The following is a 230,686-nucleotide window of genomic DNA, read 5'->3' as shown; positions in this document are numbered from 1 at the left end:
ACACGGCGGAGGGCATTCATAAAGGCATCGTATTGACCGTCTCCCTGCGCATGCTCTTCATGGAGCTCCCCGTCGATTTCAAGGGCCACTGCCGTAGAAGGTTTTAATCCTTTGGCATGGGTCAGCACATACGACTTGACAAATACACGTTGTTGTTTGGCAACGGTATCCAAGACGTCGGAAATGATATAAGGAAGGTCTTCTTTTGTGACCCGCTCCTTTTTATCACCCAATTCTATGATGCGTTGTGTTACTTTTTTAATTTCCTCGTCGTTCAGGGTCAGACCTAGTTCTTGAAGATTCTTTTGAATATTGGCTTTTCCGGAAGTTTTTCCTAAAGCATATTTTCGTTTACGGCCAAATCGCTCTGGCAGTAAGTCGTTAAAGTATAGATTTTTTTTACTATCCCCATCCGCATGTATGCCAGCTGTTTGGGTAAACACGTTATCTCCTACGATGGGCTTGTTCGCGGGGATTCCGAAACCTGTAAAAGCAGAGACCAATTTACTGACTTTATAGAGTGCGGTTTCCTTTACGCCTATTTTTATATCTTGATGAAAGTCGTTAATTACGGCTACAACACTTGCCAATGGGGCGTTACCTGCCCGTTCGCCCATACCATTTACCGTCAAATGTAACCCATGACAACCAGCCTTTAAGGCTTCCATGACATTGGCTACACTCAAATCATAATCATTATGGCCGTGAAAATCAAAATGGCTGTTCGGATATCTTTCAATAATTTCCGCCAGAAATTCATGGGTTTCCGTGTGGGTTAAAACACCCAAGGTATCGGGTAAGAGAATACGTTTTACAGGTTGTGTGGTCAAAAAATCCAAAAACTGAAAAACATATTCTTTTGAATTACGCATTCCATTGCTCCAGTCCTCTAAATATACATTGGTGGTAAAACCTAAGGTATTGGCTTGAACGACATTTTTTTCAATGGCCTCGAAATGTTGTTCGGGGGTTTGTTTGAGTTGATGGGTCAAATGGTTTAAAGAGCCTTTCGTCAATAAATTTTGAACTTTGGCTCCTGCCTTTTGCATCCATTCCAAAGAGACCCCACGATCAACGAATGTCAATACTTCAATGCGATCCAAATAGTTTTGTGACGCGGCCCATTCGGTAATTTGCTGTACGGCTTTAAGTTCACCTTCTGAAACTCTTGCCGATGCCACCTCGATACGATCCACTTGCAATTCATCAAGCAACAACTTGGCCAGTGTCAACTTTTCAGAAGCGGAAAAGGATACCCCAGAGGTCTGTTCCCCATCACGCAGGGTAGTATCCATTATTTCGATGGTTCTTTTCATTTTCTGGTCATTCATCATTGCGAGCCAGTCTTGTCGACCCACCTCCGCAGCAAAGCAATACTTTAAGATGTTTAATAGTTTTCAATAGGTTGCTTCGTTGCGAAAATGCTTCTCGTAAGACGAATTTTAAAGTGGTCTGTCCAGGGCAAATTCCCGAATGTTTTCTTTGATGTTCAGCAAGTAATCAATATCATCAAATCCGTTCAACATATTTGCTTTTTTGTAGTCGTTGATGTCAAAACTCTCTTGAGCACCTGTTGCCTTAATGGTGATGGTCTGCTCGGGCAGACTAATTTCCAGTTCGGTTTTCGGGTCTGTTTCGATGGCCTTGTAGATTTCATCTAAAAATTCAGCACTTACCTGAACCGGTAAAACACCAATGTTCAAACAGTTGTTTCTAAAGATATCTGCAAAAAAACTGGAGACAACACAACGGAACCCATAATCATAAACGGCCCAAGCCGCATGTTCACGGGAAGATCCCGAACCAAAGTTCTTGCCACCTACTAAAATTTTTCCGCCGTAAATAGGATTGTTCAATACAAAACTCTCTTTAGGAGAATTGTCTGCATTATAACGCCAATCACGAAACAAGTTATCACCGAAACCCTTACGTTCTGTGGCTTTTAAAAAACGTGCCGGAATGATCTGATCGGTATCTACATTCTCGATAGGCAATGGAACAGCACTGCTTGTTAGTATATTGAATTTATCGTATGCCATTTTTGTATATTTGTTTGTTAACTATCAATCTGAATGAAACGGAACAATCGGTGTCAAATCTAAAATGATTCAAACAGGTTTTACGTCCGTTTACATTAAAAAAGACGATTTCATTTAAGCCGTTTCTAATTCCATTAGTTCCCTAGGGTCGGTAACCTTTCCGGTAACGGCTGCCGCTGCGGCCACTAATGGACTTGCCAATAATGTTCGCGACCCCGGTCCTTGTCTTCCTTCGAAGTTTCTGTTCGAGGTGCTGACTGCATATTTACCTGCCGGGACCTTGTCATCGTTCATGGCCAAACAAGCAGAACATCCAGGTTCACGAAGTTCAAATCCGGCATTTGTCAAGATATCTAAAAGGCCTTCTTCTTTTATGGCAGCTTCCACCTTATGTGAACCAGGTACTAACCATGCAGTAACATGATCCGCTTTTTGTCTTCCTTTTATAAGGGAAGTGAAGGCTCTAAAATCTTCAATACGGCCATTGGTACAACTTCCAAGAAAAACAAAATCTATTCTTTTGCCTATCATGTTGTCGCCTTCATTGAAATTCATGTATTGCAGCGATTTTTTGTAGGTAGCAACGCCACCTTCGAGCGCTTTTGCCTCAGGAATACCATGGGAAATTCCGATGCCCATCCCTGGGTTGGTACCGTAGGTAATCATAGGTTCTATATCGGCAGCGTCAAAAACAACTTCCTTATCATATTCGGCACCTTCATCGGTAGGAAGAGTCTCCCAGTATGCCATGGCTTTGTCCCAAGCGGCACCTTTTGGAGTGAATTCCCTGCCCTTGACATATTCAAATGTTTTTTCATCGGGTGCTATCATACCACCTCGGGCTCCCATTTCTATGCTGAGATTACAAACGGTCATTCGCCCTTCCATGGTCATATTACGGAACACTTCACCCGCATATTCCACGAAATAGCCAGTAGCGCCAGATGTAGTCAGTTTAGAGATAATATACAGGGCAACGTCTTTTGGGGTCACTGCCTTACTTAAACTTCCATTGACAGTAATACGCATACTCTTGGGTTTGGTCTGCATAATACATTGTGTTGCCAATACCATTTCTACTTCAGAGGTACCGATACCAAAAGCAATGGCACCAAAAGCACCATGAGTAGAGGTATGCGAGTCCCCACAGACGATAGTCGCCCCGGGTTGAGTAATACCATATTCGGGACCTACAACGTGTACAATACCGTTTTTTTCATGGCCGAGCCCCCAATATGAAATGCCATATTCATTGGAATTCTCTTCCAATGCTCTTAGCTGATTGGCAGAAAGTGGATCGGCAACAGGTAAATGTTGATTGATCGTTGGTGTGTTGTGGTCAGCGGTGGCAAATGTCTTTTCAGGATACATCACCCGAATACCACGATTCTTGATTCCTAAAAATGCAACAGGGCTAGTCACCTCATGAACCATATGTCGGTCGATAAATAATACATCAGGACCGTTTTCTATATGGTGTACCACGTGGGAATCCCACACTTTGTCAAATAATGTCTTCTTTGTACTCATTTTGTTTTGATAATTCTAAGCTTACAAAGCTATTAAAAGTAGCAGTCATAAGAAATTATTGAAGCTTAAAATTACGACGTTCAACAAAGAATTGAAGGGAATTAACAAGTTTATGTAACAAAAAGTTCTGTGGAAGCGAAGCTCTTCTGAACCAAGAATATTTAATTCGTATTCTCGGTTTGTTCTTGGCTTTCGCTATAGAGTTGGTTTTCTTCGTCTTTCAAATTTTTAGGACTCTTATTCTTGGGAAGGGTGCGCCCGGGCACATCTAAATCGCTTCCCGCAAAATCGGTATTTTCTTCCCGACCTTTTAGTTGGGTGTCATCACCTTGGTCAGATCGTATATTTTCGATTCTATCACGAAGGGCTTTTTTATCTTCCTTGGTGATATTTGAATTGTACGTTTTATTTTGCTCTTTTGTGCTCATTTTTTTGCTTTTACTAATTAATAAATTTGTCTTTCGTTCTGGTCTGGGCAAATTGTCAAAAAGCTTTTTTCAGTTTCCGCAATGTTACGTGGTAATTTGTATTCCCAAAACATCTTCAATCTCTTCCATTTAAAGTAGTATTATTGACGGTATTCGTTTAATAATTGACGCATAAGCAATGTATAGGAATTCGTGAATTTTCAGGGGAGGGGAATAGTGTTGCTTTTTGATTTGCGTCAATATTTGACGAGTATGCATCAATGCATTTCTTATGGAAATGGGAGCTTTGTACTAAAGAAAAATACTTTACTTAAATTCAACAAATACTATGGAGAATGTTTTAATAGCGGGCGCCAACGGCACCACAGGAAAAAAAATTACGTCACTTTTAAAGGCCTCAACAGATTTCAATCCGGTGGCGATGGTACGAAAAGAAAGTCAGATGAAGCAGTTCGAAGATGAGCAAATTGACGTTGTTTTGGGCGATTTGGAAAAGGATGTTTCCCATGCAGTTCAAAATATAGATAAAGTGGTGTTTGCTGCTGGATCTGGAGGAAAAAATGTTGTAGGGGTAGATCAGGATGGTGCTAAAAAACTAATAGATGCCTCGAAAAAGGTCGGCTTGAAAAAATTTGTGATGCTCAGTTCTATGGGGGCGGGCGAGCCTAAAAAGGTGGCTAACCTTCGCAAATATCTAGAGGCAAAGCATAATGCAGACGAATATCTGAAAGATAGCGACCTTAATTATGTAATTGTAAGACCGGGAACGTTGACCAATGAAGACGGTACTGGAAAAGTGAGGCTCGATAAAAAACTGGAAACTTCAGGTTCTATAAGTAGAGACGATGTAGCCCAAACGTTAGTCGATGTTTTACACATTGATGCAGTGAACAAAAAAACCTTTGAAATATTGGAAGGTGATACACCGATTCGACAAGCCGCAGAGGCAATTGGATAAAAAATTAGGGACTGAAATTGAAATGAAATATTAATTTAAAAAAGTAATTAATGCTTAAACCAAAAGATAAAGTACCTGAAATAGAAGTAAATCTTGTTAACGATACCCATTGGGTTTTAAAAGACCAAAAACCTGAACACTTTACCATGGTTATTTTTTATCGTGGTAAACACTGTCCGGTTTGTAAAACCTATTTACAGGAACTTCAAAAGAAAATATCAAAATTTACCGAGCGGGGTGTAAATGTAATCGCAATAAGTTCCGACACAAAAGAAAAGGCACAGGCTTCCTATGATGAATGGAAAGTGGCCGATATACCGATTGGCTACGATTTTAATATAGAGGCGGCACGCAAATGGAGGCTTTTTATTTCAAAAGGAATTAAAGATGAACCGGAAACTTTCATTGAACCGGGACTCTTTTTGATTCGACCCGACAATACGTTGTACAGTGCATCCATACAGAGTATGCCGTTTGCGCGACCCGAATTTGATGATTTGCTGAAGGCTATTGATTATATTGTCGACAAGGAATATCCGCCTAGGGGAGAAGCGTAGCTTTTTCTCGGATTCCGAAGATTTCTTGCATGGCCGACCGTATGATTTTTGAAGTTAGGGGTATCATAATAATGGAGATTAATGGCAACCCTTTTTTGGGGAGTTTGATGTTTTATGTTGTAGCTGCACTTTTAAGAATTAATGCTGCCGCACCAAGGCTTCCCGCAGCATTACCGAGCTGTGCCCCGACAATTTCCGTATGCCCTCCACAATCAGACATCATGTATTTGGTGGCCGCGGCACTGACCATATCGATATAGAATTGACCTGCGTCTGAAATTCCTCCCCCAATAACAACTTTTTGGGGAGCAAAAATATTTATAAAGGCGGCAATTCCATGCCCTAAATAGTTGGTCTGCTCTTGTAAACATTTTATAGCATACGGTTCGTTTTCATGGTACTTTTCTACAATATAATGTCCGTTGAGATTTTTAACGTCCATTCCCGACAGCTTGGCGTACCGTTGAATCAAGGCGGTAGTTGAAGCATATTGTTCAAGACAACCTTGACCGCCACAATTACAGGGTGGTCCATTATGCTCAACCACAATATGGCCCAATTCGGCGCCTCTATTTTTAAATCCGCCATATAATGCCCCGTTAGCGATAACGGCACCTCCGATTCCTGTACCAACAGTTAGGCAAACGGTGTCAGTGCATCCTTTTGCCGCTCCGTAATAGAATTCTCCCAAACCCATCAAATTTGCATCATTATCTACTTGAACAGGGAGGTTGAAAACCTCTGAATAATGAGTGGCAAGGTCGATATTTTCCCAACCCTTAAGATTATCGGCACCTCCGTAGAGCACGCCTTTATATATTATTCCGGGGGTTCCAATACCAATGCCGATAACATTTAATGCGTGTTCGTCGGCTTGATCGATAGTGATTAAAATAATTTTTTCTATGGTATCTAATATAATATCCTTGGTAGCATCACTACCTATAGGTAATAGATTTTTGAAAAAAATGTCTCCTAGCTCCGATATCAGGGCTACCTTGACGAAGGTGCCTCCAAGATCGACGCCAACCGCATATTTCAAATTTTTATTGAATATCATATGCTTAAAGATTAACGGCTTGCCCTGTTTCAGAAGATGAATAGGCAGCATTTACAATATCCAATACAATTTGTCCTTCTACAATACCTGGTATAGGGGTTGTTCTAGTTTTTATACAATTTACAAAATGCTCCATTTGCTTGGTGTATATTATTTGGGCACAGTGATCCTCACGTGCGGGAAGGTCAGGTGTAATTTTTTCAGAAGATTCTACACCGGTCGTTAGCTTCAATAATGTCGGAAACAAACTTGCATAGCCTTTGGTCCCCGATAGTCCCGTACTTGCTTCGGGGCCATCCATATGTGGGTGCCACCACCCACTTTCAATAATACTTTCCACTCCGTTATCCCAAGTGATAACGATAATACCGGTGTCATCTACATCGTAGTCTCCGAATTGTGTAGATATTCTGGCATAAACTTTAACCGGTTTTGGGTCTCCCAATAGATATCTTACGGTGTCAATGGCATGAACGCCCATGTCTGCAAGTGCCCCGCCACCAGCCAAATCTTTGGTAGTGAACCATCCTTCAGGTCCCCAGTTTTCGTGAATGCCATAGCCTTTTGTTTTAAAAATTTTGCCCAGTTTTCCTGAATCGATAGCATCTTTGATGTAATTGGTATCGATATCAAAACGCCACATGTGACCCACCATGACCAATCGGTCGTTCGCTTTGGCCGCTGCATCAATTTGCTGTCCTTCTATGGGATTCATTCCCATAGGCTTCTCGAGAAAAACGTCTTTTCCACTTTCTAAAAATGAAATAGCATATGGCGCATGGAATTTATTGGGTGTACTAATGATGACGCCGTCGATTTCGCTGTTCTCGATTACTTTGGAAATATCGGTATAAGCTTCCTGTATGCCATATTTGTTGGCAAATTTCTCGGCACTTTCAATATGCTTGGAAACTACACAAACAATTTCTACATTGGGAATAGCTTGTAATCCGCGGGCATGATAGTCTGCGATGTAGCCAACTCCGATAAGCGCTATTTTAAGGGTGTTCATAAAGTGTTCTTGTTACAATGGGCTCTAAAACAGGACTTCGGCGTTATCATATACTTTTCGAATGGCTCGGGCAATCAAATCCATATCTGCGGTAGTGCCCATAAGAATTTTGTGGTGTAAACATACGGACTCTTTTTCGAAAATACGTTCACAAATTGGTAATGAAAAACGTTTGGGGTCTATTGCCGCCCAATAATCTTCATTCAGTCTGTGTCGCGCTGGTTTAGTGTGCGGAACATAAAGTGAACAATTGTTCAAGGGTTCATAACATGCGTCAACAATTATACCCAATTCAGCTTCTAAAGCCGCTCTAAATTTTGCAATGGGTAAATTTTTAAATTTACTTTCATCATACCGGAACGCAAAATTAAAATATGCCTTTTTCGTTTCCCGGTCATCTCTTTTTAAAGGTGTTACTCCCGGTATTTCTTCTAACAAGCTGTTCAAATAAGCACCATTGGTATCTCTATTGGCATTTTGTTCTGGCAATCTCTTTAAACCTTCAATCAGCATAGCTGCTTGGAATTCTGTAATTCGAAAGTTGCCCGATTGAATAAAATTACCGTCATCACCATAATCTCCGATTCCTTTGTCAGCTCCAATAAGGGAATCTCCTTCAGGTCTACGTCCCACATTTCTTAGGGCATCTAATTTTTCGGCTAGGTCAGCATCATCTGTTGTCATGGACCCCCCTTCACCAGCGGTCAAGTGTTTTGACAATTGAAAGCTAAAACTTCCTACATTACCAATACTACCGGCTTTTTTCCCATTCCATTCACCGCCATGTTTATGGGCACAATCTTCAATTACATATAAATTGTGTTTTTTAGCGATATCCATAATGGCATCCATATCAGCAAATGCGCCATATAAATGCACTGGAATAATTGCTTTTGTTTTTGGCGTAATAGCTTTTTCGATAGCAACCGGATCAATACACCATGTATCTTCTAGAACATCGACTAAAATCGGAGTGGCATTTACGTCAATTACGGTTGCTGCCGTAGCTTGCCAAGTGATACCGGGAACAATTACCTCATCACCTACGCCTATACCAAGGGCTTCTAATGCAAGTTGCATAGTGATTGTACCGTTTACGGTACAGATAGCATATTTGGTGCCGGTAAATTCTGCAAATAATTGGTTGAATTCCATTTCCTTTGGTCCGTTGTACGACCAAACCCCACTATTGAGTACTTCAATAAGCGCAACTTCTTCTTCTTTGCCCCATACCGGCCATTTTGGCCATGGTTGTGCAGTGGTATCACGACAGGGATTTCCACCTTTAATCGCTAATTTTTCCATAGGTAATGTTATTTGAGTTCCAGGCTTCGACTTTTAGATCGGCCAGGGCGTTGTAGTTAAACCTTGCTTGTAGTGTTCTTTGTTCGTCAGGCACGAGGCTTATGAAATTATCTTCCCAAAAAACGGGCAGAATAGGCTCACCAGTACTTTTGTCAACCAATTTGAGATTAATCAAAAATGCAATTGCCGTACCGTTATTTGTTATGTGGACTGTAATTTGCTGTTGGTCATCTATTTTTTCAAAATTGTAATCCACTTCGATATCAACTTTGTCAAGCGTGTTGAGTAAAGCGTAATCGGCATATATCTTACTGGGCGTGTGAAAGGCGAATTCGCCAAGATCGGCTTCGTAGTCCAATACCTCTTCTTTGGTCGACAGCCAATAAAAGTTAGTGTCTATTTCTTTCCTAGTATCATCAAACAGCCGAAGATCAACAAAATAGGTTGTCGATAGGTCTTCGATGTCATCAATTTTAAATATTGGTTCGGAAGTATCGGAAAGTACTTGAAAATCAAGAGCCTTATCCAAAATTAGTTGTGATTCAATATCGTAAACTCGGATTCTGGCTTGTAAATTTTCAACGTTATGTGAAAAGTCATTTATCACATAAATTTTTTGGTCGCCATAATTATATGCAAGATGTAATGGAGCACAAGCCTTTTGCGTGGCATAGAAAGCCGCAGTGGGCATAAGGTAATAATCGTAAAGCTGCCAATACATTTTTGGCCAAGCCGCATTAAGCATCCATTGGATGATACCTGTTGATCTATCTTTATGAACTTGAAAGGCCTCGAACATTGGGCGCATCAATTCATAGTTCATACACTGCGCCTTTTTATCGAACTCTTCAAGGTTTTTTGGAATTCCATAACGCTCGTTAATTGCCGTAATAAAACGACTTAGATCGGCAAACTCGTAACGGCCACAATGATAGTTCCAGACATCACCAATGGGCCAAAGCTGGTCTTCTGGAATAAATTTCTTTAAACTTTCTAGCTGTGGTATCTGGGCACCTGGGCCTGTTTCGGTGTTAAATCCATAGGCGCCACCAAAATTAGTGTCAGTGAACCAATATACCGGTGCGGTATAGGCATATGGCCCCAACATTTTCACCCCTGATGATCCACTAATTTCACTGATAACATCTTCACTTCCGATAACATGTTGATCGCTTCCAACACCGCCTGTTGAATTCAAATAGGGGCGGGTAGGGTCAAACTTCTCGAAAGTCTCGATATACTTCTGTTCCAATTCGGTAATGGGTACCTTGTCGCTAGCGACCGTCCAGACAAATATACTGGGATGGTTGCGCAACCAAATCAATTGATCTTCCCAGGCTTGGGCCACGTGGTCAATGTCTTCTGGTTTATAAACACCTCCGAAGCGTTCATTTACGGGTACGCCCATATGAATTTCATGTTCCCAATGGCAGCTCCATCCGACCATGAGTAAAATGCCGTGCTCGTCGCAAAGATCATAGAGTTTATGGTCTTTTCCCCAAAAGCCTTCCAAACGAATTGTATTCAAATTCATTTGTTTGACATACTTTACCTGTGCCTCGATATTCTCGTCGGTATCCATTAATAAGAGATCGTCCGTCCATCCGGCACCTTTAATCAACACCTTTTTTCCGTTGATTTTATAGCCTCGGTGTATGTCGTTCAACCAATAGTCTTCAACTTCACGTATACCAAACTTGAGTTCGGTAGCATCGCATACCTTTTCATTTACAACAAACTGTGCTTCCAATTTATATAAATCGGGATTTCCCAAATGCACGGGCCACCAGAGCCTGGGATTATCTAGCTGCAATTGCGGGTATTTTGTAGGGTCAAATTCTATGTATGATGATGAATTTGCCGTAATAACGACCGTTTGTTCAAAGCGTATATCTTCTATTTTTCCGACTAAAACACCGGAAATAGTTGTATTGGTCGTATTTATTAATTCTGTGGAAACAGTTAATGCTGCTTTGTTCAGATTTGCCAAGTCTACTTTTGATTGCACAAAAGGATTCTTAATCTGTATACCTTTGTATAAGTGCAGTGTTACGGGTCTGAATATGCCCATATTGCCATCTGGAGGAGCTGGGTTCCAATCGACAAATCCGGTACTGAAGTCCCCGGGTTGCGGAGGAATAATTTCTATGGCCAATATGTTGCTTCCGGAAACAATGGCGTCGCTAACATCAAACGACGTAATACGAAATGCACCATTTATGGCCTTTGAATCGGCTATTTGCTTTCCGTTAAGCCAAACGTTGGCCTTATAATTTATACCATCAAAATTCAATGTGGCATTAAGTTCGGTTTGTTTCCCATTTATTTGAAAAACGGTTGTATACCACCACGGAACTTCGAATGGTTCAGTCGGTATATGCTTTAAGTTTTCACCGAAATAAGGGTCTTTATATACTTGGTTGGCGACCAGAGTACCCAATATTGTGGAAGGAACTTGGGCCGGTTGCCAATCTTCGGCAAGTGAATATTCTTTTGAAAGCATTTTTCCGGTTTCGGAAACCTGCTCAGAGGATTGAATTTTCCAATTCTCTCGTAATTCAATTTTCAGACACTCCATCTACACACTGCTTATTTATCGTTTGTCTTTTTGAATTTCCGTATGGTTCTTTTTGCCTTCCATACCATTCCACCGCCTATGGTAATCAAAACCAAACCGGCGACCAAATCGGTCATTTGCTGCACTAAGGTCTCCGTATATACCATGGCAAAAGTGATAATAATGCCAAAAATGAATATAAATACGCCCAAGGCTTGATTTATTTGTGCCGATTTAATTCTTGAAAGCCGCTCTAATTCGTTCATAATGTTTATGCTTTTGCTTAACTAAGTTCATATAAGAATACTGCGATTCATCTTAGAACTGATAATAGACGGTTGCCAAAATACCCAGAACGGCAACGGACCAAATTTTTAAATTGTTCCACCAATGGCGGTCTTCTTTTTTAATGCCTTCGTATATATATTCATTAGGGAGCATAACCACTAGCGCACCAATTAAAAAATAGAGGCCAAAAAATATCATTTTTGCCGTTTCTGCGGAAACTCCGGAAAGCCAATCAAAATTCAACATAGTCTTAGCTTTTATTTTTAGTTATAATTTTTGAATTGAAAACCAAACCTTCCAGTTCAGCATCTGAGTGTTTCTTGGTCAATAAGCTAACTGCTATATTGATAATAAACCCTAATAAGAAAGACCACCAGGAAATATATAAAAAGGGATCTTCAATTGTGAAGAAATCCGCTTTGAATACATTAAGGAATATTGCAAAACCAATACCGATAACCAATGCCGAAAGTCCGCCCCATTGTGTTGTCCGTTTCCAAAATATACCAAGTAAAAGAATAGCGAACAAAGGCCCCTGAAAATAAGACATAAAGGTTTGTATAGCTACATAAATGCCCGGAAAATCACTACTGATCGGAGCTGTTACAACCCCTAATACCAACAATACTAAAGTAGTAATTTGACCCACTTTCAAATAATGCTTGTCATCTGCATCTTTCTTTATGAAGGGTTCGTAAATATCTTTGGTAAATAAAGTGGCCGTCGAATTTAAAAGTGAATCAACACTTGACATCAATCCCGCAAAAAATGCGGCGAACATCAAGCCTACCAGACCTGGGGGCAGTATACTTTTTATCATCATGGGTAAAGCTTGGTCACCATCGGCTAAATCTGGATGTACTACAACGGCCATCAGACCTGGAAATAATACAAGTATAGGAATAAACATCTTTAACGCAGACCCAAAAACCATACTTGCTTTGGCATGCCATTCATTTTTAGCCGTTAAACAGCGTTGTACAATCGATTGATTGCCTATCATGTATGCATTGGACATAACAAAGGTAAGCCCGAACAAAATACCGGTCCACGGAAAGGGCGATTTGGTATTTACGGGTTGAATAATATCAAAGTGACTTCGATATTCAGGCCCCATAGTACCAATTTTCTCTACCATATTTTCCCATCCGCCTACTGCATCAAGACTAAGGTAAACCAACGCAAAACCACCAATAAACATGATAACCATTTGCACTACATCTGTCATAATTACTGCCGTAATTCCTCCAAAATAAGTATATAGGCCTACCACACCTGCAGTAGACATTATGGAAATCCAAATTGGCCACCCCATTAAGACATTAAGAAGAACCGCGCTTGCCCAAAACAATACGCCTAAATCCAACGCGAAGAACAAGATCCAAGTAGCTGAAGCAATAGTACGTACTGACCTGTTGTAACGTCTACCTAAATATTCAGGTATGGTGTACATACCCCCACGCCAAAAGTAAGGTATGAATATAAATGCAGCTAAAAGCATTGCCGGAACCGAGCCCACCCAATCAAAATTACCTACTGAAATACCATATCTATAGGCCTGGCCTGATACCCCGACAAAATCTAAGGCACCGATATCGGAAACTACAATAGACATTGCTATTGCCCAAAACGGTAAACTTCTGCCTCCCAGAAAGTAATCTTCAGAGCTATTGACGTATTTTTTAAAGTAGAGGCCCAATAAGAGCATTCCGACGATATAGGCTATAACTATAAAATAATCGATTCCTGCTAGCATAATTTACTTTTATTTATGGTGATACAAATTAACTTGAAATCGACAGAACTAATTTGTTATATCTTATTTTATTTGCACGGAATATCAACCTATGTGTAGCTTTTTTTATCGATACACCGATAATTGAGTTAAAATATATATAGTTTTGAGTGAATTGAACTGTTAATCTTGCAATTTTAAAAAGGTATTTAGGGCATATTGATATAAAGTCGGAAACATTTTTATCTAGGTTATTCTTTTTTGTCAAACTTCCTTTAATTATTTCTTCCCTTATAAAATTAATAGCACTCTTGATCTCTTTCATAGGTTTTTAAGGTAAAAGAGACTTTACAGCATTGATTTTGACCAGTTTTAACAATTTATGGAATATTATCAATACTAACATAATATTACCCTTAGGTTAAGTAATTGTCAATTTAAGTCTTAAAAAAGATAAGATATCATAAATATCTAATATAATATCGTGCATTTTAAGAAAACTTTTGGAATATGTTTGTAGGAGAAAACTATACGGAATTCTAACATTTAACAACTTATTTCAGTGATATGAAAAATAAACTTTTACAATTATTAACATTCACGTTGATAATTATGTGTACTAGCAGCGCTTTGGCGCAAGTAAATGTCACGGGCGTTGTGCTTGATGACTTACAAGAACCGCTCCCGGGAGCGAACATCGTTATTAAAGGTACTACCAAAGGGGTGGTATCGGATTTTGATGGAAATTTTTCTATAGAAGTGCCTAATAGTGAATCTGTTCTTATCTTTTCGTATATAGGAATGGAGACAAAAGAAGTCGTTGTTGGTAATAACACCGCCATGACTGTGGTTATGGATCTCTCTGCTCAGAAAATGGATGAAGTCGTGGTTACCGCTCTTGGTATGAAACGGGAAAAAAAGGCTTTGGGCTATTCCGTGGCGGTAGTAGAAGCTGAAGCATTAAACCAGCAGCCCAATACGAATGTATTAAGCGGACTTTCCGGTAAAATGTCTGGCGTACAAATAAACGAAATGGGAGGCGATATCAATGCCAAAATGAATGTGATCATTAGAGGTCAGACCTCTCTGACCAGTAACAACGAGCCACTGCTCGTTATTGATGGTTCTCCTGTGGGCAATACTGATGCTATGGCCGATATAAGCTCTTTGGATGTGGCCAGTATTTCGGTACTAAAAGGAGCGAGCGCCGCTGCCCTGTATGGTTCAAGAGCTGGTAACGGTGTAATTCTTATCACTACGAAGTCTGGTGAGGGAGCGCAAAAAGGCATCGGGGTTTCCTTCACACAGAGTACTACGCTAAGTGTGCCCTATAATTATTTTGAATTACAGAATACCTTTACTACAGGTCAAAAGGGGCAGTTTAACGAATCGTCTTGGCAATATTGGTATGGTGCAAGAGCGGGTGTTGAAGCAGTGCAGTGGAATACCGATGGGCAGGCCCAACCTTTAGTAATGTACGATAATAGCTTACAAGATTTCTTTCAAACAGGGTTGTCGACCCAAACGGATGCCAGTATAAGTGGAAATTATGACCGTGGCAATTTTAATCTATCCATTAACCACATGAAAACGACAGGAATTACCCCAGGAATGGAGTTGAAAAGACTTGGATTTTCGTTGGCGACAAGTTACAATATAACGGATAAGGTAAAGCTTACTGCCAATATCACGATTTCTAAACCTACATCAGATAATTTACCATTGACGAACAACGGAAGTGATGATATATATATGGATATTTTCGCTAACGCACCCCATGTGAATATTAATGACCTTAAAGATTATTGGGAAGTAGAAGGTTCGCAACAAAGAAGAGCTGGAGCGCTCCCTAACAACCCATGGTTCTCTGCTTATGAAAGAGACAGAACCTTAGATCAGATCCGAGGCTTTGGTAATGTACGGTTAGATGTCGATATTTTACCTGGGCTAACCGCCATGGGCCGGGTGTCTTATAGTGCTAATAATGAAAAAATCGAGTCAATCTATCCTTGGTCTTATGACGGATTTGGGAGTTCTGCCGTGAAACCATTCGGGGCATACGAACAAACGAAGCTTGATGAAAGAGAGGCCAATCTCGATTTCTTATTCTCTTATGATAAAAAAATTGGTGACTTTAGAATTAACCCTTCCGTTGGTGGAAACTATTTGAATAGTAGAAATACAAGCCTTTATGGAGGTGGTGATGTTCTTACGTTACCTGGCTTATATACCTTGTCTAATGTTGCCAGGCCGGGGCTTGGTTATAACTCGGGCGTATTCGAAAAGGAAATTTACAGTCTGTACGGATTGGCATCCTTAAGTTATCGGGAAATGGTTTTCTTAGATTTGACCGCACGTAACGATTGGTCGAGTACGTTGCCAAAAGAAAATAGATCTTATTTCTATCCGTCGGCCTCACTAAGTGTGTTAGTTTCAGAAATGACTCAGATGCCAAGTTGGGTGTCCCTGGTCAAACTTAGAACGGGTTGGGCAGAAGTTGGAAAAGACACTGATCCGTATACCATAAATCCGGTGTTGAATCAAACTTTTTGGGGTAACGATATTCAATACTCCGTACCGGCGAGTTTGCCGAATACTGCGCTTAAGCCAGAAATAGCGACTTCTTATGAAGTTGGGGCCGACTTAGGTTTCTTTAGCAATCGAGTTGGATTTGAAGGAACTTGGTACAGGACCCAAAATAGAAACCAAATTATAGGGGTAACCACATCACCCATGTCTGGTTTCAGTAGTGCAACCATTAATGCGGGTAATGTTCAAAACACCGGTATAGAATTAGCTTTGAATACGGTGCCCGTGCGAACGGCGAATTTAGAATGGAATTTGGGTGTTAACTTTACCAAACAAGATAGTAGATTAGTCGAATTGGTAGACGGTATCGATAGAATTGGTGTGGGTAACGCAGGAAGCTTAACACAACAGACCTTTGTTGGCGGTATTATTGGCGACCTGTATTCAACCAGCGTGTTAAGAGTCGAATCAGGCGAATACGAGGGCTGGCCCATACTCGATAATAATGGAGGGTTGACATTTCAAAAAGACAATGCACTTAAACCAAAGGTGGGCAAGAGCACGAATGATTTTACCATGGGATTCAGTACTTCTGTAAAGTACAAGAATTTAACATTGGCTGCTAATATTGATTGGCGACAAGGTGGTAATTTCTACTCTGAAACCATGAAGCGGACAGCGCGTTCTGGTTGGGTTGATAAATGGCAAGGGGATGCCGGGACTTTTAGCGGGGTTTTGGGTTCTAATTCTTTTAACGGTGATCGCACCGCGCTTGCGAACGAAATTAAATCCAATCCTGAAATATATCAAGCTGATAATGTTTGGATAGGGGGTAGAGATGCACAAACTGGTGGTTTCGAGTACAACGGGTTTAACAATGGTTCGTTCTGGCCCGGGGTAGTAGATAATGGCGATGGTACCTATACCGAGAACTTTGGTGGTCCTGAAACGGTGTTGTTCGATGCTTATAAAGTCGTTGAACCAGGTGGTGGATTATGGGACGTGGGGTCTTCCTTTATGTATGACCTCTCTTTTGTCAAGTTGAGGAACATTACACTTACCTATGATATGCCCGAAAAATTTGCCTCAAGAATTTCGGCACAAAGGGTATCACTTTCTGTTTTTACAAAGAATATTATGTTGTGGAATGCAGCCGATATTGGTATTGATCCCGAACTTGCCTATTATCAAAATAACGGTTCTTACGATATAGGAAAAGAAAAATGGAATGCCCTCCCATGGGTTGCTCCCGTAGGATTTACAATTAATGTGACATTTTAAATAGATAAAAATGAAAAAGATATATAAAACTTTAAGATGGTCCGTGCTATCAATGAGTATGCTTGTCGCGTTCTCTTGTAGCAATTCGTTAGATGAGACCAACATTAGCTCCAACACCCTTCCGGAGGATAAAATTGACATTAGTTTTGTTCTTACTAATATACTGACCTCTACGGCTAAAAATGATGTTGAAACCAATTACAAAGCAAGAGAGGTAAGTGCGGGCAGCCAATACCTTCAGCGTGATAACGTTGATTTCTATAGTTTCTATTTTGTTTGGGACACCAAGAATTTTAATAGTTTTTTTCCGATCTTAACCAACAGCCAGTATATTTTTGACCGTGCGGAAGAGGAGAAGGAAGGTGATGAAAAGAAGTTTTACCAGGCGGTATCCCTTATTATGAAATCATATACTTATGGTTTTTTGACTTCGACATTTGGTGATATTCCATATTCAGAGGCTATCAATGGAGAAGAAAGAGGTGATGCCTTTGTACCGAAATACGATGCGCAAGAAGATATTTTCTTGGGCATATTATCTGACCTTTCAACAGCAAATGATATGCTAAAAGGTGTTGGCACCATCGGTGCGGTATCGAGTGCAGATGTGGTTTTCCAAGGCGATGCCGTCAAGTGGCGAAAATTTGCCAATTCATTGCGTTTGAGATATTGTATGCGTTTATCGGAAAAAACGCTTTCAGGTTTGGATCCTTCGGCCGAGATAGCCTCTATAGCCGCGAATCCTACTGAAAACCCTATTATGACCGATGCTGATGATAACGCCAAGGTTGAATGGATAGGTTCCGCTTCGGACAATAGCTTTCCCGGGGGGCCACTTTCCTATACTTTTAGATCGGAATTCTATCGCAGAAAACCGTCGTCTACTATTGTTAAAGACCTTATTGAATTAAATGATCCAAGATTAACTAAATGGATAAGACCGGTAGATGTTCAAATTTTCCCGAGTGCCACCGACGGAGTTGAGTTGGTTGACGGCAGGGTAAGGCGAAATACTACCGTAGATATTGACGGTAGAAATTCCGATGCAGATTTGACTAATGATGTGAATACTTCGTTGTTCGTCGGTCTAGGGGTAGCCCTTAGCGCACCAAATGATTACAACATGGGAAATACTGTTACCGATATCCGTTCTGGTATTACCGCGCTGGATCCCGATATATATTTAGGAGATTCCTCAAATCCACATATCTCTTACCTAACGAATATATATTCAGAGAATGCAAATGAATTGTCGGCAGTTATGCTTATGAGTAGTGCTGAAACCCAGTTTATTTTAGCGGAAGCCAGTGAACGAGGGTGGATTGGCGGTAGCCCTATGGATTACTACATCAGCGGAATTGAACTATCTTTTGATCGCTGGCAAATTGTTGATGGTGCCAGTGGTGCTGTATACGATGAAGGTAGCAATTCATTGGAGACTTTTGATAAGGCCGCTTATATTTCCAATGCCCAATCTATTTACACCAATGCAGCAAATAAAATGGAACCTATACTGCATCAAAAGTGGATTGCTGGGTGGCTAACAGCTGAAGCGTGGTTCGACTGGAGAAGAACCGGCTTACCAGAGTTGGAAAAGAATGTTATTGAGGGTGCAAATGGTCAAGATATACCTAAAAGGCAAATCTTGTCAGATCCCTTTAATGAAGATAACCTGACAGAGGCGACCGGTCGATTGCAACCAGCCGTAAATGATCAATGGTCATTAATGTGGTTATTACAATAGCTTAAAGAGTTTTCATTGAGTTTAGTTTTTCCAGGTCTGTATGATTTCATATAGGCCTGGATTTTTTGTGTTCTATTTATTCATACTTCTTTATAGCTCAGTTGAGAAATTTAGCGATAGAAGGTTAGTATGATTTTGGGGTATGATTTTCTTCGATTCGGAAAGGTTGGTGTTTTGAACCCGAATATTAAGTAAATGGGGTTAGTGTTGTGACTTTTAAATATTTCATTATGTGGGATGTCTTTTCTTACTAAGAAGTGCTTTTTAGGGTATGATAATTACGTTTAAAGTAAGTTTTTTCTTTATCAGATTCATGATCTGAACTAATGCAATATTAACCTTACATTAAATATATATCCAAATAAAAGTCAAAATGGGTAAAATATCACATGAATATAATATGATACTATATGTTTTAACACAATTTTTAGAATAAATTTGTTTCATAATTAAAACTAAACTGAATATTTATTTTAATCGATTAACTATGAAAAAAAGAAACTTACAATGGTTGGCGTTTCTTTTGTTAAGCATGTTTTGCGGTATTGCACATGCACAACAAGAGGTTACAGGAGTCGTCAGCAGTGTTGATGGAGAATTGTTACCCGGGGTTTCGGTAGTACTGAAAGGAACTATCACTGGGGTATCTACAGATTTTGATGGAAATTATAGTATTGAAGTACCGGGCAATGATGCCGTACTTGTGTTTTCCTATATAGGAATGACGACACAAGAAGTGATTGTGGGCAACCGTTCTACTGTAGATGTTACCTTAGCGGCATCGGCAGAGACATTAGATGAAGTGGTCGTTACCGCCCTTGGTATTTCCAGGGAAAAGAAATCCCTCGGATATTCGGTTGCTGAAGTTGATGGTGATGATATAACTACCGTAACCCAAGAGAATGCGCTGAATGCATTGAATGGTAGGGTTTCAGGGGTTCAGATAAATTCAACAGGTGGTGCGGGTTCTACCGTAAGTGTGATACTTCGGGGGGCATCTTCGTTAACTACCGACAACCAACCGCTATATGTTATTGATGGTGTGCCACTTTCAAGTGGCCTGACCAATATCGGTAGCGTCGGTAGCGGCGTTGCCGTAGATTATGGTGGTGGAATAGGTGATGTAAACCCTGATGATATTGCCAACGTCTCTGTTTTGAAAGGACCCAGTGCAGCGGCTCTGTATGGTTCTAGAGGAGCCAATGGTGTGATTATGATTACAACAAAATCAGGTAAAAAAAGTAAGGGCTTAGGTATTTCATTCAGTTCAAGTAATGTATATGAGACACCTAATAAATTTTTTGAAAAGAGTAATCTTTTTGCAAACGGAAGTCGACCTGATCCTAACACTTCTCAAATCGATGAGACTTCATCTGGGTGGGTAGGACCGGAATTGGATAAAGGCTTAAGCGCTATTCAATGGCCGTATACCGATGCAGAGATAGCAAGCGGTGTGGGGATTGCCACACCTTTAACTTCAAGAGGTGCGAACAATGCCAAGAACTTCTTTGAATCTGCATACACTTTGACCAATACAATTGCAGTAGAGAATAATACCGATCGAATGAATTATCGTATGTCTTATACCAATATGAGGCATGAAGGTTTTATTCCAAATTCTGATTTACGTCGTGATAATTTCGGTATCAATAGTAGCTTTGATGTCAATGACAAATTGAAGATAACTTCAAGCTTGAAGTATACTATTTCAGGGGCAGATAATCGACCGTCAACTACGGAAAGAAATGCAAACCCGTTGCAGGCCGTATATGATATTAACCCCCATATCGATATTCGTGATTTACGCGATTATTGGTTGGTAGAGGGTCAAACCCAGAATGCACCGTATAATTTTGGTGATGATCCATCTGATTTTGAATATAACAACCCCTATTTCATGGCTTATGAAATAAATAATGGTTTTGAGAGAAAAAGATTGATGGGGAATATTCAAGCAGATTATAAGTTTACAGATAAACTTTCTTTAATGGTGCGCTATGCATACAATGATTCGCAAGAAGAAAGGGAAACAAAAATATCAAGCGGTTTTAGTAGGGAAATCAATGGCGCCTATGGGTTACAATACTTGAACGGCGTTGAGAGCAATGCTGATTTTTTACTCTCGTATACCGATAAATTGAGTGAAAATTTTGATTTTGGTCTTTCCGCTGGTGGTAACGTAAGAAATGTAAATACGAGTTACGTTTCAACCCAGACCAAAAATGGTGGGTCAGGTTTGATTATTCCAAACTTATTCCTCTTGTCGAATATTGCTGCTGACAATATCGATTATAATGAAACACAATCAAAAGAGCGTGTAAATAGTTTGTATGCCTTAGGTAATATTAGCTATAAAGACATGGTGTATGTAGATGCAACCCTTAGAAACGATTGGTCAAGTACCTTGCCAGGAAGCGAAAACAGTTTCTTATACCCTTCTGTTTCTTCTAGTTTTCTAGTGAACAACATATTTGATATGGGTAATAATGTATCTTTATTTAAATTACGTGTTGGTTGGGCACAGGCTGGTAATGACACTAGTCCACACAATTTGTATGCTATTTTAAATAATACCGGCGATTGGGGCACAGCTTCTCAGTTGGCTGTAAATGCGGCATTAAAAAACGATGAAATTAAGGCTGAACTTAACACTTCGACTGAATATGGTGTTGATTTATCCCTTTTCAAAAATCGTTTGAATATGGATTTTACGTATTATGAATCGAATAACGAAAATCAAATATTTCAAAAAGCCCTGCCAATATCGTCTGGTGCGACAAGTAAACTATTTAATGCAGGGAACTTAAACAGTAAAGGTTTTGAAGCTAGTTTAGGAGGTGTATTGATAGACAGTGAAGATTTACGTTGGAATATGAATTTAACCTACACGACTAACAAAACGATTATTACCGAATTGGCCGAAGGAACCGATTATGTAAATTTTTGGAGTCAAGCGAGAGGTGGTGCATATACGTGGGTTGGTGAAGAAGTAGGCCAGATTGTCGATGCAGATTTTGTACGTGTAGAGGACGAAAACTCACCTTATTTCGGATGGCCTTTATTAGATGATGAGGGTTGGGAGAACAGCGATAGAACGTTGTCCAATGAAGATGGTACCCGAGCAGCGGCAGTAATTGGCAACTATAACCCCGATTTTAAAGTAGGCCTTCAAACATCGATCCAATACAAGAATTGGAATTTATCAATGAACTTCGATTGGAGAAATGGTGGACAGTTTGTTTCTCAAACGCATCGATATGGAGAGTCAGATCTTCAGACAACAAGATGGTTAGATAAAGTATATGATCTTAGCGATGTTGGGGACATACCGACCTACATCAAAGAAAATGCAGATATATTCTTGTCTCCAGATGGTGATTTCTACCCCCTCGTTGGTGGGCCAACTGCCGAATACGGTGGGTTTCCGGTTGATGGTTTAAATGATGGTGTTTTCTTGCCGGGTGTTATCGGTTCTTATGACGACGATGGTAACTTTATAGCCGATCAAGAAAACATCGGTGGGCCTGGCACGCAGTACCATACTTATGGTGATCAGTATGGATGGGATTTTACCAGAAACGCAACTTTTGATGCTGATTATGTAAAGCTTAGACAAATTTCAATTGGTTATTCCTTCCCGAGCAAAATTGCTGAGAAATTAGCAATGCGAAATTTATCACTTTCCCTATTTAGTCGTAATATTATTTTATGGACCAAAGCGGGTATCAATATCGATCCAGAATCTGCTTTTCAATATTCCAACGGTAATCTCTCACAAGGTGTTGAAAGATATAATATTCAGCCTTGGTCGATACCAGTAGGTATAAAATTAAACGCAAGTTTCTAAAAAAAATAAAAAAATAAGAATATGAAATTAGTTAAAAACATAGCACTACTATTTCTATTTGCTCCATTGTTAGTTATAGTTTCTTGTGATGATGGACTTGTTGAAATAAATGAGAACCCAAATGGGGTAGAGGCCAATGTGGTCGACCCCAATTTGTTAATCAGTTCGGTAATGACCGGTTTGGCAACAAGCACTACGAGTAGAGGTTACTCAGGGGATACTGGGGCTGGATCACAGTTTATACAGAAAGATTCTTGGTCGAGTAATCGTTACGACTGGGAAACAGGCTCTATTTGGAATTCAAATTACGGATTATTACGCACCAACAAGGTGGCGTACGAGAGAGCCGTAGAACTTGGATTACCTTTTCATGAAGGTGTAACTTTGATATTAAAATCAATGTTGTTCGGTAATTTAACCGATTACTATGGTGATATACCCTATTCCAATGCATTACTGGGCGCAAATTTTGAAGATGAACGACCAGTATATGATTCTCAGGAAGCGGTGTATAAAGGCATTATTGCTGATTTAGAAACGGCTTCCAGTCTGTTGGGCGCTACAAGTTATGAGGGAGTGATAGCGGATCAAGACGTATTTTACGGTGGTGATGCTTCAAAATGGCAAAAATTAGCCAATTCTTTAGCCTTACGCTACTATATGCGTTTATCGGAAAAACTACCTGCCTTTTCGCAAGCAGGAGTTACCAGTACTTTGGCAAAGCCGTTGATTAGCGAAATTGATGATGAGTTGGTACTAAGCTATATCGGAGGTATTGATAGTCAATCCTGGCCTAGTAGTGGCCAGTTTGGTACAGCTTCTGATTTTTACAGGGTTAAACCTTGTACAACCTTAACAGATAAGTTAAAGGAGCTTGATGATCCAAGAATTGCTATTTGGTTTGCGCCGGTAGTAACACCAACTAAAGTGGTACCTGCAGCGGAAGTACCCGGTGGAGGTGATATTGCTGAAGAAGACGGTGTTCGTTACATCAACGAAGAAACTTTAGATGCCAATGATTATGCAATATACAATCAAGCGACTTATGCTGCAGATTTGGAAGCGGGTAAAAAGCTAATCGATACTAGTAGTGTTTATGTTGGATTGCCTGTGGCCGTAAGTGCCGTAGATCCCTATGAGTATAACTTAAACTCGGAAGGTTCAAGAGGGGGTACAAATGCCTATGTATCAAGAATGAACGAAGTTTTTAACCAGAAAGATGATGGTGGAAATCTTTTAAAATCTAGATTGTTTTCTTATGCAGAATTATCATTCTTAAAGGCCGAAGCAGCAATTAGAGGCTGGGGTTCAGATGCCGAAGGTAATTACTTGGAAGGCATTAAAGCATCGCTAGATGTTTGGGGGGTTGGCGATACCTATTCCGATTATATTATGAATGCAGGAGTTGCCTTCGAAGGCACTTTAGAGCAGGTTATGGAGCAAAAGTGGATTGCCAATATGTTCAACGGTGATGAGGCTTATATGGATTGGAGAAGAACCGGGCTACCTGATTTGAATGCGGGTCCTTTTGCTAGAGAAGATGTTATGCCTTTAAGATTTATTTACCCAGATGATGAAATTAATACAAATACTGCCAATTATACCACAGCGGCATCTTCATTGGAAGGTACTTCATATAGCACAACGGATCCTAATGACAGCCCTTATGCTAGACCATGGATCGTACAAGGTGTTGCTACCCCATGGTAGTATTGCAGCTTAAAATAAGAGTTAGTTTTATTGTTTTACATATTGTTATTTGAGTTAATTAGTTGTGAATTACCTGGGGAAACCCAGGTAATTTTCTTTACAGTAAATACGAATTTAGTGGCACTTTTAGGACCAAAAGTGTAGCGACCATTATATGAAGTGATCAAGGAATAAATTTTAAATATGCATAATAAATTACAGCTTCGTTTTATATTACTTTGTTTCGTATTTGTCTCTTTGCAGATATGGGCACAAAAAGTAAATAAATTTCCAAGTAAAACAGATCCGCTCCACCAGAAGGTGGCCCAGTATGATAAATTGATGCGGGGCAATCATTGGAACGAGGGTGCGATTATGCAGCACGTTATTTTTCCTCCAGCAGGTCTAGATAGACCCATTGTCGGTTCTCAAGCTGACTGTTTAGACCCTACCTCCGAAATGTTGGCCGCCTATTCCCATAAATATGCGCTCACAAAAGACAAAAAAGATAGAGAAATAGCCAACCAGATATTTGAAGCGGTATTAAAACTAGAGAGGGTAACCGGGGTGAGTGGTCTCGTTGCACGTAGTTTTAATCAAACCGACGAACCTTTATGGCATGAAGAAGTTATGTGGTACCATGAATGGCATCAATCAACATCAATGCCCGGATACCGATGGTTGGGAGATTTAAGTGCAGATAAATTCACTTCGATTTTCTATGGGGTAGGAACTTTTTGGGAAATCTGTGCCGACGAAGAATATAGACAAAAAGCCGCTGGTTTATTGGATCGTTTTATTGGACGAATCATAGACAACAATTTCAAGCTTACGGATCTTGATGGTAAAATGACATTATGGGGCAACTTCTGTCCCGATCTTCCTCACCAACCGCTTAATTCTTTAGAAATGTTAGCCGCGCTTAAGGTTACTCATCGTATAACAGGTAAAGAACGTTTTAATGCAGCCTACCATATGCTTATTGATCGCTATCATTATGATGATCATCAAATAAATTCTAAAATTTTATTCCCTGAAGAGTGGAGAAATGTTGGTGATGATTATCATGCCGCACGCTCCCTATACATGTTGATGCGCTATGAAGACGACCCAAATTTGTTGAATAAATACAGAATGAATTTAAATCGACATTGGTACGATTGGAAAGACATAGAGTTTACTTGGGAAAGTACCATTTGGTTTATTATGGTTTATAAAGTACTGACAGGTGAAGATATTATAACCGCAGAGAAAGAACAGGCCATTAAAGATATGTGGGGATTCGAACGTCGCACAAAAGAGTTCAATATTCCTCAAAAAGACGGAAGTTTTAAAAAGGTAAAATCGGAAGAAGAGGGAACCGCCGCGGCTATGATCCGAAATTATTGGTTCGGTAGGTATTACGGTATTATAGATGAAAAATGGTAAATTAAAATTGTAGGAATGAAAATATTTTTTAGCACCCTTATTGTTTTAATTGGTACATCGGCAATTTTTTCACAAGATTTGGCCGAGCCACCGGAAGGCATGGTTTTAGTAGCTGAGGGAGGGTTCATTATGGGTAGTCAATACGGTGACCATGATGAGAAGCCGCAACAAATTGCATTTACGAAAGCTTTCTTTATTGACAAGTATGAGATAAGCAATACGGAGTTTTCCAAATTTGATTCCAGCTTTAAGTTTCCAGCTTCAAAAAAAGATAATGCCGCAATCGTTACGTGGTCTCAAGCCGATGCGTACGCCAAATGGGCCGGAAAGCGTTTGCCTACCGAAAAAGAATGGGAAAAAGCCGCAAGGGGCGTTGATGGTCGGGTATTTCCTTGGGGAAATACTTATGACAATACGTACGTTATTTGGGATCAAAAAAGTACGAGGGGCACTTCGATTGCGAAACCTGCGAGTCCGTATGGTTGCTTTGACATGGCAGGAGGGGTATGGGAATGGACAGCCGATTGGTATAAACCCTATCCTGGCAACCAACATCCAATGGAACAGTATGGTGAAAAATATAAAGTGATGCGCGGCGGCTCGAATTTTAATAACCATTCGTTTATTCGTACCTCGCAGCGGTATTATTTATTGCCCGAAAAAATCAGTAATTATCCGGTAGGGTTTAGATGCGTGTTGGACGTACAAAAGAAGTAGCAATCGAGAATTTGAATTTAAATAAAGAGCAATGCCAAAAGTGATATTATTTTTATTATTAATCGGTTTGAACTTTGCTTGTGCCGATCAAGGGAATGATAGGTTAGAATTAACCGATGCGACTATTTTAGTATCTCCGGGTATTAAAGACCCGATACGTGAAACCGCGGGCAATGTTTTGGTCGAGGAAGTTGAAAAACGTACTACAATTGAGTTTGTCAAGGCAACTGATTGGGATTCCAACACTATAATTGCCTTGGCTTTACAAGACGACACCGAGCTCTTTGAACAAAAGATTCCTGATTTCATGGGAGCCGATAGAACACCAATAAAAAAGGAAGGCTTTCGTATTGTTCATGAGCAAAATGGGAATAAGGATATTTTGTGGATTATTGGGGCAGATGCTAGAGGGGTACTTTATGGCATTGGTAAACTGTTGCGAATTGCTGAAATGGAATTAGGACGCATCAAGGTTGCAAAGGCCCTGGATATTGTTTCTGCTCCGGAATATGCACTACGTGGCCATCAATTCGGATATCGAAGAACAGCGAATTCTTGGGATGCTTGGACGGTCGAACAATTCGATCAACATTTTCGGGAACAAGTGTTGTTTGGTGCCAACAGTTTTGAAAATATTCCTTTTCAAGACCCTTCTTCCAGTGTGCATTTTAAGGTAGACCCTCAAGAAATGGAAGTTCGGTTGAGCGAAATATGTGAAAAATATGATGCTGATTATTGGGTGTGGACCCCTGCCCCACATGATCTAAAAGTCCCAAATGCCCATGAAGAAGGGCTAATTGAGCAAGCGGCATTTTATGCCCGATGCCCAAGACTAGACGGAGTATTTGTTCCAGGTGGCGACCCAGGTGAAAATCATCCTTCCGAATTGATACCTTACCTTAAGGATTTATCCGTACTATTAAAAAAATACCATCCCGATGCAGGAATATGGGTATCCCTACAGGGCTTTAATGAAGAAAGGGTTGCTTATTTTTTTGAATATCTGAAAACCGATAATCCTGATTGGTTAAGAGGTCTTGTTTATGGGCCAAGTAGTCCGCCAATTGATTTAGAGCGTGAACTTTTACCTGAAAAGTATCTCCACCGTTTTTATCCTGATATCACCCATACGGTACGGTGTCATTATCCGGTAGAGCGATGGGATCAGGCTTTTGCATTGACCTTGGGTCGAGAACCTTGCAATCCGTTGCCACTTCAATATACCAAGCTGTTTAAAAGAGATATCGGTTATACCGATGGTTTTATAACGTATTCCGATGGTTCTCACGATGATGTAAATAAGGTGTTGTGGAGCCAATTGGGCTGGGATCCCAACCAAGATGTACACGAAATTATTTATGAGTATTGCCAGTTCTTTTTTGGTCCGAAAGTCGCAGAAGAAGCTGTTAAAGGAATTTTTGCCTTAGAGCAAAACTGGGTCGGTCCCGCCTTGGGTAATGAGGTTATTACTGAAACCTTGACCCTTTGGCAAAATATGGAAATCAAACATCCAGAGTTGACCGATAATTGGAGGTGGCAGCAATTGGTTATGCGCGCTTATTACGATGCTTATATCAAGGAGAGACTGGCCTATGAAAAAGGTCTCGAATCGAAAGCCTATGAAGTTCTTGCAAATGCTGATGTGATAGGGGCGGAGAAAGCTATGAACGATGCACTTGCGTATTTGAATAAGGCGGATACCGAACTGGTTTCCCAAAATTTAAAGCAGAAAGTTTTTGAATATGCCGAGGCACTTTTTCACGCTATTGGGGCACAGACCAGTGTGCCAAAATATAATGCGAAAAGTGCTGAACGTGGTGCTATCCTAGACTTTATAGACTACCCTTTGAATAATAGGTGGTGGCTAGAAGATGAATTTAAAAAGGTGAAAAAAAGCTCCTCCGAAAAAGAAAAATTGGCGAGACTCGAATTTATTAGAACGTACGAATTTCCTGGCGAAGGTAGTTTTTACGATAACATTTCGAGCGCCGACGCCAAACATGTGACCTCTGAAACTGATGATGCTATTGATTATTTATGGGAAAATGACGGTATAAATAGAAAACGACTCTCGACCCAATTATTCCAATTTACACCTACGTTAGAATATGATGAACTTGATGCCGATGCAAATTATCTCATACGTGTGTCAGGATATGGAGAGGCGCTTTTACGGGCCAATGGCCAAAGACTGAAACCTACGAAGTATGAAAAGGGATTTGAGGAATTTAAAGAATTTCCCCTGCCAAAAAATCTGATTCAAGATGGAAAATTAAAGATCACTTTTGATAAACCCGATGAGGAACACTTGAATTGGAGAAAACAATCTAGAGTCACCGATGTATGGGTGTTAAAACAATAATAGATATTCTTTAGTATTTTGTACCGAGACTGTTGTTCTTATACTTTAAGCAAAACAATACGAAATAAATGATGGACCAAACGAATTCAAAAGAACCTTTGGCTTACTATGTAGGTTTAGACATTGGCGGTACCAAATGTGCCGTAGTCTTGGGAGATGATGATTTCAATATCTATGAAAAAGTATTTTTTGAAACAAAAGTAGCACGTGGTCCTACCGTTATCATAAATGAATTTAAAGCACATATTCATCGAATTTTTGAAAAATACGATCGCGATAAACTGTTGAAAATTGGAATAAGTTGTGGCGGTCCGCTTAATTCGAAAAAAGGATTGATAAAATCACCACCAAATTTACCGGGCTGGGATGATATTCCTATCGTCGATATTCTTGAAAAAGAATTCGGGGTAGGGGTAGCTCTTCAAAATGATGCCAACGCCTGTGCACTTGCGGAATGGATGATGGGGGCGGGGGTAGGAACCGAAAACATGGTCTTCCTGACCTTTGGAACCGGCATGGGGGCGGGACTCATATTGAACGGTAAAATATATTCCGGCACCAATGACCTTGGCGGCGAAGTGGGCCATATCCGTTTGGCCGATGACGGACCTATAGGTTTTGGCAAAGCAGGGTCGTTTGAAGGTTTCTGCAGTGGCGGGGGTATTGCAAGATTGGCCCAAAGTATCGTAACACATAAATTAAAAAACAATATTGCCGTTGGGTTTTGCCCAGTTGCGGAAGACATTGAGGCGATTACTGCCAAATCTGTTTTTACTTCAGCGCTGCAAGGCGATCGGGTAGCTTTGGAAATTGTGAAAATTTCTGCAGCATATCTTGGTAAGGCATTGGCTATACTTATCGATACCTTAAATCCTGAATGTTTTGTAATCGGCAGTATTTATGCGAGAAATGAAGCATTGCTGAAACCGTTGGTGTATGAGGTACTCGAGATAGAGGCCATTCCCGAGGCCCTTGATGTATGTCGCATTTTACCGGCCAAGTTAGGTGATAAAATTGGAGATTATGCGGCGTTGGGTGTAGCCATGCAATAAACCAGGGAACCTGAAAAAAATAAAAATTAATATGAATAACCTTAATGCTGAAAAATATGAAGGCACCTATGAACGTAGATGATATAGCTGAAAATTTAGTGCAGCGATATCCGGCACTTGAAATCTGTAGGAAATCGGTAATAAAGGCTGGTGAAGTATTTGTCGAGTGTTATCAAAACAAGGGTAAACTATTGGTTTGTGGTAACGGTGGCAGCGCTTCCGATTCGGATCATATTGTTGGGGAGTTGATGAAAAGTTTTTCAAAAAAACGTCCGCTTACCACTGAGTTCGGCAAAAAACTTGAAGAAAGTTCAGGAGAAAGAGGAGCGTTATTGGCTTCCAAATTAGAAAGAGGGTTGCCGGCAATTTCATTAAATGCCCACGGTGGTTTGATTTCCGCGATTTCAAATGATATCGGAGGAGATTTCATTTTTGCTCAGCAAGTGTTGGGTTATGGCGAAAAGAATGATGTTTTATTGGCGATCAGTACTTCGGGGAATTCCGTCAATGTTTTAGACGCCTGTATTACTGCAAAGGCTTTGGGTATGAAGGTCGTTGGTTTGCTTGGGGAAACGGGAGGTAAGATCAAGGCGTTATGTGATGTGGCGGTATGCGTCCCTGCTACAAGTACCGCGGCGGTACAAGAGTACCATTTGCCCATTTACCATGCCCTTTGTATTATGGCCGAAGAGACTTTTTTCTAGCACATTGAGTACTAATGCTTCATATAACTGCAATTAAAGAAACGACTTAACAAATGCGCATTTTAAAAATTTCAGGTTCCTTATGCATCATGGTGTTTCTTTTCATGATAAGTTGTAAAGAACAAGTTGCGTCTAAAAACGACATAATGACCGAAAAACAGCTCACCTTCAATGCAAAGACCCATGCTTTGGATAACAATGATAACTTTTCTCCAGACGGACGCTTTTTATGCTATGATACCCGATACATGGTGTTCAATACCAACTTGGCGAATTCAAAATCAGTAGAAAAAGTGTCCTTGGAAACGGGAGAGGAAACAGTATTGTGGCAACCCGAATCTGTTTCAGGAGAAAATGCCGCTCCTGGTGTTGCCGCGGTTTCTTATCATCCAACGGAAAACAAGGTAGTTTTTATTCATGGGCCACAATTGGAAGAGGTTGAAGATAGGGGATATTATGATATAAGAAACCGAAATGGGGCACTTGTTAGCGCCGACGGAAAAGGAGAATTCTCTATTGCCGACTTAAGGGATGTAGCCACCGATAGGCCAACGATCCCGGGAGCGCAACGTGGGGGTACACATCGTCATGAATATTCGAAAAATGGAGAACGTATCGGATTTACCTACGATGACTTTTTACAGCAAGATTACGATCGTACCATTGGCTATATGGAAGCCAATGAAAATGCACCTGAGGGATTTGGCCATTATTTTGCGGTATTATTGAAACCTGCAAAAAAAGGCAAATCAAAACCAGGGGAGATTGAAAAGGCCTATGGTGATTCTTGGGTTGATTCTTTGGGTTCAAAACGCGCTTTTATCGGAAAAGTACGTGCCACGAACGGAATTGATTATGAAACATCCCTTTTTATTGCCGAAATACCGGCTTCAACGGAAATTACTTCTGCCAATTCGGGTGATGCCAATACATATCCGGAGCCTCCGAAAGGTATCTCAATTAAGAGGTTGACACATAGCACAAGCGATGAAGGTATTGTGCGAGGATCATATTCGGGTAAACGAATTGCCTATTTATCCAAAGATGAGAAGGGCGTACTGCAAGTCTTTGTTATTGCTGTTGATGGTTCAGACAAAGCAAATGACCCTGATAAAAGACCGATACAGGTGACAAATTATAGCTCAGATGCCGGTAATGTGCGGTGGCACCCTTCCGATAAATGGTTGTTTTCCATTAGTGATGGAAAAGTTTACGCCAGTTATGTTGGTGGCTCGACCGATTTCGGAAAGTCGATTTTGTTGACTCCCGATGATTTGATCCGGGAGGCATTGGTGGTATCTCCCGATGGAAAAATACTTGCATACAATATCGATATTCCCGATACAACCGAATCACGAATAATTGACGGAAAACAGAGCAATACATTTAAGCAAATATTTATTTTCGAACTCCGTGACGCTCTCATTCCGTAAGCCGAATCAACACAATCTTAAATACTAACAACTTAATTCTACTCTATTGAAAAACGCGACACAAAACAAGAATTTTAGGGGAGCTTTTGCCCTGATGACCACACTTTTTTTTATTTGGGGGGCCATAGTCTCGCTGAACGATATTTTGATTCCGCACTTCAAAGGTTTGTTCGATATGAACTATACGGAGACGATGCTGATACAGTTCTGTTTTTTTGGGGCGTATTTTTTAATGGCGGTTCCGGCCAGTTTGCTTATTGAGCGTATTGGATATAAAAAAGGTATTTCTGCCGGATTGATTACAATTGGTTTGGGAGCACTATTGTTTTTGCCTGCTTCATGGGCTGTTTCGTATCCTTTATTTTTATTCGGATTGTTCACCATGGCCACGGGTAGTGTGATTTTACAGGTAGTAGCGAACCCTTATGTGATTATTTTAGGAAAACCCGAAACCGCTTCAAGTCGATTAAATTTGGCACAAGGCATCAATTCTTTGGCCACAACGCTAGCTCCCTTGGCAGGAGGCTTTTTGATATTGGGCCACTACAATACGCCGAAAGAAGCTGCGGCTGCCGTAGAAGGCCCATATGTCGGTCTGGCGATTTTTGCCTTTTTGATCGCTACCATTTTCTTTTTCTTGAAATTGCCGAAGGTGTTGGAAACCGATGGGGTAAAGGTTAATGGTAATGTATTAAAATTTAGACAATTGCGATTGGGGGCTATTGCTTTGATGCTTTATGTGGGTGCCGAAGTAGCCATTGGAAGTTTTATAGTAAATTTTTTAGGGGAGGAGAATATTGCTGGTTTTGCTGAGAAAAAGGCCGCAACATATATTCCGATTTATTGGGCAGGGCTGATGGTAGGTCGTTTTCTGGGGTCTGCTATTTTACAAAAGGCCAGTTCCCAAAAAGTATTGTTCACTTCGGCCTTGGCCTCTGTTTTACTGCTTGCCGTAACCATACTCACAAATGGCTATGTGGCTATGTGGGCGATGTTGGCCGTTGGTCTGTTTAACTCGATAATGTGGTCCAATATATTTACATTGGCGGTCAGTGGTCTGGGGAAATACACGAATAAAGCTGCCGGTATCTTGGTGATGGCGCCCGTTGGCGGAGCTATTTTGCCACTACTGCAAGGAGTTTTGGCCGATATGCCGTCAATTGGCCTTCATCTCTCCTATATTTTACCACTTTTATGTTACGCGTTTATTATTTATTATGCAGTAAATGGTTATAAACCAGGTGCCAATGAATTGGCGCAGGTCGAAGCGCACAATTAGTGTTCCGCTGAAAAAACAAGAAGCACCTGTTTAAATTTGATTGCCGAATTTAATAGCAAGGTAAAATTTAAACAGGGGCTATTTTTGGTGCTTATGCCATTGTTTCAGTGAGGAATTAAATTATGATATTTCGCAAAATAATACGGCAAAAGATAGAAAGTACCTTCATGTTCCGAGTAGCCGTTTCCTTCTGAATCATGAAGGTCAAAAGCATCTCTGTCTAACCGTACGTGTCCGCGTTCATCAATAGGAAGCGCATAAGAGTCTACGCGCCAACCCATATCGGCCTCCTGAGCCGGAGTAGGGTCGAAAAGTACATCGAGACGATGGGTGTTGTCCATTTCGTATCCGATAAGATCAAGGGGAATACGTTGTAAGGTTTCTTTAATGTACTTGGTGTCAAGACTGCTTTTTCCGTATCGATCAATGACATATTGTGAAAATAAAGGATTCTCTTTGAACAAGGTACTAGGTTTAAAATATCCTTCGTCTACTTTTTTACTAAAGGTATTCGCCAATGCTCCATAAAGTCCATCCCAAAAAGCATTCTTTTGTTTGCTAATGTTCAACCAGGCATATTCTAGGGAAATGCGGTACATCATCAGTAGCTCGGGATCCTTTTCATAATTTATTAAACCATAAAAGCTCATCAATCCCAGGTTATTGTCCCATGGCACAACATTCTCAGGAGGGAAAAACTCTTTGGGGTGCATGGCATTGATATGGTAATTTTCTTCATCACGAAGCATTTTGGCGACCTCATCATATTTGGGGTCTTCGGTAACATGACTGGCTACATTGAGAAAGGATAGCATCATCATAGAATTTAGCCCGCGTTGATCCCATCCCCAAATGGAGTTAAAATAATCGGGGTCAAAGCTGCCCCAACGTGTGGGTTTACCATCGTAATCGACCAATTTAAAGCTATGTCGAATAAGATGATCGGTAACATCGGCAACTACTTGTTTCACGGCCGCCTTCTCTTCTTGGGTTTCGGCGACAAGGTCATAGTAGATGCCATAATAGAAGTAATGTCCCGCCAATTCATCAGAACTGGTATCGCATTTCCACCTGTATTGGCCATCGTCACTTAATGGAAACCGGGGAAAGATATCTTTCCAGAAGGGGTCATTTTTTTGGTGTCTTTTATTGTATTCCTTATTATATTGTTCGTTAACAGGCTCATGCCAATCAACGGGAATGATAACCCGGGCGGGAAACCCTGGTTCGGGAGTAATGTCGACCAACCACTTTACGGCCTTAAAACTTCTATCGGCTATTTCTTTGGCCTCCTTATCTCCTGTGATGGCATATCTAAAAGCTTGAGCCGCTCCGTACATAGAAGTGTATTGGCCATCATTATCCGAAATGGCAAGTTGGTAACTATCAATGTTAAATTGCTCGCGAAGCTGATTTTGACAAATAAATCCCATTCTGGTATGCCTTTCCTCCGTTTGCTGGGTGAAATAAGCTGCTTTTTCCTCATAGGTTATCTCCTTGGAGACAATTTGACCTATACCCTTATCCGTTGCAATCCACGCACTACCATCTTTGGCTACGTCAATATCGTTTACGCGATTGTCAGGTAGCCAACGCCGTGTAGAACGATAGTAGAAATAGTCGTTTTCGGCTCTTATGGCCCCATTTTCAGTGCCGAACCATACTTCACCGCTTGGTCCGGCCGAAGCACAGGTAAATTGGGTATAAGGTACACCTTCTTTGCCTGTGAACAATTGCCATGTGCCATTAGTGTACTTCCCAATACCTTCTTTTGACCCAAACCATAAATTGCCATCTGAATCAATTACTAAGGCCGCCACTTCTTTCAATGCCCAGCTATAGGTTTCGTCGGCAGGCAATACTTGGGTCCATTTCTTTTTCCCGGTTTTCCGGAAGAGACCATTGTCACAACCGATATAGGTAGCGCCCTTATAAGTAGCTTCGGAACGTATTTTTCCCGCTCCCTCAGGTAATTTTTTGAATTTAGATAATGATTGTATCTCAGGGTTTCTTTTTGATTTTATCCATTGCTCACCGTTCCATTTATAGACTTCCCCAGAGGCTATTGCAAAGGGTATATTGTCACTGATTTGTATTTTGTTGATGACCCCAGGGGGTAGTCCCTGTTCGCTACTATGAATAACGGCAACATCTTGTCGAAATTTATCTTGCCCCCAAATTGCTGTAAATGAGGATTGTAGAATGGCTATTGAAATCAGTACAATGGTTCGCATATGGAATCGAATTGAATGGTGTATTTTTTTGCAACCTATGCTGCTGATTACTTATTGGGCGCGCTAATTACTCCTAAATAGCGGCCCATCCAGTAGGGAAGAAGCCAAATGTCTCCTGCCGAATATTCTTCTCCACCATCATTTCCAATTTTATCTAGCCGAAACATATTTCCGTTATGGCGTTGCACCCGTCTTTCGTCGGGAGGTAATACTTCTTTTGTGGTCTGCTCCCTAAAGTTGGGTGCTATGAATTCAATGTCTTTTCTGTGACTGTTTTTTATATCCCAGGTAACCATATCCAATGGGTGTTCTTTAAGGTACCATATCGCCTCCCCAAGGTCAAATTCCGAAGCACCTGTCAATGCTGTCATAATGTTCCAAGCTCCTTCTTTTTCAGGTCTTTCAACTTCCCAATGTTCAAGAATAGATTCTTTGAACTTTGTTTTAAGCGTATCATTAAAAGCGTATTTGTATAATCCCCAATACCCCACAAAATACATTTCGTCATCAGAATGGTTCCACGATTCAGACAACATCTTGCTCCAATCATCTGCGTCGTCAGGGGCAGGGGCTACATCTTTCATAGGCCACATAAGGTTTTCGAGATAACCATGGTTATCCATTAGATCGAAAGCTTTTTCTTTATATTTTTCTTTTCCTGTGAAATGGTAGGCCGTCTGTAACATCCCAATAATATTGGAAGAGTTTATTTTTCGATCGCCTACCATCTTCGGTCTGGCATTTACATACTCAGGATTCCATTTGCCCCAAGTAGTTGGCTTTCCGTCAAAATCAACCATATACATGTCATTCCGAACAATATGGCTCATCAAGGTGTCGATTAAGGTTATGGCACGATTTTTTAAATCATTATCCATCAATTCGGCCATAACCCCGTAGGCAAAAATATGGCCGATGGCTTCATCACTGCTGGTAGTCGATTTCCAGTCCCACTCAGGGTCTTCAGAGTGTTGCCATCGGTCTGGGTCGTGTAATTTGTCAATATAACCACTGCGCTCAAAAGAGCGGGAGGGAAATCCTGGTACCGAATTGATACTGAACAACCGCTCCATTGCTTCCATTGCTTCACGACAGTTTTGGAGTGCATCGGCCGATTTGGTAACCGAATAACGAAAAACCTCACCAGCAAGATACATCGTTGTCCATAGGCCATCATTATCAGAATCTGAAAGTCGGCCCGAATCAATATTTCCATGGTCTAAATCGACCAAAGTCGAATTGAATCCTAAGCGGATATGTCGATTTCGTACTTGTGATTCATAGTATTGGGCTTTGTCGTGAAGCGTCATTTCTTCGAAGACGATTTGGCCAAGACCAGCATCGGTCAATATCAAAACTGAACCATCTATACCTTGGGCAATATGTTTTACGGCATTGCCCGGCAACCAACGCTTTCCATAGTAGTAATCGAATTTGCCATCATCGCGTAATTTAAAGGCACCTTGGGAAGAACCGAACCAAAGTTGACCGTTCACGACAGCAACCGAAGTTATATCATTAGCCGGTAATTTATTTTGAACTTCCCCTATTTTCTTGACTGTTCTTGAATCTATCTCGAAATAACCGTCTAATGTGCCAACAACCAATTTGTCGTCAATAAGGGCAAAAGAAGTTAATTTCTGTTCTTGAGGCGTTGTTTTTAAGGTGTTGGTGGTAGCATCAAAACTCGAAATGCTTTGCGCTCCCAAAACCCAAAATGTTTTTTTTGCGGAATTATAGTTTATCTCTAATATTTGGTCATCGATTTCTTCTTTCCAAGGAGCCTTGTCCTTTGATAGGAACTGTAACGACTTTCCATCACTGATCAAGAAATCGAAATCATCCCCTGCGGCCAATATTTTAGCGTTGGGTAGGTCGTGGGAAAGATAAAGGCTACCTGCCCAAGCATTGCTCAAGACCGCTTTGTCATCTAAATAGACAAATTGATTTTGGTACGTAGTAAAGCCACTTATATTTTTATCGGTAAGCGGACGGTACGTTTTGTCTTTCATCAGAATGCCCGGATACAAAAATTGCCCATCATGGGTGCGTAGCATTCCTTCGGAGGAGTGTACCTGAATAACACCATTTCTATCCATATGGACTTCTGAAAAATCCACATCTGAAGCGTTATACTTTATACTATAATCTTGAATATATGGTACATCTTTATAAACGGGCATTGAAGAAACTACCTCTTTTTCTTCTTTTGGACTGGCACACGATAAAACTAGCAATGAAAATACCCAAACGTAGTACTGGTTTACTTTTCTCATAGAAACATCAAAATTTAGTTAGTTTGTTGATGGGTATATCGACCATTTAGAAAACAGCTTAAAACCCTTTTACAAATTAACTTTTTTTTGACGTTTTTTACTTCCTATATATTGTAAGGTTTACACGGTATATTAACCAAAAAATGCGCTGACAGCATAATTTTAGAACAAAGTGTTAGAATAGTTGAAATATATTATTTTTTAGTTAGGGAAGGAGGCACGTCGGAAACTCCCCATTTTTTATTAGGTCTGGCACCCATTTTAAACTGTAAAGTGCCTCCTTTGGTAATTTCTTCATGGGTTATCCAAGTTCTATTGAATGTTTTTCCGTTCAAGGTTGCCGATTGAATATACTTGTTTTCTTTCGAATTGTTATCGGTACGGATCGTAAACGTCTTATTATTTTCAAGTTTTAGCGTTACTTCTCCGAAAATCGGGCTACCAATGGTATAGGTTGTGCTTCCTGGGGCCATGGGGTAAATTCCCATTGAACTCAGTATATACCAAGAAGAAAGCGAACCCATATCATCATTACCTGGAAGTCCTCCCGGGCCTACCCTGTACATTTCCTCTGTAACCTGTCTGGCTCTATATTGTGTTTTCCAAGGTTCACCGGCATAGTTATATAAGTAAGCAACGTGATGGGAGGGTTGGTTACCCTGCACATATTGGCCTATGGTACCAACGACACCTACATATTTTGGGGGAGAAATAATTGGACTCATCTCGAAAAAAGTATCGAGTTTGTCAATAAATTGTTTTTTGCTGTCAAAGAGATCGATAAGTCCCTGTGGATCGTGTTGTACCGACCAAACATACTGCCAAGCATTTGATTCGGTATAATGGCGATTGGGGCGACGCCCTACCAACAAGGGGTCAAAATACTTGTAGTAGCTGTGGTCACCGACTTTAACGATTTCTTGCTCGTTGGTGCCGAGTTCCGGTAAAAATTGACCATCATATTTTTTTGGTCTCATGAACTTGGTTTTGGGATCCCATACGTTTTTGTAGTTATAGGCTCGCTTGGTAAATAGTTCGTAATCTTTTGTTTTGCCTAGTTCTTTGGCCAATTGGGCTATACACCAATCGTCATAGGCGAGCTCAAGTGTATTCGGTACGGCCTCGGTAACTTTGTCGATAGGCGCGTATCCTTTTTCAAGATAAAAAGTTAAGCCTGACCTGCCCGCTTCGTGTGGAACGGGGGCCTTAGGAAGTTCCAATGCCTTTTTTCGCATGGCTTTGTACAAGAGGTTAATGTCAAAATCACGATAACCTTTCATATAGGCATCTACTATAACGGGGATCAAGTGGTCACCGACCATTGATTCACCATACACATTTAGAAAATGTTGGGCGGGTAACCAACCATAGTTTTCTACCTTGGCAGCAATCGATTTAACATAATCGTTGACATGTTCTGGGGAAATCAGCGTCATCAATGGATGTTGTGTTCGATAGGTATCCCAACAAGAAAATGAACCATAGAAATCAAAACCTTTTGCTTCATGTACCTCTCCGTCAGAACCGAAATATTTTCCGTCAACATCTTGTGAAATGTATTGTGATAGTAATGATCGGTAAAGAGCCGTAGTAAAAATTTGTTTTTGATCTTCGGTGGCTTCGTTCACGGTTATTTTAGAAAGTTCTTTATTCCAGATTTTTTTTGCATTTTCCCTTATGCCATCAAAATCCCAATCCGGTATTTCTTGGTGTAGATTCTTTCTAGCACCTTCAATACTGGTGTACGAAATACCTACTTTGACCAGTACCTCTTCGTTTTCTTCGGTATGGTACTGCACAAAGGCTCCGATTTTATCGCCAACCTCCGCATTCTTATATGGAAAAACACTCCCGTCGGATTCTGGGGTTTTATAACTGGCGTCAAAAGTGCCATAATAGAGAAAAGGTTTGCTGAACTCGGCAACGAAATATACTTTTCCCAGTCCCGCTGCTTTGGCGCCTTCAATGCGATTATTGTCAACTATTTTTAGTTCGGAAAATTCACCTTGGGTCATATCGCCAATTTGATGACCTACATCTAAAATAATACGTGAATTCATCGACTTTGGAAAGGTATAGCGATGAAACCCGGCTCTTTGCGTTGCCGTTAGCTCTGCGGTGACATCATAATCTTTTAATTTTACCGAGTAGTAACCAGGTGAAGCCTTTTCATCTTTATGGTCGAACCGGGAGCGGTATCCCTCATCAGGATTTTCCAACGAACCGGGTACTATCTTTAATTTGGTACTGGTCGTGGGCATCAACAATATTTCGCCGCCATTGACCATGCCAACTCCGCTCCAATGCGTATGGCTGAATCCCATAAGAGAGCTTTCGGAATAAACGTAACCTGCACAGTAGGTCCATCCTTCGGTATTAATATCCGGACTCAAATGTACCAAGGCATTGGGGAGTGATGCTCCCGGAAAAGTATGGCCAAAAAAATCAGTACCAATAAAAGGATCGACATAGTCAACCGGCTCCTTGGTCTGGGAGTGACCGATTTGATAAAAAACAACAACCAAAATCAGGGTGAATGTATAAATTGATTTAAAGGAGTTTTTCATGGATTTTTATTTATTGTTTTCAATTATTATAACGTTTGTAAACCTTTAGACTTTTTTGAATCTTAAAGAATATTGCCTTGGATTACAAATATATACTAGTCTTTTAAATTCAAAAGTTAATATATCATGTAAATGAGATAAAATAGCGGAAACAAAAGGATGGTCTTAAACCCTATATTTGTAAGGAGTCCTTATATTAACGAAACAGTTTCGATGGCATATTCGAAACGCTAGTGAAAAAATTGAGCTAAAATGAAAATAGTAGTACTTGACGGATTTACCCTAAACCCAGGTGATTTGAGTTGGGGAAAGTTGGAAGGTTTAGGAGACTTCACTGTTTACGATAGAACTGAATACAGCAATGAAAAAATTATTGAGACCATAGGCGATGCCGAGATTATTTTTACAAACAAGACGCCATTACCAAGGGAAGTGCTTCAGGCGGCCCCAACTGTGAAATACATTGGCGTATTGGCGACTGGTTTTAATGTGGTCGATGTAAAGGCTGCAAAAGATTTGGGTATTGTAGTCACCAATGTGCCCACCTACGGGACCACCGCAGTAGCGCAAATGACCATGGCATTATTGCTTGAAATGTGCCATCATGTTGGCGAACACAATCGTGCCGTAAAACGTGGTGAATGGGCGGCCAGCAAAGACTTCTGTTTTTGGAACTTTCCATTGATAGAGCTAGAGGGCAAAACTTTGGGGATTATTGGTTTTGGGAGCATCGGTCAAGCTACGGCTAAACTGGCTGAAGCTTTTGGGATGACCATTTTAGCCTCAGGAAGTCGTAGAAGACCCGAATTAGAGACTTCAACAATGCGGTATACCGATTTGGACGAACTGTTGTCGGAGTCGGATGTTATTAGCCTTCATTGCCCATTGACCGAGGATACCAAAGGTATAATTAGCACTCAAAACATAGCTAAAATGAAAGACGGGGTGATGATCATAAACACTTCTAGGGGGCAGCTCGTAATCGAGAAAGACCTTAAAAGTGCATTGGATACGGGAAAAGTAGCTTATGCCGCTGTCGATGTAGCTTCAAGTGAACCTATTGATGGAAATAATGAATTATTAAAGGCTGATAATTGTATAATCACACCGCATATCGCATGGGCACCTAGAGAGTCAAGGGCCAGATTGATGGGGACAGCCATAGAAAACCTAGAAGCTTATTTGGGGGGGCGTCCGATAAATGTTGTGAATGCCTAACGGTGTCTAAAATGTATAATCTCTACTTTTTCGAATACTAAAAAAATGGCAGATACAATTCTTCAGAAGTTAAGAAAAAACAAAAATATATACGGCACTTGTATTTTATCTACTTCACCAATTTGGTCAAAAGCGGTAAAGGGAATAGGGCTTGATTTTGTCTTTATCGATACCGAACACATTCCTATGGATAGAACCGAATTGACATTGCTATGTCAATTGTACGCAGCAATGGGTATTTCACCCGTAGTTCGAATTCCAAGTCCTGATCCATATTTGGCCTGTATGGCAAAAGATTCGGGTGCAATTGGAGTACTAGCGCCCTACATTGAAAATGTGGAACAGGTAAAGGAAATGGTGGGAGCTACAAAATATCGGCCATTAAAGGGAGAGCGATTACAAAATGTCTTGAAGGGGACTGAAACATTGAAACCTGCCCTTGCCACATACCTCAAAACATATAATGAAGGTAGCTTATGCTTGATAAACATTGAAAGTACAGCTGCTTTGGATAATCTGGATGCCCTATTGAATGTTTCCGGTTTAGATGGGGTCATTATTGGTCCGCACGACCTATCGATCAATATGGGGCTGCCCGAGCAATATGGGCATCCAGATTTTGAAAAGGCGGTAAAAGAAATAATCCGCAAAGCCAGAAATAAAGGAATAGCGGCAGGAATACACTTTCCCTCCGATCCCAATCGACAGATAAAATGGATGCAAGAGGGAGCAAACATTGTTTTGCACAGTTCCGATATGTTCCTTTTTGCGCAAAAATTGGAGGAAGATTTGAAAACGATAAAAAACAGCGCTGGGGATGATATCAAACCAGTCGACTATTCTGATTTGACCATTTAAAAACCATAACGAGATGCTTGATGCGAAAGAAACTTTTCCATTTATAATAAAGGGAACCAACGTGTTTAGATGGGTGCTGTTCGGCATCATGTTTGCCGGCATGACCCTGAATACCTTGAATGCACAGGCACTTGATATGAGCACATCAAAGATTGTCTGCTTTGAAAAAAAGAACCCCCTTGTTATGAAAGCGATTTCAGTTCTTCAGGAAGAGGTCTTTAAAAGAACACAAATTCAACTCGGGCGGCAAAGTAAATGGCCACGGGAATCTCAATCCACAATAGCAATTGGCCTAAAAGGACAATTGGATAAATTCCCCAAGGAATATCAGACAAAGGTAGCGACGATGCCCACGACCAATGATGAGGGATTCCAAATTGGCATTGTTGCAAAGTCAAAAACCGTTTTGATTATTGGAAACGATGCCCGGGGAGTACTCTATGGAATCGGAAAATTGTTGCGAAAAATGGAAATGGGTATAGGTAAGGCTTTAGTGCCCCTTGATATTGAAATTTCTTCATCGCCGAAATATCCAATTAGGGGGCATCAATTAGGATATCGACCCAAGACCAATTCATACGATGCATGGACCCCATCGCAATTCGACAGCTATATTCGGGACTTGGCCATTTTTGGGGCCAATAGTATAGAAATTATGCCACCGCGAACCGATGATGATTTTACTAGTGTTCACATGAAAATTCCGGCGATGGAAATGATTTCCGAACAATCAAAAATTTGTGACAGCTATGGTATGGATGTTTGGATGTGGTACCCCAATCTGGGATCCGATTATGAGAATTCCGATTCCCTAAAATCAGAAATCGAAGAACGCCACGAAGTTTTTAAGGCATTACCCCGTTTAGATGCGCTTTTTGTTCCAGGAGGCGATCCCGGTGATTTAGAGCCCGACGTTTTATTCGATTGGCTTGCTAAGGAAGCCGAAGTTCTCAAAACATACCACCCTGATGCGAAAATTTGGGTTTCTCCCCAAGCCTTTAGGCCAACCAAAGCGTGGTTCGATGCTTTTTACGCCCATGTGAATAAAGAATATTCCTGGTTCGGGGGTATTGTTTTCGGCCCGTGGATCAAAACGCCCATTCAAGAAATTAGAAAGCGAATAAACACAGGCATCCCGATTAGAAGATACCCTGATATTACACATAGTTTAAGTAGCCAATACCCAATTCCGAAATGGGATTTGTCGTATGCCATAACTTTAGGACGAGAATGTATAAATCCGCGTCCGAGCGATGAGAAAATGATACATAATGCCATTGACGAATATGCACAAGGAAGCATTAGCTATTCGGAAGGAACCAATGATGACGTCAACAAAATGATATGGACTGTACAAGATTGGGATCCCGATTCTCCGGTAATAGAAACCCTTCGAGACTATGCACGCTATTTCGTCGGTAATGAATATACCGAGGCGGTCGCCCAAGGTTTTATGGCTTTGGAAAAAAACTTGCAGGGACCATTGCTCACCAATGAAGGAGTAATTCGTACATTACAGCAATGGCAGGTATTGGAAAAACAGGCCACTCCTGAGGTATTGTTGAATTTTCGTTTTCAGATGGGATTGATTAGGGCCTATTTTGATGCCTACCAATATCGTAGATTGGTTTATGAAACGGAATTGGAGCAGATGGCCCGCGACCATTTGAGGTTGGCACCAGAGGGAGGTTCGCAAATTGCCATTCGAAACGCAAGGGAAACATTGGCCAAGGCTTGGGGAGCTCCGATTATGAAGGAATGGAAAGAACGCTGCCTGGAACTGGCCGATGCCTTATTTGAGAGTGTTGGAGCTCAATTGACAATCGAGAAGCATTTTGCGGCTGCTGGTCGGGGTAACTTTATAGATAATATAGACGTGCCTTTAAACGATTCCATGTGGTTGCTAGATCAATTGAGCAGTATTGAAAAAAATGAAAATGAGCAGCAGCGCCTTGAAGAAATTGATAGAATGTTACAACGAAACAATCCGGGGCCGGGAGGGTTTTATGATAATTTTGGTTCCCTAAAGAGTTGGGCGCGGATCGTCTCCCATGTTCCACGGGAATTAGACCCAGGGAACCTGGTATCGCCCCGTACCGGTTTTGGCGTCGGTCTAAAAGGAGAAGAATGGGTACATGAGGTAACCGCTAAAGGTTTTGAAGGACGATCAACACCACTTGCATGGATGAATCAAATCACAACACTATATGACCAACCCCTCGAAATTGTGTATACTGATTTAGACCCCAAAAGTTCTTATAAGATTCGGGTGGCATATACCGGGCGTTTTCGTTCACGAATAAAAATGACGGCCGATGATACGCTAGTACATGATTTTATAAAGACCGGGGTACAGCCTATATATGAATTTAATATTCCGGTGGCCGCTACCAAAGATGGGAATCTTAAGTTAGAATGGACGTGTGGGGAAGGGGAAAGGGGATCTCAGGTATCTGAGATTTGGATTATAAGGGATGCTGTTGCTCAAAAAGAATAATAACTATGAAAGATGCTAAAAACAAAAATGAAGGACGCAGAAAGTTCTTGCTTCGCTCGGGACTGGCAGTAGCGTCGGTTCCTTTCTTGCCGGTTTCATGTCGGCAAAATGCCGAGGAATCTGAAGAAAAACCAAACGAAAATTCTTTTGAGTTTGCCTTTTTGACAGACATCCATATTAAACCGGAGATGAATGCCCCAAGAGGTTTTCAAATGGCTATAGATAAAGTAAATGAAATGAGTCCCGATTTTGTAATAACCGGAGGCGACCTTGTTTATGATGTTATGCGCGGAAACTATGAAAAGAGTGAATCGCTCTTTAATTTGTACAAAGACATGAGCAAAGGGTTTGAAATGCCAGTTTATAATTGCATCGGAAACCATGATTTGTTCGGTATTTATGAAGAAAGCCCCGAAGATGAGAGCCATCCCGACTACAAATATGGCATGTGGGAACGACATTTCGGAGACACCTATTATTCATTTGACCATAAGGGTTGGCATTTTATTACGTTGAATTCGTTGGATGTGACGGACAACAAACGGTACAAAGGAGTTTTCCATCAGGAACAATTGCGATGGCTGCAAGAAGACCTTGGTAAAGTAGCTAAGGCAACACCTATCGTGATTACTACGCATATTCCGATGATGTGTACCTATTCGCAACTCAATGGAAGCGAAGGAACCCGTACAGTAAGTAATGGCTTTGAAGTATTCAAAATGTTGGAAGGGTACAATTTAAAATTGGTGTTGCAAGGACATATTCATTGGAAGGAATATGGATTTGTAAACGACAGATTCCAATTTCTTACCGGAGGTTCCATTGCAGGAAACGGTTGGAAAGGCCGACGACACAATACCAAAGAAGGCTTTATGAAAATCAAAGTAACAGGTGATGACTTTTCATGGGAATATATCGACCATGGATGGGAAAACGAACGTTTGAAAATAGCTGGACAACAAGATGTTTAGTATTGTTTTACTTCGCTCGCTTCAAAAACTAGAAGACTTCCGAAAGCATTTAGATATAGAAATTTTTAGGTATACGCTGTATTTAAGGGCTCTTTGTGCTTTCGAAAATTGCCGGTAGATAGGCCATTTTGGCAAGATAAATTGCCGTCTTTTCTTCGTGTGAGGAATAATAGGACATTAATAAAGTGTCGTCTTGCATCAAAAAACCTGGGTAGCTACAATCCCCTGAGCTAGGTAACGTAAGTAATTTTGTGGTTTTACCATTAAGTTCAACCCTTGTGATTATGGTTTGTTCTTTTGAGGGTAAATATTCCCGTGTCGCACAGAGCATGAGGCCATTGTCGAGTACAATCAAATCAGGACCTCCCAGACGCTGTTCCAAGGCATTCCATTTCCAATTTTTATAGGGAGGAGCGCTAACGCCAATGGCCCCGTTATGGCGTCCACCACGTCGAACCACAGCTATCATGTCATCGTTTTTGTTGAACCGTAAAGTAGTTTCATTCCCCTCCATAACATCAAAGGTAGTGACGAACTTATAGTCGATGCCATCGTCACTGACGACCAATTGTACCGATTTTTCTTTTTTAGGTTGGTATACCCCCGCGTATACTTTGCCCTTGTGCCAGGTGGCCCTCCAAAGCCAATCCGTACCCGTATGAATCGCTGGGTCCAAAGAAATATTTTGGGCCTTGGAAAACGATTTTCCTTCCATATTGCTAAAACTAACTTTTGGGGACATCGAGGTCAATTTTCCAGCGGTATAAACGGACCCCCCAATATTAAGCATGATTCGATCGTCTGGGGTCACAGACAATTGTGGATCCCTGAAATCTATTCCCTGTTCGTAAAGATGTGCTACCGAATGCCAATTTTGACCGTCTTCGGAGGCAATTACCCGAATACTTCCGTTGATGCCAGATACATGACCATTACTTTCCCGAAAAGCACAATATAAGGTACCCTTGAACTCGATTAATGAAGTAAAGGCATTATGTGCTGCCCGGTCCCAAATACGCTCTACGGATAGGATGGCATCGTGTTCCGGAGTATTTTGTGCACTGGCAATTACCGGTAACAACAGAAGAACAAAGAGGTGTAAATGGGTTTTTAAAAACTTTAAGGCCATGATGGTAATTTTTAGTTTATTCCAACAGTTTGTTCATACGTTCTATCGACTGTACCAAGGCACGGAGGGTATGGTAATTTATTTTCCAATTGTGGCTCATATGGCTCCAGATAGGTTCGCCTTTGCGGGTCATCAGTGGAATCCATTCCCCAACGGTATGGTCAACCATCTTGTCAAATACAAATCGGTGTACATTTTCATAGATAGGAAGATATTTTTTCAAATCGTACGTGATACACGCTTGTAATAGGGCAATAAGCATTTCGGCCTGTTGCCAAAATTCTTTTTCTCGATCGGTTACACCTCCAGAATGCGACCCTTCAACATAGACTCCTCCATACTCCCAATCGATTCCATCGGCCAAAGCATGATCAAACTGGGTTTGAATTACTTTATCATATTTCTCAAAAGGAATATTGGCGATAGCAATGGCGTGCATGAGTAACCAGGCAAATTCTACATTGTGTCCGTAGCTCGTATTATCTTCAGGTGAAGATTTGATGCCATCTTCCGAAAAGCGATCCCAACCCCAAATGATATCGAACTTGATTTGCGGGGCAACCTTCCAATCTGCTGTAAATTGAGGAATACCGGTCAAGTATTTCGGATGGATTATTCTTTTCGTCAAAACCTCGATAATCTCCAATAGCTTCCTTTTGTGCACCTCCTTGCCGCTACATTCATAAAGTGTAGTGAAAGCTTCCATCAAGTGCATGTGTACATCGAGGGTTTTTCTATCTCCCCCAGCAGCACCCTGACCCTTTAATGTCCAATCCCTTTGAAACATTTCAAAATAGCCTCCGAACATGGTATCGGCCCCATATTTTTGAAGAAGGTCAAAACATTTTTCGGCATAATAAAGTCCGCGTGGATCCCCCGATGCCAAGGTATATTCGCAAAAACCATAGATTATAAAGCTGTGGCCATAGATTATTTTCTCATCAATAAGTACATTACCCTTTCTATCGGTCAACCAAAAGAAACCTTCGTGTTCCTCATCCCACATTTTTTCGATAACAAAGTCGACCCCGTGCTTGGCATATTCTAAACATTTTCCATTTCCATAGCCCGCTCTATGGGCGGAGGCAAAACTATAAATGCAACGTGCCTGACCGAGCATTGATTTTTCATCAACGCCCGTGTCATTACCGTCTTTATCAAAATGGGTTATAAACCCGCCGTTCACATCATCTTTGCAGCGATCAAACCAAAAGGGGAGTAATTCTTCGGTTAGATGCTGCTGTACTTCATTTTTTAACTTTAAAATTCGGTCATTGTAATCGGTCATTTTCTAAACTACTTTTTTTAGTGGGTTGGGCACCCAACTTATTTGATTATTTTAAATTTAAATGTGCTATTATGGCCTTATCTCCGATAATCGCATTTGAAGGACGTGGATTGTCGGCCGTAAAAACCTTTAAATCATTTTCCGGTTGAATCGTTACAAAATCTTCTTGAACCCCATCGGTAACGGTGACATTACCCAGTTTCAATTTTAGATGATACGCCAAAAACGTGTAGGCAGCGGCACGTTTTGAATATCCGTAGTCATGCTTCTCAGCTGGAAGGTGTACATTTTCGACTTTGTGTTCGGCATTATAAAGCGCATATACTTTCTGAATATATGGGTATTCTATTCTTGGCGTATTTCGCGTCCAGTCTGATCCGTTCGAAATCAGCAGCATCGGCCGCGGAGCGCATAGGGCCGCAATTTCAACATTATTGGTTTGATGTGCGGTACTTTTATGAATGGGCATTCCGCTTTCACAAACACATCCTCCAAAAAAGTGGGCGGAAACCTGAACCGTAGGTACGGCTACCTTGATACGGTCGTCAATTGCGGTCAGTACAAAAGTTTGTGTACCCCCACCAGAGCCCCCGGTCATGCCGATTCTTTCCGCGTCGACGTCGGAGCGCGAAAGTAAGTATTCCAATACCCTTTTGCTGTTCCATGTTTGTAGCAATAAGGCAATGGGCATTTTGTGTGTCGTTTGGTTCGATTCGGCATATCCCACCATGTCATAAGCAAAGACTATGGCGCCCATGCGGGCCAAGGTGGCGCACCTCGCCTGAACATCTTCTTTTAGCCTTTTATCAGCCATATGGCCGTGAGGCGAAAGGATAGCGGCATTTTTAGTATCTGGATTGGCCGGACGATATAAATTTCCAGTAATGAAATATCCAGGAAAGCTTTCAATCGCGATATTCTCTACAACATAGCCGTCAAAAGTATGTTTTCGGCCAATTATCGGATTGAAATTACCTTCGATTTTTGGCATTTGATTCAGTTTCATACCAGAGATAATGCCTGAACGAATGACTTCCGAACGCCTTTCCCACGATGCTAGATCGTCCCATTCTTTTGCGAAATCCTTCATGACCAGATTGGCCTCATCCTCGGTCCAATATTTGCCGGTACACAACATTTCACTTTGTGCATTTATGGCTACGGTGAGCGCGATGAAAAAAAACAAAACTACTTTTCTCATGTAATTCAAATTTTATGGTGATTCATTTCACTGTGGTAGGTCAACCGCTCAATTCAAGTAAAACCTTATATGAATTGTGGCTTTGTAATGGTGTTTAAACAAATATATAGCATCGGGTTGGTGGTTTGCTTCCCCTATTTTGTCCATTTTACATTATATATTGACTCTTTGAATCTAGGAAAAAAATAATTTTATAAGGGTTGTAAGCTTTTGGGCAACACCGCCTTGAAAAGTATGTGGTAAATCGAAACGTGGATGGAAAAGGAAGCCTAGGGATGCTTGAATCGGCTTGCTTTAGGTTAAATGTTTATGTAAATTCAGCAAAATAATTGAAGTATACTATTCGTATTTTCTATTTCTTTGTTTGTCTCCGACATTAATGGTGAATGGCTTAAAGCCGATTAAGAATCTTTCCATAGCCATATAAATTTAAATTGTTGATAGATAGTTTACAAGATATTGAAAAAGACATGCACGAAAACATTAGGAGTTTATAACTTATGAGGGTTTTGGTAGTTATTCAAAAGATGTACAGGGTGTAGCGAATCTAGTGCTTCAGAATATTTAATTACCGCATTCGGGCAAGATTATAGAATTATAAAACCGTATTATATTAAATCTAAAATTTATTCAGAAATGAAGAAAGGAATAACAAGGAGAAAATTTATTAAAAAAGGTTCTGCCGGAATAGCTGGAGTTTCTATGCTATCGACAAGCGCACTTTCTTACGGAAGAATCTTAGGCTCGAACGATTCCATACAAATGGGAGTTATCGGTATTCGTGGAAGAGGGGGGAGCCATATCGAGAACTTTGGTAAAATGAAGAATGTAAGGTTGAAATACCTTGTAGATATCGATGAAAATCTGTTTAAAGATAGGCTGGATCAAGTAGAGAAATATGCAGGATATCGACCACAGACCGAGTGGGACATGCGACGTGTTTTTGATGATAAGGAAATCGATGCGGTTTCTGTAGCCGCACCGAATCACTGGCATGCACTCTCTACCATTTGGGGCGCTCAAGCGGGAAAACATGTCTATGTAGAAAAGCCATCTACACATAATGTGTTTGAAGGAAGAAAGATGATCGAGGCCGCAAGAAAATATAATGTTTTGGTTCAGGTCGGTTTTCAAAACCGTTCGATTACAAATACCCAACGTGCCATCAAATTTATTCGTGATGGCAAACTAGGGGAAGTTTATATGACCCGAGGACTCTGTTTTAAACCAAGACCAAGTATTGGAATGTACCCTGATGGACCAATGAAGCCAGGGGAACAGTTTAAAATGAACGTTGAGTCTGGTGGTTTTGAGCCGGCGTATACAGAAGCCTACCTCAAAAATGTACATTACGATATGTGGCTCGGACCTGCCCCAGAACGACCTTTCAATAGAAACAGGTTCCATTATAATTGGCACTGGAATTGGGATTATGGCAATGGTGATACCGGTAACCAAGGGCCACACCAATTTGATGTTGCACGATGGGCCCTAGGTAAAGAAGAATTGCCTTTACGTGTGAATTCAATGGGGGGATATTTCGGAGAGAAGTCCGCTCAAAATACGCCGAATACCCAAACTTCGCTTTTTGAATATGATGATGGAAAAATTCTGGAATTTGGGACAAGAGGAATATTTACAAACCCTGAGGGTGTTCTTTTACCGGATATCAATGTAACGGGTAGTGGAAAAATATCAGCATCAAGTAAAGCCACTCCTGTTAAAATTGGGGTAATCGTATTAGGTACCGAGGGTTGGATGCAAATTGACGCTGGTGGAAACTGGCAGACTTTCTTCGGCAGAAATAATGAAGCGGGCCCAACATCAGGAGAAAAAGATGATTCGTACGATCCGTTAGATTTGACCGGTGGCGGTGGTGGAGAAGCTATCTTCACCAATTTTATCTCTGCCATTCGTAACAATGATCAATCAGAGTTGACCTGTGATATTGAAACCGGTCATAAGTCTAGTGTACTTCCCTTGATTGCAAACGTTTCATATCGATTGGGCAGGGAATTGCTTATTGATGGTAAAGAAGAGTCTTTCATTAAAGATAAAGAGGCCAATAAAATGTTGACTAGGGAGTATCGAAAAGGATATGTTGTTCCTAATAACGTTTAGTGTCTTTTAGAATTTTCGAATTCACTTTTTCCGTTTAAAGGGGGCATCATTTTGCGAACATTTTTTATGGTATTCCATTGCTACGGAAATTCATTTTAAATTATCAGGGGCATAGCCAACTATGCCCCTTGCCCTATAAATAACGTAATACATGAGGACTATACCTGCAGTTTTGGCACTCGTATTGATCAGTAGTGCCTGTAAAGAAAAGAATAGAGACATCGCCCAAAATGAGGAAATAACAAAAAACCACATCACATTAGCGAATAATGAAACCGATAAGAAGGTCGATGTTCTTGTAGACGGTAAGTTATTTACCTCGTATTTATATGCCGACGATATTTCCGTCCTTAAAAAAACCACACTTTATCCGATTATTGCAGCAAACGGGGAGGCGGTTACCCGTGGCTATCCTCTTGATACCAGGCCCAATGAAAGAACCGACCACCCGCACCATATAGGGGCGTGGTTTAATTTCGGGGATGTCAACGGACTAGACTATTGGGGAAACTCCGATGAAATCAAAACACCAAAGAATAAGCTGGGTACTATTCGGCACGATAAAATAGTTAGCCTTCAAAGTGGAAATGAAAGTGCCACCCTGGTCGTTAGCGCAAATTGGTTAAAGCCCGATGGGAAGGTCTTGATGAAAGAAGACACCAAGTTTATTTTTTATGCAGAGGAAGACAAAAGAATTATAGATAGAATTACCACGTTTAAAGCCTTGGAAGAGACCGTTTCGTTTAATGACACCAAAGAGGGAATGTTTGCTATTCGAACGGCTAGAGCCTTGGAACACCTCAGTGACGGCCCCGTTACCTTGAGTGATGCAAACGGTAACAAAACCGATGTTCCTGTTACAGACAATACAGGGGTTAGTGGCCAATATTTGAGTAGTGAGGGCATCACCGGTACCGATGTTTGGGGCACTAGGGCCAAATGGATGGCACTTTCCGGTAGCCTTAATAAAAAAGATGTTACGCTGATGATTATGGACCAACCCCAGAATGTGGGCTATCCTACGTATTGGCATGCCAGAGGATACGGTTTGTTTGCGGCAAATCCACTGGGGCAAAAAGCATTTACAGATGGGAAGGAAGAATCACTTAATTTTTCCTTAGAACCGAATACTGCGGTTACTTTTACCTACAGGATAGCAATTTTGGACGGTAAAAAGGACAAAGCACAGTTGGAAGCGGAGTACGATAAATTTGTTAGGATGTAATGTTCATGGGAAGCTGAGGAACATATCAACTGCTTAAAACCAAAAAACACTTTCCATATCAATGAGTTTCAATTATCCTATAGCACTTTCTTCCATAATAATGGGCGCAATTGTATTGATCATGGGATTAATCCTTAAAAGGAAACCGACAAAAATTGGGCATATAAATGGTTTTCGAAATAAACATTCTATGAAAAACCAAGAGCAATGGGATTTTTCGCAAAAAGTATTTGCCGAAAATTTGATAAAATATGCATGGATTCCCTTTCTTACATCACTTCTCGGATTTTTTGTCAATGAGCAATATACTCCTTGGGGATTATTGGGGGTAATGACAATGTTTCTTGTATGTATGGCTTTGGCCTCCTTTAAAACACGGGATAGAATTAATTTGGAATTTGAGAAAAAGGAAAACGATTAAATGAAAAATACGTTGCACGATTGTAAACCCTTTAAACAATATCGGGTTCGCGTCAAATTCTAGCGTGCACACCGTAAAACACACCCTGGTCTACTCCCATATTGTATATGACTAAAAACCTAATGCTATCGGGTTTTGAGTCCTCCCTTCGTCATTTCTGTACGCTATTTGGTTGTGTTTTCAAGGATAATGACCGAAGGACTTTCTTTTAACCATTTTTTACTTAATCCCGTGGTGTCGCCCTTTGCCAAAAAAGAAACAAAGGAACCGAGGGCTAGGTCAATATCACCATCGGCATCCATATCACCAGCATCCATTACCATCCACCTTCCGTTCGTGGCTTCCGGAAAGGAAAACGCTTCAAAAGTTAAGTTTCCTTGGTTTTCTAAATACACAAAACTTTCTTGCGGATTGTTCAAGTAATCTGGAAAATAAGAAATCGTGGCGATATCTAAATCGCCATCGAGGTCATAATCTCTGGCCATCGCCTTATAGGCACCATTTTGTGGGTAGAAAAAGGCCTGTTCAAAATTGAGTTTACCATTATTGAGAAAAATATAAACTCCGTGATAATCTTTCAAAATAGGTGTTTTGTCAGCATTATCGCCACAGACATAAACAATATCGTCGAATCCGTCGTTGTTAAAATCGGCCAGCTCCATGTACGCCGATCCGTAAAGTGGTAAAAATGACAACAACTTTTTTTCGCTAAAACTGCCATTCCCTTGATTTTCATAATAGAAAATACCTTCGTCACCTTGCGCCATAAGCACGAAAATATCATTGAAACCATCCTTATTGATGTCTTTAATAACAGCACTAATGGCTCCGGGTTTGCTGTTTAGGGTGTTCGCGATGTATCGATCATGCCCCTCATTTTTAAACCAAACAAGTTTACCCGTCAAATCGCCGTATTCGCAGGCAACGATATCTTCTAAACCATCGTTGTCTAAATCTCCATAGGCCATAGCCACGGGACGTTGCAGCTTGGGGAGGATAAGGTGTCGGTTCGTAGTTTTTGTATCTTCTTCGGTAGGGCTTATTTTAAGAACTGCACCGTGGGAAAGGTCGTTCGGATATAAATTTCTTCCAATAGTTGTTAAAAATACGGTGTCCGATTTTTCGTAGAAATCGATGGGGCTCCCATCTAACCTCAAGTTTTGTTCGAGTTTAAGGTCAGGGGAGAGGTAAGTTAAAATGTTATTTCTGGTTTTGCCGTCACCAAAGACAATACCTCGATTTTCAGGTAATATTTTAACGAGGGAAGTAAGCGGCGGGCGATTGTTATATAATGCCTCCTTATATTCAAATGATTTTAATCCGATATTGATTTTTTTATTAGGAGCTGGAACGCTATCAGCGTCAGGCGCATTTTCTACATAATAATCCACCAACTTCATCCAATCGGCTTTGGCCAAAAGTGGTTCTTCCGGAAAAATCTTGGCATTTTGAACAACAGTTCTGTTCGGTGGTGGACCGAAGATACTATCTGGCTGTCGGTTTCCATTATATATGCCCAACCGGTTTCCCATGGCCGGAAGCACATCGGCTTTCCAAATGGTTTTCGATAGATAGGAGGGAGGCACAAAGGCATGACAACTGGCGCAATGAATTTCCGCCAATTCCTTCCCCGAAAGACTTGAAATGGGTAGGTCTCCCGGGGTTGGTTTTTTGGACTCCTTCTTTTCGGCACATGATCCAAGCAGACTTAACAATAGCCATAATAGAACGAGTTTCTTCATAGATCCGGACTTTGAACTTACCGACTACAAACGTAAGTATAATCCTTTATTTTATCCCATAAAGCGGACCATAAGCTTTACAGGCCCTATAATCTTGTCCTTCTTTATCGGTACCGAAAGAAGACCACAAAGCGGGTCTGAAAACATCACTTTCATCAACATTATGCATGTTTACCGGAATTCTCAGCATCGAAGCCAACGAAATCAAATCGGCGCCAATATGGCCGTAGCTTATGGCTCCGTGATTGGCACCCCAATTGGCCATTACGGTATATACATCTTTAAAAGCACCTTTGCCCGTAGTTATAGGGGCAAACCAGGTTGTCGGCCAAGTTGGGTTTGTTCGGTCATCCAATGTTTTATGCACATCATCTTCTAGAACTACGGTCCAGCCTTCAGCTATTTGTAAAACGGGCCCGACACCTTTGACCAGATTGATTCGGCACATCGTTACGGGCATTTCCCCATCGGTCTTAAACTGTGAAGAATAGCCACCACCTCTAAAATACTCTTTGACCGCTTGTGGCCAAAGGGTTGCATCCAAACATTTTTGGGCTTCTTCCTCGGTGATATCCCAAAAAGGTTTCATTGCTGGACTGCCGTCTTCATTGCGTTGTTGGGCCGTAGCATCTAAAGTCGTGGATCCTGAGTTGATCAAATGGATGATACCGTCTTTTGCCTTTCCTTTTAACTCTTTTCCGGTGACGCGCTTTACCGATTCGGGACTCCAATACGTTCTTACATCGGAGAAGATTTGGGCCGTATTGGTCAATAAATGTCCGAAAAGCATGGATACCCCGTTTAAGCTATCGTTTTCCGTAGCGACCATAAAGGCTTGCCGTATTCCGTTCCAATCGAAAGAGGAATTTAATATGGCCTCGGGAAAATCCCCGTTCGGCATATGATCCGTCCATTGCCGTTGCCCTTGAAAACCTGCTGCTATGGCATTTCTTCCAAAGGCTTCCTCACCATGCCCCATTTCCTTTAATTTCGGGTTTCCGATCATAAGGTCACGAATGATCAAGGTCATCTTAACAACGATTTCCCACTCCCATTCTTTTCGTTTCGTATCGCCTTTTAGCGCCGCTATATTGTAATCTTTTCCCTCTTTGCAATTTTTGTACGTCCATTGCAACGCTTTTTCGTACTCCTCTTTGTCATAAATCTCTTCTTCGATTCTTCTGGTAACCTCGGTTTGATCGACAAATTCGGTACGCATACCCAAATAATCGTGAAAGAAATTTTGATCGACCATAGAACCAACGATGCCCATAGAGGAATACCCCAGCGATAGATATGATTTGCCTTTCATTTGGGCAACGGCCAAACCTGCTTTGACAAAACGCAGAATTTTTTCTTTTACGTCGTCATGTATTTCGGTGTCTCCGGTATCTTGTACTTCACGACCATAAATACTAAATGCGGGCAACCCTTTTTGGGCGTACCCGGCCAAGGCGGCTGCAAGGTAGACTGCTCCGGGGCGTTCGGTACCATTAAAGCCCCAAATCGCTTTGATGGTATTTGGGTCGGCATCCATTACTTCGGTACCATAGCACCAGGCGGGGGTAACGGTCAAAGAAACTGTAACGCCTTCACGCTCAAATTTATCGGCACATAAGGCGGCTTCGGCAACGCCTCCGATATTGGTGTCGGCGATGACGCATTCCACCTTTTCGCCGCTCGGAAACCTTAAATTTTCTTCAATAAGCTTGGCGGCGTTCTTAGCCATTTCCATGCATTGTGATTCTAACGATTCCCGGACACCCCTTTCGCGTCCGTCAATTACGGGTCTAATTCCCACTTTTGGTAGTCTGCCTATTAATCGGTTTCCCATTTTGTTCTTGTTTTAATTTTTTGAATTGTTTTTATACGTTGTTTTCGCCTATTTCCTTAGTCGGTGCTTGATTCAAGAAATATATTGGAATTTTAACTTAAATAACGAAAATATGGCTAAATAAATAAATCGGTTGATAAAATACCATGGGTTTTGAACAAAATATTATAATCGGTTTTTTTTGAAAAAGGATATATTTGTTTTTAGCGGCGGAGTCGGGGATCTGCGGTGGCAGGCACCACTTTTAAATAGGAAAAGGTCGCTTTTACAGGCTATCGTTCTACCAAATTAAGACGGACTTTTTTTCTAGGTTACGGCAATATTCAAAGGCGTGTGTTACGGATGAGGATAGCCTAGTTTTAAGAAAAACGTATAATTCAATCATGTGAAAAAGCAATTATATGCGCTTAAAGGTATTGTAACGGTATTGAATACCCCTTTTACCGATCAAAATACAATTGACTTAAAGGCCTTACAGCAAAATGTTACCGAAGCATTAAAAGCGGGAGTTGCTGGCTTTTTAGTACCTGCAATGGCCGCGGAGGTTTATAAGTTATCGCATACGGAGCGATTAAAGATGGTCGAAGCTGTCTTGGAAACGGTGGGCGACCGTGTGCCTGTTATTGCAGGTTCGGGGGAAACGGACCTTGAAAAAAGTAAAAAGTTGTTACGGGGCTATTTGAATATAGGTTGCACCAATGTACTTTTTCAAATTCCGTTTCAAGAAGAGGCACAATTTCGGAAACACTTTATGGAATTGGCCGATCTTGACCCAAAAATGATTATGCTCCAAGATTGGGATGCCTCGGGCTATGGCTTAAATGACGAATTGATTTGTGACCTATTCGAAACGGTGGAAGCTTTCCGTTGTTTGAAGATTGAAACCGTTCCCGCAGGTGTCAAATATTCCCGCATGCTCGAATTGACCCAGGGAAAATTACATATCAGTGGGGGATGGGCGGTTTCACAGATGATGGAAGGCCTGCAACGCGGGGTTCATGCCTTTATGCCCACGGGAATGCATTTTATTTATACCACCATTTATAGGCTTTTTGAGGAAGGGAAACACGCAAAGGCCAAGCAATTGTTTCTAGAAATACTTCCGGTTTTGGCATTTTCGAATCAACACCTGGATATTTCGGTACACTTTTTTAAACGGCTGTTGTTTCGGCAAGGTATTTATCCGACCCCGAACGTGCGTAATCCCACTGTGCCCTTTGATACGCTGCACCAAGAAATAGCAGATGAACATATAGCACACGTCATGCAATTGGAGCATCGAATAAGACAGCATGTTGTATTTTCTTAGAGCGCCCACTGGAATATGGACGGTTTATGGCCCTATTCTGAAACGGATATTTCATTTTTAAATTACAATTATGATAAGCACAGTGATTTTTGATATGAATGGGGTGATAACCGACGATGAGGACCTGCATGAACTGGCTACGCAAAAAGCTTTTGAAAAGGTCGGATTGGAAATCACCCCGGAAATCTATCGTCAATATTGTTTGGGTCGAACCGATGCGGCTGCTTTTGTGGATCTGGTACGTGATTTTCAGCTGCAAAAACAAGAAGTAGGTTCACTAATTGCCGATAAAACAAATAGCTACCAAGCGCTTATTGCCGATAATTTAAAGGTATACCCCGGCGTCATAGAATTAATAGAACGGCTACATCAAAAATATACTTTGGCGCTAACGACCAGTTCAACCTTTGAAGAGGTGCAGACCGTGGTCGGCCAATTGCAACTTGAAAATCTTTTTAAGGTCATTGTCAGTTCCAAGGATGTCAAACGGGGAAAGCCCGACCCCGAACCGTATATATTAACGGCTCAAAAACTGGGGGTGGCCTGTGAAAACTGTGCGGTTATTGAAGATTCTGAAAATGGGGTACGGTCGGCCGTTGCTGCCGGAATGAAATGTATCGCGATACCAAATACCGAAAAGCGGGGTAAATTAACACGTGCCCATTTTATTATTGACGAGTATTCAGAGCTTACCGACCACCTGATACAAAGCTTGGGGTAGGGTGTGGTAAATCGCTTAGTAGCTAATATTCGTTATCTTAGTGCGCATATCTAAGATAGTGTCATTGAGGCTATTTAATTGCTTCATATCATTACAAAGGACCATGGAAAATTTATTAAAAACCATACAGTCAAGAGTCCATTTAAATCGAAACGATATAGATTTTATCAAAAACTATTTCGTTTGTGAAACAGTCCCTGCCCAAACCAGTCTTTTAGAAGCAGGCAAAGTAGAACGATATATTTACTTTTTAAGTAATGGAATCGTAAAAGGTTATCAAAATATGGATGGAAAAATTGTTGTTCAACATCTTGTATCTGAAAGTGATTTTTTTACATCTTTGGATAGTTTTATGACGGAAACACCCTCATTGGACTATTACGAAACCATTACAGCATGTAGTTTGATAAAAATTTCCAAACCAGCTTTTGACATTTTACAAAAGGAAACTAGTTTCTGGGGAGAATTTGTAAGGGATGTTACCAACGAACACTTAAATTGTAAACTGGAAAGAGTAAAAGATTTTCAACGTTTAACGGCCAAAGAACGTTATGTAAAGTTTGTAAATCAAAACCCGAAATTAGCTTTAAATGTTTCCATTGACACTATTGCCTCTTTTTTAGGAATGGAACCTCAATCATTGAGCCGTATACGCAAACAGATCACTTTCTAACAAATGTTATTTCTGAACCGCTAAAAGCTATAGAAATTTGCTCAAGCAAAAAGCGTAGCAAATGAGCAAAGAAATTTCATTGGTAACAGGTGGCAACGGACATTTAGGAAACAATTTAGTTCGATTATTACTTTCCAAAAATATAAGCGTAAGAACTACCGTAAGAAACCGTAATTATCAAGCGTCTCTTAGAGATCTGAACTGCGAAGTTGTTCAAGCTGATATTACAAATGCCCTATCGCTAAAAAAGGCATTTAAAGGAGTTACAAGCGTATATGCCGTAGCGGCAAATTTCAGTATGTGGGCTAAAAACTCTAAGACTGAAATTTATGATAATAACATGCAGGGTACTCAAAATGTGTTTGACATCGCAAAAGAATGTGGTGTGAAGAATGTGGTATATGTAAGTTCGGTGGCAGCTTTAGATTTCGCCATTTTGCCTGCTCATGTGGATAATGGATATAATAAAGACCGAAGAAATTGGTATTATAATTCTAAAAACGATTCTGATAAACTGGCATTGGAACTGGGAAAGAAATACGGCATAAAAACCGTTTTGGTATTGCCCTCTGCAATGATTGGTTCAGAAGCTTACAAATTAAGTTATACCAACAACCTTGTATATCAAATTTTAAACGGAAATATCCCTGTAGATACAAACGTTACATTAAATTGGATAGATGTAAAAGATGTGGCTTTTGGAACGTATCGGGCAATGAAAAACGGAAGAAATGGAGAAAGATATATTCTCTCGAACGAGAAACATACTACATTACAAGAGAGTGTCAAAATTGCTTCAGAGTTATATCCTGAATTAAAGTTGAAAACACCTAAGAAAATTCCTAAATGCTCACTTTATGCTGTGGCTGGATTAATGGAATTTTGGAGTGAATTAACAGGAAAAGAACCGCAATTGCAACGCCATTATGTAGCTATGTTTTATGGTTTAAAACAAGATTACGATATTACCAAATCAAAACAAGAATTAGGATTCAATCCTAAACCTTCAAAAAAAGCCTTAATAGATGCTCTAAAATACTTAAAAAACGATTGGGTAGCGCAGAAAATGGATTAAGGGAATGCAGCCCTTGAATTTTGTAAAACAAATTATTTAATAGGCAATATTTCTTATCTTAGTTTCGGTATGTCAATCTGCATCGTCAGGGCTATCCCTTGTTGGCTGCATTTAAGAAGAACCTTCTAAACCACATTAAGAAATTAAAATATGAGAATATTAATTTTAAGCGGAGCCCTTTCATTACTGACGTTATTTCATGCGCGGTCCCAGCAATTAGCCTTCCCCACAGCCGAAGGATATGGGAAATATACCGTTGGCGGACGTGGTGGAGCGGTGTTTGAAGTAACCAATCTCAATGGTTCAGGGGAAGGAAGTTTAAGGGCAGCGCTGGAAGCCAAAGGACCCAGAACAGTTGTGTTTCGCGTTTCGGGTACGATAACGGGTAATTTTAGTATTAAAAACGATAGTATAACTATTGCCGGCCAAACGGCACCTGGAGATGGTATATGTATTAAAGGAAACCTTTCCATTGGAGCTGATCATATCATCATCCGGTATATTCGAGTACGATTTGACCCTTCCATGCGTGAAAATGATGCCATAGGTGGCAGGTATCATAAGAATATTATTTTGGATCATATATCGGCTAGTTGGAGTACCGATGAGACGATGACGCTTTATCATAATGAGCATACTACCGTTCAATGGAGTATTATAGCCCAAGCATGCCCCAAAGGCACTACTGATGAACATCGATTCGGGGGCATATGGGGAAATAACTACGGTTCTTGGCATCATAATCTTTTCGCACATAACGCTAGCAGAAACCCACGTTGGGCTTCTGGTTGTGGATTTAACGATTACAGGAACAATGTAATCTATAACTGGGAATATGCTAGTAGTTATGGAGGTGAAGCCCATCAGAAAGGGGATAGACGAAAACCTCCAATTGAACATTCTACCATTAACATGATTGCGAATTATTATAAGCCAGGCCCTGCCACGGACCAAAAAGTACAGTACCGTATTACTGCTCCTTCATCACGTGATGAAGATGCCGATGCCGGAAAATGGTGGGTTTCCGAAAATTTTGTTGAGGGAAGCCCTAAAGTCACTGAAAATAACTTGTTGGGTGTAACAAAAATAAGTTCGGCATACCGATTAAGTGAGCCTTGGCCCGCCATGGAAATTAATCAACAAACGGCCGAAGAAGCCTTTCAATCTGTTCTTGACCATGCGGGTTGTACACTCCCTATTCGTGATAAAGTAGATGCGGATATTATAGGTGATGTACTCCATGGTACTGCCAAATATGGCAATAAAGGTATTATTGATAGCCCCGAAGATGTTGGTGGCTGGCCTGAATTGAAAAGTACTCCGGCTCCTGTTGATACCGACCATGATGGAATGCCCGATTTCTGGGAGGATAAGAACCAACTCGACAAACAAAACCCTGATGACCGAAATAGTGTAGCTTCGGATGGATATACAATGTTGGAAAAATATTTAAATACCTTCAAATAAATTCGACGGTCTATACCATTTTTAATGTATATGTTTTCCAAGGCTTGTTGTGTGATCTGCAGCATCTATACTATTAACGCTTTATAGATATGGAAGCTGAAGTATGGTAGCATGTTTAATACTGCACGTCAGTAAAGCAGCTGCCTTAACAAACAATATTCCTTACCTTAGTGTATAGAAGTAGAATAATACCCATAAGTCCACAATCAAAAACGTACAAATCAAAAACACGCACTACCATTCATATATGAAAATCCCCATTGTCAAACGCTTTCTACTCATCAATCTGATTCTTCTGCTCATAGCATGTCAAGAAAACCAAAATCGGGGTCAAATAAATACGGTCAAAGGAAGCATTGATTCGTCAGGATTAGGATTGACTTTAACCCATGAACACATCATGTCAAATTATGGTAAAGCCATAACAGCGACCTCGACTTATGACAGCCTAAAGTTGTTCGAGCAGGTTATTCCATATGTAAAGCGCTTGAAAGCGTTAGGGGTACAGTCAATTTTTGATTGTACCACGGCGTATTTCGGTAGAAGAAGTGACCTGTTGGAAATAATATCGGATGCTACGGGGGTTCAAATCATTACGAATACGGGTTTTTACGGAGCTGCAAATGATCGGTATATTCCAGAATTCGCATATACGGCAACCGCAAAATCGATTTCGGAAATTTGGATCGATGAATTCGAAAACGGAATTGATGGAACGCATATTAAACCGGGCTTTATCAAAATGGCTTTTGATGATGGCAAACCGCCTTCAGCAATTGACCAAAAGCTCTTCGAAGCGGGAATGCTGACCCATTTAAGTACGGGACTCACTATGGCCGTACATACCGGAAACAATAGGGAAGCCCTAAACTTACAGATCGACCTTTTAAATGCCCATAATATTGATCCAAGTGCATGGATTTGGACGCACGCCAATAAAGTTGAAGATGATACGATCTTAATTGATTTGGCCGCTAAAGGAGCATGGATTTCACTCGATGGCGTAAAGGCGTCCAATACGAAGGAATACCTAAAGCGCCTTAAACTTTTCAAACAAAAGAAACTATTGCATAAAGTACTATTGTCCCATGACGGGAATGGCTTTCCAAGCGGTGGTGCGATTCGGGATTTTAATGCGATATTCGAAAATTTAATTCCGGAAATGTTGGAAAACGGGTTTACGGAAGATGATATCAATCAAATTTTGGTAGAGAATCCGAAAGAAGCGTTTCGTGTTGGCATAAGACAAACAGATGTTTAACTGCATGCGATATGAGTGAAGAATACAATGAGGCCATTGCCTATCATTATAACGCCTATCGTCCACCGCTACACGAGGTGATTTTAAGTCGAGTACTGGGAAATGATGAGCGATTTCAAGACGGACTTGACATAGGCTGCGGCACGGGCTATTCTGCTATGGCATTGGCAAAGTATTGTTCCCAAGTTTATGGGGTAGAACCTAGTGCGTCAATGCTAAAAAAAGCAATGCCCCATAAAACGATAACCTATCTTAATGGTTTTGGAGGTGCCCTGCCCATACCAAATAGTTCGGTGGATGTTGTCACTTTTGCGGGCTCTTTATTTTATGCGAAATCACCTGCGCTTATCAAAGAGCTCCGTAGGGTCTGTCGCGACCAATCAACGATTATTGCGTATGATTTCAACGTTTTGTTGGATGATGTGCTACAGTATTGCGACATCAGGCTCGACGAATCACCATCTGATTATGATTTTGAGGTAAATTTTGACGACACGAATGATTTTTCTAAAATCGTTACGCATCAAGAACAGGTCGACCTTGCTGTAACGGCATCGGAATTAGCGCATATCTTGTTTGCCGATGCTATTATTTACAAGGCGTTTGTCAAGAAATACGAGGTTGCCGATCCATTCCCGCACTTAGTTGGAAAATTGGCGCTGGCAACGGCACAACGTAACCTAAAAGTAAAAATCTATTTTTCAAAATACGAACGGAAAACAACTTGAGCTGATCAATTTTTATAAAAAAGCCCGTGTGATGGAATTTCCACTTTCTCGAAATCGTTACTTTGCCATAAGATGGTCAATTTTCTCCCGGCCCCTTGCTGAAAATAGTTGAACGTAATTTTAGGCATTCCGGTTTTTAAAGAAGAGGAGCCTCTTTTCATACGACTAAGAATTAGTACCTTAGTTTTAGCACCCTGCCTACCTTAGGGGGCGAACATTGTATGAGACCGTTCAAAAAAGTAAATAGATCCACAAAAACAAGTGATGCTTAACGACCTAATAATTATATCAAACTTTCACAAAAGCAGACGCGGTTCTTTTTTAATTGGTTTTGGCTATTCAAGCCTGGCTCCGTTAGCTGCCATTGCCGTATTTGAGCTATTTAAGTATTTTGATTTTTGGCAAACCTTTATCCATTATGTATTTATATTATCGCTTTTGCAATACCTGGTGTCAATGGGTAACGGAATCGTTTGGGCCGATAAAATATTTGCTGATAAAAATGACAGCCGATGGATAAAAGTTCTAAATATAAACCACTATGCGGGTATTGTTTGTGCCACTTTATTTCTAAACCTTCCTTTACTTTTTGGGTATATTGTACTTGAAGAGAATGAGTTCTTTCAATTACATTGGTTTAATTATGAGGGCACGACTTCCTTATTCGATCGGTATTTGTTTGGTATATCTTCGGTAATAAGTGGTTTGACAATGGGTATCAGTGATATATTCGATGTGACCGTTTCTACCGTTAGACCCTTATCCATAACAGGAAAAATCATCTTTTCCCTATATAATATTTTGCTTGCCACTATTTTTATAGCCTCCTATCTTAATATTTATTTTGGTGCCCAACGCATAACAAACATTAAGGCTTACATCGCGGCGAAGCTTAAAAGATCGTTGCGTAGTGTTATGGTCATAGTCCTCATTCAAATTTTGCTGTTTATGGCTACCTACTTTCTTAAGGAGTTTATACCAACTATCCTGTATCAAATCGTTTTTTATAGCCTTTTGACCATACCCTTCTTATTGCTCTACGCGCTATGGATTTGGTGGTATTTGATATACCTAAAGAAATTTGAACAATAGGGAGAACCTATAAGTATAAACGATGGCTTTGAGCGGGACAATGGGTGCGGACAGATACCGAAACTCTATTTGGGTATAGTGGATCGTAATGCGGATTACCGTTTATAGGATCGCATTTTCTAATATGACACTTCGAATATTGCCCATGCACTTTATTGGGGATGTCAAAGTAAAAAGACCTGGAAAAACGTAGCGGAATCAATTTAAAAAATGAACCCCACTAAAAACGGGGCTTTTACGGCCGACTTGTCTTACGGTTCGAGATGTTGTTCTTATATTGTTCGAAGAATTTAATAAAAGTGAATATATGATCCATAAGCTTTTAATACTCGTTTTGACGGGATGTGTTTCCTACAATGTTACAGCCCAACCGTACGAGGGTAAATTTGCTGAAGCGAACTACGACGAATCCAAAGTACCGGAGTACGAACTCCCTGACCTGTTTTCCTCGTTCGATGGGAAACGTATAAAAACGGTTGAAGATTGGGAAAAAATTAGAAGACCGGAAATCGTCGACTTTTTTGCCCAAAACATGTTTGGCGAAGTGCCCACACCTTCAAGTCCAATTAAAAAAACGTTCCAATTAATTTCTGAAGACCAAACCCTTTTTGATGGGCTATGTACTAGAAAAGATGTACGCATAACTTTTGAAAACGAATTAGGAAAAGTCACGATGCCACTAGTGCTGTTTGTTCCGACCAAGGCAGCAGATAAAGTTCCGGCAATTCTACTGGCAAATGGCAATGACATCAAACGGGAAGCCCTGAAAATAAACGACTCACAGCGTTACGGTCAAACCGAAAATGGAATTCCCTTGCATCAGCTAATGAGCCGTGGAATTGGGGTGGCAACGGTCGATTATCAGGCATTTGGCCGCGACAATGAAAATAAGGAAGGAAAAGTAAGTGGCGGAATTTCAAATCTTTTTTTTAAAAATGGCCAAAAATTCACAAAGGAAAATGAGTGGGGCATGATTGCCATCTGGGCTTACGCTTTACGCGCCGGAATGGATTATTTGGAAACCGATAAAGCGGTGAAGAAAAATCAGGTGGCAACACTCGGCTGCTCCATAGCTGGGAAAGTCGCGCTTTGGGCTGCAGTAACAGATACACGTTTTGGAATGACACTGCTGGCAACGGCAGGTCACGGAGGTGATGCCATCTGGCGCCGTGAATATGGCGAAACCTTACAAAACATGTGTACCTACCTGCCCACCTGGATTTGTAGAAATGCCAATACATACGCTAAAAATGTACATGACTTGCCTGTCGACCAGCACTCACTATTAGCTGCAATGGCACCACGCCCCCTTTATGTTAGTAATGGGCAGCACGACTTATGGGCCGACCAAAAGGGACAATGGATCGGAACGTACAATGCAGCCCCTGCATATCAACTTTACAAAAAAGACGTGGCGTTTACGGCAGCGGAGCAACCTCCGATCAACCAACCCATTATTAAAAGTACGATCGGTTACCACGTTCGTTCAGGTGTACATGGCCTTGAGTTGTACGATTGGGAACAATACATGAAATTTGTGGAATATCATTTTTTGAACATGGAACCAAGAAGTGTAGAAGAAGTTTATAAATAACAAAGCCGCAATAGGCTATCCGATTGTTAACTACTAATTGGAAAAGACCGTTAAACACCTATGAAAATTGAGCTACTAGCAAAGCACCAACATTGGCTGCCCACCATTGCCAGTTGGTATGTGAAAGAATGGGGACAAACCAAAGACCTTGAAGAGACTCAAAAAGAAATTGAAAACCTACAGGCGTATCGCAATGAAAATAAGGTGCCCTTGATATTGGTGGCTTTTGAAAAGGATACCTTGTTAGGCGTTGTGCAACTTAAAATACGTGAAATGACCATATACCCGAACTACCAATATTGGGTGGGTGGTGTTTTTGTAGGGAAACAACATAGAAATCGGGGCATTGCGAAACTCCTGGTACTTGAAGCCATTAAGAAAGCACGCGAACTGCATATCGACAAACTATATCTTCAAACGGAAAACCGAAGCGGAGGATTGTATAAAGAATTGGGTTGGTCGGCGATCGAAGAGGTAAATTATAATGGGGAAGATGTCGTAGTTATGCAAAAGGAAATTGCAACCACGATTACATAGCCTCAAAAGCCAGTGGCTTGCAACGGTTCTTTTATTGTAGCAGCGGTGCGCTAAAAATATACTAACTTGGTAGTTCCCTCTTCATATAGTATAAAACATTCTGCCAAACTATGCTTTCCAATATATTTGCTTTTTTTCTTAAGATTTCTCCAGGACTGAAGCGCGCGGTTTGGAAAAAACTATATCAGTATTTGGCCAAGAAGTATCCGACTGCGGAGTGGACCTATATGAACTACGGCTACGAACCGAACGACCAAGTTGCTCCAATCCCTTTGAAAGCCGAGGAAGAGCGTGACCGGTATATGATTCAGCTATATCACCATGTGGCAACAGCCGTCGACCTTACCGATAAAGTCGTAGTTGAAGTCGGCAGTGGTAGGGGAGGCGGTTCATCGTATATCAAACGTTATCTGAACCCAAAAACGATGACGGGAATCGATTATGCCCTAAACGCCATCGCATTTAGCAATAAACAGCATTCGGTTACAGGGTTGACCTTTATTCATGGGGATGCAGAAAATTTACCGTTGCCCAATGCAAGTGTCGATGCCGTCGTGAATATCGAATCTTCCCATTGCTACGGGTCAATGAAAAAGTTTGTGGGACAAGTTCATCGCGTGCTACGGCCTGGCGGGTATTTTTTGTTTGCCGACCTACGTCCTTCGGAAGCGATTGATGAACTTGATACAACTTTCCGTGCTGCAGGGTTTCAAGTACTTAAAAAGGAATTGATTTCGAAGGAAGTCGTTAATGCCATGGAGGCCATTCACGAATATAAGGTAGCCTTCTTTCAAAGCAGGGTAAAAGGCTGGTTAAAAAAGCCGCTAAATAATTTTTTGGGAGTCAAGGGTTCAAACATTCATAAGCTATTGGACAATGGGGAGATGGTCTATTATCATTATGTATTGCAAAAATGATGGGCCGCGGACTTCGCGAAGGTTTTTATAGCGCCGCGGCATTACATATAAAAATGGAATACAAAATTCGTTTAAAATAGTGCCAAAATTGGCACCAGTAATCAAAATAAAATACCGAAGAATAGTTATGAGTGATGTAAACGTAAGTAACGCAATGATTGCGATCTTGAATTGTCATTTAGCGATCCTTATCATCGGGTATAAAATGCAAAAAATAAGGGTATTGATTTCGTATGTAAACGCGGTTATGGTAATCGGTATTTTTGTTTTTTTGGCTATCGATAATCTTCCCGTAGAATAACATAATTTTGAATTTAGTGAATGGGTTGTACTCGGTCTTGAAGTGGGTATTTTAATAGGCGCCCTTTATGGCATTGGAGGGTTTAATAATAAAACGGCGGTAAAAGCTATAAACTATATGGGCTTTGGTATTCATTTATTAGCGACCTTGGGAATGCTTTATTATATGGCAACATTCAAACTGAATAGACTTTTTTAATGCCAAATGACGTTTGTGCATCAGTAGAAAAGGTGATGCTGTGCTTTTCCATAAAACAACCTAATGATAAAAATTTTTAAAATTAATATGGTGCTGCTATTGCTGGTATGCAATCAATTACCAAGCTATGCCCAATCAGAAAATGATATGACAAACCATTCCCTTATACTGCCGCTAAAAACCGGCAAAAACCCTAGTGTGCAATGGGAGACATTGGTCATTGCCCCGGTCAATCTCTTTATGCAAACACAACCGATAACCGATACCAGTCCGCATATACAACTCGAATTAAATGTCGTTGAAGATACGAATAGCTATACTACGTTTCTGTGGTACTATGGTGCGGCTAATGGAGGCGCAAAAACAAACTACCCCAAAGCCTATCAAAACTATGCCTTTGATCTAAAAATCGATACAGCGGAGGTAGCATTGGTGGTTAAGAAATTAACTTTTGAAAAGGCCCTATTTCTAGAGTTAGGGCAAACAGCGGTTATCGGAAACCTGACCCTTCGGTTTGAAGATTGTATAAGCGAATGGTCAACGGATAGTAATGGAGACCAGACCGATGCCTTTGCGACCTATACGATTTCGGTTTCGGAAGCGCAGGAGCAGCAAACCCTATCGTTTACGTCACTGGAAACACAAGGTGGAAACGAACTAGCCCTACCGTGGAAGTCTTATAAAATTTTGGTAAAGGAAACTACTGAAAAAGCAATAAAGCTAATGGTGTTTAAAAACAAATAAAAAATACACTCATTACGGAATTCTGTAATGCATATTTAAAAAAAATCAGGAGCTTTACCCTGAAAGCAGAACGAATATAAAAGACCCAATAAAAAAGCCTTTAGCTATACATAAACTTAGAAAATGGTGTGGTAAACCAGGGGTTTATATTTGTGGGCCTTTATTGCGAACATTTGGTATATTAGTTCTATCATATAAATATAGTTACTAGGGACTATATACAATTGTTGTAAAACATTTTGACCAACCTCCAATGAAAGGAATAATAACAGCCATTTTAGACACTTCAAAAGACAGATTAAAAAATCCTTTTATTGGAGCATTTGCTATTTCTTGGATAGCCATTAATTGGAAACCGATAGTTACCTTTCTATTTTCTGACACATCTATACAAGAGCGGATTGCATTAATTGAACTGAATTACGAATCGAATTGGAATATTCTATTTTTACCATTGATTTTCGCTGGTATTTATATTATTGTTTTACCCTATTTAATGTTAGTATTTGACCTAATTTCTAACAATGCCTTGAAAAAAAGAAAAGAAAATTTATTCGACCATAGATTTTATGATATTGAAGGGAGAAAAAAACTAGCTATTGGGGAAAGTGAGTTAGAAGATATAAAGGCTAATTACCGAGAAAAAGCGGATTTGAATAAAAAAGTTCAACAATTGTCTACAAACATTGAGAAAAAGAATGAATTTATTGAAAGCCTACAATCCAAAATAGAAACGCTTAATACGGATTATGAAAACTTAAAAAAATTATCTACTGATTCAATGAACTTAAGTTTTACTGTTGATGAAGAAAAAGAATTGAATAAAGAATACGCGGAATTTAGAAACGAAGATTTTTCAGAATATTTTACCGAAGTTGGCTCAGAAGTAAGTCAAAACAATTCAATACCTTCTAAAATTGACAAAATAATAATTGAAAAATACATTTATGCCGGAATAATAAAAAAGATAGTCGATAAAGAAGAGCAATCAATAAATTATGTTTTCACCCGTAAAGGAAGATTTTTCTGGAAAGAATATGTTAGTGGAATAAGAATATCTAGAAGTAACCCGGTATTTAAAAGTGGAGATAATTTACCGTTCTAAAAAAACGTTTTACAACACTATGTATGCGCAATGGCCGCTAAATTCTGGCGCTCCGCCAAGGCCACTACGCATACACTTACCGTTATGCTTTATTATGACAAAACCCAATAAACCAAGAAATGCCAATACTTAATGAGATAATAGATTGGGTGGAAAACAAGCCTATATTTTGGCAGGTAGCAATTGACCGCTTAATCCGAAATAGTGAACTAACTGATGATGACATATCTGAGTTGAAGGAGATATGTATGAGTGATTATGGCTTATCGGATTTTGATTTTGATGAAGTAGATTTTGAAGATTTAAGAGAATTTGCCGATAACTCAGCAAGCAATGAAAATGTAAGGCTCTCTAAAATCACCAATGTAGATAATATAAATGCCCTTTCGAAAACAAGTGAATTAGAATTTGCACCTAATGGGCTAACATTGATTTATGGTGATAATGGTTCAGGGAAATCAAGTTATGTCAGCATTTTAAAACATACTTGTAACACAAGAGGGCATAAGCCAAAAATAAATGACAATTTGTATGACCCAGCTTGTTTTGGAAATGATAAAAAAGCAGATGTAGAATATACTACTAATGGAACAAGCTTTTCAACTGTTAATCTTATCAATGAAAGTGTAAATGATAATACTCTAAAAAAAATTGATGTATTCGACACTTTTAGTGCCAACCATTACATTGAAGGTGAGGATGAGATTGCTTTTATCCCGCAAGGATTATCAATCGTGGAAAAATTGGCGGAAGCGGTTAATAAAGTTAAATCCCAACTAGACGTTGAGCTATCAGATCCCACTTTAGACAAGTTTGATTTTGAGCTTTTGGAAGTTGCTGAGGGTACAACAGCGAAAGTATTTCTCGATAATTTAAGTTCAGAAACAACACTTGACGAGTTAAGAGCAGAATCTATATGGAATAACGCAAAAAGTGCAAGAGTAGAAACTCTGACCAAAGAAATAGATAAACTAAAGGCGTCTGACCCAAAAAAAAGTTTAAAATCGAATGAAGAAAAAATTAAACGCTTTCGTATTTTACAAAATAAATTTCAAGCTTTAGAGAACAACTTGACAGGGCAGGCTTTAGTTAACTTTAAGCAAATACTAAATAGTTTTTCACAAACGAAAAAAGCACTCGCTGACTCTTCAGAAAAAGCCTTTTCAGATTTACCAATGGATGGAGTTGGGAATAGTTCTTGGAAATTACTGTGGGAAAGTGCTAGAAAATTTTACAATGAAAGTACTCAAACAGATAACTTTCCAGAAGTTACTGAAAACAGCAACTGTCCTCTCTGTTTTCAAGATTTAGGTGAACAAGCAAAAAATAGGTTCACTACGTTCGAAGAATTTGTAAGGAATGACATTCAAAAATCTTATGATGAAGCACTTGAAAAATATGATTTAGCAATTGATAATTTAGACAGACTTGAGTTCAATTTTAGCGAGCAAGAACCAATAGCCCTTGAATTAGACGAAATCGTTGAAAAGTACTCTGAGATACAAGCTGAATACTTAAAAATACTTTCAAATCAGAAAGATTACATAAAGAAGCTTTTTAACTCAAAGAAAACAGTTGAAAGTATTTACCCTGTTGAGATTGATGACACCCCTAAAACTTTAATTCAAGAACTCATTAAAGAGTTAGAAGCAACTAACGAGAAATTAAAGGTTCAATCCATAGATGAAGATTTAAAACCACTTGTCAAGGAATTATATCAGCTAAAAGGAGGAAAAAAGATTTTTGATTACAAATCAAAATTGGGTCGTGAAGTTTATCGACAAAAAAAGATTAAGCTACTAAATCAATGCCTGAGTATATGTAATACTCGAACAATTACAATTCTAAGTAATGAGTTAACAACTAATTACGTAAATCAAAATCTCAAACAGAATTTCCAAACGGAACTAAAAAAATTAGGTTTTAAAAACATCAAGATTGAAACTGAAACTAAAGGGCAAAGAGGCAAGCAATATTACTACCTTAGACTTGACGAAAATAACACAAACGGAATCGCATTAAAAGATGTCCTAAGTGAAGGAGAACACAGGTGTATCTCTTTATCTACTTTTTTATCTGAATTGTCAATTTCGGAACACAAAAGCGCAATAATTTTTGACGACCCTGTATCTTCACTTGACCACAAGTGGAGAAATAAAATTTCTAAAAGGATTACAGAAGAAGCATTAGAAAGACAAGTTATTGTATTTACCCACGATATTACTTTTCTATTAATGATAGAGGAGCATTGTTCAAAGCTAAATTGTGACTTAGATGTAAAAAGTCTGACTAGGAAAAAAACTGAGACGGGCATAATTGCAACGAACCCACCTTGGGACACTCTTTCGGTTAAAAAACGTCTTGGAGTCTTGAAAAATGGTTTAGTTAGGTTAAAATCAATTGAAAAAAATAAAACCGAAGAGGTTTACAGAGAACATGCAAAACCCTTTTATGGTAAACTAAGAGAAACTTGGGAAAGGTTTATTGAGGAAGTTTTATTAAATAAGGTTGTTCAAAGATTTGGAAGAGAAATTCAAACTTTAAGGATTAAAGTGCTCACAGACCTAACAGATAACGACTATAATCTGATTGAGGAAAACATGAAAAAATGTTCGACTTATATGAGGGGGCATGATTCCTCAGGTGCTTTAATTGAAACTATGCCAGACTCTGATGAAATCGAAGCTGATATTAAAGTACTAGAAGATTATTTAGATGATATGCGAAAACGAAAAAGACAATAAAAAACAAAGCGTAACACGGGTAACCGTTACAAACCCATTAATTCAGAAAAAAGGTTAAACACCCACCTTTAGAAGCTTTTTTGACGTCAAGGCAGTTGTAGCAAGCTAATTTCCAATGTTCCGATTTTATCACCCCATTGCCGATTTTTTACCCAATTACCGCTAAACACCGATAACCAGTTTATACCCGACCCCGCGAATGTTTACAATTTTTACCTTGGGGTCCGCTTCGAATTTCTTGCGCAATTTCGATATAAAAACATCCAGGGTCCTGCCCACATAATCGCCTTCGTCTCCCCAGACCTTATTAAGAATCACCTCGCGTTCCACACTAGTGTTGACCGCGTTGTACAGTAATAAGAGCAGATCGGCTTCTTTGCCGGTCAACTCCGTTCTTTGATCTTTAAATACTAGTGCCGTATTCCTTTTGTCAAATTGGTAGTCACCCAAGGGAATCAAATTCGGATCGACACTGGCCTTACGCCTTTTCCTCCACAGAAAAACAAGGGCCCCTAACATAAAAACGAGCAGTAGCGCAAGAATATAGGGTACTTGCCCTGCTTTAAACGACGATCCGCCCGAAGCACCTTGGGCAACGTCTTGTACTGATACCATGGGTGTATCTGGCCCCATCAAGGTGAATAAAAGACGATAACAGGCCTTGGGTTGAACCCTTGATTTGCATGGAATAATGTCCGTTTGTTCCCAATCGTTCATTTCATAACTATAGACCACCGCACCGGTTTCGCATTGCGCTACCTCTACGATATAGCTGCTGGCCATACCCGTTTCGTTGACCACTTGATTGATCGTAGCCACCAGGTCTTCCGGGTAGAATTCAAAGGCAGCTTCGAATGGAATGCTATAGCGATCACCTTCCTTTTTGATCGGTAATACGCGAGAGATACTATCACCGGAGCTGAGCAGTACCTGATGTCCGATCATCCGCAATGAGACTTCGATATGTCTTTCGTCTGGCCGCAATTGGGCAGTACTCCTGAAAATAAAAAGCAAGAGGCATACAAATGTGAACAAAGCTATTTTAAACGGTCTTGGGCCCATGCTACAAAACTATTTATATCTGTGGAAGTTTAAGTTGTTTTACACAAAATTTACATCATTTTACATTTGAGATACCGATTGAAAGGGCTATCCACGTTAGATTTGATAGTAATTAATCATTAAATCAATCGGATATGAAAAAGAATAGTATCATTTTTTGCGTAGCATTGGCAGCCTTTGGCCTAAATGCCTTTGGTTTTATGAATTGGAACGATTTCGAGACCGAACAGGTAGAAACATTGGGTTGTGAGGCTGTGGCTATCAATAGTCTCGTCACGGAGAAAATCAATGAGCGAATCTTGTCCGATTTTATGTATGGTCCAAACCAACCGGAGAAATTTCGGTTTTCGCTATACGGAGGCACCGATGTTCGTGTAAAGCAAGCGGAATATGAAGGGGGCACGAAGGCGCTAAGGGAATATTTCAAGGCAAACAGCATAGAAGCCGAAGTCAAGGCCAACGTGCAAATGGACGAACTGCCCCCTTTTAAGCTCGTTTTTACGGTGACCAAAAAAGGGATGATCGAAAATGTAAAAATAGAGGGAACTTCGGGCTACCTTTCCATAGACAATACCATGATCAAACTCATCAGCAATACGCCGGGGAAATGGGAACCGGCCGAAAATGCCAAGGGTGAAAAAATCGACCAAGAACTGGTCATTTCATTCGGATTAACGGGTTGTTAAGTCTGGTATTGACGGTATTATGGGTTTTGGGCCACTCTTAGGACCTCAAAAGAAGTTTTAAAATATCATTATTGGTTAGATCGTGCCAAGAGAATAAATTAACCACCAAATATGACTTCACCCGTAAAAGTAATCCCGAATTGTTTATGATAAAACAGCATATCGTTATCCTATTTTCCATCTTGTTTTTTGCACAGCTGGGAATGGCGCAAGCCACGGGCACCTTTACCGACTCGCGCGATGGGCAAACGTATAAAACGATTCGCTTTAAAAATGCTTTGACGGGCTCCACGGTTACTTGGATGGCCCAAAACCTGAACTATAAGCTGCAAGACAGCTATGCGTATGATGACAATGAGAACCATCGAAAGGAGCTAGGCTTGCTTTACACTTGGGAAGCAGCGAAAAAAGCTTGCCCCAACGGTTGGCATTTAGCAACGGATAGCGAATGGGCACAGCTGGTGCGTCAATTCGGCGGAGCCGATAAGGCCGGTGAGGCCCTAAAGAGCGCCAACGGCTGGAACGAAGGCGGAAATGGAACCAATAGCAGCGGGTTTAATGCACTTCCGGCCGGTATTCGCAGAAATAATGGGTATGACGTTCTGGGATATTTCGGTTTCTGGTGGTCGGCCACACCCACGGGTGAAGCCGGTAAAGCTTGGTTATGGGACATCAGTTATGGAGGTCCTGATATGTCAATTAAATCAAAAGTGTGGCGTTTTGATGGCGATATTCTCGGGGGACTCTCGGTTCGTTGCGTCAGGGATTGATTTGTCCAGTTGCATAATTTAATCTAAAATTCCTTGGGACTCTGCCCCGGGGTTTTCTTATTACCGCTCCTTGGGAACGGTCGGATTCACTTTTTAAAAGAATTAGGGTAGGGCAAAATAGAGGGCCGAAAGCTTTCGGGACGGTTTTTGATCCCCAAAGTCAAAATGACACCGGCGAAACCCGCCAGAACGACAATTGTCGGGCTAGGATACCTGTAGCGCTGCCCTGGGGATAGTCGGTTTAAATCTACGGGCATAAATAAGGGCCTTATCCACAAGCATTTGCTATCTTAGTCATAAAAGGTAAATATGATCAATGATCATATACCTATGTTAGGCACCATTAAAAAGAATACATGAAATTTATTAAGCACTTATTTTTTATAATTTTCTTTATTGGAATAACAAATCAATGTTTAGCCCAAGTTAAAAAAGATACCCTGAGTGTTTTATTTGTTGGAAACAGCTACACATACTATTCTAATATGCCTCATCTTGTTTCTCTGATTTCAGACAGTACTAAAGTCAAATTAATAACCTCTAAAAGCACTGCAGGTGGAGCTAAATTAAGCGACCATTGGAATGGCAACAAAGGACTTAAATCAAAAGAAGCAATAAGCAGTGGAAAATACGATATTGTTGTATTACAAGGACAAAGTAAGGAAGCTGTTAAGGAAAAGGAAGAATTTCTCATGTATTCTAAAAAGCTATCTGACCTAGTTAAAGCGTCTGGTGCAAAACCGTACTTATATGTCACTTGGGCTCCACAAAAAAATCCACAATATCAAGAAACAATAACAGAAACGTTTCAACAAGCATCAAAAGAAAGTGATTGTGGACTTGTTATGGTTGGAGAAGCTTGGAAATTAGCTAAAACATTAAGACCAGATATACAATTGTTTTTACCAGATGGTAGTCATCCAACAGATTTAGGAGCATTTTTAACGGCTTGTGCCTTTGTAAACACTTTTTCGAGAGAACTGCCTAAAAATCTACCTGACAGGTTTTTTATAACTGATTCCGAAGGAAAGGAAGTTATGATTTTTAGGGAAAATTATTTAGATATTGCCTTTTGTCTAAAGTTGGTTCAAAGTTTATAAAAAAACAGTGCCTAACGGTAACCGTTGCACTAGCCGTTAGTTCATAAAAAACGGATCCATCGAAGCCTCTTTAAGAGGCTTTTTCGGTGTCAGGTCGGAAACGCAAAGCTAATTTTTGGTTCTTTGTAAAAGCGCTGAACAGGCATTCAAAGGTGTTTTCCATGGAATTAGGGACGGTTTCTGATTCCCAATCAAAATAAACCGGCGAAACCGGCCAGAACGACAATTGCCGGGCTACTACCCCTGTGGCGCTGCCCTGGGGATCGTCGGTTTAAATCTACGGGCATAAATAAGGGCCTTATCCACAAGCATTTGGTATCTTAGTCATATAAGGTAAATATGATTAGTGATCATATACACTTGTTACAACAAATAGCTTCAAAAATAAAATCGGAACTGAATTGAATTCAAAACTGGATTGTTAAAAATTAAGAGTTCGAATGAACGATAGATTTTAACTCCAATAATATCAGATTATGAGAACAACAATTCTATTAATTTTTATTTGTTTAGCTAGTCCATCATTCTCCCAAGAATTTCTTAATCTTGGCTTCGAATATGAATTTCGAGGCTCTGAAATACCAAAAAAGTGGTGGTATGCCACACAATCTGGGTATAATTTTAAGTTGGATGGAAATGAAAAATATAATTTAAAAAAGAGCTTAAGGATATCAAGCAATAATCCTAAGGAAAATCAGACTGGAGTTTTTACAGCAAGTTTTCCTATCGCTTTTGCAAAAGGCAGAAGAATAGAGCTTAGAGGCTATTTAAAAACCGAGTCAATAAATAACGGTTATGCCGGTCTTTGGTGGAAAGTAGATGGACAGAATGGGGTTTTAGGGTTTGATAATATGGAGGACAATGGGTTAAAAGGTACGAATGACTGGCAGGAAGTCTCGCTAAAGATGCTCGTTGACGAGAAGGCTACAGAAATTACCTTTGGGGGCTTATTGGTGGGTAACGGAGTAGCTTGGTATGATAATTTTGAAATTCTGATTGACGGAAAAATATTTAACGATTTACAACCAAGATCAACCGAACCCACAACCGACGAACTGGCATGGCTAAAAAAAAGTGTTTACCCTTTATCAACTTATGACCCTAGTACGAAATCCGATGTAGATCTTGAAATTTTCGGTTCTCTAATAGGAGATGCCCAAGTTGTAGGTCTTGGCGAGGTTACGCATGGTTCAAGCGAAATATTCCAAATGAAGCATCGAATAATCAAATTTCTAGCCGAGAAAAAAGATTTCGAAATTTTTTCCGTGGAGGCCAATATGCCTGAAGCATATAAGCTCAATGACTACACTATGCATGGAAAGGGAAACCCAACGGAATTGATTAAAGGCATGCATTTTTGGACTTGGAACACCCAGGAAGTATTGAATATGGTTGAATGGATGAAGTTGCACAACGCTTCCAAACAAAAAATACAATTCACGGGATTTGATATACAGTATTATAATTTATCGGTAGAGGAATTGGAAAAAGCATTTAAAGATGATAATACTATATTGGACGATTTGACAGCCATTGAACGGATATTGGATAAAACTTCAGCAAAACATCAAGGTTCAAGGATGGGTGCTGTTTCCCAAGACGATAAAGATACTATCGTGGGAAAATTGGAACATGTGAGGAAAGCAATTGGAAAATTAGGTCTTACCAAGGATAGGACAGCATGGCTATACCAAAATATTAGGGTCATTGAGCAATATATGGATAAAACTGTTTTCTCACGGGATAAATTTATGGCAGAAAACCTATTGTGGATAAAATCCCAAAATCAAGGTTCGAAAATTGCTGTTTGGGCGCACAACGGTCATATACAGAGAACGATGCACGGCATGGGAAATTATCTGTCTGATAGCTTGGTGAATGATTATGTGGCGGTAGGTTTTGCATTCTATGGAGGCACGTATACAGCAACAGGCGAAAATGGGCTAACCACCTATCAGGCGCAGGCACCTTATAATGGTACTTTTGAAAGGTTTTTCGGATCTATCGATGTTCCTATTTTTATTATTGATCTGCGAAGTGTTAAAGAACAAAAACCAATGCATGCCAAATGGTTATTAGAAAAGCTGGACTTCAGACAAGTAGGATCTATGAAGTTAGAAAGTGAATTTTACGAGACAGATATTAGCGAAGATTATGATTTGATAATCTTTATCAATAATTCATCGGGTTCCAAAATTTTGGATTGACTTTTAACTTTAGAATAGGAAATCGGAATGGACTTCTGAGCAAGTTTGTTCAGTCGGAATTGAATCAGAACGTGCTTACTCGAATCCGTCGCAACTTGTTGTAACAAAACCTAAACATAATGCGGACTTTAGGGTAAAACCGAAAGGTCTGTGTATATTTATGAAGTCGCAAAATCTTATGGATTTAGCTTTGGACAAGAAAAAATAAAACTAAACAATAAGCTTTAGCTTCGTGCGCAGACGGAAACGAAAAGTTTCCTTACTACCGCACTACGCTTAGCCGAAACGTTGTAACCAATATAAAACCAACCATATGAAGAAATCAATAATAATTCTGATAACAATTGTCTTATTTGTGCTACCGAAGATAGTTTTCTCTCAAAACAACCCCTTCATACCTGCGGACTTTAAAGTTCCAGATACATTAGAGAACGAACATTTCAGAATTAGGATGCTGACAGTTAACGATGTTGTAAAGGATTATGATGCTGTAATGTCTAGTATTGAACATCTTCAGGGTGCTTTTGGCCCAAATTCCAAATGGCCCACAAAAGATTTAACTTTTGAACAGGATTTAATTGATTTGGGATGGCACCAAAAGGAATTTCAAAAAAGAAGTTCATTTGCTTACACAGTTGTTAGTTTGGATGAAAGTGAAGTAGTTGGCTGTCTCTATATTTACCCCACCCAAAAAGAAGATTATAATGCGACTATAGTGATGTGGGTAAGAGCAAGTGAAGTAGATAACGGGCTTGATTCTATCCTATTTGATTCTGTTAAAAAATGGATTTCCGAAGAATGGTCGTTTAAAAAAGTTGCTTATCCTGGACGTGACATAAGTTGGGAACAATGGAAACTAATGAAATAAATACTGGTTACAAGAAAACCTAAACGTAATACGGACTTTAGGGTAAAACTGAAAGGTCTGTGTATATTTAAAAAGTCGCTAAATCTTATGAATTTGGCTTTTAAGCAAAATAAAGAAAAAACAAAACCAAAAGATTTCGCTAAGTGCGTGACGGAAACGAAAAGTTTCCTTGCCTCCGCACTACGCATACACTTACCATTAGCCTAAACCAACAAGTGAAGAACAACAGAAAATACATTTTTTTTATTGGAATCATGGCATTGTTTTTTGTTGGTTACTTAATAGCCGATAATATCCTTTTCAACGGAATAAGACCACAATCTATAAGCGAAAATGGATTTCAAGCAAATTATTTTGTGAAAGAAGATACAAAGAGCAAAGCAACAGTAATTTTAATTGGTGGAGGACAATGGGGAGATTACTGGGCAGAACAATTTGCCAAAAAAGAAATGGTCGGTTTATCAATACCTTATACAGGAAAAGAAGGTTTACCAAGGTTACCTGAAGAAATTGAATTAGAGTACTTTGAAAGCGCCATCAACTGGCTTAGAAATCAGCCTGAAGTTGACCCCAACAAAATAGTTGTTATGGGAGCATCAAGAAATGCCGAATTAGCCTTAGTAATCGCTTCTACATTTACGGAGTCTATTAGCGGAGTTGTCGCCTATGCACCAAGCGCTGTTTCTTGGTCCAATACCGTTTTGCCATACAATTCCAATGAGTTGAAATCGAGCTGGAAATATAAAGGAGTTGATATTCCATATGTGCCAATGAATAAAATCATAGGAAATGAATCGAATAAAATTGAAATGTTGGAATATTGGAAAAGAGGTTTGGCAAAATCGGATTTCGTAATACAAGCAGCAATCAAAGTCGAAAAAATTAACGGACCAATTCTACTTTTTTCCGGAAACGATGACAAGGTTTGGCCATCGTCGTTGATGGCGGATATGATAGAAAAGAAATTAGACGATAATAATTTTAAACATTCCTTTCAGAATATAAAATATGACAACGCTGGACACTTAATTTCTAATAATCCTGATGATAATTCGAGTTCTAGAAATGGTAGAATACATATCGATGGAAAAGATTATGAATATGAATTTGGCGGAAACGATGATGGTGATTTTAAAGCAAAACAAGACGCCAAAATGAAATTGATAGAATTCCTAAAAGAGCTATAAACACGAATAAAGGCAGTTGCCGCCGATGTATATAAAGATAGTGTAAGTTGTCGCTAGCACTAAGGATTGGGCACTTTTGGAAGTCGCCAAATTTCTAGATTTGACATCTATGAGATCGTTATACCAATTAGTACAAAAATTATGAGAACAACCATAAACAAAATTAAAACCCTAACATTTTCAATTTTGTATCTAGTTACGGTAATTGGTTGTAACCAAAAAAATAGAGACAAAGAGGCTGTTAATGACACTCAAAGAGTAACTTCCCAAAATGTCCTTTCATCCGTAATCGACGCTATTAATTCAGAAATAAATAATGGGGATTACGGATTAATTGACCGCTTTATGATCATACAAAATGATGAGTTATTGGCAGATTTCAAATATGAACAGGATTATGAAACCATTGTTCAAAAATATGACACAACAAATCATCAATACAATTTCAATAGTACGGTTTGGCACCCATACTACAAGCAAACCAATCTACACACCCTTCAATCTGTCACGAAAAGCATTACTTCAATCCTTTTTGGTATTGCGTTGGATTTGAATAAGGATTATAATGTTAGCAATAAAGCAATGCCTTTATTGGCTGGGTATGATACTGACTTTCTAGATAAACGAAAGCAAAATATTTCTATTGAAGATTTATTGACTATGAGAAGTGGATTGCAATGGAATGAGGAAACTGATCATAATGATACTACAAATGACTGTTTTAGGTTGGAATCAAGTGACAACTGGATAAAATATGTTCTGAGTAAACCTATGGATACCATACCGGGAACAAGATTCGTGTACAATGGGGGAGGAACTGTTCTTTTAGGTAAAATCATTAGGACGATTACAGACAAGCGAATTGACCTCTGGGCGGAGGAAAAATTATTTGAGCCACTCGGTATAACAGACTACTACTGGAAAGAAACACCTGATGGAGAAATTGATACAGAAGGTGGTTTATATCTAAAAGCGGAAGACTTGGCTAAAATTGGTTTATTGTTTTTGAATAAAGGAAAATGGAATGACAAACAAATTGTATCTGAAAATTGGGTCAATACAGCTACAAGTCCTTTAATCAAAGACGTAAAACCTGAGTGGAAACCTGATATGGGATATGGCTATCAATGGTGGATTCCGAAATATACGAAGGATGGAAAATCCAGTATTTATGCAGGCAATGGATATGGAGGACAGTATTTAATGATAGCACCTGAATACAATTTAATAATCGTCTTTAATGGCTGGAATATTAATGATGAACCTGAAAAGTCAACTTGGAGCGTTTTACAAGACAGAATAATCCCGATACTACAGAATAAATAACGGGGTACAACAATTGTAATCGTTGCATAAGCCGTTAATTCATAAAAAACGGATTCATCAAGCCTCTTTAAGAGGTTTTTTCGGTGTCAGGCCCGAAATGGAAAGCTAGTTTTCCATGCTTTGCAAAAGCTCCCAACAAGTATTCCAAGGTGTTTTCCATTAATGCCGACAGGGCAAGTTGCCTCGCCCCGCTTTTCGAGCGTTTTTCTATGAATTTCAAGTGTTTTTATTGTTGTAGGCGATGGCCGAAAGGTGCATCACCTTGTTGGTCTTTGCCAGCCGAATGGTGTTTATCCTTATGGTTGAGCCTGTTCAAGAGGTGCTCATACGTATCCAATAATAGGGTCTCGTTTTTAAAGGTACCATTTATCAAAAAACCACTACAGAGTTTCGTAATATAAGTTTAAAAAATTCTTTTACCGATAGTGATGTTAGGCCAAAGAAATACTGTAAGTTTCTAAGAATTATTATCTTAGGTCATAAGTGGGATGCCAAATAGAGCAAATAGTGTTTAACTGAAAGTTTATTGCCTTTAATACTACGCTTCCAGCTGGACAAAATGGTTAATGGCCGGCAATTTTGCAAATCTGACTTGTAACTGAGAAAAGTCATGGCAAAAGTATTTATTTCCTATAGACGAGAAGATACAGGTGATTTTTGGGCAGATACAATTTTAATGTATATGTCCAACGAATTTGGAGCCCGAAGTTTTTTTAAAGACAGCGAATCAATAGAGACGGGTAGTCAATGGAGAGAGACACTTTTTATAGAGTTGGAAAAAGCGGTAGTACTATTGTTGCTAATAGGGCCGGAATTTTTCACTTTAATTGGTAAATCAGGTAAGCCACGCATTAAAGAAAAGGGAGATATTGTACGTATTGAAATCAGTGAGGCCATTCGTTTGGGCAAGGCAATTATACCTGTTCTATTACCTCAGGCAAAGTTGCCGGACCAAAAAGACCTCCCCTCAGACATCAGGAAATTGCTTGAAATCGAAGTCTTTAATTTAAAAAAGACAACAGATATTAACCTGTTAATTGAAAAACTGGAACAGTATATTCCGGGAGGAGCCTTACATGAGCCATCTTCTGGGCAATACTTTGTTAATCGGGAATGTACTTCTGCCGATGAAATATGTGCACGGGCAACAACCCAGTATGTTGCAACACTTATCGAATTGGGTTGGTATCTTATGCTTGAAAAAAAGAAACTAGTTCTGCTACATCCCAAGTTTCCTTCTTTGCGGTTCTTCGTTAAACCTAAATTGGCCGCGATAATCTTGGAACGAAACGACAAAAATATTTGGGGTCAAGAACGTTGGAAGAAATGTTTTTTTTTAGTGTCCCAACTTCCAGGTCTAACATTCTCAATTCCCCTATATTGCACATAGCAGTAGACCTGAGACAGGCAGCAACTAACCCAATTAAGTATCTTGAGAGAAATGGGAGTACTTCAAGCCGAAAAATCAGAATTTTTCTACGGGGCAGGGCTAAAAAAAGCTTCAGAAAGTTAATTGTTGATTCTGCTCGAAGGTTTTCTCCTGAGCAAAATTTGAAAAGTAGGCAGAATATGTTTGAGCGGCAATTACTTGGCAATTTGAAATTTGCCCAGAGTGACAAAATAAGTTTTCTTGACAATCAAGACAAGGTAAAAAAAATGCGCAGAGCCGCTTCTGAAACGGCGAAAATAATAGAGTTGAATAGGTTGGTGACGGGAATTCAACATAAGTGGTTAATTTTTCATCCCAAAAAGAACATCTTAGTCGTAGGTGGGGCAGAAAGTGATATACAAATTTGGAATTTAGATCAAGATGGCAAAAAAAAAGCTTTTTACAAGTTAAAGGGTCACCGTAGTGCAACCAACAGCGGTTCTTTTTCCGATAATGGGCTTTTGGCTACCGCTTCCGATGACGGAACTGTCCGCATATGGGATGTTAATGAAAAGAGACAACTGCGGAAATTTCAATTATTTGGGATCATAGGTCGTTTACGACGTTTATTTTTTTGTCAGGTACACTGTGTGGATTGGTCATTTGATGGCAAAATATTGGGGGCTGTCACTGAAAAAAAAGAAATCCGGCTATGGAATACTAATTCTTGGGAAGCAGCACCGTGCATAAAAATTAAAAATAATGCAAGTATAGTGGCATTTAATCCAAAAGAAAACCAAATAACATGCGACATATTCCCTAGTCATATTGGTATTTATGACTTAAATAAACAGTATTGGACCCATAATTTCTATCATGAGAATACTGGATTTATTGGTGAGTTGGACTTTAGCCCTGATGGGAAAATGCTGGCGGCTGGAGGCAAGGGAGGAGTCATTTTTCTATACAAAGTTTCTACAGGGAAACTGTTCAAGACCCTTTTTGGCCATGATGTCTCTGATGGTCAGTTTGGTAATTCTATTCGCTCTATTCGTTTTAGTCCAAATGGTCGCTGGCTGGCGTCAACTTCTCGAGATAATTTTCTAATCATCTGGGATATGAAAAAAATAGCTTTAAGTACTTTTTATAAATATGAAACTTGGCCTTTTTTGATCGGAGAGGGCATTCCGGGCTTGGCTTGGTCATTTGATAGTCGTTGGTTGGCATTGCCATCAGCAGACGGTGAAATTCAAATTCTTGAACTTAATTTAAAGCAGAACCTGTCCTAAAGGTTGTTGGATGCTCATTTCAACGAATACCCGAAATTGTGTACATTTATTCGAAATCAATAGGTGGTTTTAAGACAAACCTTCACCGTTGTACTCCGAAGCAGAAAATGACACTTCCTTATAATGGGTATATTGATCTTGATTGCAGCCATAGGCATACTGCAAAAGGAATAAAATGAGTATGAAATAAATTCAAAGTAGTAGTAATGAAATACATTTTACCGTTTATAATAGCATTGTGTTCACTGAGTATATCTGCACAAAAAAGATTGAACAGCATTTCAGAACACCCCAATATTATTCTACTCATGGGAGATGACCATGGTTGGGACGAAACGAGTTATAACGGACATCCATTCGTAAAAACGCCGGTTCTTGATGAAATGGCTGCAAGTGGTTTGCGTTTTGACCGGTTTTATTCGGCACATCCAAGCTGTTCCCCGACAAGAGGAAGTTTTATGACTGGTAGGCATCCGAATCGTTATGGGACATTTACGCCGGGTTGGTCCATTAGGCCAGAGGAGATTACGATTGCGCATCTCGCAAAAAATGTGGGCTATACCACAGGTCATTTTGGAAAATGGCACCTTGGACCAGTAAAAAAAGAATCTCCAACGAATCCAAGCAATATGGGGTTTGACGAGTACCTGTCACACGATAATTTTTTCGAACTGCATCCTGTCCTATCCAGAAATGGTGAAGCGCCGCAAAAATTTGAAGGGGAAAGCTCTGAGGTTATTATTGATGAAACTATTCAATTTATAACCAAAGCAAAACAAAATAATAAACCGTTTATGGCCGTAGTTTGGTTTGGTTCCCCTCATGAACCATATAGTGGTTTGCCTGCTGATTTGAAATTATACGATAATCTTCCAGATAGTTTGAACCATAAAGAGGTTATGCTCACCTCAAATAAAACAGGAGAACAAATCAAAAGACCTTTGCGGGGTGTTTTACGGGAACGCTATGCTGAAATTACTGCTATGGACAGGGCAATAGGAAAGCTCCGTATTTATCTAAAAGATAATAACCTTAAAAACAACACGATTGTCTGGTATTGTGGCGACAATGGAACGCCTAAAAGTGCGGCCCGAACAGGAATGACGGTCAGAGGGGAAAAAGGTGTATTGTATGAGGGCGGGATTCTTGTGCCCGGTGTTTTGGAATGGCCAGCTATGATTAAAGAACCGAGTGTTACAAATACGATCGCGGTTACCAGTGACTTCCTACCTACGATAAATGAAATATTCGGAACAGAATTGCCCAATCGCCCCATAGATGGAACCTCCTTACTACCAGTGATGAAAAATTCGGCTACCGAACGAAAGAAAGAACTCTGTTTTTGGAAAATAAGTACAAAAGAGGTAGTCCACGATGCTACACCTGAATATATAGCATCTGAATTACAGCAAGGTACCACCCCATTAGTGAAAAAGATGGGCAATAAATACACAAGATCATTTAAGAATTATGTGTACGATAGCATTTCTGAAAATCATTTTAACGGATCAAAAACGATAATGCATGAAAATTTCAAATTAATGGTTAATGAAAATGCTCAGCATACTATAGCATTTGAACTATATGATATCGAAAAGGATCGTGCAGAAACCAAAAACATTGCCCATTTATATCCTGACAAAGTTGAAGCGTTACGTATGCAACTTTTTGAATGGCAAAAATCAGTATTAAACAGTTTAAAAGGTAATGATTATTAGTACCATCTAAAGCGTTTAGGATAACAGGAAAGTTTTCAAGAGAGATTTTAAGATGACACGGGTAAATTTGCCAGTAGGAGCAAGCATTCCACTGTATTCGGCAATCAAACGTATTCTTTATGCACTGACCGATTATAACTTAAAACACGAATCGGGTAAAAAAGCCGCACAAGCCGTTAATTCATAAAAAACAGTTTCGCATACCAACCTTAAGCCGCTTTTTTCTTGGTAAGCGAGCGGTAACCCTAAGTTTAGGGATTTTGCACCAAATCCAATTGATATATTTAATCACCCCAAATCTTGAATAACTTCGATAAGGGCCTTTTAAATAAGCGGCCCGGTTTCAGGTCCCAATAAATTCAATTCCCAGTAGGCCTACTTTTTATCTTGCTACAAATAACACCACAAAACGTCAAAGATTACAGAAACTTAACGTTACAAATGTTAGGTATAGTGGTCCCGTACCACATAACTTTTAGTACTTTTATCTTGATTTTAGGTTAAAAGACACTAAAATTTTAAAAAAACAAACCACCAAACCAGAAGAGCCATTGAAAAATTTAGCATACGACTTCAAAACAATTGCAGTTGTTTTGGGTCTATCCCTATTATTTACGATTCCCGTAAAAGCACAAAAATCAGATTTTAAGTATTATTTTAAAAAAGCCGAAAAAGGCAAAAGCGACCAATTCTTTGGTTTGGCACAACATTACTACTATGGTGATGGTGTAAGCCAAGATTTTAAAAAAGCGCTCCATTGGTTTGAAAAGGCGTTGGAGGCCGGTAAGGGAAGAACGGGTTGGGCAGAATATTTTATCGGCAGAATTTATAAAGAGAACAAAGAACTTAAAGACTATGAGAAAGCCGTTTTTTGGTTAGAGAAAAGTTATGCCCAAACCGAAGCAAACAAATCGGTGGCCTCAAAGGTCATCAGTGATCTGGTGCCCTTACTATTTTATGGCAAGGGAACTGCCCAAGATTTAGACAGGGCCTTTCAATTGGCCAGTTCATTGGAAGAAAAAGAAAAACCATTGATTCCGTTGCTGGCCGAGATGTATGAAAAAGGGCTGGGTACCGAGCGAAATGACACATTGGCCGCCAAATATTATGAGATAGCGCTAAAAAATAGCAAAGATTATTCGGGGGAACTCCATTTTAAGGTGGCTCAATTAAGGGAAAAGACGACCGGTCTGTCATCTGCCACCTGGCATTATTTAGAGTCCGCACAAAGAAGGTACGCCCCGGCATACGATGAAATAGCAAGAATACCGGTACGCTTCTATAAAGGTGAGGAGCTCAAAACACTTGCCTTTCAGGTAGTGGACGCAGCGCCCTATTTAAAAGATAAGCCCCGTTTGCAATACGTGTATGCCGCTATGATCCACTCCAAAGGTTTTACCAACTATCAAAATTATGCAATGGCATACGGGTATTTAAAAAACAGTGAGGCCGCTGGAATCAAAGAAGCGTTGCCCTATTTGGGCATGCACCATTTTTATGGCTTGAGTACCCCTAAAAATGAAAGTCTGGGCGCGGAATACCTGTTAAAGAGCAGCACCGATATGGTTTCACAATATACCTTGGGTATGATGTATCATAAAGGTATCTATTTTGAAAAAGACGATGCCAAGGCGTTCAACTATTTATTGGAGAGTTCAAAACAAGGGTATCCGCCGGCCGGGTTTCCTGTTGCCCATATGCTTGAAAATGGTATTGGCACAAAAAAGGATGTTGTTAGGGCATCTCGGTTGCATAACGCTTTGATATTGCGGGATGCCAATACGAATTCAATGTTGCGGCTTTCAGAGATGCACAGAAGTGGAGTGCTGGGACGTCGTAATATTGCACGGGCCGACGAGCTTTTGGCAGATTACAAAAGGTATAGTGATGTGTGCAACTGGTGCGAGGGATCTTTAATAGTCAGTTGTACTGTCTGTGAAGGAACGGGCCACGGATGGAAGTATTCAAGAAATTCCCCAAGAACAGCGAATCGGTCTGTATTGTGCGGACAATGTGATGGTTCAAAGGTGGAGACTTGTCCGTTTTGTTTTGGCACAGGAAGAAAGCAAAAACCAAATAATAGTTCAACGCATTCGTATGACTTATTTATGCGGTACCTTTTTGGACAATAAATCGATACCTGTAAGTGTAATAACAGGAATGACTCATGCCAAGTCGTAGATTTTGACTACTCCAAATCCTGAATTACCTCAATCAGGGACTTATAAATAAGTGGTCCGGTTTCGGGTCCTAAGGAGTTTTCTTCCCCATACGTATCCCGTTCGTCATGATATAAATGGGGTTTTTGGGTGTCCCATTCGCTTTTGGGAATAATATAGCCGATCTCATCGTTCGACAACCCGAGGTAAAATTTGTATTTATCGGTTATCAGTTCCTCGATCGGTGGAATTTCCAATGGCTGTATATCGAATTCGCGACCTTCGGGCGCTTCGACGCCCCCAAAAACAATTTCTGGGTAGATTTCTCCGGGAATACTGACAAATAGCGCAGGACCAATGCGAATGGCACCTACTTCGGTTCTCGTTTCAAAGTATTTGGGCATGCCCATTTGTATCAAGCCGATACCACTGGCGATTTTAAAGGCGGTATTGTCCAATCGGGCGTTTAGGGTTTTAGCCCGTACCGAAATAGCGGAAGTGGCTACGGTGTCGCCCTGATGTTGTAATGCTTTTAGAGACATTAAGGCGATTTGGTCACCCAAGGCCTTTGTTTTTTCATAGGTCGGTTCCGAGTATTCCGTTCCGGTATAGGGATCTTGGATCGAAATCGAAGGGTGGGGAGCCATCAAACCGCCGATTACCCCGGAAAAATAAATGGCGACTCCGCCTAAGCCTTTTTCCTTTAGTTCGTTACCGCTATACACTCCGTTTTCAATGGCTTCTCGTACATAATGGGGAAAATCGGAACTGATCAATAAATTCTGGCTCCATAGGGTTTCCGGGTGGTTCGACCAGTTGATCAACGTTCCCAAGGTTGTATCGGTTTCGGCATCCAAGACCTGCATCAAATGAATACCCGTAGCTTTAACGATGGGTTTTCGGGTGTCTTTGATCAAGGCTGCATCATCGCCGGAAAGGTCTTCCGCAAAGACCAATTTGGCAGGACGTAATTGTTCTACCGCGTCGACTACGGCATTGACCGTTTGTTCCTTTACATATTCCATCATTTCGGGGTTTACCCCCGAATTAAACATGTTTTCGCCCCAAATGCCGATCAGATCATTGCTCTCGTGCGTATGGGTCGAGGAAAGTAATACATAATCGAGGTCCAAGGCTTCGGGAATACGTTTTCGAATATCGACCACGTCGCCATGCAAAAAACCAATGGCATCCATAGAAATCATGGCAATCCTGCTTTTTCCGTCATCCACGACCATCACCCGCGACCAGACATCATCATGTACCCCTTGTGCCGGTTTGGCATTGCTCATCCCAGCGATCCAATAGGCATCGAATTTTCCGTTATTGTTGTTGTCATTGTACGTATCGCCATCCTTTTCGTTGTATTTGTTGTCGCCATTGGCGTCGTTCCACGTATCTACAATAGTCGGCGTGATGGCTCTTTTGGCGAATCCCGCTTTTAAAATGGCGGGATTGTTATTCTTTAATTTGATATCAAGGGCATAATCGGGATTTCTATCGCGCCAATTGTACACAAAGAGCGCAGCGACAAGCACAACAATCAATAGGATCAGCATTCCCAATAATTTAAAAATCTTTTTCATGTCCGCTATTTCTTAAGTTTAAAGCCGGGTGTTGGTCAGCGCATTGGCCATTTTAAAGTTTAACTCCATCAGGTAATCGCCCATACTGGGGCCGTACCAACCCATTAACCGCGCTTCGTAGGTATCGTAATAATAATATTTTTGGGGTACGATATAGCCCAAATATTGTCCGTTAAAGCTGGTTAAGGCAGAATTATAGCCTTTGAGTTCTAGCGCATTTTTTAAATCAATACCGTATTCGCCGCTCAGTTCATAGGGCATTGCAAGCCATATAAAATCATTCAACCTGGTGCCCTGTAGGTAAATGGACTGCATTTCGGTCAATAATTGGCTTCCCATAAATGCCGAAAGCCGTCTGCGATCGGACACGTAAAACGCCTGTAGTTTCGGAATCTCCAATTCGGTGGTCACGGAAGTTAAGACAGCCGTTGAATCATATACCATCTCGTTAAGCAATACTTGGGCGGCATCGGCCAGGGTTTCCCCAATGTATTGCGCTTTGGAAAATTTTTCGCCTTCGCCTTTATTGGAGTGGCTTCCGACGGTCCCGGCAAAAAACAGGGCCAGATCTACCCCGTTTTGCTCCAGGTTTCTTTGAAAATACCCAGGGTAATCACCACTGAATTGATTGTTCCAAGTAGCAATAGTGGTGGCATGGGCAGCGAAAATACCGATAGCCGCTTGTGTACCGTTATCTTGAATAATGGAAAGCAGGTTCAATTTGTCGTTCAATCTTCCTGTTTCCCCAATAATACGATTACGAACGAGATGTGGAACGTGTCTATAGCCCGAAGCGACTTTTGCTGGGCGTTTATCATGTAATGCATCAAGTATGAGTTGTGTAAATTTTTCGCTTAACCAAGCGACTACTTCCGGTTGATATTCTCCCCCGAAACTCTTGCCTACAAATCCGGGAATGCAGTTGCCGATACTGGCATGGGTATGGGTGGCCCCGAAAAAAAGTTGCTTTCTTGAAATACGATCCTTTAATTTCTTTTCGACTTCAAGTACGACCAATTCAGGTATCATAACCATATCGGCGCTGACGAAAACCAATTCTTTTTTGTCAACTTCAACGGCTACCGCCTTTGCAAATAACGAATCGTGCACCCCGACCGCGATTTGGCCATCACCAAAACCCGCCATTTTTATAGTATTGAATTCGCCCTTTTTTGGGTCGGGTACACCGCTGACCACTTTAGGAGTAATATGGGTTCGGGCAAAACCAGCAAAAAATGGACCGTCAACCGCAATTTTACTTTCGATTGCCGAATCCATTTTTTGAATGGTATTCTCGTAATAGGATGTTTTAAAATAAGGGGTCGTATCGATGGTACTGGTCGCGGCATATAAAAGTAGCATTAATAGGAGGAACACTGCCCCCAAAACGCGAATCAATCTGCGCTGCCACCTTTTTACCTTCATTCCATCTATTTATATCAGAGCTTTTTAGGGTCTAGCACAATGTATTTAACGGTTTGGCGATTCCATGTGTAGACAATATGTACCATACCGTCTTCGGCCTGAATGACCGTAGGGTACGAGTATTCTTCACCTTCTTTATCGGTGTTTTCCCGAAGTGGTTCCAAATCCAATACCCGTTCCCAATTTTTTCCATCGGTGGAAAGTCCGATACTCAACGGAACACGATCGCCCCAGTTTTTACCGGTCGGGTTATAGACCAAAAGCTGACGACCATCTTTTAAAGTTACCCCATCGACCCCTGAATTCGGGTTGGGTAACGAGGTTGCTGTCATCTTATCCCAAGTCTTTCCATAGTCAGTTGACCAATTTTGTGACACCACCTCGTTTTTTGTACGGCTTAGCAATTGCAACTTCCCATCGCCATAATTTAAAACGACAGGTTGAATCGCCCCAAATTCATTGGGATCGTTTAAAGGTCCTGTAGAAGTCCAAGTTTTGCCCAAATCGGTACTAATTTCCAAATGGGATGTCCATTCGCCCGATTTTGTTTCCAAACTTGAAGGGGAAAGAATCGTACCATCGGCCAGTTGAATAGGCTGATTCTTAATGGGCCCTAATATATCTTTGGGAAGTTCTATGGGGTCAGACCATGTTTTTCCATCATCATTCGAAGTCATATAAAGTCCCCACCATTCTTGCGGACTTGGCCCAACTTTGTAATATAAATATAATGGCTCTCCTTTGGGCTTGAACAAAACCGGATTCCAGCAAGGGTAGCGCGTGGTTTCATCTTGAACGCCGTTCACGACTTCTACAGGCGTTGACCAAGAACCGTCTATGTTTCGGGAAACCCAAATGCCCACATCTTTATTCTTTTCCTCTGTTCCTCCAAACCAAGAAGCAACAACAACACCATTGCTCACTTCGACAGTGGAAGCATGACACTCAGGGGTCAAAGCATCTTCCATTTCATAAATGAATTCCTGTGTTAGCACTGCCGCGTGATCTATCGGCTGTACCTCCGGTAATTGAAACGTTTCTTCTTTAGCTTCCTCCATATCTTTAGCTTCCTCTTTAGCTTTTTCCTTACAGGATAATATGAATAATACACAGGCAAACAAAGGTAAAAATCTCATGGTTTTTGGTTTAAATATAAGTTATACAAATAAAACTTTTATTCAGATAGAGTGCTAGTCATATATTATTTAAAACACATTATATATTAACTCTAAATCAAGATATTTATAAAATATCAAGATATAGAGTTAGAATAGTTGTAATTTAAACATTATGGCCACTGCCTTTGAAGCACTTATTTGTTGCTTTTTACTGGCTATTTTGGAATACTCTTGAGGTTACGTGCGTTTTTAGGGCTTAGGAATATATTTTTCAAAAAATTTGTCCATGTGGTATTGGGCATAGGCATTTACCTTGACGGAAGCATCCATAGTGTGCGGCCAACCTTCGAGCAAATGGTAATCGGAAGTTGCCCCGGCTTCTTTAAGGGCGGCATGCAACCAATCGGCTTGTTCGAAAGGTACCAATTCATCAAGGGTGCCGTGAAACGTAAGAATGGGAGGGGCTTGCTTTGAAACAAAAAATAGGGGGGAAGCCTCTTTATATTCTTCGGGTGCATCGGTGTAGCTTTTCCCAATTAGTACGGTTACCGAGGTATTGTTTCTAGCATAATCCGTTGTAAGATCGGTAGGGCCGTAAAAATTGACAACCGCTTGCACTTTCGATGATAAACTGTCGGCAGCTGTTGTATGCGAAGAATTTGTAAAAGCGTTCATCAAGACGAGATGTCCACCAGCGGAGCCTCCCACCGTGGCCACCTTGGTATGGTCAATATGATAAGCCTTCGCATTTTTTTTGAGCCAACGAATGGCATCTTCGACATCTTGGATCATTTCACGATAGGTAACTTTCGGGGTAAACCGATACTGCACCGTGGCGGTAACATAACCTTTTTTCGCATAATCGACCAAGTACCTCAAATAGTTTTTCTTGTCCCCTTTTTTCCATGCGCCGCCATGTACAAAAACGATCAAGGGTGTATTATGGGCCAACGTTTTTGAATGGTAGACATCCAATTTAAGATGGGTAGAATCGATGGTTTTGTAGATAACATCTTTATGTTCCTTTAGGTCGTCGGGAACGGGAAACTCGTTTTCGATCAACTTGAGCGCACCGGTGGCATAGGCGATTTTCAGGGTGGTGTTATTGGTGTATCCTTCGGGTGGTTCCGATACATCAATTGACTTGGTCTTACATGCTGTTAAACAGATAATTATAAAAAGGAAAGCGATGCTTTTATTTACCATGGTATTGTGCTTGTAAATTACCTTTTCAATGGCTACTGGCCTTTCTCGAACCGTTTCATAATTTCCTTCCAATTGGTAAAGATGATGCCTTCATCTTTAAAGAATTGAATAAGGTCGGGATCTGAGAACATTTGTGCCTCCCATGACCGCTGTTGCCATGAACCGGTTATTCCTTTTAGATTTTCGGTCAATACCGAAGGATGGAAGATAATTTCGGTGAGTCCGGGCTCCAACCCTTGGATCAACGCTTTAAAAGCCCCAATTTTCTCGTCATAGGTATCGGCTTTGGGGGCGCTGGTGAAAAAATCCAATTTCGGAAGGGAGTAGCCTTCGACCATTTCTACTACACTATCATCCAAAGGGTAACCTTTTTTTCTGAATTCGCCCAATACTTGGGGGTTTGAAAGATCAATGATATTGGCGGGAATGCCATATTCTTGAGCGACTTTGATATAGGCCTTTACATAGCTTGGATCACCGAACAACGTTCCCATGTGCGTATCGATATGATCGGGACGGTACCCCCAAGCGATCGATTGTTCGATTTGCGCCCGAATCTCTTTTTCTACTTCATTTGCCGATGCATGCTGTACCACTTGCATGACCGTATGCCACATCATTTTAGTTTCGTCAAGTAAACCGGGAACTTCGGCAGGTGCAGTCACAGTGCCCCAACGATGGGTTTTCCATTCGCTGGTCAGTGTAAGGTGAAGGCCGACATCCATGGCAGGATTGTTTCTCGCCCATGCAATAAATTCTTCGGCATTGGGGCAAGGAACCATAACGGCGGCCGATTGAATGACTCCTTCGGTTAACTGTTGTTCAGCGGCCGTATTTGCTTCGGGGCACATACCGATATCGTCGGCATGGAGCATAATAACTTTTTTTCCCGCTGGCCAGCCCAACCGTTCTGCCCAAGTAGAAGGCGTTTCCTTTATTTGTTCCATCGCCTGTTCGTTCTGTGATGTTTGTTTTTCGCTTTTTTTCTTTTCATTGCAACCGCTGAAAAGAATAGAAAGGCACAGCACTGCCATTCCTTTGCCTAAATGTGACTTTTTCATATTCATAAGTGTTTGTTAAACCAGTTTAATCCGTCCCCGTAAATGGTCTCAAGTGGGGCATCCCTATGTTTGGCATCATACCATATAATGTCTTTGGGAGCTTCGGCTTTATTAAAAAGTAATTTACTCATTAGGGGAGGTATTATTTCATCGTTTTTGGCATTTAACATTAAAAACGGACGCGGGGCAATGCTTTTTACAAAATTCAAGGGTTCGATGACGCTTACAAAATCCTTTGCGTCTTGGGAAAGGGCCTGCTCTTCGTAAAGCAAGTTCAGCTGTCCCCCCGCCAAAGCGATAATAGGCACCTTGACACGGTTTTCGACACCACAGAAAATAGTGCCGATAATTCCGCCCAGACTAATGCCATAATAACCAATTCTATTGGCGTCGAGTTCTTTGCGGGTTTCGATAAAGTCAACGGCTCTTCGCAGGTCAAAAACGGTCTGGCTGATAACGTCGCGTGTCCAGTATTTGTATTTTCCAGTCAGGTCAAAATCGTAGACGTCACTTTTCCGGTCACCGTGATCGCTAATATCCAATCGCAATACGGCATAGTCGTTTTTTAAAAAGAGATCATTGCCAAAAGCCACATAGTCTACCGCTTTGTGGTCTCCCAGGCCATGCATTAAAATAACCACCGGTAGGGGGCCGGTTGTATTTTTGGGAAGACTTAGTAGGCCCGTTACTTTTTTGTCATGAATGCTGTGATAAGTTATCGAGATTTCCTCGAAATTGTCGGTATGACGAACGGTATAAACAGAATCTTTTAAAGGCACGGCGGTATCATAACCATAATATTTGGATACGGGAAAATTTTCAGTCGTATCGTTGAGTACGGTAAAGAAAACAATACCCACAACAACAGGAATGCCAATACCTATGGACCAATTTCGAAGTTTTTTAGAGAACTTCATCGTCATCGGCCAAATACATTCGTGTGCTCTTGGTATAAGTGCCGCCATTGGGGTCGGCATATTCCAAATCGATATAAAATGCCTTGTAGCCCGATTTTGGAAATTCGATTTTCTCGATGGTCGTTTCACCGGTCGTTGGACCAATTTTACTGGAACTCCAGGTTTCATCCCTAAAATCGCGATCATCGGAATCAGCAGACCATAAATAGACCGATTTTAGGTCTTCTGAGTCAGAGGTTACCGATAGCGTTGCCGAAGTGTTATCAGTGTTTAACGTATAATCGAGTTCGGTATATGGCTCTTTTTTCAACGTGTGGCCCCAAAAAGCACTTAACGATTTTAAAGCCTTTTCCCCTCCATCAAGATTGTGTCCTGCGTTGGGGGTGTAGTGTATGTAGTTTTCCCCGGGAATGTCTTCGATGTAATTTTTAACCGCATCTACAGGCCAATATTCATCGTTTGTACCAATAAATATAAGTTTCGGTATGGTCAGTTTATCGCGATAAGAGTAAGGGTCGATCATTTGGGTGAGTGCATTTCCATCTGCGGTATTCACCGTTTGTGGAATTTCCAGTTTGATGTAATCGTTGATTTGTTCGCTATAGGCATTCCATGCCGTAAGGTGATAATCTAAACTTACCGGCATATTCAAAACGTCGATGACCATGGGGCCGATAGCTTCAACCCGTTTGTCACTGGCACCGGTCAGCCAAGTTGTCCACCCCCGTTTCGAAGCCCCTGAAACGGTGAATCTTGAAATGTCTTTCTGTAATTTTTCCTTAGAAAACTCTTGTACGGCATCCATCGCCCGAACGGCACTTTTGACCATGGGGAACAATAATGGCCAAGTAGGGTCTTTATCGTTTTTATAGTTGTGTAACGTATAGGAAATAAGTTGATCTTCTACCAAGTCGCCATCATATAATGGTTGCATAGGTACCTGTCGCACTATGGAGACAATGGCTTTGTTCTTTTGTGCTATTTGCGCCATTGCGGCCGATTCGCTTCCATTTTTTTCTTTGGTTTTCCAATTGGGCATACCATCGGTAAGACTCCCACCGGTAATGAACAGCAATGAACCATCATAAGCAACTTCTTTGGGGACCAATATGGTCAATTGATGTTTCCAAGTATGTTCTCTCCATTTTTGGGAGGTCAATAATAAATCGTAGGCGGTTACCTCGCCAATTTCGAAATTGTCTTTCACTTCCCACGCAAAAGCATCGTCCTCGATATCAAGGTAGCTTTCCAAAGCATTTTCAGGGGTAATTATTTTTTCTGCCGGAATTTCTTCTGCTTCGGCAGTGTTTTTTTGATTGGTTCGACAAGAAGATAGAATAAGGAAAGGAACAAGTAGTAAAATCGATAATGATTTTTTCATAGTGGAAGTATATTTAAAGACGTTATTTCAAAAATAGTTAAAACACCGATATTCGAAACATCACAGTTGATCTTTTTAACAGAAAGACTTGATCTGTTGATTTTTAGTACGTTGTAGAAGGTTTTTTCTTTCTGCGGCATATGCCCTGTCAAGCGCTATTGAAATTACGACGCAGTTTAAAAAGAAAAAAAAGTAACAAACTATAAATCTTTGGCAAATAGAAAATTATTAATGCATTTGAGGTAAGATTCACGAAATTTTTTAGTCCCTAATGCCTTAGTTTTGAAAGCTTCGCGGCTTAACAGCTGGCTAGTTAAACATAGTTTTTTGATGGCCGAGATGAAGTTTCTTGCTTAATTTACTAAAAAGGCGACAACGTAGAAAAGATAAAAAATGAAGATAAGCAATCAAGTTTTGGGAATTTTAATTGTGGCAATGTCATTGGCTACGGCATGGGCGATCAGAGGACAATTCGGTCATGAGCAAGGGGCTGCCTGGGCTGGTGCGGTAGGTGGTCTTGCATTGGTTTTGGTGTCGCAAAGAAAAGATTGGTACAATAAAATGGTGCTTGTAGCCCTAGCTTCTGCCTTGGGGTGGGGTGCAGGTGGTATGATCAGCTACGGAATAGTGGTGGGGTACGGTCGCGCCGATAATTTTATCAATGCTTTTTACGGACTGGGAATGCTTTTTGTTATTGGTGGTTTGTTCGGATTGTTAGGTGGTGGTTTGGTCGGAATGGTTCTCGATTCTACGGCAAAGAAAAGGGTCAAATGGGGCGCTTTGATTTCTGAAATGGTAGCTGGCGGCCTGATCTGTTATTTCTTTTTAGTAGAACAAATCGGCATTAAAATGACACCCCCACGCTCAGAGGCTTGGGCCTTTATTTTTGGGGCCGGTCTTGCTATGGTATGGCATATGGCCCGTGAAAATAGAAATTCTGCCATTCGTGCCGCTATTTTTTCGGCATTGGGCGGAGGTTTTGGTTTTGCCTTTGGCAATTTTCTACATGTTCTAGGAAATACAATGGAAATACCCTTCAACATGTGGAACGTTATGGAGTATAGCATCGGTTTTTTCGGGGGCTCTGGTATGGCTTATGGTGTATTTAGCTCTAAGTGGCCTGTTGATGAGACAAAAATTAAAAACTGGACCAATAGGGTGGCCTTATTTGTTCTTGTAGTGTTCATTCCCTTAATCGTATATCGAGAATCGCTTTCGTATGAACATTTAATCAGACGCCTGGGAGACATGGCAACGCTAGAGTCCGTAGCAATGACCAGTACCATCTTCGTTGCTATTTTATTAGTTTTGGTAGCGGTATTTTTATTCTGGAAATTAAGTGATGGAAAATATAAAAAGAAAGATATCGCTTTGTTTCTCTTTGTGTATCTATCGACTTATGCCATTATAAGTTATGTGGTCAAGGGCGTATTCGCTGGAAATATGATTTTAAACCATCATTTATATGTGGTCAATATCGTTTTAATATTTATCCTGTTTAAGAAAGGAAAGTGGACATGGTTTGCGTCGGTTTCCGAAGCTGTCAACATTAAAAAATGGACCATCATTTTTGTGGCTATTGTTGTTTTTATAGCCATTCTTTCTTTGGTAGCGTCTAATTTTCATGAAGGGCTTCACGGGGCGCATAACAGATTTCCTATAGAGTAAGATTTACGAGTGCCAATAATTTAAACAAAGTTTTCGCTTAAAAGCGCGTCGTATTTGCAATCAATTGGTACGGAAGAAGATAGCGATACTGGGCTATTGTACCATCGGTAAACTCCCGGTTTTATGTGTTGAGCTTATCGGTCTAGATTCAATGCGATCGCTCTATTCCTATTTTTTCTGCTGCTTTTAGCATTTTCTCCAATTCATCGGTCAGTACAAAGTCGACACCTTTTTGGAGTAGGGCAACACCCGCTTCGGGACTATTGCTGTAGAAGTAATTTATCTTAATTGCATGGCGCTTTAATTCATTAATATCGGTACTGAAATTGGCGTCATCGCGCTTCGACAAGAATTGCAAGGCCTTAAAGTTTCCCTTGACCGTGTTCTTTACATATTTTTTACGCTTTGGTGTTCTCTCCATATTACACATCATGATAGCTGTGCTTACTTGTTTGACACCTTTTGCACTCGCTGCATTACAGGCAACTATCGATTGATGAACCCTGTTTTTATCAAGAATGGTTCTGGCAACGGCCGCTCCTAATGCTTTATCGCCCTTTAGGTGCACATTGAGCCAAATGGTTTTGGGAAAAACATCGAGTGCTTCATCCAACAGCGGTACTCTTTCTCCTTTAAATTCTTTTGATTTCCAACTGCCCGCATCTAGCTTTTTAACTTCTTCCCACGTAAGGTCTTCGACCAAACCTGTGCCATCCGTAGTTCTGTCAATGGATGCATCGTGCATGATAATCAATTTTCCATCTTTGGTCATTCGCACATCGAATTCTACCATTTGGGCCCCTAGTCGAACGGCCTCTTTAAATGCCGAAAGGGTGTTTTCAGGATGTGATTCACGTGCGCCCCGGTGTGCGCAAACCCCCCTTTCCGGAAGTGTTGGGTCCTCGCTTTTAATAGAATTTATGGAAAAAATGTAAGATGTCTGTAGTATAAAAAGAGAAAAAAGAATGATTCTTTTGAAATAGTTGATTGTAGTCACGGTAGGCTGCTATCTAAAGTTTTTACGATAATCCGATGGAGTTTTTCCCATACTGGCTTTAAAATAATGATTGAAATTGGCAAGATTGTTATAGCCACTTTCGAAGCATATCTGGGTAATTTGCTTGTCGGTTTCGGCTAATAGTTTTGCGGCGATACCCACCCGTACGTTCTTTACATATTCCATAAAGGTCAGGCCGGTTTTCTTTTTAAAGAAGCGACAGAAAGAACTCGGAGCCATATTCAATACTGCTGAAGCTTCTTCAAGCTTGATGCCTTCTTGAATATTCTGAAAAACATATTCGTAAATCTTGTTTATTTTTTCGATGTTTTTAGAAAACACCGATGATTGGTTCATGGGGTTCGATAGCTTTTCAAGATCCTCGATTTTAATAAGGCTATTGAAAATTTTCAATAAACCGATATAATATTCCAACCCTTGACTTTCTGACATTGCGCCTAAAATATTGCGTATTTCAGTGTCATTTTCAACTTTAAAGCGAATTCCCCTGTTTGCTTGTTTGAGCAAAGCGACCACTTTTTCAAGCTCCGGCATTTTAAAGAAATCGGAGTTGATGATATTCTCCGAAAAGTGGGTTACAATACAAGTCGGCGGTTCATTGTTTTCGGCGTCAAGAAGTTCCCAACAATGTGGTAAATCTGGCCCTAAAAGAACTAAATCTCCTGTCTCAAAGCCGGAAATATTGTCTCCTACTATGCGGCGTCCTGTTCCAGAAGTAATATAATTTAATTCAAAATTTTTGTGCGAATGTATTCTGGCATTCGAGGAAAGCGGCAATTTTCTTGATATAAAAGAGTGATTATTCGGAACAAATATTTTTTCAAAAACGAATTCCATGTTTTAGTATTTTAACTCTTATCGTCAATATTACGTAATAATTTTGATATACAGGGTAATATAACATAAGATTTAAATAATATTATTGTGGCGTATCGCTTTCATTTAACTTTAATTTGTAACCTACTAAAGAAAAATCAATGAGTTTAGAACTAAAAGGAATTATCCCTCCAATGATTACACCATTGACCGAAAATGGTGAATTAGATGACAAAGGTTTGCAAAAACTTGTAGAGCATTTGATCTCTGGAGGTGTACACGGTATTTTTTTATTGGGAACGAATGGGGAGGCCCCCAGTTTGACCTATGAATTGCGCAAAGAACTTATATCAAAAGCATGCAAATATATAGCGGGCAGAGTACCTGTTCTTGTGGGTATAACCGATACCTCTTTTCAAGGATCGATAACGATGGCCCATCATTCAAAAGCTGCAGGCGCTGATGCCGTAGTTATTGCGCCGCCCTATTATTTCCCTATTTCACAAGATGAGATGGTAGATTACCTTGAGAGCCTTGTGCCCGAATTACCTTTGCCATTTATGATGTATAATATGCCCAGCTGCACAAAATTGCATTTATCGGTAGAAACCCTTCAAAGAGCCAAGGAATTGGGCGCAATCGGCGTCAAAGACAGTTCAGGAGATGTTGATTACCTCTATACCCTTATCGAGGCATTTAAGAGCTCACCGGAATTTGCTATCATTGTAGGTACGGAGGCATATTTGCCCGAGACTATAAAACGCGGTGGTCATGGCGCCGTTGCCGGGGGAGCGAATTTCTTTCCGGCCTTGTTTGTCGACCTTTACAATGCATCGGTCGCAGACGATTTCGTTAAGATCGATGAGTTAAGCCGAAAGGTCAAGCAAATTTATGATACTATATATAGTGTTGGCAAATTCGAATCAAGGTACACAAAAGGAACAAAATGTTCTTTGGCTGTGATGGGAATTTGTGAAGATTATATGGCGCTTCCGTTGCGAAAGTTCGAAACTGAGCAACGTGAAGAAATCAAAGAGTATATTGAAAGGTTCGACAAAATCAGTATGATATAATAATGTAATTTCTTTATACCGGGAAAGCACACCTTTAAAAGTGCATTCCCCGTCTAAAGCCACACCAAACCCATTTAAAATGAATTACCAACTCGGAGCAATTGATACGGCCATTCTAGTTCTTTACGGACTTGTTATGATAGGAATGGGTATATATTTTTTAAGAAAGACCAAAACTTCTGAAGAATTTATGGTAGCAGGTCAGGGTATTCCTGCCTGGGCGGCCGGTATAGCCGTTATGAGCGCATATACAAGTAGTATTTCGTATATCGCCGTACCGGGGAAAGCTTTTGATTCGAATTGGCATCCGTTGATATTTGCGCTTACCGCGCTTCCTGTCACTTGGTTTGTGACCAAATACGTTATTCCCCATTACCGTAAAAACAAAATCATTTCGGTATATAAATACTTGGAGGAAAAAATTGGGGATTGGGGCCGTGTATATGCATCATTGTCCTTTGTGCTTTTTATGGTAGGGCGAACGGCGGTTATACTATACCTTTCTTCATTACTGCTAACTTCTTTTATTGATATTGATATTCAAATGCTTATTTTGATTATTGGTATTCTGACTATAGCGTATACCCTCATGGGCGGCATGGAAGCCGTTATTTGGACGGATGTTATGCAATCTATCATTATGATCGGAGGCCTGATTTTTAGTGCCTATATTTTGACCACGGAGGTTTTTTCGAAACCCGACTTTCTGATTCAAAAAGCAATTGATCTAGACAAGTTCAGCTTGGGCGATAGTTCTTTTTCGCTGAGCAGTCGTACGATTTGGGTTATGATTATTTATGGGATAACCGAGAATATCAGAAATTTGATGGCCGATCAAAATTATACCCAAAAGTATAGTTCGGTCGCGACGGAAAAAAAGGCGAAAAAATCAGTTTGGATCGCCATGTTGATTTATCTGCCATTGACCGCTATATTTCTTTATATAGGTACGGCCATGTTTGCTTTTTATTCGGGATCTGGCCATGTTTTGGACCCTTCCATTATGAAGGGCGATGAAGTATTCCCGTTTTTTATAGCTACCGAATTGCCCGTCGGGCTTAAAGGGTTGATCATTGCCGCTATTCTTGCAGCGTCAATGAGTACCGTTGATTCTGCCTTGAACTCTTCGGCAACCGTATTGTATTTAGATTATTATAAAAAATACTTCAGACCCAATGCTTCTGAGAAAAGTAGTATTAATTTTCTACGGATAACAACAGTGGTATGGGGCTTCCTCGGAATCGTTTTTAGCCTCTTATTGATTAACGCAAAAAGTGCACTTGATATTTGGTGGCAAATTTCAGGAATATTCGGGGGTGGTATTTTAGGCTTGTTTCTATTGGCAATATTTAATGTCAAACTGAAGCGTTGGCAAGGTATTGTTTCGGTCATTTTTAGTATCCTAATAATTATTTGGGGTACATTTCTCAGAGCGATGCCCGAAAACCTTAAATGGTTAGAGTGCAGTCTAGACCCTATTATCGTTGGAGCCGTGGCCACTGCAGGATTGATTTTATTAGCACTGGTTTTTGTATTGTTCAACAAGAACAAAAAATAATTAGCCGAGGCTAAATTGTACAGGGTAACCGAGTTTTATAAGATGTAATAGCTAAGCATGGAAAAGATTAAATGGGGCATCATGGGAGCAGCGACCATCGCCATGGAACAGGTTATTCCTGCAATGCTGAAAAGTGAATTTTGCGAGGTGTTTGCAATTGCTTCAAGAGGTATCGCTAAAGCAGAAAAGGCTGCAGGGGAATTTAAGATACCGAAGTTTTATGGTTCTTATGAAGACCTACTCGGTGATAAGGAGATTGAAGCAGTGTATATACCTTTGCCCAACCACCTTCATGTAGAATGGGCAATCAAAGCCATGAATGCGGGAAAACATGTTTTGGTAGAGAAGCCCATAGCCTTGTCAAGCGAGCAAGCGCAATACTTATTGAAAGAAGCTGAAAGGCATCCTGAGCTTAAGATTATGGAAGCTTTTATGTATAAGTTTCATCCGCAATGGATAAAAGCCAAAGAACTGATCGATCAAGGGGCAATAGGCCCTTTAAAGACCATACAATCTTCTTTTTCCTTTTTTGACGATGACCCGAAAAGTATTGTAAATAAAAAAGACTTTGGAGGCGGTAGTTTGATGGATATCGGATGTTATCCCATATCAATTTCACGTTTTTTATTCGATGCCGAGCCTGAAAGCGTAGTAGCGTCGATAACCTATGACCCCGATACCAAAGTCGATATTTTGGCTTCAGGAATTCTTGAATTCAATCAAGGTAACTCCACTTTTTTTAGTGCTATTCAGTTGTTCGAAGGGCAGCAGGTTCGATTGTTCGGCCCTCAAGGAAGCATTGCATTCGAAATTCCGTTTAATCCTCCGCCTGACCAAGTGGTAAAACTTTCGGTATTCAAAGAAGAAGAAGAGAAGAGCATATCATTTGATATATGCGACCAATACACCCTGCAGGTCGATGCATTTTCTAAGGCTGTTCGAAACGGCACGACGGTACCTTTCGGCATAGATGACGCCGTAAAGAACATGATTGTTATTGAAAAGCTTAGAGAAAGCCATGACTTGGGCAAGCGTGTAAGTTTATAGGTTTGAAATCGGGTGGAACATGCCCGTTTACCTCGATTCTAAAACTTAATCCTAATAAACGTAATTATGAAAATAGTATGTTTTTTAGTGTCTTGTTTTTTATTTTTTTCGTGTAATGAGCGTACTGGGGAGTATAAAAACGACTTAGCGACCGAATTTTCGGTTTATAGCGATACCCCTTTCGAACAAGAATATCACGAAGGTTTTTTGGTTGCAGAAAATAGTTCAGATGCAAACAATGTCAGGGCTATTAGTGTAGATTCCGATGCTAATATTTGGATTGCCACCAAAGATGGTATTTATCAGAAAAAAGCAACTGACCCAGGCTGGCGACTTATAATAGACAACGTGGATCAAGGCCCTGCTTATGATGTCGCCTTAGATGCCTCAGGAACCGTGTGGATGGCCACATGGAACGCCATTTATACGCATAAATCAGGAGAAGTGGTCAAAATGAAAGGGCCTAAACCGCCCATTGCCAAAATCGTTTGTGCCGAAGAAGGGATCTATGCCTTGGGGCCACATGGTATTTGGTTGTTTACAGAAGGGGCATGGGAGAAAAAGAATTTTGATTCTGCCAGAAGTATACGCGCAGCCTTATCGGATAATAATGAGGGTTTATGGATCGGAACCGATGTCGGACTTTATCATTGCAGTGATAATGAAACGACCGTTTATCAAAAAAATGGAGACTTGGTTAGTGCCTATGTAAAAGGGCTCGATTATGATGACGAAGGCAAGTTATGGGTCGGAAGTATGGGCGGTATTGCAATTCGCAATGCCACTGAAAAAATTGGGGAAAAATTACCTCAAGACGGCCTGCCGAATGCCCATATCAATGTGGTTAAAAAAGCACCGAATGGCACAATTTGGGTCGGTACGAATTATGGTATTACAAGATTCAACCCAGGGGAAAAGGAATATTCCGTGCGGTTAAGCAGCCGTTGGCTGATGAACAATGAGGTAAGGGATATTGCCTTTGATAATGAGGGAAATGCATGGATCGCAACAGCAAAGGGTGTTAGTGCCATCAAGAAAAAACAAATGACGCTTAAATCTAAGGCAGATTTTTTCTACAATAAATTGATCCAACGCCATGTGCGGGAGCCATGGATTGTCGGGAGGTCTAAATTAACTGTTCCCGGTGATTCAACGACCATAGTACCAGAAGATGACGATAATGACGGGGAATATACGGCAATGTATTTGGCCATGGAATCGTTTCGTTACGCTGTCACAAAAAGTCCCGAAGCAAAGGAAAGAGCAAAAAAGGCATTTGATTTTTTACACTATTTACGGGAGGTGACCGAAATTGATGGTTTTTTTGCACGAACGATCATACCTGTCTCTTGGGAAGACTCACACGACATGAACCGTACCTATACGCCTCGGGAATTGGCCGAGGAAATAGTCCGAAATCCACGGCAAAAACCCGTAGAAAAACGTTGGCACATTTCTAAGGATGGAAAGTGGAAATGGAAGGGTGATACCAGTAGCGATGAGCTTTGTGGTCACCTCTTTGGTTATTATTGTTATTATACATTAGTCGCAGATAGTAAAGAAAAAGAGCGTGTGGCGAACCATTTTAGTAAAATTATGGATCATCTGATAGCTAATGATTTTAATTTGATAGGAGTTGATGGGAAGCATACAAAATGGGGGGTGTGGTCACCTCAAATGCTAAACCATGATCCTGAATGGGCTTCCGAAAAGGCACTGAATTCGCTGGAGTTGCTTTCTTTTTTGAAATTTACGTACCACATTACCAAAAATGAAAAATATCAGAACGAATATTTACAATTGATAAATGAGGAGGGCTACCTTGAAAATGCCAAATTGTTGCACCATACGAACCCGGCATGGGAAACCTATTTCGATATTTATATGGCATTGTATGTTTATCCACCCTTGATAAAATATGAAGATGACCCTCAGATTCAAAGGGAATATGAAAATCATTTAAACGAATGGTTTGAAAAGAACCGGAAAACCAAAAGTCCTTTTGTAAACTTTGCCTATAATTATCTTTCGGGCGGTAGTGATGAACTTGATGCCTCCATTGCCTTTTTAAAGGATGCACCGTTAGATTTGATCGATTGGCATATTGATAACGGGAAACGGGAAGATTTAAAAGTGGTCAGGAAGCCCATTTTAGAAGAGCTGCAAGTGGCCTTGCGTCCCCCAAGTGAATATCGTACCGTGCGTTGGGATAACAATATTTATGAAGCGGTCACCGGAAATCCTTCACAGGAAAAAGAGCCGGTGTACTGGCTTTTGCCCTACTGGATGGGGCGTTACCAGAATTTGATAGAAACAAAATAAGCGGACAGGTCCGCTTATTCGTTGTTTCCCATGTTCTGAGAAGGCGATCTGCCAGCCGGTAACATGTGTTTTGTCTAAAAAATGATTTTGGCTTGTTTCACTAATCGTTCTTCCAATAGTAAAAATAACCGTCTTCGGCACCAAGAAGCAAATCGGGTTTTCCTTCATTGTCCCAATTGACCAGTGTAGGGTTTGTGGTGTGGCCTGCTAATTTTTTATCCGATAAATCACCCATAAAGTTAAAAGTCACCGTTTTTGATTCGGCATCTTCGCCCATATTTTCTAGAAGTGCGGCGTTTATACCATTGATCAAAATATCGATATCACCATCCTTGTCCCAATCACCGAAGGCTAATTTTCGTCTTCCGCTAGCACCGTATTTTTCGGCATTTAAGCGTAAGGGACCATTATCACTATTGATCAATTTATTTTTGCGATCAAAAGTACCGTTACCTGAATTAAAAATACGCTGGCCTGGTTTTAGCATAAGTCCATCTTCGTTTTTATACCTTTCGTGATAACTTAAATAACCCTCGGTATCCAGTAAAATCAAATCCATGAGTCCATCTTTATTCCAGTCTATTGCTGTTGGGGTGGTTCTCCATTGTGTCGCCAAAGTATTTGGTTGGGGATCCCACCAGTACCAATCCGGTTTGGGAGTTTCACCTTCCCATTGTACTTGAATTGGTTTTTCGGCACTTAGTTTGGGGCTTCCTTTGGTGCCTATATTTTCATACCACACAATTTTTCCCCATATAGAGTTTAAGATAATGTCTTTCAAACCATCATTGTTCCAGTCTTCGACCGACAAGGTGGTGTAACCCCATTTTGCCTCACAAGGGCCTTGAATGGAACCACTTTCACCAGCTTGTATTCTGATTGTTTCATCTTCGGCGGACAATAATTTTGGGGCATCCCATTTTGGTGTTTCTTTTCCATCAAGGTTTTCAATAAAAGCAATATATCCTGCAGAATTACCACAGATAAGGTCTTCATCACCATCATCATCCCAATCGGTACTAAAAGGAGTGACCAATGCTCCGAATTTTACATGTTCTGCTTTTTGCTGAAAGTATTTTGGGTCGTTAAATACAGGCATGCCATTCTTTATTTTTCCGGTATTTTCAACGAAAGCTACCCGACCATCTTCATCACCGACAACCAAGTCGATATCACCATCTTTGTCCCAATCTAAAGAAACAGGTAAAATCATTTCCAAGTCCATGGCTATGGTACCCTTATCATTTTCTAAATATTTACCCTTGGCGTATTTTGGCTTTTCGCGTGTACCGATATTTTCGAACCACGTAAACTTATCCATGAATTCACCACATATAATGTCCAGATCACCATCATTGTCATAATCGTCAAAGTTTGGGGTAGGGGCGCCGTAGACATCGATAGGCTCACCGCCGGCAAGAATCTTATCTTTTAATTCGTAAGTGCCATTTATGTTTTCGATCAAATAGACATAACCATGAAGCGGCCCATTCGTCCAAACACCATTGTCATCAAAGGCATTGTCCCATCCATAGTCTTCACCATCCTGAATACCTACAATGATATCTAGGTCGCCATCGTTTTCATAATCGACATATTTCCATTGATTGAATCGAATTTTATTATGAAGTTTTCCAAAAGCATCTCCAGGATAAAGGGCTTCTGATTTATCGGCAAAAGCATTCTTAAAATCTGTCAATTCTTCGCCAGGTCCCAAAAACCGAGGTTTTCCATCGACATAAGATACTTGTATATGTTTTACAGGGTCATCGCTAACTTTGACGGCAGGCGCGAAAACCGGAAAGGAGTCACCACTCGTATTTTCGAAAAAGAAAATCCCGTTGAAAGGCACATCGCTACAGGAAACCAGTAGATCATAATCTCCGTCATTGTCATAATCCATAGGTAGCGGTGAAGCCCATAAACCCACACCTAGATCTACAGTCAAATCAGGATTGTTATATGGCAATCTTTCAAACCTTGCGCTTGGTACTTGTGCTTCGGCAGAAGACTGTTTTTGTTCTTTGCACGAGCAAAACATCACCAATCCTGTTAGAAAAATACTTTTTGTTACATTCATAATACTTCCATTGTACGACTATTAATATAAGACTTGAAGAGTGTAAATCTAAATAATAAAGCACAATATTCTTCCATCATTTTTGATCATAATGCATGGAATATTTACTTTTTTGCCACCCCTTGAAAATATTTTTTTTCAAGGTAATTTACAAATCATCCCGGGTTGATCAAGAAGCTAGATATTTCTGAAGTCAAAGGAAATACTTCTTTAAGCATTTAAATAGTTGGAAAATATTGATTTTCAATTAATGGGCCATTGTTTTTTATTCCGAGGAGAAATTAATTTCATATGCTCATGGAAAGACTATTTCGATAGGTTAATATACTACATGTATTAATCAAGAATAGTGATATGAGTCCGTTACGATACTTTTAATTTTATCAGCGCTAAACTATATTGTACTATGAAAAAATTATTGTTCATTTTTTGCTTTGCGGTATCACTTACCGTAACCTCACAACGCTATTCCGACCAACCTTTTTTGCAAGATCGGGCGGAGAAATTTAATGTAAACGAAGAAACCCGGAATAGTGGGCTATTGCAAATAGCCAGTGATCGAAATAAAGCCATTAAAATACTTTCTGATGACGGGTTGCTACATCCTCATGAGAAAAATATAAGGAGGGATTTACAGTATCGGGCACTTACCGATATGCATATTGTCGCTTTAAGTAGGTATCAAGAGCAGTTTATATACCTAACGGATTCGGTGGTTTTGAGCAATGCTTGGGCCGGTAAGTTTTACATTGAACATGGTATACAAGATCCAAAGATGATGGCGATAGGCGCTGATTTTTTGACGTTGGTGGCCGGAACCAGTGATTTGACCGTCTTTAAGAACGGTCAAAAGGTTTGGAGTAGTTCCATCAACAATTTGAATCCGATAGCACTAGCGTATGATGACACTACCGGTCATTTTATGATACTGACCGAAAATGCGTTGTATCAGTTGAACTTATCGCTTAAAACAATTGAAAAGGTATATACTTCTTCGAATTTAACCGCAATGTGTTTTTACAAAGAAGAAATTGTTTTGGGGACCACCAACGGAATTCATTCATTGAATCGCAAAACTTTTGCTTTGAACAGTTCAAACCAGAAATTGCCTTGGACAGAAATCACGAGCTTGCAAAACATTCGTGGGGCCTTATGGTTCGGATCGACCAAAGGGGCCTTTAAGCTTCGTAAAGATGGAAAATATGATTATTACGCCTCAAAACGGTGGTTGGTTGATGATCATGTCGTTGATTTAAAAGACGGTCCTGACGAAACTGTTTTGGTCTTGACCAAAAAAGGGATGAGCAAGATTAGCTTTGAGCCTATGACTTTGGAAGAAAAGGCGAACTATTTTCAAGAAATACAGCGGTCTCGTCATATTCGATACGGATTCACGACAGATTTGACCCTGACAACGCCGGGAGACCTCTCTACGGGTTACAACCACGATACCGATAATGATGGGCTTTGGACCTCAATGTATCTGGCAGGTGAATTGTTTAGGTATGCGGTTACAAAGTCGGAAGATGCGAAACAGAATGCTTACGAAGCATTTGAAGCCATGGAACGTTTGACAAGCCTTCCCGACCTTGACGGATTTCCGGCAAGGTCTTTTGAAAGGGACGGATATGAAGTAGGCCTTCATGCCAATGGCTTTTCAGGAGAATGGTACAAAAAGCATGTTGCCGAAAATGGCAGAATTTGGCGCTTGGCCGAAGATAAAATTTGGCGATGGAAATCTACAACAAGTAGTGATGAGTCTTGCGGACACTTTTTTGTGTATGCACTTTTCGCTGAATTGGCACCCGACAAAGCTTGGAGAGACAGGGCGATACATCAGATAAAAATAGAAATGGATCATATTATTGACAATAATTGGTATTTGGTCGATTGGAATGGTGAACCTACGGCTTGGGGAAAATGGAACCCTAAATATGTCAATAATTTTCCGATCAATGTTGGGGACCGTCGATTGAATTCAACACTTATTCTATCGTTTTTGCAGACCGCATATCATTTTACAAAAGACAAGAAATATAAAAAGGAGGCCGAAAAGTTGATACGAAAATATGGGTATGATGAGAATGCAAATCGTCCTGCTTCGGTAATCGGTTATGTAGAGGGTGAAGATTTAAGTGATAAATGGAACCATTCTGATGATGAGATGTACTTTTTGACGATTCCCGGTTTTGTCAATTATTCTTTGACGGAAGAACAAAAAAAGGCCCATTTTGCTGCAGTAAAGAGCCATTGGGAGGTTGAGCGATCCGAAAAAAACCCTTTGTGGAATTATCTTTTTGCACTTTCTGGAGGAAAAGATATCGATAGCGATGAATCGGCATGGTGGCTACGCGAATTTCCAATGGACCTTATCGATTGGAAAATAGATAACAGCCATCGTAAAGATTTGATCGAGATAGCCCCAAATTTCAGAAGCCAAACCTATTCAGAGGTATTGCCTGGTGACGAACGAACCTTGCACTTACATAATGGAGCCTATAGAAACAATGGGGGTAGCGATGGAAATCGGGAGTATGCACCCTATATCTATTTGCTTCCGTATTGGGCAGGTAGGTATGTAGACGCCATAAGCGCTCCCCAACCTAAATAATAGTGATTTTCTTTTAAAATCAACTACTTCTTTCGCCATTAGCGGATGAAAAATAGCAAAATAGGGACATGACAATGCCCAATACTAAAACGTAACGAATTCCATACGAATGAAAATTGCAAAGCTAACAAGCGTACTAATCGTCCTTTTTATAGGATTGGCCTGTTCGAGTACCAAAACGACTACCGATATTTCGACAACCTTGACGGAATTTAGTAAGCCGTTTTCCAAAACTGTTTTGGTTGCAGCACACCGAGGTGCACACATGGGAAATTTCGAAAATTCGATTGCTTCTTCTTTAAAGGCCATTGCACTAGGGGTCGATATTATCGAGGTTGATGTAAAAACAACAAAAGACGGTCACTTAATACTGATGCATGATAGTTCGATTGATCGTACTACCACGGGAACGGGGAAGGTAGAAGATTTGACCTTGGCAGAAATCAGGGCCTTTAAACTAAAGGCCCCCTATGGCAGAATAAGCGAGGAATCGGTACCCACTTTTGAAGAATTTTTAAAAGTGGTAAAGGGTAAAATCATGATCGATGTCGATATGAAAACCGATAATGTCAAGGGAATTTTAAAAGCGGTTCATGAGGCGGGAGTCGAAAAAGAAGTGTTCTATTTCGATAATGACTATGACCAATTGGATTTAATAAAAGAACTGGACAAATCGGCACAATTAATGCCTCGGGCCTATTCGCTACAAATGGCCGATTCTGCCGTTGTAAAGTTTGCTCCCCCTGTGGTACATATTGATTCTAAATTTAATACAAAAGCGGTCGGTGATTTGTTGAAAAAGAACAACGCGCGAATTTGGATCAATACGTTAGGCGAAAAAGATGCGCATATTCGCTATGGAAGTGGAGAAAAAATGCTTGAGGAGCTTATCAAATATGGGGCGAATATCATTCAGACCGATGAGCCCGAAATGCTGTTGGAACTTTTGCGGCATAAAGGGTTGCATGAATAGAATTAAACATATCAGTACACGGCAAAGGCGTCGAGAACAACAGCCAATATTCTCGTTGTGAGGTACTTTGGGTAAAATTCACTGGGATATTGAATGTATTTAAAAGCTCTCCAATAAACTTTGCGAAATACTTTTATCTTTAATACATTTTATTGGACTACCAAATGATTATTGTTTCAATAAATTGTTCAATATGGTTTTGAAACCTAGTTCAGAAGGACGAGGGGCATTTGCATCTATTAATTCACCCTTTTTGTCAAAAAGTACATATCTAGGTATAGTTTTTATCTTAAAGTCTTTTATCAGTTTTGAGTTATCGGCATCCATCAATAAATAGTTATGTGTTTTTTGGTCAATTCCTTCTTGTTTCGAAGCCTTTTCCCATAACACCATACTCTTATCAATGGAAATGGAAAAAATAGCAAATTTGGCTGTGTCGATTTCTTGTCCTAACGATTTGATAGCTGGCATCTCCATTCGGCACGGAGCACACCAGCTTGCCCAAAAATCTACGAGAATTACTTTCCCTTCTTCTTTTTTTAGGATATTGTTAAAGTTGAAAGTGTTTTTATTTTTTGAGGCAAGAAGTTTTCCCGTGCTATTTTTCAATATTGCGTTGTTCTTTTTATCTGATTCCTCTTCGGCCAGCAATTTGCTGTATTTGTTCATGTATTTTGAAGAATTAGGGATATCTACTCTAAATTTATCTAAATAGCCATTGAACAATGGACGTTCAGAAGCATATATTCTGGTCAGTAGTCTATCTAATATGGCACTTTTAAATTCAGGCTTTAATAATGTGTCTTTGGTCCTTATCACGTCATATAACTCTGAGCTTTTAGCATATTTTTTTCTATTAAAGAAATACTTATAGTTTAGCGCTCCTAGTATGGAATTATGTAAAAAATCGTTTTCGACATAGGTGACATTTTGAAGGGAAGTTAGTAGGGAATCAACATTTATCGTGGTTTTTTCAACAAATGCCTTACCTAAATGACTGCTGGCTTTTAGTACATTTGCCTCCATTATTTTTTCTGACCGAAAATCCTTTGATAGTAGGTTTCGTTTATATAGGCTATCAACAGTAAAAACAATGTTTTTACATACATCGTCTAATGTTGCTGGGTTTTTCCATTGTTTCATCCTTGAAGTCATTTCGTACCGACTAAAAGTTTTTGCCGTTGGTGTTTTTAAGCTGACATAGTAGTCAAAATTAAGCTCATAAAGGTTAATATCTCTGTTAGTTAAAGAATAATAGGGGTATCTTATAGGTTCTTTATTGGTATATGATTCCTTGAGGTTTATTTGTACGGTATCCCCTTTCATAAACGCTCCGCTGGCAACATATATGTGCGTCTTCACAATGCCTATATCCAATGTACTGTCTGTAGGTACAATCAACATGTTGTTTTTGTGTTTGCTCCCCATGACCATTATATCAGGCATAACTTGATGTGAGCTTGTTCTTATATTCATGAATAGGGATTCAATGGAATCTTTTAAAATAAGAACAACTTCATTTTTGGGTTCTTTAAAAATTGTTGAAACAATTGCCTTCTCTTGTTTCTTGATGGAAATGTCTTTATCCTTACAACTCAAAAATATGGTTAGAAATGCAACTAAAAGGATAAAAAACCTCATGAGATTGAAAATATGTTATATCATTAAAGTTACATTTTTTCTATGGCATTTATGATATAAGACAATATTTGGATGCAGGGAACACTATCTTTAACATTGTTAACTGATATACGTCCAAATATTTTTATGTTTTGCCAATTGTGCATAGGTATGGCGAATGACTAAATTTTCGGGGTTTTGTAAAGCAGGGTCAGCCTTTAATATTTGAAGCGCATGATATCGTGCCGTTTGCAAAATATCATTGTCCTTTACAATATCGGCGATTTTTAAATTTAGCACCCCGCTTTGCTGTGTTCCCATTAAATCGCCCGGTCCCCGAAGCTTTAGATCGACATCTGCGATTTCAAAACCATCACCTGTTCGTACCATAGTCTCCAATCTTGTTTTGGCATCCGATGATAATTTATGTCCGGTCATTAAAATGCAATAACTCTGCTCTGCACCACGACCGACCCGTCCGCGTAATTGGTGCAGTTGCGATAACCCGAACCGCTCGGCACTTTCGATGATCATAACCGATGCATTCGGTACATTGACCCCCACTTCGATGACCGTTGTTGCTACCATAATCTGCGTTTCTCCCTTTACGAAACGGTCCATTTCATAATCTTTATCCGCCGGTTTCATTTGACCATGCACGATAGAAATCTGATAATTAGGTTGGGGAAAATCACGGACGATGCTTTCGTAGCCATCCATTAAATCTTTGTAATCCAAAGCTTCCGATTCTTGGATCAAGGGGTAGACCACATAAATTTGCCTTCCTTTTTTAATTTCATCCCTAATAAACCGGAAAACCTTTAACCGATTCGAGTCAAAACGATGCACGGTCTTAATCGACTTTCTACCGGGAGGAAGCTCATCAATAACCGAAATATCCAAATCGCCATAGAGGCTCATGGCCAAGGTACGCGGTATGGGAGTGGCGGTCATGATCAAGATATGTGGCGGAATATCATTTTTATGCCACAATTTTGAACGCTGTGCAACCCCGAAACGATGCTGCTCATCAACAACGGCCAACCCAAGGTTTTTGTATTGCACCTTGTCTTCCAAAAGGGCATGGGTACCCACAAGAACGTGTAATTCACCATTTTCTAACTCTTCGTGAATTAGCTTGCGCGCCGACTTTTTTACGGAACCGGTCAAGAGTGCACAGTTCACGTTCATTCCTTCGAGGAGTTCTTTGATGCCATTGAAATGTTGGTTCGCCAAAATCTCGGTAGGAGCCATCAGACACGCTTGAAAACCATTGCCAATAGCCAAAAGCATGGTCATCAATGCAACAATAGTTTTACCCGAACCTACATCGCCTTGAAGCAATCGGTTCATTTGCGCATTACTTCCTAAGTCGGCACGTATTTCTTTAATAACCCGTTTTTGTGCCCCGGTAAGATCAAAGGGCAATCGGTTGCTGTAAAAGTCATTGAAGGGTTCCCCGATTTGGTCAAAGTTAAACCCCTTTATCTTTTGTTTGTGCGATAGATTTTTAGAAACCAGTTGCAACTGTATATAAAATAGCTCTTCAAATTTTAAACGGAACTGTGCCTTGGCAAGTAATTCTTGATTTTTCGGGAAATGGATATTGAAGAGCGCTGCGCTTTTTGAAATTAATTTAAGTTCATGCAAGAGACTTGGCGATAGGGTTTCTGTGAACTGCCCTTTGGTTTCCATAAACAATTGCTGCATGAGTTTGTTGGTCACCCGGTTGGTAATGCCTTTGGCGGCCAATTTTTCAGTAGACGGGTAAATGGGTTGCATGGCAATTTTCAAGCCTTTTTCATGAGTAGCCAGCAATTCCATTTCAGGGTGTGGCATTGAAAACTTACCGCTATACCAATTGCATTTTCCAAAGATGACATAGGGTGTATTCAATTTCAGGTTTTCACGAATCCATTTTTGCCCCCGAAACCAAACGAGCTCCATTTCTCCTGAATCATCTGCAAAAGTGGCCACTAGACGTTTCCCCTTTTTCTGTTCTATGGTTTTGATATGAATAATTTTGCCTACCAGTTGAACCTCGGCATTACTTCGCTGCAGTTCCCGTATTTTATAGTAATGGGTCTTATCAAGATAACGGTTCGGAAATAAGTTTATGAGATCTTGATAGGTGCCGATACCTAATTCCGATTGCAGCGTTTCTGCCCTGTTTGGGCCAACGCCTTTGAGATAGGCAATGGGGGTTTGAAGGTAATTGGCGTTCATGCGACTAAAATAGCGGTTACCCCATACAACTGCAACAAACTAAAATGCTAAATTTGAACAACAAACCATTTAATTTATAAATGAAATATTTTTATAGCAGTTGTTTCTTCCTAATTACCGTATTGCTTTTTAGTCAACAACAACCTAAGGTAGACTTCTTATATGCCAAGGTTTCAATTTCACCCCTTCCCCAAAAAAAACAGATCAAAGGCCAGGTTACTTATGAGTTTGATGTAGTAGATGCAGTGGATTCCGTTTTTCTGGATGCTAAAAATATGCACTTTCAAGCGGCGCGGCTCAATGGTAAAAAGGCGGACTTTTCTTATGATGATAAAACGATAACCATAAAAAAATCCTTTAAAAAAGGAAAATCTTATCGATTGATGCTTGATTATACCGTCAACCCAAAACAAACCGTGTATTTTTTGGGTTGGGATGACACCATTTCCGGAAATGAGCAGATCTGGACGCAAGGTCAAGGCAAGTATACCAGCTATTGGTTGCCTAGTTTTGATGATATGAATGAAAAAGTAGTGTTTGACATGAACATCAATTTTAATGCGAACTACGAAGTAATCGCCAATGGAAAACTCGTTTATACCGAAAAGAAACCCCTCAAAGATGCCATGCGGGTATGGTCTTATGACATGGTGGAACCTATGAGCAGTTATTTGCTAGCCTTTGCGATCGGCAGTTATTCAAAGCAAGAACTAACAGCTGCCAGTGGTATACCGATTGCAAATTATTATTATCCAAATGATAGTGCAAAGGTCGAACCGACCTATAGATACACCAAACGTATTTTTGATTTTTTAGAAACCGAAATAGGAGTACCTTATCCGTGGCAGAATTACAAGCAGATTCCGGTAAGGGATTTTTTGTACTCAGGGATGGAAAACACTGGTGCAACTATTTTTTCCGATGGCTTCGTTATTGATTCTACTGCATTTATTGATAAAAATTACATCAATGTTAATGCCCATGAATTGGCACATCAATGGTTTGGCGATTTGGTGACTGAAGTTGACGGCCATAGTCATTGGTTACATGAAGGTTTTGCTACTTATTATGCCTATTTGGCCGCAAAGGAAATTTTTGGCGATGAATATTTCTATTGGAAGTTATATGAAACGTTACTTGAGTTAAAGGCCTTGGCCGATAGGGGAGAAGCCCAAAGTCTTAACGACCCGAAAGCCGGCAGTCTTATTTTTTATGAAAAAGGAGCTTGGGCCCTATTTATGTTACGTTCCCAAATTGGGGATTCCGCATTTAAAAAAGGAATACAACGCTATTTAAACAAGTACAAATTTAAGAATGTGACGATTGCCAATTTTCTTGAAGAGATGGAAGCGGCTAGCGGTGAAGATTTATCAGGCTTTACGGATGATTGGATAAAAAACACTGGGATAGCTTCAGAAGCGGCAAAAAGGCGCTTAGCGCATGCCTCTTCTGCTTTGAGCCTGCTTTTTGAAATGGAAAAAGACCTCAAAGGTGCAGCGGACAAGGGGTTTGATTTTTTAGACTATTGGAATCGCTTTGATTCCAATGAATTCAAAATATTTGTAGTGAAGAACTACCCGAATATACTTCCTGATGAAATCGTAAATGAGGTACTAAACTCAGAAAACATCCTTTTAAAAAAGGCCTTGGTAACTACGGTACCCGATATTTCGATTTATCCAAAAGAAAAGATGGAAGCCCTGCTCCATAAAAAAAGTTACCATATCGTAGAGAGCGCCCTGGGAAAATTATGGATGGCTTACCCTGATGACCAAAAAAGATATTTAGATGCTACCAAAGGAATTACCGGGTTACCCAATAAAAATGTACGGTTGTTATGGTTGACCTTGGCAATATTGACCAATGATTATGAAGGTCGTAACACCCAGTTGTATTTTGATGAATTGAGTAGTTATACGAGTCCTGAATATTCATTTGAAATACGAAGGGGGGCGTTTGAATATCTTAAGCAAGCTTTTGGTTTTACTGAAACCAACCTTTTAGATTTAATTCAAGCATCGACACATCATTCATGGCGCTTCAAGAAATTTGCGCGAGACCTATTAGATGAATTATTAAAGGATAAAGTGTATAAAGACCGCATTATGGCTTTGAGCGGGAAACTAAACCCTGAAGAAAAGCGTTATATTGAAACCAAATTAAAATAGTATGAGAGCATTGGTCATTTCGGGTGGTGGAAGTAAAGGGGCTTTTGCAGGCGGCGTTGCGCAATACCTTATTCAAGAACTCAACCATAAATATGACATTTTTTTAGGAACCTCTACAGGAAGTTTGTTGATTTCACACTTGGCTCTCGGCAAGATTGAAAAAATAAAAGAGGTATACACTTCTGTAAATCAGCATAGTATTTTTAGTAATTGTCCGTTTGTCATTCAAAAAAAGCACGGGGTCGACAATATTGCAATCAACCATTGGAATGTGTTTAAAAACTTTTATCACGGTAGCAAGACTTTTGGGGAGAGCCATAACCTGCTAAAACTAATTAAAAAAACGCTTACGGTCGAAGAGTTCGAAACGCTAAAATCAAGCCATAAAGATATTGCCGCTGCGGTTTCGAATTTATCACTGAATCAAGTGGAGTATAAATCGATAAATGATTTCACATATGAAGAGTTCTGCGAATGGATATGGATTTCGTGTAATTACACCCCATTTATGTCATTGGTAAAAAAGAATGGTTGTGAATATGCAGATGGTGGGTTGGGTACGATGGTACCTATTGAAGAGGCTATAAAAAGAGGTGCGACAGAGGTAGATGCCATAATTCTGCAGACCGAAACCACACTTTTTAATCGCATGCCTTCGAAAAACGCCTTTTCATTGCTCACAACGATGTTCAGTTACATGTTAGATAGAATCGAACACCAAAATATTCGCATTGGAAAATACGTGGCAAAACATAATAAGGCCATTATTAATTTTTATTATACCCCAGCGGTATTAACCACAAATTCGTTGATTTTCAATAAGGAAAAAATGACGGCTTGGTGGGAAAGTGGCTATAATTTCGCAAAATACAAGAATACGGAATTAAATCAAATCGAACCGGAAATCTGAGCTTTTTTAAAGTTCAGATAGGTGCCAAATTATTTAGTAGTGGGTGTAGAACAGGAGCATTCGTTTAGATAATTACCAAAGCTCCCCAATTTCTTTCTTTACAAAAGATAGTGCCGTGGCCGAAGGCGAAGATTTGTCCATAGTTTCGGTCAAAACATCTTCTCTTAGTTTATCTGCCGAATCGGTTTCGCTCAACCCTGCCTTGCGAATCATTTGTATCGTGGCACTTTTGGCAGCTTTGATAACGTTCCAACATTCATCTGATAAATAAATCTGTTGTGAAAGGTTATGCTCGAATTCATTTTCTATTGTTTTGATCAGCAATTGTTCATAGGCACCCTTGTCAGCAGACTTTGGGGCAACGCGAACAACAAGACTTGGTATTGCTATTCGCTCTAAAAATAAAGCCATACGCTCATACGCCTGAAGGCGAATGGGTAATGTGTTTTTTTGTGAATCTTTATGTAGAAGAAATCGTCGTCGTCCTTCTTCATTGTTAGTGTGCAATCTGAAAAAATAGAAAGCAATAACTCCAGTGACTACGGCCGGTATTGTATAAGCGAATAATTGAAAAATTCCTTCTCCTGTCATTTTTTGATGGTTTGATTATTGATTTAGAACGACTCATTTTTCAAAAAAGTATTCAATTTTGAAGAATCAAATTAAAATGATATTAACATTCACTACGTCAAAGTGTTAACAAAGTGAAAGCGATAAAAAAACGAAGGCCCTATTAAACCAAATTTTAGCGGTGTTGAAACCTAGCTCCAAAGCATATCTTTTTTTCCTACTTTTAGAATCGAAATACAACAAACCTCTAATATAACCACCAATGTATACCGTTTTTAAATTCCCTACACTTCTGTTGTTTTGTCTACCAATTTTAGTTTTTAATTCTTGCGAAGAAGAAAAAAAAGATGCTGAAATTGATTATGCTGCCTTTTCCGAACAAGAAAAACGAAAACCCGAAAATGCCCTGGCTTCAATGGATATTGCTGAAGGACTGCAAATGGAATTATTTGCATCGGAACCTATGGTGACCAACCCTACGAATATGGCCATTGATGCCAAAGGACGAATTTGGGTCTGCGAGGGGCGAAATTACCGACTTTTTGCAAATCCTAATAATACCTATGACGATAAGGGAGACCGCATTTTGATTATAGAAGACACCGATGGCGATGGTGTAGCCGACAGTTCAAAAGTTTTTTATCAGGGTCAAGATATTAATTCTGCTTTGGGTATTGCCGTTCTGGGCAATAAAATAATTGTTTCCGTCAGCCCAAATGTATTCGTTTTTACCGACGAGGATGGTGATGATATACCCGATTCAAAAGAAATCCTTTTTACAGGAATAGAGGGGGTCGACCACGATCATGGTGTACATGCCTTTGTATTCGGACCAGATGGTAAACTCTATTTTAATTTTGGAAATAACGGAGGCCAGCTCAAAGACAAGAATGGAAATATCGTTAACGATATTCATGGAAGAGCCATTACTAACGAAGGTAAGCCATTTAGGGAAGGCATGGCATTTCGTACCAATTGGGACGGTTCTAGGGTGGAGGTTTTAGGAGATAATTTCAGAAATCCGTTTGAACTGACCATTGATTCCTATGGAGGTTTATGGCAATCGGACAATGATGACGATGGAAATCGAGGGGTACGGATCAACTTTTTGATGGAGCATGGCAATTATGGTTATAAAAATGCATTGACGGGGCAAAGCTGGCGCGAACGAAGAACGGGTTGGAATGTTGAAATTCCAAAGCGGCATTGGCACTTGAACGATCCGGGAACTGTTCCTAATCTGTTACAGACGGGCTCGGGGTCGCCTTGCGGGATAATCATATATGAAGGCGACCTCCTTCCTGAAAAATATCAAAACCAATTGATTCATGCCGAACCGGGGCATAACGTGGTACGTAGTTATTTTGTTTCGGAAAAAGGCGCGGGTTATGAGGCAAAAATTCAGAACATGGTGAAAAGCCAAGATGATTGGTTTCGACCTGATGATGTGACTGTTGCTCCCGATGGATCGCTTTTTATTTCTGATTGGTATGATGGAGGAGTAGGGGGGCATAAGGCAGAAGACATTTCAAGAGGAAGAATATATCATTTATCCACTAAAGAGGGCTATCAGCCTGAGAAATTTGATTTTAGTACAGGTGAAGGGGCTGCAGTGGGATTACTGTCGGATAATATGGATGTCTTTTACCAATCGTGGCAAAAAATTCATGCCATGGGGCAAAGCAGCGAGCCGATTTTAAAAGAATTAATGGCCAAAGGCGGTACTGCCAAAGCACGCGCTTTATGGTTGGGGGCGAATATACCGGCAAAAGCTTCGGTGTATATTGAAATGGCATTAGCTGATGATGATATAAAATTTAGAGTTCAAGGTATACGGATGGCGAAATTTGCGGCCGAAGGCACTTCACTGGAAACCTATCTTGAAAAGATGGTAAACGACCCCTCTCCGCAAGTGCGTCGGGAAGTAGCCCTTGCCCTTGCCTTTTTGGGAACCCCCAAGGCTGCCGAGCTTTGGTCAGTTTTGGCGCAACAACATGAAGCTGGTGATCGCTGGTATTTGGAAGCCTTAGGGATAGCGGCAGATCAATATCCCGATCTTTATTTTGGAGCATGGAAGAAAAAAATGGGTAACGATTGGATGGATGCCGGTGGTAAAGATATCGTTTGGCGGGTTAGGGCTTCTGAATCAGTCCCCATGTTGGCAGAGATAATCAAAAACGGAAATGTTCCCGATGAAAGGTTACCTTCTTATTTTAGGGCATTCAGTTTTAAAGAACATCCTAAAAAGAATGCCTTGCTCATGAATTTTCTAACGATGGATCATCCGGCGGGTGCGCAATTGAAGGCATTGGCGGTAGGACAGTTGGATGGGGATTTTGTAATCAATTCCAAAAAGAATATCCAAACTGTCAAAAGCGTCCTTCCGCAAATCGAAGGAACACCGGAATGGCTGATGACTATTAAAAATCTAAAACTTTATGATCAAAACCAAGCTTTGTTCAAGGTCCTTTTAAAAAGTAGCGTAGCTGGGGAACTTCGAAAGGAAGCGGCGGGCGTGCTCTTTGATTTTGGTGGTAAACCATTGGTGCAAGCCTATCTTGAATCAGAGGCACCAGAGTCTAACAAGATGCAAATACTCGGGTTGCTAGGAAGTATTAAAAATACCGATGCGGTCGATGTGTTGACCGAAAGTCTTTTTAGTCAAAAGCTCTCGCTTCCCCTAAAGCGTAACATTGTAGAGGGTCTTGGGAATACCAGTGATGGCCAACATAAACTATATGATTTTCTTAAAGAGAATAAGCTGGATAGCGCTTATAGAAAAACGGCGGTCTTAAAATTAATGGGCAGCCGAGATAGCCTTATTCGACATAGTGCACCCAGCTTTCTAAAGAACGATTCGGTTGGCAATCTCAATATCGATGTCTTGGTCGAGCGTACGGGCAATTCGGATAAAGGAAAGGAAGTTTACAATATGTATTGTAGTGCTTGTCACGTTGCCGATGGTAATGGAGTAGAATTCGGCCCAACACTTTCTGATATTGGAAGCAAGTTGTCGAAGAACTTTTTGTATTCCAATATCGTCGACCCAAGTGCAGGTATTAGTTTCGGATATGAGGGTTATACCGTTAAAATGAAGGATGGGAAAACATATACCGGCTATATACTGAGCAGAACGGAAGATGAGCTTACTTTAAAAATGATGGGTGGTACCCAAGTGGCCGTTGAATTAACGGATATAGATGCATTAACGGCTATGGATAAATCGTTAATGACAGAAGGACTTCATAAGATAATGAACGAGGAAGAATTGGTCGATTTGGTGGAGTATTTAACTACCCTAATAACCAAAGGATAATTCAAAGAAAAAAGTAATAATTACATAGGAACATCCCTTGAATTCTAAAAAGAAGACAAGGGATGTTATTCTTTTTAATTATTCTTCATATTCTCACGAACCGTCAAATAGAATTTTTCAAATTGCGGATGTAATCGAAAATTTATTCCTTCGGTAAAATTTCCGTCTTTGCCGATTGCGGTGATTCTTTCGGGAGCAATGGAAAATTGCTTTTGTAAAATACCGCCTAATGCCGCCGCTTGTTTCAAAGCTAGATCAAGTTCACCTGTCATGCTGAGTCCCTCTACCGTAATACCAATATTGGGGTTGATCGATAAAATATTCGCTATTTTCCCCAAAACGTCGTTGGCTGCTTCAGATACATCCGCTTTGGCACCATCACCAAAAAGGGTTGTAAGTTTTTCAGAAATTACCACGGCACCTTGATTGACCGAAATTTTGGCATTCTCACCCAAGGTTTGCTTGGCATTGGTCAATATCACGATGGCAGTAGAATCGTTACTGGCAATCTCGTCTTTGATAATTTTTAATTGGGCTTCCTTTTCCTTAAGACTCTCAAGCGTATTGCCAATACTTGCTGATCTTTTGTTCGAAGCTTCAGTAAACATTTTTAAATTTTGCAAGAGTAAAGCATTGGCATCGCGTAATTCTGAAAGTTGTGATTCGGCCGCTTCCATACGGGCGAGACTAGATTTTTCGCTTCTTTGTGTATTGATTAATTCATTTTGAATGGAATCACGGTAAGTTTTAATACTTTCAATTTCAGCTATGAGGTCGCTTTTGCGCTGCGCATGCATACAAAGAGGAACAGCCAAAAGAATAAAAAGAATGGTTTTTTTCATAGGGAACGGATTTTATAATAGAATTTTTAATTTAATTTTTGACAAAACTAACATTTTCATCAACAACGTTGGTCGAATCTATGTGTTGTTTTCCACCTAGATATTGACAATCACTTAGTTTTTGCATACCCTCAAAAGGTACTTTCACCTTGTTATAGCCATAAGTAGAGGCCAAAGATTTGTTCAGGTCATTATCATCGACATTGACTTGAATGTCGTCCATGGTGTATTGACAAGGATGTTCATATCCTGAAGCATGTGTGATTTCTAAAAATTCTTTTCTAAAAGTTTGGAAGTATTGGGCAAGCCGATCCGACTTTATAGGAACGTTGATTCCGTTTTGCAACCACTTGCTTTGAGTGGCCACGCCTGACGGACATCGGTTGGTGTGGCATACCTGGGCTTGAATGCATCCGATGCTCATCATCGCCTCACGGGCGACATTGATACAATCGGCGCCCATGGCAAAGGCCATGGCGGCTTTCGCCGGAAACCCTAGCTTACCACTTCCTATAAACACTATTCTTTGCGTCAGTTCCCTTTTTTGAAAAACCTTGTAAAGACTTGAAAAACCATAGACCCAAGGAAGGGAAACATGATCGGCGAATGAAGGGGGAGCCGCTCCCGTACCGCCTTCTCCACCATCAACGGTAATAAAATCAGGACCCTTGTTCGACTTAACCATCAGGTCTGCCAGTTGTTCCCACTGGTCTAACTTACCAATAGCTCCTTTAATGCCGACAGGAAGCCCTGTGGCCTCTGCAATTGCCTCAATAAGTAGTAATAATTCTTCAATGCTGTTAAAAGCAGAATGTGTGGCGGGGGAAAGCACGTCTTTTCCTAACGGAACCCCCCGTATTTCAGCTATTTCATGAGTGATTTTAGCGGCAGGCAATACGCCTCCCTTACCCGGTTTTGCTCCTTGTGACAATTTGATTTCTATGGCTTTTATGCAAGGGTTTTTTTCAGTGAGATTTTTTAGTTTATCGAGCGAAAAACTACCATCGGCCGCACGTACGCCAAAATATCCGGTTCCGAAATGGAAAATAACATCACCTCCTTGTTTATGATAAGGAGAAAGCCCTCCTTCTCCTGTGTTATGGTAGGCACTTGATTTTTTCACGCCTTTATTCAAAGCTTCGACCGCAGCTGCCGATAATGAACCAAAACTCATGGCCGACACATTAATCACCGATGCCGGTCTAAATGGTTTTCTACGTTGATTATACCCCCCCATAACCTTCGCACAGGGTAAAAATGTCTTATCCTTGGCATTCGGATGGTCTTTCTGTACGTTATAGGCCATCATCTGGTTCTTGACAAAAATATGCTGATGGGCATAAATATCCCTATCCGTTCCAAATCCTTCGTAATTATTCTCTTTCTTGGCAGAGGCATAAATCCAGCTGCGTTCAATACGGTTGAAAGGAAGCTCTTCTCGATTATTGGCTACGAAATATTGTCGCATTTCCGGACCGATACTTTCTAATGCATATCGTAGGTGTCCAACAATTGGGAAGTTATGTGAAATGGTATGCCTACGCTGTACAAAGATATCGCGAATTGCGATGAGAACTAATACGACAAGTACCCAAGCCCACCACGGAATATTTTTAAAAAAATCTAATAAGTGTTCCATAAAATCTAAATTACAACGCCCCCAAAACCTATGAGTGGTATAGTATCTACATCAAAAACTGATGGTGTGTTTTTTTATTGTTTTAAATAAGTCAAACTCATCTCTGTCAAAGTTTTGACGCCCAATAACAATCCATTTTCATCTATACTAAAATCTGGGGTATGATGGGGGTAGGGTGTAGTGTTTCCTGGGGTCATGCCACCCAAATAAAAAAAGAATCCGGGTATTTCTCTCTGGAAATAGGAAAAATCTTCCCCTCCTGTAGATGCTTTTCGAAGTTGAACGTTTGCCGACCCGGCTACTTTTTGCATAACAGGAAGCATTTGTTCAACTAAATCAGGGTCATTATAGGTAATGTCGGTATTACTTTTGATTTCAATGGTCGCTTGCCCGCCATAGGCTTTGGCAATGTCAGGGACCATTTCTTGCATTCGATGGGTAATCAATTTTTGCATGTCATAGTCTAGTGTGCGAATGGTGCCTATAAGTTGTGCGCTTTCTGGAATTATATTGAACCGAACCCCGCTTGTAATTTTACCGACACTGATGACAGCCGCTTCGTTGGTAAGGTCGGTTTCCCTACTTATAATGGTTTGTAGTCCGTCAATAATCTTTGCACTGATAAGAATAGGGTCGATGCCTCCCCAAGGTTCTGAGCCGTGTGTCTGTTTCCCTTTAACGTCAATGACAAAACGCTGAACGGCTGCCATCATTCCACCAGGTTTGTAACGGATGACGCCTACGGGAGTACTTGAATTAATATGCAGCCCAAAAATAGCATCAACATCAGGGTTTTTTAATACGCCCTCTTTTATCATCAGCAGTGCACCACCTTCTTCCCCTGGGGGAGGGCCTTCCTCGGCGGGCTGGAAAATAAATTTCACAGTGCCTCTGATCTTATCTTTGTTTTTTGCGAGTATTTCGGCGACCCCCATCAAAATGGCGATGTGGGTGTCGTGTCCACAAGCATGCATCACCCCTACTTGTTCGTCTATAAATTCAGAGGTTACGTTTGATTTAAATGGTAAGTCATTGCGTTCGGTAACGGGTAAAGCATCCATATCAGCGCGAAGCGCAACAACTTTTCCTGGTTTATTTCCTTTTAAAATACCTACTACGCCTGTGTGGGCTACTTCCGTCTGAACTTCAATGCCCAAGTCAGTAAGATGTTTGGCAATTTTTTCCGAAGTTTTAAACTCACGATTACTCAATTCGGGATGTTGATGAAAATGACGTCTCCATTCAATTACCTTACGCTCAATTGCTGTATATTCTTTTTCTAGATTTTGCCCCTGTGCTTGAAGGGTGCATCCTAAAAGAAATACGACCAAAACTCCCAATATTTTCATTTGTGCTAAAATTTTATCAATCTATAGTTATCGTCCTGTAGTTGGATCAAAGCGGTCATAGCAGAAAGTGATAACTGTACACCGTTTATCAGGTCTTCCTTTAAAAAACCATTTGAGGAAAAAGTTTGTCCGCATAAGACGACATCGACTCCAACATGCATTAAATCGTTCAATAATTCTTCATTCGGATTCTCTACTCCGCATTTGGCAATATAAGCTTCAGATAAAAGAAGGTCTTTCGCAGCCTTGCCATGTACTACTAACGCCACTTTTAATTGATTTAAGGGGACACCGTTTTGAGCATGCATGTTCAGAAACCTTGCAGCGGTCTCTATACTCGCGTTTAGTTGTGACTTGTCGTTGGGGGAGTACGAGACATCAAAGACGACCCTGTAAGTTTTGGTGGTATTTACCTTGAAATCTTGTTTGTCAACTTTCCAGACACTCCCATAGTCCGCTATTATAGGCCCACTTTTTTTGGTTTGTGCTAAGCTATGCGCCATTAAACCCAAAAATATAAGCGTTATAAAATTGGACTTCAAAGCCGTTTTATGCATACAATTGATTATTTAAAAGCTAAATATATTCAAAATAGGTACAATGGCAATTTCATTGTTCATAAATCTAAAGGAGTTGATTTCTACATAACCTGAATTATGGCTAAATTCACAGTCCAAAAAAAACAAAGCTGTTGAAGAATTTTATCGATGAATTAAACGATGCGCAAAAGGCCCCAGTCTTGCATAAAGATGGGCCATTGATGGTCATTGCGGGAGCGGGGTCTGGTAAGACCCGAGTATTGACCTATCGTATTGCCCATTTGATGGCACAAGGTGTCGATTCTTTTAATATACTGGCATTGACCTTTACCAACAAGGCGGCACGGGAAATGAAAAAGCGTATTGCCGATATTGTGGGTAATTCGGAGGCCAAAAATCTCTGGATGGGTACCTTTCACTCGGTTTTTGCCAAATTGCTACGCTTCGACGGCGACAAATTGGGCTATCCCAGTAATTTTACAATATATGATACGCAAGACTCCCAACGACTTATCGCTTCGATTATTAAGGAAATGGGGCTCGACAAAGATGTTTACAAATACAAACAGGTACAGAACCGTATATCCTCGTATAAGAACAGCCTAATTACAGTAAAGGCGTATATGAAAAACCCTGAACTGGTCGAGGCCGATGCCATGGCAAAAAGACCGCGAATGGGAGAAATTTATCAGAATTATGTAGAGCGTTGTTTTAAGGCTGGAGCTATGGATTTTGATGATCTTTTATTGCGAACGAATGAATTGTTAAATCGCTTTCCAGAGGTTTTGATGAAATATCAAAATCGGTTTCGATACATATTGGTAGATGAGTACCAAGATACCAACCATTCACAATATTTAATTGTTAAGGCATTGGCCGATAGGTACCACAATATTTGCGTTGTTGGTGATGATGCCCAAAGTATTTATTCCTTTCGTGGGGCCAATATCAGCAACATTCTCAATTTTCAACGTGATTATGACAATGTGGGGATGTACCGTTTGGAGCAGAACTATCGTTCGACCAAAAATATTGTAAATGCTGCCAATTCGATTATTGAAAAGAATAAGAATCAATTGGAAAAGGTGGTATGGACGGACAATGATGAGGGAGCACCGATCAAAATACACCGAAGTATTACCGATGCCGAAGAGGGTCGGTTTGTGGCCGGTTCGATTTTTGAGCATAGGATGCAGGAACAACTGCCCAATAACAATTTTGCGGTATTGTATCGAACGAATAGCCAATCAAGGGCCATTGAAGATGCGCTGCGAAAGAGAGATATTCCCTATCGTATCTATGGCGGCCTCTCTTTTTATCAACGTAAAGAAATCAAAGATGTACTATCGTATCTTCGTTTGGTCATTAATCCGAAAGATGAGGAAGCATTAAAGCGTATAATCAACTTTCCCGCCCGTGGTATAGGTCAAACTACAATAGATAGACTTGTGGTTGCGGCAAACCATTATGGCCGTTCCATCTTTGAGGTAATGGAAAATCTCGACAAGATCAATCTAAAGATTAATTCGGGTACCAAGCGTAAATTGGAAGATTTTGTGACCATGATCAAAAGTTTTCAGATTATGAACGAAGGCACCGATGCGTTCACCTTGTCAGAACATGTGGCCAAGAAAACGGGCATACTTTTGGAGTTTAAAAAAGACGGCACACCAGAGGGTATCGGTCGCATGGAAAACATCGAGGAGTTGCTCAATGGTATCAAAGATTTTGTAGAAGGTCAAAAAGAATTGGCAGATGCAACAGGAGATATCAGTGAATTTCTGGAAGATGTAGCTTTGGCTACCGATTTGGATAATGACACCGGTGATGACGATCGAGTTGCTTTGATGACCATACATTTGGCCAAAGGGTTGGAGTTTCCCTATGTTTATATTGTCGGGATGGAGGAAGATTTGTTTCCGTCGGCGATGAGTATGAATACGCGAAGCGAACTCGAAGAGGAACGTAGGCTGTTCTATGTTGCCTTGACCCGTGCTGAGAAACAGGCTTATTTGACGTATACTCAAAATAGGTACCGTTGGGGAAAGCTTATCGACGCCGAACCAAGTCGATTTTTAGAGGAAATCGATGAGAAATATATAGAAAATTTAACACCTATAGAAAATACATATCGGTATAAATCGATGATAGATACCGATATTTTTGGCGATGTTGACAAAAGTAAATTACGACAGAACAAACCGGTCAGCTCAACACCCCCCAGTACACAGAAACCCAACCAAAACCAACTGCGTAAATTGCGGAAGTTAAAGCCGCAATTAGCGGAACCTATTGGTAATACCAATGCGATAGACCCCAATTTAGGAGAGGGTTCTTTAGTGAACCATACCCGATTCGGTCGTGGAAAAGTGATAAAAATAGAGGGAGTTGGAAACGATAAGAAGGCCGAGATAATGTTTGAAAAAGGCGATATTAAAAAACTATTATTACGGTTTGCTAAATTGGAGGTATTGGAGTAGTTTGTAAAACGAAATAACAGGTTTATCAAAATTCAAATGAATTCCTTAGAACGGGTATATAGGCATCCCTTACTTTCCCAAGAAGATTTAAAAAAAATCATTGGGGCGCATCAAAGGGATACGTATGCCAAGGGTGAATTTCTATTACGTGAAGGTCAAATTGCCAATGAATACTGGGTTATGGAAAGTGGCTTGATGCGGGCTTTTGTCCATAACTTTGATGGTATCGACATTACCACTAATTTTTTCACCGATGCCGATGTTGTTATCGAAGTTTCCTCCCTTTTTCAACGTATACCAACAGCCGAGAATATTCAGGCTTTGACAGACTGCGTATGTTGGAAAATAAATTTTGATTGTTTTCAAAAGCTTTTTCATACATTGGAAGGGTTTAGCGAATGGGGCCGTACATGGATGTCTCAAAGCTTGTTCGAATGTAAGCAACGGTCAGTTTCTATAATTACCAATTCTGCCACGCAGCGCTACCTTACTTTACTGGAAACCCGACCAAAAGTAGTACAGCAAGCACCATTGAAACATGTCGCGTCATATCTGGGGATTACGGATACTTCCCTTAGTAGGATTCGTAAAGAAAGTGCTAAATTGTAAATACTATTTCTTGTCATAGGGCAAGAAGTTGCCGCTCTTTATTCTTTATTTTTGAGTATAACGCGTACTAGTGACTATGATGCTTTTTTTGTCATAGGTTATAAATAGTAACTATAAGTATAAATGTCATGTTAAGAGAATCCAAGGCTTTTGGTAGCTTCTCGGTCGACGACATTGAAAAAGCCAAGACCTTCTATCGAGCTATTCTGGGGTTAAAAGTTACCGACAATCCCATGGGATTTTTAACACTTCACTTGGAAAGTGATAATACAACGATCATTTATCCGAAGGTAAATCATGTTCCTGCAACTTTTACAGTCCTGAATTTTCCAGTCGATGACGTACTGAAAACTGTAGAAGCACTTACCGAAAAAGGAATAGTTTTCGAGCAATATAAAGAACTCAACACCGATAAAATGGGTGTCTCCCGTAATGGCGGACCACTAATTGCTTGGTTCAAAGACCCTGCCGGGAATATTCTATCGGTGATGGAAGAAATGAAGGAATCGAATGGTTGAAGTATATAAGACGAATATAAAAGATGAATGGCATGCCGGTTTTATCGTAATTCGGCTGCTAGAGCGATACCCAACTTATAAAATCAATTTTGATCTCGAAGATTGTGATAACATACTTCGGGTAGAAGGTATTGGGGTGTCTGAGCATGTGCATGGTATCTTGGAAATTCTTGAGCGCTTTGGTTTCAAAGCCAGTATTCTAGATGAACTCACCGATCAAACAACTAAAGAAATTGAACCAAAATTTTATACATAATAAGGTATGCGCCAGTATGACATACCGTTTGATTTAACCTAAAATACAATAATAATGGAAATGAAAAACCCGGTAGGATGGTTCGAAATTTATGTCAATGATATAGCGCGTGCCCAGAAATTCTATGAAACCGTTTTTGAAGTAACACTAACCGAGTTAGTGAACCCAACTCCTGATGAACCACTTCAGATGTTGGCATTCCCCTCTGATATGAAAGAATTCGGTTGTTCCGGTGCCTTGGTACATATGGAGGGTGTTAAGGCGGGTGCCAATAGTACCATCGTTTATTTTTCCTGTGCTGATTGTGGCAACGAAGAGAGTAGGGTGGTGGGTGCCAACGGAACCATTTTTAAGTCAAAAATGGGAATAGGAGAATACGGATTTATCAGTTTAGTCACTGATACCGAAGGAAATATGATTGGACTACACTCCTTGAAATAGCTAAAATTTTAAATTTTATAATACGAAGCACCATGGCAACTATAAATCCATATCTCACATTTTTAGGGAATTGCGAAGAGGCATTCGATCACTATAAATCTATTTTTGGCAGAGAGTTCGATTATGTAGGTCGATTTTCCGAAATGCCTGAAGATCCCAAATATCCACTCTCCGAGGAAGACAAACAGAAAATTATGCATATTTCATTACCCATTAGTAAAGAAACCCGGTTAATGGGTAGTGATACCGGTGGGGAATGGGCGGGTAAAACGATTGTGGGCAACAATATATCTATCTCAATAACCGCGCAGACAAAAGTTGAAGCTGATTTTTTATTTCGTAGTTTATCGGAAGGCGGAAATATTACGATGCCTATCGAAGATACGTTTTGGGGCGATTACTTTGGAATGTGTACCGATAAATTCAATATCAATTGGATGGTAAGTTTTAATGCCGGTTCAAACTAAAAAGGTGATATGGACTCAGCTGACAAAATAATGACACTACACCCACAGGGAAAATCAGGAGTGAACATCTTGAAAAGGAGGTATGACACTATTAAATCGTTTATAATCGAGACCATACGGGAACACACTGAAATTACCTATGGCGCCCTCTCTGACCTTGCAGTTGAAAAGTTGTCGAATTCTTTCGACGGAAAAGTAGTCTGGTATGTCGTAACCGTCAAACTAGATTTGGAGGCACGAAATATAATTGAACGAATTCCAAAAACGAGCCCGCATAAATTGAGATTAAAAAAATAACCATAAAAACCACATTTATGAAATACTTAAAGAAAATATTAATCATAATCGCAATCATAATTGCAATACCATTGATTATAGCATTGTTTACCCAAAAAGAATATGACGTTGAAGAAGAGATAACGATAAATAAACCCAAGCAAGAGGTTTTTGAATACATCAAGCGTTTAAAAAATCAAAATGAATACAGCAAATGGGCGATGATGGATCCGAATATGGAAAAGTCGTTTCGTGGAACCGATGGTACGGTAGGGTTTGTTTCCGCTTGGAAAAGTGATAAAGAAGATGTAGGCTCTGGCGAGCAGGAAATTCTTAAGATAGCGGAAGGGGAGCGTATCGATTTTGAACTGCGTTTTTTTGAGCCTTTTGAATCTACCGAATCGGCCTATATGACCACCCAAAGTTTGTCGGATGAAAAAACCGAAGTCAAATGGGGCTTTAATGGGCATATGGATTACCCCATGAATCTAATGTTATTATTTATGGATTTTGAAGGAATGATAGGAGATGATTTAGCTACCGGACTGCAGAATCTTAAAGAAAACCTCGAAGAATAGAAAGTATTAAATAAGGGCTGTTGTATGTTTTTTTAAGCTGGACAAATATTCCCCCTTTATTTATCTTTTAAATTCAAAGTAGTATAAAACCTATATGTTAATGCCCAACCTTCCATTCTTTAGCTATTTTGTTTTTTTGATGGCTGTAGTATTCACATTCGTACTATTTCTTCAAGCTGCAAACTATAGTAAAACTGTTGGTTTTATCGCTTTACTTTGGCTTACCGTTCAAGGACTTTTAGCATATTATGGGTATTATTCAGATATCAGCGAAAAGCCAGCTAAATTCCTTTTGGGAGTACCGCCAACGCTGGTATTTATTATAGTTTTATTTCTTTCAAAGAAAGGCAAACGATGGATAAGTGCATTGAATCTGAAAACGCTGACTTTGTTGCATACGGTTCGCATTCCTGTAGAAATCGTATTGTATTGGCTGTTCTTATATGAAAAGATTCCTGGGTTAATGACTTTTGAGGGCCGCAACTTCGATATTTTAGCAGGGTTGACAGCTCCTCTTGTCTACTATTTTGGTTTTGCAAAGAAAAAGATTGGTCGAAAGTTTATTGCTATTTGGAACGGGTTAGGTTTACTTTTATTAATGAACATTGTTATCAATGCGATTCTATCAGCACCCTTACCTTTTCAACAATTTGCTTTCGACCAACCTAATATTGCTATTTTCTATTTTCCTTTTATTTGGTTACCAACGTTTATAGTACCCATTGTGATGTTTTCTCACTTGGTGGCAATACAATCATTTTTCAAAAAAGAACATGGCTGATGGTCATTTAGACTGTTAGATTTTCCTAATATTGATGGGGAGACTTGAAATATATTTCATTCCTAGCATAATTCTCTGTTGAGATTGCCTTATCTTCTTTAATATCCGATGTGATTTTATTGAGATCCTCCATTACAAACCTAATTTTGTTATTCCTCCCGTGTTTTAAGGCGTATTAAACAAATTTTATCATTTTCTCCATATGATTTTCTACTTCGTTGTAAAAATGACAACGGAAGACAGGATGCCGATTTAACCGTGCATTGTATAAAAAATTAGGTTATTTTTATTGGCATCAATATTGTGATAGAAATTTGTGGTCGCGTGCTTATTTAAAGTGTTTGTACCGACTTTTAGTGGATAAAAGTTATTTTGAAAGAATAAATGGCAGAACTAATTAAGATATACGAAGAGAACCCCAACCCAAAGGAAATTGCCAGGGTAGTGGATGTCTTACGAAAAGGTGGACTGATAATTTATCCTACCGATACGGTTTACGGACTCGGTTGTGATATAACCAATTCTAGGGCGTTAGAACGAATAGCTAGAATAAAGGGAGTTAAGCTGGCCAAGGCCAATTGGTCGTTTATTTGTGCTGATTTAAGTAATCTTTCCGACTATGTACGTCAAATCGAGACCTCGACTTTTAAAATTTTAAAGCGTTCGTTACCTGGGCCATATACTTTTATTTTACCAGGAAACAATAATCTTCCTAAAGATTTCAAGAAGAAAAAAACGGTGGGTATTCGAATACCCGATAATGCCATTGCCAAGACGCTGGTCGAGGCTTTGGGCAACCCCATAGTGTCTACTTCTATTCGTGACGATGATGATTTATTGGAATATACTACAGACCCCGAATTGATTTTTGAAAAATGGGAGAACCTTGTTGATGTGGTAATCGACGGGGGGTATGGTGACAATGTAGCTTCCACGGTAATTGATTTGTCAGGACATGAACCAATTGTTGTTCGGGAAGGTAAAGGCTCCTTAGATATCTTATAAATACTTTCATGGCGGTAGTTGTTTTTTGGGTTACCACTTAGGAAGCTTTACTCATTCTCTTCAGCCTTTATCGAAATGTCAGGGTTTGCCGGGATATAGAAGTTTGGAGGGTCTTTTAACTCCCCGATGACCTCGTCTATTTCCCTTTTTAAATAATTTAAGTGCGCTTTTGTCATTCGGTGTGTAATGACGGGAATCGTACCTTTTATTTTTCGTTGCAAAGTGGTCAAATTATCCAAGGCAAGCGACCGAACATCGGTATTCGAAGTGTATCCCTCTGAAAGCTTTGCCAAAATACCTTCAACAACACCTTCGGCTTCACTAGGTTTATATAGGGTAATCATATGGGCTACGTAGGCCTTCTGTATTTTTCTTTGATAGGCGGTGGTCGAATAGAATACATTCATATCGCCCCAAATTAGTTGATTTAGGTCGTCAAGGTATTCCTCCGGTGCATAAGTGTCTTCATTGGTATAGCGCTCGGCAATAAACGTCATTCTACTCATTCTACTACCTCCGATAAGATTAAGAAGAATACTCTCCATTGTTTTGGTAATCGATTCTTTTGACTGGGGTGAAGCGGTCTTATTTAGAATTTCATTATTGATCAACCATTTGGGTTCTTTTAAAATATTGTTGTTCAAAAAAACCAGCGCCTCCTTTTGAACGCTTTTGGGAACGGGACAATACACTTCACCCTGTTCCCCAACAGTTTTTGGGGTTACATAAATACCGCCTATATTTTTTGACACATGAAAAAGGTAGTTTTCATATTGTTTTATAAGGGCTTGATAGACCTGATCAAGACTTGAATAATCATCACTGCTCTTATTTTTGGTCCATTCGGTCAAGTGTGGCACAATACGCTGCAAGTTCATGATTCCATATGTGCTGGCTACCATGGCATTATCTCCAAGGTCTTCTGTTTGGGATCGGGGGTCAAAATCACGGCCTTCACCACCAAACCATAGACGTGGATTGTTCGAAACACTATCTACAACCCATTGGTTCAATATTTCCTTTTCAGTTTGAGCGGCAAGGCCATCGGGAATTTTACCATAACCCCATTGTATGGCCCATTTGTCATAATCACCAATTCTTGGCATTAAATCTTGTGATGGTATACTGTCTTCCGGTTGTGCCACATAATTAAAACGAGCATAATCCATTATCGAGCTGGTATGACCATTTTTACGTAACCACTCTGCATCACGCAATTTCTCTACAGGTGTGGCATAGCTGGCTCCCATATTATGACGAAGGCCCAAAGTGTGGCCAACTTCATGTGAAGCAACAAAACGAATCAATTCTCCCATAAGTTCAGAGTCAAACTCCATACTCTGGGCTCTTGGATCTACGGCACCGGCTTGAACCAGATACCAATTATGCAACAAATTCATTAGATTATGGTACCATCCGATATGACTTTCCAATATTTCACCACTTCTTGGGTCAACAATATTGGGTCCGTAGGCATTTTTAAAAGGAGAGGCAAAATACCGTAAAACCGAAAACCTTGAATCTTCTAAACTCATCGAAGCATCATCTTTAGGCCATTCTTTACCGACGATTGCATTTTTAAAACCGGCTTGTTCGAAGGCCTGCTGCCAGTCGTTGATTCCCTGAATTAAAGCGCTCCTCCACTTTTTTGGGGTAGCCGGGTCTAAATAGAAGACAATCGGTTTTTTCGGAGTTACCAATTCCCCTTTTTTCCACCATTCCACATCCTCGTCCCTTGGTTCCAATCGCCATCTATGAATATAGGTGTTGCGGTCGACTTGCTGCTGATCGTCTTCGTACTCCAAATAAGAACTCGCGAAATACCCTACACGGGGATCATACATTCTTTTTTTCATTGGCTCTTTAGGAAGCATTATAAACGAGTTGTTGATTTCTAAAGTAACGACTCCCGATAAAATTGCTGCGGGAAGTTCTTTTTTTCTGTTTCCCTTACTTGTTTTTGCCTTATAGGTTTTGACAGTTTGTACCTCTGTATTTAATGGGAAAGAAGAAATTCCCAGAATATAAGATTTATCTTTTTCAATGCTTGTAAGTCCGTAAGCGTCTTTTTGTGGACTACTTAAAGTCAATAAAGTATTTTCACTGTTCAGAAAATCAGTAACTTCAATTACAGACGAATCATCATCCTTGTTTCTTGTAGTAATATCAAAGGATTCTAAAATTGGGGTGACGTTTGAATTGTTTACCGCCTGTGAAATTTCATTGTCCTCACTGGCCATGCTCACCAAAGTAGAAACACGAAGAAAAATTTTATCTTGGGGACCTTTTTCGAAGATTATAGTCTTTTCCCCGATTTCTTCACCACCATAATTTCGAGCGCCCGCCGGCGTTTTTATAAAACGGGTGACTACTAAGATCTCACGATTTAAGATGCTATCGGAAATCTCAAAAAAATACTTATCGTTTACATTATGAACGGTAAAAAGCCCTTTTTGTGAAATGGCTTCCTTAGGTATGATTTTGTCATATGACTTGGCCTTTGATGCTTCGAGGGCCAAGTTTGTAGATTTAGAACTAGAGCCATTTATAGATGATCCCACGACACCGCAGGAACTTACAAGTAATAGTGCCCCAATTATTCCAACAAACAGTCTCATAATTTAAAAAACGTTTTATTCTAAAATATAGTATTTCTTCTTCTTTTTCTCCAACACATCAATTATGCGTAAATACAGGGTTGTTATAATGGTACCTTATTTTTTAATTGAAACAAAATTTTGGTACAAAAAAACCGCAATGTGGTAGTTGCGGTTTTTATGGTTGTTAAATTTTGTTTAGTTGATCTTAGGGTCTTTCATTCCCTCTTCGATCATACTATAGAATTGATCTATTTTCGGAAGTACCACAATTCTGGTTCTTCTGTTTTTAGATTTTTCAGTTTGGGAAACTGGAATGAACTCAGCTCTACCGGCAGCCGTCATACGCTTTGGATCTACATTGTAATCATTTTGTAGAATACGCACTACAGCAGTAGCTCGCTTAACACTCAAATCCCAGTTATCCAATAGAACGCCGCTTCTGTAAGGCACATCATCGGTATGGCCTTCGACCATAAATTCAAAATCAGGCTTGTTGTTAACTACTTGCGCAACTTTGCCTAAAACTTCCTTGGCACGTCTGGTTACGTTGTAACTACCACTACTGAATAAGAGCTTATCAGAAATTGAAACGAATACAACTCCTTTTTCTACACTGATTTCGATATCCTCGTCATCAAGGTTACCCAAAACACCTTTTAAACTCTGAACCAACGCCAAGTTTACAGAATCTCTACGTGTAATTGCATCTTGCAATTTTCGAATAGTAAGATCCTTTTCTTGAAGGCTCTCCAAAGATTTCTCTAAGTTTTCGGCACCTTTGGTTGTCAAAGTAGTAAGGTTACCCATGTTATTGATCAATTCTTGATTATTCGCTTTCAAAAAGGCAATCTGATCTTCTAAAGTTTTCAAACGCGTATTTTCCTCTAAACAATCGTTTAATTTGACCGTAGCGGAATTCAACAAATCCTGTGATTCTTTATGCTTTGCCTCAAGGTCAGCAAATTTCTTTTGCGAAACACATGAAGAAAGCAATAATGTCACTCCTAAGCATCCTAAAAATATTCGTCTCATAATAATAATTCTGGTATTAATTGTTTTTATTTGATTTTGAAGCTTGTTGATTTTCGTGTAAAATTATATAAAATGACAGGCCACGGATATGCAAATTAGTTAATCTTTTACTAAAATGTTAAATTTGTTTATATGATTTACGAAATAAGACCAAACTATGGATTTTGTCACATAGTACTTTAATATAAAATTAGCTTTTTCGCGCTTCCTGTACATTCTTCTGAAATTTCTATAGAAGCTCAAATGTGCACGTAAAATAGCCATACAATGATTGGCCTTAAGTTGAAAAAGAAACCATAACGCAGCCACGCCATCTAGCAATAATCGTATGGCGATAATCAAAAAGGCCTTGCGTCTGGGCAAATTCTTGGTTATTGAAAACAATGAGTTTCTAAAGTTTAAGAAAGTTTTCTTCGGGTTCATGTTGCTAAGGGTAGAACCTCCCAAATGATATACCCTGGAAGCACCGACGTAATAAACCTTATGTCCTTTGTTTTTAGCACGCCAGCAAAGGTCTACTTCCTCTTGATGGGCGAAATAATCTTCATCAAAACCATTCAAGCCTCTAAAAACATCACTCTTTATAAACATGCAGGCACCGGTAGCCCAAAAAATTTCGCGTATATCATCATATTGACCCGTGTCTTTTTCCAAAGATTGAAAAATACGCCCACGACAAAAAGGATACCCCAATTGATCCAAAAAACCCCCGGCAGCACCGGCGTACTCAAAATGACTTGGTTGCAGCAGATCTAAAATCTTTGGCTGAATAATTGATGCCTCAGGTAACTGTTGAAATGCTGTTTTAATGGGTTCTAACCAGTTCTCGGGTACTTCGACATCAGAGTTTAATAAGCAAAAAATGTCCGCGTCCACTAGTTGTAGCGCATCGTTGTAGCCTTGGGCAAAGCCTCCATTAGAGGTATTTTGAATAATCTTTACTGAGGGATAATTATTTCTTACAAAGTCAACGGAGCCATCTGTAGATGCGTTGTCTGCAAGGTATACTTGAGCATCACCGGAATATTCGACTACCGAAGGTAGATATCTTTCTAAAAGTACCTCCCCATTCCAATTAAGTATAACAATGGCTATTTCTGACATAGAAGTTTACCGTCTTCTTTCCGGCTTTGCGAACTCTTAATTTTTAAAGTCGACAAAGTAATGAAATATTTTAGAATACATCGTTCCCGTTATAGCATGAATTATACAAGTAGTGGCTTTCTTAACGCGGTCTTGAAGTCATTTGAGCAAAAAAAACGATTTGTACGGGTATGGAAACTTAGACTGCTTAATGTCCATAGTCTGGTATTTGCCTTAAAAACGTATACTTTTCATGAGTGGCATCTATTTCACAATAAAAATTTTGAAGTCCGTTAGTGACCATAAGGTAGTTGGCATTCAGTTTTAAATTATATTGGGCTATTTGATCAAAAACATTTTGAGTGATCTGTATTGTCGGGGCTTTGCATTCGACCAAAATATCAATACTGCCATCCGATTTGAAAATAACAATATCATATCTTTTTTTCAATCCGTTGAAGGTCAACTGCTTTTCCACGTTGATCAAACTCTTCGGATAATTCTTATCAAATAATAGGTAATGCAATACGTGTTGTCTTACCCATTCTTCGGGTTGGAGTACCACAAACTTTTTACGTATAAGGTCAAAGATATAGGTCTTATTTTCGCTATTTTTGAAACGAAATTGATAAACTGGAAAATTAAGGGGCCCCATGCCGCAAATTTGAGAATATTTTTTGGATGGATGAAGTAGGAAAAATATTAATTGACATTAAAAATGGGAATACGAAGCCCGTTTATTTCCTATGTGGTGAAGAGGCTTTCTATGTTGATGAGATTACCAAGCATATTGAAAAGGAAGTTTTAACCGAAGAGGAGCGGGGGTTCAATCAAGTTGTTTTGTACGGCAAAGATGTTTCTATTGATGATATCATAGGCAATGCCAAACGATATCCGATGATGGCGGAAAAGCAAGTGGTTATCGTTAAGGAGGCGCAACATTTGTCACGAACCATTGAAAATTTAACGGTCTATTGCGACAATCCGCAACCTACTACCGTGTTGGTTATCTGCTATAAATATAAGAAGCTGGATAAACGCAAGAAACTTCATAAATCGATAAATAAGGTCGGCGTTGTATTCGAGGGAAAAAAGTTATACGATAACCAAGTTGCAGATTGGATTCGGAAAAATTTAAAGTCAAAGGGCTTTACCATTTCCCATAAAGCAACGGTATTGTTGGTAGAATTTTTGGGTACCGATTTAAGTAAAATCGACAACGAACTGAAAAAATTACAATTTGTACTTCCCAAAGCTTCTGAAATAACAGCAGAGGATATCGAACAACATATAGGAATTAGCAAAGACTATAACAATTTTGAGCTTAAAAAAGCGATTGGTGAAAGAGACGTTCTAAAAGCTACGAAAATCATCAATTATTTCAGCCAGAATCCAAAAGACAACCCTTTTGTTTTAACGGTTACTTTACTTCATTCTTTCTTTTCACAGCTATTGCAATATCATGGTCTAAACGATCATTCTCCCAAAAATGTAGCCAGCGCCCTTCGAATTAGTCCATATTTTGTAAATGAATATCAAACTGCGGCCCGTAATTATCCAATGAAAAAAGTCAGTAACGTTATCGCCAGTCTACGGGAAATGGACTTAAAAGGAAAAGGGGTAGGAGCCAATGGAACCTCTCAAGCCGATTTACTCAAAGAGTTATTAGTGAAAATAATTTGACATTATTTTCGGTCGACACTATACCTACCTGGCCCTAAAAGTATAATAACGACAAAGAAGGTCAGAAATAACAGGGCCTTTTCTTTGGTTGCTATAGGGTCTGAGCCATGAACTACAAAAGCAGCGACCAACATTGTAATTGCTGGTGGAACAGCGGCCCATCGTGTTTTATATCCGATAATTATAAGGATAGGACAGACAACTTCTCCGATTACGGCTAAAAACAAAGAGGGAGCCGCACCGATACCAAGCGGATCTCCGAACTCCAAATTCCCATTGATAAAGTTTTGAAATTTTGGAATACCGTGGGTCATCAATAAAAGGGATGGTGCTATTCGTAATACTGCAAGTCCGATGTCTTTTAGGAGGGAATTTCTCATAAAGGGGATAATTGTTTATAAACGTAGCAAAAGTATCTAATTTTTTAATAAATATTCAAGTATTGACTGCATCTTATCAATTAAAATGTTGGAATCGTTTATTGAAAAATAAAGGGGAGGTTTAATTTTCAGCACATTGTCGTAAGGTCCGTCTGTACCGATCAAGATATTTTTCTCACGAAGTTGATTTTTAATTTGATAGGCCAATTGGGTATTTGGCTTTCCTTTCCTATCATGCAATTCTATTCCTAAAAAGAGGCCACTTCCCCTCACATCGGCAACCTCAGGATAAATTCTTCCTAATTTTTTCAATTGATCTTTTAGATAATCACCTGTTTTTTTGGCTTGATATTGCAAACTTTCCTCATCAATGACTTCAAGTACCGCCTTCCCTATTGCACATGAAACGGGGTTTCCACCAAAAGAACTAAAAAATTCCATTCCATTGTTAAAACTTTCGGCAATTGCAGTTGTAGTCACCACCGCACCAATTGGATGACCATTGCCCATGGGCTTTCCTAGAATTACCATATCGGGTATCACGTCGTACATTTCATAGCCCCAAAAGCTACCTCCCAAGCGACCGAACCCTACTTGAACTTCGTCACTGATACATATGCCTCCCTGTTCACGAATACCGGCGTATACCTTTTTTAAATATCCTTTGGCCAAGGGCACTTGACCTCCACATCCTACAATCGGTTCTGCTATAAATGCGGCTATTTCATTGCTGTTTTGTGTTATCGCTTTATGTGCTATCTCGGCAAAATGTGTCCCTGCCGTTCCATCATCTTCGTAACCGGACCCAAAAACCTTTGGCATAGGAGTCTCGATGATATATGACCGTTTGCCGGTCCCACCTTTATGATGGTACTTGTAATGGCTGATATCGATACCCATTCGCGTATTGCCGTGATAGCCATGTTCAACGACCATAATTTTGTTTTTTTTCGTGTGTGTTGTGGCCATTCGAATCGCTAAATCGGTGGCCGCACTTCCAGAGTTTACAAAGAAAATTTTGTTCAAATGCGATGGAAACTTGCTCAGCAGCATTTCGCTATAGGCCAAAAGCTCATCGTATATATACCGGGTGTTCGTGTTTAGTCTAGCCATAGTACGCTGACCTGCCCTTACGACTTTTGGGTGACAATGACCCACTAGCATGATGTTGTTATATGCGTCGAGAATGGTATTGCCGTGGGTATCATACATGAATTGAAATGCGGAACGATCCATTTGAATGGGTTTGTCATAGCTTAACGACAAAGTACCGCTGAAATGCGCTTGCCTTCGCTTTAATTGCTTTTTTAGCAATTTTGTGGGTTTTGAAGAAAATCCTGCTGCATTAAGAAAACACGTTGTTGCATGTATTGGATTTATGGACAGCCATTTGCGAAGTAGCGACCATGCCGATCGCTCACTTATTGTAATGTATTCGGAATTTGGTTTTACCGTCTTTGCATAAGCTGAATTGCACACACTAGTACATAAGCGTGCCGCAACTAAATAATATATTGCTTCTATTTCCTGCGCATTCAAAGGAAGAATGTTGTGATACGCTTTTATAACATATGCCGAAATTTTTAAAGGTTCTTCCTTGTTCATCATTACATAGGTTAAAGCGACAACTAATTCATTTATTAACCAAGTATGACTCATGTCACCAAAATCGATGATTCCAGATATATGGTCATTATTTGTCAAGACATTCCAATCATTGGCATCGTTATGAATAAGGCTTTTTCTAAGAAGAAATTGAACAGGGCGGATGTTCTCTTCATACTGCATAAAAAAATAGTCGACCAAGCTCTTGTCTTGCGGGTCTGTGATATATTGTAAGTAAGGGAAATTCTTTGAAAAATGTTGAAGGTCCCATTGCGTTTCCTTTGCTTTTAACGCTGGATTGTAGGTGTTTAAAAGGACTTTGTCCATTTGGCCCAAGAATCGGCCAAAAGATGTTAGAAGGGCAGGGGAATGTTCGACATCTCCTAGAAAAACACCTTCTACAAAAGATAATAATCTAAAAATAAAACCATTTTCAACAATTAAAGGCTCATTCGCAATAGAGGATATCGGTTTGGGGAAATCATATGCTTTTTGTTCGTTTAAGTGCTCTAGAATTTTATTTTCTGAATCAAGGAGCTCTAGAACCTCCGCATCAAACGTGTATTTTTTAAGAACAAAGAGTCCCTTGTCACATTCAATCTTGTAATTTATACTTTCATATCCTTCTAAAGAGGTAATTGAAGCCGTGTCTATTGAAAAGTGCTTTTTTAATATGGCCTTGATCATTCCCTGATTTTTGAGCTGTTTTTCTCTCAAATATAGGGCAATTTAATGGGTGGCCGAGACTTTAAAACAAGAAGAAAAATTTAGAACTGTGAATTATCTAAGTTTCGGATACTCCGAAGGATTGGTCTCGTGGATGATAGCATACACCTTTTCAAAAATATCTTCGGCATTAGGCTTGGAAAAATAATCCCCATCGGTGCCATAAGCAGGCCTATGTGCCTTGGCGGTCAAGGTTTGCGGTGCACTGTCGAGGTATTGATATCCTCCTTGCTTTTCTACAATTTCATTGATCAAATAGGCGGAGCACCCCCCTGGAACATCTTCGTCGATAACCAACAATCTATTTGTTTTTTTGATACTTTTCACAGTATCTCCAGTGATATCAAATGGCAATAAACTTTGTGCATCGATAACCTCGGCGTCGATACCTACTTCAAGCAACTCTTTTGCTACCTGCATTACGATTCGTAGGGTCGAACCGTATGAAACCAAAGTTATGTCGCTACCGACTTTTAGTGTCTCTACGACGCCAATGGGCGTGCAATATGTTCCAAGGTTATTCGGTTTGGGTTCTTTAAGACGATAACCATTTAAACTTTCAATGACCAATGCAGGCTCGTCACTTTTCATCAATGTATTATAAAAACCAGCGGCTTGGGTCATGTTTCTGGGTGATAAAATGTAAATACCCCTTAACGTATGAATAAGGCTACCCATCGGTGAGCCAGAATGCCAAATGCCTTCCAATCGGTGCCCCCTTGTGCGTATTATCAATGGCGCCTTTTGTTTTCCTACGGTTCTATATCTCAAGCAGGCCAAGTCATCGGTCAAAGTAGCCATTGCGTAGAAAATATAATCGAGATATTGAATTTCAGCTATGGGGCGAAGTCCACGCAGTGCCATTCCCACACCTTGGCCAATAATAGTTGTTTCCCGAATACCAGTGTCGGCCACACGTTGTTTTCCGTACTTTTTTTGTAACCCTTCGAGTCCTTGGTTTACATCTCCGATCGCTCCGGTGTCTTCACCAAACACAAGCATTTCTGGGTATTTTGCAAATAATTTATCAAAATTATCACGTATGATAATGCGGCCATCTACTTTCGGCGCATTGGTGTCATAAGAGGGTTCGATGGGGGCAATGGCGGTCGCCCTGTTCGATTCTTCACTATATAGATTTGAACTATAACGCGGTTGGGTCTCTGCTATAAACTGGTCTACCCATTTTATTAATTCTTGTTTTTCAGGGCCATCATGGCCAAGCAAATATCGTAGAGTCTTTCGTGCGGCAACCGCAAGGTCTTTTTTAATAGGCTCATCAATTGCAATGAGGTCATTTTTGATTTTTGCAATAAACTTTTTGTTCGGACTCTTTTCCGAAACTTTATTTATAAGACCTGCCAGTATTTTTTTCTTTGCCTTGTGTGGTTCCAAATATTCGGACCAAGCCTCTTTCTTTGCTGCCCTTACTTTTTTGTTGATCTCTTTTTCAATAGTGCTCAATTTCTCCTCTGTGGCGATTCCGGCTTCAAGTATCCATTCTTTAAAGCGTTTGTTACAGTCGTTTTCCTTTTCCCAGTGTAACCTTTCTTCACTTTTGTAGCGTTCGTGTGAACCTGAGGTCGAATGTCCTTGAGGTTGTGTGAGTTCGGTTACATGAATAATGACTGGTACATGCTCTTCCCTTGCAATATCTGAGGCATTGTCGTAGGCATGCATCAGGGCAGTATAATCCCAACCATTAACTTGCAATAATTCATATCCTTGTTGTTCGTCATTGCGCTGAAATCCACTTAGTATTTCTGAAATGTTTTCTTTTGTCGTATGATATTTGGCAGGAACGGAAATGCCATAGGCATCATCCCAAATACTAATGACCATGGGTACCTGAAGAACACCACCTGCATTTACGGTTTCTAAGAACATGCCCTCACTGGTGCTTCCATTACCAATGGTGCCCCAAGCTACTTCATTTCCATTTCTAGAGAATTTAGAACTATCGATTTCCTTTAAGTGACGATATACTTTTGAAGCCTGGGCCAAGCCTAACAACCTCGGCATTTGACCAGCTGTACAAGAAATATCGGCACTACTGTTTTTTTGCTTCGTCAAATCTCTCCAACTACCATCTTCGTTGAGGCTATAGGTCAAAAAATGCCCGCCCATTTGTCGTCCGGCGCTCATAGGTTCTTTTTCTATTTCCGTAGTGGCGTACAAACCATGAAAAAACTGTTTTGGTGTTAAGAGTCCGAGAGCCATCATAAAGGTTTGGTCTCGATAATAACCGCTTCTAAAATCTCCATCACGAAATGATCGAGCCATTGCCAATTGGGGAAGCTCTTTTCCATCACCGAAAATCCCAAACTTTGCTTTTCCTGTAAGCACTTCTTTTCTGCCTAAGAGACTACAGGTACGACTAAGTACCGCAGTCTCATAGTCTTGCATAATTTGGGTTCTAAAATCTTCAAAGGAAATATCATTACTAGTTTTGGAAGAGATGTCCATACTTTACGATAACGGTTACAAAAAATCTTGTTTTGGGGGCCTAGTATTTTTGTGAAAAACGATTAATTTTCTTGCAAAATTAATAAAATAAAACCTATTTCAATGCCAATAGTTTAGTCAATCTTTATTCGGTCAACTTAATTTTAGGAATTTCTCAAAACCATTTTCTATTAAATAATCCGATTAAAGTTTTTGGACTCAAGGTGACTACAAACCGTATTTTAGTACCATAGTCAGGCTGTGAAACTTCCCATCCATTATTGGAATATACAGGAAGATAAAGCTCAAAATAATCAGTCAATAGGTTTAAGCGAATACCTGAATCGTACACGAATTTTTCACTTTGTCCTTTATTCTTTACAAAACCGATATCACCATATAATTCTATCCATCGCCAAATGTTAGTACTGGTATTAACGGTAGTGATCCAATCATTGGCGAAACGATAGCGCTCATCTAAAAAAGATTTGAAACCACCTTCGGCGATTACTATTTGTTGACTTGAAAGACCAGATTCTTCTGAACGGCCCAAATAGCTATAATCGAATAGATAATCTGTCGGTCTGTCCAAGGCAAAACTGAAAAAGTTCGGATCTGCATAATTTGTGGTCTTGTTTCGCAGAAATTTACCAGCAAAAAATCTCAAATTAAATTGTCGGTTATTGTCGAAAAGCTTTCTGTATTCCCATTCAAATGCCAGTTTTGTGAAATCGCTAGCATGCTGTGCATCTACAAACCAAGTGGAATAATCAATAATATCGTTCTTTGAGTTTATATAGCGTAGATTTAAAACACTGTAATCAGGTGGGGTCTCAAAATCTTCTAGGCTTTCGTCCTTATTTCGAAAAACATTTACATACCTAAAATTAAGTACTTGCCTTTTGTTCGACAGTAAATCGGGAGGGCGCCAAGCAAAGCTAACAGATGGTGTAACGGTAGAATACCGTGAGTTTTCTTGAAAATGGGCCGTAGACCCCCTAAAGGAATAATTCGATACGTACAGGCCGCTTTTGCCATGGTACTTGCGATAGGTAAATTTACCGTAACCAACCAATGCCTTTTCTTTTACAGCGTACGATGGTGCAAAATCGTAGACAAAAGGACGCTCTAATAGAGTTTTATTATAAATGCGCATTCCAGGAGTCCATCCGTCATAAATATTGAATCCCAATACGGGAACATAGAATATCTGATTGTAGTAAGGATCTTCGGCATCTTTGAAAAAGGTAAGTTTTAACTTTTTGTTGCTTGAAAGAAACCCTTTTAAAGATTTCCAATTGTCACGTTGATTGAATTCGGGTATTTTTTGATCATAGTTTAATACCAGCTTGTCTTCATTGTTTTTTGGAATACTAAAAGTTTTGATTGTACCGACGTCGGAAAACCAATATTTTGAGACTATTGAATCGTTACGCAATCCAAAAAGAGAGATGGGGGCATCGATTCCGGTTTTATTCTTTAAAGTCACCTTTAGGGAATCGTCTGTTTTTACTACTTTCTTAATTTTGTAATCAATTCTTTTGTCTGTGGCGATATAGTCGTCAAAAAACCAGTTTATATCTTCTTTGGTCGACCGTTTTAAAATGGATTTAAAATCGATACTCTTCACTTGGCTCAGTTGATAATGCTGATAAAACGATTTAATGCTATTATCTACATTTTCCTTTCCAATATAGTTGGCCAAATAGGAAAGACCGAGACCTGCCTTATATTTGTTGGCTATTTTCTGATTGAACTTTATTAACGAATCGTTCGATGTCAACAACGATTGGTCTAGATTTCTTCGAACCATTAACATGTACAGCATCGGGTACTGTTCGTTAAAATCCATTTTGGCAAGGTGAAAGCTTCGAATTCCCCATACCTTAGACAATTTGCCCAATAGCTTCTGATCGGGGTAATGCTCTTCAACAAAGGATATCATCAGATAGTTGGCAATGGCATCAGACAACCATTGCTCCTTTCTCGGATCTAGATACATAGTTTCTTCGAGGATATTTATCAAGGCAGTTTTAAGAAATTTCATTTCAAATTGAAATTGTTCTTCATAAGGCCTAATAAAAGAAGGTAATTGATTGATACCGTACAGCTTATTTTTCTCATAATCGATTTCACTGACCAAGAGCTTGGTATGGGGGTAAGTTCCTAAGGTTTTGAATATAAAGTTGGTGACTTTATTTATTGAAATACCTTGGGAAACCTTGCCATATTTAGAGGTTTCAATGTCCGTTACCACAGTTAAATGTTCGGTAACGTGGGTGTCGAATCTTTTTTGTGGACTTAAAATTATTTCACAATTCTTTTGTCGTTCTCCGTTTAACTGGGCCTGTTGGTTGCTTGAGAAGGGGGAATTTCCCAACACCCTGAAATTAGAGGCTAGGAAAAGACCAATGGGATAGCTTAAATTAACCGTAGTATTGGTAACGTCAGTGTATAAATCTTCTAGGTTTTTATTGGAGTACAAATGCCATTTGCCGTCGTATACCGCCGGAGTGAGATACCAATCTTTAAGGTAATATTCGCCTCTGGGACCATATCCAAAGGGCGTGAATTTATTTGATGGTAATTTCACAGTGTAGGTGAAGAATATTTTTTGCTCTTCCCCAGGGGAGAGGCTTTTGTTCAGCTGAACTTTGATAATATCTTGGCCCGAAGCCCGTTCCCAGCGAAGTCCCCTATAAGCATTGTCAACAGCACTTACGATTTTAGTATATCCGCGCTCATCATCTTTGGCTAGGTGCAGACTTTTTCGAAACTCTTGGGCAAACCTTTTTGCGAGACCGGTGTTCTTATTGGAGTAAGCATGGGACCAATCGTTGAAGTAAATAGTTTCTAAGACGTCGTCGGATTGATTTTTATAAATAAATTCCTGCTGAATGCTGATTTCTTTTGTCTCACCGTCTAATTTAGCAGTAATGATATTGGTATGCTGGGCAATAGATATGGCCCCACCCACAAAAAATAACAGGGTACGGAGTAAGCCTTGCATGTATATCGTTTGCTTCAATTCGAGGAAATTAAAAATTAGGACTTAGGGAGCGTCCTTTGTAAAAAGAATCAATAATTTCCACAACTTCGTCTGCCGTGTCGACAATTTTAATCAAATCAAGGTCATGGGCGCTGACATTTCCTGCTTCCAACATCGTATTTTTTATCCAGTCAAAAAGGCCTTTCCAAAATTCGGAACCTACTAAAATAATAGGGAATTTTTCAATTTTATTGGTCTGTATGAGCGTGATGGCCTCAAAAAGTTCATCAAGTGTGCCAAATCCGCCAGGCATAACAACAAACCCTTGGGAATATTTTACGAACATCACTTTACGTACAAAAAAGTAGTCGAAATCTAAGCTCTTGTCCCCATCAATGTAAGGGTTGTCGTGCTGTTCAAAGGGTAAATCAATGTTCAGGCCTACCGAAGTTCCTCCGGCCAAATGTGCGCCTTTGTTTCCTGCTTCCATAACTCCTGGTCCTCCTCCGGTTATTATACCATAACCTGCTTCTGCAATACTTTTGGCAATATTTACGGCAAGTTCATAATATTCGTTGCCCTCCTTGGTACGTGCAGATCCAAAAATAGAAACACAGGGACCAATAACGCTCATTTTTTCAAAACCGTTCACAAATTCCCCCATTATCTTAAAAAGGGCCCATGAGTCATTCGTTTTTATTTCATTCCACCCTTTATGATGCTGTTCTTTCCTCATTTGATATATCTTCTGTTTAAAGCTAGGTCTTTCAAATATAAATCCGTTTCTTTTTTTCTTAAATTGACCTTTACGCTTCTATTTTTTGTTTTGGATACAATTCCTTCCTCAAAAACTCTGCCGTATAACTTTTAGGGTCTTCGGCAACTACTTCAGGAGTTCCTTTTGCAACAACTTTACCTCCGCCGCGGCCCCCTTCGTAGCCGATATCGATTATATGATCGACCATTTTTATAACATCCATGTTGTGTTCTATGACCAAAACGGTATTTCCTTTATCAACTAAACGGTTTAAAACTTCCATTAATACCCTGATATCTTCGAAATGCAATCCCGTGGTCGGTTCGTCCAAGATATAAAAAGTATTTCCAGTATCGCGCTTTGATAATTCTGTAGCAAGTTTTACCCTTTGTGCCTCGCCACCGGAAAGCGTTGTGGATTGCTGCCCGAGTGAAATGTATCCCAATCCGACATCTTGTATGGTTTTTAACTTTCGGTATATTTTAGGGATTGGTTCAAAGAATTCGACTGCCTCGTTCATGGTCATTTCCAACACATCTGCAATCGATTTGCCTTTATAACGTATCTCAAGAGTTTCTCTATTAAATCGTTTTCCGTTGCAAGTTTCGCAATCAACATAAACATCGGGCAAGAAATTCATTTCTATAACTCGAAGTCCGCCTCCTTGACATGTTTCGCAGCGTCCTCCTTTCACATTAAAACTGAAACGACCTGGCTTGTAACCCCGAATAGCAGCTTCAGGGGTTTTCGCAAATAAGGCCCGTACTTCACCGAATACCCCGGTATAGGTTGCCGGATTTGAGCGCGGTGTTCGTCCAATAGGTGATTGATTGATGTCGATAACTTTATCAACATGTTCCAAGCCCTTTATTTTTTTATGGGGCATCGGTTTTTTTACCCCGTTAAAATAGTACGCGTTCATAATCGGGTAGAGCGTTTCGTTGATCAAAGTAGATTTTCCACTACCCGAAACCCCGGTAACCCCGATCATCTTTCCCAGGGGAAATTCGACGGTAACGTTTTTCAAATTGTTGCCCGTACAACCGCTAAGTATTATTTTCTTGCCATTTCCCGACCTTCGCTTTGCTGGAACGGGTATTTCTTTTCTACCAGTAATATAATCGGCTGTCAGCGTATGGTGTTGTGGGAGTTCCTGAGGTTTGCCTTCCGAAATAATTTCACCGCCATGTCTACCGGCCCTCGGCCCAATATCGATAACATGGTCGGCCCGTTCAATCATATCGCGATCGTGTTCTACCACAATCACCGAGTTGCCAATATCCCTTAACGCTTCAAGCGACTGAATCAGTCTATTGTTGTCACGTTGATGGAGTCCGATACTGGGTTCATCGAGAATATAGAGAACACCAACGAGTTGCGAACCGATCTGGGTTGCCAATCGAATGCGCTGCGCCTCTCCACCGGATAATGATTTCGAACTTCGATTTAAGGACAGATAATCTAAACCCACATCAAGCAAAAAACGGATTCTTGTATTGATTTCCTTGATTATCTCTTCGGCAATTTTTAATTGGTCGCCTTTCAGCTTTTTATTTAAATCTTCGAAAAAATCAGCCAATTCGGTAATATCAAGATGGGCGAGTTCAGCGATGTTTTTCTCGTATATTTTAAAATTCAATGATTCTTTTCGAAGACGTGAACCTTGGCAAACCGGACAGATCACTTTATCCATGTACTCCTTCGCCCAGCGTTTTATAGAAGTAGATGCCGCTTCTTCAAACTGATTTTTTATAAAATGGGAAATGCCCTCATAATCAATTTTATAAGTTCGTTTTACCCCCAAGGTTTTTGAATCAACCTCAAAACTTTCGTGACCACCGTTCAATAGCACATCGAGTGCGGCCTCTGGAATTTTGGAAACAGGGTCGGTCAGTTCAAATTCATAACGCTGAGCTATGGTTTCGATTTGTTTGAAGGCCCAAGATTTTTTATAGGGACCCAAGGGTGCGATTCCTCCGCCTTTTATGGATAGTTGCTTATCAGGGAAAATCTTTTTTTCATTGACTTCATATACATGGCCCAATCCATTGCAATTCGAACACATACCTTTCGGGGAATTGAAGGAAAAAGTGTTCGGTTCTGGTTTTGGATAAGATATTCCCGTAGTTGGGCACATTAAGTCACGACTAAAGTAGCGCGGTTCAACAGCACCCTCTTCAAGTATCATAAGCACGTCATTACCGCTGTACATGGCCGTATTTATGGTTTCAGTGAGCCGCTTATCCAAATCTTCGCTATCATTCACTTTGAGACGGTCTATAACAATCTCTATATCATGAGTCTTATAACGGTCGACCTTCATACCTTTCACAAGGTCTTTTATTTCTCCGTCAACCCTTACTTTTATAAATCCCTGTTTGGCAATTTGTTCGAATAATTCGCGATAGTGCCCCTTTCTCGATTTGACAATGGGTGCGAGTACATTTATTTTCTTTTCAGAATAGTCGTTCTTGATGAGTTCTTTTATCTGCGCATCACTGTAACTTACCATTTTCTCACCCGTATTATAGCTATAGGCATCACCGGCCCTAGCAAATAATAGCCGTAAAAAATCGTATATTTCGGTTATGGTACCGACAGTCGACCGAGGCGATTTAGAGGTAGTTTTTTGTTCTATGGCAATAACAGGGGAGAGGCCATCTATTTTATCAACATCGGGGCGCTCTAATCCGCCCAGAAATTGACGGGCGTAGGCAGAAAAAGTTTCAATATATCTCCGTTGTCCTTCTGCATATATTGTATCAAAGGCGAGGGATGATTTGCCACTTCCCGAAAGCCCCGTGATAACCACCAGTTTTTCGCGCGGAATGGTAATATCTATGTTTTTGAGATTATGGACACGAGCGCCCTTAACCTCTATATTCTCCTCGTAGTTTATCATTTTTCAAAGCAAAGTTGCAAAGTTACGATTTTGAGGGTTAATAATAAATCGGCGTGTATTTATATCTTTGTTAATTGGTGTGTTAGTTCTAAATTAGTGCCCTTAATTATAAAAATCATGATATGCAGGTTTTAGGCATAGGTTCACGAATCGATCACGCTGAATTCGGTAAAGGCGTAGTTACGAACATTACATCAAAACATTATTGGGTCTCTTTTATTGATAAAGGATTGGAAACAATTCATTTAGATTCTGAATTCGAAGTGATCGAAGCCTTGTATGATGATGTTGATACCGTCAGTTTTTCCGAAGTGGAGCAGTCCCTTATCACTATTTTGAGAAAATGGAGCGATGTCTCTTCGCTTACCCCAATTGCTGATAAATGGAAAAAAGGAAACCTTGTTTTGGAACCTGGCGATCCCAACCTTTCCAACAAGTCTATACCCATAGATACTTTTTTTCATAAAATAGTAATGGTTCGTGATCGTATTCGCGTTATGGAACAAAAAATCAATGCCAGCAAAAATCTGGATGATCAAGAAAAAGTTGATCTTCAGCAGTATATAACCCGGATCTACGGAAGCCTTACGACTTTTAATATACTATTTAAAAATCAGAGTGATCACTTCGTTGGCGACAAATCAAAATGATTAATCTTTCATTATACGTAGTATCCATAACAAAATACAACAAAGAAAGAGGTTGAAAATAATCAAATCGCCTTCTTTTCGCTTAAATATTTCCAATACCGTTTTGGTACGTGCTGTGTATGCAGTTTTTTGTTGATACGACTTTTGATATTAGTGCTTTTAAAGTAATTGTTCCAGAGGGTTTGATAGTCGTACTCGTCTTCTAAGAAACGATCACTTTTTCGAATGCTATTGGTGTATATCTCGGCGACATCAAGCGAAATAAGTTCCATGGATATTCCATTGTAATATAAGCCATATTTGCGTTTTATGTCATAAATAATCCATTGTTGATCAGCGTATCGACTTCGAAAATGTTTACTTATCAATGGTAATACGTTGAAATCAGGCTCGATATTGGCAAAATAAATACCATCTTTGGTCAATTGAAAGCGAACGAAAGCCTCCATACGATGTTTTTCACGCCCTACGCTTTTGGCCAATTGCGAAATCTTAAGTACCGTCGCATCCGAGAAGTCCATATGCAAGGTATTCTTATTGACAAACATTTTTTGAATATAATGTAGCAGCATTAGCTCAATGCCTTTTTTCTCACTTAAAAAAGCGAAATAAATATTCTTAAGGGCTTGTTGATTTTTTGCCTGAATTCCCTTCCAGACCCGTTTGGCTTTATTGTTATTCGTGTAAACCTTCTCGTTATCGGCAAAAAGGGCGTTTTGAATTTCTCCTTCGCGTTGTATACCGGCTACCGTTATTTTTTCCTCATAAACGTTAAAGACGGCCGTTAAAAATCCATTGAAACTACCGTCATAAGTCAGTATTTTAGATTTTCCGAATAGCGAGCCGCTGCCTTTTAGCAAAACATCTATATCATTTCCGATTGTGTTGTAATGTGTCATGAATTGAAAAGTTTAAGTTGTGAACCAATAAGGTCTTTATATTTGCTTTTGGAGTGTTGTAAAATCATTCCTTTAATTTTTTCTGCTGGTAAATCCCTGTACTCCCATTGTCTTGAGTCACAGACAATAAAGTATCGAGAGCGATTGATGGCAATACCTATTTTTTTTAAATGTTCCCAGTTCAACTTTCGAAATTGCCTTGCGCTCAAGATTTTTGAGACCGATTGCATGCCCACACCCGGTATACGGGCCAACATTGATCTGTCGGCGCGATTAATGTCAACAGGAAAAAGATGTAGGTTTCGAAGGGCCCAACCCAGTTTTGGATCGATATCCCTATCCAAGTTTGGATGCTCACTATTTAATAGTTCTTCTACTTTGAATCCGTAAAAGCGCATCAACCAGTCCGTCTGATACAATCTATTCTCACGCAATACAGGCACTTGAGATCCCATAGAGGGCAGGCGGGTATCGTTAGCCACTGGTACGTAACCAGAATAATACACCCTTTTCATTTGATAAGCACCATAATAGTGATTGGCGGTGTACATAATGTCACGGTCCGATTCACCTGTGGCCCCTACAATCATTTGGGTACTTTGACCTGCCGGAGCATATTTGGGGGTAGTTTTTATAATCTTGCGTTCATCATGGTACTTTATAATCTCACTACTTACCTTTCGCATGGGCTTGGTAAAATCTTCATGTTTTTTATCTGGAGCTAAAAGCTTCAAACCTGAAATGGTCGGAATTTCTATGTTTACGGAAAGTCGGTCCGCATAAAGTCCGGCTTCATACATGAGTTCATCAGAAGCATCCGGAATGGATTTCAAATGGATATATCCGTTGAAATTTTCTTCTAACCGAAGTTTTTTGGCTACGGCAATCAAACGCTCCATGGTATAATCAGCATTTTTGAAGATTCCGGAACTTAAAAAAAGACCTTCGATATAGTTTCTCCTATAAAAATTAATAGTAAGGTCAACCACCTCTTGAATTTTAAAAGCAGCCCGCTTAATATCATTGCTCTTCCGCGTTACGCAGTAGGCACAATCGAAAATACAATGATTGGTCAATAGTATTTTTAGCAACGATACACAACGCCCGTCTTCCGTATAACTGTGACAAATGCCCATGGCGCTGCTGTTGCCAAGGCCCTTGTTGGTGTTCTTACGGTTTCTACCGCTACTAGCACAGGAAACGTCATATTTGGCGGCATCGGCCAAGATGTTTAGTTTTTCACGAATACGTTCAAAGGACATATAATTTGTATATAATCCAAAAATATGGAAATATTCCTAATTATGGAAATATTCCAATAAAATTTTGGATATATTCCAGAATGTGTATATTTGGATATGGAAAATGAACTTACACTTAAGCGGTTTATAGATATACGTCGTGATCTGGGATATACACAGGCCGAATTTGCCAAATTGTTGGGTATTTCCAGCACGACTGCCGATATTGAACGTGGTCGTACCAAATTGTCGGGAAAGGTCGTAACGGAACTATTGAAACAGTTTAAGATTAATCCGCTATGGTTATTTGGGGAAAGCGAGCAACAGTATTTGGAAACATCAAGAGTCAGTGTAATTCCTAAAGTGGTTACGGTCGATTCCCAAGAAAGGGATAATATGGTGTTGGTAAACGCAAAAGCAGCGGCGGGTTATCCGCAGAATATTCAAGATACTAGTTGGTATCAACAATTGCCGGCCTTTGATTTCCCAATACCGGAATTCCGTAATGCCACATATCGCGGCTTTCAAGTTGAAGGGGATAGCATGTTGCCCAATTTAAAACCGGGGGAATGGGTCTTGGCCAAGGCCGTGGAAAATATTGACGAGGTCAACCCGAACAAGATGTATGTGGTGGTGCTTCAAGATGCCGTTTTGGTCAAAAAAATCGAAAGACGCCCGAATTCTAATAATGTAACATTAATTTCCTTGAACGAGACCTATCCTCCTTATGAAATTAAACCGTTTCAGATTCAGGAAATTTGGCAGGTTAGTAGTAAAATTACTTTTGGAGTAGATGCAACTACCGAAAAGGGATTATTACGGCAGCTACAGGAATCTATGGAAGAGTTAAAAAGCCAATTAAAACCTAATTAGGGCTGATTACCCTACTTTTAAAGTATAAAGTCCGCTGTTTTTCAGTTGAAAACCTAGACTTTTATAAAGAGTAATAGCAGGAAGTCGATGATGGCCCGAAAATAAGAGTATTTCATTCAGTTGTTGTTTTTTTCCTTCTTCCAATAATTTTAGCATCAGTTTTTTTCCTATTCCCTTGCCGCGATGATTGGCTGAGACAATAACATCCTCAACCATTCCTTTGTGTCCTGAAATCACTTTGTAAGTAGCCATTGCAGCCATTCCGATGAGTTCATCACCTTCCCTACAAACAGCAAAAACGATAGTATTGTCCGGCACCAGCACCTTATCGATAATCAACTGACTTATTTCAGAATTGAGTTGGTTGAAAAGAGACCTAATCTGTTGTGCAATGGATGGGGTTAAGCTCGATTTTTGAAGTATTTCAATGGTCATAATGACTTTTTTAAATTAGACTATGATTTGCCTGAGTACTACATACTACCGTGAGGTTTTTGTATTTCTCCTTTTTGTCGTTACCCAAACCTTTAATAACCGACTGCCGTATCGTCACCGCGATGGTCGGCTCCGCCTTCAAGACGACCATCGGGTAGTACGCGAATAGCGTCTACCTTGCCTATAATTGGGGTGCGATTTTCGTTAATGATATAATTTTTATCCTTAAGCTCCTGAATTAGAGTTGGCGAAAATCCTTTGGGCTCGAAGATGACCACATCAGGGAGCCATTGATGATGAAAACGTGGTGCGTTTACGGCATCTTGCATACTCATATTGAACTCATAAGCATTGAGTATGGTCTGAGCAACCGCGGTAATGATCGTTGAACCTCCCGGAGTACCCACAACAAGCCAAAGTTTTCCTTCTTTTTCTACAATGGTTGGGGTCATACTGCTCAACATACGTTTTTCGGGAGCAATGCTATTCGCCTCTGCACCGACCAGTCCGAACATATTGGGTACACCCGATTTTGCACTAAAGTCATCCATTTCATTGTTAAGAAAAAAACCAAGTTCATTGGAATATAGCTTAGAGCCATAACCCCCATTTATGGTAGTAGTGGCCGAAACCGCATTTCCGCTAGCATCAATAATGGAGTAGTGGGTAGTCTCCATACTTTCCAATACTTCTACTTGACCATGTGCCACTGCCGAGGATGCCGTTGCTTGGTCAAATGAAAAATTCTGCATACGTTCTTTTAAATAGTTTTCGCTCAACAATTCTTTCAATGGAATAGTTACAAAATCAGGATCTCCCAAAAAATAGTTGCGATCGGCATAGGCCCTTCTTGAAGCTTCCGTGAACAACTGTATGGCCTTGGTAGAATTATGTTCGAATTCCGAAATATCAAACGGTTCGATCATTTTTAGAATTTGGTTGATTGTAAAACCTCCGCTACTCGGCGGACTCATGGAGATCAATTTTAAATCTTTATAATTGAAAACAATCGGGTCCCTCCATTTGGCCTCATAGCTTTCAAGGTCTTTTTCTGTAATATAGCCGCCTTTTTTTTGAACAAATGCGGCAAGTTTTTTTGCTGTTTTACCTTTGTAAAATCCATCACGCCCCTTCTCGGCAATACGCTTCAAAGTATTGGCCAAGACTTCATATTTAATGGTGTCACCGGCCTGACAAGCAATCGGAAATGCAAGACTGTCACCGTTTACCTCTAACATAACCTCTCGATAACTTTCCAAGCGTGCAGCTTGCTTTTGGGTAACAACTACCCCTTTTTCCGCTAATTGTATCACAGGGGCCAATAGGTCACTGAAGGGTAAACTTCCAAATTTTTTATGTACTTCATAAACTCCAGCCACAGTTCCCGGAACTCCGACAGCAGTAGCCCCTTTTGTACTCATACCGGGGATTACATTCCCTAACGAGTCGAGATACATGTCTCTATGCGCCGACAAAGGAGCTTTTTCCCGATAATCTAAACTGCCGACTTCCCCATTCGATTTTCTGTACACCATGAATCCGCCACCACCCAGATTCCCTGCAAAAGGGTAGGCAACCGCAAGGGCCATTTCGGTAGCCACCATGGCGTCAAAAGCATTGCCTCCTTTTTTTAAGATTTCCGTTCCGATTCTTGAGGCTTCCTCACGGGCCGAAACGACCATGGCTTTTTCGGTTACCAATCCCGTTGGTGCTGCAGGTTTTGTTTTACAGTTTACAAATAGAATGAATAGAAAAATTAGAATGGTTATTCGCATAGTGAGATATACTTTTGTTTGGAAAAAACGGTTAGTTCTTCAAAAAAGGAGGTAAATTCCGATTCAAATTTATCATAATGCTCCTCAAGATCAACTATGGCAAAATTCATTTTTGACCGATTTTTGGTTCTTCTGTTCATGCCTTCCAAAACGCGGGCTATTCCTTCCAACTTTGCATAACTTAAAATCCAATTGTCGGTAATCATATAAGGCATCATTCGTTGTACGTTTAGGGGAAGTATAGCTAAATTGTCTTCCAGTAAATCATAAAAATTATCCACAAAAATAGGCAAGGGCACCGCCGAATAATTGGCCCAATTCTTAGCGAGAAAATGATCATAAAAAATATCAACTATGACTCCGCTATAATGACTGTAATTTTTGTGAAGTCGTTTGGTGCTTTTGCGTACCGTAGGGTGGGCATCGGTAAATGTATCTATTGCACGATGTAATATAATTCCTTTTTGAACCGGTATAGGCAAGTGCTTATACTTTTTACCACGTATACTATCGGCAATAAAATTTCCAATTGTTACTTCGGCATGGTCAAATGATAAAAAAATATGCGCCAAATAGTTCATAAAAAATGAAAATTTAAATTTCGAAATTACTAATAAGTAACTTAAGGTTAACCTTAGACCTGTATATTTGCAAAAACTTTTCAAATACATGACACTTATAAAATCGATATCAGGTATACGCGGAACAATTGGAGGGAAAACCAACGACAACCTTACACCAATAGACACCGTTAAATTTGCGGCCGCCTACGGCAGTTGGCTGAAAAATTATTCGAATAAAGAAAAATTAAAAGTGGTTGTCGGTCGTGATGCACGACTTTCGGGGGAAATGATTCAGAATTTGGTGGTTTCAACCTTAGTCGGTCTCGGTATTGAAGTAGTCGATTTAGATTTATCGACAACGCCCACAGTAGAGATTGCAGTGCCCTTGGAAAATGCAGATGGGGGTATAATATTGACGGCGAGCCATAACCCAAAGCAATGGAATGCCTTAAAGCTTTTAAACGAAAAAGGAGAGTTTTTAGATGCTTCCCAAGGAGCCGCAATTCTCGAAATAGCCGAAAAGGAGGCGTTTGATTTTGCGGAAGTGGATGATTTGGGTTCAACAACAAAGAACGATGCCTACATCGACATACATATTGATGAAGTTTTAAACCTTTCTTTGGTAGATGCCGAAACGATTAAAAAAGCCAAGTTCAAGGTTGTTGTGGATGCCGTGAATTCAACCGGGGGAATTGCAATTCCGAAGTTATTGGAGGCTTTGGATGTAGAAGTGGTAAAATTGTATTGTGACCCGACCGGACATTTTCCACACAACCCCGAACCTTTAAAAGAACATTTAGGGGATATTTGTGACTTGGTCATTAAAGAAAAAGCTGATTTCGGAATTGTTGTCGACCCCGATGTCGACCGTTTGGCTTTTATTACGAACGATGGCGAAATGTTCGGGGAAGAATATACCTTGGTGGCTTGTGCCGATTATGTATTAGGAAAAACAAAAGGAAATACGGTCTCGAACCTATCATCGTCAAGAGCTTTACGAGACATTACCGAAAAACATGGGGGAACTTATGAAGCTTCTGCGGTAGGAGAGGTGAACGTAGTCACTAAAATGAAAGAAAATCGGGCTATTATTGGCGGTGAAGGTAATGGAGGTATTATCTACCCTGAAAGTCATTATGGGCGCGATTCGCTGGTCGGCACTGCTTTATTCCTTATGTTAATGGCCGAACGCGGAGGCACGGTTAGGGATTTACGCGATAGTTACCCCAGTTACTTTATGAGTAAAAAGAAGATCCAACTAACACCTGGTTTAGATGTAGATGGTATTTTGAAGGCTATGGCCGAAAAGTATAAAAATGAGGATATCACTACCATCGATGGTGTTAAAATTGACTTTCCTGAGAATTGGGTGCATTTGAGAAAATCAAATACGGAGCCCATTATTAGAATTTATACAGAAGCAAAGAGTCAATCGGAAGCCGATAACTTGGCAGATAGGATTATTGAAGAAATAAAGACTGTTGCTGGCCTATAAATTTAGTATTGGAAAATGAGAAAACTATTGATCGTTCTTTTTATTGGCCTGACCATGAAGGTAAGTCAGGCTCAATCGGACACTTTAAGGGTAATGAGTTTTAATATTCTTCACGGGGCTACCGTGAAGAACGATTTTAATTTGGATACGATTGCCGGAGTTATAAATTCGTATTCCCCTGATCTTGTCGCACTTCAAGAGGTGGATTTTAAAACAAATAGGGCCAAAAACTATGATTTGCCTACTGAATTGGGATATCGTACACAAATGGCTTCTTTATTCGCTAGGGCCATGTATTATGATGGTGGGGAATATGGAGAAGGAGTGCTCTCGAAATATAGCTTTATCAGTACAGAGAATATTGCCCTTCCGCATTTACCGAATTCAGAACCAAGGGCAGCTGCCGTAGTGCGGGTCAAAACAAAAAATGGTAATATCATTCAGTTTGTGGGTACTCACTTAGATCACCAAAAAGATGAGAAAGATAGAATGATGCAGGCCAATGCTCTGGTAAAACAGTTGGGAGAATCAAAATACCCCACATTGCTTTTAGGAGATTTGAATGCTACTCCTGAAAGCGAAACCATCAACATTATTACAAAAGCTTTTACTAAATCGACCATTTCGGAAGCGCAACAAGGAACATACCCTTCAACAGGACCCCATAAAAAAATTGATTATATTCTATACAACCAGCCAAAACATTGGAAAATGTTGGAATATAAGGTACTGTGTGAGAATTATGCCAGCGATCACTGTATCGTAATGGCTACTTTGGTTTTTACACCTTGACTTTGACTTTTTGGGAATTGAAATAGTCGGTCCGTACGACTTTAGCAGTTTTATGGTCACCAGTATGGTGCCAACCTGGGGGCATTACAAGGTAAAGTAATTTGTTTTTGATTCCTGGGGCATGCCATACATCTTTGGCTAGTGCTACTATTTCACCAAAATAGACATCCATAAAATTTCCCGAATTCATTTCGCGTGTAATGCCATATTCGATTTTTACATCTTCTTGTTCTTCTTGATAGGTTCGAAAAACCCGATCCCATATATTTAATAGGTTACAGAAATTGGTGTCCATGTAAAGTGGATTTTTGGCATGGTGCACCCTATGGTGTGAAGGTGTAAGTATATACTTTTCTAAAAATCCGAACCGACCATTTTTCATTAAGTTTTCGCCCACGTGAATAAAAGCACCGTAGGTTCCATCAATGAACATGATAACAAAGAGCATGGTAGGTTCAATGCCTGCCAATATGCAAACTGTGGTTCTGATGGTATCTGCATAGGGGGCCTCAAGAAAAAAGTGGGCATAGGTTACCGATAGGTTCATTTCTTCGGGCGCATGATGTGTAGAATGCAGACACCAAAACAAGCGAACCTTGTGGCCCCAGTAATGATATAAAAAATGACCAAACTCCCATACGATATAGCCATATATAAACCAATACCAGGTAAAACTGGTCTGAAAAGGTGCCAGTGGTTGAAAGAAACCAATAATCCAAGTAACCATGGCAATGGCAATGAAACGGCCAACAACCCGATTAAATATATAAATAAGGAAATTGACCTTATATACTTTGGAGTGGGGTTTTTTGTAAATTAGACCTAGTGTCAACTCTAATAGCACCAAGAAAGGAATAATAGGGAATATAAATGCTGTGAACCCCTCATAGGTTCTTAATGCAGCAAAGTTTCCGGTCCTTAAAATTTCCCATGCCTGGGAAATTCCTAAAAACCCGATTACTTCTTGGTAAATTGTTTCGAGAATTTCCATAAAATAGGTGACAATATAGCTTTTTTTTTAAATCCGGAGAAAAATGGCCAGTTCGAGCTTGAACTGAAACCATGGGATTACTTCGGTGATTTAAACTTTTCAGGAACTTTATCCCTGTGTTTCCACCGCCTATGCGTCCATAGGTAATGCTCCGGTCTTTCCCGAATCTGTTGCTCGGTCAAGCGAAGAAATCGGTCGGTAATTTCATTTTTCTCAGTATTTTTTCCCTCGAGGGTAATTGGAATAAATGTTGCTTGATAATAACCTCGCTTCACTTTTGAGACTTTTAAGAATACCACGGCCAAATTCAATTTACGGGCAAGGGATTCCGCACCATTATAAATTGGAACGGTAACCCCCATAAATTCACTCCAATATTGAGCACGGCTTACCTGTGGTGATTGGTCGCTTACCATTCCGTAACCCGACTTGATTCCGTTTTTTTTATTCCTTATTACCGTTTTAGGGGTTTCTGAGGTGGTAATCAACGTGGTATTCCAACGGGCCCTGACCTTTTTGATAAAGGCATCGAAGTATTTGTTGCCTATCTTTTGGTATACGGCATAGCCTTTGGTATCAACATAGTTGTTAATGCTGACGTTCCACTCCCAATTTGCATAATGGGCACAAACGACAAGAACTGTTTTTTCTTTCTCGATTTCTTGAAATTCTTCCAAGTTTGTTAAATGGTATCTTTTTTTTACTTCTGCTTTTGACAGATTCATAGTTTTTACCATTTCCAAAAACATATCGCACATATGTTTGTAAAACTTTTTTTGGATTTCCTTTATTTCATCTAGTGATTTTTCAGGAAAAACCAACACCAAATTGGCCTGTACTACTTCTTTTCGATAACCTACAACATGATAGACCATGAAGAAAACAAAATCTGAAAAGCCGTAGAACATACGATGGGGTAGTATCGAAATGAGCCATAAGAGCGGATAAACCAAGATAAAAACGAGTAGCTGCATGTAATCATTTATACTGGGCAAATATAGCTATATTTGGTACCAAAAATAATATAACTTCTTTTACTATGTTTAATCTTCATATGGCCACGATTGCCATTATCGTAGCCAATGTGCTCGTTTCCCTGAAAGGTTTCAACGACCCCACCTTTTTTGAACGTTATAAGTTTGGTATCAGTCCCATAAATGCCGGACAAAAAGAGCGCATGCTTACTTCCGGATTTCTACATGTTGATGTAGCTCATTTGTTCTTTAACATGTTTACGCTTTATTTTTTTGCCGATGTGGTTATTAGTTGGTTCGGGCCCGGAAAATTTATAGCTATATATTTTGTCAGTTTATTGGCAGGAAGTCTTTTGGCCCTTTTCTTTCATAAGAATGAACCGTATTATAGCGCGGTAGGTGCCAGCGGTGCGGTTACTGGTATTTTATATGCGGCCATTCTATTACAACCTGGTATGGATCTCATGCTCTTTTTTATTCCCATTCCCATTCCCGCATATATTGTAGGCATCGGGTATTTAATGTATTCTATCTACGGAATGAAAAGTAGAATGGGTAATATTGGGCATACGGCTCACTTCGGCGGTGCTATTGGGGGCTATTTGGTTACCCTGCTTTTTAAACCAGATTTACTGTTAACGGAAACTTTGATGGTCGTTCTTTTGGCTATCCCCATTTTCATTTTGATTGTTATGGAAAAAATGGGGAAAATTTAGCGTTCAATACAGCGGACTTTAATATCGCTTTAACGAGATATCGTTCAGACACACCAATTTACCTGTGTTTTATCGAAGAAAATAGGTTTAATATATACGTTGTTCCTAATTTTGCCGTTACGTTAGAACCCAAATCTAACTAGTAAACCTACTTATTATGAAAAAAAGAGTTTTTATAGCTTCGGCTATTTTAGGACTTGTAGCGTCATGTAGTGACGAAACAACAGTTTTTAGTGATCCACAGGATGATGTTCAAATAGAGAGCAACGAACAAGTGCTTCTAAATAGTATTGTCTACGACAATGCAGGTGTTCTCGATATTTTTGAAGATGATAAATCCACTACAGGAAAAGCAGGTAAAACAACGGATGAAGAGCAGGCGGGTGATTACCCATTGACTCTTGTCGCGCAAGTTGACCCTCCTTCTTATTCAGGAGCCACGAACCTTACGGCGTCACATGTTCATGTTGATGGCGATTATGCCTATGTCTCTTATAATACCGTTGAAGATGGTTATGCCGGGGGTATAGATATTATCAACGTCAGTGATCCCAATAACCCAAGAGTTACTTCGCGTTTGCACTATCGTAATGCCGATATAAACGCGATCAAATATGAAAACGGTTATGTTTATGCCGTTGGTGGGGTAGATGCCGAAAAATCGGTTACGGCCACCTCAAACTCTTTTGTTGCGCGTATTGTTGCTTCAAATGGTCGATTGGATATCGATGCAGGTATAACCTATGGTTTTCAAGAAGGATATAACGCTACGGATGTAGAAACAACTTCCAATACTGTAGTAGTAACTAGTGGAAAAGAAGGTTACTTAACCTCATATTCCAAAAATAATATTGAGATACAAAGTGAGGTTCCTTTTTCCGATTTACGTGCAGTAGCCATCAATAATGGAACTATAGCCGTATTGGATGCCAGTAAAGGGGTTAGTATATTAAATGATGGTTTTCAAACTATTAAAGAAATTGCGATAGACTCTGATTTTGGTGATAATACCAAACGAACATTGGCATTTTCAGGAGATAACATTGTTGTTTCCGAAGGTTCAAAAGGTGCTGGAATTTATAATGTTTCCACAGGTTCCTTAATCGAATATGTGCCCATATTAATTAATCCCGATGGAGTAGATAGCGGTGATATTGTTACCAATGCCGTGGTTACCAATGAAGATGTGTTGCTTATGGCCAATGGTGGTGCAGGTCTTTGCTTATCTGAAGATCAGGGAGATAATACTGATTTGGTCGGAATTATCGAATTGGAAGGGTCTATCAATTATGTGGAATCAAAAGGTGATTATATTTTTGCCGCTTCGGGTAAAAGTGGTCTGCAAATTGTTAAATTGAATAGACCAGACGAAAGCTTGGCCAATAGATGTGCTTCATTGTCAATTTACTCTGGAAGCTCAAGTTTAAAGGTGGATGAAGGGGAAACAAAAGAATATAGAGGTGCCAAAAGATTCAGTAAAATAGAAGATGATGGTTCTCTATTGTTGTGTGGATCATGGACGGTTAGTAACAATGTCGAAATCGGCGATAATGGCTTGTTCGAAATGAACGGAACGCTTGTAGTCGGCCGGAACAATAAAAGGAAGAGTATCGTTGTTGGCAAAGACGCTACCTTTCGTGTAGAAGGCAATTTGTCACTTTATGGTGATTTAACTTTAGAGGAAGGGGCAACAATCGAATTTATCGGTGATGCTTCAGTTGTGAATATATTTGGAGAGGTGAACAAAGCTGATGGCGCAGAGGTTTCAGGTAATTTTGTCGATATTCAGAACAAGTTCTAATCACCTCAAATAACAAAAAAAGGCCCCAGAAATCTGTACAGATTTCTGGGGCCTTTTCGTTACAATTTTTCTACAAAGGTATTTATTGTAGCAGCTCGGCAACTTTTTGCTCTAAGGCCGGTCCCCGAAGGTTTTTGGCAACTATAACACCGTTTTCGTCCAATAGAAAAGCAGCTGGTATCGCATCTACATTATATAATTTAGCTATGGCGTCGTCAAAATAGGCAATATTGGAAACATGGTTCCATGTTAAACCGTCATCTTCAATGGCCTTTTTCCAATCTTCGGCTTTTTTATCCAAAGAAACCCCAATAATGTTCAGCCCTTTTTCATGATATTTTTTGTAAACCTTTACAATGTTTGGGTTTTCTGCCCGGCACGGTTTGCACCATGCAGCCCAGAAATCGACCAAGGTTATCTTGCCCAATGCATCATTTAGGGCCAATTCTTCTCCACTTGGGGTGGGGGCTGAGAAATTAGGGGCTTTGGCACCGACCGCCGTGTTTTTTGCATTTTCATCTTTCGCCTTTAAAGCTTCCAGATTCTTAAATATGTCTTTGGCAATGGTGGTTTCCTTAATCTCCGGGGAAAGCCCATCATAAAGTTCTTGTATTTTTTCCGTAGCTACCATTCTTGAAGCCATGGCCCGATCAATCAATAAAACTGAGATCAATCCGGTTGGGTTGTCCTTGATATAATCCAGTTCAAAATTCTTGTATTCCTCTTGAAGCTCCATCATCTCGTCCCGTAAAGAATTTATCAGTACCGTGTCCTTTTTCATAGCAGCGCTCTGAAGGTCGCCTTGAACACTTTGAGCTCGCTGTGAGATCGCCAAAGATTCTTCCATGTAATCTGAAAAAAGTTCGTTTTGTGGGGTTCCCTCAAGTTTTGCAAGACCTAAACTGTCTTTTTGGGCACTAAGCTGAATTTCCCCATCTTCGATTATAACCACCATGTTGCCTGGCAGCTTGTCTACAAAAACATACTGTAGTTCAGGAGCTCCTGCCTCTCCGGTAAAAGTGAATTTCCCGTTTTGTACCAAAGCTGTGTCAACATCGACCAATTGTCTTTCCTCTCCCATTTTTCGAAGGAAGACTTTGGTGTCGTTTTCAAGATCGCCGGTCAAAGTTCCTGCTATGGTGAACCCATCTTTTTTATCACTACAGCTAACTATGGCTATTAATGCACAAAAGGAAATAAAAACTTTTTTCATCAAATTATTTTTTTTAGATCTGCAAATGTAGTTATATAAAGGCACATAAAAAAAGCCCTTAACATTTACATGTAGCGGACTTTTAGTAAAAATTGTACTTCTTGATTTTCTAAAATTGGTATCGTATACCTAGTGCAATATCAAAATCGAAACTATCTGAAAACCCATCATAACCTAAAACTCCAATTTCTGGTCTAAAGTCTAAGGAGAGTAATAGGGGGAAATCGAAGTTGTATTCAATACCAATATCCCCGGCAGCAAATATGAATAAACCTCCATCGGGAGTGTCATTGGGTCGCTGCGCAAAATCAACGCTGCCCAGACCGCCCCCAGCTCCGTAATACCAGTTAAAGCCTTGGTCGATGTTGTGTACCCATTGATGTAAGGCCGCTAGTTTGAAAGCGTCGTAATTCCGACTGTCTCTCCAGCCTAAGTCAAACTCTAAACGGGTATATCTGCTCAATGATTTTTGATACGAAATTTCGGCTCCAAAGCCATCACTGTCACCCAACCGGAGACCTAGGGCATGATCTGATATTTCTTGCGCACTGGCAGAAATCGAAATAAGGCAAAGAGCAAAAGCAAACAGTTTAAAAATTTTCATAAGTGTTGTATTTCTATTTTCAAATTAAAAAAATGGTACACTAAGGCACCTTGATAAAACAATAAAAACTTAATTTAGCCGTCAAAATTGTTTCGACTTGCTTAAAAATTTACTAAATCGTTTGGCTGAAAGGTTTGAGGGAGAACTGCAAACCGATGCCCTGACCACTACACTTTATGCTACGGATGCATCCGTTTATCGCAAAATGCCAACAGCTGTTGCGTTTCCGAGGAGTAATGCAGATATTAAGTTGTTAATCGAATTTGCCACTGAGCATAAAATAGGTCTTGTTCCGAGAACGGCAGGTACCTCATTGGCAGGACAATGCGTAGGAGATGGAATTATTGTAGATGTTTCACGTCATTTTACTAAAGTTCTGGGTTTTGATGAAGAACGCAGACAGGTAACTGTTCAACCCGGGGTAATCAGGGATGAATTGAATTTGTACTTGGAACCCTACGGACTCTTTTTTGGGCCCAATACATCAACTTCGAACCGCTGCATGATAGGGGGCATGGTTGGGAATAATTCTTCAGGGACCACTTCGATTCAGTATGGCGTAACAAGAGACAAAGTTGTTTCTTTGAAAACCATACTTTCTGATGGAAGTGAGGCTGAGTTCAAAGCGGTATCCCCTGACGAATTTAAAATGAAATCTTCCTTGGATTCATTTGAATCATCAATTTATAACAATATAGGTAAAGAGTTAAGTAACAATGAGATAAAAAAAGGAATTTTAAGTGAATTTCCTAAACCTGAGATTCATCGCAGAAATACAGGCTATGCGGTTGATGAACTTTTAAATAATCGCATTTTCGGGGAGGTTCAAGAAGATTTTAATTTCTGCAAACTTTTGGCTGGAAGCGAGGGCACACTTGCTTTTACCACCGAAATCACTTTGCAGTTGACAGAAGTTCCACCCAAGCTTTCAGCAATGGTGGTTACCCATTATAAAACGTTGGAAGATTGTTTGGTCGATGTAATCCCCGTCATGCGACATAATCTTCATACCTGCGAGATGATGGATCGAGTCATCCTCGATTGCACAAAAAATAACAGGGAACAGTTAAAGAACCGGTTTTTTGTAGATGGTGATCCCGCTGCGTTGTTATTGTTAGAGGTCAAGGCAGATACTGAAGCCGATTTGCAAAGACAATTGGGTGAATTGGAAGTCACTATTCGAAAATCAGGGTTGAGCTATGCTCACCCTGTTCTGAAGGGTGGTGAGGTAAATCAAGCGATAGAGCTGAGAAAGGCCGGGCTTGGGCTTTTAGGTAATATGGTAGGTGACCGTAAGGCAGTGGCTTGTATCGAAGATACCGCCGTCGCCCTTGAAGATTTGAAACCATTTATAGAAGAGTTCAGTGCGATTATGAAGGGCTATGACCAAAACGCCGTTTACTATGCACATGCCGGGGCCGGGGAGTTACATTTACGACCCATTCTTAATTTAAAAAAAGCTGAGGATGTTTCCCTTTTTAGGGATATTACTACCGATGTAGCAAAGTTGACCAAAAAATATAGAGGTTCCTTTAGCGGGGAACATGGGGATGGTATCGTACGCGCCGAGTTTATTCCTTTGATGATAGGTGACCAGAACTATGAATTATTGCGACGGATAAAATCGTATTTCGACCCGAACAATATTTTTAATCCTGGAAAGATCGTAGACGCATTCCCTATGGATGAGTCGCTTCGATATGAGGTTGACCGTGAAGAACCTGAAATTACGACTTTACTGAATTTTTCTGATAGCGAGGGTATTTTGAAGTCTGCCGAGAAATGTAATGGTAGTGGTGATTGTCGAAAAACCGAAAAAACGAGTGGGGCCATGTGTCCGAGCTTTCATGCTACTAGAAACGAACAGCATACCACACGTGGAAGAGCCAATGCACTACGTGAATTTTTGACCCAATCTGATAAGCCGAACAAGTTTGATCATAAAGAATTGAAAGAGGTATTCGATCTTTGCTTGAGTTGTAAGGCCTGTGCTTCCGAATGTCCAAGTAATGTAGACGTAGCTACATTAAAGGCTGAATTTCTATATCAGTATCAAGAGACCAATGGTTACCCATTGCGAAATAAATTGTTTGCCCATAACACAAAGCTCAATCGTTTAGGGAGTAAAATGGCAGGTGTCACAAATGCAATTTACGATTCGTCCGTTTTGGGCGGATTGCTGAAGAAATCAGCAGGGGTAGCACCTGAACGAAGCCTCCCAAAAGTTTCAAGTTTTAATTTCAATGATTACTTACAATCATTTAAAAATAAAAATGTTAGTGAAAAAAGAAAAGTTGTTCTTTATATTGATGAATTCACCAACTATCTTGATATTGAATTAGGGAAAGATGCGATTGAAGTACTGACGAAATTGGGATACGAAGTAGAGCTTTTTTATGCGGAAAGTGGCCGTACTTACCTCTCAAAAGGATTTTTAAAACAAGCCAAGAAATTGGCGTTGGAAAACATAAGGGAATTAAAAAAGTTTGCTGATAGAAAAGTACCGGTCGTTGGTTTGGAGCCTTCGGCTATTTTGACTTTCAGGGATGAATATAAAAGACTTTCCGACGATACAGACGCCACGAATGCCATTGCCTTGAACGCGTTCTTAATTGAAGAGTTTCTTGCTATCGAAATACAAAAAGGGGAAATAACCGCAGCGTCTTTTACCAAAGAAGCCCGTCAGGTTAAAATACACAATCATTGTCATCAAAAGGCATTGAGCAACCAAAAAGTAACTTTTGATGTATTGAATCTTCCCGAGAATTATTCGGTTACGATTATAGCTTCAGGATGTTGCGGAATGGCAGGTTCCTTTGGTTATGAAAAGGAACATTACGAGGTGAGTATGCAAGTTGGAGAGCTCAAATTATTTCCCGCAATACGAAAATCTTTAGATGATATTATCATTGCTGCGAACGGAACGAGTTGTAGACATCAAATTTATGACGGTACCAAAAGAAAAGCTTTGCATCCGATAACGGTTTTAAAAAATGCATTAATCGATTGACTCCTTGTCCCTGCTTTTTTTCTCCAGTGGGGAAGATATCGAGGCAATCAACTCATTGATGTCCATTTCCTTTAGCTCTTCGTCTACAAAAAAAGGTAGAAGCTTGTCTTGGTTGTACCGGTAGATTTTCCAGCGTTTAAAGGAATATTCCAAAGCGGTCAAGCTCTCTAGCCAATCGCCGGAATTTAAATAAGTGCAACTTCCTTTTTTCATGGTGTGAATCTCCTTTTTGGGCCGGTGTATGTGTCCACAAACCACGTAATCATACCCATGTTCAATCGCCATACGAACCCCTGATTCCTCAAAATCAATTGCATATTTTTCAGCACGCTGACCACTGGTTTCTATTTTTCGAGATAGGGAATAGCGCTCTTTTCCTAGTTTTAAAAGCATCCAGTTGGTCCATTTATTCAACAGAATCAGAAGATGGTACCCATAGCTGCCTAACTTCGCCAGCCATTTGGCATTTTGGATCGGTAAGTCAAAAATATCTCCATGAAAGAACCAAGCCTTTTTTCCATGTAGCGATAATACCAACTTATCGACCACGTGTAGATTACCCATAGAAGTACCACTGAATTTTCGAAGCAATTCGTCATGATTACCGGTAATATAAAATACCTCGGTACCCTTAGAAGCCATGCTGATTATCTTTCGCAAGACTTTCATATGGGAAGCTGGGAAGTACCGTTTCGAGAATTGCCAAACATCGACTATATCTCCGTTCAGTACGAGCTTCTTCGGATTGATACTACTCAAATAGGAAAGTAGCTCATCTGCATGGCATCCTAAAGTACCTAGATGAACATCGGACACGACTGCTATATCTATTTTTCTTTTTTTCACCGGGTTGTTTACTACAAATTAAACCATTGATAATAAGAATGGTGTGAAGTTTAAATAAACAAAATGTTAAGTGATATTAAATTTGGGTTAAGTCTATATCGTTGGAAACCATAATTAAAAATTACGGGTTTTGGTTTTGGGGATTTTAAAAATTACCTTTGGGCTCTTTAATAATAAGCAGAACCGAACATGGCCGGAAATACATTTGGAAACCTTTTTAAATTGACCACTTTTGGAGAATCTCACGGCAAAGCCATCGGTGGGGTATTAGATGGCTGCCCTGCAGGCCTTGAATTTGATTTTGAAGCGGTTCAAATAGATTTAAATCGAAGAAAACCCGGTCAATCGGCCATTGTTACACAGCGGAAGGAACCCGATACCGTAGAGTTTTACTCCGGAATCTTTGAAGGTAAGACCACAGGTACGCCAATTGGTTTTGCCATTCATAATACCAATCAAAAATCAAAAGATTATTCGCACATTAAAGACTCTTATCGTCCTTCCCATGCCGATTACGTCTATGATAAAAAATATGGTTTTCGTGACTATCGCGGTGGTGGACGCAGTTCTGCACGTGAAACGGCCAGTCGAGTAGTGGGTGGGGCTATTGCAAAACAATTTTTACAAGGTATAGATATAAATGCTTTTGTCTCTCAAGTGGGGGAGCTGCGGTTGGAAAAATCATATCAAGAATTGGATTTTTCATTAATTGAGTCAAATCCTGTGCGTTGTCCAGATGCAGAGATGGCACAAAAAATGGAAGCGTATATTAAAACTATCAAAAAAGAGGGTGATACCGTTGGTGGTGTTATTACTTGTGTCGCCAAAAATGTACCCATCGGTTTGGGAGAGCCGGTTTTTGATAAACTACACGCTGATTTGGGAAAAGCCATGTTATCGATCAATGCCGTGAAAGGTTTTGAGTACGGTAGTGGCTTTGAAGGCGTGAAAATGAAGGGCAGTGCACATAATGACCAATTTAACACCGATGGAACCACGAGAACAAATCATAGTGGAGGTATTCAAGGAGGAGTCAGTAACGGAATGGATATTTACTTCAACGTAGCCTTCAAGCCTGTTGCCACCGTAATTCAACCTTATGAAACCATTGACAAGGAAGGAAATAAGGTAATGACCCAGGGTAAAGGGAGACATGATCCATGTGTAGTTCCAAGAGCTGTGCCTATTGTAGAGGCGATGACAGCTCTAGTTCTGGCCGATTTTATGCTTCTTGGTCGGGGTTCTAGGTTATAACGCATTTTTTAAGGGTAATGGTTGTAATTTGGTATATTGATCCAATAACGCAAAAAAACAATTTATGAAGAAAATGGAGCTGCATTGGAAAATTTTGATTGGAATGATTCTGGGTATTTTGTTCGGGTTCGGCATGAACCAGCTCAGTTGGGGCGAACAATTCGTCTCAGATTGGATTCAACCCTTGGGAACCATCTTCGTCAAATTACTCAAATTAATTGCTATTCCCCTTATTTTAGCCTCTTTGGTAAAAGGGATCTCTGATTTGAAGGATATTTCCAAATTCAGGAATATTGGGGTGCGGACCATAGTCATTTATATCTGTACAACAATCGTAGCAATTACGATCGGTCTTGTTTTGGTCAATATATTACAGCCGGGGGAGGGAATTTCTGAAGAAACCATCGCCAAGCTAACCGAAACCTACTCAAATGATAGTGGGGTTACCTCGAAACTGGAGGAAGCATCGAAACAAAAGGATAGTGGCCCCTTGCATTTTTTGGAGGATATGGTGCCCGATAACGCAATTTTCGCCTTAAGCAACAATAGCTTGATGCTGCAGGTGATTTTCTTCACCATTTTCTTGGGTATTTCTATGCTCTTGATAGGGGAAGAGCGAGCCAAACCCCTAAAACATTTTTTTGACTCCCTCAACGATGTGGTGCTCAAGATGGTCGATTTGATCATGTTGTCGGCCCCGGTGGCCGTATTTGCGCTGTTGGCAAGTGTTGTAGCTTCGTCTAGTGACCCCGAGTTATTAGTTGCGCTTTTGAAATACGCCGGAGTAGTAGTTTTAGGGTTGTTCTTGATGATTGCTTTCTATTCTTTGGTAGTCGCCTCTTTTACCAAATATAATCCTATCACTTTTCTGAGCAAAATTAGTCCGGCGCAATTGCTGGCTTTTTCGACAAGTTCAAGTGCGGCAACACTCCCAGTAACTATGGAGCGGGTCGAAGAGCATATCGGGGTAGACAAGGAAGTGTCAAGTTTTGTGCTCCCGGTCGGGGCTACGATAAATATGGATGGTACAAGCCTCTACCAAGGAGTTGCAGCCGTATTTATAGCACAAGCTTTGGGGTTCGAACTTACCTTATCTAGTCAGTTGACTATAGTGCTTACGGCGTTACTCGCCTCAATTGGTTCTGCGGCAGTTCCCGGTGCCGGAATGGTCATGCTGGTCATCGTTTTGGAGGCTATTGGTTTCCCCCCTGATAAATTGGCCATAGGGTTGGCTCTTATTTTTGCCGTAGACCGTCCTTTAGATATGTGCCGCACAGTAGTAAACGTTACTGGCGATGCTACCGTGGCAATGATGGTGGCCAAATCAGTCGGTAAAATGGGAAAACCGAAGGTCCAAAACTGGGATGACCATTTAGATGAAATTAAATCAAAAGGTTCTTGATTTATTACGTCTCATAACAATTTAAACACTCATCTTTCCACAACGAACAATCTGCCTTTAAGTGAAATAGAACTCACTAGGTCATTCTTTTCACTATTTTAGAGTATCTTTAGGTAACATATGTGGGGTATTGTTCTCTTAGTGGTGTTCTTCCTCTTTGTGGCAATGAATGTCGCCACATATTTTCTACAAGAACGTTTTATTTTCAAACCTGAAAAGTTACCGGAAGATTTCGAGTTCAAATATGCCAACCAAGTTTTTGATGAATATAATATAGAAATTGATGAAGGGGTCAATTTAAATGGGGTCCATTTCAAGGTAAGGGAACCCAAAGGCATCGTTTTTTATCTTAAGGGTAATTCCCGAAGTTTAAAAGGGTGGGGGAAATTTGCCATTGATTTTACCCGTTTAGGTTTTGATGTGGTAATGGTAGATTACCGGGGCTTTGGAAAAAGTACAGGTGTTAGAACGGAAGAAGGTATCAAAAGAGATTTGCAATATGCGTATGACGCACTAAAAAAGCAGGTTGATGAAAAATATATAATTTTGTATGGGAGGTCGTTAGGTTCTGGCTTTGCCACAAAATTGGCATCGACGAATAACCCGCGGATGTTGATATTAGATGCCCCATATTATAGCGTGAGCCATATTGCGAAGCGCTACTTACCTATGATGCCGATGTCGCTCGTACTTCGTTTTCCTATAAAAACTTATAAATGGATCCAGTATGTAGAATGTCCGATAAAAATTATTCATGGCACCAACGATAAACTTATTCCTTTTAAGACCAGTATAAAACTATCTAAGATAAAACCTGAAATTACCCGATTGTATCCTGTTATAGGAGGCGGACATAACAATTTACACACCTATCCACAGTTTCACAGGTTTTTGGAGGAGATATTATTTGCGAAGTTGCCCAAAACAATCGACCCTGAGAATAGCAGCCTTAGTTTTAGAAGAAAAAAAACTAAAAATGCAAAAACTTAAAGTTGTACGCTTAGGTTTTATAACGCTACTAATTGCTTTAACAGGTATGTTATATTTTTTTCAAGAAAGACTGCTTTTTAGAAGTGTTAGACTTCCTCAAGATTATGCATATCAATTCACGACCTCCTATGAGGAACTATTTTTGACCGCTACAGATGGAGCCGTTCTGAACGGATTACATTTTAAGCAGCCCAAACCAAAGGGTGTTATATTGTACTGTCATGGCAATGCCGGTGCTTTGGATGTCTGGGGCAAATGGGCACAAGAGTTATCGAACAGATACAATTACGACGTTGTGGTGTGGGATTATAGAGGTTATGGGAAAAGCATTGGGAAAAGACGGCAAGCACTTATGCTTGCTGATGGCGTTCTATTTTACGATTACTGTAAAGGTCACTTTAAGGAAAAGAATATTATTGTTTTTGGGCGGTCGTTAGGCGGATTTTTCGCTACGCATTTGGCTGTTGCCAGACAACCTCATAAATTGATTCTGGAATCGACCCCTACAAGTGTTCTAGATGTTGCCCATGAGCAATATCCGCTACTTCCAACTAAACTATTGCTAAAGTTTCCGTTTCAGAACCATAGAAATATCGAACTAATCAAAAATTCATCAACCTATATTATACATGGTAAGGAAGATGATCTGGTGCCTTATGAACATCAGAATACACTTTATAGGTTATCGGCCGCAAAATTCAAAAAAGCATTTTCCATCGAACAGGCAAACCACAATAACCTTGCTGAGTTCGAAAGCTATTTTCAGGCTTTGGATGAAATTTTCGAGAAATAAGTGGACTTATAGAAATTTAGCCTTTAATTCAGGGGTGGGAATCATACACTGATCTTTTTTACCATACCACCGATAGCGATTTTTGGCTACAAAATCGTATACGATATTTCTTATGCTGGCAGGAATCCATTTAAAGACGGTAAGTGCCAACCAAGCCCCTCCGATTTCCCCACATATTTCCAAGGCCGCATCTGATTTGGTATAATAAGCGACGCCCGGGTCGATAAGTATAATGGAATCAACCTCTGAAGTATCGATGTTTCGCTCAGCCAATAACGATTGGCCCACTTCACTTTGTAAAGCTGCATAGCGAAAGACGTCTTTTTTGTCACGCTTGATGACAAACTGAACGGAACTGTTGCAGAGGTTGCAGACCCCGTCAAAAAGAATTATTTTTTTAGTTGTTTCCACATGACAAAGATAAACGATGTCAAACTTAAACTTAAATGATTTACAGGGTATTTAAAAAACTGTTTAAATCAGTTTTCTTGTCCAAGGCCAATTTCTTCTTTAATCGGTATTTCGATTTTAAAATGCTATCGGGCATTACATTGAACATGGCCGCGATTTCTTTGGTGGAAAGATTCATGCGGAGAAAGGCCGCCAACCTAATTTCTTTTTCGGTAATATCAGCGTAAACAGTCTTTAATTTTTGATCAAAGTCATTATGGACCTCCGCGAAATAAGTTTTAAATACTTCCCAGTCTTTGTCTTCGGCGTTCTGCTTTTTTAAAAGCATAACGATACGTCTGAACTCTATTTTGAATTTTTCCGGAGAATTTTTTAAGTTTTCCAAGTTCTCCTGTAACTCTTGAATGAAGGTGTTTTTCTGTACCAAATGTAAAGTTTGGCTGGCCAGTTCCTTCTTTTTATGTTCAATTTGCTGTTTGTAGATTTCTTCTTGCTTCTCACGCGCTACTTTGTTCCTTTTTATGCGTTGGCGAAACCCGAAGAACAGCAACCCGGAAACGGCTAGAAATGAAAACATGCCGCCTGCATAGAGGCTTTTGGTCAATTTGTCGACCTTCGCTTTTTCATTCAAGGTATTTATTTCTTCTTCCTGAAGCGCTAGGGAAGCTTCTTTTTTTTCGGTTTCATAAATGGTCTGCAACTCATTTAATTTCGTTGCCTTTTCGATGTTGTAGATACTGTCGTTTAATTGCTTGAATTCTTCTTGGTAATACAATGCTTTTTCTAGATTGTTACTGCTTTTATAAATTTTTGAAAGACTTTCATAACCACGATTTACATTGTCGAGAATTTCGGCATCCTTAGCTATCTGAATTCCTAGAAGGGTATTTTGTAATGCGGTATCAAAATTATTAAGTTCATAATCTACTTTTCCCAAATCGATTAAGTTTGACGATTCGCCCATTTTTGTTCCAATTGAGCGAGATAGTTCCAAGGCTCTAAGAAAATAGGTTTTAGCCGTTTGGTTGTCACCAATTTTTAGAAATATATGGCCATAATCATTCAGCGCTATTCCTTCCGATGAGGGGGCTTTGATGGCTACTGCAATTTGAGCGGCCTGGTTAATATAGTGTTCGGCGCTGTCTCTTTGCATTGGCTTTAGGTTCCTGAACAAAATACCAAGTTTTCTGTAGGCGATTGACTTATAATACATGTCATTGGTGCTCTCAAATAAGGTTATGCACTGTCTATAGTAGTTCTCTGCGTCATCAAAATTGCCCATACTCTCATAGTTGTCGGCAATCTTAATTAAAGCATCGCCATATCGAGCCGAATCATTGTGTTTCTTGAATATTTTAGAAGCCTCAATGGCATTTTTTAAGGATAAAAGATATTGTCCTTTTTCAAGGTAGATGCCGGAAACCTGGTCATAAACACTACCTAGGCGAAGGGTGTCATGTATTTCGATAAATTTATTTTCAGCCAATTTATTATAGTGAAAAGCACTGTCGTAAAGCCCCTGTCCTTGATGGTTGATTCCAATGTTAAATAGCATCGAACCCATCATTCTTTGGCTATTGTGTTTTTCATATATTTTCAATGCCCTTAAATATTCTCTATTAGAAGCAGAATAGTCTGATAGGTATGAATAAGCAATTCCCAACCTTTGATGTCCTGTCGATATTCCGGTGTCATACTTCAATGTATTTGAGAGTTCAATCATTTCCTTCGCATATTTTATGGCACTGTCTACATCACTATTAATCGTGGAGCGCCATAAATCAATCAAAATATAGACGGAATTGGTGTCTTTTTTGGCGCTCTTGAATACTGAAAGTAGACTATCAATCTTTTTTTGATCCGACCCGTATTGGGCAAACCCGATATGTGAACAAAGTATAAAAATTAGCAGAAGTAGTAATGTCTTTAGTTTCATACTGGTTTCTTGATTTAGAATTCTAAGGTAACGAATATATCATTTCAGCTAGTACCATAGTCCGCACCCTAAAAATATTTTGTCCATAGAAAGTCCATCCAATTTGCTTTTGGAATGAAATGTATAAAGTATGTAAACTACTGTATCTGTTAGGTTTAATGTGTTTTTGGTTATTTCCTGGATATAACTTTGTCCATGTTTATTCAGAGGAAAAATACAGTGCCATGTCCATACTTTGTCCATACCTAAAATTAGGGGAGGGAGTGTTTCACGCTTAGTTTTGAAGTGTTGAATCCTAAAAACTTAAAGTCATGAAAGCATTTTCCAAAAAAATCAAAATTATTACAAAGTTCATTTTTACTTTCGCAATGGTAGCAAATTTGTCCTGTAGCAAGGATGACGATGGCCCAATTGATAAAGGCCAGAGCAATGATTTCAATGCCCAAGTGGCACAGCTTCAATTTTTTGATCAGCCCGATGAATTGAAAAGCCCTGAAGAAGTTAGTGAATCAGATCCAGAACGAGACACTGAAGACGAATCATTGGAATGCTATGTTAAAACATTTAAAGCAGCACCGGGATATGATGAAATGCTTTCCTTAGACCCTTCGACGGATGTTATTTTTCCAGGAGCCCTGTTGAAGGGGGAATCAATACCAACAGGAGAGTATATTCCCATAACCACGAATAGGGCGCCCATAACCTTATCCGCTTCATTAACGAATATCAGTGGAAGTCCCGTTGTAGAAATTATAGATCCCAAGCTTTCAACCGTGAGGGAAGGCATCAAAACTATTCTTGACCAAGAAGTTACCGGAGCTACAGGGGCACGGTTAAATTTTGAAGTGACCCAAGTATATTCTGAAGAGCATCTTAGTATTGCTTTAGGTGTTAATTATAGAACTGCGGGGCAGAGCGTTTCAAGTTCATTCAACTTTGACCAATCTACTTACAAGAACAAATTCGTATTAAAGTATTTACAAACCTATTATACGATAGATATGGACCCGCCTAGTGACCCCAGTGATTTGTTTAGTGCTTTACCAGATTTAAGTTCCTTAGGATCTACCAGTCCGGTGTATGTAGCATCTGTAGCCTATGGCAGAATGGTGTTATATACCATTGAGACCAATGCCAGTCAAACCGATATTGAAGCCGCCTTTAGTGCGTCATTTTCATCTGTTGATGGAGAAATAGATTCTGAATATTCTAAAACCATAAATGAATCCAGCATCAAGGCCCTAATTATTGGTGGTTCGGGTGGCGATGCGGCAGAAGCCATTAATGGTCCGGCCGACGTATATAAATTTATTGCGGATGGAGGTAACTACTCCAAGGACTCTCCCGGGGCACCATTGGCCTATAAACTGCGATTTATAAAAAAGGGTACTCCCGTGGCGCGTGTGGTATTGACCTCTGAATATCCTATAAGAACGTGTGATTTGGCTTACCCTAGATTTAAGATAAGCATAAATAGTCTTCGGATTGCGGAGACACCTGGTGGCTTAGAGGGTTCTCATTTAGAAATATTCGGAAATGTCACCGGAAAAGTCAATACGGGGTCTAACAAAGAAGTGAAGTGGAGTCGTAGCAAATCCAACAATATACGTTTTACAGGGCTTCATCACATTAATCAAAGTATCGAATTTGAATTATATCGTCCAAACTATGACGATGATTACATTGAACTTTCAGGCAGTCTCACAGATGAAGACACTTCTTATGACGATTTCTTGGGAGCGAGATCAAAAAGAGTTTTGTTGAAAGATTTAAAATCTACTCCTACGGGAGTTCAATTGAAGTTTGATGAGCAACCCCAACACGATGTACGAGCCAATTTTAGTGTTCAGCGCATAAGATAGGTCTCAATTATCTCAAGCGGTTTAGCCGGCATTCAAAGTTGTGATTCAACAGCTTGGGTGTCGGCTTTTATATTTTGTAAGGGTGGAGCAGGTATGCTAAAAAGAAATTAAATCGTATACGATTAGATATAATGAATTTCAAATCAGATAAATAAATTATTTTTTCTTTGCTTGTACCAACTCTAACTGATCAACGCTTACATTGGTGGTGAAAATACCGTAATTCACGATTGCCTTATTCTTTTCAATGGAATCGATACTACCGACGGCCTTACCATCGTGCATTCTTACGCGGTCACCCACTTTAAAAACAGGTTTGGGCTTGTTTTTTTCCTTAATAACAGCCTTTTTCTTTTCGACTTTCTTCCGTTCGCGAATAACCTTGACCTCTTTTTGTACTTCCTGTTGCACCTGTGCTTTTTTTACCCGTTCCGCTTTGGCTTGGGTGGCCGATTTTTTCTTTCGCTTGCTGTTTTCCGTCTCTACAATACGCAGTAATTCAGAAACCAAAGGCCGTTTCTTTTTATCATGAAAATACTTGTCTGCCGCCGTATTTACTTTGTTGCCTAATTGGATCATCCGTTGGTCATGGTCGTACAGCTCTTGATAATTTTCCAATTTTGATTTGACCTTCGCATTCAATTTTTCCAATCGCATGGCCTCCTCACGAGCTTTGGACTCTTCTTCCTGTAAACGTGAACCGGTCTGAGCCATTTTGCTACGTTCTTTCTGCAACTTGGCAATAGTGGCATCAAAACGTACTTTTCCACGTTCTATTTTTTTCTTGGCTTTGTTGATCAAGCTGTAGGGGATACCATTTTTTAGTGCCACCTCAAAGGTGAACGAACTTCCTGCTTCTCCCAGAACCAACTGAAAAGTAGGCTCCAAAGTTTTTCCATCAAATAACATATTGGCATTTGTAGTATGGGGTAGTTCATCGGCCAAGGCCTTTAAATTGGCATAGTGCGTAGTAATCACGCCGTAAGCCTTTCGTTCATAAAAAACCTCTAAAAAGGCTTCGGCCAAGGCGCCCCCAAGTTCAGGGTCACTACCTGTACCGAACTCATCGATTAAAAAAAGAGTGTTCTTATCGCATTTGCGTAAAAACCGGTTCATATTCTTCAAACGATAGCTATAGGTGCTTAAATGGTTTTCGATAGATTGGTTGTCGCCAATATCTGTTAGCACCGTGTTGAACAAGCACATGGTACTGCGTTCGTGTACGGGCACCAATAAACCACTTTGTAGCATAACTTGAAGGAGACCAATAGTTTTTAAGGTAATACTTTTACCTCCGGCATTCGGTCCTGAAATAACGATAATGCGGTTTTCAGGATGAAGTATAATGCTCTGGGGAAACGTTTTTTCACGTTTTCGCTTGTTACTCATATACAACAACGGATGATAGGCATCACGTAAATGCAATTCATGTTCGGCATTAATCGTAGGCATTAGAGCGTTCATCTCCGATGCGTACTTGGCTTTGGCCGCCGTAACATCCATATGTGCTAAAAAATCTTGATAATCGGATAGGAGGGGGGCAAAGGGGCGAATTTGGGCGGTCAAAGCATTTAGAATTCGCTGGACTTCTTCCTTTTCGTCAAATTCCAAGTTGTTGAGCTCTCTACTGTATTTGAGCGTAGCCTCCGGTTCAATATAGACGATGCTTCCGGTTTTTGAGGTGCCCATCACTGATCCTTTTATTTTTTTGCGGTACATAGCCTTTACTGCTAAAACGCGACGGTTTTCAACCACCGATTCTCGAATCTCATCTAAATAATCGGAACCTTGGTATGTGTGCAGGGCGGAGGCGAAACTTTGCCCGATTTTACCCTTTACCTGGTGCATTTGCTGCCGAATCGTTCTCAAGTGTTCGGAAGCATTATCCTTGATTTCCCCAAAACGGTCAATGACTGCATTGATTTGCTTCGGAATTTCGGCATTTGATTCAATTTCCTCCGATTTAGCGAACAATAGCGGGAAATACTCTCTAAATTTTTTAAAGAACTTTTTATGCTCGTTCGTTGTAATACAAATGGAACCAATACGCCGAAAACCACTAATTTCTAATGTGGTATTTTCAATTCGCAATAATTTTAAATCAGAGTTAATGCTATCAAAACCATGGTTCGGAATATGGTTGTCACTAATTAGTGATGATAAATATTCAGAGGTCTGCCCGAGAATATCTAAAAGCATTTCCTTGTCCCGTTGTGGTGCAATAGACAGCGCCCTTTCTTTGCCTAACGCTGTACTGCATCGGTCCGATAGTTGTTGAAGTACCGTTGGAAATTCGAGGTCTTGAAGTGTTTTTGGTGCAATTTTAGCCATTGATCAATTAAATCGATGGCAAAGGTAGGGATTAGGTGTGAATTGGTAAGACGCCTATGCCAATTGTTCTAACGGCAAGGCAATTTCTTTGACTTCAACCATTAGTTTATTTGCTACTTCTTTGTGACCAACAGCGTTAAGACATATTTGGTCGGGTACATCCGTTCCCCTTACAAATTTATAGTTGCTTTCGTCATCGTACTTGCCAAAAATATCGATATACGTACCGCCCATAGATGTAATAAATTGGGACATCCTTGTATTTAATCTTTTACAAATCAAGTTTTCGATATAGGAATTTGGTCTAGAGGTTACCCCCAGGTACACTACCGGTATTCCTTCTTTAGCGCAGTACTCATCGATATCGACCAAAAGATTTTCATATTTACGTTCTACTTTCTTGTGATTGTTTTTGGTCATCCCCAATACCAACAGCAATGGTCTGATCAGATTTCTACTAATTAATCGTAATGACCTTAGAAGAACTTTGTAAAACCCTGTTTCTTTAGATTTTAAATGTAATTTTATCTTTCTGTACCATCCGAAGAGCTTCTGATAAAGGTTTTGTCTTCCTTTTTTGTTTACCGGGGTTATGTCGCCATCATCTGCTACTTTTGGCGCCTTTTTTTTATAACTGGTATTGCTAAGATAATCGTGCGACCGTACTTGAAAAACCATGAGGTCTACAGCGTTTAAACCACAAAATTCTTTAACCTTTGGAAAACAATCTATCAAGTCTCGATAGGTAATGATGGGGAAATCTATATTAATCCCGTATGCTACGAAGATTTCCTTTTTCATACGCCAATGATATACATCATCTTGAACAATGTTCTTTTTGGCCCTATCTTGAACGGCCATACAACCACTGACTAATACTATCTTCTTTGTATTCATTATGAATGGTTTGAAATCAGAATCTTTTGGGCCATTAATATTTCGTGTGGACTCATTAAATATCCCTTATCATCCACACAAAAGCTTTTATCGGCATCTTTGGCGACCAATTTAGCCAAAATATAGTTTGCATATGCAATTGGATCCTTTTCAATCGGGGGGAAACTTGTAACGTAGGGCTTAGTTGGTGAATATTGATTACACAATTCGGTCTGTTTATGCGTTAGGGTCATTTGGCCATAGTTTCCGGTGCACATAAAATTCAATTGGTTTAGCGTAAAGTTGAATAGTTCATCATCCTTTAGAAATAGACATGGTGAATTGATAAAGGTAAGGTTAGAACCGTTCATATGATCAAGTATATTGGTAACCCATTTCCAATAGGTTACTTCACTATGGTGTATAAAAGGAAATATATCGCTGTCGATGTTATAATCCGCGTGGCCGAAAATCACATATTTAAGTTCAGGGACAGCCGGTTCAATTATTTCTTTTAGTGAAGAAACACCCTTTCTTGTCTCGGCAAAAATACCAATATTATTAAATTTTATGTTGTTGTGATGCAATATAAAAAGCACTTGTTCGATCTCAAGTCTGTTTTCGACCTTGGGTATCAAGATGGTTTCCCATTGTACTTCTTTGAGGTCCTTGAGAAGAGTGATGTCTTGCTCAAACTCCTTTGAATTAAAACTATTGATTCGAATGCCGATACGGTGGTTTTGGTAGATTCCTTCGGTTGACTTTAATAACGCTCTTAAAATATCCCGATATTTCTGTTTTAAGTCATGATTTCTTGTTTCACTACTCAGGTCCTGAATACTGTCTTCAACGTCAAAAATAAAAACAGCCCTATTTTTTGAAATTTTATTAAAATACGATGTAAACCCCTTGCTGAAATATTTGATAAAGTGTAAAACCTCCATATTTAAAGAGTAATTTGGTTAAAATTGGCTACTAAAACATCGAAAAATAGCCAATGAAAGCAACAACTTCCTACAAAATGAGCCATGGAGCCCATATTTTCGACCTATGACCTGTGTGAAGTGGAAATTCGAACAATAATTTGTCCACTTCGGAAGTTTTAATACCTCCAACTTCAGCATATAACCTACTTTGAATTAGAAAAACACCCCATGAAAAAACGAAACCTATTTCCAATCCTTTTTGGCACAGCAATCATTCTGTCATCTTGTAGTGCTACGAATACCTTGACTATGGGCGCCTTGGAACCGGCTGCGGTTCCTATTCCCTCTGGGGTTCATAGTGCCGCAATTATTAACCGTAGTGTGCCTTCGGAAAATAACAGCGTGCTAGATAAAATTGATAAGATTGTCTCGGCTGAAGGGTTAAACCTAGATGCTAAAGGTGCAGAAGCGACCATTGCGGCACTACATACCGAACTTGAACGTGATACCCGTTTCGAAGCGGTAAAAGTATTGGAGAATGGAGCCGATGTTCGAAAAGGGCTCGGTGTGTGGCCGGCCACCTTGTCATGGGAAACGATAGACATGCTCTGCGAACACAACAACGTAGACCTTATTTTTTCATTGGCCTTTTATGATACCGATACAAAGGTTGACTATTCAATGACGACCATGCAACTTCCCAATGCATTAGGGGTCAAAGTATCGGTACCGGCACATGAAGTGAAGTTAAACACCCAAATAAAAAAAGGATGGCGCATCTATGATGCGAAAAATAGAAGAATCTTAGACGAGTTCACCTTTCGGGAAGGGATTCATTCCGCCGGTAAAGGCATTAACCCTGTAAAGGCTCTCGAGGCTATTGCCAACCGTAATGAAACGGTCGTACAATACAGCAAAAACATGGGAAGTGCCTACGGCTTACGCTTACAACCCCAAAAGCGAAGGATTTCAAGAAATTATTTTGTGCGTGGTAGTGATAAGTTCGTTATGGCCAAGCGTAGAGCACAAACTGGTGATTGGGACGGTGCTGCCAAACTCTGGGAGATGGAACTCACTAACAGCAAACCCAAGATTGCTGGAAGGGCCTGTTATAATATGGCCATCATTAACGAAATCAATGGCAATCTGCCCGAAGCGATAGACTGGGCGTCAAAATCGTATGCCGATTATGAAAATAAGGATGCCTTACGCTATTTGAATATTCTTAAATATCGTTTTGCCCAAAATGAGGTTCTAGAGCAACAACAGGCTTCGCGGTAACAATTTTTCGGATTTCGGCTTAGAATGACTATTGGGGATTTTTATTATTTCTTTTGATTGGTGGGAACAAATAAAACAGCTATACAGTTTGAGCGATTGGGCAGAAATTTTAAGTGTTGCTAATATTACCAAACAAATTGTCTTGTAGTCTACGGAACGGTTTTTTTGGCAACTTCCAATAACTCCAATTTATTATTTAAATCATCCCATCTCAAGTTAGTGGCAATTATTTTGCCATTGGGATCTACCAAATAGGTTGTAGGATATAGATTAATATTGTACCCGTTCATAATCGTTGATGGGTTTTCTTCATGAATGTTGGGCCATGTCACATTTTCATCAGCTAAAAAATCCTTTAAATCGATGTTACCTGCTACATCCGCTATTCCTATAATGGCAATTTCCTTTTCACTGAATTTGTCATATACTGCCCTAATTTTAGTAAACTCCATGATGCATGGAGGACATGCCGTGCTCCAGAAATCAAGAAAAACATATTTGCCCCTATGCTCTTTGAGTGAAATTTTTGTATTATTCAGAATGTTTATTCCACTAACCTCCGGGGCGAACATACCTACTTGATTTGATACAGGAATTATTTTACTCTCTTGATCCGTATAGCTAATTGTTAATTTTATCTTATCAAGATTTTGTGATAATGGGGTATACTGAACATAATTGCCGTCTATTTCTAGATATTGAGAAGGGTTAATTTTGAACTTTTGGTCGAGTATGTTGAAATATGGTCGGTCTTTAACAAAAAAAATGGATGGATTAAAAGTCATAGATTCCGCTACTATGAGATAATCATTTTTACCTAAAGTAACTTTGCCATATCGATATTGGGGAAACCTGAAAGATAGGGAAATGTTTTTACCGTTGCCACTTTTGGTAATCATAACAAGTTGCGTATCCTTTTTTATGGTTTCTCCGTCATAATATTCAATATCAACCGATTCAGAGTTCGCAACTATATCATCTTCTTTCATTACATTATCAAGCAGCACTCTCGGCGTATCATCCGAATAATCATTGTTATTGTTTGCATCAACAATATAGACAACAGTACTGTCAGCTGCATAACCGGCAACTACAGAAATGGTGCTTTTGATTTTCTTATCTGATAAGCGTATGGTGTCCTTTAGTTTTCTTCTATTGCCCTTGGCTTTCTTAAGGAAAAATTCTTTGCTGTAAATTCCTTGTTTATAGTTTTGATAAAAAAACTGAAAATCGTTTAACACAAAGAGGTACTCTTTCATATCTATCAAAGAGTCAGGTAAACTCTTCATTTTAGGATACCCTTTCAGTTCTTCTTCACCTATTAAGTCTCTGGAAGCTATTCCTAAGCTAGTATGCCCATTAGGCCCAATACCTTTTACGACTTTGTCAAGTTCTATGACTTTTGAAGATATTTTATAAGAGTTAAATTCGATACTTTTTTGATTTATATCGGGATCATTGCCCACAACCTGAGTATAACATTGAACTGCTATTAAAACAAGCAGAACCAGTAACAGTAATTTTTTATTGTAAACTCCGTTTCAATAAATACCTGTCATTCTCACAACAGGAATGTGTCCTTTGAGCACTGTCTACTAAGTTAGTAGAATTTCTTCATATTTCAACTAAGGCAGCACTAGTTGTTATATAAATAGCGGGTCATTTTTGCCATAATTTGTAGCCATTTATTTACCTAAAAAGCTATTGTCAAGAAAAAGCGTGGAAATTTATAAGAAAATGTGTATTTCATCCGTTATTTAAGTATTTCATCTTATATTCATGCTCTCATTTCGAAAGTAAACAATACGTTATTCATGCAGCGACTCAAAATTTTGGTAGGATGTACGCTTCTCATCCTTGCCGTTTTTTTTCTGACCTTAAGCGCCACCAAACCCGAACCTACTTCCCATGCCAAGACAACCTTTTCGGCTGAAAATATAGAGGCCAACAAAAAAAAGGTGGACCAAAAAGAGGTGCAGCGGTATAAGCAACAGCAGCAAGAATTGCAGGTTGAACTAAGAAATTATTTCAAAAAGGCAATAGCCGAGGGTGACATCGTGGGTGCGGGAGTAAGCATCGTGCAAGGAGATTCCATTGTGATTTCAGATGGTTTTGGTAAGCGTAACACAAACATGAACGACCTCGTCACCGGGGAAACCGTATTTCGACTCGGATCTTTATCCAAAGGGTTTGCAGGAGTTTTAGCGGCCAATGTAAAGCAGGAGGGCAAATTAGCTTGGACGGATAAGGTTATCGATTATTTGCCCGAGTTTCGTCTGGGAGATAGCAGAAATACAAATCAAATTACACTGGCCAATATTTTATCGCATACTTCAGGCACGCCTTATCATAGTTTTACCAATCTTGTAGAGGCAGGGCTGCCAATGACGACCATAGCAGAGCGTTTTAAAGAAGTCGTACCGATTAGCAAGCCAGGCTTAATGTATAGCTATCAAAATGCCATGTTTGCCCTCTGTGGTGAAATGATGCGGAAAGCGACAGGACAAAAAATCAATACCTTGTTGAACAATCGGTTTTTTAAGCCGTTGGAAATGTGTAATACTACCAGCGATTTTGAAGCTCTGGCACATGAAAGTAATGTTGCCTTACCACATTCAAAGAGAGGGAAGGGCTGGAGAACCTTAAAACTTACGGATAAATATTATAACGCCATTGCTGCAGGAGGTATAAGCTCAAATGCCCATGATATGGGTCGATGGATGCGATTTTTGTTGGGGCATAATCCTGATGTGTTGAATAAATCCGCTTTAGAAGAAGCCTTTAATCCCTTTGTTGAAATTGCTGGACATAGTAAATATTATCAACGATGGCCCGGTCATGTAAAATCGTATTATGGTTTTGGGTGGCGTATTCATAAATTCGTTGAGGACGATGACGACACTAGGGAAAAAACCATTTGGCACCATGGAGGAAGTGTAAATAGCTATAGAAACGAAATTGCCTTATACCCCGAAGCCGATTTGGGAATTTGTGTGCTTTTGAACTCGCACTCGAGACTGGCGTCAAATGTGATTCCGGATTTATATGAAATTGTTAAAGATATCTACGAACCATCGTTTGCCCAAAAGCATTCTTTAAACCATGGTACTGCGGCGATTGAGCTAGAATAACCAGCTTGTTTTTCGCACTTCGGTTATCTTATTCAGTGACATGACTTGTTGTCGTCTTAAAGGGTTTAAGCAATTTAGTTGTCCTTTACAATTGACCAACTTTAAAGAGGGGCAATCCATTCATTAATAAAGAGTGTTTCGCTTTTTACAATCCAAATTTTTCGGTGACAAGAAAACAAACAGCTTTTTAATTATGGCAACTTTTAAAAGGAATCTTCTGTGAAGCATCCCATATATTGAAAAGGGTAGGAGCGATTATAAAAGATAAATCGATCTGTTGTACAATATTTATATCTCATAATCTTCTTAAGTACTTTGCGATTATTATTCGTGTATTACTTTATGTAAATAAACATAAATAACTTATTTATAGTTTTTTAGATAAATAAATTTTGGCTATTATGATGCGTTACCCAGTTTAAACTGCCAGGGTAATCCCGAAGTTTTAACTACTTTTAAACCTTCCATTTTGTCCGATAATAACCGGAATCACATGGGACGGACATGGTGATTGAGAAAAGCTTTAGTTAATAAATATAGTATATCAATGAGTGTTACTATCCATGAAAGTTGGTTTAAACAGCTAAAAAAGGAATTCGAACAACCTTATTTTACGGCATTACGTGGTTTTGTAAAGGCCGAATATGACCAACATGTCTGCTATCCGCCCGGAAAAGAAGTTTTTGCCGCTTTTGATCACTGCCCGTTTGACGAAATCAAGGTAGTGATTATCGGACAAGATCCGTATCATGGTGCGAATCAGGCAAACGGACTTTGTTTTTCCGTACGTGACGGTATTCCGCACCCACCATCATTGGTAAACATTTTCAAAGAGTTGAATACAGATACCGGGGCTCCGTATCCTCAAAGCGGAAATCTGGAGCGTTGGGCCGACCAGGGGGTATTGCTTCTAAATGCTACCCTTACTGTTCGGGCACACCAAGCAGGCAGTCATCAAAAGAAAGGATGGGAAACATTCACCGATGCAGTAATTCGTAAAATATCGGAAGAAAAGGAAGATGTAGTTTTTCTGCTATGGGGTGGCTTTGCTAAAAAGAAAGCCGCATTGATAGATCAGAAGAAGCATCATATTTTGACCTCGGGCCACCCGTCACCATTAAGCGCCAATCGAGGATTATGGTTTGGAAACAGGCATTTTAGCAAAACCAATGAGCTGCTTTTGTCGAATGGTAGTAGGGAAGTTGATTGGTAGGAAGTAAAGGGGGTTCTGAAAGCAATACTTGGTTGATGATGAATTTTTTTTTACGTTTGTAGTAGTCTACTTACTTTAGCCTCAAATTTTTTTAATTTTAATTCTTTTTGCAATAATACAGTTGTCACTGTCGTTGGTGGTAAAAGGTTTTTTTAAGAATTCGAAGCTAAAAGTATGGTTAACTCCAATTTGAAATGGGTTTTGTTAGTCGATGATGACGGAACCACTAATATGTTGAATACACTCTTTCTGAAAAGAGTATTACCCGATGTTAAGATTGATACAGCTATCAATGGTCACCGAGCCCTTGATTTTTTAGATTCGCATATCGACGAAATAGAACCGGGCACCTTTCTTTTGGTTTTAGATATTGAAATGCCCCTTATGGATGGTTGGGAGTTTTTAGAGGCTTATAACATCCTTTTTAAAAAAGAAGAGCGAGAAAAAATTGCCCTGACCGTCTTGACGGCACGACCAAGTGAAGAGGTCAAATATAGGGCGTTATCAAACAACAATGTGTGCGATTGTCTCTACAAACCACTATCCGATATCAATTTTAAAAAAATAGTCAAGAACTTTTTTACTATTGAGAATGAATAGTGTGCACTTTTAACCAAGCCCTAAAAAGGCCTTCGGTTTTAAAATATTTTCGGTTGAAATTAGATTTAGGTGGAGTAGCGTATCTTGCACTTCTTCAACAACTTTCGGTGCTAATTGAACCTGGCTCCAACGTGTAATCGAGAGCCATTTTTGAATATCTTCCAATTGTTGGCCATAACGATTCGCCAGCGTTCTATCGATGCTGGGGATTTGTTTGAATTCGATGGTGTATTGGTTAATGATCTCCAGAATGTGGTGCATTAGACCTTCTTTTTCAGACAGGAAAGCTTCCGAAGCAGCAATAACAAAACAAGGCCAAGGTGTAGGGCAGTCTCCCAATCGTCTAAAAGTGCCATTATCGACCAAGGGCTTGGTCGTAAACCGTTCCCACATAAAATAATCGGCCTGTCCATTGGTAAGTGCCTCAACGGCCCCATTTAGGTTATTGATCACTTCGAATTGTAATTTTTCGGCATCCCACCCCTCATTTAAGGCATTTACATAGGCCATAAGGTGGCTTCCGCTGCCAAACCTGCTGATGGCGGCTTTTGTATTTTGAAGCTCGGAAATCGCTTTATAATCACTTTTAGAGCTAACATGGACTCCCCAGAGTAGGGGTGAGGCAATATATTCTTGAACAATTTTCGAGGAATTGCCTTCTGTGATACTTTTGATAAGTCCTTCTGTAAGAATGATGGCCATATCGGTATCCCCGTTTTGAAGCATTTGACACATTTTACCAGTTCCTTCTGGTACGTCGGTCCATTCGAGCTCAATTCCGCGTGCAGCAAAAGCTCCTTCTTCAATGGCCATATGCCACGGAAGATTGAAGTGTTCGGGAACACCAATTATGCTTACTTTCTTCATAAAATATTTTAGTTTTAAACTATTAATCTAAATGTACACTTCAATTTTCCAAATTTTTAAACTTGATCATCCACCCGTTAATCGTTCGAGGGTGTATTGAATAAGTTCATCAACCGTTTTTTTGGGCGTTCGGGAAAAAGCTCCCGTAATTCGATTGGCCAATATTGCGTTTAAGGAAATTGCACGATGACCCAACAATTTTGAGAGGGCATAAATACCTGAAGTTTCCATTTCAAGATTGGTTATTTGTAGATGGCTATGCTGAAAGGTTTGAAGATTAGAGAGAAACTCGTTATGCTTGGCGACCAAACGCAGTTGCCTACCTTGAGGACCATAAAACCCTGTAGATGTAATGGTCACACCTAATCGTATACGATTTGATATTATCATTTTGGCCAATTTTGAATCATATGAAACAACATACGGTGTTGATTTTTCAGTGGCCCAATTTGTATGTTGCACAAAGGCCTCCTGAAAGTCACGGTGCTGTATGTCGCTGTTGCTATAATAGTGCAATAATCCATCCAATCCAACGGCATACTCGCTTAGTAAAAAGGAGTCGATTGGAATATCGGACTGAATGGCTCCCGATGTTCCTATGCGAATGATATCTAATTGGGTATGTTTTGCCTTAATGGTACGTGAGCTAAAATCAATATTTGCCAAAGCGTCCAATTCGTTGAGCACAATATCAATATTATCAGTGCCAATTCCAGTGGAAATTACGGAGATTCGTTTTCCGTTACGTGTTCCGGTATGTGTTATAAATTCCCGCTTTCCCTTTTTAAGTTCAATGGTGTCAAAATGGTCGGATACTTCCTTTACCCGGTCGGGATCCCCAACGGTGATAATTGTGTGGGCTAAGTCTTGGGGCAGTAAATTGAGATGGTAGATGCTTTGGTCGGCATTTAAGATAAGCTCTGAAGCGTTTAAAGCCATCTTATCTTAAAGCTTTAGAATTCGATTGGCATCGGTATTGTAAAGAAAATTGTACTTTAAAGCTCCTCCTAAGTAGACGTCATTATCTCGAATGCAGGAGTAATAACTTGTTTTGCCTTCCAAAATGTCTTTTCCCTTACGGGTTAATTTCACGGGATTAAAAGTAGCGAACAAAGGCTTAAGGCGGGTAATGGCCCTATCATACTGTGAATCTCCAAAACCAAGGCTCCCTTGATTTTTAAGAAGAATATCAACAAACGCCTTTCTTGATGCGGGCTTTTGATCTAAGGAGAGCTGTAATATGTTGTTCTCCATTCGGTTAAGTCCATTTTTAATGGTAGGGAACCGATGTAGATGGCTGTTTACTGCGTCCGATAAGTACTTAAAATTGAATTCCTCAAAATCTTTTAAGTTCTCCAAACGAATCGGGTTGTCGCTACAATAGAGCTGCCAGACATAATCGGCGTATTCAATATCGTCTTGATTGAGAATCGTTCTATTCTCATACATATTGAGTAATTGTTCATCGCTCAAGTCACAGAGCCCATACATGGTATCGGTATCATCTTCCTTACCGCTGCAAACCAACGATATTTCGGCGTATTTCCTATGTGTTTGCAGCCAACTAAGCACGGCGAGCATGTTCACTTGACAAAAAAGATCATACTCGAACCAAAGAACGATATGGTCTTCCTGTTTATGATTGCACAATGAACGATATTCTTTTAAGGTCTTTTCAATAAACCAAGATTTCGATACTTTGTAATTTTTATTGAGAAATTCGAATCGGGTTTTCCAGAAAGACTCACTACCCACATTGGTTTCAGTCTTACCCTCACACAGCATTTCACGCCAGGTAATAATGTCTCCCTTTAACTTTAAGGATTTTAATTTCTCCGTAAAGTTATCTCCGTTAGTTATATGTAAAAGGGAACTCATCTTGGTGTGGTTTTAATTTGGATAATAAAAGTAATATTTAATCGAAAATAACAAAAAAAATTAACAGAAAACAATGCTCCTCATTAATAAAACACAGAAACGCCGTGTTTTATTGTGGCAGGCTTTACCCACCAACACGTTTGACATTAAATCCTTTTCCTTTTAAAATTTCCATTATTTTGTCGCGGTAGTCCCCTTGTATGATAATTGCTTCGTTCTTTATCGTACCGCCAACACTCAATTTGGTCTTGAGCTCTTTGGCCAATTTTTTAAAATCTTTATCGGCTCCGTTATATCCTTCCAAAATTGTGATGGGTTTGCCCTTTCTCTTCTCATATTTACAAATGATAGGGTCATCTTGAAGCCAGATATCACTTTTTACCGGTTTTTTTTCTTCGGAAGGTGTGTGTTCTGGAAACAAATTTTTTAATTGGTCTTGAAGGTCCATGTGCTATTTTTTAATCAATCCGAGCTCTATCAATCGTTCGTTGAGAAATTCCCCTGCCGTGATGTCATCAAATTGCTTGGGGTGTGCCTTGTCAACACAATTTTCTAAACAATTCAGTGGCATTTCGCTAATAGGATGCATAAAGAAAGGAATAGAATATCGGGATGTGCCCCAAAATTCTTTTGGTGGATTGACAACTTGGTGAATGGTCGACTTCAGTTTGTCGTTGGTAAGTCGCGAAAGCATATCACCAACATTGATCATAAGCTGGTCGGGCTTTGCAATGGCATCGACCCATTTGCCTTCATGGTTTTTAACTTGCAACCCCTTTCCATGCGCCCCCATGAGCAACGTAATCAAATTGATGTCGCCATGGGCTGCGGCGCGTACGGCATTTTTAGGGGCTTGGGTAATCGGTGGATAATGTATAGGTCTCAAAATAGAGTTGCCATTCTTAATATATGCATCGAAATAGTTTTCCTCCAAATCGAGGTGCAGCGCTAATGCTCGGAGCACATATTTTGCGGTCTTCTCCAACATTTTAAAAGTTTCTTGGCCCACATTATTAAAGTCGGGCAACTCTTTTACGGTCACGTTAGCTGGATATTCCGATTCCAGTTTCGGATTGTCCTCTACATATTGCCCAAAATGCCAAAACTCCTTTAAATCACCCTCTTTGCGTCCCTTTGCATGCTCTTTGCCAAAAGAAGTATAACCCCTTTGGCCGCCAATGCCCGCAATCTCATACGTATCTTTGACCGCTTGCGGAAGGGTGAAGAACTTTTTGATTTCATCATATAAATCTTTGACCAAAGCCTCCGAAAGAAAATGTCCGCTAAGGGCTACAAAACCGATATTTTCAAAAGCTGCTCCAATTTCTTTAATGAATTTTTGCTTTTTTGCCTCATCGCCAGATAGAAACTCTTCCAAATTCACGCTGGGTATCGCACTCATACGTTCTGTGTTTTGATTTGATCAAAGTTAGTAAAATATAAGGCATACAACCTTTGAAAGTGATAGTTTTTATGGACTCCAATTTTCTTACTTTTATGGCATATAAGAGAATATCATATTTTAGATGTACATGCAATATAACATCAAAGACGTTGACTCGTCTACCCAAATAACCCTGTACAAACGAATGCTAGTACCACGTTTGATCGAGGAAAAGATGTTGGTGCTTCTCCGGCAAGGTAAAATCTCCAAGTGGTTCAGCGGCATCGGGCAAGAAGCCATCTCGGTAGGGGTCACCAGTGCTTTGAAAACCGAGGAGTATATACTTCCAATGCATCGGAACTTGGGAGTTTTTACAACACGCAATGTGCCTTTACATCGCCTGTTTGCCCAATGGCAAGGTAAGGGTAGTGGTTTTACCAAGGGAAGAGATCGTAGCTTTCATTTCGGAACACAGGAATATAAAATTGTTGGAATGATTTCCCATTTAGGTCCGCAATTGGGAGTCGCAGACGGAATTGCTTTGGCAGACAAGCTGAAAGGGAAAAAAAACGTTACAGCAGTTTTTACGGGCGAAGGGGGTACTAGCGAAGGTGATTTTCACGAAGCATTAAATATAGCTGCAGTATGGGATTTACCGGTACTTTTTTGTATTGAGAATAATGGTTATGGGCTATCGACACCGACAAGCGAACAGTATCGCTGTACCAACCTTAGTGATAAGGGAATTGGTTACGGCATAGAATCGTATACGATTGACGGCAATAATATATTGGAAGTTTTTACTAAAGTCACATCGCTCTCGGAGAGTATGAGAGGCAATCCCAGACCGATTTTATTGGAGTTTAAAACTTTTCGAATGCGCGGACATGAAGAGGCGAGCGGCACAGCATATGTTCCTGAAGCAATGTTGTCGGAATGGTCGAAAAAAGACCCTATCGAAAATTACAAGCAGTTTCTATTGGAAAACAAAATTATGGATAAGGGGCTGGAGGCTAAACTTCGGAATGATATCGTACAAGAAATCAGTGCAAGTCTAAATATTGCTTTTGAAGAAAAGGAAATTGAAGATGTAAGCAATGAGATAAGTGATGTGTTTAAAAGTGTTGTATATCAAGAACATAAGTGTGATAAGGAGGTAAAGAGTATACGTTTGGTCGATGCAGTTTCCGACGGACTCCGACTGTCTATGGTGCGTCATCAAAACCTAGTGCTTATGGGGCAAGATATTGCGGATTATGGAGGTGTTTTTAAAGTAACCAAGGGGTTTGCGGCAACTTTTGGAAAAGACAGGGTGCGTAACACCCCTATTTGCGAATCGGGTATTATATCGGCAGCCATGGGCTTATCTATCAATGGAATGAAAGCCGTGGTTGAGATGCAGTTTGCCGATTTTGTGAGCAGCGGCTTTAATCCTATTGTAAATTATTTGGCAAAAAGCCATTACCGGTGGAGCGAGCCTGCAGATGTGGTCATACGTATGCCCTGTGGAGGTGGAGTAGGCGCCGGACCCTTTCACTCGCAGACCAACGAAGCTTGGTTTACCAAGACACCAGGTTTAAAAGTAGTGTACCCTGCATTTCCTTATGATGCCAAAGGGTTATTGGCGACGGCGATTAATGATCCTAATCCTGTGTTGTTTTTTGAGCATAAAGGTTTGTACCGAAGCAGTTATCAAGATGTTCCTACGGGCTATTACACCCTTCCTTTTGGAAAGGCCGGCCTGTTAAGGAAGGGCGATGATATCACTATAGTTTCATATGGTTTGGGCGTGCATTGGGCCTTGGAAACGCTGAATAGGCAGTCTCAAATAAAGGCCGACCTTATTGATTTGCGCACGTTGATGCCTTTAGACATGGAATCTGTATTTTCCTCCGTCAAAAAAACAGGAAAACTCATTATTCTTCAAGAGGACAGTCTGTTTGGTGGTATCGCCAGTGATATTTCTGCCTTGGTCGTAGAAAACTGCTTCGAATACCTCGATGCTCCCATACGAAGGGTTGCCAGTTTGGAAACTCCTATCCCGTTTTCTAAAAAACTGGAAGACAATTACTTGCCGAAACAACGGTTTGAAAAAGAACTATTATCACTTCTGGCTTACTGACATCAAGGTTAATAATTAATTCTATTCGACACCCATCTTTTTTTGTTGTTTTTTATACTGCTATATCATATTAACAGCAACTTAACGTTACTGTAAAATCGTAAAGCAAAATGCTTGCGTATATAGTACAAACTAAATTAATTTTAATAATGAAAAGACATTTTCTAATTTTTATGGCTTTGGCCATGATTGCCACGTCTTGCTCGGTTTCAAAGAGTGCCAGGGAGAAGCGAAGTCTTCTAAATGGTTCATGGACGTTGGAAGACATTTCCTATGAAAACAATACGGGCAATTTTAAGTCCGTTATTTTCAATGATGCCGAAGACATCTGCTTTGAGGGGAGTGATTGGTTCTTTAGGGATAATAATAGCACCGGTCACTACACCATAGCACCTTCGACCTACTGTAATGGTGGGGACCGTTATATACGTTGGTCGGTAGTTGACAGGGATGAAAACTATACCAGTCAGCTGCAATTCAAGTTTATAGATGCCAAATCAAAGGATATTTCCGGCGGATTGGGGTATCGGTTGAATATCATCGCATTGACACCCCAAGCAATGACCTTAAAATCAAATAATACAGTAGACGGAGAAACCGTTACCGTGGTATACGAATTCACAAAAAAACAATAATATGAAAAGTCTGATTATAAAAAATATAGCATTGGGTATGGCCTTTACCTTGGTAGTGGGTTGTAGTGCCGTAAAAAATTCCAACCACAAACAAAGAGGTGCCACGGTAGGAGCTACAAGCGGGGCTGTTATTGGAGGTGTTTTAGGTAATAATGTCGGAAAAGGTAATAATACGGCCTTAGGTGCTATTATAGGCGCTGTTGTTGGTGGTGTGGCCGGAGGATATATCGGTGACCGAATGGATCGTCAAGCAGAACGTATCGAGGAAGAAATTCCTGGAGCCGAGGTTAAGCGTGTTGGTGAAGGTATAAATGTCACCTTTAATGAAGATGCGGGGGTCTATTTTGATACCAACAAATCGAACATTCAAGGAACATCGGCTACAACTTTAGATAAATTGGTCGGCATTTTTAAGGAATATCCGAAATCAAATATCTTGGTAGAAGGACATACCGATAGCGCCGGACCTGATGATTATAACATGAACTTGTCACAGCAGCGTGCACAATCAGTGACCAATTATTTGGTAAGTAAGGGTGTCGATAGTGGACGATTTACGACAAAATGGTACGGGGAAAATCAGCCGCGGGGCGATAATTCGACCACCGAGGGTAAGGCGCAGAACCGACGTGTTGAATTGGCAATTGTAGCCAGCGAAGAATTGAAGGAAGAGGCCCAGGAGCAAACCAAGGGCTAATTCATTTAAATTAAAGAAATTATAGGAAATCCCGGCACTTAAAGTGTCGGGATTCTTTATGCCCCAAAGTTTCGTTTTACTTTCTTTTATTGCATCAAAAAAGTAATCGATAAGAAGCATAAAAAGTGATTCATTAATTTTTAGGCCGTTTCGAAATGTCTATCTTTCCCTTGTGGAGCACTACGATGTAATTGTTATCGGGGGTGGGCTGGCCGGGCTCACGGGCGCTATTCAGTTGACCAAACAAAATTATGGGGTTCTTGTATTGGAGAAAGAACCCTATCCACGGCATAAAGTATGTGGGGAGTATGTGTCAAATGAAGTTGTGCCTTATCTAAAAACTCTAGGGATTGAACTTGAAAAGGTGGGAGCGGTTGCTATTGACACCTTGCAATTGAGTACATGGTCGGGTAAATCAGTGCAGACCCACTTGCCCTTGGGCGGTTTTGGAATAAGCAGGTACAGGCTTGATCACTTACTGTACCAAAAAGCTGTAGCTCTTGGCGTATCTTTTAGGTTCGAAGAGGTAACGGCGGTCAACTTTCAAAATGATGGCTTTTCTATAAGTATTACGAGTGGCTCGCAAATGTCGTCAAAAGTGGTTCTTGGAGCCTTTGGAAAACGAAGCAATTTAGATAAATATTTGAATCGGGACTTCATACAGAAAAAATCACAATGGCTAGGTGTCAAGGCGCATTATAGCTATGATGCTTTCCGAAATAACTTGGTAGCATTGCATAACTTTAAGGGGGGGTACGCTGGGTTGTCGAAAACCGAAACAGGGGATGTCAATTTTTGCTATCTAGCGTCTTATTCCAGTTTTAAACAAGAGAAAGATGTGGAGCGTTTTAATGCCAACGTGGTTGCCCAAAATCCTTTTTTAGGTACTTTTCTTAAGGATGCGGAGCCTATTTTTGATAAACCTCTGACCATTGCCCAAGTTTCCTTTGAGTCGAAAAGACTTGTCGAGAACCACTTGTTGATGTGCGGGGATACTGCCGGGTTGATACACCCTTTATGCGGTAATGGCATGGCTATGGCGATTCATAGTGCTAAAATGGCCTCGGAATGTATCATTGAATATTTCAATGGTAGGAAATCCAGGGAGCAGATGGAAAGAGCCTATGAAGACCGTTGGAGAAATACGTTTTCCCGTAGGCTTTGGACGGGGAGACAATTGCAATCACTATTACTAAACGAAAAATTGGCCAATTGGGGTGTTTCCGCAGTCACCCGATTACCTTTTCTTTTGAGAACAGCGATTAAAAGTACACACGGAACCCCAATCGATTGATGTATGGACCTGTCACAGCGAAATAGAACACCCGAACTCATGGATGACCCCAACATTACTGAGGAAATGTTGGCAGTCGTTTTGGAAGATATCAATCGGGCGAATCAGCTATTAAATGGCAATAAACCGACCCTAAGTGCTATTGATAAGTTGATTCAAGAGGGAATTCAAAAATCGTATACGATTATGGATGTGGGTTGCGGAGACGGAACCCTGCTTCGTGAGATCGTTAAATGGGCCCGAAAGAATAATTATTCTGTTACTTGTATCGGTATTGATCTTAGTGAGAATGCCTTGCGAGTTGCTCGAAAGAAATCTGCAGGTTTTCCAGAGATACGGTATACGCAACAAGATGTTCTTGACGCTACTTTTGCAGCAAATGTTCAATGTGATATACTACTGTGCACTTTGACCATGCATCACCTCTATAATGAACACATACCTCAATTTCTAGAGCGATTTACAAAATTGGCACGCATAGGAGTGATTATTAATGACTTGCAAAGAAGTCTTTTTGCGTATTATCTTTTTAAGGTGTTTAGTACTATTTTTATAAAAACCAAAATTGCCAAACACGATGGTCTTTTGTCTATAAAAAGTGGATTTACTAAAAAAGAACTGAACCGATTTTCAAATAATTTAAAAAATGTTCATCACCAGATTCAATGGAAATGGGCGTTTCGATATATCTGGGTCATGCGCACCCATCGATTAACCAAAATATATGCATAACGTACGAATTACGACGGTAGCGAAGGCGCTTCCAAATTTTAACAGAACAACCAAAGAAATTCTGCCTTTTGTCGAAATGTGGTTGTCGGGCCAGGAACGTAGGTTTCAGCGCAAGGTTATTAAGATTTTTGAAGGTGCCGCAGTTGATGTCCGTTATAGCATTATGGATCCAAAAGAGGTCTTTACAGCGACCTCGTTTGAAGAAAAGAATGCTATTTATAGTCGTGAAACGAAGAAACTTGGAGTAAACGTACTACAAAAAGCCCTGAGGCAGTCCGACTGGGAAGCCGATTCCTTAGATTATATCATTACCGTCAGCTGTACAGGCATAATGATTCCCTCTTTAGACGCTTATTTGATTAATGCATTAGACCTTCGACAAGACATCGTTCGCCTACCTGTAACCGAAATGGGTTGTGCCGCAGGTATATCAGGACTTATATATGCCCGTAACTTTTTAATGGCAAACCCTGAAAAGAGAGCTGCCGTAGTGGCTGTTGAAAGCCCGACCGCCACATTTCAATTGAATGATTATTCGATGGCGAACATGGTCAGCGCTGCCATTTTTGGTGATGGTGCTGCCTGTGTACTTTTATCTTCGGAAAAGGCGGCCAAAGGTCCAAAAATAATCGGGAGTTCGATGTATCATTTTTCCGATACAACGCATTTGATGGGTTTTGGTTTGACTAATTCAGGATTGCAAATGATTCTAGACCCGGCAGTACCCGAAACGATTGCCTCCCATTTCCCAGAAATCATTCATCCGTTCTTAAAGCAGCATAATACCTCTATCGAAGCTGTCGATCATTTGATTTTCCATCCTGGGGGGCGGAAAATTGTTCAGACGGTCGAAACGCTGTTTGGTGACTTGGGGAAAAACATCGATGATACCCGTGAAACCCTAAGATTATATGGTAATATGAGCAGTGCTACAGTGCTTTATGTGTTGGAACGATTCTTTGAAAAGAACATCGGGGAAGGGGAGCAGGGGCTGATGTTGAGTTTCGGACCCGGGTTTTCAGCACAGCGCATATTGCTAGAATGGTAAAAATGTTTTGAAGTATATATGAAGGTAAGGTAATCAAGGGAAGCACTTATTATTTAATGTATAATAATGGAGTATAGAAAAGACGATTTTAAGGCATCTTCAATTAGGGGAACTAAACAGGGCACATGGGCCATAATCCTTGGGGGAAGTAGTGGGCTAGGGATGGCTACTGCAAAAAAACTGGCTCTAAAGGGTTTTCATATTATTATTATTCATAGGGATAGAAAACTTGATTTACAGCGAATTAAAGAGGATTTCGAAGAAATTACTTTAACTGGGGTGAAATTTGCCAACTTCAATGTAGACGGTACTAAGATCGAAAAAATAGGGACCTTGACTGAGCAAATTAGGGAACTGCTATTGCCTCAAGAGCGAATAAGCGTTCTGGTTCATAGTATTGCCAAAGGAAGTTTAAAGCCGATGTTTTCCAATAGCGGGCAAATGGAATTAAATCGGCAAGATTTCGAAATTACCATGGAAGCTATGGCGGTGAGTTTATTCGATTGGACAAAGGCATTGGTTCAAGCCGGACTTTTTTCTGATGATGCCCGTATTATGGCCTTTACAAGTGAGGGAAATACAAGGGCCTGGAAGAACTATGCGGCGGTTTCCGCAGCAAAAGTAGCCTTGGAAGCCCTAACCAGAAATATTGCTTTGGAATATGCCCCTTTGGGAATCAAGGCCAATTGTATTCAAGCAGGCGTGACGGATACCGTTTCACTCAACCGAATTCCAGGCAGTGATTTTCTAAAAAAGAATGCGTTGAAACGGAATCCTCAAGGTCGTTTGACCACTCCTGAAGATGTCGCCAATGTTGTCTATTTATTGACGACCGATGAAGCGAAATGGATAACGGGAACCGTGATTAAAGTAGATGGAGGCGAGAGCTTACGATAGTTAAGTGAAGATTACTGTAGTAGGAACCACCAAGCGGTTCCATAATTTGGAAATATGTTATGAAAGCTAACGAGAGTAATTCTAAAAGTAGGTATGACGATATCATTCAAAAACTGCCGTATGAGAAGCCTTTTTTGTTTGTTGACACGTTATTGCATGTTGATGAAAACGGGGCGGAAGGGTGCTTCACTTTTAGCGATACGTTAAGTTTTTATCGTGGTCATTTTAAAAACAACCCCATAACACCTGGTGTGATTTTAACCGAATGCTGTGCACAAATCGGTTTGGTTTGCCTTGGAATATTTTTGTTGGATCAGCGCGATCAATGGAAGCAGTCTGGTTTAAAAATGGGGCTAAGTAGTTCTGAAATGGAATTTTTTTTACCGGTTTTACCGAACGAGAAAGTTAGGGTTTGCTCAGAGAAGGTTTACTTTAGGTTCAATAAGCTAAAGTGCTTATTAAGAATGTACAACGAATCGGATGAATTGGTGTGCAAAGGAAAAATATCGGGAATGCTGACCAATGTTTGATATGGAAAAACGCGTAGTTATAACCGGTCTTGGTGTCTGTGCCCCCAATGGGGTTGGTGTAGCCGATTTCTCCCTTGCCTTGCAGAGTGGCAAAAGTGGCATTCGGTTCCAATCTAAACTTAAGGACCTTGATTTTAGTTGTCAGATTGCAGGCGAACCATTGGTGCGTGATAATTTGGTCAATCAATATTTTACACCGCTCCAGTTGCGTGGATTAAATGCTAGCGGTATCGTTTATGGGGTAATCGCAGGTACCGATGCATGGAACGATGCTAAACTCCCTATTGCCAACAAAGAAGCACCCGATTGGAATGCGGGTATTATTTTTGGCACCGGTATTTTGGGTGTAGATAAATTGCGGGATTCCATACATCAAATCGATGCAGGTAAAGTTCGTCGGCTCGGCAGTACAAGTGTACTACAGACCATGGCAAGCGGTATAAGTGCCTATTTAGGGGGTATTCTGGGGTGTGGCAATCAAGTCACCACGAACTCGTCGGCTTGCACCACGGGAACAGAAGGTATTCTAATGGCATACGAGCGAATAGCAGCTGGAAAAGCCGAGTACATACTAACAGGAAGCTGTAGTGATAGTGGTCCCTATATATGGGGTGGATTTGATGCCATGCGCATTCTTCCGAGTACATATAACGAAAACCCCACGTCGGCGAGTCGACCCATGAGTAGCAGCGCTGCAGGTTTTGTACCCGGGAGTGGAGCCGGAGCCATGGTTTTGGAGTCTTTGGAAAGTGCTAAAAAGCGTGGAGCTACCATTTATGCAGAAGTACTTGGTGGCGCTCAAAACAGTGGCGGACAACGCGGAAATGGTAGTATGACCGCACCCAATAGCGAGGCGGTACAGCGTTGTATTGTAGCCGCAGTAAATAATTCCGGTGTGAATGCATCCGATATTGATACTATTAACGGACATCTAACCGCTACGACAAAAGATGTGGTTGAAATACAGAATTGGTGTGATGCCTTAGAACGTTCTGGGGGTGACTTTCCCTATATAAATTCCTTTAAGGGAACTATTGGGCATTGCTTGGCAGCAGCCGGAAGTATCGAATGTGTAGGTTCGATATTGCAATTCAAAGAAAACAGGGTATTCGGTAATGTGAACTGCAATGACATACACCCCGATATCACTACTTTGGTAGATCCAGTAAAAATTCCCCGCAAGACTATTGAATTTCAATCTCAAATAATGGCAAAAGCTAGTTTTGGTTTTGGTGATGTAAACGCCTGCGTTCTTTTTAGACGCTATAGTGGGCAAGAATAAAGTTGGTTTTTTTGGAGCTTTATGAATAAGCATGTGTTTGTCATTTGTTTTTTTAACTTCACACTATAGAATAAAAAATACATCAAGCCTGCATACCAATGACAAACGAAGAACGCTATCAGAAATTACGGGACATTATAAAGATATACCTTCCGGAAGACGTTTCCGTCGATAACATCACCTTGGAAAGCCATTTTATCAACGAACTCAACATTAATTCTGCCAATCTAGTCGATATTGTTCTTGATGTGGAAGATGAATTCGATATCATGCTGGAAAATGAGGATATGGACAAGATGCAAACGGTTAAGGCTGCCCTTTCCATCATCGATGCCAAACTTACAAATGCCTAGTCGATGAAAATGTTCTGGACTTGGGCAAAACCCAAACTTTTTGTCGATGTGCGGTTGATTGTCACCTATTGTTTTATCTACTTTTTATGGGGATGGAGTATGAATTGGTTGGGTACGGAATTGGAAATTGCGAAATTCACGTATTGGTGGCAGATAATTAGTTGTTACCTGCTTTATATGGTACCTGTTTCACTGTTGCTTCGCGGGCTCCCTTTTCATATGCAATACGCCTATGGACTAGTCGCCATGGGATTTTTGGAATTCGGCGGATATGCCTTGGAAACTTCGTATGCCTACCCGAACAATCTATTGGACCAACTTTTCGGAATTCGCAATTTCAGCTTGGGTATGGCCCTGTTTTTCGCCTTGTATTTCCCGTTGGGGAATCGTATAGTAACTAGTGTATACTCCCGAATGTTCCATGGAACAAAAAACGGATAAGGTGCCTATTGTTGTTTTTCCTCGGGTTGTAGCCGTACCGGAAATTCTGTTTCGGCACCGTATAACTTAATCTCATGAATATCGGCAGGCATATAGTACCCTGCATCTTCCAAAGCTTCCTTGACATTCTTAATGACCAGGCCTTTAGTAATCAATGCCATTTTTCTAAAATCTTTTGTGTCGACCCAAAAGAAAATTTTTAAGTTGACAGTACTCGTAGCCAGTTGGTCTTCGATAACGAAATTCTCATGTTCGGGATCTTCAATGACGTTAAGCTCTTTTCGCAAAGCCTCCAAGACGGTTTTCTTTGCACCCTCAATATTATCTTCATAAGCAATACCGATTACAAAGTCCCATCTAAAGAAACCATCTTCGGTGAAATTGGTCACCGGTTTGGTAAGTACGTCGCTATTGGGAATGTATACGTCTTTTCCATTGAAGGTTTTTAATTTGGTATAGCGGAATTCCAACGATTTTACCTTTCCAAAATTTTCCCCGATTTCGACTGTATCATTCACATCAAAAGGCCTGCTGAAAGCTAGGATTATACCGGCAATAAAGTTTTCGCCAATATCTTTAAAGGCAAAGCCCAAGACCACGGCACTGGCACCTGCCGCGGTCAATATTCCTGCGGCAATGCCTCCAAGACCCGATGATCTTAAGGCCAACATGATGGCAATAATAATCAGAATATATTTTATGGCTTGGCCAAGAAAACGGCTCATAAGCGGATCCCTCGTTTTATGGGAAATTCTTTTACGGGCAAATTGACCGATCCAAGAGGCAATGAGTACGCCCAATATTACAATCAAAAGGCCAAGAATGATGCCCGGCAATTGGGCTATCAACTGATCATAGAAAGAAATCAGTGCATCGGAAATCGAGGTTGTATCTTGCATTTTATGCTAAAGTGGGTTCAAAAAAGAAGATACAGAGAAGCATACCCTTGTAGTACCTCAAAAGCATTTTACATTGACCCAAAACCACCCTCAATAAGGGTATAGGCTATTATTGCCCATTTCATCCTAGTAATGAAATACCAAAAAAAGTAGTTAAACTATTCCGAAGGAACGGTTTCCTTCTCCTTTATGAGCAATGAAGCTAGAATGCCTACCAGTAATGACACCGATATTACGGTGAGCGACACCCATTCAGGCAATTCAATTTGATGGGAGAATAACATTTTCAGTCCGACAAAGGCCAGAATCACTACGAGACTGTAGTTGATGAATCTGAATTTTTGTAGCATCCTTGAAATCAAGAAATACATGGACCGTAAGCCTAAAATCGCCAAAATATTGGAACTGAAAACGATAAAGGGGTCAGCGGTTATGGCCAAAATCGCGGGAATACTATCTAAGGCAAAGAGCACATCGGTCAATTCGATAACAATGAGGGCAACAAATAGGGGAGTGGCCGCATTGAGTCCCATTCGCTTCACAAAAAAATCATGACCGTGCAGCGTATTGGTTATGGGGTAGACTTTCTTGAGCTGACGAAAGACAAATGAGTTCTTGGGATTAAACTCATGATCGTCTCCTTTCAACATTTTAAAGGCCGTATATAGCAAGAAAACACCAAAAACATAAATGATCCATTCGAATTTGGTAATCAATGCCACTCCGAACACAATCATAATTCCGCGAAAAACAATAGCGCCTAAAATACCCCAGAAAAGTACCCTGTGCTGATAAAGGGCGGGTATTTTAAAAGCGGAAAAAATTACCGCAATGACAAAGACATTGTCGATACTTAATGAAAGTTCTATCAAATAGCCCGTAATATACTTTAAGACGGCATTATTCGGGGTAAGTCCCGTGGGATTGTCCACAAGTCCTGCCGAAAAAAGCCAATAAATAACGCCGCTAAAACTGAGTGCTACTGTAATCCAAACGGCCGTCCAAATACCGGCTTCCTTACTTTTTATAACATGTTCGTTTTTGTGAAAAACGCCCAAATCCAAAGCCAAGAAAACGATAATCAAGGCAATAAACAAAATCCATACCCATATCATAGCTGTCCGAAATTTTAAGCCACGAAGGTAAGCATCATTTATTGATGCCATGTACTGGTTTACGCAATTTTTGAACTTGTTTACTACCCTTAAATAGAGTTATTCTTTCAAGTGCAGTACTTAAGATTCAGATCGCGAACTTTAGTTATTTAGCTTCTTCAAGAGTAAATCGAAACTTTACGATTACTTTGTTATCGCCACGCTCTTTTTTAATGGGAATATCAAAATCGGAAGAAAATAGGGTAGTGGTACCCAATAATTCTTTGGCCTTTCGTTGAAAATTGATGGTTATAGGTTTGGCTATGGCCTTAATGGTCAAGATGCCTTTTACTGTAAAGGTTTCCCGTGTACCTGAAACGGACCGGCTTTCAAATGTTATTTTTGGATGATTTTCTGCATCAAAATACTTTTTTCCCTTGAGTGACCAATCCCTTAAAAAATTTCCGGTTTTTAACGAAGAAACGGCGACCGAACCCTTAAACGATGCGTGGGTGATGTCGTCAAAGTTTATGGTCGTGTGGGAAGTGAAATCTGCAATACTGCCCTGTACATCTTTTGAAACAAACGAGAACGTAATCTCAGTCGATGAAATTAGGGTAGGGTTTTGCCCCAGCAAAACCGAAGGTGCAAAATTCATGCAAACCAAGATGAAATAAAAAAGGGGTGCCACTTTATACATGATACGATTGATTAATGTAAACTTAATACTAACAAAACAATCAATTTGGACCTATCTACTTATAATCAAGGATAATAACCGGGTATTCAAATTCAAAAATCGCTATATTTATCCGGAGCGCACAAACGAGAACAAATGAAAAAATGGAACTCGCTGGTATTCGCACCCATGGTATGGTGTCTTTTGTCAGCTTCAAACTTGTTGGCCCAAACGCAAAAGGCCATGCAGAAAAAGGAGGTTTCGGTACAAAGGCATACGATTATGGAACGCTTTGAACCTGATTTGATGGTGCCCTTGCAAGAGCGTATCGCACTGAAGAAGCAACGAGTTGCCGATGCGCAACGTACCCGAGAGTTGTTGGATACGCTCGATATTTCTGAACGAAAACGAGAAAAATTATTGAATGACCTTGAGGAGACCCCGTTTTCAAATCGACTGACAAAAACCATAGCCGATTCAAAATTCGAGGATGCAGCAAACGAATAACTAGGGTTTCTGCATCCTCGTGTTAGGGATTTCCCTTAATAAATAACTTTTACTCTTCTTCACTTTCGCACTAGTGCGATTTCATTTTTGCTTTGCGCTTTTCCAATTGTCTTTCCAAATCCCCTACTGATTCAGCAATCGAAGCCTCAAAAGAGCCATGACTAGATTCAGCAAAAAGCCGAGGTCCAGGGGCACTAAGTCGAATGTTACAAATTTTCCCTTTTTCTGGAGATGACGTTTTTTCCGTCTTAAAAAAAACGTCGGCCCGAACAATAAAGTCGAATTTGTCAAGCAACTTATTTATTTTCTTAATTGCCAGTGCCTCAAGGCGTTGACTTGCGTTTACATCGTCGTATTCAAAGTTGACATCCATATATTTATTTTAAAATGAAATTAAAAAGGAAGTCAAGTAAAACCAAATTAAAATCACTTTATTTTAACGAATTCTGAATTTTAGGATAAATAAAGGTTAAAGTCTGATTTTATGCACTTTAAATATAGGATAATTGCGTTTTTTTGTTTAAATTATACTAATTTTCTTACAAATTAGGTTGACTACACTTAAATCTATTTATAATGGAAACAACTCAACAACTTACCCAAGAACGCAGAAGAGCAGTTTACAATCGGCCCACTGACGCTTTCCAAGTTAAAGACCAAAGTGCCTTGGTACTTCGGTTGGAGCGTAATGAGCAATACGTAAGACAGCTACGTGAAAAGTTAAATTCGTACGTGTGTGAACCGAACACGTATAGCTTGTTCGAACGCATACAAGCGCTTAAAACTGGTCTTGATACCTTTAGCAGTACAAATCGTGAGATTATTGCCGCAATACGGGATCATAGAAAGACCGTGGAAGATTATGTTGACAAAATAAAACATCAGTTTTCCGAATTCAATGAACTGCGAAAGAATGTCGATGATTACGTCGAGGTTGCGAGTAGTTATTAAAAACTTTGTGCGAAACTGGTCGTTCGCAGATAGCTTGGCGGTTTTTACCTTTTAAGGTTAGTAATCCGTCAAGAACTTACTTTTGGTCATATTACGCAAATTAGCTTTTAGCTTTTTCTGTGTTGTATGGCCAAAGGTATTTTTAAGAGTTTCGTTCGCTCTTGGGAGTATGGTTAATTGGTGTAGTGGAATATAAGTGCTTCTTCAAGAGGATTAAATCGTATATGATTTAATTTTCCTGATTATTCTTCAGTGCATAGTATCAGGCATCCGAAGTCCTATGCAAAAACAACTTCTTGTAGTGAAACTCGATCCTCTTAAGCCTGTGGTCGATGGTTGTCTATTGACGGGCATGAATATTCCAAAGGTCCGTTAATACCATTTTCGCCTTATAACCCTTGTAATTCAATAAGTTATGATGCATGTATCGAATCAAAATTTTAATATCTTTCCAAAAAAATAAGAACGATTGTTTGATAAATGTTATTTCCTCTAAAGAATACGGAGTCCAAGAGTTGACGGTAAACCTAATTGATTTAACACTCGCGTTTCAATAAACCTTAAAAAAAAGACCGCCCAGAATAATTGGGCGGTCTTCGTATGAGATTGAAATTTATATTGATAGTGTGACGCAAAGGATTCTTAATTATTAGCGCCCACGTTGCCTTGTGCAATCAAGGTAGCGAGATCATCGACACTGGCATGTACATTCACATACCCATCTATGGCAATCATACCGGCATAATCGATAGGGGTGTCATCATCCAGTTTAGTGACGTTTGTCATACTTGTCCCCGTTAGTCCGGTTACGGAGTTCAATGAAACCGTGATACCCCCCGGGGCATCTGCAACAGCTCCCATATGGACATGTGCTGGATGCACCCCGCCATCTACAGTGCCTTCGATAGCCAGCGTAACCAATGTTTCACCATTGACACGTTCTGCGAAGGTAGCGGTACCGAAAATAGCCGCATCGGAAACTGCAGCAAGGTCATATTCCTGCGCTGTACCCGTCAACTCGTTCTGTCCGATATCACCTTGTGCTACCAAAACCGATAATTCGGTATCGCTGAGATGTACGTTGATATAGCCATCGAAATCCAATAAATCTTCATATGAAACAGGCTCGTCGGCATCGTTTGCATCGATATGCGTCAAACTTTTTCCTGTTGTTCCATCAACGGTCGCCAATGAAATAAGGATATCACCCCCTTCAGCAGCGGTGTTTGCATGAATGTGAGCGGGATGTGCACCACCATCAGGCGTTCCTTCCAAGGCAATCTCAAGTAAGGCCGCACCGCTTACGCGCTTGTAAATTGTGGCCATACCACTGATCGTAGGAGCGGTAACGCTATTCAAAACGTATTCCTTGGATTCCTCCGTTAGTTCATTGATACCGATATCGCCTTGGGCAACAAGTGTGGTCAAATCGTCAGCACTTAGGTGTATATTGATATACCCGTCGTATTCCAATAAATCAGCATAGGTAATAGCAGCGTCTTCATCGGTAGCTTCAATGTGTGTTGCGCTATATCCGCTGGCTCCATCAACTGGCGTTAAAGAGATGGCGATCCCGCCACCTTCAGCGGCAGAATTCACATGGATGTGGCCCGGATGAATGCCATCGGCAGGCGTACCCTCCAATTGGACCTCTAAAAGCGAAGCGCCACTTACACGCTTCGAAAGGGTAGCGGTACCACTAATAGTGGGAACGGTAACACTATTCAATGCGTATTCCTTTGTATCGCCCGTTAGTTCGTTGATACCCACATCACCTTGTGCGATTAAGGTACCCAAATCATCGGTACTCTGGTGTACATTGATATAACCATCAAATTCCAATAATGCCGTATAGGTAATGGCAGCACCGGCGTTTGTGGCCGTTACTATAGTTACACTTTCTCCGGAAGCGTCAACGGGGGTGAGGTCGATGACGATATCACCACCTTCGGCGGCGCTGTTCGCGTGAATGTGCGCCGGATGACTACCCGTTGTCACCCCTTCTAAATCTAAGTTTACGGTGGCTGTACCATCGGCATTTTCTACAAATGTGGCCGTACCGGAAATCGTAGCATCAGATTTGGACTGTAATTGAAACGTTTTGGAATCTCCGTCGAATTCTCCTGGCCCGAGATCGGCGTCATCGTCATTGCTACAGCTCGTAAACATCAACGGTGTAGCCGTTAGAAATACATACAATAATTTTTTCATGAATTTTGTTTTAGAGTTATTAAGTTGTAAAAGACGTGAGCTTTCATTCTTACAAAACTATTGGGCAGAGGGGGAAGAAGTTATTGGAATACCATATATTATTAACTCGAATGAATAAATGGGGTAATGTAACTAAACTTGTGGATTACAAGACCTGAAATATTCTATTTTACATAATATAAATTATGATACAATTGTAGCCATTTAACGAATAGCGCATTTCCGCGTTATTTTATATAATTGCAGATGTAGCAACACGCCAGTGTTCTATATCGTTAGCAATTATGTCAAAGCCAAATTGTGGCCAGCATCGGCAATGCTCATTACAAGGCAGCCGCTACAACTCGCCGCCAAATAAAATCAGCCACTGGCTAATCTTATTTGTCACGGGTTATGTAAAATAGCCGCTGCTCCCGAGGCTTCGGTACTCGATTGCTTTTTAAAATCAAATTGCTGTTGCAGCCGCATCTTCTTACACGCAAAATAAAAAGTCTACTAGATTTTCGCTTTTTACGTCGTATTTTAAACACCTCCGAAGCTTCGGAGGCCATCGCTTGCCAACGCCATTTAAAAGCTAGCCTTTTAGGTTTGTTTAAAATTCGTGTATTCGAGGAAATCTCTGCAAGATTTTTTTCTACGACATTCTCGTCAGTTAGCCGCAACAGCTAAAATTTTCTCTGCGAGCAAAATTCTTAGCCCTTGCTAACCTCCCGTCTTGTTTTATCTTTTCTTTAGGTACTTCTAACATTATGTCAAATAGAATTCAACATGGTAACCAGCAAGGTTTTTATTTATCTTTTTTTCTTGATAAAAAAAGAAACAAAAAGATACTCATTGATATCTATTATTTTTTTAAAGGTATTCGTGAATCTGCGATTTCAAGGCTAACAGATAATTTTGGAAACAATGTACGGCTCAGTCGCTATATTCTAGAAAGCATTATAACTCTTAAGACCGCCTTTGAACTCATTGAATCATTCTGCACATCGACAAACCTTATTACCAGCCCTCTAGAATATGGCCGCTCCCTTCGCCTATTGTTTTACCAAAATTCTCTTAGGCCGAAGGAAACATTGAGGTTCTATATTACATAATATTAAGATTTTATAGATTCCTTAAAAAACTCATATATCATTACCATAGCAAGTGTATCTATCTCACAATACATTAATAGTGCCTTTCTTATTTCTTGTCTTTCTGCATCGTTCATTTCTTGAAACTGTAATTTTGAATATGCAATTAATGCAGAACCACCATTATCAATACCTTCTAAATCTGACATTAAACTATCCAATTCGTCTTCACTCCAATCATCAAACAATTGTGGTAAGCTTTTATATGGACTTATAACTTTATCATTTTGGTCAAATTCAATAAATACTTTATCATCATTAAAATTTAAACTAGATAAAGAAATCTCTTTTATAGATTTAGAATATTTATTTTTTAAAAATCCACTACTATTAAGAACTGCTGGTAAGACTGCTTTAATCGAATTAGAGCCTTTAGTTTGAGGGTCATAATAGTATAATTTAACCATTTCACATAAATCTATCATATCCCTATCTCCTACCCAAGAAATAACACTATCCTTTTTTGAATGACTAATAGATTTAATGAAATCAATTAATTCATCTTTATCTTTTTCATTGGAAGATATTAATTGTTCATGGATAGCATTAAGAATTGTGTTTTCATGATAAGAGTATTTAAATATACTACCCACATCCAAGGACAAAGCTGTTCTTAAATTTCTCAAAAAATCAAAGTTTGGAAAATTACCAGCTTCTGAATTAATATATTCAGTTTCGTGAGAAATAGAACCATCTTCTAGTATTTTATGATGCGAAAATTGAAAAGCAATTTGTTCATAAGGTTTTTTCCCTTTATTAAAAGGAATTGCAACAGTTGAAGTTTCAAAATCTATAAAGTGCAAAGGAAATTTCCAACTGCTCATTACTAATTTCAAACCATCAATGTCGATATAAGGTGTATTATCTCGTTCTTTAACTTTACTTATTTGCAACCACTGTCTTTCTGATATTGAAAGTCCATAAGGTTTGGGCAATACCGTTATATCATCTTCCTCAATATCCTTCATCAAATATGTTCCTCTTTCAATTAGTTTAGATGCGGATTTAAAATTTCCTACTTCATATACTTTTGGCTCATTAATAATTGTTTCTTTCGAAACATTTAATTGTTCTGTCCAACATTCAATATATCCACTTTTCAAATTGTTATCATCAACTGTGTAGAATTCACAGTTTTTGCATTTTACATTCACAGGAGAATTTATCTTAATATCCTTTGAATAATACTCTGTAAATAATTGAATTGCTTCTTTAAAAGTTAAGGATTCGTCATATTTGAAAACTCCTGATTTGATATTAGCAATAATTGAATCAACAGGTATTTTAGTTAAAATGGATTCTCCAATATCAACTTTATTAGTTCCTTCTTTGACAATTATTCCAGTGCGCTTATTGGATTTTGATGTTATCTTAAATTTTTGATTTAAGCCATCAACTGTAGCAGTTTTGCTTTTGTCAATAAGTAATAGATAGGGTTTAATTCTCCAATTTGAAAAAGCGTTTTTCATTACATATTCCTGAAAAGCAATGTCAAATAAATAATTCCTCCATTCACTGCGAAGTTTTCCCCTTTTTCCAATAATAGAAAATTCATCATTTGAATTTATGGATTTAGCTTTAACTTCAATTAATTCTATCGTATCACCTTTTTTTACTAAAATATCTACTCTAACAAAACAATTATTGTACAAAAAAGCAGGTTCATATATAATCACATTTTCTTGCTTTAACAATTTATTAGTTTTCTCTAATAGAATATCATAATCCCATGGATTTCCATTCACAAGAATTCCTCCATCATATTCTAATCTTGCTAATTCTTCGACCTGAAACCCACCTTGTGCTAATGCTTCAAGAAAATCATCTTCCTTTTTTTGATTGGCATATTCCTTTTTATTTGTATAATAAAGCTTGGTTGGACATTCCAACCCTAATTTAAACCTAGATTTAGATAAATACCTTTTCATTAATATGTATAAAAAAAGTTAGTCCCAGAAAAAACTAACTTTGTGATTGTCTTTTTACGGACATATTAGAACGCTTGTGTGTGGCAATCGAAATTGCAAATTTTATCTGGTGCGTCCTTTTATTATTAAGAATAAGGTTCTAACGAACTTTTAGCATTCATTTCTTCAACTAAATTAAAATTATCCCATTTTGTAAACCAATACCTTTGTTTAATTACAAATTTAATAAATTCTACTTTTTCTGTTTTAATATCAAATAGTTCTAATATCCTTCTTTTAAATCTAAATTCTTCTTCATTTAGATACGGACAAGATATTAAATCAAAAAATAAAAGCACCAATTCGGAATGTTTAGTTCTCTTATTTTCTTCAATCCTTTCTATTTTGTTAATTATTCCTTTTTTTACTGCTTCCTTTAGTAGAGAATATTGCTTTATATCCTTGAAATAAAATAGTAAAACTGTGATAACAAAATAGTTAATGTTATTTTTAAATTCATATTCTTTAATACCATCATCCTTCTTTATTGTTTTTAGATTCAGGTACTTAACAAGCTGAGCTGAAGTTAACCTATATTCTTTGCCTAATTCTTTTAATACTATCAATAGATATAGGGTCTCAATTTGTAAATGTTCATCAATTTTACTTTTATCAAGAATCAAAATTATTTCATCCAAGATTTTTTTGAATACAACCTCCTGATTCAACTTATTAAATTGATTTATCAATTCATATGTCTTACCATCTGCAGGTTCATCAAACTGAAATCTATATCTTTTTCTGAAAGATTTAATAATAAAAGATAGAATACTTACTAATTTAATGGTGGAATTAACTTTTGGAGAAACTCCATAAAGGAAAAAGACGAAATCAAGCATTTCTACAATATATTTTGTAAAATTTGCTTCTTGTTTTATTAATTTCTTTTCTTCCTCTTTAGTAAGTATTCCTCTAAACTTATCTTTGTCTAGTCTTTTTTTATGCTCCTCATACTTTTTTATGTTACGTAATAAACTACTTCTAAAAATTGCTAGAGTATAGTTCATAATATCTTTATAAGCAACATTTGAAACTACTACAATTGTTTTAAATTCAGTAATTAGCTTATTTGAATCGCATCTAATATCAACATCACTTACTAATATTTTTTTTCTAGGAATAAAATCTTCGTCTCCTATTTTTCCTTCAGGAATTTCTTTGTCTTCCTTATCTTTTTCCTTTAAAATTTTAAACTTTATACCATCTTTTAATAGATTAATAATTTTATTTTTTGCTATCGTTATTTCTGTAATCAAGGGCTTTTCATATTGTCGGGTTTTTGAGTTATTTAATGATAGCTTGTACTCCTTTAAAGTGATTTTATAATTATCTAAAATTTCATTCTTTGTTTTTTCATTGTTGTAGAAGACAAAGAAATCATCAACATATCGGTAAATTTCATAATCTATTTTATGATAAATGTCTTTATCCCGCAGAATTTGTTCAATTTTCTTATCAATACTTTGCAGTATTAGTTCAGCAAAAATTCTTGAAAATTCAGGGCCAATAATTATTCCATTAGTTTCACCATAGTTTGTATTCTGCATAAATTTATCAAACTGTCCAGCAAATGTTTTGGAATCATTATTTTCCTTTACAAATTCTTTATTTGTTAAAGCCCAAGAAAGTGAATGAGTATATATGCTATCGAAGCATTTTGCTATATCAAACTTTATCATTTTATCGTACTTTTTTTCAGCACGATGGTATGCATAATGCTCGTAGAATTTGTAAATATTTGAAAACCTCTTGTAAGTAAAAAACGTTTTCAAACTTTTATATTCTTTTCCACTTTCCTCTATGAAATCATCTTCATCTCCTTTATTTTCAACATATGTATTGTCATTTGAAAAAACAAATTTTGCAATATTGTCAGGCTTTCTTATCGAGTATGGACTTTCTTTAGAATAATAAAGAATTAACTCTTTATATCGTTGATAGAAAGAAACCAACTCTATTTGGCTTTTGGGATGTGGAATTGCTAAATCTCTAAAATCTTTTTCTTTGTGAGTTACTTTATAATTGAAAGCAATTTTTCTTAATTCTTTCTTTTTAGGATTTAGCTTACGTTTATTATGTTCAGAATTTCCATTAGCATCAAAAAGTATTCTTATTGCTTTTTGAATACTATTTTCATCTTTACAGTCAATCCAATGGAAAGAATTGTCTTCAAAATTAAATTTCACTTTATGATTTATCAAAAACTCATAAAAATGTCTATTTGAAAATATAATTGGTGTTTCATATGGAAGCACATCACTTAAAACAGCTCTTTCGATAGCGTACTTGATTGGTAATTTTAATTTACTTTTCCTCATTTTATTTCCAAATTGAAATTACTCGTTCAAAATTATTATCTAACTTCTTTAACTCTTTTAATGGAGCTGGTCTTAAATCTGCAATATTCTTTTTTTTGGAATTAATATTAAAAAAAGATTTGTTCACAAAACCATCCTTAAAGCTATAACTCTTTAGCTTTAAATTTAATTTAGGATATGAGGCAATAGGCAACTTTTCATCAACTATTCTTGCTAATTCACTGTCTAGGAAATCCAAATCTGAACAATCGTTTTCAATTAGACTATTAGAATAGTAAATTCCAACCAATCCTTTTTTTGGTTTGTGTAAACGCGTATTTTTTGTTAGATAATTCATTCTATGAATCAATAATTTTGAAGCTTCATTTTGAGAAAACTCTTTTTGGAATAAGAAGGTATCTATTGTCTTTTCAATTCGTCGTACATACTTATTTTTTTTATTTTCTGAGAGTGAAGTTTTTACATATTTTTTATTCTCAATTTTGAAAATATAACCCAAGAACACAATTTCGAATAAATCATTTTTTCTTGTGTCTATTATTTTTGTCTTATCTGGACTCTCATTTAAAGCTAATCCATATTGTTCAACAATTTTTTTCACTTTATCTAAATAATCTGCTTCAGAAATTTCCCAATTAGGCACATAAACAATGACAATGTCATCAACATATCGTGCATAATAACAAACATTATTTATTCTTTTAATTTTATTATCGACTTCTCGCATAAATAGCTCTGCTAAATAAGCACTTATACCTGCTCCTCTTGGTATACCTCTTTTCTCTTCTTTAGGTAAACCCAATTGGCCAGTAATTTCATTATAACTGTATAGCAGACTTTTTATTAAGGTTTTTGATTTCGGACTTAACAATTGATTATTGTTTATAATACTTAACAATTTCTCTTGTAGAACACTTTCATAAAAGCCTCTTATATCTGTTCTTAATAAGATTTTTGGATAATCATCTTTTAATAAACTTTGTAATTGTTTAGAAATCAAATATCTATTGCCTTGTTTAACTTTAAAGGTTCGATTTATATTAAACTGCAATTGCTTCATAGCAAAATATGATGATGCATCTTTTCCTATGGGATAAACATACTTACCACTTGCTTCGTGTAGGAATTTAGAAAACACAAACTTAAATTCTTTGCTATTTACATTTTCGACATATTCTTGTAAGCTAATCTCTAGTTCATTTTTTTTACTATCTTCTATTTCTATTTCTTTCTTTTCTTCATAGAGCTTCAAAAGATGCTCGTCGTCTTTTTCAATATCTCCTGTACTTTTGTATGTTTTAATATCTTTCCTTTGTCTCTTTAATTCATTAGAAAGAATATGAAACTTGTCAGAATAGTATTCTTTTTCAAAGTTTCCTTTACGATTTTCTATTTCAAATATTTTATTAAAATTTTCTAACGAGAACGATTGATTGAGCATATATAATTCACTTAAATTATGGATAAAACAGCCTGTTCTTAATAAAATATCTAGTTAGAAGCAAGCTAATTAATCTTAAAAAGGGAGAGTTTAAATGTATTAAATTTTAACAAGTAATTAATTACGGAAATCCATAAAAAAGTAAGTACTAATAATCCATTCCACACACATTACGCTCCCCTCCTATCGTCGGCTCGCATAACAAGTGTTCCATTACCTTATGAAAAGAAAACTTTTAGAAAGAAAAAAATCAAAAAAGATTGTAACAACTTTGCCCGCGCACCTTCTCGCTCAAATAATAAAGATTCTCTATCTTTATTATTATGTCGTAACCAAGCTCAAGTTACATAACGCGGAACATTATAGTACAGTTGTAGCAATTTAGCGAATAGCGCATCTCCGCGCTATTTTATATAATTGCAGATGTCGCAACACCCCAGTGTTCTATATCGTTAGTAATTATGTAAAAGCCAAATTGGGGCCAGCATCAGCAATGCTCATTACAAGGCAGCCGCTACAGCTCGCCGCCAAATAAAATCAGCCACTGGCTAATCTTATTTGTCACGGGTTATGTAAAGTAGCCGCTGCTCCCGAGGCTTCGGTACTCGATTGCTTTATAAAATCAAATTGCTTTTGCAGCCGCATCTTCTCACACGCACAATCACAAGTCTACTAGACTTTCGCTTTTTACGTCGTATTTTAAACACCTCCGAAGCTTCGGAGGCCACCGCTTGCCAACGCCAAAATAAAAGCTAACCTTTTTGCTCTTATTAAAAATCGCGTATTCAATAAAATGTACGTAATAAAAAATTTTAGACGATTCTCGTGAGCTTGCCACAAGAGCATAAATTTTAAGAAAAATAAAATTCTATGCACTTGTTATATGTAGAACCTCTAATTAATCTTTTTTTTAACTAAACACACTTTTTGGTTATGAAAATATTAAAAACTTCAACATCAAATTTATCTCTATATTCTTTATTAATATCGTTTTGAATATTTATCAGCTCAAGTAAATTTTGAATATTATTTTGATATGGTTCTGTCATACCAGTTAACTTAACTGGTTCATCCATTTTTTTATAATATTCTAGTCGAATATGATGTACTTGATAAAAAAAATCTTCAGAATATTCTAACTTGTCTTTATCTGCATTACATTCAGGTATATTAACAATATCTTCCAACGCTGAATCCAAATCTAATTCGCGCTTTTTTTTCATACTTGATATTATAGCTTCTTTTGTAATTTTATCCATATCTAAATCTATTTTATTAAAGTTAAGTTTATATCTTTTGTCTTGAAACAAAAGAAACAAAAATTCAAGGCTGCATAAAATTTTGGAAACAATTAACGGCTCATTCGCTATATTTTAGGAAACATTGTAACTAGTTTACATTGCTTTGAAACCCCTTGTATACTTATAACACTTAAGAAATTGTATTACTAGACCCCTAAAATATGCACGCTCCACTCTCCTATTGTTTTACCAAAATTCTATGAGGTCTTTAAAACTTCATTTACACCATGTCAAGTTTTTTATTGACTGAATTCTAAATGAACATCACAATATAGATTTCATATATTTATAATTAAAAGAACTTTTAGGTAATGGGGGAAAAAAAACAACCTTCAGAAATTAGAAAAATTGCAACTTCCAAGCAGACTGGAGGCGGTGGTTTTGTTTTTGAAGATAAAGTCTCGGCATGGTTTATTTCTCATTTTTTAGCGGATAAAATTCCTTTTACTTCAGAGATAGGTAAAATTAAACAAATTGATTATCAAGTACGTAGTGATGGATGGTTACTTGAAGATTTACTATTGACAACTCAAGATAACGATGATATTGAAATAAAAATCGCTGTATCAAGTAAAAGTAACGTTCAAATAAATACAAATGGTCCTAATAATGAATTATTACATGACATTTGGAATGAGTATTTAAATACTGCTTCTAATGTATTTGATGCCTCAAAGGATTATCTATGTATTGTAAATTCTCAATTACATCCTAAAGTTCTTAAAGACTTAAATGATTTAATCAAATTTTCGAAAGCTAATGATGCTAATACATTGCATAAAAGGATAAATCAGGATGATAAGGCATTTTCTAAAAGTATAAAAAAATTATATAAGGGTTTCTATTGTCCCGATGATTTAGCAAAAGCTAATGATATTGATGAAAGCGAAACTTCAAAAATTTTGAGAAGAATTATCTTTATAGGATTTGATTTTGAAAATGCAATTTCTAATGATGAAAACAAAACAATTGAAATCTGTAATAATTGCTTAAAAGAACCAAGTTCTAGTAAAGAACTGCAATTGTATAAGAATATATGTTCTATTAGAGGAGAACTTGCACCATTATCTGGCTTTTTAGATTATCATAAGTTAATTAAAAGACTTAAAGATCATTTTAGATTAAAAGGGTTTGTAAGCTCCCCTTAAAACCGAACTGTTTAAAAGTAGAATAATAATCTTTAATTTTAAACGGTATTATGAGAAGAAGTAAATTTTCACCCACGCAGATTGCAAACATCTTAAAGGAGTTCGACAACGGTAAAAGTGTCGAGCAGATCAGTCGTGAGCATGGCGTTAGTTCCGCGGCATTTTACAAATGGCGTTCCAAGTATGCCGGGATGAACTCCAAGGAACTGAAGCGTCTAAAGGAACTCGAAGAGGAGAACCGCAAGCTCAAACAGATGTACGCCAATTTGGCGCTGGACCATCAAATGGCCAAGGAGATCATCGAAAAAAAGCTCTGAAGCCTTGCCGCAAGCGCAGTATTGCCAAAGAACTTGTTCATTACGGTATCAGCAGGGCGTGCCGTGTCCTAAATATGAGCAAGAGCGTCTATTATTATAAACCTTTGCCGAAGGACGATTCCGAGATAGAGGATGCTTTGCGACAAAAAGCCAAGGAACGCTCAGAGGAAGGTTTTTGGAAAGCTTATGAGCGTTTGCGCAATGAAGGGAAGCCATGGAACCATAAACGGGTACACCTTGTTTACAAATCCCTTGGATTGCCTTTGAGAAGAAAAGTCAAGAAACGTTTGCCGGCAAGGATAAAAGAGCCTTTGGAGGTTCCGGATGAACTCAACCATACATGGAGTATGGATTTTGTAACCGATGTTCTGGAGAACAAGAGACGCTTCAGGTCATTTAACGTCATCGATGATTTCAATCGGGAAGCACTCCATATCGAAATTGACTTCTCCTTGACCAGCAACCGTATCGTTTGGGTACTGAACCATCTTATCAACAAAAAAGGAAAACCGAAGAAGATACGAATGGACAATGGCCCGGAGTTCATTGCCCTTATAACGAACGATTGGAGCGGGATGCATGGGATAGAATTCAAGTACATCCAACCTGGCAAACCAACTCAAAATGCTTTTATAGAACGTTTTAACGGAAGCTATCGAAGAGGGGTTCTTGACAAGTACATATTCGAGGATATCGACCAAGTAAGGGAGCAAACACAGATCTGGGTCAACGATTACAACCATCACCGGCCACACGACGCACTAGGAAAAATATCACCCGTAAAATATGCGGAACTTAATTCTTTCGGGGCTAGCCCCGAAAGAATTAAAAACAATAACTTTAATGAAGTTTTAGAAAACTAAGCAGTTCTATCTAGGGGAAGCTTACAAATTGCTGGTCTATTGTTTTTTAAAGGTATTCATGAACCTCAAATGAAGTTTGGCTATCGCCGAATCTCATTATTCGGTTTCACTACCTTTTCAGAAAGAGTTTTTAGACGCGATAAAAAGTGATTACCCAGTGGCTGATTGCTTTTTTCGGCGAGATGAAGCGGTGGTAAAAGAAGTGTAGTGCATAATACGCGAGCACGCCAACCCGCTCAAAAAAGTAAAGATTGAGAATCTTTACTTTTTATGCCGTAACCAAAGCTCAAGTTACATAACGCGGAACATTATAGTATAAATGTTATGATTGCTTTTTTAGGAGAGAAGTCTATTGAAAGCTATAACTAATATGTTTTAACTCTTTTTCATTGGAGGTAAATCGAAAGCTGTTGCTTCGTGCTCAAAATGATTTCTGTGTGAACCATCACAAAAAGGTTTGTTATTAGAACGTCCGCAACGACATATACCTAACACTGTTCTGCCTTGTAAGTTATATGAATTCCCTTGGCTATCTACAATTTCAAAATCTCCTTCTACTTTTACAGACCCATTACTATTTATTGTTAGTTTTGTTTTGCTCATACTATTAAATTCTTTTATTTGATTTTGGTAAAAATAAGAATATAGATTTAATCATTATTGCGAATAGTTAAGAGTTATTAGCTTTAAAACAACAGGGCATAGCTTCTTTTATTTATATTGTTTGACGCTTTTATTGAGATATATAATGGCAAGTTTATCTCCTTGGTACGAGCATCATGGTGGTATACAAGCCCAAATGATCTGACATAAAGGGCATCGCCTCAAAATCACTGGAATCTGCACGTCTATCAGCTCGAAAACGCGTTACTCCTGAAAAATCTACGGTAAATGTTTGTGATACATCTGTGTCACTTACAAACATATAATCTATACGTTTTGCACGAGCTGGGGCACTGCGTAATTCGCTACAAAGACCTAAGCCACTTCGTAATCTAACAGGGCACAATGCATCAGCAGTTCCTTCTGCCAACAAATCAGTAGTATAGCCATTACCTCTGTTGGCTTCTGAACGTAAATCGTTTTGGTGTTTCCATAGATCTTTAAAACGTAATATAGACATACAGCCTGTCATGAATTGATATATCGTACCTCGAAAACGGGAGATAAATGTCTGTAATTCTGGAGTAAGGCTATTAAAAACTTCTTGAAATTCATTAAAATCAATTCCATCCCCCAACCTTAAAGCATCCCAAAATCCTCCGGAACTCGGAGAGTCTGAAAAGAGTTCTACAAAGGAGTATACTACATCATCATGTGCATTTAAATTAAAGTCCCCCACAAGAATAGTCGGATTGTTGGCTCGATGCGTAGCACTTATAAAATGAATAAGCTCTAAGAATTGAACGAATTTAACGGCTAGGTTTCCAGCATTTAAATGCGTGCTGTAAACTTCTAATCGAGATGCACCCATTCCAACATTGACCCGTGTAAGCATCACTCCTTTTCCAACCAATTTATCTTCGCTACTTTCTGCTCTGAATCGATGAAAACCTGCTTTTGTGATTGACAGGTCGTTACTCACCGTTACCAACCCTGATGACCGTAATTGGCGTTCTGATATTTGACTTGTAACACCACGTATCGATCTTCGCCATGAATTGATCAACCAGTCTTTTTCTCTATTGGTCCATACTTCGCAAAATGCTGAAATGTGGGAATACTGTGATACTAGTGCACCTATTTCTTTAGAACGTGCTTCAACGGCAGGCTTAAATGGCCTGTCATGTGGCGATCTAGCAAATCGTTTCCATATTTCTTTACCTAATGTAGCGGTTATCATTTCGGTAGCCCTAGCGACTTCGGATAAACCTAAAGTGAAAATACCAAGTAATAAACGACCTCTTCTACTATCAGGAGTGATACCTCTTAAAAAATCCATCAAAAAAGTATTCCAAAATAAAAAGCGTTGGTCGACCAGATTTGGATGTGTATGTCGCCTAAAAACCTCTCTCAATCCATCATCAGGTGTCAATTGATGCATCTCTAATAAGCGTCTCACTCCAGTGGCAGGTTCTATGCGATCCATGAATGCTGCGATTTCTCTAAAACTATCTCTCATAATTGCTGTCTTATCGTTTTTCTAATTTGGCAATACGCCTATTCAGAGCATCCATTTCACGTTTCATAGTAGCAATGGTATCGATCAAAGAAGTATGCCCGAAAAGACGTTTTAATTGAACCATCTCGATCTTGTCGCATTTTATATTTCCTTTCATGGTGACGCCTCCTGGATAATCTCCATTGAAGTTGATGGTTAACCCATCTGTATTGTCATGTACCATAGCACGGCGATGTCCTGAGGCGCCTTTTTTCCGACGTGATAGGTTATCTAGTTTAATGTCATGGGCCTTTAAGTGCAACTCTTTGCCTTCAATTTGTACTGTTCCCCTTTTTAATAACTTAATATCACTTTCCATAATTTTTTAATCTTAGTTACTATTTATCTTTAAATATTCACTACTGAATGAAAACAAAGCATATAGGTTAACATCTTTTGTAATTTTTTTTCGAAAAGTATCTTTGCAGTCGCTGTAGATGATACAATTTAATTTGCAATAAGCTATCGTTTCACACCGATTGACCTTCCTACTACGTCGCTAAATGGGTTTTGGGACACATGCCTCGGGCAGTAAATAAGCCTGCCCGAGCATACCCTACTTGCCAGAATCGATGTATTGGGAGAGGCCGGTACGGGCGGATGTTATTTATTGCCTTTTTATTTATTTACATAAGCATTCAGGAACCTAGAATGTGATTTGACTAGCACCAAATCCCATTCTTCGATTTCATTCGCCTGTGAGAAGAAATTTTTTAGAAGAAAAATTTAAAGAAAATGAAGTCCGCCGATGCGCCTACTGCCTCCTTCGCTAAAAAGAGTTATTAAACCTTTTAAAACGCTCGTCCGTACTTTACCCAAGCAAAGGATATTAGTATAAAACATTGTAATACAGTATACTAACTGTATTTCATCTTTTAATATTAACTCTTTTGCACTTATTTTGTTATAGTTTTTGTTGTGCTATTATTTTTAAAAATTCATTGCGGATGGTAGCTTCCGTAAAACATCCTCCATATTCCAAAGTTGTGGTAAAACTACTTTGGTCTTTTATTCCTCTTGAAGAAACACAAAGGTGTTTGGCTGTTACCGAAACAATGACATCTTGGGTTTCCAATGCGTCTTGTAAATCATTTAGAATTTGAAGTACCAACCTTTCTTGAACCTGTGGACGTCTGGCGTAATAATCGACCAAACGATTAATTTTAGATAATCCTATTACCTTATCCTTAGGGATGTATGCTACATGGGCATGCCCGACAATAGGCAAAAAATGATGCTCGCAAGCAGAATCAATAGTGATATGCTGTTCTACCAACATTTTTTTATAACTATACTTATTTTTAAAGGTGGAAAGTTTAGGTTTGTTCGCTGGATTCAATCCGTAAAACAATTCTTTTACATACATTTTTGCAACACGATATGGGGTTCCCGATAAACTGTCGTCGGTGAGGTCCAACCCCATTTACTCCATGATCATTTTAAAATGATGTTGAATGTTTGTAATCTTTTCATCATCAGATTTATCAAAAGCATTTGCCCGTAATGGCGTTTTTATGTTTGTTGAAAAATGATTGTCGCCCGTTAGTTCTATTTGATCTTTATCCTTCATTTACACAGCATTTATCAGTAGTACATTTACAACGCTTTCTATTGTACAGGTGTAGTATGATCAAGGCAATAGCAGGAACATAAACGACAGCTTCCGGTAAAGGATACATTTCTAATTTTTCATTTAAGATTACGGCTACCAATACGAACCAACTTAGCCAAAGCATAGGCGTCATCCATGTAATAGAGGTTGTTTTTGCAGTCCAGTAAATAGCTATAAAAGAAATAGCCAAGAAAAAATAATCCATAAATTTCCACCATTCCGGAGGTGTGTCACAACAAATAACCGAACCGGCCTGAGCGATAAAAAGAAAAGGAGTGGCAATACAATGAATAAGGCACAATGAACTTGCAAAAGTGCCTAAAATATCAGATTTCTGTTTTATTAATAGCATTAGTAATTTGTGTTAATACAACTGAGTTGCAAATGTAGAGATAATATTTTTTATTGCAACACAGTTGCGTTATCTTTGTTTTATGGGAGTGATTAGAAAAACGAAAGCAGTTGAAGTGTTACTCAATGAGTTTAACAATAGCCCTGTAGCCATTTCAGCAAAAAAACTAATTGATCGACTAGGTACAACGTTCAATAAAACAACAATTTACCGTGTATTGGATAAGTTGGAAGACGATGGGGTGCTGCATTCATTTCTTGGTAAAGAAGGTCACAAATGGTATGCAAAATGTAATGGGTGTACGGCAGCTGAACACGAAGATCTACATCCTCATTTTCAGTGTCTTAGTTGTGGAAAGGTAGATTGTTTGACGGTTCGTGTTTCCCTTCCGGAAATACCCAATAGAAAAATAGAGGTTTCTCAATTGTTGATACAAGGAAAATGCGAAGAATGTGTTGTTTGAAAATTTCTAAAGATTGGATTTCCCCGTTTAAATAAAACTATTACCTAAATTAAATTGAAATATCCCTCAAATCTGCCTTCATTTAGAAATAACCGTACCACCATTCTTTTTTTCAAAACGAAGTATGGAGGAACAATTCTTAGCTTGTATATTTTTTTTTGGACTTATAGATAGGAAGACGCCATCAATGATGTGACGAGATATTGAAAAAACGCTCGGAAGCATTGCTGTCGATTACCTTATTCCTTATTGGGCTTTTGGAGTTTATCATTCTTCCAGACACCGCTGGTGACCACTTTTCCATCTGCGCCGTAGAAAGTGCCTTGGCCGTTTCGCTTATCATCTTTCCATTGTCCCGCATATTTCTCCTTATTGGGCCAATAGTAAGTGCCGTTGCCATTTCTCCGATCATTTATGTAACTGCCTATATAATATTCGCCATCGGGCCAATAAAAAGTGCCCTCGCCATGTCGCTGGTTGTCTTTCCACTGTCCTTCGTATCGACTACCGGTATCAAAAAGAGCTATCCCGTACCCGTTGGCCTTTTTATTTTGAACCTGCCCCACATAGTGAAGCTGATTTCCCTTTTGGCTCTTAAAACGAAGATACTCGCCAAATGACTTTTTCCTTTGCTGCCTTTGCATGGTTTGCAATTGAACCTTCATTTTTTCAAGTGCAAAACTCACCGAATCGTATTGCCTTATTTCCCGGGGCGTTACTTTTGACGTTTCTTGAAGCGAATCCAAAGCCTTCAATGCGAGTGAATCAATTTGGGTATTATTGCTTGCTTCCATTCTTTTCAGGTTTTCCGCCAAGGCTATTCGTAATTGTAACCCGATACTGTCGTTGCCGAGTTTGTTTTCCAATTGAAAAGTATACTCACGCAATGCCGAATTGTAATTGCCATCGACGAGCATGCTGTCGATACGCATCAATTTCTTATGTTCATCCACTTGCACCTCCAACCGGGTCTGTTTAAGCTCCGTTTCCTTCAATTGCTGTTTCAAACCTTGTGTTCTAAAAAGAAAAAAGAGGGCAGTGACCACAGATGTGGCCAGTAACAGATATAGGATAATCGTTCGTTTTTTCATTTTTCCGGTCCTTGAAACAAGTTAATCCTCTAGGTGAATTTCTGGCAATTTACTTCTCACCTTTCTAAAATCGGGAGAATAGTACATATGTACACGCATAGTCCAGTTCTGATTAAAGTTTCCGCCATTTTCCAACGTTTGCCCTTGTGAATACATTAGTCCTGCGGCAAAAGTCAATCTAGGGGTTACAATATAACCCAAAGTGGTCGTTAAACGCAAGTCTTCCATAGGGCTGTCTACGACGGCCTTGCCACTTTGCATGATCAATTCCGCCTCTGGTGCGACATAAATCGTCTTCGGTTCCAATTTATGGCTGTTCAAAGGAATTTTGGCTCTAAACAAGTAACGCCACCGATTTCTGAAAATATAATCGCTATTTTCCGCAAAGCCCTGTGTCCATCGATGTTCAATACGAATTCTGTGGTATATCATCGCCGAATAGAGTGGCATGGCAAATTGATACTGATGCCAGATACGCCATTCGGGAACCACATTTCTATCGATGGATTCTTCATCGGTATTGAAATTAATGCGCACTACCCCACCCAGACTGAAGTTTACTTTTTTCGAATAAATATAGCCGATGGCATGACGGTTATAGATTTGCGCGATTTGCCCTAAAAAGGGTGTTTTCTCGGTCTCCTGGAACCTAAAATGTGTTTGGGCATCCCAAAATAGTCGCTTTCCGATTCGTATTTTGCCGTAGGTATTGACCCATACCTTGGTTTTTGGGTCTTTATATTTTGATTCGTAAGGCAGGACTTGTTTTTCTTCCTCTTCTTGCGAAAATCCATTGAAATTTACGCAAACCGCGAAAATTAAGACGAACCGTATATATATTTTAGTGTCTAGCCCCATCATCTAGTTTTCTTCGGTCATCGGTTGCACATCGAACAATTGCAAAACCACTTGGGGGTCTTGTTCCTTTCGTAGTTTTCGCTCCACTTTTGACGTGTCCTCTTCACGCAATTGCAATATGCGCTGAACAGTATTTTCGATTTGAGTTGTCAATTCCCCGGCATTTTCACAACTCAAGTCGGTCTGTATTCTTTCCAGAAAATGGGGAACGAGCACCTGACGATAAGCATTCGTAATCCGTTTCTTGACTTCTTCATCCATCAAAGTGGCCATAAAAGGGTTCCATATCCGATCGTTATAAACTGTGGCTATCTCCTTGGATCGGGTCGGCAACGCTGCTACGGACTTTGCCAGCAGGTTCATTCGTTTATAGCATACTACCAACTCCCGGCCACTGTTTACCTCCTCCTTTGAGGAAAAATCACTTAATTTTTTGTCCGATACCGCCTTAATGCGACCTAATGCCTTTTTGTATGCTGCACCCAAAGTATGCTGCGTCGAGTCTATCAATTGTTGCAACTCGTTGTTTTGGGCCAGCAGTTCTTTTTCTAAGGCAATCAATTCTTGCTGGTTCTTCTCTTGGGTCAATTTGGCACCTAAAATCTCTTCAACAGTATGCAGGCTATTTTCGGCATAGCGTGAAAGTCCGTCCATCGAGGTCATATCGTAATCTTCAAATTTATAATTGTCGGCATCCGGTAATTCGAAGGTTCTTGAAAACGACACACTATCGACTTCGATCGTTACCGTTAATTCTTTGGATGGAAGCCCCTCTGGCCATAGGTTATGTATCAATTTTTCACGAGTGGCAAACTCCACGATATCCGATTCACGATACGCCAGCATCCGCTCTAGAGGATTTAGATAGGTCTCTGAAATTTTACGGACCACTTCATAATGATATTGGATATCGGGGTCCGACAGTTTTAAAATATTGAGATGCGAATCGTTGAGGAACGAACTACTGATTTCCCGCAATTTTTTCAGACGTGTTTGAATAGAATCCAATATATTGATTTCCAAAGAGTCCAAAGGAAAGTACGGCACTTTTACTTTAAATTCAGGAAGAAAGCTCGATTCCCCGAGTTCTGTTAAAATAGCATCCAATTTTTGATAGTATTTGACGTTTTCTCCAAGCAATCTGGGAATACCTTTATCAAACAATTCGACGCCATCGGAAATTGAGCGTTGCAATTGCAGGGCCTTGATATAGCGGGAATCAAGATTGATGGTCTTCGTGGTTTTGGGAGTGTCATCAAAAACTCGAATGGTGTTCCGTAGCCCATTTTTCTGCTGCTCTA

General features: G+C 39.6%; 186 protein-coding genes and 1 pseudogene (2 of these 187 running past the window's edge). 100 read left to right on the top strand and 87 right to left on the bottom strand.

Going from position 1 to position 230,686, the window contains the following annotated elements; all coding sequences use genetic code 11:
* The 4 genes from AACZ88_RS01660 to AACZ88_RS01645 all read right to left on the bottom strand — a co-directional run.
* A protein-coding gene (locus AACZ88_RS01660; protein WP_339705238.1) for an alpha-isopropylmalate synthase regulatory domain-containing protein crosses the window boundary here: on the bottom strand, positions 1-1,316 show its 5' portion. 199 nt of this gene lie to the left of the window's left edge; only the first 1,316 of its 1,515 coding nucleotides appear in the window; the start codon lies at positions 1,314-1,316; its stop codon lies beyond the left edge, outside the window.
* Positions 1,317-1,442: 126 nt separating this feature from the next.
* A complete protein-coding gene (gene leuD, locus AACZ88_RS01655) occupies positions 1,443-2,039 on the bottom strand; it encodes a 3-isopropylmalate dehydratase small subunit (protein WP_339705236.1) in 597 nt (198 codons plus the stop codon).
* Positions 2,040-2,153: 114 nt separating this feature from the next.
* Positions 2,154-3,569 (bottom strand): 3-isopropylmalate dehydratase large subunit, encoded by a 1,416-nt coding sequence (leuC, locus tag AACZ88_RS01650; protein ID WP_339705234.1) that lies wholly within the window; start codon positions 3,567-3,569, stop codon positions 2,154-2,156.
* Between the two features lie 161 nt (positions 3,570-3,730).
* Entirely contained in the window at positions 3,731-3,997 is a 267-nt protein-coding gene (locus tag AACZ88_RS01645; RefSeq protein WP_339705232.1) for a hypothetical protein, read from the bottom strand.
* Between the two features lie 328 nt (positions 3,998-4,325).
* Here AACZ88_RS01645 and AACZ88_RS01640 point away from each other — a divergent pair, with 328 nt between their 5' ends.
* Positions 4,326-4,955, top strand: coding sequence for an SDR family oxidoreductase (locus tag AACZ88_RS01640; protein ID WP_339705229.1), 630 nt, complete (start codon positions 4,326-4,328; stop codon positions 4,953-4,955).
* A 50-nt stretch (positions 4,956-5,005) separates the two neighbouring features.
* Complete coding sequence (locus tag AACZ88_RS01635; protein WP_339705224.1) at positions 5,006-5,512, top strand: peroxiredoxin-like family protein; 507 nt, start codon at positions 5,006-5,008, stop codon at positions 5,510-5,512.
* A 112-nt stretch (positions 5,513-5,624) separates the two neighbouring features.
* On the opposite strand, the gene AACZ88_RS01630 is transcribed toward AACZ88_RS01635, so the two are convergent.
* The 7 genes from AACZ88_RS01630 to AACZ88_RS01600 are packed head-to-tail and all read right to left on the bottom strand — an operon-like array spanning position 5,625 to position 13,490.
* Positions 5,625-6,572: an ROK family protein gene (locus tag AACZ88_RS01630; protein WP_339705222.1), complete on the bottom strand. Its 948-nt coding sequence runs from the start codon at positions 6,570-6,572 to the stop codon at positions 5,625-5,627.
* A 4-nt stretch (positions 6,573-6,576) separates the two neighbouring features.
* Positions 6,577-7,584, bottom strand: a complete 1,008-nt coding sequence (locus AACZ88_RS01625) for a Gfo/Idh/MocA family oxidoreductase (RefSeq protein ID WP_339705219.1) — start codon at positions 7,582-7,584, stop codon at positions 6,577-6,579.
* Positions 7,585-7,608: 24 nt separating this feature from the next.
* On the bottom strand, positions 7,609-8,889 hold the full coding sequence (locus AACZ88_RS01620) for a DegT/DnrJ/EryC1/StrS family aminotransferase (RefSeq protein WP_339705216.1): 1,281 nt from the start codon (positions 8,887-8,889) through the stop codon (positions 7,609-7,611).
* Positions 8,870-11,467: a glycoside hydrolase family 2 TIM barrel-domain containing protein gene (locus AACZ88_RS01615; RefSeq protein WP_339705213.1), complete on the bottom strand. Its 2,598-nt coding sequence runs from the start codon at positions 11,465-11,467 to the stop codon at positions 8,870-8,872. Before AACZ88_RS01615 ends, AACZ88_RS01620 begins: the two co-directional genes overlap by 20 nt.
* A gap of 11 nt (positions 11,468-11,478) precedes the next feature.
* The gene (locus AACZ88_RS01610; protein WP_339705210.1) at positions 11,479-11,712 is read right to left on the bottom strand and encodes a YtpI family protein; all 234 of its coding nucleotides are present in this window, start codon (positions 11,710-11,712) and stop codon (positions 11,479-11,481) included.
* Between the two features lie 52 nt (positions 11,713-11,764).
* On the bottom strand, positions 11,765-11,980 hold the full coding sequence (locus AACZ88_RS01605) for a hypothetical protein (protein ID WP_339705208.1): 216 nt from the start codon (positions 11,978-11,980) through the stop codon (positions 11,765-11,767).
* 4 nt (positions 11,981-11,984) lie between these two features.
* Positions 11,985-13,490, bottom strand: coding sequence for a sodium:solute symporter family protein (locus AACZ88_RS01600; protein ID WP_339705206.1), 1,506 nt, complete (start codon positions 13,488-13,490; stop codon positions 11,985-11,987).
* 546 nt (positions 13,491-14,036) lie between these two features.
* Between AACZ88_RS01600 and AACZ88_RS01595 the strand changes: the two genes are divergently transcribed.
* The 11 genes from AACZ88_RS01595 to AACZ88_RS01545 all read left to right on the top strand — a co-directional run bounded on the left by AACZ88_RS01595 (position 14,037) and on the right by AACZ88_RS01545 (position 33,534).
* Positions 14,037-17,279 (top strand): SusC/RagA family TonB-linked outer membrane protein, encoded by a 3,243-nt coding sequence (locus AACZ88_RS01595; protein ID WP_339705203.1) that lies wholly within the window; start codon positions 14,037-14,039, stop codon positions 17,277-17,279.
* Between the two features lie 10 nt (positions 17,280-17,289).
* Complete coding sequence (locus tag AACZ88_RS01590) at positions 17,290-19,023, top strand: SusD/RagB family nutrient-binding outer membrane lipoprotein (RefSeq protein WP_339705200.1); 1,734 nt, start codon at positions 17,290-17,292, stop codon at positions 19,021-19,023.
* Positions 19,024-19,510: 487 nt separating this feature from the next.
* A complete protein-coding gene (locus AACZ88_RS01585; RefSeq protein WP_339705197.1) occupies positions 19,511-22,870 on the top strand; it encodes a SusC/RagA family TonB-linked outer membrane protein in 3,360 nt (1,119 codons plus the stop codon).
* 21 nt (positions 22,871-22,891) lie between these two features.
* Positions 22,892-24,580, top strand: a complete 1,689-nt coding sequence (locus AACZ88_RS01580) for a SusD/RagB family nutrient-binding outer membrane lipoprotein (RefSeq protein WP_339705194.1) — start codon at positions 22,892-22,894, stop codon at positions 24,578-24,580.
* Positions 24,581-24,763: 183 nt separating this feature from the next.
* Entirely contained in the window at positions 24,764-25,987 is a 1,224-nt protein-coding gene (locus tag AACZ88_RS01575) for a hypothetical protein (protein WP_339705191.1), read from the top strand.
* A gap of 15 nt (positions 25,988-26,002) precedes the next feature.
* A complete protein-coding gene (locus AACZ88_RS01570; protein ID WP_339705188.1) occupies positions 26,003-26,704 on the top strand; it encodes an SUMF1/EgtB/PvdO family nonheme iron enzyme in 702 nt (233 codons plus the stop codon).
* 31 nt (positions 26,705-26,735) lie between these two features.
* A complete protein-coding gene (locus AACZ88_RS01565) occupies positions 26,736-29,066 on the top strand; it encodes a hypothetical protein (protein WP_339705185.1) in 2,331 nt (776 codons plus the stop codon).
* Positions 29,067-29,134: 68 nt separating this feature from the next.
* Entirely contained in the window at positions 29,135-30,118 is a 984-nt protein-coding gene (locus AACZ88_RS01560; RefSeq protein ID WP_339705182.1) for an ROK family protein, read from the top strand.
* Between the two features lie 68 nt (positions 30,119-30,186).
* Positions 30,187-30,822, top strand: coding sequence for an SIS domain-containing protein (locus AACZ88_RS01555; protein ID WP_339705179.1), 636 nt, complete (start codon positions 30,187-30,189; stop codon positions 30,820-30,822).
* Between the two features lie 146 nt (positions 30,823-30,968).
* Positions 30,969-32,255: a DUF3748 domain-containing protein gene (locus tag AACZ88_RS01550; RefSeq protein WP_339705176.1), complete on the top strand. Its 1,287-nt coding sequence runs from the start codon at positions 30,969-30,971 to the stop codon at positions 32,253-32,255.
* A 46-nt stretch (positions 32,256-32,301) separates the two neighbouring features.
* The gene (locus AACZ88_RS01545; RefSeq protein ID WP_339705174.1) at positions 32,302-33,534 is read left to right on the top strand and encodes a sugar MFS transporter; all 1,233 of its coding nucleotides are present in this window, start codon (positions 32,302-32,304) and stop codon (positions 33,532-33,534) included.
* A gap of 104 nt (positions 33,535-33,638) precedes the next feature.
* On the opposite strand, the gene AACZ88_RS01540 is transcribed toward AACZ88_RS01545, so the two are convergent.
* The 3 genes from AACZ88_RS01540 to AACZ88_RS01530 all read right to left on the bottom strand — a co-directional run bounded on the left by AACZ88_RS01540 (position 33,639) and on the right by AACZ88_RS01530 (position 40,611).
* On the bottom strand, positions 33,639-35,768 hold the full coding sequence (locus AACZ88_RS01540) for a hypothetical protein (RefSeq protein WP_339705171.1): 2,130 nt from the start codon (positions 35,766-35,768) through the stop codon (positions 33,639-33,641).
* Positions 35,769-35,815: 47 nt separating this feature from the next.
* Entirely contained in the window at positions 35,816-38,044 is a 2,229-nt protein-coding gene (locus tag AACZ88_RS01535) for a hypothetical protein (RefSeq protein WP_339705169.1), read from the bottom strand.
* 194 nt (positions 38,045-38,238) lie between these two features.
* The gene (locus AACZ88_RS01530; protein ID WP_339705166.1) at positions 38,239-40,611 is read right to left on the bottom strand and encodes a GH92 family glycosyl hydrolase; all 2,373 of its coding nucleotides are present in this window, start codon (positions 40,609-40,611) and stop codon (positions 38,239-38,241) included.
* 252 nt (positions 40,612-40,863) lie between these two features.
* Between AACZ88_RS01530 and AACZ88_RS01525 the strand changes: the two genes are divergently transcribed.
* Genes AACZ88_RS01525 through AACZ88_RS01510 form a run of 4 tightly spaced genes read left to right on the top strand, consistent with a single transcriptional unit; the run spans position 40,864 to position 46,155 of the window.
* Positions 40,864-41,829 carry a D-2-hydroxyacid dehydrogenase gene (locus AACZ88_RS01525; protein WP_339705164.1) on the top strand — a complete coding sequence of 322 codons (966 nt, stop codon included), beginning with the start codon at positions 40,864-40,866 and terminating at the stop codon, positions 41,827-41,829.
* Positions 41,830-41,874: 45 nt separating this feature from the next.
* Entirely contained in the window at positions 41,875-42,687 is an 813-nt protein-coding gene (locus AACZ88_RS01520; RefSeq protein ID WP_339705161.1) for an aldolase/citrate lyase family protein, read from the top strand.
* Between the two features lie 13 nt (positions 42,688-42,700).
* A complete protein-coding gene (locus AACZ88_RS01515) occupies positions 42,701-45,184 on the top strand; it encodes an alpha-glucuronidase family glycosyl hydrolase (protein WP_339705157.1) in 2,484 nt (827 codons plus the stop codon).
* Between the two features lie 5 nt (positions 45,185-45,189).
* Positions 45,190-46,155, top strand: a complete 966-nt coding sequence (locus tag AACZ88_RS01510) for a metallophosphoesterase (protein ID WP_339705154.1) — start codon at positions 45,190-45,192, stop codon at positions 46,153-46,155.
* A gap of 82 nt (positions 46,156-46,237) precedes the next feature.
* Here AACZ88_RS01510 and AACZ88_RS01505 read toward each other — a convergent pair whose 3' ends face one another.
* The 3 genes from AACZ88_RS01505 to AACZ88_RS01495 are packed head-to-tail and all read right to left on the bottom strand — an operon-like array spanning position 46,238 to position 49,773.
* Positions 46,238-47,284: a hypothetical protein gene (locus AACZ88_RS01505; protein ID WP_339705152.1), complete on the bottom strand. Its 1,047-nt coding sequence runs from the start codon at positions 47,282-47,284 to the stop codon at positions 46,238-46,240.
* Between the two features lie 16 nt (positions 47,285-47,300).
* Positions 47,301-48,572, bottom strand: coding sequence for an AGE family epimerase/isomerase (locus tag AACZ88_RS01500; RefSeq protein ID WP_339705150.1), 1,272 nt, complete (start codon positions 48,570-48,572; stop codon positions 47,301-47,303).
* Between the two features lie 46 nt (positions 48,573-48,618).
* Entirely contained in the window at positions 48,619-49,773 is a 1,155-nt protein-coding gene (locus AACZ88_RS01495; RefSeq protein ID WP_339705147.1) for an acetylxylan esterase, read from the bottom strand.
* Positions 49,774-50,409: 636 nt separating this feature from the next.
* Here AACZ88_RS01495 and AACZ88_RS01490 point away from each other — a divergent pair.
* The 3 genes from AACZ88_RS01490 (at position 50,410) to AACZ88_RS01480 (ending at position 53,540) form a co-directional block, all read left to right on the top strand.
* Positions 50,410-51,894 (top strand): Gfo/Idh/MocA family oxidoreductase, encoded by a 1,485-nt coding sequence (locus tag AACZ88_RS01490; RefSeq protein WP_339705145.1) that lies wholly within the window; start codon positions 50,410-50,412, stop codon positions 51,892-51,894.
* A gap of 151 nt (positions 51,895-52,045) precedes the next feature.
* On the top strand, positions 52,046-53,119 hold the full coding sequence (locus AACZ88_RS01485; protein WP_339705143.1) for a PmoA family protein: 1,074 nt from the start codon (positions 52,046-52,048) through the stop codon (positions 53,117-53,119).
* Positions 53,120-53,309: 190 nt separating this feature from the next.
* Entirely contained in the window at positions 53,310-53,540 is a 231-nt protein-coding gene (locus AACZ88_RS01480; RefSeq protein WP_339705141.1) for a hypothetical protein, read from the top strand.
* A 164-nt stretch (positions 53,541-53,704) separates the two neighbouring features.
* Here the strand turns inward: AACZ88_RS01480 and AACZ88_RS01475 are convergent, their stop codons facing one another.
* Together AACZ88_RS01475 and AACZ88_RS01470 are read right to left on the bottom strand one after the other, a co-directional pair.
* Complete coding sequence (locus AACZ88_RS01475; protein WP_339705138.1) at positions 53,705-55,282, bottom strand: VCBS repeat-containing protein; 1,578 nt, start codon at positions 55,280-55,282, stop codon at positions 53,705-53,707.
* Positions 55,283-55,328: 46 nt separating this feature from the next.
* Positions 55,329-57,116: an L-fucose isomerase gene (locus AACZ88_RS01470; protein ID WP_339705135.1), complete on the bottom strand. Its 1,788-nt coding sequence runs from the start codon at positions 57,114-57,116 to the stop codon at positions 55,329-55,331.
* 385 nt (positions 57,117-57,501) lie between these two features.
* On the opposite strand from AACZ88_RS01470, the gene AACZ88_RS01465 reads away from it, so the two are divergent.
* The 7 genes from AACZ88_RS01465 (at position 57,502) to AACZ88_RS01435 (ending at position 64,350) form a co-directional block, all read left to right on the top strand.
* On the top strand, positions 57,502-58,425 hold the full coding sequence (locus tag AACZ88_RS01465) for a dihydrodipicolinate synthase family protein (protein WP_339705132.1): 924 nt from the start codon (positions 57,502-57,504) through the stop codon (positions 58,423-58,425).
* Positions 58,426-58,495: 70 nt separating this feature from the next.
* On the top strand, positions 58,496-59,146 hold the full coding sequence (locus AACZ88_RS01460) for an HAD family phosphatase (protein WP_339705129.1): 651 nt from the start codon (positions 58,496-58,498) through the stop codon (positions 59,144-59,146).
* Between the two features lie 103 nt (positions 59,147-59,249).
* Positions 59,250-59,819 (top strand): Crp/Fnr family transcriptional regulator, encoded by a 570-nt coding sequence (locus AACZ88_RS01455; protein WP_339705126.1) that lies wholly within the window; start codon positions 59,250-59,252, stop codon positions 59,817-59,819.
* Positions 59,820-59,880: 61 nt separating this feature from the next.
* Positions 59,881-60,894: an NAD-dependent epimerase/dehydratase family protein gene (locus tag AACZ88_RS01450; RefSeq protein WP_339705123.1), complete on the top strand. Its 1,014-nt coding sequence runs from the start codon at positions 59,881-59,883 to the stop codon at positions 60,892-60,894.
* A 150-nt stretch (positions 60,895-61,044) separates the two neighbouring features.
* On the top strand, positions 61,045-62,361 hold the full coding sequence (locus AACZ88_RS01445; RefSeq protein WP_339705120.1) for a pectate lyase: 1,317 nt from the start codon (positions 61,045-61,047) through the stop codon (positions 62,359-62,361).
* Positions 62,362-62,608: 247 nt separating this feature from the next.
* Positions 62,609-63,622: a hypothetical protein gene (locus tag AACZ88_RS01440; RefSeq protein WP_339705117.1), complete on the top strand. Its 1,014-nt coding sequence runs from the start codon at positions 62,609-62,611 to the stop codon at positions 63,620-63,622.
* 11 nt (positions 63,623-63,633) lie between these two features.
* Complete coding sequence (locus AACZ88_RS01435) at positions 63,634-64,350, top strand: class I SAM-dependent methyltransferase (RefSeq protein WP_339705114.1); 717 nt, start codon at positions 63,634-63,636, stop codon at positions 64,348-64,350.
* Positions 64,351-64,355: 5 nt separating this feature from the next.
* Here the strand turns inward: AACZ88_RS01435 and AACZ88_RS01430 are convergent, their stop codons facing one another.
* Positions 64,356-64,511, bottom strand: a complete 156-nt coding sequence (locus AACZ88_RS01430; protein WP_339705111.1) for a hypothetical protein — start codon at positions 64,509-64,511, stop codon at positions 64,356-64,358.
* Positions 64,512-64,614: 103 nt separating this feature from the next.
* Between AACZ88_RS01430 and AACZ88_RS01425 the strand changes: the two genes are divergently transcribed.
* The 8 genes from AACZ88_RS01425 to AACZ88_RS01390 all read left to right on the top strand — a co-directional run bounded on the left by AACZ88_RS01425 (position 64,615) and on the right by AACZ88_RS01390 (position 73,582).
* The gene (locus tag AACZ88_RS01425; RefSeq protein WP_339705109.1) at positions 64,615-65,442 is read left to right on the top strand and encodes a hypothetical protein; all 828 of its coding nucleotides are present in this window, start codon (positions 64,615-64,617) and stop codon (positions 65,440-65,442) included.
* A gap of 307 nt (positions 65,443-65,749) precedes the next feature.
* Positions 65,750-67,036 (top strand): hypothetical protein, encoded by a 1,287-nt coding sequence (locus AACZ88_RS01420; protein ID WP_339705107.1) that lies wholly within the window; start codon positions 65,750-65,752, stop codon positions 67,034-67,036.
* A 60-nt stretch (positions 67,037-67,096) separates the two neighbouring features.
* The gene (locus tag AACZ88_RS01415; RefSeq protein WP_339705105.1) at positions 67,097-67,573 is read left to right on the top strand and encodes a GNAT family N-acetyltransferase; all 477 of its coding nucleotides are present in this window, start codon (positions 67,097-67,099) and stop codon (positions 67,571-67,573) included.
* A 110-nt stretch (positions 67,574-67,683) separates the two neighbouring features.
* Positions 67,684-68,490: a class I SAM-dependent methyltransferase gene (locus tag AACZ88_RS01410; RefSeq protein ID WP_339705103.1), complete on the top strand. Its 807-nt coding sequence runs from the start codon at positions 67,684-67,686 to the stop codon at positions 68,488-68,490.
* An 88-nt stretch (positions 68,491-68,578) separates the two neighbouring features.
* A complete protein-coding gene (locus AACZ88_RS01405) occupies positions 68,579-68,791 on the top strand; it encodes a hypothetical protein (RefSeq protein ID WP_339705101.1) in 213 nt (70 codons plus the stop codon).
* A gap of 261 nt (positions 68,792-69,052) precedes the next feature.
* Positions 69,053-69,733, top strand: coding sequence for a hypothetical protein (locus tag AACZ88_RS01400; protein WP_339705099.1), 681 nt, complete (start codon positions 69,053-69,055; stop codon positions 69,731-69,733).
* 253 nt (positions 69,734-69,986) lie between these two features.
* The gene (locus AACZ88_RS01395; protein ID WP_339705097.1) at positions 69,987-70,838 is read left to right on the top strand and encodes a hypothetical protein; all 852 of its coding nucleotides are present in this window, start codon (positions 69,987-69,989) and stop codon (positions 70,836-70,838) included.
* A 119-nt stretch (positions 70,839-70,957) separates the two neighbouring features.
* Positions 70,958-73,582 (top strand): AAA family ATPase, encoded by a 2,625-nt coding sequence (locus AACZ88_RS01390; protein ID WP_339705095.1) that lies wholly within the window; start codon positions 70,958-70,960, stop codon positions 73,580-73,582.
* A gap of 162 nt (positions 73,583-73,744) precedes the next feature.
* On the opposite strand, the gene AACZ88_RS01385 is transcribed toward AACZ88_RS01390, so the two are convergent.
* Positions 73,745-74,644, bottom strand: coding sequence for a winged helix-turn-helix domain-containing protein (locus AACZ88_RS01385; protein WP_339705093.1), 900 nt, complete (start codon positions 74,642-74,644; stop codon positions 73,745-73,747).
* Positions 74,645-74,778: 134 nt separating this feature from the next.
* Between AACZ88_RS01385 and AACZ88_RS01380 the strand changes: the two genes are divergently transcribed.
* From AACZ88_RS01380 to AACZ88_RS01350, 7 genes are all read left to right on the top strand, one after another.
* The gene (locus AACZ88_RS01380) at positions 74,779-75,330 is read left to right on the top strand and encodes a hypothetical protein (RefSeq protein WP_339705091.1); all 552 of its coding nucleotides are present in this window, start codon (positions 74,779-74,781) and stop codon (positions 75,328-75,330) included.
* Positions 75,331-75,401: 71 nt separating this feature from the next.
* The gene (locus tag AACZ88_RS01375; RefSeq protein WP_339705088.1) at positions 75,402-76,100 is read left to right on the top strand and encodes an FISUMP domain-containing protein; all 699 of its coding nucleotides are present in this window, start codon (positions 75,402-75,404) and stop codon (positions 76,098-76,100) included.
* A gap of 356 nt (positions 76,101-76,456) precedes the next feature.
* Entirely contained in the window at positions 76,457-77,200 is a 744-nt protein-coding gene (locus AACZ88_RS01370; RefSeq protein ID WP_339705085.1) for a hypothetical protein, read from the top strand.
* 476 nt (positions 77,201-77,676) lie between these two features.
* Positions 77,677-79,407: an erythromycin esterase family protein gene (locus AACZ88_RS01365; RefSeq protein WP_339705082.1), complete on the top strand. Its 1,731-nt coding sequence runs from the start codon at positions 77,677-77,679 to the stop codon at positions 79,405-79,407.
* Between the two features lie 313 nt (positions 79,408-79,720).
* Positions 79,721-80,275, top strand: coding sequence for a GNAT family N-acetyltransferase (locus AACZ88_RS01360; protein WP_339705079.1), 555 nt, complete (start codon positions 79,721-79,723; stop codon positions 80,273-80,275).
* 143 nt (positions 80,276-80,418) lie between these two features.
* A complete protein-coding gene (locus AACZ88_RS01355; RefSeq protein ID WP_339705076.1) occupies positions 80,419-81,462 on the top strand; it encodes an acyl-CoA thioester hydrolase/BAAT C-terminal domain-containing protein in 1,044 nt (347 codons plus the stop codon).
* A 141-nt stretch (positions 81,463-81,603) separates the two neighbouring features.
* Positions 81,604-82,788, top strand: coding sequence for a serine hydrolase (locus AACZ88_RS01350; protein WP_339705073.1), 1,185 nt, complete (start codon positions 81,604-81,606; stop codon positions 82,786-82,788).
* 67 nt (positions 82,789-82,855) lie between these two features.
* Here the strand turns inward: AACZ88_RS01350 and AACZ88_RS01345 are convergent, their stop codons facing one another.
* Entirely contained in the window at positions 82,856-83,008 is a 153-nt protein-coding gene (locus AACZ88_RS01345; protein WP_339705070.1) for a hypothetical protein, read from the bottom strand.
* Positions 83,009-83,398: 390 nt separating this feature from the next.
* Here AACZ88_RS01345 and AACZ88_RS01340 point away from each other — a divergent pair, with 390 nt between their 5' ends.
* From AACZ88_RS01340 to AACZ88_RS01320, 5 genes are all read left to right on the top strand, one after another.
* On the top strand, positions 83,399-84,178 hold the full coding sequence (locus AACZ88_RS01340; RefSeq protein WP_339705067.1) for a toll/interleukin-1 receptor domain-containing protein: 780 nt from the start codon (positions 83,399-83,401) through the stop codon (positions 84,176-84,178).
* Positions 84,179-84,357: 179 nt separating this feature from the next.
* On the top strand, positions 84,358-85,446 hold the full coding sequence (locus AACZ88_RS01335) for a WD40 repeat domain-containing protein (protein ID WP_339705065.1): 1,089 nt from the start codon (positions 84,358-84,360) through the stop codon (positions 85,444-85,446).
* Between the two features lie 206 nt (positions 85,447-85,652).
* Positions 85,653-87,164: a sulfatase-like hydrolase/transferase gene (locus AACZ88_RS01330; protein ID WP_339705062.1), complete on the top strand. Its 1,512-nt coding sequence runs from the start codon at positions 85,653-85,655 to the stop codon at positions 87,162-87,164.
* A 52-nt stretch (positions 87,165-87,216) separates the two neighbouring features.
* Positions 87,217-87,351, top strand: a complete 135-nt coding sequence (locus tag AACZ88_RS01325) for a hypothetical protein (RefSeq protein WP_339705059.1) — start codon at positions 87,217-87,219, stop codon at positions 87,349-87,351.
* A gap of 364 nt (positions 87,352-87,715) precedes the next feature.
* A complete protein-coding gene (locus AACZ88_RS01320) occupies positions 87,716-89,296 on the top strand; it encodes a hypothetical protein (protein ID WP_339705056.1) in 1,581 nt (526 codons plus the stop codon).
* A 56-nt stretch (positions 89,297-89,352) separates the two neighbouring features.
* Here AACZ88_RS01320 and AACZ88_RS01315 read toward each other — a convergent pair whose 3' ends face one another.
* From AACZ88_RS01315 to AACZ88_RS01285, 7 genes are all read right to left on the bottom strand, one after another.
* Complete coding sequence (locus AACZ88_RS01315; RefSeq protein ID WP_339705053.1) at positions 89,353-90,909, bottom strand: hypothetical protein; 1,557 nt, start codon at positions 90,907-90,909, stop codon at positions 89,353-89,355.
* Between the two features lie 18 nt (positions 90,910-90,927).
* Positions 90,928-92,334 carry a neutral/alkaline non-lysosomal ceramidase N-terminal domain-containing protein gene (locus tag AACZ88_RS01310; RefSeq protein ID WP_339705050.1) on the bottom strand — a complete coding sequence of 469 codons (1,407 nt, stop codon included), beginning with the start codon at positions 92,332-92,334 and terminating at the stop codon, positions 90,928-90,930.
* A 14-nt stretch (positions 92,335-92,348) separates the two neighbouring features.
* A complete protein-coding gene (locus AACZ88_RS01305; protein WP_339705047.1) occupies positions 92,349-93,470 on the bottom strand; it encodes a sialidase family protein in 1,122 nt (373 codons plus the stop codon).
* 231 nt (positions 93,471-93,701) lie between these two features.
* The gene (locus AACZ88_RS01300) at positions 93,702-94,658 is read right to left on the bottom strand and encodes an alpha/beta hydrolase (protein WP_339705044.1); all 957 of its coding nucleotides are present in this window, start codon (positions 94,656-94,658) and stop codon (positions 93,702-93,704) included.
* Positions 94,659-94,690: 32 nt separating this feature from the next.
* Positions 94,691-95,719, bottom strand: a complete 1,029-nt coding sequence (locus tag AACZ88_RS01295; protein WP_339705041.1) for a polysaccharide deacetylase family protein — start codon at positions 95,717-95,719, stop codon at positions 94,691-94,693.
* 2 nt (positions 95,720-95,721) lie between these two features.
* Positions 95,722-96,636, bottom strand: a complete 915-nt coding sequence (locus AACZ88_RS01290) for an acetylxylan esterase (RefSeq protein ID WP_339705038.1) — start codon at positions 96,634-96,636, stop codon at positions 95,722-95,724.
* Positions 96,623-98,017: a PhoPQ-activated protein PqaA family protein gene (locus tag AACZ88_RS01285; RefSeq protein WP_339705035.1), complete on the bottom strand. Its 1,395-nt coding sequence runs from the start codon at positions 98,015-98,017 to the stop codon at positions 96,623-96,625. The genes AACZ88_RS01290 and AACZ88_RS01285 overlap by 14 nt, the downstream gene beginning before the upstream one ends.
* A 393-nt stretch (positions 98,018-98,410) precedes the next feature.
* On the opposite strand from AACZ88_RS01285, the gene AACZ88_RS01280 reads away from it, so the two are divergent.
* On the top strand, positions 98,411-99,685 hold the full coding sequence (locus AACZ88_RS01280; RefSeq protein WP_339705032.1) for a hypothetical protein: 1,275 nt from the start codon (positions 98,411-98,413) through the stop codon (positions 99,683-99,685).
* Between the two features lie 148 nt (positions 99,686-99,833).
* Here AACZ88_RS01280 and AACZ88_RS01275 read toward each other — a convergent pair whose 3' ends face one another.
* Both AACZ88_RS01275 and AACZ88_RS01270 read right to left on the bottom strand, forming a co-directional pair.
* Positions 99,834-100,682: a glycerophosphodiester phosphodiesterase family protein gene (locus AACZ88_RS01275; RefSeq protein WP_339705029.1), complete on the bottom strand. Its 849-nt coding sequence runs from the start codon at positions 100,680-100,682 to the stop codon at positions 99,834-99,836.
* Positions 100,683-100,691: 9 nt separating this feature from the next.
* Positions 100,692-101,540, bottom strand: coding sequence for an AraC family transcriptional regulator (locus AACZ88_RS01270; RefSeq protein WP_339705026.1), 849 nt, complete (start codon positions 101,538-101,540; stop codon positions 100,692-100,694).
* A gap of 140 nt (positions 101,541-101,680) precedes the next feature.
* On the opposite strand from AACZ88_RS01270, the gene AACZ88_RS01265 reads away from it, so the two are divergent.
* The 4 genes from AACZ88_RS01265 to AACZ88_RS01250 all read left to right on the top strand — a co-directional run bounded on the left by AACZ88_RS01265 (position 101,681) and on the right by AACZ88_RS01250 (position 107,519).
* Positions 101,681-102,592: a dihydrodipicolinate synthase family protein gene (locus AACZ88_RS01265; RefSeq protein ID WP_339705023.1), complete on the top strand. Its 912-nt coding sequence runs from the start codon at positions 101,681-101,683 to the stop codon at positions 102,590-102,592.
* 79 nt (positions 102,593-102,671) lie between these two features.
* Positions 102,672-104,150, top strand: a complete 1,479-nt coding sequence (locus AACZ88_RS01260; RefSeq protein WP_339705021.1) for a sodium/solute symporter — start codon at positions 102,672-102,674, stop codon at positions 104,148-104,150.
* A 57-nt stretch (positions 104,151-104,207) separates the two neighbouring features.
* Positions 104,208-105,197, top strand: coding sequence for a Gfo/Idh/MocA family oxidoreductase (locus AACZ88_RS01255; protein WP_339705019.1), 990 nt, complete (start codon positions 104,208-104,210; stop codon positions 105,195-105,197).
* Between the two features lie 66 nt (positions 105,198-105,263).
* Positions 105,264-107,519, top strand: a complete 2,256-nt coding sequence (locus tag AACZ88_RS01250; RefSeq protein WP_339705016.1) for a two-component regulator propeller domain-containing protein — start codon at positions 105,264-105,266, stop codon at positions 107,517-107,519.
* 100 nt (positions 107,520-107,619) lie between these two features.
* Here AACZ88_RS01250 and AACZ88_RS01245 read toward each other — a convergent pair whose 3' ends face one another.
* Complete coding sequence (locus tag AACZ88_RS01245) at positions 107,620-109,599, bottom strand: hypothetical protein (RefSeq protein ID WP_339705013.1); 1,980 nt, start codon at positions 109,597-109,599, stop codon at positions 107,620-107,622.
* 406 nt (positions 109,600-110,005) lie between these two features.
* Between AACZ88_RS01245 and AACZ88_RS01240 the strand changes: the two genes are divergently transcribed.
* Positions 110,006-112,210, top strand: a complete 2,205-nt coding sequence (locus AACZ88_RS01240) for a hypothetical protein (RefSeq protein ID WP_339705010.1) — start codon at positions 110,006-110,008, stop codon at positions 112,208-112,210.
* A 109-nt stretch (positions 112,211-112,319) separates the two neighbouring features.
* Positions 112,320-113,183 (top strand): glycerophosphodiester phosphodiesterase family protein, encoded by an 864-nt coding sequence (locus tag AACZ88_RS01235; protein ID WP_339705007.1) that lies wholly within the window; start codon positions 112,320-112,322, stop codon positions 113,181-113,183.
* Between the two features lie 168 nt (positions 113,184-113,351).
* Here AACZ88_RS01235 and AACZ88_RS01230 read toward each other — a convergent pair whose 3' ends face one another.
* Together AACZ88_RS01230 and recG are read right to left on the bottom strand one after the other, a co-directional pair.
* Positions 113,352-114,659, bottom strand: a complete 1,308-nt coding sequence (locus tag AACZ88_RS01230; RefSeq protein WP_339705005.1) for a TlpA disulfide reductase family protein — start codon at positions 114,657-114,659, stop codon at positions 113,352-113,354.
* A gap of 264 nt (positions 114,660-114,923) precedes the next feature.
* Entirely contained in the window at positions 114,924-117,029 is a 2,106-nt protein-coding gene (gene recG, locus AACZ88_RS01225; RefSeq protein ID WP_339705003.1) for an ATP-dependent DNA helicase RecG, read from the bottom strand.
* An 80-nt stretch (positions 117,030-117,109) separates the two neighbouring features.
* Here recG and AACZ88_RS01220 point away from each other — a divergent pair, with 80 nt between their 5' ends.
* Both AACZ88_RS01220 and AACZ88_RS01215 read left to right on the top strand, forming a co-directional pair.
* Positions 117,110-119,197, top strand: a complete 2,088-nt coding sequence (locus tag AACZ88_RS01220) for a M1 family metallopeptidase (RefSeq protein WP_339705000.1) — start codon at positions 117,110-117,112, stop codon at positions 119,195-119,197.
* A gap of 1 nt (position 119,198) precedes the next feature.
* On the top strand, positions 119,199-120,107 hold the full coding sequence (locus AACZ88_RS01215) for a patatin-like phospholipase family protein (RefSeq protein ID WP_339704997.1): 909 nt from the start codon (positions 119,199-119,201) through the stop codon (positions 120,105-120,107).
* A gap of 72 nt (positions 120,108-120,179) precedes the next feature.
* Here the strand turns inward: AACZ88_RS01215 and AACZ88_RS01210 are convergent, their stop codons facing one another.
* Positions 120,180-120,698, bottom strand: coding sequence for a hypothetical protein (locus AACZ88_RS01210; RefSeq protein ID WP_339704994.1), 519 nt, complete (start codon positions 120,696-120,698; stop codon positions 120,180-120,182).
* A gap of 241 nt (positions 120,699-120,939) precedes the next feature.
* Here AACZ88_RS01210 and AACZ88_RS01205 point away from each other — a divergent pair, with 241 nt between their 5' ends.
* Positions 120,940-123,993 carry a PVC-type heme-binding CxxCH protein gene (locus tag AACZ88_RS01205; protein ID WP_339704991.1) on the top strand — a complete coding sequence of 1,018 codons (3,054 nt, stop codon included), beginning with the start codon at positions 120,940-120,942 and terminating at the stop codon, positions 123,991-123,993.
* A gap of 74 nt (positions 123,994-124,067) precedes the next feature.
* Here AACZ88_RS01205 and AACZ88_RS01200 read toward each other — a convergent pair whose 3' ends face one another.
* From AACZ88_RS01200 to AACZ88_RS01185, 4 genes are all read right to left on the bottom strand, one after another.
* On the bottom strand, positions 124,068-124,835 hold the full coding sequence (locus AACZ88_RS01200; RefSeq protein ID WP_339704988.1) for a hypothetical protein: 768 nt from the start codon (positions 124,833-124,835) through the stop codon (positions 124,068-124,070).
* Positions 124,836-124,866: 31 nt separating this feature from the next.
* On the bottom strand, positions 124,867-126,474 hold the full coding sequence (locus AACZ88_RS01195; RefSeq protein ID WP_339704985.1) for an FMN-binding glutamate synthase family protein: 1,608 nt from the start codon (positions 126,472-126,474) through the stop codon (positions 124,867-124,869).
* Between the two features lie 74 nt (positions 126,475-126,548).
* Positions 126,549-127,823, bottom strand: a complete 1,275-nt coding sequence (locus AACZ88_RS01190) for an amidohydrolase (RefSeq protein ID WP_339704982.1) — start codon at positions 127,821-127,823, stop codon at positions 126,549-126,551.
* Between the two features lie 5 nt (positions 127,824-127,828).
* The gene (locus AACZ88_RS01185; protein WP_339704979.1) at positions 127,829-128,380 is read right to left on the bottom strand and encodes a DsrE family protein; all 552 of its coding nucleotides are present in this window, start codon (positions 128,378-128,380) and stop codon (positions 127,829-127,831) included.
* A 134-nt stretch (positions 128,381-128,514) separates the two neighbouring features.
* Between AACZ88_RS01185 and AACZ88_RS01180 the strand changes: the two genes are divergently transcribed.
* The 10 genes from AACZ88_RS01180 to AACZ88_RS01135 all read left to right on the top strand — a co-directional run bounded on the left by AACZ88_RS01180 (position 128,515) and on the right by AACZ88_RS01135 (position 135,773).
* Positions 128,515-130,842, top strand: coding sequence for a UvrD-helicase domain-containing protein (locus AACZ88_RS01180; RefSeq protein WP_339704976.1), 2,328 nt, complete (start codon positions 128,515-128,517; stop codon positions 130,840-130,842).
* Positions 130,843-130,878: 36 nt separating this feature from the next.
* A complete protein-coding gene (locus tag AACZ88_RS01175; protein WP_339704973.1) occupies positions 130,879-131,451 on the top strand; it encodes a cyclic nucleotide-binding domain-containing protein in 573 nt (190 codons plus the stop codon).
* 128 nt (positions 131,452-131,579) lie between these two features.
* A complete protein-coding gene (locus AACZ88_RS01170) occupies positions 131,580-131,969 on the top strand; it encodes a VOC family protein (RefSeq protein ID WP_339704970.1) in 390 nt (129 codons plus the stop codon).
* Positions 131,962-132,225: a hypothetical protein gene (locus AACZ88_RS01165; protein ID WP_339704967.1), complete on the top strand. Its 264-nt coding sequence runs from the start codon at positions 131,962-131,964 to the stop codon at positions 132,223-132,225. Before AACZ88_RS01170 ends, AACZ88_RS01165 begins: the two co-directional genes overlap by 8 nt.
* Before the next feature lie 54 nt (positions 132,226-132,279).
* Positions 132,280-132,666: a VOC family protein gene (locus AACZ88_RS01160; RefSeq protein ID WP_339704964.1), complete on the top strand. Its 387-nt coding sequence runs from the start codon at positions 132,280-132,282 to the stop codon at positions 132,664-132,666.
* A 32-nt stretch (positions 132,667-132,698) separates the two neighbouring features.
* Positions 132,699-133,133 (top strand): VOC family protein, encoded by a 435-nt coding sequence (locus AACZ88_RS01155; RefSeq protein WP_339704961.1) that lies wholly within the window; start codon positions 132,699-132,701, stop codon positions 133,131-133,133.
* Between the two features lie 9 nt (positions 133,134-133,142).
* Positions 133,143-133,430 carry a hypothetical protein gene (locus AACZ88_RS01150; RefSeq protein WP_339704958.1) on the top strand — a complete coding sequence of 96 codons (288 nt, stop codon included), beginning with the start codon at positions 133,143-133,145 and terminating at the stop codon, positions 133,428-133,430.
* 17 nt (positions 133,431-133,447) lie between these two features.
* A complete protein-coding gene (locus tag AACZ88_RS01145) occupies positions 133,448-133,987 on the top strand; it encodes an SRPBCC family protein (protein WP_339704955.1) in 540 nt (179 codons plus the stop codon).
* 100 nt (positions 133,988-134,087) lie between these two features.
* Complete coding sequence (locus tag AACZ88_RS01140) at positions 134,088-134,768, top strand: hypothetical protein (RefSeq protein WP_339704952.1); 681 nt, start codon at positions 134,088-134,090, stop codon at positions 134,766-134,768.
* Between the two features lie 384 nt (positions 134,769-135,152).
* Complete coding sequence (locus tag AACZ88_RS01135; RefSeq protein ID WP_339704949.1) at positions 135,153-135,773, top strand: L-threonylcarbamoyladenylate synthase; 621 nt, start codon at positions 135,153-135,155, stop codon at positions 135,771-135,773.
* A 47-nt stretch (positions 135,774-135,820) separates the two neighbouring features.
* Here the strand turns inward: AACZ88_RS01135 and AACZ88_RS01130 are convergent, their stop codons facing one another.
* From AACZ88_RS01130 to AACZ88_RS01115, 4 genes are all read right to left on the bottom strand, one after another.
* Positions 135,821-138,391: a zinc-dependent metalloprotease gene (locus AACZ88_RS01130; protein WP_339704946.1), complete on the bottom strand. Its 2,571-nt coding sequence runs from the start codon at positions 138,389-138,391 to the stop codon at positions 135,821-135,823.
* Positions 138,392-138,568: 177 nt separating this feature from the next.
* A complete protein-coding gene (locus tag AACZ88_RS01125; protein WP_339704943.1) occupies positions 138,569-139,405 on the bottom strand; it encodes an OmpA family protein in 837 nt (278 codons plus the stop codon).
* 99 nt (positions 139,406-139,504) lie between these two features.
* The gene (locus AACZ88_RS01120) at positions 139,505-140,509 is read right to left on the bottom strand and encodes a glycosyltransferase (RefSeq protein WP_339704940.1); all 1,005 of its coding nucleotides are present in this window, start codon (positions 140,507-140,509) and stop codon (positions 139,505-139,507) included.
* Positions 140,510-140,696: 187 nt separating this feature from the next.
* Positions 140,697-141,143, bottom strand: a complete 447-nt coding sequence (locus AACZ88_RS01115) for a type I restriction enzyme HsdR N-terminal domain-containing protein (protein ID WP_339704937.1) — start codon at positions 141,141-141,143, stop codon at positions 140,697-140,699.
* A 26-nt stretch (positions 141,144-141,169) separates the two neighbouring features.
* Here AACZ88_RS01115 and holA point away from each other — a divergent pair, with 26 nt between their 5' ends.
* On the top strand, positions 141,170-142,171 hold the full coding sequence (gene holA, locus AACZ88_RS01110; RefSeq protein WP_339704935.1) for a DNA polymerase III subunit delta: 1,002 nt from the start codon (positions 141,170-141,172) through the stop codon (positions 142,169-142,171).
* Between the two features lie 2 nt (positions 142,172-142,173).
* On the opposite strand, the gene AACZ88_RS01105 is transcribed toward holA, so the two are convergent.
* From AACZ88_RS01105 to uvrA, 6 genes are all read right to left on the bottom strand, one after another.
* Positions 142,174-142,551, bottom strand: coding sequence for a DoxX family protein (locus AACZ88_RS01105; protein WP_339704932.1), 378 nt, complete (start codon positions 142,549-142,551; stop codon positions 142,174-142,176).
* 36 nt (positions 142,552-142,587) lie between these two features.
* On the bottom strand, positions 142,588-144,873 hold the full coding sequence (locus AACZ88_RS01100) for an aminotransferase class III-fold pyridoxal phosphate-dependent enzyme (RefSeq protein WP_339704929.1): 2,286 nt from the start codon (positions 144,871-144,873) through the stop codon (positions 142,588-142,590).
* A 63-nt stretch (positions 144,874-144,936) separates the two neighbouring features.
* A complete protein-coding gene (locus AACZ88_RS01095) occupies positions 144,937-147,348 on the bottom strand; it encodes a thiamine pyrophosphate-dependent enzyme (RefSeq protein WP_339704926.1) in 2,412 nt (803 codons plus the stop codon).
* A gap of 154 nt (positions 147,349-147,502) precedes the next feature.
* Positions 147,503-150,337 (bottom strand): metalloprotease, encoded by a 2,835-nt coding sequence (locus tag AACZ88_RS01090; RefSeq protein ID WP_339704923.1) that lies wholly within the window; start codon positions 150,335-150,337, stop codon positions 147,503-147,505.
* Positions 150,338-150,365: 28 nt separating this feature from the next.
* Positions 150,366-151,052: a TIGR00730 family Rossman fold protein gene (locus tag AACZ88_RS01085; RefSeq protein WP_339704920.1), complete on the bottom strand. Its 687-nt coding sequence runs from the start codon at positions 151,050-151,052 to the stop codon at positions 150,366-150,368.
* 70 nt (positions 151,053-151,122) lie between these two features.
* Positions 151,123-153,975, bottom strand: coding sequence for an excinuclease ABC subunit UvrA (gene uvrA, locus AACZ88_RS01080; protein ID WP_339704917.1), 2,853 nt, complete (start codon positions 153,973-153,975; stop codon positions 151,123-151,125).
* Between the two features lie 122 nt (positions 153,976-154,097).
* Between uvrA and AACZ88_RS01075 the strand changes: the two genes are divergently transcribed.
* Positions 154,098-154,625: a hypothetical protein gene (locus AACZ88_RS01075; RefSeq protein ID WP_339704915.1), complete on the top strand. Its 528-nt coding sequence runs from the start codon at positions 154,098-154,100 to the stop codon at positions 154,623-154,625.
* Positions 154,626-154,687: 62 nt separating this feature from the next.
* Here AACZ88_RS01075 and AACZ88_RS01070 read toward each other — a convergent pair whose 3' ends face one another.
* Positions 154,688-155,524, bottom strand: coding sequence for a TIGR03915 family putative DNA repair protein (locus AACZ88_RS01070; RefSeq protein WP_339704913.1), 837 nt, complete (start codon positions 155,522-155,524; stop codon positions 154,688-154,690).
* Positions 155,521-156,786, bottom strand: coding sequence for a putative DNA modification/repair radical SAM protein (locus tag AACZ88_RS01065; protein WP_339704910.1), 1,266 nt, complete (start codon positions 156,784-156,786; stop codon positions 155,521-155,523). The genes AACZ88_RS01070 and AACZ88_RS01065 overlap by 4 nt, the downstream gene beginning before the upstream one ends.
* 96 nt (positions 156,787-156,882) lie before the next feature.
* Here AACZ88_RS01065 and AACZ88_RS01060 point away from each other — a divergent pair, with 96 nt between their 5' ends.
* Positions 156,883-157,638: a S24 family peptidase gene (locus AACZ88_RS01060; RefSeq protein WP_339704907.1), complete on the top strand. Its 756-nt coding sequence runs from the start codon at positions 156,883-156,885 to the stop codon at positions 157,636-157,638.
* 6 nt (positions 157,639-157,644) lie between these two features.
* Here the strand turns inward: AACZ88_RS01060 and AACZ88_RS01055 are convergent, their stop codons facing one another.
* The 3 genes from AACZ88_RS01055 to AACZ88_RS01045 form a co-directional block, all read right to left on the bottom strand.
* Positions 157,645-158,073, bottom strand: a complete 429-nt coding sequence (locus AACZ88_RS01055; RefSeq protein ID WP_339704904.1) for a GNAT family N-acetyltransferase — start codon at positions 158,071-158,073, stop codon at positions 157,645-157,647.
* A gap of 92 nt (positions 158,074-158,165) precedes the next feature.
* Positions 158,166-159,848, bottom strand: a complete 1,683-nt coding sequence (ggt, locus tag AACZ88_RS01050) for a gamma-glutamyltransferase (RefSeq protein WP_339704902.1) — start codon at positions 159,846-159,848, stop codon at positions 158,166-158,168.
* A complete protein-coding gene (locus AACZ88_RS01045; RefSeq protein ID WP_339704899.1) occupies positions 159,839-160,429 on the bottom strand; it encodes an acyl carrier protein phosphodiesterase in 591 nt (196 codons plus the stop codon). The genes ggt and AACZ88_RS01045 overlap by 10 nt, the downstream gene beginning before the upstream one ends.
* A gap of 88 nt (positions 160,430-160,517) precedes the next feature.
* On the opposite strand from AACZ88_RS01045, the gene glmM reads away from it, so the two are divergent.
* The gene (glmM, locus tag AACZ88_RS01040; protein WP_339704896.1) at positions 160,518-161,906 is read left to right on the top strand and encodes a phosphoglucosamine mutase; all 1,389 of its coding nucleotides are present in this window, start codon (positions 160,518-160,520) and stop codon (positions 161,904-161,906) included.
* A gap of 15 nt (positions 161,907-161,921) precedes the next feature.
* Complete coding sequence (locus AACZ88_RS01035; protein ID WP_339704893.1) at positions 161,922-162,698, top strand: endonuclease/exonuclease/phosphatase family protein; 777 nt, start codon at positions 161,922-161,924, stop codon at positions 162,696-162,698.
* Here the strand turns inward: AACZ88_RS01035 and AACZ88_RS01030 are convergent.
* On the bottom strand, positions 162,688-163,689 hold the full coding sequence (locus tag AACZ88_RS01030) for a sterol desaturase family protein (protein WP_339704890.1): 1,002 nt from the start codon (positions 163,687-163,689) through the stop codon (positions 162,688-162,690). The two genes, AACZ88_RS01035 and AACZ88_RS01030, sit on opposite strands and share 11 nt — an antisense overlap.
* Before the next feature lie 77 nt (positions 163,690-163,766).
* On the bottom strand, positions 163,767-164,663 hold the full coding sequence (locus AACZ88_RS01025; RefSeq protein WP_339704887.1) for a lysophospholipid acyltransferase family protein: 897 nt from the start codon (positions 164,661-164,663) through the stop codon (positions 163,767-163,769).
* Between the two features lie 65 nt (positions 164,664-164,728).
* Between AACZ88_RS01025 and AACZ88_RS01020 the strand changes: the two genes are divergently transcribed.
* Both AACZ88_RS01020 and AACZ88_RS01015 read left to right on the top strand, forming a co-directional pair.
* Positions 164,729-165,379: a rhomboid family intramembrane serine protease gene (locus tag AACZ88_RS01020; RefSeq protein WP_339704884.1), complete on the top strand. Its 651-nt coding sequence runs from the start codon at positions 164,729-164,731 to the stop codon at positions 165,377-165,379.
* 157 nt (positions 165,380-165,536) lie between these two features.
* On the top strand, positions 165,537-167,180 hold the full coding sequence (locus AACZ88_RS01015; RefSeq protein WP_339704881.1) for a hypothetical protein: 1,644 nt from the start codon (positions 165,537-165,539) through the stop codon (positions 167,178-167,180).
* Between the two features lie 82 nt (positions 167,181-167,262).
* On the opposite strand, the gene AACZ88_RS01010 is transcribed toward AACZ88_RS01015, so the two are convergent.
* Positions 167,263-168,393 (bottom strand): TlpA disulfide reductase family protein, encoded by a 1,131-nt coding sequence (locus tag AACZ88_RS01010; protein ID WP_339704878.1) that lies wholly within the window; start codon positions 168,391-168,393, stop codon positions 167,263-167,265.
* 109 nt (positions 168,394-168,502) lie between these two features.
* Positions 168,503-168,997 carry a hypothetical protein gene (locus AACZ88_RS01005; RefSeq protein ID WP_339704875.1) on the bottom strand — a complete coding sequence of 165 codons (495 nt, stop codon included), beginning with the start codon at positions 168,995-168,997 and terminating at the stop codon, positions 168,503-168,505.
* 97 nt (positions 168,998-169,094) lie between these two features.
* On the opposite strand from AACZ88_RS01005, the gene AACZ88_RS01000 reads away from it, so the two are divergent.
* Positions 169,095-172,007 (top strand): FAD-linked oxidase C-terminal domain-containing protein, encoded by a 2,913-nt coding sequence (locus AACZ88_RS01000; protein WP_339704872.1) that lies wholly within the window; start codon positions 169,095-169,097, stop codon positions 172,005-172,007.
* Here the strand turns inward: AACZ88_RS01000 and AACZ88_RS00995 are convergent.
* Positions 171,996-172,853, bottom strand: coding sequence for a UDP-2,3-diacylglucosamine diphosphatase (locus tag AACZ88_RS00995; RefSeq protein WP_339704869.1), 858 nt, complete (start codon positions 172,851-172,853; stop codon positions 171,996-171,998). The two genes, AACZ88_RS01000 and AACZ88_RS00995, sit on opposite strands and share 12 nt — an antisense overlap.
* A gap of 189 nt (positions 172,854-173,042) precedes the next feature.
* Between AACZ88_RS00995 and aroC the strand changes: the two genes are divergently transcribed.
* The 4 genes from aroC (at position 173,043) to AACZ88_RS00975 (ending at position 177,292) form a co-directional block, all read left to right on the top strand.
* Positions 173,043-174,107: a chorismate synthase gene (gene aroC, locus AACZ88_RS00990; RefSeq protein ID WP_339704866.1), complete on the top strand. Its 1,065-nt coding sequence runs from the start codon at positions 173,043-173,045 to the stop codon at positions 174,105-174,107.
* Between the two features lie 64 nt (positions 174,108-174,171).
* The gene (locus AACZ88_RS00985; protein ID WP_339704863.1) at positions 174,172-175,509 is read left to right on the top strand and encodes a dicarboxylate/amino acid:cation symporter; all 1,338 of its coding nucleotides are present in this window, start codon (positions 174,172-174,174) and stop codon (positions 175,507-175,509) included.
* A gap of 120 nt (positions 175,510-175,629) precedes the next feature.
* Positions 175,630-176,499 (top strand): alpha/beta hydrolase, encoded by an 870-nt coding sequence (locus AACZ88_RS00980; protein ID WP_339704860.1) that lies wholly within the window; start codon positions 175,630-175,632, stop codon positions 176,497-176,499.
* Positions 176,486-177,292, top strand: a complete 807-nt coding sequence (locus AACZ88_RS00975; RefSeq protein WP_339704857.1) for an alpha/beta hydrolase — start codon at positions 176,486-176,488, stop codon at positions 177,290-177,292. Before AACZ88_RS00980 ends, AACZ88_RS00975 begins: the two co-directional genes overlap by 14 nt.
* 6 nt (positions 177,293-177,298) lie before the next feature.
* Here AACZ88_RS00975 and AACZ88_RS00970 read toward each other — a convergent pair whose 3' ends face one another.
* Both AACZ88_RS00970 and AACZ88_RS00965 read right to left on the bottom strand, forming a co-directional pair.
* Positions 177,299-177,703: a thiol-disulfide oxidoreductase DCC family protein gene (locus AACZ88_RS00970; RefSeq protein WP_339704854.1), complete on the bottom strand. Its 405-nt coding sequence runs from the start codon at positions 177,701-177,703 to the stop codon at positions 177,299-177,301.
* A gap of 40 nt (positions 177,704-177,743) precedes the next feature.
* A complete protein-coding gene (locus AACZ88_RS00965; protein ID WP_339704851.1) occupies positions 177,744-179,639 on the bottom strand; it encodes a tetratricopeptide repeat protein in 1,896 nt (631 codons plus the stop codon).
* A 311-nt stretch (positions 179,640-179,950) separates the two neighbouring features.
* Here AACZ88_RS00965 and AACZ88_RS00960 point away from each other — a divergent pair, with 311 nt between their 5' ends.
* Positions 179,951-181,501, top strand: a complete 1,551-nt coding sequence (locus AACZ88_RS00960; RefSeq protein ID WP_339704848.1) for a thiol-activated cytolysin family protein — start codon at positions 179,951-179,953, stop codon at positions 181,499-181,501.
* Positions 181,502-181,657: 156 nt separating this feature from the next.
* Here AACZ88_RS00960 and AACZ88_RS00955 read toward each other — a convergent pair whose 3' ends face one another.
* Genes AACZ88_RS00955 through AACZ88_RS00945 form a run of 3 tightly spaced genes read right to left on the bottom strand, consistent with a single transcriptional unit; the run spans position 181,658 to position 185,652 of the window.
* On the bottom strand, positions 181,658-183,832 hold the full coding sequence (locus tag AACZ88_RS00955; protein WP_339704845.1) for a DNA mismatch repair protein MutS: 2,175 nt from the start codon (positions 183,830-183,832) through the stop codon (positions 181,658-181,660).
* Between the two features lie 54 nt (positions 183,833-183,886).
* Positions 183,887-184,729 carry a hypothetical protein gene (locus AACZ88_RS00950; protein ID WP_339704842.1) on the bottom strand — a complete coding sequence of 281 codons (843 nt, stop codon included), beginning with the start codon at positions 184,727-184,729 and terminating at the stop codon, positions 183,887-183,889.
* Positions 184,729-185,652 carry an aldolase/citrate lyase family protein gene (locus tag AACZ88_RS00945; protein ID WP_339704839.1) on the bottom strand — a complete coding sequence of 308 codons (924 nt, stop codon included), beginning with the start codon at positions 185,650-185,652 and terminating at the stop codon, positions 184,729-184,731. Before AACZ88_RS00945 ends, AACZ88_RS00950 begins: the two co-directional genes overlap by 1 nt.
* A gap of 210 nt (positions 185,653-185,862) precedes the next feature.
* Here AACZ88_RS00945 and AACZ88_RS00940 point away from each other — a divergent pair, with 210 nt between their 5' ends.
* A complete protein-coding gene (locus AACZ88_RS00940) occupies positions 185,863-186,915 on the top strand; it encodes a DUF6340 family protein (protein WP_339704836.1) in 1,053 nt (350 codons plus the stop codon).
* A gap of 149 nt (positions 186,916-187,064) precedes the next feature.
* Here AACZ88_RS00940 and AACZ88_RS00935 read toward each other — a convergent pair whose 3' ends face one another.
* Positions 187,065-188,381 carry a TlpA disulfide reductase family protein gene (locus tag AACZ88_RS00935; protein ID WP_339704833.1) on the bottom strand — a complete coding sequence of 439 codons (1,317 nt, stop codon included), beginning with the start codon at positions 188,379-188,381 and terminating at the stop codon, positions 187,065-187,067.
* A 348-nt stretch (positions 188,382-188,729) separates the two neighbouring features.
* Here AACZ88_RS00935 and AACZ88_RS00930 point away from each other — a divergent pair, with 348 nt between their 5' ends.
* From AACZ88_RS00930 to AACZ88_RS00920, 3 genes are all read left to right on the top strand, one after another.
* Entirely contained in the window at positions 188,730-190,046 is a 1,317-nt protein-coding gene (locus tag AACZ88_RS00930; RefSeq protein ID WP_339704830.1) for a serine hydrolase domain-containing protein, read from the top strand.
* A gap of 547 nt (positions 190,047-190,593) precedes the next feature.
* Positions 190,594-191,259: a uracil-DNA glycosylase gene (gene ung / locus AACZ88_RS00925; protein WP_339704828.1), complete on the top strand. Its 666-nt coding sequence runs from the start codon at positions 190,594-190,596 to the stop codon at positions 191,257-191,259.
* Positions 191,260-191,433: 174 nt separating this feature from the next.
* Entirely contained in the window at positions 191,434-191,859 is a 426-nt protein-coding gene (locus AACZ88_RS00920; protein ID WP_339704826.1) for a response regulator, read from the top strand.
* A gap of 9 nt (positions 191,860-191,868) precedes the next feature.
* Here the strand turns inward: AACZ88_RS00920 and AACZ88_RS00915 are convergent, their stop codons facing one another.
* The 5 genes from AACZ88_RS00915 to AACZ88_RS00895 all read right to left on the bottom strand — a co-directional run bounded on the left by AACZ88_RS00915 (position 191,869) and on the right by AACZ88_RS00895 (position 196,006).
* A complete protein-coding gene (locus AACZ88_RS00915) occupies positions 191,869-192,726 on the bottom strand; it encodes a substrate-binding domain-containing protein (RefSeq protein ID WP_339704823.1) in 858 nt (285 codons plus the stop codon).
* A gap of 66 nt (positions 192,727-192,792) precedes the next feature.
* Positions 192,793-193,665: a nucleoside phosphorylase gene (locus tag AACZ88_RS00910; protein ID WP_339704820.1), complete on the bottom strand. Its 873-nt coding sequence runs from the start codon at positions 193,663-193,665 to the stop codon at positions 192,793-192,795.
* A gap of 6 nt (positions 193,666-193,671) precedes the next feature.
* Positions 193,672-194,604 carry a DUF1835 domain-containing protein gene (locus AACZ88_RS00905; RefSeq protein WP_339704818.1) on the bottom strand — a complete coding sequence of 311 codons (933 nt, stop codon included), beginning with the start codon at positions 194,602-194,604 and terminating at the stop codon, positions 193,672-193,674.
* A 124-nt stretch (positions 194,605-194,728) separates the two neighbouring features.
* Positions 194,729-195,052 carry a translation initiation factor gene (locus AACZ88_RS00900; protein WP_339704816.1) on the bottom strand — a complete coding sequence of 108 codons (324 nt, stop codon included), beginning with the start codon at positions 195,050-195,052 and terminating at the stop codon, positions 194,729-194,731.
* Positions 195,053-195,055: 3 nt separating this feature from the next.
* The gene (locus tag AACZ88_RS00895) at positions 195,056-196,006 is read right to left on the bottom strand and encodes a 2-oxoglutarate and iron-dependent oxygenase domain-containing protein (RefSeq protein ID WP_339704814.1); all 951 of its coding nucleotides are present in this window, start codon (positions 196,004-196,006) and stop codon (positions 195,056-195,058) included.
* A 130-nt stretch (positions 196,007-196,136) separates the two neighbouring features.
* Here AACZ88_RS00895 and AACZ88_RS00890 point away from each other — a divergent pair, with 130 nt between their 5' ends.
* From AACZ88_RS00890 to AACZ88_RS00840, 11 genes are all read left to right on the top strand, one after another.
* Complete coding sequence (locus AACZ88_RS00890) at positions 196,137-198,110, top strand: dehydrogenase E1 component subunit alpha/beta (protein WP_339704811.1); 1,974 nt, start codon at positions 196,137-196,139, stop codon at positions 198,108-198,110.
* Positions 198,111-198,259: 149 nt separating this feature from the next.
* Entirely contained in the window at positions 198,260-198,745 is a 486-nt protein-coding gene (locus AACZ88_RS00885) for a lipocalin family protein (RefSeq protein ID WP_339704808.1), read from the top strand.
* A 1-nt stretch (position 198,746) separates the two neighbouring features.
* On the top strand, positions 198,747-199,442 hold the full coding sequence (locus AACZ88_RS00880; RefSeq protein ID WP_339704805.1) for an OmpA family protein: 696 nt from the start codon (positions 198,747-198,749) through the stop codon (positions 199,440-199,442).
* Positions 199,443-199,614: 172 nt separating this feature from the next.
* Positions 199,615-200,736, top strand: coding sequence for an NAD(P)/FAD-dependent oxidoreductase (locus tag AACZ88_RS00875; protein WP_339704802.1), 1,122 nt, complete (start codon positions 199,615-199,617; stop codon positions 200,734-200,736).
* Positions 200,737-200,739: 3 nt separating this feature from the next.
* A complete protein-coding gene (locus tag AACZ88_RS00870; protein ID WP_339704799.1) occupies positions 200,740-201,468 on the top strand; it encodes a methyltransferase domain-containing protein in 729 nt (242 codons plus the stop codon).
* Positions 201,461-202,516, top strand: a complete 1,056-nt coding sequence (locus tag AACZ88_RS00865) for a 3-oxoacyl-[acyl-carrier-protein] synthase III C-terminal domain-containing protein (protein ID WP_339704796.1) — start codon at positions 201,461-201,463, stop codon at positions 202,514-202,516. Before AACZ88_RS00870 ends, AACZ88_RS00865 begins: the two co-directional genes overlap by 8 nt.
* 66 nt (positions 202,517-202,582) lie before the next feature.
* Positions 202,583-203,413 carry an SDR family oxidoreductase gene (locus tag AACZ88_RS00860; protein WP_339704793.1) on the top strand — a complete coding sequence of 277 codons (831 nt, stop codon included), beginning with the start codon at positions 202,583-202,585 and terminating at the stop codon, positions 203,411-203,413.
* A 59-nt stretch (positions 203,414-203,472) separates the two neighbouring features.
* The gene (locus AACZ88_RS00855; RefSeq protein WP_339704790.1) at positions 203,473-203,943 is read left to right on the top strand and encodes a FabA/FabZ family ACP-dehydratase; all 471 of its coding nucleotides are present in this window, start codon (positions 203,473-203,475) and stop codon (positions 203,941-203,943) included.
* A gap of 1 nt (position 203,944) precedes the next feature.
* Complete coding sequence (locus AACZ88_RS00850) at positions 203,945-205,225, top strand: beta-ketoacyl-[acyl-carrier-protein] synthase family protein (RefSeq protein WP_339704787.1); 1,281 nt, start codon at positions 203,945-203,947, stop codon at positions 205,223-205,225.
* 98 nt (positions 205,226-205,323) lie between these two features.
* On the top strand, positions 205,324-205,578 hold the full coding sequence (locus AACZ88_RS00845) for a phosphopantetheine-binding protein (protein ID WP_339704784.1): 255 nt from the start codon (positions 205,324-205,326) through the stop codon (positions 205,576-205,578).
* Positions 205,579-205,581: 3 nt separating this feature from the next.
* Positions 205,582-206,019, top strand: a complete 438-nt coding sequence (locus AACZ88_RS00840) for a hypothetical protein (protein WP_339704781.1) — start codon at positions 205,582-205,584, stop codon at positions 206,017-206,019.
* Between the two features lie 5 nt (positions 206,020-206,024).
* Here the strand turns inward: AACZ88_RS00840 and AACZ88_RS00835 are convergent, their stop codons facing one another.
* The 3 genes from AACZ88_RS00835 to AACZ88_RS00825 form a co-directional block, all read right to left on the bottom strand.
* A complete protein-coding gene (locus AACZ88_RS00835) occupies positions 206,025-206,918 on the bottom strand; it encodes a mechanosensitive ion channel family protein (protein ID WP_339704778.1) in 894 nt (297 codons plus the stop codon).
* Between the two features lie 158 nt (positions 206,919-207,076).
* Positions 207,077-208,030, bottom strand: coding sequence for a TerC family protein (locus AACZ88_RS00830; protein ID WP_339706439.1), 954 nt, complete (start codon positions 208,028-208,030; stop codon positions 207,077-207,079).
* A gap of 148 nt (positions 208,031-208,178) precedes the next feature.
* Positions 208,179-208,712: a YceI family protein gene (locus AACZ88_RS00825; protein ID WP_339704775.1), complete on the bottom strand. Its 534-nt coding sequence runs from the start codon at positions 208,710-208,712 to the stop codon at positions 208,179-208,181.
* Between the two features lie 135 nt (positions 208,713-208,847).
* On the opposite strand from AACZ88_RS00825, the gene AACZ88_RS00820 reads away from it, so the two are divergent.
* Positions 208,848-209,198, top strand: a complete 351-nt coding sequence (locus tag AACZ88_RS00820; RefSeq protein ID WP_339704772.1) for a hypothetical protein — start codon at positions 208,848-208,850, stop codon at positions 209,196-209,198.
* Between the two features lie 70 nt (positions 209,199-209,268).
* Here the strand turns inward: AACZ88_RS00820 and AACZ88_RS00815 are convergent, their stop codons facing one another.
* Positions 209,269-209,571, bottom strand: coding sequence for an HPF/RaiA family ribosome-associated protein (locus AACZ88_RS00815; protein ID WP_339704769.1), 303 nt, complete (start codon positions 209,569-209,571; stop codon positions 209,269-209,271).
* Positions 209,572-209,774: 203 nt separating this feature from the next.
* On the opposite strand from AACZ88_RS00815, the gene AACZ88_RS00810 reads away from it, so the two are divergent.
* Positions 209,775-210,149 (top strand): hypothetical protein, encoded by a 375-nt coding sequence (locus AACZ88_RS00810; RefSeq protein WP_339704766.1) that lies wholly within the window; start codon positions 209,775-209,777, stop codon positions 210,147-210,149.
* A 642-nt stretch (positions 210,150-210,791) separates the two neighbouring features.
* Here the strand turns inward: AACZ88_RS00810 and AACZ88_RS00805 are convergent.
* The 5 genes from AACZ88_RS00805 to AACZ88_RS00785 all read right to left on the bottom strand — a co-directional run bounded on the left by AACZ88_RS00805 (position 210,792) and on the right by AACZ88_RS00785 (position 220,478).
* On the bottom strand, positions 210,792-212,360 hold the full coding sequence (locus AACZ88_RS00805; protein ID WP_339704763.1) for a CHRD domain-containing protein: 1,569 nt from the start codon (positions 212,358-212,360) through the stop codon (positions 210,792-210,794).
* 1,096 nt (positions 212,361-213,456) lie between these two features.
* Positions 213,457-215,421 (bottom strand): DUF2779 domain-containing protein, encoded by a 1,965-nt coding sequence (locus AACZ88_RS00800; RefSeq protein ID WP_339704760.1) that lies wholly within the window; start codon positions 215,419-215,421, stop codon positions 213,457-213,459.
* Between the two features lie 125 nt (positions 215,422-215,546).
* Positions 215,547-217,778 carry an antiviral reverse transcriptase Drt3b gene (gene drt3b, locus AACZ88_RS00795; protein ID WP_339704756.1) on the bottom strand — a complete coding sequence of 744 codons (2,232 nt, stop codon included), beginning with the start codon at positions 217,776-217,778 and terminating at the stop codon, positions 215,547-215,549.
* A 1-nt stretch (position 217,779) separates the two neighbouring features.
* Positions 217,780-219,219 carry an antiviral reverse transcriptase Drt3a gene (gene drt3a / locus AACZ88_RS00790; RefSeq protein ID WP_339704754.1) on the bottom strand — a complete coding sequence of 480 codons (1,440 nt, stop codon included), beginning with the start codon at positions 219,217-219,219 and terminating at the stop codon, positions 217,780-217,782.
* Between the two features lie 914 nt (positions 219,220-220,133).
* Positions 220,134-220,478 carry a hypothetical protein gene (locus tag AACZ88_RS00785; RefSeq protein ID WP_339704751.1) on the bottom strand — a complete coding sequence of 115 codons (345 nt, stop codon included), beginning with the start codon at positions 220,476-220,478 and terminating at the stop codon, positions 220,134-220,136.
* 353 nt (positions 220,479-220,831) lie between these two features.
* Between AACZ88_RS00785 and AACZ88_RS00780 the strand changes: the two genes are divergently transcribed.
* Complete coding sequence (locus tag AACZ88_RS00780; protein ID WP_339704748.1) at positions 220,832-221,668, top strand: hypothetical protein; 837 nt, start codon at positions 220,832-220,834, stop codon at positions 221,666-221,668.
* A 50-nt stretch (positions 221,669-221,718) separates the two neighbouring features.
* A protein-coding gene (locus tag AACZ88_RS00775) for an IS3 family transposase (protein WP_339704745.1) occupies positions 221,719-222,848 on the top strand; the annotation gives its coding sequence in 2 pieces (ribosomal slippage) (positions 221,719-221,980 and positions 221,980-222,848; 1,131 coding nt in all).
* 375 nt (positions 222,849-223,223) lie between these two features.
* On the opposite strand, the gene AACZ88_RS00770 is transcribed toward AACZ88_RS00775, so the two are convergent.
* The 5 genes and pseudogenes from AACZ88_RS00770 to AACZ88_RS00750 form a co-directional block, all read right to left on the bottom strand.
* Positions 223,224-223,451 (bottom strand): CDGSH iron-sulfur domain-containing protein, encoded by a 228-nt coding sequence (locus AACZ88_RS00770; protein WP_339704742.1) that lies wholly within the window; start codon positions 223,449-223,451, stop codon positions 223,224-223,226.
* Between the two features lie 154 nt (positions 223,452-223,605).
* Positions 223,606-224,970: a hypothetical protein gene (locus AACZ88_RS00765; protein WP_339704739.1), complete on the bottom strand. Its 1,365-nt coding sequence runs from the start codon at positions 224,968-224,970 to the stop codon at positions 223,606-223,608.
* Between the two features lie 10 nt (positions 224,971-224,980).
* Positions 224,981-225,328 carry a hypothetical protein gene (locus AACZ88_RS00760; RefSeq protein WP_339704736.1) on the bottom strand — a complete coding sequence of 116 codons (348 nt, stop codon included), beginning with the start codon at positions 225,326-225,328 and terminating at the stop codon, positions 224,981-224,983.
* Positions 225,329-225,913: 585 nt separating this feature from the next.
* A pseudogene (gene folE / locus AACZ88_RS00755) lies at positions 225,914-226,579 on the bottom strand (GTP cyclohydrolase I FolE).
* Positions 226,569-226,973 carry a MerC domain-containing protein gene (locus tag AACZ88_RS00750; protein ID WP_339704733.1) on the bottom strand — a complete coding sequence of 135 codons (405 nt, stop codon included), beginning with the start codon at positions 226,971-226,973 and terminating at the stop codon, positions 226,569-226,571. The pseudogene folE and the gene AACZ88_RS00750 overlap by 11 nt, the downstream one beginning before the upstream one ends.
* Before the next feature lie 82 nt (positions 226,974-227,055).
* Here AACZ88_RS00750 and AACZ88_RS00745 point away from each other — a divergent pair, with 82 nt between their 5' ends.
* Positions 227,056-227,436: a transcriptional repressor gene (locus AACZ88_RS00745; RefSeq protein WP_339704730.1), complete on the top strand. Its 381-nt coding sequence runs from the start codon at positions 227,056-227,058 to the stop codon at positions 227,434-227,436.
* A 239-nt stretch (positions 227,437-227,675) separates the two neighbouring features.
* Here the strand turns inward: AACZ88_RS00745 and AACZ88_RS00740 are convergent, their stop codons facing one another.
* The 3 genes in view from AACZ88_RS00740 to AACZ88_RS00730 are tightly spaced (at most 21 nt apart) and all read right to left on the bottom strand, a layout consistent with a single transcriptional unit that may run on beyond the window.
* Positions 227,676-228,527 (bottom strand): hypothetical protein, encoded by an 852-nt coding sequence (locus tag AACZ88_RS00740; RefSeq protein WP_339704727.1) that lies wholly within the window; start codon positions 228,525-228,527, stop codon positions 227,676-227,678.
* 21 nt (positions 228,528-228,548) lie between these two features.
* Entirely contained in the window at positions 228,549-229,388 is an 840-nt protein-coding gene (locus AACZ88_RS00735; protein WP_339704724.1) for a DUF2490 domain-containing protein, read from the bottom strand.
* Positions 229,389-230,686, bottom strand: the 3' portion of a protein-coding gene (locus AACZ88_RS00730; RefSeq protein ID WP_339704721.1) for a hypothetical protein. The gene runs 589 nt beyond the window's last position; the window shows 1,298 of its 1,887 coding nt (coding positions 590-1,887); its start codon lies beyond the right edge, outside the window; it ends in the stop codon at positions 229,389-229,391.

Origin of the sequence: uncultured Kriegella sp. (assembly GCF_963975415.1) — a bacterium.
Lineage (GTDB): Bacteria > Bacteroidota > Bacteroidia > Flavobacteriales > Flavobacteriaceae > Kriegella.
Note: the sequence above shows the minus strand (reverse complement) of the source record. Positions and strands in the feature narration are given on the sequence as shown.

Coding starts and splice junctions, on each gene's coding strand:
- leuD (WP_339705236.1), bottom strand. CDS start 2,039: ATGGCATACGATAAATTCAATATACTAACAAGCAGTGCTGTTCCATTG.
- leuC (WP_339705234.1), bottom strand. CDS start 3,569: ATGAGTACAAAGAAGACATTATTTGACAAAGTGTGGGATTCCCACGTG.
- AACZ88_RS01645 (WP_339705232.1), bottom strand. CDS start 3,997: ATGAGCACAAAAGAGCAAAATAAAACGTACAATTCAAATATCACCAAG.
- AACZ88_RS01640 (WP_339705229.1), top strand. CDS start 4,326: ATGGAGAATGTTTTAATAGCGGGCGCCAACGGCACCACAGGAAAAAAA.
- AACZ88_RS01635 (WP_339705224.1), top strand. CDS start 5,006: ATGCTTAAACCAAAAGATAAAGTACCTGAAATAGAAGTAAATCTTGTT.
- AACZ88_RS01630 (WP_339705222.1), bottom strand. CDS start 6,572: ATGATATTCAATAAAAATTTGAAATATGCGGTTGGCGTCGATCTTGGA.
- AACZ88_RS01625 (WP_339705219.1), bottom strand. CDS start 7,584: ATGAACACCCTTAAAATAGCGCTTATCGGAGTTGGCTACATCGCAGAC.
- AACZ88_RS01620 (WP_339705216.1), bottom strand. CDS start 8,889: ATGGAAAAATTAGCGATTAAAGGTGGAAATCCCTGTCGTGATACCACT.
- AACZ88_RS01615 (WP_339705213.1), bottom strand. CDS start 11,467: ATGGAGTGTCTGAAAATTGAATTACGAGAGAATTGGAAAATTCAATCC.
- AACZ88_RS01610 (WP_339705210.1), bottom strand. CDS start 11,712: ATGAACGAATTAGAGCGGCTTTCAAGAATTAAATCGGCACAAATAAAT.
- AACZ88_RS01605 (WP_339705208.1), bottom strand. CDS start 11,980: ATGTTGAATTTTGATTGGCTTTCCGGAGTTTCCGCAGAAACGGCAAAA.
- AACZ88_RS01600 (WP_339705206.1), bottom strand. CDS start 13,490: ATGCTAGCAGGAATCGATTATTTTATAGTTATAGCCTATATCGTCGGA.
- AACZ88_RS01595 (WP_339705203.1), top strand. CDS start 14,037: ATGAAAAATAAACTTTTACAATTATTAACATTCACGTTGATAATTATG.
- AACZ88_RS01590 (WP_339705200.1), top strand. CDS start 17,290: ATGAAAAAGATATATAAAACTTTAAGATGGTCCGTGCTATCAATGAGT.
- AACZ88_RS01585 (WP_339705197.1), top strand. CDS start 19,511: ATGAAAAAAAGAAACTTACAATGGTTGGCGTTTCTTTTGTTAAGCATG.
- AACZ88_RS01580 (WP_339705194.1), top strand. CDS start 22,892: ATGAAATTAGTTAAAAACATAGCACTACTATTTCTATTTGCTCCATTG.
- AACZ88_RS01575 (WP_339705191.1), top strand. CDS start 24,764: ATGCATAATAAATTACAGCTTCGTTTTATATTACTTTGTTTCGTATTT.
- AACZ88_RS01570 (WP_339705188.1), top strand. CDS start 26,003: ATGAAAATATTTTTTAGCACCCTTATTGTTTTAATTGGTACATCGGCA.
- AACZ88_RS01565 (WP_339705185.1), top strand. CDS start 26,736: ATGCCAAAAGTGATATTATTTTTATTATTAATCGGTTTGAACTTTGCT.
- AACZ88_RS01560 (WP_339705182.1), top strand. CDS start 29,135: ATGATGGACCAAACGAATTCAAAAGAACCTTTGGCTTACTATGTAGGT.
- AACZ88_RS01555 (WP_339705179.1), top strand. CDS start 30,187: ATGAACGTAGATGATATAGCTGAAAATTTAGTGCAGCGATATCCGGCA.
- AACZ88_RS01550 (WP_339705176.1), top strand. CDS start 30,969: ATGACCGAAAAACAGCTCACCTTCAATGCAAAGACCCATGCTTTGGAT.
- AACZ88_RS01540 (WP_339705171.1), bottom strand. CDS start 35,768: ATGCGAACCATTGTACTGATTTCAATAGCCATTCTACAATCCTCATTT.
- AACZ88_RS01535 (WP_339705169.1), bottom strand. CDS start 38,044: ATGAGAAAAGTAAACCAGTACTACGTTTGGGTATTTTCATTGCTAGTT.
- AACZ88_RS01530 (WP_339705166.1), bottom strand. CDS start 40,611: ATGAAAAACTCCTTTAAATCAATTTATACATTCACCCTGATTTTGGTT.
- AACZ88_RS01525 (WP_339705164.1), top strand. CDS start 40,864: ATGAAAATAGTAGTACTTGACGGATTTACCCTAAACCCAGGTGATTTG.
- AACZ88_RS01520 (WP_339705161.1), top strand. CDS start 41,875: ATGGCAGATACAATTCTTCAGAAGTTAAGAAAAAACAAAAATATATAC.
- AACZ88_RS01515 (WP_339705157.1), top strand. CDS start 42,701: ATGCTTGATGCGAAAGAAACTTTTCCATTTATAATAAAGGGAACCAAC.
- AACZ88_RS01510 (WP_339705154.1), top strand. CDS start 45,190: ATGAAAGATGCTAAAAACAAAAATGAAGGACGCAGAAAGTTCTTGCTT.
- AACZ88_RS01505 (WP_339705152.1), bottom strand. CDS start 47,284: ATGGCCTTAAAGTTTTTAAAAACCCATTTACACCTCTTTGTTCTTCTG.
- AACZ88_RS01500 (WP_339705150.1), bottom strand. CDS start 48,572: ATGACCGATTACAATGACCGAATTTTAAAGTTAAAAAATGAAGTACAG.
- AACZ88_RS01495 (WP_339705147.1), bottom strand. CDS start 49,773: ATGAGAAAAGTAGTTTTGTTTTTTTTCATCGCGCTCACCGTAGCCATA.
- AACZ88_RS01490 (WP_339705145.1), top strand. CDS start 50,410: ATGAAGAAAGGAATAACAAGGAGAAAATTTATTAAAAAAGGTTCTGCC.
- AACZ88_RS01485 (WP_339705143.1), top strand. CDS start 52,046: ATGAGGACTATACCTGCAGTTTTGGCACTCGTATTGATCAGTAGTGCC.
- AACZ88_RS01480 (WP_339705141.1), top strand. CDS start 53,310: ATGAAAAACCAAGAGCAATGGGATTTTTCGCAAAAAGTATTTGCCGAA.
- AACZ88_RS01475 (WP_339705138.1), bottom strand. CDS start 55,282: ATGAAGAAACTCGTTCTATTATGGCTATTGTTAAGTCTGCTTGGATCA.
- AACZ88_RS01470 (WP_339705135.1), bottom strand. CDS start 57,116: ATGGGAAACCGATTAATAGGCAGACTACCAAAAGTGGGAATTAGACCC.
- AACZ88_RS01460 (WP_339705129.1), top strand. CDS start 58,496: ATGATAAGCACAGTGATTTTTGATATGAATGGGGTGATAACCGACGAT.
- AACZ88_RS01455 (WP_339705126.1), top strand. CDS start 59,250: ATGGAAAATTTATTAAAAACCATACAGTCAAGAGTCCATTTAAATCGA.
- AACZ88_RS01450 (WP_339705123.1), top strand. CDS start 59,881: ATGAGCAAAGAAATTTCATTGGTAACAGGTGGCAACGGACATTTAGGA.
- AACZ88_RS01445 (WP_339705120.1), top strand. CDS start 61,045: ATGAGAATATTAATTTTAAGCGGAGCCCTTTCATTACTGACGTTATTT.
- AACZ88_RS01440 (WP_339705117.1), top strand. CDS start 62,609: ATGAAAATCCCCATTGTCAAACGCTTTCTACTCATCAATCTGATTCTT.
- AACZ88_RS01435 (WP_339705114.1), top strand. CDS start 63,634: ATGAGTGAAGAATACAATGAGGCCATTGCCTATCATTATAACGCCTAT.
- AACZ88_RS01430 (WP_339705111.1), bottom strand. CDS start 64,511: ATGAAAAGAGGCTCCTCTTCTTTAAAAACCGGAATGCCTAAAATTACG.
- AACZ88_RS01425 (WP_339705109.1), top strand. CDS start 64,615: ATGCTTAACGACCTAATAATTATATCAAACTTTCACAAAAGCAGACGC.
- AACZ88_RS01420 (WP_339705107.1), top strand. CDS start 65,750: ATGATCCATAAGCTTTTAATACTCGTTTTGACGGGATGTGTTTCCTAC.
- AACZ88_RS01415 (WP_339705105.1), top strand. CDS start 67,097: ATGAAAATTGAGCTACTAGCAAAGCACCAACATTGGCTGCCCACCATT.
- AACZ88_RS01410 (WP_339705103.1), top strand. CDS start 67,684: ATGCTTTCCAATATATTTGCTTTTTTTCTTAAGATTTCTCCAGGACTG.
- AACZ88_RS01400 (WP_339705099.1), top strand. CDS start 69,053: ATGATAAAAATTTTTAAAATTAATATGGTGCTGCTATTGCTGGTATGC.
- AACZ88_RS01395 (WP_339705097.1), top strand. CDS start 69,987: ATGAAAGGAATAATAACAGCCATTTTAGACACTTCAAAAGACAGATTA.
- AACZ88_RS01390 (WP_339705095.1), top strand. CDS start 70,958: ATGCCAATACTTAATGAGATAATAGATTGGGTGGAAAACAAGCCTATA.
- AACZ88_RS01385 (WP_339705093.1), bottom strand. CDS start 74,644: ATGGGCCCAAGACCGTTTAAAATAGCTTTGTTCACATTTGTATGCCTC.
- AACZ88_RS01380 (WP_339705091.1), top strand. CDS start 74,779: ATGAAAAAGAATAGTATCATTTTTTGCGTAGCATTGGCAGCCTTTGGC.
- AACZ88_RS01370 (WP_339705085.1), top strand. CDS start 76,457: ATGAAATTTATTAAGCACTTATTTTTTATAATTTTCTTTATTGGAATA.
- AACZ88_RS01365 (WP_339705082.1), top strand. CDS start 77,677: ATGAGAACAACAATTCTATTAATTTTTATTTGTTTAGCTAGTCCATCA.
- AACZ88_RS01360 (WP_339705079.1), top strand. CDS start 79,721: ATGAAGAAATCAATAATAATTCTGATAACAATTGTCTTATTTGTGCTA.
- AACZ88_RS01350 (WP_339705073.1), top strand. CDS start 81,604: ATGAGAACAACCATAAACAAAATTAAAACCCTAACATTTTCAATTTTG.
- AACZ88_RS01340 (WP_339705067.1), top strand. CDS start 83,399: ATGGCAAAAGTATTTATTTCCTATAGACGAGAAGATACAGGTGATTTT.
- AACZ88_RS01335 (WP_339705065.1), top strand. CDS start 84,358: ATGTTTGAGCGGCAATTACTTGGCAATTTGAAATTTGCCCAGAGTGAC.
- AACZ88_RS01330 (WP_339705062.1), top strand. CDS start 85,653: ATGAAATACATTTTACCGTTTATAATAGCATTGTGTTCACTGAGTATA.
- AACZ88_RS01325 (WP_339705059.1), top strand. CDS start 87,217: ATGACACGGGTAAATTTGCCAGTAGGAGCAAGCATTCCACTGTATTCG.
- AACZ88_RS01315 (WP_339705053.1), bottom strand. CDS start 90,909: ATGAAAAAGATTTTTAAATTATTGGGAATGCTGATCCTATTGATTGTT.
- AACZ88_RS01310 (WP_339705050.1), bottom strand. CDS start 92,334: ATGAAGGTAAAAAGGTGGCAGCGCAGATTGATTCGCGTTTTGGGGGCA.
- AACZ88_RS01305 (WP_339705047.1), bottom strand. CDS start 93,470: ATGAGATTTTTACCTTTGTTTGCCTGTGTATTATTCATATTATCCTGT.
- AACZ88_RS01300 (WP_339705044.1), bottom strand. CDS start 94,658: ATGGTAAATAAAAGCATCGCTTTCCTTTTTATAATTATCTGTTTAACA.
- AACZ88_RS01295 (WP_339705041.1), bottom strand. CDS start 95,719: ATGAAAAAGTCACATTTAGGCAAAGGAATGGCAGTGCTGTGCCTTTCT.
- AACZ88_RS01290 (WP_339705038.1), bottom strand. CDS start 96,636: ATGAAGTTCTCTAAAAAACTTCGAAATTGGTCCATAGGTATTGGCATT.
- AACZ88_RS01285 (WP_339705035.1), bottom strand. CDS start 98,017: ATGAAAAAATCATTATCGATTTTACTACTTGTTCCTTTCCTTATTCTA.
- AACZ88_RS01280 (WP_339705032.1), top strand. CDS start 98,411: ATGAAGATAAGCAATCAAGTTTTGGGAATTTTAATTGTGGCAATGTCA.
- AACZ88_RS01270 (WP_339705026.1), bottom strand. CDS start 101,540: ATGGAATTCGTTTTTGAAAAAATATTTGTTCCGAATAATCACTCTTTT.
- AACZ88_RS01265 (WP_339705023.1), top strand. CDS start 101,681: ATGAGTTTAGAACTAAAAGGAATTATCCCTCCAATGATTACACCATTG.
- AACZ88_RS01260 (WP_339705021.1), top strand. CDS start 102,672: ATGAATTACCAACTCGGAGCAATTGATACGGCCATTCTAGTTCTTTAC.
- AACZ88_RS01255 (WP_339705019.1), top strand. CDS start 104,208: ATGGAAAAGATTAAATGGGGCATCATGGGAGCAGCGACCATCGCCATG.
- AACZ88_RS01250 (WP_339705016.1), top strand. CDS start 105,264: ATGAAAATAGTATGTTTTTTAGTGTCTTGTTTTTTATTTTTTTCGTGT.
- AACZ88_RS01245 (WP_339705013.1), bottom strand. CDS start 109,599: ATGAATGTAACAAAAAGTATTTTTCTAACAGGATTGGTGATGTTTTGC.
- AACZ88_RS01240 (WP_339705010.1), top strand. CDS start 110,006: ATGAAAAAATTATTGTTCATTTTTTGCTTTGCGGTATCACTTACCGTA.
- AACZ88_RS01235 (WP_339705007.1), top strand. CDS start 112,320: ATGAAAATTGCAAAGCTAACAAGCGTACTAATCGTCCTTTTTATAGGA.
- AACZ88_RS01230 (WP_339705005.1), bottom strand. CDS start 114,659: ATGAATATAAGAACAAGCTCACATCAAGTTATGCCTGATATAATGGTC.
- recG (WP_339705003.1), bottom strand. CDS start 117,029: ATGAACGCCAATTACCTTCAAACCCCCATTGCCTATCTCAAAGGCGTT.
- AACZ88_RS01220 (WP_339705000.1), top strand. CDS start 117,110: ATGAAATATTTTTATAGCAGTTGTTTCTTCCTAATTACCGTATTGCTT.
- AACZ88_RS01215 (WP_339704997.1), top strand. CDS start 119,199: ATGAGAGCATTGGTCATTTCGGGTGGTGGAAGTAAAGGGGCTTTTGCA.
- AACZ88_RS01210 (WP_339704994.1), bottom strand. CDS start 120,698: ATGACAGGAGAAGGAATTTTTCAATTATTCGCTTATACAATACCGGCC.
- AACZ88_RS01205 (WP_339704991.1), top strand. CDS start 120,940: ATGTATACCGTTTTTAAATTCCCTACACTTCTGTTGTTTTGTCTACCA.
- AACZ88_RS01200 (WP_339704988.1), bottom strand. CDS start 124,835: ATGAAAAAAACCATTCTTTTTATTCTTTTGGCTGTTCCTCTTTGTATG.
- AACZ88_RS01195 (WP_339704985.1), bottom strand. CDS start 126,474: ATGGAACACTTATTAGATTTTTTTAAAAATATTCCGTGGTGGGCTTGG.
- AACZ88_RS01190 (WP_339704982.1), bottom strand. CDS start 127,823: ATGAAAATATTGGGAGTTTTGGTCGTATTTCTTTTAGGATGCACCCTT.
- AACZ88_RS01185 (WP_339704979.1), bottom strand. CDS start 128,380: ATGCATAAAACGGCTTTGAAGTCCAATTTTATAACGCTTATATTTTTG.
- AACZ88_RS01175 (WP_339704973.1), top strand. CDS start 130,879: ATGAATTCCTTAGAACGGGTATATAGGCATCCCTTACTTTCCCAAGAA.
- AACZ88_RS01170 (WP_339704970.1), top strand. CDS start 131,580: ATGTTAAGAGAATCCAAGGCTTTTGGTAGCTTCTCGGTCGACGACATT.
- AACZ88_RS01165 (WP_339704967.1), top strand. CDS start 131,962: ATGGTTGAAGTATATAAGACGAATATAAAAGATGAATGGCATGCCGGT.
- AACZ88_RS01160 (WP_339704964.1), top strand. CDS start 132,280: ATGGAAATGAAAAACCCGGTAGGATGGTTCGAAATTTATGTCAATGAT.
- AACZ88_RS01155 (WP_339704961.1), top strand. CDS start 132,699: ATGGCAACTATAAATCCATATCTCACATTTTTAGGGAATTGCGAAGAG.
- AACZ88_RS01150 (WP_339704958.1), top strand. CDS start 133,143: ATGGACTCAGCTGACAAAATAATGACACTACACCCACAGGGAAAATCA.
- AACZ88_RS01145 (WP_339704955.1), top strand. CDS start 133,448: ATGAAATACTTAAAGAAAATATTAATCATAATCGCAATCATAATTGCA.
- AACZ88_RS01140 (WP_339704952.1), top strand. CDS start 134,088: ATGCCCAACCTTCCATTCTTTAGCTATTTTGTTTTTTTGATGGCTGTA.
- AACZ88_RS01135 (WP_339704949.1), top strand. CDS start 135,153: ATGGCAGAACTAATTAAGATATACGAAGAGAACCCCAACCCAAAGGAA.
- AACZ88_RS01130 (WP_339704946.1), bottom strand. CDS start 138,391: ATGAGACTGTTTGTTGGAATAATTGGGGCACTATTACTTGTAAGTTCC.
- AACZ88_RS01125 (WP_339704943.1), bottom strand. CDS start 139,405: ATGAGACGAATATTTTTAGGATGCTTAGGAGTGACATTATTGCTTTCT.
- AACZ88_RS01120 (WP_339704940.1), bottom strand. CDS start 140,509: ATGTCAGAAATAGCCATTGTTATACTTAATTGGAATGGGGAGGTACTT.
- AACZ88_RS01115 (WP_339704937.1), bottom strand. CDS start 141,143: ATGGGGCCCCTTAATTTTCCAGTTTATCAATTTCGTTTCAAAAATAGC.
- holA (WP_339704935.1), top strand. CDS start 141,170: ATGGATGAAGTAGGAAAAATATTAATTGACATTAAAAATGGGAATACG.
- AACZ88_RS01105 (WP_339704932.1), bottom strand. CDS start 142,551: ATGAGAAATTCCCTCCTAAAAGACATCGGACTTGCAGTATTACGAATA.
- AACZ88_RS01095 (WP_339704926.1), bottom strand. CDS start 147,348: ATGGACATCTCTTCCAAAACTAGTAATGATATTTCCTTTGAAGATTTT.
- AACZ88_RS01090 (WP_339704923.1), bottom strand. CDS start 150,337: ATGCAAGGCTTACTCCGTACCCTGTTATTTTTTGTGGGTGGGGCCATA.
- AACZ88_RS01085 (WP_339704920.1), bottom strand. CDS start 151,052: ATGAGGAAAGAACAGCATCATAAAGGGTGGAATGAAATAAAAACGAAT.
- uvrA (WP_339704917.1), bottom strand. CDS start 153,975: ATGATAAACTACGAGGAGAATATAGAGGTTAAGGGCGCTCGTGTCCAT.
- AACZ88_RS01075 (WP_339704915.1), top strand. CDS start 154,098: ATGCAGGTTTTAGGCATAGGTTCACGAATCGATCACGCTGAATTCGGT.
- AACZ88_RS01070 (WP_339704913.1), bottom strand. CDS start 155,524: ATGACACATTACAACACAATCGGAAATGATATAGATGTTTTGCTAAAA.
- AACZ88_RS01065 (WP_339704910.1), bottom strand. CDS start 156,786: ATGTCCTTTGAACGTATTCGTGAAAAACTAAACATCTTGGCCGATGCC.
- AACZ88_RS01060 (WP_339704907.1), top strand. CDS start 156,883: ATGGAAAATGAACTTACACTTAAGCGGTTTATAGATATACGTCGTGAT.
- AACZ88_RS01055 (WP_339704904.1), bottom strand. CDS start 158,073: ATGACCATTGAAATACTTCAAAAATCGAGCTTAACCCCATCCATTGCA.
- ggt (WP_339704902.1), bottom strand. CDS start 159,848: ATGCGAATAACCATTCTAATTTTTCTATTCATTCTATTTGTAAACTGT.
- AACZ88_RS01045 (WP_339704899.1), bottom strand. CDS start 160,429: ATGAACTATTTGGCGCATATTTTTTTATCATTTGACCATGCCGAAGTA.
- glmM (WP_339704896.1), top strand. CDS start 160,518: ATGACACTTATAAAATCGATATCAGGTATACGCGGAACAATTGGAGGG.
- AACZ88_RS01035 (WP_339704893.1), top strand. CDS start 161,922: ATGAGAAAACTATTGATCGTTCTTTTTATTGGCCTGACCATGAAGGTA.
- AACZ88_RS01030 (WP_339704890.1), bottom strand. CDS start 163,689: ATGGAAATTCTCGAAACAATTTACCAAGAAGTAATCGGGTTTTTAGGA.
- AACZ88_RS01025 (WP_339704887.1), bottom strand. CDS start 164,663: ATGCAGCTACTCGTTTTTATCTTGGTTTATCCGCTCTTATGGCTCATT.
- AACZ88_RS01020 (WP_339704884.1), top strand. CDS start 164,729: ATGTTTAATCTTCATATGGCCACGATTGCCATTATCGTAGCCAATGTG.
- AACZ88_RS01015 (WP_339704881.1), top strand. CDS start 165,537: ATGAAAAAAAGAGTTTTTATAGCTTCGGCTATTTTAGGACTTGTAGCG.
- AACZ88_RS01010 (WP_339704878.1), bottom strand. CDS start 168,393: ATGAAAAAAGTTTTTATTTCCTTTTGTGCATTAATAGCCATAGTTAGC.
- AACZ88_RS01005 (WP_339704875.1), bottom strand. CDS start 168,997: ATGAAAATTTTTAAACTGTTTGCTTTTGCTCTTTGCCTTATTTCGATT.
- aroC (WP_339704866.1), top strand. CDS start 173,043: ATGGCCGGAAATACATTTGGAAACCTTTTTAAATTGACCACTTTTGGA.
- AACZ88_RS00985 (WP_339704863.1), top strand. CDS start 174,172: ATGAAGAAAATGGAGCTGCATTGGAAAATTTTGATTGGAATGATTCTG.
- AACZ88_RS00980 (WP_339704860.1), top strand. CDS start 175,630: ATGTGGGGTATTGTTCTCTTAGTGGTGTTCTTCCTCTTTGTGGCAATG.
- AACZ88_RS00975 (WP_339704857.1), top strand. CDS start 176,486: ATGCAAAAACTTAAAGTTGTACGCTTAGGTTTTATAACGCTACTAATT.
- AACZ88_RS00965 (WP_339704851.1), bottom strand. CDS start 179,639: ATGAAACTAAAGACATTACTACTTCTGCTAATTTTTATACTTTGTTCA.
- AACZ88_RS00960 (WP_339704848.1), top strand. CDS start 179,951: ATGAAAGCATTTTCCAAAAAAATCAAAATTATTACAAAGTTCATTTTT.
- AACZ88_RS00955 (WP_339704845.1), bottom strand. CDS start 183,832: ATGGCTAAAATTGCACCAAAAACACTTCAAGACCTCGAATTTCCAACG.
- AACZ88_RS00950 (WP_339704842.1), bottom strand. CDS start 184,729: ATGAATACAAAGAAGATAGTATTAGTCAGTGGTTGTATGGCCGTTCAA.
- AACZ88_RS00945 (WP_339704839.1), bottom strand. CDS start 185,652: ATGGAGGTTTTACACTTTATCAAATATTTCAGCAAGGGGTTTACATCG.
- AACZ88_RS00940 (WP_339704836.1), top strand. CDS start 185,863: ATGAAAAAACGAAACCTATTTCCAATCCTTTTTGGCACAGCAATCATT.
- AACZ88_RS00930 (WP_339704830.1), top strand. CDS start 188,730: ATGCAGCGACTCAAAATTTTGGTAGGATGTACGCTTCTCATCCTTGCC.
- ung (WP_339704828.1), top strand. CDS start 190,594: ATGAGTGTTACTATCCATGAAAGTTGGTTTAAACAGCTAAAAAAGGAA.
- AACZ88_RS00920 (WP_339704826.1), top strand. CDS start 191,434: ATGGTTAACTCCAATTTGAAATGGGTTTTGTTAGTCGATGATGACGGA.
- AACZ88_RS00915 (WP_339704823.1), bottom strand. CDS start 192,726: ATGAAGAAAGTAAGCATAATTGGTGTTCCCGAACACTTCAATCTTCCG.
- AACZ88_RS00910 (WP_339704820.1), bottom strand. CDS start 193,665: ATGGCTTTAAACGCTTCAGAGCTTATCTTAAATGCCGACCAAAGCATC.
- AACZ88_RS00905 (WP_339704818.1), bottom strand. CDS start 194,604: ATGAGTTCCCTTTTACATATAACTAACGGAGATAACTTTACGGAGAAA.
- AACZ88_RS00900 (WP_339704816.1), bottom strand. CDS start 195,052: ATGGACCTTCAAGACCAATTAAAAAATTTGTTTCCAGAACACACACCT.
- AACZ88_RS00895 (WP_339704814.1), bottom strand. CDS start 196,006: ATGAGTGCGATACCCAGCGTGAATTTGGAAGAGTTTCTATCTGGCGAT.
- AACZ88_RS00890 (WP_339704811.1), top strand. CDS start 196,137: ATGCAATATAACATCAAAGACGTTGACTCGTCTACCCAAATAACCCTG.
- AACZ88_RS00885 (WP_339704808.1), top strand. CDS start 198,260: ATGAAAAGACATTTTCTAATTTTTATGGCTTTGGCCATGATTGCCACG.
- AACZ88_RS00880 (WP_339704805.1), top strand. CDS start 198,747: ATGAAAAGTCTGATTATAAAAAATATAGCATTGGGTATGGCCTTTACC.
- AACZ88_RS00870 (WP_339704799.1), top strand. CDS start 200,740: ATGGACCTGTCACAGCGAAATAGAACACCCGAACTCATGGATGACCCC.
- AACZ88_RS00865 (WP_339704796.1), top strand. CDS start 201,461: ATGCATAACGTACGAATTACGACGGTAGCGAAGGCGCTTCCAAATTTT.
- AACZ88_RS00860 (WP_339704793.1), top strand. CDS start 202,583: ATGGAGTATAGAAAAGACGATTTTAAGGCATCTTCAATTAGGGGAACT.
- AACZ88_RS00855 (WP_339704790.1), top strand. CDS start 203,473: ATGAAAGCTAACGAGAGTAATTCTAAAAGTAGGTATGACGATATCATT.
- AACZ88_RS00850 (WP_339704787.1), top strand. CDS start 203,945: ATGGAAAAACGCGTAGTTATAACCGGTCTTGGTGTCTGTGCCCCCAAT.
- AACZ88_RS00845 (WP_339704784.1), top strand. CDS start 205,324: ATGACAAACGAAGAACGCTATCAGAAATTACGGGACATTATAAAGATA.
- AACZ88_RS00840 (WP_339704781.1), top strand. CDS start 205,582: ATGAAAATGTTCTGGACTTGGGCAAAACCCAAACTTTTTGTCGATGTG.
- AACZ88_RS00835 (WP_339704778.1), bottom strand. CDS start 206,918: ATGCAAGATACAACCTCGATTTCCGATGCACTGATTTCTTTCTATGAT.
- AACZ88_RS00825 (WP_339704775.1), bottom strand. CDS start 208,712: ATGTATAAAGTGGCACCCCTTTTTTATTTCATCTTGGTTTGCATGAAT.
- AACZ88_RS00820 (WP_339704772.1), top strand. CDS start 208,848: ATGAAAAAATGGAACTCGCTGGTATTCGCACCCATGGTATGGTGTCTT.
- AACZ88_RS00815 (WP_339704769.1), bottom strand. CDS start 209,571: ATGGATGTCAACTTTGAATACGACGATGTAAACGCAAGTCAACGCCTT.
- AACZ88_RS00810 (WP_339704766.1), top strand. CDS start 209,775: ATGGAAACAACTCAACAACTTACCCAAGAACGCAGAAGAGCAGTTTAC.
- AACZ88_RS00805 (WP_339704763.1), bottom strand. CDS start 212,360: ATGAAAAAATTATTGTATGTATTTCTAACGGCTACACCGTTGATGTTT.
- AACZ88_RS00800 (WP_339704760.1), bottom strand. CDS start 215,421: ATGAAAAGGTATTTATCTAAATCTAGGTTTAAATTAGGGTTGGAATGT.
- drt3b (WP_339704756.1), bottom strand. CDS start 217,778: ATGAGGAAAAGTAAATTAAAATTACCAATCAAGTACGCTATCGAAAGA.
- drt3a (WP_339704754.1), bottom strand. CDS start 219,219: ATGCTCAATCAATCGTTCTCGTTAGAAAATTTTAATAAAATATTTGAA.
- AACZ88_RS00785 (WP_339704751.1), bottom strand. CDS start 220,478: ATGGATAAAATTACAAAAGAAGCTATAATATCAAGTATGAAAAAAAAG.
- AACZ88_RS00780 (WP_339704748.1), top strand. CDS start 220,832: ATGGGGGAAAAAAAACAACCTTCAGAAATTAGAAAAATTGCAACTTCC.
- AACZ88_RS00770 (WP_339704742.1), bottom strand. CDS start 223,451: ATGAGCAAAACAAAACTAACAATAAATAGTAATGGGTCTGTAAAAGTA.
- AACZ88_RS00765 (WP_339704739.1), bottom strand. CDS start 224,970: ATGAGAGATAGTTTTAGAGAAATCGCAGCATTCATGGATCGCATAGAA.
- AACZ88_RS00760 (WP_339704736.1), bottom strand. CDS start 225,328: ATGGAAAGTGATATTAAGTTATTAAAAAGGGGAACAGTACAAATTGAA.
- AACZ88_RS00750 (WP_339704733.1), bottom strand. CDS start 226,973: ATGCTATTAATAAAACAGAAATCTGATATTTTAGGCACTTTTGCAAGT.
- AACZ88_RS00745 (WP_339704730.1), top strand. CDS start 227,056: ATGGGAGTGATTAGAAAAACGAAAGCAGTTGAAGTGTTACTCAATGAG.
- AACZ88_RS00740 (WP_339704727.1), bottom strand. CDS start 228,527: ATGAAAAAACGAACGATTATCCTATATCTGTTACTGGCCACATCTGTG.
- AACZ88_RS00735 (WP_339704724.1), bottom strand. CDS start 229,388: ATGATGGGGCTAGACACTAAAATATATATACGGTTCGTCTTAATTTTC.